The sequence below is a fragment of the Kitasatospora sp. CMC57 genome (assembly GCF_045866025.2).
In the GTDB taxonomy this organism is placed as follows: Bacteria; Actinomycetota; Actinomycetes; order Streptomycetales; family Streptomycetaceae; genus Kitasatospora.
The window spans coordinates 1,306,539-1,531,461 of the sequence record NZ_AP035881.2 but is presented as its reverse complement, the minus strand read 5'-3'; the positions used below and the strand labels follow the sequence as shown (position 1 = coordinate 1,531,461).

205 protein-coding genes, 1 tRNA gene, 6 pseudogenes and 1 riboswitch (1 of these 213 running past the window's edge) are annotated in these 224,923 nt (G+C 72.0%); of the genes and pseudogenes, 104 read left to right on the top strand and 108 right to left on the bottom strand.

Annotated features, from left to right (window positions below; translation table 11 throughout):
* Positions 1-511: 511 nt before the first annotated feature.
* Together ACKUU6_RS07055 and ACKUU6_RS07050 are read right to left on the bottom strand one after the other, a co-directional pair.
* Positions 512-1,702 (bottom strand): annotated as a pseudogene (locus tag ACKUU6_RS07055) (IS1380 family transposase); the annotation flags it as partial.
* Positions 1,703-1,746: 44 nt separating this feature from the next.
* Positions 1,747-2,055, bottom strand: coding sequence for a transposase (locus ACKUU6_RS07050; RefSeq protein WP_407987598.1), 309 nt, complete (start codon positions 2,053-2,055; stop codon positions 1,747-1,749).
* On the opposite strand from ACKUU6_RS07050, the gene ACKUU6_RS07045 reads away from it, so the two are divergent.
* The 8 genes from ACKUU6_RS07045 to ACKUU6_RS07010 all read left to right on the top strand — a co-directional run bounded on the left by ACKUU6_RS07045 (position 1,972) and on the right by ACKUU6_RS07010 (position 13,798).
* Positions 1,972-2,892 carry an IS701 family transposase gene (locus tag ACKUU6_RS07045; protein ID WP_415927189.1) on the top strand — a complete coding sequence of 307 codons (921 nt, stop codon included), beginning with the start codon at positions 1,972-1,974 and terminating at the stop codon, positions 2,890-2,892. The two genes, ACKUU6_RS07050 and ACKUU6_RS07045, sit on opposite strands and share 84 nt — an antisense overlap.
* Before the next feature lie 275 nt (positions 2,893-3,167).
* Positions 3,168-3,470: a hypothetical protein gene (locus ACKUU6_RS07040; protein ID WP_407987597.1), complete on the top strand. Its 303-nt coding sequence runs from the start codon at positions 3,168-3,170 to the stop codon at positions 3,468-3,470.
* 1,204 nt (positions 3,471-4,674) lie between these two features.
* Entirely contained in the window at positions 4,675-5,877 is a 1,203-nt protein-coding gene (locus ACKUU6_RS07035; RefSeq protein WP_407987596.1) for an ROK family transcriptional regulator, read from the top strand.
* Between the two features lie 152 nt (positions 5,878-6,029).
* A complete protein-coding gene (locus ACKUU6_RS07030) occupies positions 6,030-7,364 on the top strand; it encodes a sugar ABC transporter substrate-binding protein (protein WP_407987595.1) in 1,335 nt (444 codons plus the stop codon).
* Between the two features lie 72 nt (positions 7,365-7,436).
* Positions 7,437-8,390 carry a carbohydrate ABC transporter permease gene (locus ACKUU6_RS07025; RefSeq protein ID WP_407987594.1) on the top strand — a complete coding sequence of 318 codons (954 nt, stop codon included), beginning with the start codon at positions 7,437-7,439 and terminating at the stop codon, positions 8,388-8,390.
* The gene (locus ACKUU6_RS07020; RefSeq protein WP_407987593.1) at positions 8,387-9,244 is read left to right on the top strand and encodes a carbohydrate ABC transporter permease; all 858 of its coding nucleotides are present in this window, start codon (positions 8,387-8,389) and stop codon (positions 9,242-9,244) included. The genes ACKUU6_RS07025 and ACKUU6_RS07020 overlap by 4 nt, the downstream gene beginning before the upstream one ends.
* 9 nt (positions 9,245-9,253) lie before the next feature.
* The gene (locus ACKUU6_RS07015; protein ID WP_407987592.1) at positions 9,254-10,876 is read left to right on the top strand and encodes a beta-N-acetylhexosaminidase; all 1,623 of its coding nucleotides are present in this window, start codon (positions 9,254-9,256) and stop codon (positions 10,874-10,876) included.
* Between the two features lie 60 nt (positions 10,877-10,936).
* Entirely contained in the window at positions 10,937-13,798 is a 2,862-nt protein-coding gene (locus ACKUU6_RS07010) for an RICIN domain-containing protein (RefSeq protein ID WP_407987591.1), read from the top strand.
* A 374-nt stretch (positions 13,799-14,172) separates the two neighbouring features.
* Here ACKUU6_RS07010 and ACKUU6_RS07005 read toward each other — a convergent pair whose 3' ends face one another.
* The 4 genes from ACKUU6_RS07005 to ACKUU6_RS06990 all read right to left on the bottom strand — a co-directional run bounded on the left by ACKUU6_RS07005 (position 14,173) and on the right by ACKUU6_RS06990 (position 15,861).
* Entirely contained in the window at positions 14,173-14,319 is a 147-nt protein-coding gene (locus ACKUU6_RS07005) for a hypothetical protein (RefSeq protein WP_407992056.1), read from the bottom strand.
* Positions 14,274-15,008: a transposase family protein gene (locus tag ACKUU6_RS07000; RefSeq protein WP_407987590.1), complete on the bottom strand. Its 735-nt coding sequence runs from the start codon at positions 15,006-15,008 to the stop codon at positions 14,274-14,276. Before ACKUU6_RS07000 ends, ACKUU6_RS07005 begins: the two co-directional genes overlap by 46 nt.
* A 60-nt stretch (positions 15,009-15,068) precedes the next feature.
* Entirely contained in the window at positions 15,069-15,524 is a 456-nt protein-coding gene (locus tag ACKUU6_RS06995; RefSeq protein ID WP_407987589.1) for a hypothetical protein, read from the bottom strand.
* A gap of 166 nt (positions 15,525-15,690) precedes the next feature.
* A complete protein-coding gene (locus ACKUU6_RS06990; protein ID WP_407987588.1) occupies positions 15,691-15,861 on the bottom strand; it encodes a hypothetical protein in 171 nt (56 codons plus the stop codon).
* A 396-nt stretch (positions 15,862-16,257) separates the two neighbouring features.
* Between ACKUU6_RS06990 and ACKUU6_RS06985 the strand changes: the two genes are divergently transcribed.
* On the top strand, positions 16,258-16,443 hold the full coding sequence (locus ACKUU6_RS06985; protein WP_407987587.1) for a hypothetical protein: 186 nt from the start codon (positions 16,258-16,260) through the stop codon (positions 16,441-16,443).
* Between the two features lie 173 nt (positions 16,444-16,616).
* Here ACKUU6_RS06985 and ACKUU6_RS06980 read toward each other — a convergent pair whose 3' ends face one another.
* The 3 genes from ACKUU6_RS06980 to ACKUU6_RS06970 all read right to left on the bottom strand — a co-directional run bounded on the left by ACKUU6_RS06980 (position 16,617) and on the right by ACKUU6_RS06970 (position 20,943).
* Entirely contained in the window at positions 16,617-17,948 is a 1,332-nt protein-coding gene (locus ACKUU6_RS06980; protein ID WP_407987586.1) for a tetratricopeptide repeat protein, read from the bottom strand.
* A gap of 84 nt (positions 17,949-18,032) precedes the next feature.
* A complete protein-coding gene (locus ACKUU6_RS06975; protein ID WP_407987585.1) occupies positions 18,033-19,451 on the bottom strand; it encodes a DUF4331 domain-containing protein in 1,419 nt (472 codons plus the stop codon).
* A gap of 325 nt (positions 19,452-19,776) precedes the next feature.
* Positions 19,777-20,943, bottom strand: a complete 1,167-nt coding sequence (locus tag ACKUU6_RS06970; RefSeq protein WP_407987584.1) for a HoxN/HupN/NixA family nickel/cobalt transporter — start codon at positions 20,941-20,943, stop codon at positions 19,777-19,779.
* Positions 20,944-21,288: 345 nt separating this feature from the next.
* Between ACKUU6_RS06970 and ACKUU6_RS06965 the strand changes: the two genes are divergently transcribed.
* Complete coding sequence (locus ACKUU6_RS06965; protein WP_407987583.1) at positions 21,289-23,094, top strand: high frequency lysogenization protein HflD; 1,806 nt, start codon at positions 21,289-21,291, stop codon at positions 23,092-23,094.
* 23 nt (positions 23,095-23,117) lie between these two features.
* Positions 23,118-23,453, top strand: a complete 336-nt coding sequence (locus ACKUU6_RS06960) for a hypothetical protein (RefSeq protein ID WP_407987582.1) — start codon at positions 23,118-23,120, stop codon at positions 23,451-23,453.
* Positions 23,454-23,605: 152 nt separating this feature from the next.
* On the opposite strand, the gene ACKUU6_RS06955 is transcribed toward ACKUU6_RS06960, so the two are convergent.
* From ACKUU6_RS06955 to ACKUU6_RS06940, 4 genes are all read right to left on the bottom strand, one after another.
* On the bottom strand, positions 23,606-23,896 hold the full coding sequence (locus tag ACKUU6_RS06955) for a TSUP family transporter (RefSeq protein WP_407987581.1): 291 nt from the start codon (positions 23,894-23,896) through the stop codon (positions 23,606-23,608).
* 168 nt (positions 23,897-24,064) lie between these two features.
* Positions 24,065-24,268 (bottom strand): hypothetical protein, encoded by a 204-nt coding sequence (locus ACKUU6_RS06950; RefSeq protein WP_407987580.1) that lies wholly within the window; start codon positions 24,266-24,268, stop codon positions 24,065-24,067.
* A gap of 82 nt (positions 24,269-24,350) precedes the next feature.
* The gene (locus ACKUU6_RS06945) at positions 24,351-25,034 is read right to left on the bottom strand and encodes a restriction endonuclease (RefSeq protein WP_407987579.1); all 684 of its coding nucleotides are present in this window, start codon (positions 25,032-25,034) and stop codon (positions 24,351-24,353) included.
* Positions 25,035-25,804: 770 nt separating this feature from the next.
* Entirely contained in the window at positions 25,805-26,791 is a 987-nt protein-coding gene (locus tag ACKUU6_RS06940) for a transposase family protein (protein WP_407987578.1), read from the bottom strand.
* Positions 26,792-26,891: 100 nt separating this feature from the next.
* On the opposite strand from ACKUU6_RS06940, the gene ACKUU6_RS06935 reads away from it, so the two are divergent.
* Positions 26,892-27,218: a hypothetical protein gene (locus ACKUU6_RS06935; protein WP_407987577.1), complete on the top strand. Its 327-nt coding sequence runs from the start codon at positions 26,892-26,894 to the stop codon at positions 27,216-27,218.
* On the opposite strand, the pseudogene ACKUU6_RS06930 reads toward ACKUU6_RS06935, so the two are convergent.
* A pseudogene (locus ACKUU6_RS06930) lies at positions 27,208-27,914 on the bottom strand (transposase). The gene ACKUU6_RS06935 and the pseudogene ACKUU6_RS06930 overlap by 11 nt on opposite strands.
* A 28-nt stretch (positions 27,915-27,942) precedes the next feature.
* Positions 27,943-28,956, bottom strand: coding sequence for an ArsR family transcriptional regulator (locus ACKUU6_RS06925; protein ID WP_407987576.1), 1,014 nt, complete (start codon positions 28,954-28,956; stop codon positions 27,943-27,945).
* A gap of 56 nt (positions 28,957-29,012) precedes the next feature.
* On the opposite strand from ACKUU6_RS06925, the gene ACKUU6_RS06920 reads away from it, so the two are divergent.
* Positions 29,013-30,326, top strand: coding sequence for an MFS transporter (locus tag ACKUU6_RS06920; protein ID WP_407987575.1), 1,314 nt, complete (start codon positions 29,013-29,015; stop codon positions 30,324-30,326).
* Positions 30,327-30,477: 151 nt separating this feature from the next.
* Here the strand turns inward: ACKUU6_RS06920 and ACKUU6_RS06915 are convergent.
* The 14 genes and pseudogenes from ACKUU6_RS06915 to ACKUU6_RS06850 form a co-directional block, all read right to left on the bottom strand.
* Positions 30,478-30,819: pseudogene (locus ACKUU6_RS06915) on the bottom strand (DUF1214 domain-containing protein); the annotation flags it as partial.
* Between the two features lie 110 nt (positions 30,820-30,929).
* Positions 30,930-31,568: a LysE family translocator gene (locus ACKUU6_RS06910; RefSeq protein ID WP_407987574.1), complete on the bottom strand. Its 639-nt coding sequence runs from the start codon at positions 31,566-31,568 to the stop codon at positions 30,930-30,932.
* 609 nt (positions 31,569-32,177) lie between these two features.
* Complete coding sequence (locus ACKUU6_RS06905) at positions 32,178-33,527, bottom strand: dipeptidase (RefSeq protein WP_407987573.1); 1,350 nt, start codon at positions 33,525-33,527, stop codon at positions 32,178-32,180.
* A gap of 76 nt (positions 33,528-33,603) precedes the next feature.
* Entirely contained in the window at positions 33,604-34,044 is a 441-nt protein-coding gene (locus ACKUU6_RS06900) for a hypothetical protein (protein WP_407987572.1), read from the bottom strand.
* Positions 34,041-35,522: an APC family permease gene (locus ACKUU6_RS06895; RefSeq protein WP_407987571.1), complete on the bottom strand. Its 1,482-nt coding sequence runs from the start codon at positions 35,520-35,522 to the stop codon at positions 34,041-34,043. Before ACKUU6_RS06895 ends, ACKUU6_RS06900 begins: the two co-directional genes overlap by 4 nt.
* Before the next feature lie 58 nt (positions 35,523-35,580).
* Positions 35,581-35,943 (bottom strand): STAS/SEC14 domain-containing protein, encoded by a 363-nt coding sequence (locus tag ACKUU6_RS06890; RefSeq protein WP_407987570.1) that lies wholly within the window; start codon positions 35,941-35,943, stop codon positions 35,581-35,583.
* 109 nt (positions 35,944-36,052) lie between these two features.
* The gene (locus ACKUU6_RS06885) at positions 36,053-37,741 is read right to left on the bottom strand and encodes a SulP family inorganic anion transporter (RefSeq protein WP_407987569.1); all 1,689 of its coding nucleotides are present in this window, start codon (positions 37,739-37,741) and stop codon (positions 36,053-36,055) included.
* Positions 37,738-38,136 (bottom strand): GAP family protein, encoded by a 399-nt coding sequence (locus ACKUU6_RS06880; RefSeq protein ID WP_407987568.1) that lies wholly within the window; start codon positions 38,134-38,136, stop codon positions 37,738-37,740. The genes ACKUU6_RS06885 and ACKUU6_RS06880 overlap by 4 nt, the downstream gene beginning before the upstream one ends.
* Positions 38,137-38,282: 146 nt before the next feature.
* Positions 38,283-38,327: pseudogene (locus ACKUU6_RS06875) on the bottom strand (hypothetical protein); the annotation flags it as partial.
* A gap of 175 nt (positions 38,328-38,502) precedes the next feature.
* Entirely contained in the window at positions 38,503-40,056 is a 1,554-nt protein-coding gene (locus tag ACKUU6_RS06870; RefSeq protein WP_407987567.1) for a DUF1254 domain-containing protein, read from the bottom strand.
* 149 nt (positions 40,057-40,205) lie between these two features.
* Positions 40,206-41,600 (bottom strand): DUF1254 domain-containing protein, encoded by a 1,395-nt coding sequence (locus ACKUU6_RS06865; protein WP_407987566.1) that lies wholly within the window; start codon positions 41,598-41,600, stop codon positions 40,206-40,208.
* Between the two features lie 63 nt (positions 41,601-41,663).
* Positions 41,664-41,816: a hypothetical protein gene (locus ACKUU6_RS06860; RefSeq protein ID WP_407987565.1), complete on the bottom strand. Its 153-nt coding sequence runs from the start codon at positions 41,814-41,816 to the stop codon at positions 41,664-41,666.
* A gap of 238 nt (positions 41,817-42,054) precedes the next feature.
* Positions 42,055-42,642 (bottom strand): QsdR family transcriptional regulator, encoded by a 588-nt coding sequence (locus ACKUU6_RS06855; protein ID WP_407987564.1) that lies wholly within the window; start codon positions 42,640-42,642, stop codon positions 42,055-42,057.
* Positions 42,643-42,676: 34 nt separating this feature from the next.
* The gene (locus ACKUU6_RS06850; RefSeq protein WP_407987563.1) at positions 42,677-44,044 is read right to left on the bottom strand and encodes a hypothetical protein; all 1,368 of its coding nucleotides are present in this window, start codon (positions 44,042-44,044) and stop codon (positions 42,677-42,679) included.
* Positions 44,045-44,538: 494 nt separating this feature from the next.
* Here ACKUU6_RS06850 and ACKUU6_RS06845 point away from each other — a divergent pair.
* From ACKUU6_RS06845 to ACKUU6_RS06835, 3 genes and pseudogenes are all read left to right on the top strand, one after another.
* A pseudogene (locus tag ACKUU6_RS06845) lies at positions 44,539-45,041 on the top strand (GNAT family N-acetyltransferase).
* Between the two features lie 352 nt (positions 45,042-45,393).
* The gene (locus ACKUU6_RS06840; RefSeq protein ID WP_407987562.1) at positions 45,394-46,431 is read left to right on the top strand and encodes a hypothetical protein; all 1,038 of its coding nucleotides are present in this window, start codon (positions 45,394-45,396) and stop codon (positions 46,429-46,431) included.
* Positions 46,432-47,067: 636 nt separating this feature from the next.
* The gene (locus tag ACKUU6_RS06835) at positions 47,068-48,507 is read left to right on the top strand and encodes a tyrosine-type recombinase/integrase (protein ID WP_407987561.1); all 1,440 of its coding nucleotides are present in this window, start codon (positions 47,068-47,070) and stop codon (positions 48,505-48,507) included.
* Here ACKUU6_RS06835 and ACKUU6_RS06830 read toward each other — a convergent pair.
* From ACKUU6_RS06830 to pip, 6 genes are all read right to left on the bottom strand, one after another.
* A tRNA-Pro gene (locus tag ACKUU6_RS06830) sits at positions 48,489-48,562 on the bottom strand. The genes ACKUU6_RS06835 and ACKUU6_RS06830 overlap by 19 nt on opposite strands.
* 134 nt (positions 48,563-48,696) lie before the next feature.
* Entirely contained in the window at positions 48,697-50,037 is a 1,341-nt protein-coding gene (locus ACKUU6_RS06825; RefSeq protein ID WP_407987560.1) for an MFS transporter, read from the bottom strand.
* A gap of 80 nt (positions 50,038-50,117) precedes the next feature.
* Positions 50,118-50,903: a DUF1684 domain-containing protein gene (locus tag ACKUU6_RS06820; protein ID WP_407987559.1), complete on the bottom strand. Its 786-nt coding sequence runs from the start codon at positions 50,901-50,903 to the stop codon at positions 50,118-50,120.
* A gap of 31 nt (positions 50,904-50,934) precedes the next feature.
* Positions 50,935-51,804 (bottom strand): acyl-CoA thioesterase, encoded by an 870-nt coding sequence (locus ACKUU6_RS06815; RefSeq protein WP_407987558.1) that lies wholly within the window; start codon positions 51,802-51,804, stop codon positions 50,935-50,937.
* Between the two features lie 126 nt (positions 51,805-51,930).
* Complete coding sequence (locus tag ACKUU6_RS06810) at positions 51,931-52,551, bottom strand: alpha-ketoglutarate-dependent dioxygenase AlkB (protein ID WP_407987557.1); 621 nt, start codon at positions 52,549-52,551, stop codon at positions 51,931-51,933.
* A 57-nt stretch (positions 52,552-52,608) separates the two neighbouring features.
* Positions 52,609-53,568 (bottom strand): prolyl aminopeptidase, encoded by a 960-nt coding sequence (gene pip, locus ACKUU6_RS06805; RefSeq protein WP_407987556.1) that lies wholly within the window; start codon positions 53,566-53,568, stop codon positions 52,609-52,611.
* Between the two features lie 204 nt (positions 53,569-53,772).
* Between pip and ACKUU6_RS06800 the strand changes: the two genes are divergently transcribed.
* The 7 genes from ACKUU6_RS06800 (at position 53,773) to ACKUU6_RS06770 (ending at position 60,145) form a co-directional block, all read left to right on the top strand.
* Positions 53,773-54,327, top strand: a complete 555-nt coding sequence (locus ACKUU6_RS06800) for a hypothetical protein (protein ID WP_407987555.1) — start codon at positions 53,773-53,775, stop codon at positions 54,325-54,327.
* 41 nt (positions 54,328-54,368) lie between these two features.
* On the top strand, positions 54,369-54,920 hold the full coding sequence (locus ACKUU6_RS06795; RefSeq protein ID WP_407987554.1) for a sigma-70 family RNA polymerase sigma factor: 552 nt from the start codon (positions 54,369-54,371) through the stop codon (positions 54,918-54,920).
* Positions 54,917-55,633: a zf-HC2 domain-containing protein gene (locus tag ACKUU6_RS06790; RefSeq protein WP_407987553.1), complete on the top strand. Its 717-nt coding sequence runs from the start codon at positions 54,917-54,919 to the stop codon at positions 55,631-55,633. Before ACKUU6_RS06795 ends, ACKUU6_RS06790 begins: the two co-directional genes overlap by 4 nt.
* 264 nt (positions 55,634-55,897) lie before the next feature.
* Entirely contained in the window at positions 55,898-57,166 is a 1,269-nt protein-coding gene (locus ACKUU6_RS06785) for an ATP-grasp domain-containing protein (RefSeq protein ID WP_407987552.1), read from the top strand.
* Entirely contained in the window at positions 57,163-57,999 is an 837-nt protein-coding gene (locus ACKUU6_RS06780; protein WP_407987551.1) for a Rossmann-like domain-containing protein, read from the top strand. The genes ACKUU6_RS06785 and ACKUU6_RS06780 overlap by 4 nt, the downstream gene beginning before the upstream one ends.
* On the top strand, positions 57,996-59,075 hold the full coding sequence (locus tag ACKUU6_RS06775) for a PLP-dependent cysteine synthase family protein (RefSeq protein ID WP_407987550.1): 1,080 nt from the start codon (positions 57,996-57,998) through the stop codon (positions 59,073-59,075). Before ACKUU6_RS06780 ends, ACKUU6_RS06775 begins: the two co-directional genes overlap by 4 nt.
* Positions 59,072-60,145, top strand: coding sequence for a dipeptide epimerase (locus ACKUU6_RS06770; protein ID WP_407987549.1), 1,074 nt, complete (start codon positions 59,072-59,074; stop codon positions 60,143-60,145). The genes ACKUU6_RS06775 and ACKUU6_RS06770 overlap by 4 nt, the downstream gene beginning before the upstream one ends.
* A gap of 36 nt (positions 60,146-60,181) precedes the next feature.
* Here the strand turns inward: ACKUU6_RS06770 and ACKUU6_RS06765 are convergent, their stop codons facing one another.
* On the bottom strand, positions 60,182-60,844 hold the full coding sequence (locus tag ACKUU6_RS06765; RefSeq protein WP_407987548.1) for a leucyl/phenylalanyl-tRNA--protein transferase: 663 nt from the start codon (positions 60,842-60,844) through the stop codon (positions 60,182-60,184).
* A gap of 22 nt (positions 60,845-60,866) precedes the next feature.
* A complete protein-coding gene (locus ACKUU6_RS06760) occupies positions 60,867-64,031 on the bottom strand; it encodes an amino acid adenylation domain-containing protein (protein WP_408649651.1) in 3,165 nt (1,054 codons plus the stop codon).
* 136 nt (positions 64,032-64,167) lie between these two features.
* On the opposite strand from ACKUU6_RS06760, the gene ACKUU6_RS06755 reads away from it, so the two are divergent.
* The 4 genes from ACKUU6_RS06755 to ACKUU6_RS06740 all read left to right on the top strand — a co-directional run bounded on the left by ACKUU6_RS06755 (position 64,168) and on the right by ACKUU6_RS06740 (position 69,033).
* Positions 64,168-67,302, top strand: coding sequence for an EAL domain-containing protein (locus tag ACKUU6_RS06755; protein ID WP_407987547.1), 3,135 nt, complete (start codon positions 64,168-64,170; stop codon positions 67,300-67,302).
* Positions 67,303-67,386: 84 nt separating this feature from the next.
* Positions 67,387-67,911, top strand: coding sequence for a DUF4396 domain-containing protein (locus tag ACKUU6_RS06750; protein ID WP_407987546.1), 525 nt, complete (start codon positions 67,387-67,389; stop codon positions 67,909-67,911).
* A 46-nt stretch (positions 67,912-67,957) separates the two neighbouring features.
* A complete protein-coding gene (locus ACKUU6_RS06745; protein WP_407987545.1) occupies positions 67,958-68,308 on the top strand; it encodes a DUF6153 family protein in 351 nt (116 codons plus the stop codon).
* A gap of 53 nt (positions 68,309-68,361) precedes the next feature.
* Positions 68,362-69,033 (top strand): DUF305 domain-containing protein, encoded by a 672-nt coding sequence (locus ACKUU6_RS06740; protein WP_407987544.1) that lies wholly within the window; start codon positions 68,362-68,364, stop codon positions 69,031-69,033.
* A 17-nt stretch (positions 69,034-69,050) separates the two neighbouring features.
* Here ACKUU6_RS06740 and ACKUU6_RS06735 read toward each other — a convergent pair whose 3' ends face one another.
* Complete coding sequence (locus tag ACKUU6_RS06735; protein ID WP_407987543.1) at positions 69,051-69,605, bottom strand: histidine phosphatase family protein; 555 nt, start codon at positions 69,603-69,605, stop codon at positions 69,051-69,053.
* Between the two features lie 150 nt (positions 69,606-69,755).
* Positions 69,756-69,840, top strand: a riboswitch (cobalamin riboswitch).
* Positions 69,841-69,900: 60 nt separating this feature from the next.
* On the opposite strand from ACKUU6_RS06735, the gene ACKUU6_RS06730 reads away from it, so the two are divergent.
* The 6 genes from ACKUU6_RS06730 to ACKUU6_RS06705 all read left to right on the top strand — a co-directional run bounded on the left by ACKUU6_RS06730 (position 69,901) and on the right by ACKUU6_RS06705 (position 75,755).
* A complete protein-coding gene (locus ACKUU6_RS06730; protein ID WP_407987542.1) occupies positions 69,901-70,113 on the top strand; it encodes a CbtB domain-containing protein in 213 nt (70 codons plus the stop codon).
* Positions 70,114-70,127: 14 nt separating this feature from the next.
* Positions 70,128-70,934 carry a CbtA family protein gene (locus ACKUU6_RS06725; protein ID WP_407987541.1) on the top strand — a complete coding sequence of 269 codons (807 nt, stop codon included), beginning with the start codon at positions 70,128-70,130 and terminating at the stop codon, positions 70,932-70,934.
* Positions 70,935-71,201: 267 nt separating this feature from the next.
* Complete coding sequence (gene efeO / locus ACKUU6_RS06720; protein WP_407987540.1) at positions 71,202-72,338, top strand: iron uptake system protein EfeO; 1,137 nt, start codon at positions 71,202-71,204, stop codon at positions 72,336-72,338.
* A 29-nt stretch (positions 72,339-72,367) separates the two neighbouring features.
* The gene (gene efeB, locus ACKUU6_RS06715) at positions 72,368-73,654 is read left to right on the top strand and encodes an iron uptake transporter deferrochelatase/peroxidase subunit (RefSeq protein WP_407987539.1); all 1,287 of its coding nucleotides are present in this window, start codon (positions 72,368-72,370) and stop codon (positions 73,652-73,654) included.
* A 37-nt stretch (positions 73,655-73,691) separates the two neighbouring features.
* Positions 73,692-74,519 carry an iron uptake transporter permease EfeU gene (efeU, locus tag ACKUU6_RS06710; protein WP_407987538.1) on the top strand — a complete coding sequence of 276 codons (828 nt, stop codon included), beginning with the start codon at positions 73,692-73,694 and terminating at the stop codon, positions 74,517-74,519.
* A gap of 75 nt (positions 74,520-74,594) precedes the next feature.
* A complete protein-coding gene (locus ACKUU6_RS06705; RefSeq protein WP_407987537.1) occupies positions 74,595-75,755 on the top strand; it encodes a magnesium and cobalt transport protein CorA in 1,161 nt (386 codons plus the stop codon).
* Between the two features lie 54 nt (positions 75,756-75,809).
* On the opposite strand, the gene ACKUU6_RS06700 is transcribed toward ACKUU6_RS06705, so the two are convergent.
* Positions 75,810-77,282, bottom strand: coding sequence for a M1 family metallopeptidase (locus ACKUU6_RS06700; protein ID WP_407987536.1), 1,473 nt, complete (start codon positions 77,280-77,282; stop codon positions 75,810-75,812).
* A gap of 137 nt (positions 77,283-77,419) precedes the next feature.
* Between ACKUU6_RS06700 and ACKUU6_RS06695 the strand changes: the two genes are divergently transcribed.
* Positions 77,420-78,163, top strand: a complete 744-nt coding sequence (locus ACKUU6_RS06695) for a metallophosphoesterase (RefSeq protein ID WP_407987535.1) — start codon at positions 77,420-77,422, stop codon at positions 78,161-78,163.
* 7 nt (positions 78,164-78,170) lie between these two features.
* Here the strand turns inward: ACKUU6_RS06695 and ACKUU6_RS06690 are convergent, their stop codons facing one another.
* On the bottom strand, positions 78,171-78,665 hold the full coding sequence (locus ACKUU6_RS06690; RefSeq protein ID WP_407987534.1) for a hypothetical protein: 495 nt from the start codon (positions 78,663-78,665) through the stop codon (positions 78,171-78,173).
* A gap of 320 nt (positions 78,666-78,985) precedes the next feature.
* On the opposite strand from ACKUU6_RS06690, the gene ACKUU6_RS06685 reads away from it, so the two are divergent.
* On the top strand, positions 78,986-81,544 hold the full coding sequence (locus tag ACKUU6_RS06685) for a collagenase (RefSeq protein WP_407987533.1): 2,559 nt from the start codon (positions 78,986-78,988) through the stop codon (positions 81,542-81,544).
* A gap of 84 nt (positions 81,545-81,628) precedes the next feature.
* Here the strand turns inward: ACKUU6_RS06685 and ACKUU6_RS06680 are convergent, their stop codons facing one another.
* Both ACKUU6_RS06680 and ACKUU6_RS06675 read right to left on the bottom strand, forming a co-directional pair.
* Positions 81,629-82,819, bottom strand: coding sequence for a PLP-dependent aminotransferase family protein (locus tag ACKUU6_RS06680; RefSeq protein WP_407987532.1), 1,191 nt, complete (start codon positions 82,817-82,819; stop codon positions 81,629-81,631).
* Between the two features lie 61 nt (positions 82,820-82,880).
* Positions 82,881-83,912 carry a phosphatidylinositol-specific phospholipase C domain-containing protein gene (locus tag ACKUU6_RS06675; RefSeq protein WP_407987531.1) on the bottom strand — a complete coding sequence of 344 codons (1,032 nt, stop codon included), beginning with the start codon at positions 83,910-83,912 and terminating at the stop codon, positions 82,881-82,883.
* Positions 83,913-84,123: 211 nt separating this feature from the next.
* Here ACKUU6_RS06675 and ACKUU6_RS06670 point away from each other — a divergent pair, with 211 nt between their 5' ends.
* Complete coding sequence (locus tag ACKUU6_RS06670) at positions 84,124-85,467, top strand: M14 family metallopeptidase (protein WP_407987530.1); 1,344 nt, start codon at positions 84,124-84,126, stop codon at positions 85,465-85,467.
* A 211-nt stretch (positions 85,468-85,678) separates the two neighbouring features.
* On the opposite strand, the gene ACKUU6_RS06665 is transcribed toward ACKUU6_RS06670, so the two are convergent.
* Positions 85,679-86,518: a helix-turn-helix transcriptional regulator gene (locus ACKUU6_RS06665; protein ID WP_407987529.1), complete on the bottom strand. Its 840-nt coding sequence runs from the start codon at positions 86,516-86,518 to the stop codon at positions 85,679-85,681.
* A gap of 136 nt (positions 86,519-86,654) precedes the next feature.
* On the opposite strand from ACKUU6_RS06665, the gene ACKUU6_RS06660 reads away from it, so the two are divergent.
* Positions 86,655-87,692, top strand: a complete 1,038-nt coding sequence (locus tag ACKUU6_RS06660; RefSeq protein ID WP_407992054.1) for an NAD(P)-dependent alcohol dehydrogenase — start codon at positions 86,655-86,657, stop codon at positions 87,690-87,692.
* A 10-nt stretch (positions 87,693-87,702) separates the two neighbouring features.
* Positions 87,703-87,972: a putative quinol monooxygenase gene (locus ACKUU6_RS06655; protein WP_407987528.1), complete on the top strand. Its 270-nt coding sequence runs from the start codon at positions 87,703-87,705 to the stop codon at positions 87,970-87,972.
* On the opposite strand, the gene ACKUU6_RS06650 is transcribed toward ACKUU6_RS06655, so the two are convergent.
* Both ACKUU6_RS06650 and ACKUU6_RS06645 read right to left on the bottom strand, forming a co-directional pair.
* Positions 87,965-88,834 carry an Fpg/Nei family DNA glycosylase gene (locus ACKUU6_RS06650; RefSeq protein ID WP_407987527.1) on the bottom strand — a complete coding sequence of 290 codons (870 nt, stop codon included), beginning with the start codon at positions 88,832-88,834 and terminating at the stop codon, positions 87,965-87,967. The genes ACKUU6_RS06655 and ACKUU6_RS06650 overlap by 8 nt on opposite strands.
* A 30-nt stretch (positions 88,835-88,864) precedes the next feature.
* Complete coding sequence (locus ACKUU6_RS06645; protein WP_407987526.1) at positions 88,865-90,298, bottom strand: PLP-dependent aminotransferase family protein; 1,434 nt, start codon at positions 90,296-90,298, stop codon at positions 88,865-88,867.
* Here ACKUU6_RS06645 and ACKUU6_RS06640 point away from each other — a divergent pair.
* Entirely contained in the window at positions 90,297-91,193 is an 897-nt protein-coding gene (locus tag ACKUU6_RS06640; RefSeq protein WP_407987525.1) for a DMT family transporter, read from the top strand. The two genes, ACKUU6_RS06645 and ACKUU6_RS06640, sit on opposite strands and share 2 nt — an antisense overlap.
* Before the next feature lie 20 nt (positions 91,194-91,213).
* Here the strand turns inward: ACKUU6_RS06640 and ACKUU6_RS06635 are convergent, their stop codons facing one another.
* Entirely contained in the window at positions 91,214-92,251 is a 1,038-nt protein-coding gene (locus ACKUU6_RS06635; RefSeq protein ID WP_407987524.1) for a sugar ABC transporter substrate-binding protein, read from the bottom strand.
* 260 nt (positions 92,252-92,511) lie between these two features.
* Positions 92,512-93,465, bottom strand: a complete 954-nt coding sequence (locus ACKUU6_RS06630; protein WP_407987523.1) for an EamA family transporter — start codon at positions 93,463-93,465, stop codon at positions 92,512-92,514.
* Positions 93,466-93,680: 215 nt separating this feature from the next.
* Here ACKUU6_RS06630 and ACKUU6_RS06625 point away from each other — a divergent pair, with 215 nt between their 5' ends.
* Both ACKUU6_RS06625 and ACKUU6_RS06620 read left to right on the top strand, forming a co-directional pair.
* The gene (locus ACKUU6_RS06625; RefSeq protein ID WP_407987522.1) at positions 93,681-95,108 is read left to right on the top strand and encodes a lipase maturation factor family protein; all 1,428 of its coding nucleotides are present in this window, start codon (positions 93,681-93,683) and stop codon (positions 95,106-95,108) included.
* Positions 95,109-95,278: 170 nt separating this feature from the next.
* On the top strand, positions 95,279-96,877 hold the full coding sequence (locus ACKUU6_RS06620; RefSeq protein WP_407987521.1) for a hypothetical protein: 1,599 nt from the start codon (positions 95,279-95,281) through the stop codon (positions 96,875-96,877).
* 88 nt (positions 96,878-96,965) lie between these two features.
* On the opposite strand, the gene ACKUU6_RS06615 is transcribed toward ACKUU6_RS06620, so the two are convergent.
* On the bottom strand, positions 96,966-97,454 hold the full coding sequence (locus ACKUU6_RS06615) for a cupin domain-containing protein (protein WP_407987520.1): 489 nt from the start codon (positions 97,452-97,454) through the stop codon (positions 96,966-96,968).
* A gap of 138 nt (positions 97,455-97,592) precedes the next feature.
* Between ACKUU6_RS06615 and ACKUU6_RS06610 the strand changes: the two genes are divergently transcribed.
* The 5 genes from ACKUU6_RS06610 (at position 97,593) to ACKUU6_RS06590 (ending at position 101,988) form a co-directional block, all read left to right on the top strand.
* Positions 97,593-97,994: a PPOX class F420-dependent oxidoreductase gene (locus tag ACKUU6_RS06610; protein WP_407987519.1), complete on the top strand. Its 402-nt coding sequence runs from the start codon at positions 97,593-97,595 to the stop codon at positions 97,992-97,994.
* Positions 97,995-98,053: 59 nt separating this feature from the next.
* Entirely contained in the window at positions 98,054-98,827 is a 774-nt protein-coding gene (locus ACKUU6_RS06605; RefSeq protein WP_407987518.1) for an EI24 domain-containing protein, read from the top strand.
* 62 nt (positions 98,828-98,889) lie between these two features.
* Positions 98,890-100,140, top strand: a complete 1,251-nt coding sequence (locus ACKUU6_RS06600; RefSeq protein WP_407987517.1) for a cytochrome P450 — start codon at positions 98,890-98,892, stop codon at positions 100,138-100,140.
* 23 nt (positions 100,141-100,163) lie between these two features.
* Positions 100,164-100,628 (top strand): GNAT family N-acetyltransferase, encoded by a 465-nt coding sequence (locus tag ACKUU6_RS06595; protein ID WP_407987516.1) that lies wholly within the window; start codon positions 100,164-100,166, stop codon positions 100,626-100,628.
* 94 nt (positions 100,629-100,722) lie between these two features.
* On the top strand, positions 100,723-101,988 hold the full coding sequence (locus ACKUU6_RS06590) for an ATP-binding protein (protein WP_407987515.1): 1,266 nt from the start codon (positions 100,723-100,725) through the stop codon (positions 101,986-101,988).
* A gap of 4 nt (positions 101,989-101,992) precedes the next feature.
* Here ACKUU6_RS06590 and ACKUU6_RS06585 read toward each other — a convergent pair whose 3' ends face one another.
* Positions 101,993-102,250, bottom strand: a complete 258-nt coding sequence (locus ACKUU6_RS06585) for a Prokaryotic metallothionein (protein WP_407987514.1) — start codon at positions 102,248-102,250, stop codon at positions 101,993-101,995.
* 136 nt (positions 102,251-102,386) lie between these two features.
* On the opposite strand from ACKUU6_RS06585, the gene ACKUU6_RS06580 reads away from it, so the two are divergent.
* Positions 102,387-102,722 carry an antibiotic biosynthesis monooxygenase family protein gene (locus ACKUU6_RS06580; RefSeq protein WP_407987513.1) on the top strand — a complete coding sequence of 112 codons (336 nt, stop codon included), beginning with the start codon at positions 102,387-102,389 and terminating at the stop codon, positions 102,720-102,722.
* A 44-nt stretch (positions 102,723-102,766) separates the two neighbouring features.
* On the opposite strand, the gene ACKUU6_RS06575 is transcribed toward ACKUU6_RS06580, so the two are convergent.
* Positions 102,767-103,414 carry an HdeD family acid-resistance protein gene (locus ACKUU6_RS06575; protein WP_407987512.1) on the bottom strand — a complete coding sequence of 216 codons (648 nt, stop codon included), beginning with the start codon at positions 103,412-103,414 and terminating at the stop codon, positions 102,767-102,769.
* A 158-nt stretch (positions 103,415-103,572) separates the two neighbouring features.
* Here ACKUU6_RS06575 and ACKUU6_RS06570 point away from each other — a divergent pair, with 158 nt between their 5' ends.
* Both ACKUU6_RS06570 and ACKUU6_RS06565 read left to right on the top strand, forming a co-directional pair.
* On the top strand, positions 103,573-105,309 hold the full coding sequence (locus ACKUU6_RS06570; RefSeq protein ID WP_407987511.1) for an NAD-binding protein: 1,737 nt from the start codon (positions 103,573-103,575) through the stop codon (positions 105,307-105,309).
* A 60-nt stretch (positions 105,310-105,369) separates the two neighbouring features.
* The gene (locus ACKUU6_RS06565; protein ID WP_407987510.1) at positions 105,370-106,773 is read left to right on the top strand and encodes an amidase; all 1,404 of its coding nucleotides are present in this window, start codon (positions 105,370-105,372) and stop codon (positions 106,771-106,773) included.
* Between the two features lie 55 nt (positions 106,774-106,828).
* Here the strand turns inward: ACKUU6_RS06565 and ACKUU6_RS06560 are convergent, their stop codons facing one another.
* From ACKUU6_RS06560 to ACKUU6_RS06550, 3 genes are all read right to left on the bottom strand, one after another.
* Positions 106,829-107,605 carry an enoyl-CoA hydratase gene (locus tag ACKUU6_RS06560; protein ID WP_407987509.1) on the bottom strand — a complete coding sequence of 259 codons (777 nt, stop codon included), beginning with the start codon at positions 107,603-107,605 and terminating at the stop codon, positions 106,829-106,831.
* A 94-nt stretch (positions 107,606-107,699) separates the two neighbouring features.
* Complete coding sequence (locus tag ACKUU6_RS06555; RefSeq protein ID WP_407987508.1) at positions 107,700-108,551, bottom strand: hypothetical protein; 852 nt, start codon at positions 108,549-108,551, stop codon at positions 107,700-107,702.
* Positions 108,552-108,629: 78 nt separating this feature from the next.
* A complete protein-coding gene (locus ACKUU6_RS06550; RefSeq protein ID WP_407987507.1) occupies positions 108,630-109,199 on the bottom strand; it encodes a TetR/AcrR family transcriptional regulator in 570 nt (189 codons plus the stop codon).
* Between the two features lie 71 nt (positions 109,200-109,270).
* Between ACKUU6_RS06550 and ACKUU6_RS06545 the strand changes: the two genes are divergently transcribed.
* A complete protein-coding gene (locus ACKUU6_RS06545) occupies positions 109,271-109,762 on the top strand; it encodes an FBP domain-containing protein (RefSeq protein ID WP_407987506.1) in 492 nt (163 codons plus the stop codon).
* A 10-nt stretch (positions 109,763-109,772) separates the two neighbouring features.
* Here the strand turns inward: ACKUU6_RS06545 and ACKUU6_RS06540 are convergent, their stop codons facing one another.
* Entirely contained in the window at positions 109,773-110,807 is a 1,035-nt protein-coding gene (locus ACKUU6_RS06540; protein ID WP_407987505.1) for an enoyl-CoA hydratase/isomerase family protein, read from the bottom strand.
* A gap of 109 nt (positions 110,808-110,916) precedes the next feature.
* Between ACKUU6_RS06540 and ACKUU6_RS06535 the strand changes: the two genes are divergently transcribed.
* On the top strand, positions 110,917-112,713 hold the full coding sequence (locus tag ACKUU6_RS06535; protein WP_407987504.1) for a P-loop NTPase fold protein: 1,797 nt from the start codon (positions 110,917-110,919) through the stop codon (positions 112,711-112,713).
* A 63-nt stretch (positions 112,714-112,776) separates the two neighbouring features.
* Here the strand turns inward: ACKUU6_RS06535 and fahA are convergent, their stop codons facing one another.
* From fahA to ACKUU6_RS06510, 5 genes are all read right to left on the bottom strand, one after another.
* Complete coding sequence (fahA, locus tag ACKUU6_RS06530; RefSeq protein WP_407987503.1) at positions 112,777-113,991, bottom strand: fumarylacetoacetase; 1,215 nt, start codon at positions 113,989-113,991, stop codon at positions 112,777-112,779.
* Positions 113,988-114,746 (bottom strand): hypothetical protein, encoded by a 759-nt coding sequence (locus ACKUU6_RS06525; RefSeq protein ID WP_407987502.1) that lies wholly within the window; start codon positions 114,744-114,746, stop codon positions 113,988-113,990. The genes fahA and ACKUU6_RS06525 overlap by 4 nt, the downstream gene beginning before the upstream one ends.
* Positions 114,743-115,939, bottom strand: a complete 1,197-nt coding sequence (locus ACKUU6_RS06520; protein ID WP_407987501.1) for a homogentisate 1,2-dioxygenase — start codon at positions 115,937-115,939, stop codon at positions 114,743-114,745. The genes ACKUU6_RS06525 and ACKUU6_RS06520 overlap by 4 nt, the downstream gene beginning before the upstream one ends.
* Before the next feature lie 24 nt (positions 115,940-115,963).
* Positions 115,964-117,100 (bottom strand): 4-hydroxyphenylpyruvate dioxygenase, encoded by a 1,137-nt coding sequence (hppD, locus tag ACKUU6_RS06515; RefSeq protein WP_407992053.1) that lies wholly within the window; start codon positions 117,098-117,100, stop codon positions 115,964-115,966.
* Positions 117,101-117,337: 237 nt separating this feature from the next.
* Positions 117,338-117,958, bottom strand: coding sequence for a phosphoribosyltransferase (locus ACKUU6_RS06510; protein ID WP_407987500.1), 621 nt, complete (start codon positions 117,956-117,958; stop codon positions 117,338-117,340).
* A gap of 131 nt (positions 117,959-118,089) precedes the next feature.
* Between ACKUU6_RS06510 and ACKUU6_RS06505 the strand changes: the two genes are divergently transcribed.
* The 9 genes from ACKUU6_RS06505 to ACKUU6_RS06465 all read left to right on the top strand — a co-directional run bounded on the left by ACKUU6_RS06505 (position 118,090) and on the right by ACKUU6_RS06465 (position 125,721).
* Complete coding sequence (locus ACKUU6_RS06505; protein ID WP_407987499.1) at positions 118,090-119,262, top strand: sedoheptulose 7-phosphate cyclase; 1,173 nt, start codon at positions 118,090-118,092, stop codon at positions 119,260-119,262.
* Positions 119,247-119,957, top strand: a complete 711-nt coding sequence (locus tag ACKUU6_RS06500; RefSeq protein ID WP_407987498.1) for a cupin domain-containing protein — start codon at positions 119,247-119,249, stop codon at positions 119,955-119,957. Before ACKUU6_RS06505 ends, ACKUU6_RS06500 begins: the two co-directional genes overlap by 16 nt.
* Complete coding sequence (locus ACKUU6_RS06495; protein WP_407987497.1) at positions 119,954-120,370, top strand: hypothetical protein; 417 nt, start codon at positions 119,954-119,956, stop codon at positions 120,368-120,370. Before ACKUU6_RS06500 ends, ACKUU6_RS06495 begins: the two co-directional genes overlap by 4 nt.
* A gap of 78 nt (positions 120,371-120,448) precedes the next feature.
* Entirely contained in the window at positions 120,449-120,769 is a 321-nt protein-coding gene (locus ACKUU6_RS06490) for a hypothetical protein (RefSeq protein WP_407987496.1), read from the top strand.
* Positions 120,766-121,158, top strand: a complete 393-nt coding sequence (locus ACKUU6_RS06485) for a cupin domain-containing protein (RefSeq protein ID WP_407987495.1) — start codon at positions 120,766-120,768, stop codon at positions 121,156-121,158. The genes ACKUU6_RS06490 and ACKUU6_RS06485 overlap by 4 nt, the downstream gene beginning before the upstream one ends.
* Before the next feature lie 20 nt (positions 121,159-121,178).
* Positions 121,179-121,733, top strand: a complete 555-nt coding sequence (locus ACKUU6_RS06480; protein ID WP_407987494.1) for a VOC family protein — start codon at positions 121,179-121,181, stop codon at positions 121,731-121,733.
* 5 nt (positions 121,734-121,738) lie between these two features.
* The gene (locus ACKUU6_RS06475) at positions 121,739-122,854 is read left to right on the top strand and encodes an NAD(P)-dependent alcohol dehydrogenase (RefSeq protein WP_407987493.1); all 1,116 of its coding nucleotides are present in this window, start codon (positions 121,739-121,741) and stop codon (positions 122,852-122,854) included.
* Between the two features lie 94 nt (positions 122,855-122,948).
* Complete coding sequence (locus ACKUU6_RS06470; RefSeq protein ID WP_407987492.1) at positions 122,949-123,590, top strand: response regulator; 642 nt, start codon at positions 122,949-122,951, stop codon at positions 123,588-123,590.
* Between the two features lie 115 nt (positions 123,591-123,705).
* Positions 123,706-125,721, top strand: a complete 2,016-nt coding sequence (locus ACKUU6_RS06465) for a histidine kinase (protein ID WP_407987491.1) — start codon at positions 123,706-123,708, stop codon at positions 125,719-125,721.
* A gap of 418 nt (positions 125,722-126,139) precedes the next feature.
* Here the strand turns inward: ACKUU6_RS06465 and ACKUU6_RS06460 are convergent, their stop codons facing one another.
* Entirely contained in the window at positions 126,140-127,918 is a 1,779-nt protein-coding gene (locus ACKUU6_RS06460) for a multicopper oxidase family protein (RefSeq protein ID WP_407987490.1), read from the bottom strand.
* 280 nt (positions 127,919-128,198) lie between these two features.
* On the opposite strand from ACKUU6_RS06460, the gene ACKUU6_RS06455 reads away from it, so the two are divergent.
* The gene (locus ACKUU6_RS06455) at positions 128,199-129,509 is read left to right on the top strand and encodes a M28 family peptidase (protein ID WP_407987489.1); all 1,311 of its coding nucleotides are present in this window, start codon (positions 128,199-128,201) and stop codon (positions 129,507-129,509) included.
* 66 nt (positions 129,510-129,575) lie between these two features.
* Here ACKUU6_RS06455 and ACKUU6_RS06450 read toward each other — a convergent pair whose 3' ends face one another.
* Positions 129,576-131,276, bottom strand: a complete 1,701-nt coding sequence (locus ACKUU6_RS06450) for an acyl-CoA dehydrogenase family protein (protein ID WP_407987488.1) — start codon at positions 131,274-131,276, stop codon at positions 129,576-129,578.
* Between the two features lie 16 nt (positions 131,277-131,292).
* A complete protein-coding gene (locus ACKUU6_RS06445; protein WP_407987487.1) occupies positions 131,293-131,835 on the bottom strand; it encodes a PadR family transcriptional regulator in 543 nt (180 codons plus the stop codon).
* A 99-nt stretch (positions 131,836-131,934) separates the two neighbouring features.
* On the opposite strand from ACKUU6_RS06445, the gene ACKUU6_RS06440 reads away from it, so the two are divergent.
* A complete protein-coding gene (locus tag ACKUU6_RS06440; protein WP_407987486.1) occupies positions 131,935-132,930 on the top strand; it encodes a winged helix DNA-binding domain-containing protein in 996 nt (331 codons plus the stop codon).
* 80 nt (positions 132,931-133,010) lie between these two features.
* A complete protein-coding gene (locus tag ACKUU6_RS06435; protein WP_408649624.1) occupies positions 133,011-133,484 on the top strand; it encodes an SPW repeat protein in 474 nt (157 codons plus the stop codon).
* Positions 133,485-133,551: 67 nt separating this feature from the next.
* Here the strand turns inward: ACKUU6_RS06435 and ACKUU6_RS06430 are convergent, their stop codons facing one another.
* The 5 genes from ACKUU6_RS06430 to ACKUU6_RS06410 form a co-directional block, all read right to left on the bottom strand.
* Positions 133,552-134,937: a class II fumarate hydratase gene (locus ACKUU6_RS06430; protein WP_407987484.1), complete on the bottom strand. Its 1,386-nt coding sequence runs from the start codon at positions 134,935-134,937 to the stop codon at positions 133,552-133,554.
* 70 nt (positions 134,938-135,007) lie between these two features.
* The gene (locus ACKUU6_RS06425) at positions 135,008-135,196 is read right to left on the bottom strand and encodes a hypothetical protein (RefSeq protein WP_407987483.1); all 189 of its coding nucleotides are present in this window, start codon (positions 135,194-135,196) and stop codon (positions 135,008-135,010) included.
* A 79-nt stretch (positions 135,197-135,275) separates the two neighbouring features.
* Positions 135,276-135,776 (bottom strand): SigE family RNA polymerase sigma factor, encoded by a 501-nt coding sequence (locus tag ACKUU6_RS06420; RefSeq protein ID WP_408649623.1) that lies wholly within the window; start codon positions 135,774-135,776, stop codon positions 135,276-135,278.
* 77 nt (positions 135,777-135,853) lie between these two features.
* Positions 135,854-136,684, bottom strand: coding sequence for a hypothetical protein (locus tag ACKUU6_RS06415; RefSeq protein WP_407987481.1), 831 nt, complete (start codon positions 136,682-136,684; stop codon positions 135,854-135,856).
* 134 nt (positions 136,685-136,818) lie between these two features.
* Positions 136,819-137,172, bottom strand: a complete 354-nt coding sequence (locus ACKUU6_RS06410; protein WP_407987480.1) for a DUF2809 domain-containing protein — start codon at positions 137,170-137,172, stop codon at positions 136,819-136,821.
* Between the two features lie 266 nt (positions 137,173-137,438).
* On the opposite strand from ACKUU6_RS06410, the gene ACKUU6_RS06405 reads away from it, so the two are divergent.
* Positions 137,439-138,938 (top strand): arabinofuranosidase catalytic domain-containing protein, encoded by a 1,500-nt coding sequence (locus ACKUU6_RS06405; protein WP_407987479.1) that lies wholly within the window; start codon positions 137,439-137,441, stop codon positions 138,936-138,938.
* Between the two features lie 63 nt (positions 138,939-139,001).
* The gene (locus ACKUU6_RS06400; RefSeq protein WP_407987478.1) at positions 139,002-141,401 is read left to right on the top strand and encodes a ricin-type beta-trefoil lectin domain protein; all 2,400 of its coding nucleotides are present in this window, start codon (positions 139,002-139,004) and stop codon (positions 141,399-141,401) included.
* Between the two features lie 57 nt (positions 141,402-141,458).
* Here ACKUU6_RS06400 and ACKUU6_RS06395 read toward each other — a convergent pair whose 3' ends face one another.
* Complete coding sequence (locus tag ACKUU6_RS06395; protein WP_407987477.1) at positions 141,459-141,974, bottom strand: GNAT family N-acetyltransferase; 516 nt, start codon at positions 141,972-141,974, stop codon at positions 141,459-141,461.
* Between the two features lie 110 nt (positions 141,975-142,084).
* On the opposite strand from ACKUU6_RS06395, the gene ACKUU6_RS06390 reads away from it, so the two are divergent.
* From ACKUU6_RS06390 to ACKUU6_RS06380, 3 genes are all read left to right on the top strand, one after another.
* Positions 142,085-143,260 (top strand): acyl-CoA dehydrogenase family protein, encoded by a 1,176-nt coding sequence (locus ACKUU6_RS06390; RefSeq protein WP_407987476.1) that lies wholly within the window; start codon positions 142,085-142,087, stop codon positions 143,258-143,260.
* A gap of 75 nt (positions 143,261-143,335) precedes the next feature.
* Positions 143,336-143,683 carry a hypothetical protein gene (locus ACKUU6_RS06385; RefSeq protein ID WP_407987475.1) on the top strand — a complete coding sequence of 116 codons (348 nt, stop codon included), beginning with the start codon at positions 143,336-143,338 and terminating at the stop codon, positions 143,681-143,683.
* A gap of 127 nt (positions 143,684-143,810) precedes the next feature.
* A complete protein-coding gene (locus ACKUU6_RS06380) occupies positions 143,811-145,064 on the top strand; it encodes a multidrug effflux MFS transporter (RefSeq protein ID WP_407987474.1) in 1,254 nt (417 codons plus the stop codon).
* A 7-nt stretch (positions 145,065-145,071) separates the two neighbouring features.
* Here the strand turns inward: ACKUU6_RS06380 and yidD are convergent, their stop codons facing one another.
* The 8 genes from yidD to ACKUU6_RS06340 all read right to left on the bottom strand — a co-directional run bounded on the left by yidD (position 145,072) and on the right by ACKUU6_RS06340 (position 151,703).
* Positions 145,072-145,398, bottom strand: a complete 327-nt coding sequence (yidD, locus tag ACKUU6_RS06375) for a membrane protein insertion efficiency factor YidD (protein ID WP_407987473.1) — start codon at positions 145,396-145,398, stop codon at positions 145,072-145,074.
* Positions 145,399-145,499: 101 nt separating this feature from the next.
* Positions 145,500-146,990 (bottom strand): peptide ABC transporter substrate-binding protein, encoded by a 1,491-nt coding sequence (locus ACKUU6_RS06370; RefSeq protein WP_407987472.1) that lies wholly within the window; start codon positions 146,988-146,990, stop codon positions 145,500-145,502.
* A 163-nt stretch (positions 146,991-147,153) separates the two neighbouring features.
* Positions 147,154-148,068, bottom strand: a complete 915-nt coding sequence (locus tag ACKUU6_RS06365) for an ABC transporter substrate-binding protein (RefSeq protein ID WP_407987471.1) — start codon at positions 148,066-148,068, stop codon at positions 147,154-147,156.
* Positions 148,069-148,217: 149 nt separating this feature from the next.
* Positions 148,218-148,895: an ABC transporter permease gene (locus ACKUU6_RS06360; protein WP_407987470.1), complete on the bottom strand. Its 678-nt coding sequence runs from the start codon at positions 148,893-148,895 to the stop codon at positions 148,218-148,220.
* The gene (locus ACKUU6_RS06355) at positions 148,892-149,563 is read right to left on the bottom strand and encodes an ABC transporter permease (RefSeq protein ID WP_407987469.1); all 672 of its coding nucleotides are present in this window, start codon (positions 149,561-149,563) and stop codon (positions 148,892-148,894) included. The genes ACKUU6_RS06360 and ACKUU6_RS06355 overlap by 4 nt, the downstream gene beginning before the upstream one ends.
* Positions 149,556-150,602 (bottom strand): ABC transporter ATP-binding protein, encoded by a 1,047-nt coding sequence (locus tag ACKUU6_RS06350; protein ID WP_407987468.1) that lies wholly within the window; start codon positions 150,600-150,602, stop codon positions 149,556-149,558. The genes ACKUU6_RS06355 and ACKUU6_RS06350 overlap by 8 nt, the downstream gene beginning before the upstream one ends.
* A 139-nt stretch (positions 150,603-150,741) precedes the next feature.
* Positions 150,742-151,191, bottom strand: a complete 450-nt coding sequence (locus ACKUU6_RS06345) for a rhodanese-like domain-containing protein (RefSeq protein WP_407987467.1) — start codon at positions 151,189-151,191, stop codon at positions 150,742-150,744.
* Entirely contained in the window at positions 151,188-151,703 is a 516-nt protein-coding gene (locus tag ACKUU6_RS06340) for a cysteine dioxygenase (RefSeq protein ID WP_407987466.1), read from the bottom strand. The genes ACKUU6_RS06345 and ACKUU6_RS06340 overlap by 4 nt, the downstream gene beginning before the upstream one ends.
* 368 nt (positions 151,704-152,071) lie before the next feature.
* Here ACKUU6_RS06340 and ACKUU6_RS06335 point away from each other — a divergent pair, with 368 nt between their 5' ends.
* Positions 152,072-152,338, top strand: a complete 267-nt coding sequence (locus ACKUU6_RS06335) for a GlsB/YeaQ/YmgE family stress response membrane protein (protein ID WP_407987465.1) — start codon at positions 152,072-152,074, stop codon at positions 152,336-152,338.
* Here the strand turns inward: ACKUU6_RS06335 and ACKUU6_RS06330 are convergent.
* From ACKUU6_RS06330 to ACKUU6_RS06320, 3 genes are all read right to left on the bottom strand, one after another.
* Positions 152,305-153,216 carry an ADP-ribosylglycohydrolase family protein gene (locus ACKUU6_RS06330; RefSeq protein ID WP_407987464.1) on the bottom strand — a complete coding sequence of 304 codons (912 nt, stop codon included), beginning with the start codon at positions 153,214-153,216 and terminating at the stop codon, positions 152,305-152,307. The two genes, ACKUU6_RS06335 and ACKUU6_RS06330, sit on opposite strands and share 34 nt — an antisense overlap.
* 80 nt (positions 153,217-153,296) lie before the next feature.
* Positions 153,297-153,887, bottom strand: coding sequence for a TetR family transcriptional regulator (locus tag ACKUU6_RS06325; protein ID WP_407987463.1), 591 nt, complete (start codon positions 153,885-153,887; stop codon positions 153,297-153,299).
* 30 nt (positions 153,888-153,917) lie between these two features.
* Positions 153,918-154,922 carry an aldo/keto reductase gene (locus ACKUU6_RS06320; RefSeq protein ID WP_407987462.1) on the bottom strand — a complete coding sequence of 335 codons (1,005 nt, stop codon included), beginning with the start codon at positions 154,920-154,922 and terminating at the stop codon, positions 153,918-153,920.
* A 657-nt stretch (positions 154,923-155,579) separates the two neighbouring features.
* Between ACKUU6_RS06320 and ACKUU6_RS06315 the strand changes: the two genes are divergently transcribed.
* Positions 155,580-156,860: a M20 family metallopeptidase gene (locus ACKUU6_RS06315; RefSeq protein WP_407987461.1), complete on the top strand. Its 1,281-nt coding sequence runs from the start codon at positions 155,580-155,582 to the stop codon at positions 156,858-156,860.
* Between the two features lie 27 nt (positions 156,861-156,887).
* Here ACKUU6_RS06315 and ACKUU6_RS06310 read toward each other — a convergent pair whose 3' ends face one another.
* Complete coding sequence (locus ACKUU6_RS06310) at positions 156,888-157,091, bottom strand: hypothetical protein (RefSeq protein WP_407987460.1); 204 nt, start codon at positions 157,089-157,091, stop codon at positions 156,888-156,890.
* Positions 157,092-157,405: 314 nt separating this feature from the next.
* Between ACKUU6_RS06310 and paaA the strand changes: the two genes are divergently transcribed.
* From paaA to paaE, 5 genes are read left to right on the top strand one after another with little or no spacing between them, the layout of a single operon-like run.
* The gene (paaA, locus tag ACKUU6_RS06305; RefSeq protein WP_407987459.1) at positions 157,406-158,350 is read left to right on the top strand and encodes a 1,2-phenylacetyl-CoA epoxidase subunit PaaA; all 945 of its coding nucleotides are present in this window, start codon (positions 157,406-157,408) and stop codon (positions 158,348-158,350) included.
* Positions 158,347-158,634 carry a 1,2-phenylacetyl-CoA epoxidase subunit PaaB gene (gene paaB, locus ACKUU6_RS06300; RefSeq protein ID WP_407987458.1) on the top strand — a complete coding sequence of 96 codons (288 nt, stop codon included), beginning with the start codon at positions 158,347-158,349 and terminating at the stop codon, positions 158,632-158,634. Before paaA ends, paaB begins: the two co-directional genes overlap by 4 nt.
* Before the next feature lie 16 nt (positions 158,635-158,650).
* A complete protein-coding gene (paaC, locus tag ACKUU6_RS06295; protein WP_407987457.1) occupies positions 158,651-159,532 on the top strand; it encodes a 1,2-phenylacetyl-CoA epoxidase subunit PaaC in 882 nt (293 codons plus the stop codon).
* Complete coding sequence (gene paaD / locus ACKUU6_RS06290; protein ID WP_407987456.1) at positions 159,526-160,005, top strand: 1,2-phenylacetyl-CoA epoxidase subunit PaaD; 480 nt, start codon at positions 159,526-159,528, stop codon at positions 160,003-160,005. Before paaC ends, paaD begins: the two co-directional genes overlap by 7 nt.
* 1 nt (position 160,006) lies before the next feature.
* Positions 160,007-161,074 (top strand): 1,2-phenylacetyl-CoA epoxidase subunit PaaE, encoded by a 1,068-nt coding sequence (paaE, locus tag ACKUU6_RS06285; protein ID WP_407987455.1) that lies wholly within the window; start codon positions 160,007-160,009, stop codon positions 161,072-161,074.
* 86 nt (positions 161,075-161,160) lie between these two features.
* Here the strand turns inward: paaE and ACKUU6_RS06280 are convergent, their stop codons facing one another.
* Positions 161,161-162,246: an FAD-dependent oxidoreductase gene (locus ACKUU6_RS06280; RefSeq protein WP_407987454.1), complete on the bottom strand. Its 1,086-nt coding sequence runs from the start codon at positions 162,244-162,246 to the stop codon at positions 161,161-161,163.
* Between the two features lie 34 nt (positions 162,247-162,280).
* Entirely contained in the window at positions 162,281-162,652 is a 372-nt protein-coding gene (locus ACKUU6_RS06275) for a YbjQ family protein (protein WP_407987453.1), read from the bottom strand.
* 72 nt (positions 162,653-162,724) lie between these two features.
* Between ACKUU6_RS06275 and ACKUU6_RS06270 the strand changes: the two genes are divergently transcribed.
* The 3 genes from ACKUU6_RS06270 to ACKUU6_RS06260 all read left to right on the top strand — a co-directional run bounded on the left by ACKUU6_RS06270 (position 162,725) and on the right by ACKUU6_RS06260 (position 166,033).
* Entirely contained in the window at positions 162,725-163,699 is a 975-nt protein-coding gene (locus ACKUU6_RS06270) for a hypothetical protein (protein ID WP_407987452.1), read from the top strand.
* A gap of 108 nt (positions 163,700-163,807) precedes the next feature.
* Complete coding sequence (locus ACKUU6_RS06265) at positions 163,808-164,524, top strand: aminoacyl-tRNA hydrolase (protein ID WP_407987451.1); 717 nt, start codon at positions 163,808-163,810, stop codon at positions 164,522-164,524.
* Between the two features lie 144 nt (positions 164,525-164,668).
* Positions 164,669-166,033, top strand: coding sequence for a serine/threonine-protein kinase (locus ACKUU6_RS06260; RefSeq protein ID WP_407987450.1), 1,365 nt, complete (start codon positions 164,669-164,671; stop codon positions 166,031-166,033).
* 51 nt (positions 166,034-166,084) lie between these two features.
* On the opposite strand, the gene ACKUU6_RS06255 is transcribed toward ACKUU6_RS06260, so the two are convergent.
* On the bottom strand, positions 166,085-166,795 hold the full coding sequence (locus ACKUU6_RS06255; RefSeq protein WP_407987449.1) for a VC0807 family protein: 711 nt from the start codon (positions 166,793-166,795) through the stop codon (positions 166,085-166,087).
* Positions 166,796-166,838: 43 nt separating this feature from the next.
* Positions 166,839-167,447, bottom strand: coding sequence for a TetR family transcriptional regulator (locus ACKUU6_RS06250; protein WP_407987448.1), 609 nt, complete (start codon positions 167,445-167,447; stop codon positions 166,839-166,841).
* A 190-nt stretch (positions 167,448-167,637) separates the two neighbouring features.
* On the opposite strand from ACKUU6_RS06250, the gene ACKUU6_RS06245 reads away from it, so the two are divergent.
* Positions 167,638-168,111 (top strand): DIP1984 family protein, encoded by a 474-nt coding sequence (locus ACKUU6_RS06245; RefSeq protein WP_407987447.1) that lies wholly within the window; start codon positions 167,638-167,640, stop codon positions 168,109-168,111.
* Positions 168,112-168,397: 286 nt separating this feature from the next.
* Here ACKUU6_RS06245 and ACKUU6_RS06240 read toward each other — a convergent pair whose 3' ends face one another.
* A complete protein-coding gene (locus ACKUU6_RS06240; RefSeq protein ID WP_407987446.1) occupies positions 168,398-169,138 on the bottom strand; it encodes a hypothetical protein in 741 nt (246 codons plus the stop codon).
* The gene (locus tag ACKUU6_RS06235) at positions 169,135-170,043 is read right to left on the bottom strand and encodes an ABC transporter ATP-binding protein (protein WP_407987445.1); all 909 of its coding nucleotides are present in this window, start codon (positions 170,041-170,043) and stop codon (positions 169,135-169,137) included. Before ACKUU6_RS06235 ends, ACKUU6_RS06240 begins: the two co-directional genes overlap by 4 nt.
* 133 nt (positions 170,044-170,176) lie before the next feature.
* On the opposite strand from ACKUU6_RS06235, the gene ACKUU6_RS06230 reads away from it, so the two are divergent.
* Both ACKUU6_RS06230 and ACKUU6_RS06225 read left to right on the top strand, forming a co-directional pair.
* A complete protein-coding gene (locus ACKUU6_RS06230; RefSeq protein ID WP_407987444.1) occupies positions 170,177-171,385 on the top strand; it encodes a sensor histidine kinase in 1,209 nt (402 codons plus the stop codon).
* Positions 171,379-172,026, top strand: coding sequence for a response regulator (locus tag ACKUU6_RS06225; RefSeq protein WP_407992052.1), 648 nt, complete (start codon positions 171,379-171,381; stop codon positions 172,024-172,026). The genes ACKUU6_RS06230 and ACKUU6_RS06225 overlap by 7 nt, the downstream gene beginning before the upstream one ends.
* Before the next feature lie 18 nt (positions 172,027-172,044).
* Here ACKUU6_RS06225 and ACKUU6_RS06220 read toward each other — a convergent pair whose 3' ends face one another.
* From ACKUU6_RS06220 to modA, 3 genes are read right to left on the bottom strand one after another with little or no spacing between them, the layout of a single operon-like run.
* On the bottom strand, positions 172,045-173,136 hold the full coding sequence (locus ACKUU6_RS06220; RefSeq protein ID WP_407987443.1) for an ABC transporter ATP-binding protein: 1,092 nt from the start codon (positions 173,134-173,136) through the stop codon (positions 172,045-172,047).
* Positions 173,133-173,933, bottom strand: coding sequence for an ABC transporter permease (locus tag ACKUU6_RS06215; RefSeq protein WP_407987442.1), 801 nt, complete (start codon positions 173,931-173,933; stop codon positions 173,133-173,135). Before ACKUU6_RS06215 ends, ACKUU6_RS06220 begins: the two co-directional genes overlap by 4 nt.
* Positions 173,930-174,727: a molybdate ABC transporter substrate-binding protein gene (gene modA, locus ACKUU6_RS06210; protein ID WP_407987441.1), complete on the bottom strand. Its 798-nt coding sequence runs from the start codon at positions 174,725-174,727 to the stop codon at positions 173,930-173,932. The genes ACKUU6_RS06215 and modA overlap by 4 nt, the downstream gene beginning before the upstream one ends.
* 213 nt (positions 174,728-174,940) lie before the next feature.
* On the opposite strand from modA, the gene ACKUU6_RS06205 reads away from it, so the two are divergent.
* From ACKUU6_RS06205 to ACKUU6_RS06175, 7 genes are all read left to right on the top strand, one after another.
* Positions 174,941-176,296 (top strand): cytochrome P450, encoded by a 1,356-nt coding sequence (locus ACKUU6_RS06205; RefSeq protein WP_407987440.1) that lies wholly within the window; start codon positions 174,941-174,943, stop codon positions 176,294-176,296.
* A 352-nt stretch (positions 176,297-176,648) separates the two neighbouring features.
* Complete coding sequence (locus ACKUU6_RS06200) at positions 176,649-177,431, top strand: MHYT domain-containing protein (RefSeq protein ID WP_407987439.1); 783 nt, start codon at positions 176,649-176,651, stop codon at positions 177,429-177,431.
* Between the two features lie 45 nt (positions 177,432-177,476).
* Entirely contained in the window at positions 177,477-179,849 is a 2,373-nt protein-coding gene (locus ACKUU6_RS06195) for a nitrate- and nitrite sensing domain-containing protein (RefSeq protein ID WP_407987438.1), read from the top strand.
* Complete coding sequence (locus ACKUU6_RS06190; protein ID WP_407987437.1) at positions 179,846-180,256, top strand: roadblock/LC7 domain-containing protein; 411 nt, start codon at positions 179,846-179,848, stop codon at positions 180,254-180,256. The genes ACKUU6_RS06195 and ACKUU6_RS06190 overlap by 4 nt, the downstream gene beginning before the upstream one ends.
* On the top strand, positions 180,256-180,684 hold the full coding sequence (locus ACKUU6_RS06185) for a DUF742 domain-containing protein (protein WP_407987436.1): 429 nt from the start codon (positions 180,256-180,258) through the stop codon (positions 180,682-180,684). Before ACKUU6_RS06190 ends, ACKUU6_RS06185 begins: the two co-directional genes overlap by 1 nt.
* Positions 180,665-181,288 carry a GTP-binding protein gene (locus ACKUU6_RS06180; RefSeq protein WP_407987435.1) on the top strand — a complete coding sequence of 208 codons (624 nt, stop codon included), beginning with the start codon at positions 180,665-180,667 and terminating at the stop codon, positions 181,286-181,288. The genes ACKUU6_RS06185 and ACKUU6_RS06180 overlap by 20 nt, the downstream gene beginning before the upstream one ends.
* Positions 181,289-181,356: 68 nt before the next feature.
* Complete coding sequence (locus ACKUU6_RS06175) at positions 181,357-182,310, top strand: hypothetical protein (RefSeq protein WP_407987434.1); 954 nt, start codon at positions 181,357-181,359, stop codon at positions 182,308-182,310.
* A 69-nt stretch (positions 182,311-182,379) separates the two neighbouring features.
* Here the strand turns inward: ACKUU6_RS06175 and ACKUU6_RS06170 are convergent, their stop codons facing one another.
* Complete coding sequence (locus ACKUU6_RS06170) at positions 182,380-183,759, bottom strand: cation:dicarboxylate symporter family transporter (RefSeq protein ID WP_407987433.1); 1,380 nt, start codon at positions 183,757-183,759, stop codon at positions 182,380-182,382.
* A 153-nt stretch (positions 183,760-183,912) separates the two neighbouring features.
* Here ACKUU6_RS06170 and ACKUU6_RS06165 point away from each other — a divergent pair, with 153 nt between their 5' ends.
* Positions 183,913-185,538 (top strand): ATP-binding protein, encoded by a 1,626-nt coding sequence (locus tag ACKUU6_RS06165; protein WP_407987432.1) that lies wholly within the window; start codon positions 183,913-183,915, stop codon positions 185,536-185,538.
* Entirely contained in the window at positions 185,535-186,230 is a 696-nt protein-coding gene (locus ACKUU6_RS06160; RefSeq protein ID WP_407987431.1) for a response regulator, read from the top strand. The genes ACKUU6_RS06165 and ACKUU6_RS06160 overlap by 4 nt, the downstream gene beginning before the upstream one ends.
* Positions 186,231-186,288: 58 nt before the next feature.
* On the opposite strand, the gene ACKUU6_RS06155 is transcribed toward ACKUU6_RS06160, so the two are convergent.
* Positions 186,289-186,888 carry a class I SAM-dependent methyltransferase gene (locus ACKUU6_RS06155; protein WP_407987430.1) on the bottom strand — a complete coding sequence of 200 codons (600 nt, stop codon included), beginning with the start codon at positions 186,886-186,888 and terminating at the stop codon, positions 186,289-186,291.
* 390 nt (positions 186,889-187,278) lie between these two features.
* Here ACKUU6_RS06155 and ACKUU6_RS06150 point away from each other — a divergent pair, with 390 nt between their 5' ends.
* From ACKUU6_RS06150 to ACKUU6_RS06130, 5 genes and pseudogenes are all read left to right on the top strand, one after another.
* Positions 187,279-188,622: a diaminobutyrate--2-oxoglutarate transaminase family protein gene (locus tag ACKUU6_RS06150; protein ID WP_407987429.1), complete on the top strand. Its 1,344-nt coding sequence runs from the start codon at positions 187,279-187,281 to the stop codon at positions 188,620-188,622.
* Positions 188,619-190,085 carry a pyridoxal phosphate-dependent decarboxylase family protein gene (locus ACKUU6_RS06145; protein WP_407987428.1) on the top strand — a complete coding sequence of 489 codons (1,467 nt, stop codon included), beginning with the start codon at positions 188,619-188,621 and terminating at the stop codon, positions 190,083-190,085. The genes ACKUU6_RS06150 and ACKUU6_RS06145 overlap by 4 nt, the downstream gene beginning before the upstream one ends.
* Before the next feature lie 51 nt (positions 190,086-190,136).
* On the top strand, positions 190,137-190,598 hold the full coding sequence (locus tag ACKUU6_RS06140; protein WP_407987427.1) for a peptidylprolyl isomerase: 462 nt from the start codon (positions 190,137-190,139) through the stop codon (positions 190,596-190,598).
* 392 nt (positions 190,599-190,990) lie between these two features.
* Positions 190,991-191,584, top strand: a pseudogene (locus ACKUU6_RS06135) (tRNA-dependent cyclodipeptide synthase); the annotation flags it as partial.
* Positions 191,585-191,648: 64 nt separating this feature from the next.
* Positions 191,649-192,584, top strand: a complete 936-nt coding sequence (locus ACKUU6_RS06130; RefSeq protein WP_407987426.1) for a cytochrome P450 — start codon at positions 191,649-191,651, stop codon at positions 192,582-192,584.
* Positions 192,585-192,603: 19 nt separating this feature from the next.
* Here the strand turns inward: ACKUU6_RS06130 and ACKUU6_RS06125 are convergent, their stop codons facing one another.
* From ACKUU6_RS06125 to ACKUU6_RS06080, 10 genes are all read right to left on the bottom strand, one after another.
* Positions 192,604-193,398: an inositol monophosphatase family protein gene (locus tag ACKUU6_RS06125; protein ID WP_407992051.1), complete on the bottom strand. Its 795-nt coding sequence runs from the start codon at positions 193,396-193,398 to the stop codon at positions 192,604-192,606.
* 176 nt (positions 193,399-193,574) lie between these two features.
* A complete protein-coding gene (locus ACKUU6_RS06120) occupies positions 193,575-194,747 on the bottom strand; it encodes a type III PLP-dependent enzyme (RefSeq protein WP_407987425.1) in 1,173 nt (390 codons plus the stop codon).
* On the bottom strand, positions 194,747-196,456 hold the full coding sequence (locus ACKUU6_RS06115; protein WP_407987424.1) for an IucA/IucC family protein: 1,710 nt from the start codon (positions 196,454-196,456) through the stop codon (positions 194,747-194,749). The genes ACKUU6_RS06120 and ACKUU6_RS06115 overlap by 1 nt, the downstream gene beginning before the upstream one ends.
* Positions 196,456-197,646, bottom strand: coding sequence for an MFS transporter (locus ACKUU6_RS06110; RefSeq protein WP_407987423.1), 1,191 nt, complete (start codon positions 197,644-197,646; stop codon positions 196,456-196,458). The genes ACKUU6_RS06115 and ACKUU6_RS06110 overlap by 1 nt, the downstream gene beginning before the upstream one ends.
* Positions 197,646-199,334, bottom strand: a complete 1,689-nt coding sequence (locus tag ACKUU6_RS06105; protein WP_407987422.1) for an IucA/IucC family protein — start codon at positions 199,332-199,334, stop codon at positions 197,646-197,648. Before ACKUU6_RS06105 ends, ACKUU6_RS06110 begins: the two co-directional genes overlap by 1 nt.
* Positions 199,331-200,527 (bottom strand): ATP-grasp domain-containing protein, encoded by a 1,197-nt coding sequence (locus ACKUU6_RS06100; protein ID WP_407987421.1) that lies wholly within the window; start codon positions 200,525-200,527, stop codon positions 199,331-199,333. Before ACKUU6_RS06100 ends, ACKUU6_RS06105 begins: the two co-directional genes overlap by 4 nt.
* Before the next feature lie 61 nt (positions 200,528-200,588).
* Positions 200,589-201,587, bottom strand: coding sequence for an ABC transporter substrate-binding protein (locus ACKUU6_RS06095; RefSeq protein WP_407987420.1), 999 nt, complete (start codon positions 201,585-201,587; stop codon positions 200,589-200,591).
* 88 nt (positions 201,588-201,675) lie between these two features.
* Complete coding sequence (locus tag ACKUU6_RS06090) at positions 201,676-202,482, bottom strand: ABC transporter ATP-binding protein (RefSeq protein WP_407992050.1); 807 nt, start codon at positions 202,480-202,482, stop codon at positions 201,676-201,678.
* 29 nt (positions 202,483-202,511) lie between these two features.
* Positions 202,512-203,567, bottom strand: a complete 1,056-nt coding sequence (locus tag ACKUU6_RS06085) for a FecCD family ABC transporter permease (RefSeq protein WP_407987419.1) — start codon at positions 203,565-203,567, stop codon at positions 202,512-202,514.
* Positions 203,564-204,583: a FecCD family ABC transporter permease gene (locus ACKUU6_RS06080; RefSeq protein WP_407992049.1), complete on the bottom strand. Its 1,020-nt coding sequence runs from the start codon at positions 204,581-204,583 to the stop codon at positions 203,564-203,566. Before ACKUU6_RS06080 ends, ACKUU6_RS06085 begins: the two co-directional genes overlap by 4 nt.
* Positions 204,584-204,753: 170 nt before the next feature.
* Between ACKUU6_RS06080 and ACKUU6_RS06075 the strand changes: the two genes are divergently transcribed.
* The gene (locus tag ACKUU6_RS06075; protein WP_407987418.1) at positions 204,754-205,479 is read left to right on the top strand and encodes a (2Fe-2S)-binding protein; all 726 of its coding nucleotides are present in this window, start codon (positions 204,754-204,756) and stop codon (positions 205,477-205,479) included.
* A gap of 62 nt (positions 205,480-205,541) precedes the next feature.
* On the opposite strand, the gene ACKUU6_RS06070 is transcribed toward ACKUU6_RS06075, so the two are convergent.
* Together ACKUU6_RS06070 and ACKUU6_RS06065 are read right to left on the bottom strand one after the other, a co-directional pair.
* On the bottom strand, positions 205,542-206,762 hold the full coding sequence (locus ACKUU6_RS06070; RefSeq protein WP_407987417.1) for an MFS transporter: 1,221 nt from the start codon (positions 206,760-206,762) through the stop codon (positions 205,542-205,544).
* A gap of 197 nt (positions 206,763-206,959) precedes the next feature.
* Positions 206,960-207,700, bottom strand: a complete 741-nt coding sequence (locus ACKUU6_RS06065) for a MerR family transcriptional regulator (RefSeq protein ID WP_407987416.1) — start codon at positions 207,698-207,700, stop codon at positions 206,960-206,962.
* Positions 207,701-207,843: 143 nt separating this feature from the next.
* On the opposite strand from ACKUU6_RS06065, the gene ACKUU6_RS06060 reads away from it, so the two are divergent.
* The 3 genes from ACKUU6_RS06060 to ACKUU6_RS06050 are packed head-to-tail and all read left to right on the top strand — an operon-like array spanning position 207,844 to position 211,168.
* Entirely contained in the window at positions 207,844-209,367 is a 1,524-nt protein-coding gene (locus ACKUU6_RS06060; protein WP_407987415.1) for a flavin-containing monooxygenase, read from the top strand.
* A complete protein-coding gene (locus ACKUU6_RS06055) occupies positions 209,364-210,287 on the top strand; it encodes an alpha/beta fold hydrolase (RefSeq protein ID WP_407987414.1) in 924 nt (307 codons plus the stop codon). The genes ACKUU6_RS06060 and ACKUU6_RS06055 overlap by 4 nt, the downstream gene beginning before the upstream one ends.
* Complete coding sequence (locus ACKUU6_RS06050; RefSeq protein WP_407987413.1) at positions 210,284-211,168, top strand: SDR family oxidoreductase; 885 nt, start codon at positions 210,284-210,286, stop codon at positions 211,166-211,168. The genes ACKUU6_RS06055 and ACKUU6_RS06050 overlap by 4 nt, the downstream gene beginning before the upstream one ends.
* A 71-nt stretch (positions 211,169-211,239) precedes the next feature.
* Here ACKUU6_RS06050 and ACKUU6_RS06045 read toward each other — a convergent pair whose 3' ends face one another.
* Complete coding sequence (locus tag ACKUU6_RS06045) at positions 211,240-213,459, bottom strand: NADP-dependent isocitrate dehydrogenase (RefSeq protein ID WP_407987412.1); 2,220 nt, start codon at positions 213,457-213,459, stop codon at positions 211,240-211,242.
* 134 nt (positions 213,460-213,593) lie between these two features.
* Between ACKUU6_RS06045 and ACKUU6_RS06040 the strand changes: the two genes are divergently transcribed.
* Positions 213,594-214,361, top strand: a complete 768-nt coding sequence (locus ACKUU6_RS06040; protein ID WP_407987411.1) for an SDR family NAD(P)-dependent oxidoreductase — start codon at positions 213,594-213,596, stop codon at positions 214,359-214,361.
* Positions 214,362-214,393: 32 nt separating this feature from the next.
* On the top strand, positions 214,394-216,313 hold the full coding sequence (locus ACKUU6_RS06035; RefSeq protein ID WP_407987410.1) for an ABC transporter ATP-binding protein: 1,920 nt from the start codon (positions 214,394-214,396) through the stop codon (positions 216,311-216,313).
* Here ACKUU6_RS06035 and ACKUU6_RS06030 read toward each other — a convergent pair.
* Entirely contained in the window at positions 216,286-216,954 is a 669-nt protein-coding gene (locus tag ACKUU6_RS06030; protein ID WP_407987409.1) for a lysophospholipid acyltransferase family protein, read from the bottom strand. The genes ACKUU6_RS06035 and ACKUU6_RS06030 overlap by 28 nt on opposite strands.
* A 156-nt stretch (positions 216,955-217,110) precedes the next feature.
* A complete protein-coding gene (locus tag ACKUU6_RS06025) occupies positions 217,111-219,285 on the bottom strand; it encodes a bifunctional glycosyltransferase/CDP-glycerol:glycerophosphate glycerophosphotransferase (RefSeq protein ID WP_407987408.1) in 2,175 nt (724 codons plus the stop codon).
* Positions 219,286-219,917: 632 nt separating this feature from the next.
* Between ACKUU6_RS06025 and ACKUU6_RS06020 the strand changes: the two genes are divergently transcribed.
* The 3 genes from ACKUU6_RS06020 to ACKUU6_RS06010 all read left to right on the top strand — a co-directional run bounded on the left by ACKUU6_RS06020 (position 219,918) and on the right by ACKUU6_RS06010 (position 220,936).
* On the top strand, positions 219,918-220,184 hold the full coding sequence (locus ACKUU6_RS06020) for a hypothetical protein (protein ID WP_407987407.1): 267 nt from the start codon (positions 219,918-219,920) through the stop codon (positions 220,182-220,184).
* Positions 220,185-220,264: 80 nt separating this feature from the next.
* Positions 220,265-220,690, top strand: a complete 426-nt coding sequence (locus ACKUU6_RS06015; protein WP_407987406.1) for a YjbQ family protein — start codon at positions 220,265-220,267, stop codon at positions 220,688-220,690.
* 45 nt (positions 220,691-220,735) lie between these two features.
* Complete coding sequence (locus ACKUU6_RS06010) at positions 220,736-220,936, top strand: hypothetical protein (protein ID WP_407987405.1); 201 nt, start codon at positions 220,736-220,738, stop codon at positions 220,934-220,936.
* A 10-nt stretch (positions 220,937-220,946) separates the two neighbouring features.
* Here the strand turns inward: ACKUU6_RS06010 and ACKUU6_RS06005 are convergent, their stop codons facing one another.
* Complete coding sequence (locus tag ACKUU6_RS06005; protein WP_407987404.1) at positions 220,947-223,955, bottom strand: AAA family ATPase; 3,009 nt, start codon at positions 223,953-223,955, stop codon at positions 220,947-220,949.
* Positions 223,952-224,923: the 3' portion of an exonuclease SbcCD subunit D gene (locus tag ACKUU6_RS06000; protein WP_407987403.1), read on the bottom strand. 198 nt of this gene lie beyond the right edge of the window; the window shows 972 of its 1,170 coding nt (coding positions 199-1,170); its start codon lies off the right edge, out of view — the gene reads right to left on this strand; it ends in the stop codon at positions 223,952-223,954. The genes ACKUU6_RS06005 and ACKUU6_RS06000 overlap by 4 nt, the downstream gene beginning before the upstream one ends.

Below are 224,923 nucleotides of genomic sequence, written 5' to 3'. Positions count from 1 at the left end.
AATAGTCGGCTGACCTGGGGCGATGCAAATCGCCAAGGATCGGCAGTAGGGGGTTGCACGATCAATCCGCAGGGGCGGACTCCGGCGCACGCCGGTGGCCTGCACACAATTTCCAATGCCATTTACGGAATCGGAGGCTGCGATTCCGCCGGACGGGTCGCACGGAACTACCGCGCTCCGTATCCATGTTCTATTTGCGTGACATTTTCCGGATCAGGAAATTCACTTCAGCTGCGCCTGTCCACGTGGCCGCAGTGCTGCAAACCACGGCCGATACTCAGGCGCCTCTTGAGGGGCAAGAGATTGGCACTGATGGCGCAGCGTGGGCGTTGCCTAACCTCGATCTTGCATGACGGTTCGTCAGCTTGGCTGGCGGGCCGTATTTGCTTGTCCGGGCTGGGTATTTCTGTCTGCGGGCATGACGAGGGCCCGGCTGTCGCGTCGGATGGGCGCCGGGTTCCACGGCTCCGGATGTGGTCGGGTGCTCGTTGGGGTGGGGCGTTATCGCTGGTCAGCCGGGGTCCGGTAGGGCTTGCAGTCGGACGAACGCGCTGGTGATCACATCGGTCCAGGGCCAGTGGCGGGCGAAGCGGAGCACGCGGCGGCGGCCGGCGTGGACGAGCTGGGCGGCAGCGGAGAACAGCCGTAGCCGCAGGCGTTTGGGCTCCCACCGGCGGGCTGGCCCGGTCAGGGCGAGCATGGGCATCCAGGCGAGCAGGTCGAGCGCGAGCTGGACGATCTCCAGCCAGATCTGGTTCTGGGCGGCGTCATGGAGGGGCAGGTTGCGCAGACCGGTGTCGCGGGCGGCGCGGATGCGGTCCTCGGCGCGGGCCCGCTGACGGTGCCGCAGCTCCAGTTTCGCGATCGGCGCGACGGTGGTGTTGGTGGCGAAGCAGGTCAGCCGCATCCCGTCGGCATCGGTGAAGCGCAACTGCGCGCCGGGGTGCGGCCGTTCCTTGCGGACGATCAGCCGCATCCCGGCGGGCCAACTCTTGAGGACGTCGCCGGCCAGTTCGGCAACCCAAGCGCCGTCGCGGATCTCGCCGCCGGGTTCGACGGCCGGGGTCCAGGCCGTGCCCGGGATCTTCAGCACGGCCTCGTGGATGGTGTCCGTGGTGGTCATCCCCACCGAGTAGGACAGCCACCGGCCGCGCGTGGTCAGCCAGTTAAGGAAGTCGTGAGTGCCGCCGGCGGAGTCGGTGCGGATCAGTGTCTGCCGTCCGCGCCGGTACTTCTTCGGCAGCTGGGCCAGCGCCAGGCGGGCGGCCTCGATGTGGTCGGCGGCCGTGTTGCTGCCCGCGTTCCCCGGCCGCAGCAGGCCGGCGACCGGTTCTCCGGAGCCCTCGCGGCCGTGGTCGACGAACGCTAACAGAGGGTGGTGCCCGAACGTCTTCTTCCAGGTCTTGGCGGCGTCCTCCTTCTCGGAGTGCGCGAGGATCAGCACTCCGTCGATGTCCACGACCACCTCGCCGCCCGCGTCCGGGGTGCTCTCGCCGGCCAACTTCCAGACCCGCTCGCGGACTTCGGCCCGTGCCCGCCGGATCGCCGTCAGCGCACGGGGGCCGGCAGCGGCGAGCGTGTCGACCAGACGGGAGACGGTCGGGTCAGAGGCCACCAGCCCGAACACGGCGGGCTCCGCCCGCAGCATCGCGACATCGGCCAGGCAATCCCCGCCCAGCACCACGGCGAGTGCGACGTCCATCGCCCCGGTGGCCTTCTCCGCATCGATGAAGAGGCACAAAGCGCCTACTTCACGATCTCCTTGGCGAAGAAGGCGGCGGCTTTTACCAGGATCTCGTTCGCCTTCTTGACCTCGGCCAGCTCGCGGCGGACGCGACGCAGTTCTTCTCGCTCATCGCTGGTCAGCGCGCCCGCCGACCCCTCGCCCCGGTCGGTCCTGTCCTGCTTGACCCAGCCCCGCAGCCCCTCGGGGCTCGCTCCGAGCTCCCGGGCGATCTCGGTGACGTTCCGATGCGGCGAGGACCGCACCAGCGCGATCGCGTCCCGCTTGAACTCGGCCGTGTACCGCTTGCTCATGTTGCTCTTGCCACTCACGATCTGGGCTGCTTCCTCCGGGACTCAACCGTCCCAGTATCAGGCTGTCCAGTTCAGCGGGGGAACTTCCCTCGGCGTGAACGCTGCGGAATCCCGGCCGACTTGGGGCACGTGGAGAAGTGGCAGCTCGCGCTGGACATGATCGACGAGACCCGGTCCTGGGGCGTCGAGGTGCCCCTGGTCCTGGCCGACGCCGGCTACGGCGACACGATCGCCTTCCGTCTGGGTCTGAACCAGCGCGGCCTGCGCTACGTCGTGGGCATCTCCAGCCGGCCCGCCGCCCATCCGGCCGCCGCCCGCCCGGTCACCCCGCCCTACAACGGCACCGGACGGCGCCCGGCCGCCAAATATCCGGACCCGGCCCGCAGCGTGAAGGCTCTGGTCATCGAGGCGGGACGCGGTGCGGCCAGGCCGGTGTCCTGGCGGGAGGGTTCACGCCCCGGCCGGGGCCGCAGCGGGTTGAAGCGCATGTACTCGCGGTTCGTGGCGCTGCGGATCCGCCCCTCCGGACGGGAGATCCGCGAGGCCACCGAAGGCGTCGAGCTGGCCGAGTGCTGGCTGCTGGCCGAGTGGCCGGCCAAGGAGGCCGAGCCGGTGCAGTTCTGGCTCTCCGACCTGCCCGCCGACACCTCGCTGACCACCCTGGTCCGCCTGGCCAAGCTCCGCTGGCGCATCGAGCACGACTACCGGGAGATGAAGCAGGCCCTCGGGCTTGCCCACTTCGAGGGCCGCACCTTCAACGGCTGGCACCACCACGTCACCCTCGCATCCCTCGCCCACGCCTTCTGCCCCCTGCGGAGGCTGACCCGGGCCCCAAAAGAAACGGCACCGGCCTGAGCCTCTATCAGGTCGTCCGCGAGCTGCAGTCACTCCTCGCCACCTGGGCCGGCGCCTGCCCCACCTGCCACCGCGACATACCCACACCGATACGAACCTGACCAAGCCCTACTATGGCTCCGTCATCGAACTCCCGATGTACGGTGGCCCGTTCCGCCCCCCGGCCTGGCCAGACGGCGGAGCACCGAGGGCCCGAGCCTGGTTCCGGTGCGCGCCATCTCCCCTGGACACTTCCTGCGCACGTTCGTCCACGGGCACAGTCGGCACATCCCTCGATGCACTCGGACATCCTGACCGCCTGGTGCGGGTTCACCCCGTCGCTGCCCACTCTGAACCAGGTCACGTTCGTGGGCATCGACCTCACCCACGGCCACGTCTACGTCCGCGGGGCTGGGCCCTTCACGCAGAGGCGCCGGGTGCCACCGCGCAAGCCGGTGCTACTGAACGTGATCGTCCGCGTGGTCAGCCGCTTCTACAACGCCGCTGTCGTGGCCGCCTGCCGCCGCGCGCACGGCCGCTTGTCCCTGACCGCGTGGATGAACCCTGACATCGCCGCCGTTATCCCGGCTATCAGGTAGGGAGCCTGGACGCCGATTCGCTGGCCCGAGGCGTTCATCCACCCGATACCGGGGAGCTGGACGCCGAGGTCGCCGAGACCGGCTCCACGTGCTCATGGGACGCACGGAGGCCGAGCAAGCCGGGCGCCTGGCGGAGGGCCGTCAGGCGCCCGGTCCCAACCCGGGTGTGCTGCACGGCCAAGGCGAGCCGTTCACCGCTCGGTGATGACCCCGGCCAACATGCTGTTCACCATCGCGGCGGGCCCCGTCATCTGTGCCCTGCCGCAACCGGCCGCCGGGGCGCCGCGAGCTGAGTGCCCACGGCCGGTGAATGTACGGAGCCGGGGAGCACCGCAATGACTGCCGGGGGCGGGGAGGCGTTCCGCTCGCCCGGCACGGGCCTGGCCGTCACGCTCTGCAGTACGTCCCAGAGCTGTTCGGCGCAGGTGAGGGCCGGTCCGGGGTCGGTCCACCGGCGTCGGCCATCGCAGTGCTCCCCGGGGATCGACACGTGCCAACCGCGGCCCAGCACCGCGACACCCTGGTCGGGAGCCAGCTGCCAGTACCGAGCGGACCCGGCTGGGATGAGCCACAGGTGTGCGTCCGACACCAGGTCGTGGATACAGCCGGGCCGAGCGGGCTTGAGTGCGTTCATCAGGAGGGGAGCCAGTTCACCGCTCACCTTGACGACGTCGAAGTCGTGGCCGGCCTCAAGGACCCGCACTCCGCGCGGGTCGCTGGGCAGCCATTGGGCGACCAGGAGTGATCCGGGCAGCTGGAAATGGAAGGGGGCTGTCGGTCCGTGGGCGAGCATGGGTTCCTCCCGGCAGGGGAGAGGGCTGAGGTACAGGGGGGCGCCGGGCCGGCTCAAAGGGCTGGTGAGGTCCGCCGCCTCAGGTGGTTTGTCGCTGTTGCGGGCTGCGCGGGGTGTGTGCTGACGGCAGCGTCCGCTCGCCGGGCACAATATCAAAAGAGGATTTAATTAAACCTGATTGCATAATCGGCCCTCCGGCGATGCCTGTCAAGCGCCGCAGGCTGGGCCGGCATCTGCGCCGTGCGCTCGCAGCGTCCCCGGCGGGTCGACCTCGGCACGGCTCTACCGGATCGTTACGCGCCCTGGATCCGAGGCCCTTGACAGGAGTTGGCGGTACTCTGATTATTCAAGGCATCTTAAGTAAAGCCATCTAAGAAACGTCGTTTCGGTGGCTGAAGGGAGTCTTGTGCCGTGAGTGATTCCGTCTCCACCACCGCCCCTGCTGGCGCTGGCTTCCGCACGCCGCGCCGCATGTCCGTCCAGCCGCGAGCGCGGCGCAGCCGGCCGCTGAGAACGAAGGCGCAGACGCAGGACAACCGGGTGCACAACCGCTCGCTCGTCCTGGCGACGCTGTACCACGAGGGTGCGATGAGCCGTGCCGACCTCGCGCGGAAGTCCGGCCTGACGGCCCCGACGGTGTCGGCGCTCGTTGCCGACCTGGAGGCCGATGGCCTGGTCGCCGATGTGGGGCGTCGGCCTGAGGGCGACCGCCGAAGGGGTAAGCCCTCGACGCTGGTCGAGATCCGCGACGACGCGGTGAACCTGGTGGCGCTCGATCTCTCGCACGGTGAGTTCTTCGAAGGGGCCGTGACGAACCTGCGCGGCCGCGTCGTCGAACGGGCGCGGATCGCGATCGGCGGCGCTGTCGGGGCCGCTGCCGCAGACCTTGTCTTCCACCTGGTGACCGATCTGCTTGATCGCGCACCGTGCCGGGTCCTGGGGATCGGCGTGGGCTCGCCCGGCATCGTCGATGACGAAGGGGTGATCCTGGACGCCGCGCACCTGGAGTGGCACGGCCTGCCGATGGCCCGTCAGCTCACCGACCGTTTCGGCATCCCGGCCCACGTCGGCAACGACGTGAACGTGGCCGCGCTGGCGGTCCTGCACTTCCGCCGTACCGAGGCGCAGAATCTGATGCTGATCGCCACGGAGCATGGTGTCGGCGCCGGCCTGATCGTCGGTGGGGAGCTGGTCGAGGGTGAGCAGTTCGCAGCGGGCGAGATCGGGCACGTCACGGTCGACGTCGGCGGTGAGCTGTGTGTGTGCGGGCGCCGAGGCTGTCTGGATCCGATGATCGACGCAGTGCACCTGCGGGCACGGCTCGCCGCATCCGCCGAGTCCGACCACGGCGCGATCCTGGCCGGCGCAGGGCAGGCTCTGGGCACGGTGCTCGCGCCGATCGCCTGTGCCCTGAACTTGAACGAGATCGTCCTGACCGGGCCTGCGGACCTGATCGAGGGTCCCTTACTCGACGCGGCCGTTGAGACGGTGCGCGCGCGGACGCTGTCCCCGATCGGCGCTTCGCTGACGATCCGGTCCCTGGCCGGGGACGGGGACCTGACGCTGCTCGGCGGGGTCTGCCTCGTGCTCGATGCCGAGCTCGGCGTCCTCTGAGCTCCGTTCCGACCGGCCCACAGACCCCCGGGTCGAGAACGCCCGGCACCACTGCGGCGGCAACCGCGTGACGTCGGCTCGACCCGGAAACCCGTGAGTACTACCCAACAGTCCAGTGATGTTACCGGCTGGACATACTGCTAGGAAATATCATGAACCACAGAACACGCGGTGCCGCCGCCGTCCTCGCCCTGGCCACCGCCGTCGCACTGAGCGCCTGTGCGAACAACGGCGCGGACACGGACACCTCCCCGAGCGGCACGACGCAGGTGGCCGCCGTCAGGGGCGAGGGCAAGACCCTCACGGTGTGGGTGATGGACGGCGACTACTCGGACCCCACGCTCAAGGCGATCAACGACGCGTTCACCCAGCAGACCGGCGCCAAGGTCGACGTTCAGGTGCAGAGCTGGGACGGGATCACCACGAAGATCACGACCGCGCTGGCCACCTCGAACCCGCCGGACGTGCTCGACCTCGGCAACACCCAGGTCGCCAGCTTCGCGGCCAACGGCGGCCTCAAGGACCTGACCCCCTACGCCGCGGACCTCGCGCACGCCCAGACCTGGCTGTCGGGCCTGGTCAATCCCGCCACCGTCGACGGCAAGCTCTACGCGGTCCCCGGCTTCGCCGGCGCCCGCGCGGTGATCTACAACAAGACCATGTGGGCGAAGGCGGGCATCACCAAGGCGCCCGCCACCATCGCCGAACTGACCGACGCCCTCACCAAGGTCAAGGCCGCCAACCCCGCACCCGACTTCTCCCCGCTCTACCTCCCCGGCCAGAACTGGTACGCGGGCATGCAGTTCGTCTGGGACGCGGGCGGCGACATCGCCACCGCGGACGACGCCGGCAAGTGGACCGCGGGATTCAGCACCGACAAGGCCCAGGCCGGCCTGGCGGACTTCAAGGCCTTCCAGAACCAGTTCTCCACCCCCGCCTCGCGAACCGTCGACACCACCAACCCCGACCAGGTCCAGGTCTTCGCCGACGGCAAGACCTCCGCGATCGTCGCCACCAGTGGCTTCGTCGGACGCATCCAGAAGGCCAACCCCAAGCTGACCGACGCCGACCTCGGCGCATTCCCCCTGCCGGGCAAGTCCGGCAAGTCCCAGCCCGTCATGCTCGGCGGATCCGACTGGGGCATCCCCGCCCGCAGCAACGACGCCGACCTCGCCCTGCAGTGGACCAAGATCGCCGCCAGCCCCGAGATCCAGATCAAGTGGGTCGCCGGACACGAGGGCTTCATCCCCAACAGCGCCGAGGGCATCAAGACCGCCAAGGCGACGGTCAGCGAACTGAAGCAGGGCTTCTTCGACGCCGCCCTCAACTCCAAGGCCACCCCGGCAGCCGCCAACTGGGCGCAGCTGGAAGGCAACAAGGACATCAACAACCTCTTCGCCGCCGTCGCCTCCGGGAGCAAGAGCCCCCAGGAAGCCGCTAGTGCGTTCGACGCCACAGCGAACAAGGCGCTCAACGCCGGCCAGTAGTGCCCCGGGGCGCCCTGGAACCCCGGGGCGTCCTCCCACCGCCCTACTGCGACCGGACAAGAGACAACGCTCATGACGCCCCCTTCCCCAGCGGGCACCCGGCGCACCCGCCGCCGCCCGCACCCCTTGCCCCGACGGCGCCACTCCCGAGCCCCATGGTGGCTGCTCTCCCCGGCGGGCCTGGTGATGCTCACCGTCACCGCCGCCCCGATCGTCTTCCTGATCTACACCTCCTTCACCGACTACAACCAACGCTCCCTCTTCACCGGCGCCTACCGCCTGGTCGGCACGGCGCAGTACGCCGCACTGCTGACGGACCCTCAGTTCTGGCACGCTCTCGAGCGCAGCGTCCTGTTCACGGCCGCCATGGTGGTCGGCAGCATCGCGGTGGGCACGGCCGTCGCCCAGCTCCTCACCCGCCTGGCGACCCCGATGCGTACGACGGTCACCCTCGTGCTGATCCTCGCCTGGGCCATGCCGACCGTTGCCTCCTCCCTCGTGTGGAAGTGGCTGTTCCAGCCCGGCTACGGGGTCGTCAACTGGCTGCTCACCCGCACGCACCTGTTCGGCGACATGACCAACACCGACTGGGCCAACGATCCGTTCCTGGCCTACCTGTCGATCTGGCTGCTGATCGTCTGGCAGGCCGTCCCGTTCATCGCCCTTACCCTGTACGCCGCACTCACCCAACTGCCCCTGGAACTCCAGGAGGCGGCCCGCCTGGATGGGGCCGGCGAGTGGCGCCTGTGGTGGTCGATCACCCTGCCCTTCCTGCGCCCCACCCTGCTGCTGGTCTCGCTGATGTCGGTGATCTGGGACTTCAACGTCTTCAACCAGATCTGGCTGGTCTCCGCCGGGGGCCCCGACTCCGCGACCACCACGCTGGGGATCTTCGCCTACAAGACCGCGTTCGTCGGCTTCCGAGTCGGCCAGGGCGCGGCCCTGTCGGTCATCACGACGGCCATCCTCGTGGCGATCACCGCCCTCTACATCCGCAATCTGCTGCGCTCCGGGGAGGACCTGTGACCAAGCGCCCGCGCCGCAACCGGGCCGTGACGGCCAAGGGCGGCTGGCTTCCGAACACGCTGGCGATCGCGTTCAGCGTGGTGTGGATCTTCCCCGTCTACTGGATGGTCAACACGGCGTTCAAGCCGCGCTCCGAGGCGATGACCTCGACCCCGCTGTTCCTCCCGAGGCACTGGACCCTGTCCAACTTCGACGCGGCGATCAACCAGACCACGTTCTACCGCAACCTGTTCAACAGCCTGGTCGTCGTCGGCGGCACCGTTGTCCTGGCCGTGGTGCTGGGCATGTTCGCCGCCGCCGCGCTCTCACGGTTCAGGTTCCGGGGCAGGCGCACGATCATGGTGGCGATCCTCATCGTCCAGATGCTGCCCGGCTCGGCCCTGCTCATCCCGACGTTCCTGGTCTTCAACCGGATCGGGCTGCTGGGCACCTACGTCGGGCTGATCCTCGCCTACGTCGCCGTCGTCCTGCCGTTCTCCATCTGGGTCATGCGCGGCTTCTTCATCGCCATCCCCGTCGAGATCGAGGAGGCCGCGCGCATCGACGGCGCCTCCACCTGGCAGATCCTCTACAAGATCCTGTTCCCGCTGGTCGCCCCGGGTGTGGTTGCCTCCAGCATCTTCGCGTTCATCGCGGCCTGGAACGACTACCTGGTGGCCTACACCTTCATGAAGGACCAGGACCAGTACACCCTCCCGGTGTGGCTGGCCTCCTTCAGCACCCCGATCACCGGCACCGACTTCGGCGGGCAGATGGCCGGCTCCGTCATCTTCTCCCTCCCCGTCGTCGTGTTCTTCCTCCTCATCCAGCGCAAGCTCGTCTCCGGCGTCTCCGCCGGCGCCGTGAAAGGCTGACCCCACTCCATGCTCCTGCCCCGCGCAACGTCTGTTCGCACGGACGAGGGCGAGTTCCTCCTCGGCGAATCCACCGTCATCACCGCCTCGCGCAAGCTCACCGCGACCGCTCTGTGGCTCCAGTCCACGCTCCGCCCCGCCACCGCGCTGCTGCTGCCCGCAGGCCCCTTCCACCCCGCCACCCGGCACTCGATCACCCTGGAGGTGCGGCCGGAACTGGGCGACGAGGAGTACTGCCTGACCGTCACCCCCCAGACCGTCCTGATCGAGGGCGGTTCCCCGGCCGGCGTCTTCTACGGCTGCCAGGCCCTGCTCCAGCTCCTGCCCCCCGCGGTACACCGCCGCGCCCGGGTCTCCGGGCAGCGGTGGGCGGTGCCGGCCGTGACGGTGCGCGATGAGCCGAGGTTCCGCTGGCGCGGTGTGATGCTCGACGTGGCCCGACACTTCATGCCCAAGCACGACCTGCTGCGGTTCATCGACCTGCTCGCCATGCACCGGCTCAACACCCTGCACCTGCACCTGACGGACGATCAGGGCTGGCGCGTCGAGATCCTCCGCCACCGCCGGCTGACCGAGGTCGGATCCTGGCGGCGCGAGTCCCAACTGGGAGCCCAGGACGGCGCACCCGGTGACGGCCGGCCCCACGGCGGCTACTACACGCAGGCCGACATCCGCGAAATCGTCGCCTACGCCGCGGAGCGCCACATCACCGTCGTGCCGGAGATCGACGTCCCCGGGCACTCCCAGGCCGCCATCGCCGCCTATCCCGAGCTCGGCGTTGGCGGTCCGGCACGGGAGGTCCACACCCGCTGGGGCGTCAACCCGAACATCCTCAACACCGAGGAGAGCACGCTCGACTTCTACCGGGGGGTCCTGGACGAGATCACCGACCTCTTCCCGAGCCGGTTCGTCGGCATCGGTGGTGACGAGTGCCCCAAGGACCAGTGGCGCGCGGATCCCCGCACCCAGGAACTCATGCGCGAGCGGGGCCTGGCGGACGAGACCCAGCTCCAGTCCTGGTTCATCGGCCGCCTGGGCGAACACCTCGCCACCCGCGGGCGCCGCATGTTCGCCTGGGACGACGTCCTGGAAGGCCCCGTCCCGCCCGGCACGGCCGTCGCCTCCTGGCGCGGCATGACCGGAGCACGGACCGCCGCCCGCCGGGGCCACGACGTTGTCTCGTGCCCGGACGACCAGGTCTACCTCGACTACCGGCAGTCCGAGCACCCCGATGAGCCGATCCCGTTCGCCGTTCCTCTGACCCTGCAGGAGGCGTACGGCTTCGAGCCGGTCCCCGACGACCTCACCGCGCACGAGGCCGCACACATCCTCGGCGGCCAGGCGAACATCTGGACCGAGCACATGGACTCCCCGCGCACCGTCGACTATTACGCCTTCCCTCGCCTGTGCGCCATCGCCGAAGCCCTCTGGAGCACCGGCGCACGCGACTTCGACGACTTCCGCACCCGCCTCGCCGCACACCTGCCCCGGCTGGAGGCGATCGGAGTCGAGTACCGACCCGAGACCGGGCCCCTGCCCTGGCAGACCCGTCCCGGCATCGAGGGAAAACCCTCCACCAGGCTTGAGTGGGCCGCCTTCATCGACGACCTGGTCACCCACATCAAGGGCTGAGCGCACCCCCACAGTGCTCAGTGCACCACCCATCCCCCACCACAAGGTACGGAGACAACCATGTACCGAAGAATGACCGCCGGACGGGCCGGGCTCGCAGCCGCCCTCTCGCTCACGGTGGCCGCAGCCGCGGCCGTGACCCTCACCCCCGCTGCCGTCGCGGCCAGCACCCCCGGCACCGTCACCATCGGCGGCAAGTGCCTGGACGACGCCGACTTCAGCACCGCCAACGGCGCAGTCGTCCAGCTGTACACCTGCAACGGCTCCGCCGCGCAGAACTGGACCTGGCAGGACGACGGCAGCCTCACCGTCACCATCGGCGCCGTCACCAAGTGCCTGGACGTCACCGGCGGATCCAACGCCACCGGCGCACTCGCCCAGCTCTACGACTGCGGCACCACGAGCGCCCAGCAGAGGTTCAAGTACCTGCCCGACGGCACCATATACAGCGCCAAGTCCGGCAAGTGCCTCGCCGTCCAGGGCACCGTCGTGAACAACGCGCGCATCGGCCTGGCGACCTGCGACCCCGCGCAGATCACCCAGAAGTGGGGCTCCACCACCGCCCCCCAGCCGTCCTACACCTTCACCGCGGGCGCCTCCGTCTCCGGCGGCGGCGGCGACGCCCCCTCCTTCCCCTACACCGACGCCAACGGCAAGTTCTACTACCAGACCGCCCACGCCCTCTACGAGGCCGGCGCCTCCCGCCAGTGGAACTTCTACTCCGGCGCCAACTTCGACAACGTCACCAAGAACCCGATCAGCAACGCGGTCAACCCGGCCAACCCCCTGGACCGCAACGACGACACCACCTGGCGCTGCAACAACAGCCCCACCGGCCTGACGGCCACCACGAACGGAAGCACCACCTACACCCAGCGCAACTACTGCGACCTCGTCGGCACCTGGGTCGACCCCGACACCGGCTGGTGGTACGGCCTGGTGCACAACGAGTTCACCGGCGAACCCTTCGGCGACGGCCTGCACTACGACGCGATCGACACGGCCGTCTCCAAGGACAAGGGCAGCACCTGGACCATCACAGACCACGCCATCACCTCGCCCTTCAGCACCACCAGGGGCGACACCGCGGCGTTCCCGAACCAGACCTACTACTACGGCGACGGCGACCAGCGCCTGTTCGTCGACCACGCCTCCGGCTACTTCTACGCCTACTACGCCACCCGCGTGGTGACCAAGCCCGGCACCGCCGGCGGCGAGATCTGGCTCCAGCACGTCGCCCGCGCCCCGATCTCGGGCAAGATGGCGGCCTCCTCCTGGAAGAAGTGGTACAACGGCGCCTGGCAGACCCCCGGCGTCGGAGGGGCCGAGAGCAACGTCATCCCCGCCGACGGCGGCGGCACCGGCTACACCGCACCCAGCGAGGACTACAAGACCTCCACCACCGGCGGCGCCTCCACCCAGGCCGCCAACGGCACCATGCCCGGCGACTCCCCACTCACCGTCATGAACATCGCCTGGAACGCCTACCTCGGCAAGTACATCGGCACCCCGCAGAACAACATCGCCCAGCGGACCGGCAACTACACCCCGCTGCACATCTACGCCACCGATGACCTCGCCACCCAGAAGTGGACCGACCTCGGACTGGTCCCCGGCACCGACAACGCCTCCTGGTACCGCTGGCTGCTCGACGCCGGCAACAAGACCAGCACCACCACCCTCGGCAAGACCTTCCGCTCCTACTGCCTGATCGAGTGCGGCACCAGCTCGCGGGAGATCACCATCACCCCCCGCAGCGCCGCGGACCTGCCCCAGGCCCCCGTCAGCGCCACCCAGGCATACAAGATCGCAGCCGGCAACGGCAGCTACCTGCAGCAGAGCGGCAGCACACTGACCACCGGCACCAGCAGCACCAGCACCACCCAGCAGTGGAAGTTCACCGCCACCGGCGACGGCTTCTACACCGTCACCAACCTCTCCACCGGACAGGCCCTCGGCGTCGGCACCGGCGACGCCGGCCGCGCCTGGGGCGCGGCCCCCACCCTCGCCTCCCCGACCGCCGCCATCGGCCAGCAGTGGTCCATCCAGGCCATCACCCAGGCCCCGGCCACCAGCGGCGCCTCCACCCCCACCGGCGCCTACCGCCTGGTCAACCGCTACAGCGAACTCGCCCTCAGCCTCACCAACGACACCCAGCCCGTCCTCACCGCCCCCCAGCGCAGCTGGAACAACACCGGCAGCAGCGGCGACACCCGCCCCGCCACCGCCCAGACCCTGACCTTCACCCCGGCCTCCGGCAGCACCGGCAACACCGTCACCGTGACCGCACCCGCCAACCAGACCTCGACCGCCGGCACCGCCATCACCGCCCTCCAGGTAGCCGCCACCGACTCCGCCACCGGCCAGACCCTCACCTACGCCGCCACCGGCCTGCCCGCCGGCCTGGCCATCAACCCCGCCACCGGCCAGATCACCGGCACCCCCGCCGCCGTCACAACCGCCACCGTCACCGTCACCGCCACCGACACCACCAACGCCTTGGGCTTCGCGTCCTTCACCTGGACCGTCACCGGCACCGACGCCGCCCAGGGCCGGCCGACCACCGCCTCCTCCGTCGAGGCCAGCACCCTGGGCGCCGCTCTCGCCACCGACGACAACGCCACCACCCGCTGGGCCAGCGCCTACTCCGACCCGCAGTGGCTGCAGGTCGACCTCGGCACCACCAAGCCCGTCAAGCAGGTGAAGCTCAACTGGGAAGCCGCCTACGGCAAGGCCTACCAGATCCAGACCTCCAACGACGGAACCACCTGGACCACCATCTACTCCACCACCACCGCAACCGGCGGCAACGAGGACCTCACCGCCCTCAACGGCTCCGGCCGCTACATCCGGATGAACGGCATCCAGCGTGGCACCGGCTACGGGTACTCCCTCTGGTCCTTCCAGGTGTACAGCTGGTAGTGACCCGGGATGACGAACCCGTCACCCATGGTGTCCGGCCGACGACTCCCGCGGCACTTCCGTAGCAGGGATCGCGTGATCACGTAGGCCCGCAGGCCGGAACTGTCGGCCGGCCGCCGCACACGCACCAGAGCTCCGGTGGTTCGGAGCGCCTATCAAGGCCTTCCCGAACCACCGGAGTTCGGACGTGCCCGCAGCGGACACCGCATGCCAAGTCGAGCCCTCGGCCATGGATCACTATGCGGAGACCAAGGACATTGAGGCTTCGCCATCTTCGAACGTGCTGGTCAGTGGGGCTGGTGTGGCGGGCTGTAGGGGTGCTCGTGCTGGTGGTGGGCGAGAGTCTGGGGTCTTGATCATCTGTCAGGGCGCGGTCAGCGGTTGACTTCGAGGTTGGTCAGGACGAGAAGGGCGCGCAGGAGGGCGGTGGCGCGGGCTGGGTCGGTGCGGAGCTTGGTGAGGATCCGCCAGGCTTTCAGGTTCGCGAAGGCGTGTTCGACCGGGGCGCGGGCGGAGGCCAGGATCTGGTTGGCCTGCTGTGGCCGGCGGTGAGCTTGCGGGCCCGGGTGGCCTTGTAGCCGGTGACGATGGCCTGGTCGTCGGGGTCCTTGGGCTTGTCGACGCCGATGAAGCCGAGGTCGGCGAGCGCACCGAGGCCCGCTGCCCTGAGGTGCTCGACGATCTTGTCGCGGCGGGCGGCGGTGGCGTCGTGGGTGCGGCCCGGGCGGGCGGCGGAGATCCAGACCAGCTTGCCCCGATCGTCGGTCAGGGCCAGGAAGTGCAGGCCGTGGCGGTGGTGCTTGCCGGAGTAGTTGGGGCGGTTCGCCTTCCCGGTGCGGCGCTGGGTGGGGATCAGGGTGCCGTCGATGAGCACGACCTCCCCGCCCCGCGCGGCTATCTGGCGAAGTGCCCGGTCCAGGCGTGGGGCGCGGGCGGCGAGCAGGTCGAGCATCTCGTCGCGCCAGCGCCGCAGGGTGGACTCGGGGACCGCGTTGCCGTGGGCCAGGTCCAGCAGGCGCTGGTCGTGTCGCAGCATCGCCAGCACGAGCACCGCGATGCGGCCCGGCGGCAGCGACCGAAACGGCGAGTGAATCGTCTTCAGGTGCGATCGCAGCAGGTCGGCGAGGTGGGTGATGGTGCTCGTGGACAGATTCAGGTGGCACTGGTAGACAAGGGAGACGCCCTCGGCGGGCTTGTTGTTTTTCGTCACACAAACTCAACGACCGCCGGGGGTCCTGGAGTTACGCCCCATTGTCCACGGCCTGGCCGGTCACAGACGTGTGGTGAACCTGCCGTCGGGCAACTTGCGCAGCCATCCGCGCCCGGCGAGCTTGGACAGCTTCCCCCGCAACGGCTCCAGTTTGCCCCGCACCATCACCTCCAGGCCCAGCTCCTGGCCGACCTGCCTGGTCGACACCGGCCCGCCCGCGTCCCGCACCACGGCCATGATCCGCTGGTAGTCCGGCGGCAGCGCGTCCTGGTCCATGCCGGGCCCGCGATGCGGAATCAGCAGCACCGCACGGCCCGCGACTTGCGCTTGAGCCGGCACGGCCGCAGCCGCGTCCGCAGTGGCGAACTGCTCGGCCATCCGCGCGATCACCCGCTCGGCGACTGCGAGTTCCTCCTGCTCGGCCCGGACCTGATCGAGCTGCTTGACCAGTTGTTCCTCCAACTCGTTCAGCTCAGCTCGGCGCACGACGATCTTCCTCAGCACATCGGGATCCATCATGAGCCGGAGCGTAGGAGTCACACGGACAGCGACAGGGCGGAATCAGCAAAGACCTCCCCGCCAGACGATCTACACGCCAGACTCCCGCTCACCACCAGCACGAGCACCCCTACAGCCCGCCACACCAGCCCCACTGACCAGCACGTTCGAAGATGGCGAAGCCTCAGTGGTATTTCGTCGGTGTGCCGTCGTCCATCAGTCCGGCGGCGACCGCCCGGTCCCAGGCGCGGAGGACCTGTTCCATCGCGGGCACGGGTGGCGGCGGGACCGTCACCGGGGCACCGGGGCCGCAGCGTGTGTCACGTTCAGGGCGCTTCTTCTTGATCCGTCCCACTTTTGGGTCTCCTCGGTTCATCGGCCCCGAGGTGGTCGCCGGGCGGCCTCGTGTTCCCAGTCACCACAGCAGAGGCTCTTTGGGCAGGTCACCGCAACCACAACCACGGTGCTCGCCAGGGGTGGCATCCTCGGGGTTGCTCTGTTCGGCTGTCGCACCGGACGTCACGTGCATTGCAGTCCGGCCCAGGCAGCGGAGGCACGTGATGGCTGCCTGGCGTGCCCAACTGCGCGCGTTGGAGCGGGCGGTGCGTACAGCTTTCCTTCGGAGGCCGCCGTGCCGCGGACGGCTGCAGACTTCGCGGATCACCCATACGGTCCATGGCCTGTGGGCGCCGAACCCGCCTGGAGGAGTCTGCAGGTCAGCGTCGTTCTGTGTACGGCCTACGATGGGGCCGTGACCGATGAACGCCTGGACGACGCCCAGGGGCACATGGTTGAGCTGCAGCTGGCGTGGCGCCGGGCGAAGGCGCTGTGGAGTTCCGATCCGAACGATATCGACGCGTACACGGCGTTCATCCAGGCCGGGATCGCGCTCTACCGTCAACCGGTCCCGGATCCCCGCCCGGCCCGCGCGCCGTAGTCGGTGGACCCCGCCGACCAGCGGCCGCCGGGTCGTTGCCGGGCGGCCATGGGCGCCGATCGGGCCGCGGCAGGCCGAGGGTGTGTCGAGTCCGCTGTTTTCGAGCAGTCGGCAACGCGGCCGGTCCGGTCCCGGTCCTGCCGCAGGACCGTACTTGTCTCCCGAGTCGACGGCTACGTAAGCGAGTTGAGTGAGGCTTTGGCGAGTGGGGCGTGGATGAGTGAGAAGTGCGGGTCCGTGGCGAGGGCGGCGGCAAGGTCGTCTCGGGCTTGCCCGGTCTGACCGAGGGCGCGTTCGATCTCCCCGCGGTGGTAGAGGAAGAGGGCGTTGCGCCAGCCGTGACTGAGGGCCAGGTCGGCGTAGGTGAGGGCTTCCTGGTCCTGGCCGGTGCGGTGGAGGGCCCAGCCGAGGGCGTCTGCGACGACGGGGTGGTGGCGCTGTTGCCATTCGGCACGCAGGAGGGTCACTGCTTGGGCGGGGTCGCCGTGGTCGGTCTGGAACTGGGCGAGTGTCAGGTCGTCGCTGACGCCGTTGGCTGCGGCGAGGCGGTGTTCGGCGTCGAGCAGGGCGTACTGTTCCTTGGCTTGTTGGGGGTGGCCGAGGGCCTCGTGGAGTTCGCCGAGTTCGAGGAGGTACTGCGGAAGCGGGACGCGCCCGATGGCGGTGGTGTAGTCGCGGACAGCGGTGGCGGTGTTGCCGAGGGCTGCCTCGGCGCGGGCTTGGCCGGCGAGTGCGGGCGTGTAGTCGGGGTCGGCGTCCAGGGCACGCTGGTAGCCGGTCAGGGCTTGGTGGGTGTGGCCGGAGTTGAGGTCGAGTTCGGCGATCTGGTGGAGGCAGAACGCGCGGTCGGCCGGGCTGTAGGCGTCTGCCAGTGCGCGCTCGAGAGCGGCGCGGGCGTCGTTGGTTCGGCCGTGCTGTTCGAACTCGTAGGCGGCGCGGGTGAAGGCGGCCGTTCCGGGCCGGTGGTCGAGGAGTTGCTGGACGGCCTTCGTGGCGGCGGAGTCCTCGCCGAGCTGTGTGAGCGCGTCGGCGAGTACGGCGTAGGCCTGCCAGTGCAGCGGTTGAGCGGTGATCGCTCGCTGGGCGAAGTCCTTTGCCTCGGCGAAGCGGTGGCGTGCGTTGGCCAGTGCGCCGAGTCCGGTGAGGGTTTCGGTGCTGCCCTCAGGGGTGAGGTCCAGGGCGCGGTGCAGGGCTTCGTCGGCCTTGGGGTAGTAGGACGGGTCGGCGGTGAGGCGGGCCTGCTCGACGTAGCGGGCCCCGAGCCTGGCCCACGCGGCGGCGTCGGAGGGCAACTCCCGCAGTCGGCGCTGGTCCGCCGCGATGGCCGCCCCCAGGGAGGAGGAACTCCCCGAGTCGGCTGCGCCGGTGTCGGACGCCAGCCGGTGCTGGGTTGCCATGTCGCCCGCCGCGCGGGGAGGTCCTGAGGGCTGGGAGAGCAGGCCGCCGGCCGCGGCGAGGGCCGCGCAGAGAGCGCCGGTGGACAGCAGCAGGGGCAGACGTCGCATCAGGACTCCTGGTCGCGGTCCGGCACCCGGACCTCTCCGCTGGTGGGGCTCCGCACGTCTGCCGGAGCCCCACCCGGGCTACGGCTACTTCTGGTTGACGGCCTTGTCGTAGGGCAGGGCCAGGTACGGGAAGGTGGCGCCGAACGGCTTGTCGGTGGTGTTGACCTTGTCACCGGCGGCGAGGGCCTGGATGAAGTTGCCGGGGGTGGCGCCCTCGACGACCTGCAGAGCGATGTCGACGACGTCGTCGGTCAGGCGGCGGCCGTTGGGGAAGCCCTGGAAGTCGCCGTTCAGGACCCCGAGGCGGTCGGGCTTCGGGGTCACCGGGGTGGACATGTTCAGGCGCAGCTCCTCGGCGGGCACGAACTGGGAAACGTCGATGTCCTGGTTCATGAGCTGGGAGTTGAGGTCGACGGCGAGCGGGCCGTTGGTGGCCTTGGCGATGCCGGTGAGGAAGATCTCGACCAGGTCGGTGCGCGGGGTGGCGGGCGCGGGGATGCCGTAGATGGCCTGGACGAGCTTGGGGACCTCCGGGTCGAGCACCTTGGCGACGACGGCGGGCTGGTTGTGGTCCTCGGACGGCGGGAGGGAGTTGAAGGCGTCCTTCAGGCCGGCGGGCAGGACGACCTCGTTGACCAGCGGGTTGCCCAGGCGGGAGACCTGGACGTAGGGGCCGACCGGCTTCTGGGAGCCGGGGCTGAGCTTCATGGTCTGCTTCTCGGTGCTCGACCACACGCCGATGACCGGGTTGCGCGTCGCGTCACCCTTGTAGGCGAGCTTGCTCTTGGGGATCTGCAGGGCAACGGAGTTGACGTTGTATCCGGCGAGGGTGTTCTGTCCGACCTCGGAGAGGTTGCCGCCATAGAGGAGGTCGAAGACCCGCAGGTCGAGGAAGAACGGGTCGGCGGCCTGGGTGGCCACCGTCTGGCCGCCGCCAGGCAGCTGCACGGTCGCCTGGTCGCGTAGCTGGCCGTAGTTGGGCATGGATGCCTTGCCCGTGTCGGACGGCGCGGCGGTGCCGTGCTCGACCAGGGTTACCGGGTCGCAGTCGGGTCGCAGTTCCTGGAGCGTGTAGTACTGGTGGAACAGCAGGGTGGGGTCGGTGAGGTTGTTCACCGGCCCGTTGTTGTAGAGGAAGGTGTTGGTGCCGCGCTGGTCCTCGGTGTGGAAGGTCCAGCGGTAGGTGACGTCGGGCTTGCCGGTGCCCTGGGAGTCGATGTTGATGTCGTAGTGCGCGCCGTCGGCCCAGGGGTAGAAGTTCGGCCCGCCGTTGGGTTCCTGGAACGGCAGCCAGTTGGCGATCAGCGTGACGGTGTCGGGCTTGTCGGGGCTGGTGAAGGCGTACACGTCGGTGTTGTCGACCTGGGGGTCGGCGGCGATCAGCGGGGCTTCGCGGTGGCTGGACGCTCTGGAGACGCCCGAGCCGGTGGACAGGAGGGCGGTGCTGGCCAGGGCCAGGCTCATGGTGGTCAGGATCGCGGCCGTGCGAGCGGTGGAGCTCACGCGGGAGGTGCGACGACATGCGGTCATGGATGTGTTCTCCGCTTCGGTGACGGACGGTCACCTGCCGGTGGTGGCAGGGCCGCGGGTCGGGTTCGGCGTGGCAGCTGCACTGCGCACTGTGAACCGCTCACCGGCAGAGTTCGTGAACACACGGGCTCCGGACTGGTGCTCTCACCCGCGTGGCGCAGGGGCTTCACCCGGGTGGTAGGCAAAAGGACGACAAACGGCCTCGTGCCGGCCTCCCACAGCGCGTTGCGCTTCGGGAAGCCGGCACGAGAGGGCAGAACCGTTCCTCACCCATGCGGCAGGCACGAGCAGGCGGGCGTCAGACCTCGCCGGTGAGGACGTGAGGGGCCGCGGGCCCGGCGGCCTGGGCCGGTACCTTGGGTGCCCAGCGGTCCTCGATGCGGGCGAGTCTCCACACGGCCAGAGCCACCAGCCAGACCGCGATGAAAAGGCCGACGATCGCGAAGCCGACGATGTTGAGGTCCAGCGCCGCAACCCATTCCCAGAACGCGCCCCGGAGACGGAGCTTGTCAGCCAGCAGTGCGAGGAGTTCGACGGTGCCGATCACCAGGGCGACGGCCACCGACAGGCTGGTAACGGTCAGGTTGTAGTAGATCTTGCGGACCGGGTTGGAGAACGCCCACCCGTAGGCGAAGTTCATGAAGGAGCCGTCAATGGTGTCGAGTAGGCACATTCCGGCGGCGAACAGCACCGGCAGGCACAGGATCGCGTACCAGGGCAGACCGGAGGCCGCGCCGGTGCCCGCGAGGACCAGCAGGGCGATTTCGGTGGCGGTGTCGAACCCGAGGCCGAACAGCAGGCCCAGCGGGTACATGTGCCAGGGCTTGCGGATCGCTCTCGTCGCCCGGCCCAGCACACGGTTCATCAGGCCCCGTTTGGCTAGCTGCTCTTCAAGGGCCTGCTCGTCGAGGTGGCCCTCGCGCATGCGGCGCCGGACCTTCCAGATGCCGACCAGGACGACCAGGTTCAGGGCCGCGATCAGGTAGAGGAACGAGCCGGAGACGAGCGTGCCGATCAGGCCGGTGGCCTGGTGGAGGGAGGAGTCGTCGTCCCTGAGCGGACCGGCGAGGGTCTTGACGCCCAGGGAGAGCAGCAGGGCGAGGGCGAAGACGATGGAGGAGTGGCCGAGGGAGAACCAGAAGCCGACGGAGAGCGGGCGTTGGTGCTGGTCCATGAGCTTGCGGGTGGTGTTGTCGATGGCGGCGATGTGGTCGGCGTCGAAGGCGTGGCGCATGCCCAGGGCGTAGGCGGTGACGCCGATGCCGATGCCGAAGCTCTGGTTGCCGATGGTGTGGTGCTGCGGGGCGACGGCGGCCACCAGGGTTATCCAGCCGATCAGGTGGAGGCCGAGGATGAAGGCGCCCATGCCGGCCAGGCGGCGCCACTCCGCTCGTGTCAGGCGGGGGCGAGAGGCCTGGGCACCGGTCTGTCCGGGTGCGGGGGAGGTTTGCGGGGGCGGGCCCATGACTGTGCTCCTTCGTCGGCCGGCTGAGTGTCCGTGAGAGCGGCTGACTTGTAACTGCACTATGGCCGCAAGAAGGGGGCGCGTCACAGGGCGCGCCGGGGCGCTGCGAGGCGTCACGCTCACGGGTCAGGGCCCCGCACGCCTTTGATCCCGGGCACTCTGACAATGGTGGCGGGCCTGGCCGCTCTGCCTCGTACGAGTGAAGCCGCGGTCCGACACGGGATGGCGCGCGGCGCAGGCCCACGCAAGCCGCGATGGTAGCCGGGCGCATCCGAGCGCCACTGCCGCCCAGGACTCCCGCGACCACTGGCGTGCCGCAGCCGTCACTGTCCACGGAGGCAACGCGTGACCGTCCCTCGTCCCCTGCTCCGCACCGCGGTTGCCTCGTCAGCCCTGGCCTGGCTGCTGGGCGTGGCGGCTCCCGTTGCCGTGGCACATCCCCTGGGGAACTTCTCCGTCAACCACTACCTCGGGCTGACGGTTCATCAAGACCACATCACAGCAACGGCGGTCACCGACTCCGCCGAGATCCCCACCCTGCAGGAGCAGACCCGGGTGGACCGCGACGGCGACGGGACCGTGAACGATGCGGAGCGGGCCGCCTGGGCAGCCGAGGGCTGCGAGCACGTCACCTCCCGCCTGCGCCTGACGGTCGACCAGGCTCTCCGGAGTCCCGCGTGGGAGGTGCTCTCGGCATCGTTTCGCTACGAGGACGGCACCGCCGGGCTGCGGACCAGCCGCCTGGAGTGCCGGCTGTCGACGCCACTGCGGATCGCCTCGTCGGGAACGGCGGTCGAAATCCAGACCGGTGCGGATCCGGCGCGCGTGGGCTGGAACGAGATCACCGCGCGTGGCGAGATGACAAGACTCGAGCGATCCGACGTTCCCGAGTCGTCCGCCTCCTCTGAACTGCGCGACTACCCGAAGGACTTGCTCGACAGTCCGAAGGGCGTCACCCGGGCCCGGTTCACCGCGCTGCCCGCAACCGCCCGTACGGCACCGGCCGGTGCGGTACGGGCGGCTGCCGATGGGAGCGGCCCCTCAGCCTGGCTCGCCTCGCTCGACAGGCGCCTGGCCGAGCTCGGCACCGCCCACCGTCTGACCCTCCCCCTGGGCCTGCTCGCCGTACTCCTGTCGATCGTCCTCGGCGCCGGACATGCCCTGCTGCCGGGCCACGGGAAGACCGTCATGGCGGCCTACCTGGCCGGACGACGCGGCCGGATGCGCGACGCGCTCACCGTCGGAGCGACCGTCACCATCACGCACACCGCAGGTGTCCTCGTCATCGGCCTGAGCCTGACCGCCTTCTCCTCACTGGCAGGGGACGCACTCCTGGGCCGCCTGGGCGTTGTCAGCGGCGCCCTCGTCGCCCTCGTCGGTGCGGGTCTGCTCCGCGAGGCACTTCGCGGCCGCCGCACCCCGACCACCGCTCACCAGCTGGACAGTCCGATCGCCTCCGTCCCGGCACAGGACTTCAGGTCCCCCCAGGAACTCGCGCATGCCGGATCACCCACCCAGCACATCGAGCCCCCGCTCCATGAGTACCACCCCAGCCCCAGCCCCGCACACGACCCTCGGCACTCGCAGCCGCACGACGCAGGCGAACCCCACCACCAGCCGCAGCAGCAACCCCACGCACATTCACACGCGCATCCCTCGGAACACGGCCACCACCACGGGGACCCGCACCAGCACGGGGACCCGCACCATCACGACCACGAGCACCAGCACGGGGACCCGCACCGGCACGAGCATCCGCACGATGTCGGCCACCGGCACGGCTTGTTCGGCACTCACCACCATCACGACCACGGGACCGGCCCGAAGCGCGGCAACCTGATCGGGCTCGGCATCGCCGGCGGACTCGTCCCCAGCCCGTCCGCACTCATCGTCCTGCTCGGCGCGGTGGCCCTTGGACGCACCCTGTTCGGAGCCACACTCGTCGTCGCCTACGGACTGGGCATGGCCGCCACCCTCACCACCGTCGGTCTGCTGCTGGTGCGCGTGGGGGACCGGATCTCCACCGCCTCAGGCGGACCCGCGCTCAGCCGGCTTCGCCGGATCGCGCCCTACAGCGGGCTGCTGACGGCCCTGCTCGTCCTCACGGTCGGCATCGGCCTCGTCCTGCGAAGCCTTCCCACCGCCCTGTAGACCCACCAGCCCCGGAGACCTCCATGAACCCTCGAACCATTCACATGCTGGGCACCGTCCTGGCGACCCTGCCCTTGCTGACCGCCTGCTCCGCAGACGAGCAGGGACGGTTCGACCCACAGAACGCCAGCCCCTCACCCACCTGCCTCCAGCACCAGGCCCAGCAGCCCGGCACCCGATACAGCGGCGGCCAAGAAGCTGATCCGACGGCAGTTCTGGAGATGATGCGCTTCTACACCGCCAACGGCACCAAGGCCTACTGCGACGGAAAGCCACCCACCGCCGTCGACCAGCGATGGACCGGCCTGTACACAGCACTCGGCGGAGACACCGCCCATGTACGCCGCCCCTCGGCCTGAACCCACCTCATAGCTTCAGGGTTGTCGCGGGCTCACTCGCCTGGGGCATGATCGCGGACGGCCACCGGCCTGACCAGGCGGACGGATCGCGGCATCAGCCGATTCGGGCTTCTGCCCATTGGGACCGAAGGGGGTGGAGCGGGGGCCCGGGCTCAGGCGTGCCGGGCAAGTTTGAGTGCGGAGGCGAGCAGGATCACGGCCAGCACGGGGATGAGGACCCGATCAGGGAAGACGCCGAGCAGGAGCCCGCCCAGCGCCGCCCCGGCGATCGAGCCGCCGACCATGACGGCCGTGAACCGCAGGTTGGCGCCGAGGATGGCGAAGCTGCCGTCACGGCTGTAGCGGGCGAAGGCCACCAGCATGGTCGGCAGCGACACCAGCAGGGACAGGCTGCCGGCGGTCTTGATTTCCACGGCGAACAGCAGCACGATCGTCGGGATCATCCATCAGCTATTGGACACAACTTCGCACCCCATCAAGCGCGGGAGCGGAGATTTTGCTGCATCGAAGCCTTTTGGCTTCTGCCAGGCGGCCTTGGGCTGAGGCCGCGAACGCGGGGCCCGGGCGATGGAGCCAGTACCGCCGCCTGCCACAGGGAGACCTGAGGCTGACTACCGCGGGCCGATGTACACCGTCACCGAGGGCATCGGTGTCGGTGGGGCGGGATCGACCGAGTTGTTCAGGCCCAGCAAGGCCATGACCGCCAGCAACGCGCCCCCACCGAGCACTGCAGTGCCACCGATCGTCCTGGTGTGAGCGCGAACCCGCGTGCCGTCCCCCCGGGTATAGCCGCGCACCGGGATGATCCTGCTCATACTGCTCCCCTGAGAGTCGAACTACATCCGACTGCCCGGCGCCACGGGCGCCGGTGCGATCTTGGGCTGGATGTGAGGATGGTCAGACGGGCTGGATGCCCAGGACGTCGTACAGATGGTCTCCGGCTCCCCATGCTGCGAGGACTTGGCGGTCGACGAGCTTGATGCGCTGGCCGTTGGCGAACTTCCTGGCAGGAGCGGAGAACCCGTTGAGCCCCACCATCACCGCCACCTTGGCCTTGTGAACGGGGCGAGCGGTGCCATTGAAGGTCTGCAACGCACCGCTGCCTACCGGCCGCTGGTAGCGCTTGCACTGAATGACGATGCGTCGGCCGTCGGCATCGAAAGCCAGGACATCAGCGCCCAGGTCGCCGGCCCCGCCCACCCTCTCGGCTCGCGTGAAGCCGTCACGCTCGAGCAGCTCCCGGCACATCTCCTCGAACTGGCGCGGGGTTGAGGTGTCGAACTGCCACAGCGAGTAGGTCAGTTGGCGGGGCGCGTACGGCTCCCACCCTTGGTCCTCGTCGTCGTCGCTGTGGTGCCAACCGGGCTCCACAGCCAGCGGATAGCCTGCACGGGCCCTGCCCACGGCAACGGCGGTCACCACAGCGAGTGCGATCCCCAGCCCGGCGCCGAACCAGACGGCGTGATCACCCACCCATGCCGTGGCCACCGCCAGCCAGCCCCACAGGAGCTTGAGCCCGATCCATACGGCCCCAAGCCCAAGGGCCGACATGACGACCTTCGCCCCGTCCTCGCTTGTCACGACTCCGCCTCTCCCCACCCGACCGGACGCCCTCTGCGCACGGACCACTACTTGATGTAGCAGGGAGGGCCGACAGGGCAGACCTCTCTCGGAAGCTGCTGCCTGGGAGAGGCTGACGATCAAGCCACCAGTAGCTCGCCTCACTCCAGTCACACAGGTACTGACGACACGTCACATATGCAGTGGCGAAGCCAAATTGGGAGGTGAAATTGAAGAAGGACAGGAAGGGCGGCAGGCGCGTCCGGTAGCCGCCGCCAGTCGCAGACGACCCTCAAGCAGCAGCGGAGCTGTTGCGGACCGCCGCGTCGGAGAATGGCTAGTTCTATGAGGAGCTGGATGGCCACAGTCGTCTGACTTCACGACGACTCATCACCTCCGTGCCGATCTGGCCCTTGCCTACACCGGAGGGCGGCCGCCCGGTGCAACCGGGCTACCCGACGCTCTATTCGGGGGGCGCCTACGGTGAGGAGGATCGAGCTGTGAGCGACAATCGAGGATCCCGAATCCCTCTCACTCGTAGAGCTCGTGGCTCCAGAGGATGCCCGAAGGCGTAGCTGCGCCAGCGCGGCGCGGGCCGTAGATCGGTAGCCGAATACCCGCCAGCCGTGCGTGGCGATCATCCAAGCGGTGTGTCGTTCTGAGCGTGTCATCGCTGATCACCCTCGGCGTGCCTCGCGCACCGCCCCCACACGCTCTGCCGCCGCACCCGGCTAACGACCTCGTGCATGGTTAGCCGTGGCCTGTGTTTGGGTGAGGTCTGGCGTCACTGATCACGTGGTTCGGCCTGCCGGGAGGGCTGGCAACTTCCTTTTGTGGGTGGCTTGTTGGTCTGACAGGAGTCCAGCTACGGCTCGGATGGTGTCCGGCAGGTGGTGGCGGTGGCCGTGGTGGCGGGCGAGGGTGCGCCAGTTCTTCAGGTGGGCGATGCCGTGCTCGACCGGGATGCGGCGTGAGGAGTGTGCGAAGCGGGCCCGTTCGTGATGGGCCATCAGCCACTGGACCTGCTCGAGGTTCTTGCCACGGCGTTTTCGGGGCGGGGTGACGACCTGGCCGCAGGTCTGGGCGGCCAGTCCCTGGTAGCCGGCGTCAGCGAGGATCTCCAGGTGAACCGTGTCAGCGAGCAGGTCGACCAGGCCTGCGTCGCGGGCCTGGGTGATATCGGCGACGGAGCCGGCCCGGACCTCGCCGCAGAACAACAATCGCCCGCGGTCGTCGGTGACCACCAGCGCCTTCATCGCGTTCATGCGACTCTTGCCCGAGACGAAGCGGTTGCGACCGCGTCGATGGGCGGCCGGTCGGCGGACACGGATCTCGGTGGCGTCGATGATCCCGGTCCGCCCGGTGGCGCCGAGGTGGGCGATCACGTCCGCGAGGGTGCGAAGCCGCAGGCCCGGTGCGACGCGGCAGCCGCGATCGGCGAGCAGGGGCCGGATCTCGCCGAGCGCGCGAGTGATCGTGGAGCGGTCCACGCCGAACCAGCAGGCCAGAACATCATGGGTGACGCCGTGTCGCAGGTGGACGAGCGTGGCCAGGAGCCGGTCGACGAAGACGAGTTTGTACTTCGCTCCGGCGCCGACCGCCCGGCGCCGCGGCCGGTCGCACAACTCGGCATCACGCCGGGCCTGCCACACCGGGCCCAACTCGGCTACCAGGTCAGCGATCACCACCTGCGACAGGCCGGTGATCCGACGCTCCGAGACGATCAATGCGCGTGCCGCAGTCCCCACCACGTCTGGTCCAACGAGCTGGGCGCTCACAGGCCACGGCTAACCATGCACGAGGTCGTAAAGGATGTCCCGTATGTCGACAGCTGAGGTCTCGCGGCATACTGGCGCTGGTTGTTGACCTTGTTCGGCGGTGGGGGCGTTCGTGTTTGAGCTGCGGTGTGAGGCGGTCCGGTGGGTGGACGATGAGCCGTGGCCCGGAGTGGTCGAGGTTCAGTTCACGGATGCGACGGGACGGTGCTGGTCACTGGTCGACAAAGCTCCGATCTTCGCGGCGATGGGCGAGCTCGGCCCGGACTCGGCCTATCCGGTGGAGGTCACCGTCGCCTGCGTGGTCGCCGAAGGCCACGGCTTGCCGGAGAACGACGAGGTCGTCACCGTCTCCACCTCGCCGGACCGCGTCACGACGCCGGACGGACGAGAGGAGTTCGCGGTGAGGCGGGACCAGCTCATCTGCTGAGGGCGAGGTCGTGGAGCCGTGCGACGCCGAGCATGGCGTGGTGCACGCCGGCTCCGCGCAGGCGGCAGTCACGCAGGATCTTCCAGTTCTTCATCTGTGAGAAGACGTGCCCGACCCGGGCCCTGCGGTGGACGGCGTTGTCGGCTTCCTGCTCGGGTGTGAGGTGCTCCTGTCCGCGACGGCGCCGGTGCGGGATCAGGGCACCGGTTCCCTGGTTGCCGCCGTCCGCCAGGACCGGTGCGTCCCAGCAGGCACGGTCGTCGCCCGACTCGGCGAAGGCCCGGCAGTCGTTGCGGTTGCCGGGCAGCGGCAGGCCAACGGCGACGACCAGCCGACTGTTGGCGTCGATCACCACCTGCTGGTTGGTGGAGTACCGGTAGTTCTTGCTGGAGACCGCGATCGTCCGGTCCCGGGTGGGCACCAGAGTGCCGTCCACGATCAGCACGGTGTCCTGCCGCGGACGCCGCGCAGGCGAGATCGCCAGCAGTGGCGCGAGGTGGCCCAGCACCCGGTCTGCGGCCGACTTCGGGATCCGAACAGTGGCGCGACCTGTCGCAACGTCAGGTTGGTCTGCCAGTAGGTGGCTACCAACAGCACCCGGTCCTCCAAGCAGAGCCGCCACGGCCGGCCGCGCTGGACATCACCGCCACGACGGCGAACCAGCGCGACCAGCTTGCGAAACTGTGACTCGCTCAGCCCGCGAGTGGGTGCGTCTGATGGCCGGTCAGGGGTGTGGTGGTGGGGCTGTCTGGGCTGTGTGCAGGGCGGCGCCGAGTGCGCTCTGACGGTAGTGGACGTGGCGTCCTTGGCGGGTGCGTTCCAGCAGGTGGGCGGCGGTCAGAGCGGCCAGGTGCTGGCTGACGGCCGGGGGAGTGACGTGGAGCCGGTGGGCGAGTTCGGTGGTGGTGGCGGGTTCGGTGAGCAGTGCCAGGAGCTGGGCGCGGGGGCGGCCGAGGAGGAGTTCCAGGGAGCGGGGGACCGGTGGTGCGGCGCTCTCGCCGAGTACGGCGAGAGCGCGGGTGGTGTAGACGATGTGGGGCGGGGCGTTGGGGCTGAGCATGGTGGAGACGCCGTCGACGAAGCAGCTCGGTGTGAGCAGCAGGCGCCGACCGTCGATGGGGATGTCGGTGGTGGCGTCGGGCCAGGGGCCGTTTCGTTGGATGGTGAGGATGCCCTCGCTCCAGGTCAGACGTTCGCTGATGCCGGAGAACAGGCGCCCTGCGCCGTGTTCGGCCAGGGTGCGGGCGCGGTGGGCGAGGTCGGCTTCCAGGACGGAGCGGATCCTGGGCCAGCGGGGCAGCAGGCAGGCGGTCCAGTAGGTCTCCAGCGCGTCGGCGATGTCGGCCAGCAGTCCCGCCGGTTCCCGGAGTCCGGCGGCGAGTCTGGGTGGGATCGGCTCGCCGAGCGGGAGGAAGGTCCGCTCCAGGTCGGGAGCCAGGAGGGCGGGGTCGGTGGCGCGCAGTGCGGCGAACTCGGCACGGATGTCGGGCGCTGGTACGGGTGGGCGGGGAGTGAGCAGGTCGGGTACCCAGTAGCGGTGGCGGGCCACCAGCGAGGTCAGCAGTTCGTGGTCGAGCTGGTGGAACGCCGCGCGCATGTCGGAGGCCAGGGTGCGTACGTGTGGAAGCCGGGCGGCGTGCCCCGTCCACAGGCGCAGGCTCAGGACGGTCTCCTGGAGCGGCGAGTACGCGAACGACGTCGCCGCGAGATCGGCGAGTTCCAGGCGGAAGCGGATCATTAAGCCCCAGTCTTAACTCGTTCTGCCACGGGCGCGAGGGGGATTGGCTGGCGCGCATGAGCACCGCACCGCCCTCCCACGGCCGCGTTCTTCCGCGCGCCGACCGTCCGGCGCCGGCCGGTCCGATCCCCGGACCGCCGACGGCACCGGCGCGCCGCCCCGGCCTCGCGGCCGACCCCACCGTACGGTCCCTGGCTGTCCTGCTGATGGTCAACGCGACCGGCAACGGCCTGTTCCTGACCATCAGCACGCTCTGGTTCACCCAGGGCCTGGGCTACTCCGCGCCCCGGGTCGGCCTCGCACTCACCCTCGCGGGATTGTGCGGCATCCTCGCCGCGTTCCCCGCCGGCCGCGCGGCCGACCGCCACGGTGCCAAACGCGTCCTGGCCGCCCTGCACCTGTTCCAGGCCGTGGCGATGGCCGGCTTCGCCGCGGCCCACAGCTACGCCGCCTTCGTGGTGCTGGCCTGCGCCGTGACCGCCGGAAGCCGGGCCAACGCCGCCGTACGCGGTGCCCTGTACGCTGACAGCCTGCCCGCCGCCACCCGCACCCGCGCCCTCAGCCTGCTCCGCGCCCTCAACAACGTCGGCATCGGCGCCGGCGCCGCCCTCGGCACCGTCGTCGTCGCCGTTGACCGCCCCGGCGCCTACCAGGGCGCGATCGCGGCCAACGCCGCCACCTTCCTCCTCGCCCTGATCCCCCTGCGCGCCATCCCCACCCGCCACGGCCCCGCCCTCGCACCAACCCGTGAGCACCATCGCCCCGCAAGCGCCCTTCGCGACGGCCCCTACCTCGCCGTCACAGCGCTCAACGCCGTCGTCAACATGCTCTACGTCGTCCTCGAAGTCGCACTCCCGCTGTGGCTGGTGAACCACACCGGCGCACCCCACAGCCTCGTGGGCCCGCTCCTGGTCCTCAACACCGCCCTGGTGGTCGCCCTCCAGGTCCGTGCCGCCCGCCACACCACCGACCTGCCCGCCGCCGCACGCTCCTTCCGCCTGGGCGCACTGCTCACCGCACTCGCCTGCCTCACAGCCGCCACCGCCACCCAACGCAACCCCACAACCGCCACCCTGATCCTGCTGACCGCCACCCTTCTGCTCACCCTCGGCGAGGTCACCTCCCAGGCCGGCAGCTGGACCCTCGGCTACGCCCTGGCCCCCGATCATGCGCAAGGCGCCTACCAGGGGGTGTTCCAGACCGGTATCTCCATCACCCAGGCGTTGGGCCCGATCGCGGTCACCACCCTGGTTCTCCCGCACGGCATGATCGGCTGGGGAGTGCTGGCCGCCGTCTTCGCCACCACGGCACTCGCCCTGCCCCCCGTCGCCAGACGAGCCGAGCAGCACCGAGGCCCCCACAGCACCTGACGGAAAGAGAGCCACCTGAGTCGTTGCAGATCGGCTGGTTGTTCTTGAGGAGGGGGACACGGGCTCGTCGCCGGTTACGAGGTCTGATCAGTCTCGGGGAGGTTTGACTGCTGAGGGTTCGCGTCAACGATCGTTGGCTGCCTGTGCGTGTTCAGGGGCTGCGGGTGAGGTCGCCGGGTGTCCAGGCGCGGTCGAAGAACGCCTGGGTTGGTCCGTAGAGGCGCAGGCCCGCGAACCAGCCGCGGCCGGGGACGGTCTTGATCCAGTTCTGTGTGCCGGTGGCGGGTGGCTGGGGGCCGATGTGCAGGTCGGCGGAGCCGTCGGCGTTGAGGTGCAGGTTCTGGTGGGAGGCGATGGTGGGCAGGTGGTGGCCGTTGTCGAGCAGGCAGCGGGTGGCGGCGTCGTAGAGGACCAGGGACCAGTAGTTGGCGGCGGGCACGTCGGCGGGGATGTGCAGGGTGTAGCTGTGCTCGCCCTGGAGGCGGTTACCGTCGGCGTCGTAGAACGAAACTCGCCATCACCTACCAGGCCGCACTCCACGTCGCGTCCATCTTGATCTGGGTTCGGTGCTGAGCAGGTCGCTGGACCCCGACCCTCGGATCATCAGCTGCTGAGCGCCAGCCTGATACCGAAAATGGTGATGACGGTGCCGGTGATCCGGTCGAGCACACGGCGAGCCTGGGGCTTGCGGAGCCACCCCTGCAGGACGCCAGCGAAGCCGATGAGGACGGCAGACCAGAGCAGACCGATCACGATGTGCACCGTGGTGAGCAGGAGGCCCATGGTGAAGTGGCCGGTCCCCGGGGGGATGAACTGAGGCAGGACGGCGACGTAGAAGGCGCCCATCTTCGGGTTCAGGAGGTTGGTGAGCGTCCCCTGCCGCCAACCTCCGCTGACCGAGTCCGCGCCGGCAGCCAGAACAGAGTCGTCCTGGCCTGCCGAAGGCAGCCCCCGGAAGGTGTCCCGGAGCATGCGGAACCCCATCCAGATCAGGTAAGCGGCGCCGATCCAACGCAACGCGGTGTAAGCGAGGTGGGAGGCCGTGAGAAGCGCAGTCACTCCGAGAGAGGTGAACGCACCCCACACCAGGGTGCCGGTCTGGATTCCGAGGACAACGCCCCAGGCTCTCCTGCGTCGGCCGAGGGCCGACGTGCGCAAGATCAGCGCCGTGTCGAGTCCGGGAGTCAGAGTGAGAAGCCCTACAACCAGGGCGAAGGACCACAGGGCGGAGCTTATTGCCATGGAATGCCAGCTTACCCCGCCAGATCGCCTGCGTTGTTAGCGGGGCTGGTGGCGCTTGAGCTGTTCAGCCTTCCCTCCAAAGAGACAGGCCCTAGGACCACCGATGCCTCCTTCCCCCCGCACGGCAGGCGTCGGGTCATCCGCACCATCCACGGCCTCCTCGACACCGGCTCCGCTGTGGCTGGGTGAGCGAAGTGAAGGAGGCATGAGGAAGAGCTTCTTGGAGGCCGAGCAGGTGCATAGCCCAGGCGGATCGGAGATCCCGTAGCGGCCCGCGTCGAGCAGCGGGCCGAGGACGGTGCAGGGGTCTTGGCCGCCAGCCCAGTCGGTGCGGTGGACGGCGCTCACGCTGGGTGTGCCTTCGGCGTCGGGGAGCTCCAGCTTCGGCACGAGTAGGACGGGTTCGCGTCTTGCGGACAACAGCAGTGCAGTGGGGCGCTCGGTGATGGCGTTGGGCCGGTAGCACGTCAGGTAGGTCAGGTCCGGACCGGGGTGATGACCAGGCCCGCGAGGCCGGCCTCGGCGGCGGCCGCGGTGGCGCGGGTCATCCGGTCGGCGAAGAACTCCGGTGCGGAGCCGGGCGGTCGGGTCATCTCGGGAGCGCTCCTGTCAGGGGCGGGCGGCGTAGTTGCGCAGGAAGAGTGCTTCGACGTGGGCCATGTGCTCGATCTCGTTCGGGTCGACGCTCTCGTTGGGCGCGTGGATGAGGCACTTGGGTTCCTCGACACCCATCAGGACGATCTCGGCGTCGGGGAAGGTCTCGGCGAAGACGTTGCAGAGCGGGATGGAGCCGCCCTGGCCGAGGTGGGCCATCGGCCTGCCGTAGACCTCGGTCATGGCCCGGTCGAGGGTGGTGTAGGCGGGGCCGGTGGTCGCGGCGCGGAACGGGGCTCCGCTGCTCTCGGTCTCGACCGTGATCCGCGCGCCCCAGGGGACGGCGTCGGTCAGGTGGCCGGTGAGGGCGCGCAACGCGTCCTGAGGGTCGGTGCCGGGCGGGATGCGCAGGCTGACGCGGGCGCGCGCGGTGGCGGGCACGGAGGCGGAGGAGCCGACGACGGGCGGGCAGTCGATGCCGAGGACGGTGACGGCGGGGCGGGCCCAGAGGCGGTCGGCGACGGTTCCGGTGCCGGTGAGCCGCACGCCGTCCAGGACGGCGGCGTCGGTGCGGAACTGCTCCTCGTCGTAGTCGGCGCCGTCCCACGTGCCTTCGCAGTCGAGGCCGTCGATGCGGGTGGCGCCGGTCTTGGGGTCGCGGAGGGTGGCGAGGGTCTGGATGAGTGCGGCCAGTGCGTCGGGGGCGGGGCCGCCGAACATGCCGGAGTGGATCCCGCCTTCAAGGGTGTCGACGGTGACGGTGACGTTGGCGAGGCCGCGCAGGGAGATGGTGGCGGTGCCGGTGCCGATGGCGGCGTTGCCGGTGTCGCAGATCAGCAGGGCGTCGGCGCGGAACTGGTCGGGGTGGGTGGCGACGTAGGCTTCCAGGCCGCCGGTGCCCTGTTCCTCGGAGCCTTCGGCGACGAACCGGATGCCGACGGGGAGGTCGTCGCCGAGCGCGCGCAGGGCGGTGAGGTGCATGGCGATGTTGCCCTTGCAGTCGGCGGTGCCGCGTCCGTACCAGCGGCCGTCGCGTTCGGTGAGGGTGAACGGTGGGCTGGTCCAGGCGGCGTCGTCCAGCGGGGGCTGGACGTCGTAGTGGCAGTAGAGCAGGACGGTGGGGGCGCCGGGCGGGGCCGGGCGGTGGCCGAGGACGGCGTGGCTGCCGTCGGGGGTCAGCTCAAGCCGGACGTCGAGCAGACCGGCGTCGGTGAACGCGGCGGCGACCCACTCGGCGGCCTCGCGGCACTTCTCGGGCGGGTACTGGCGCGGGTCGGCGACGGACGGGATCGCCACCAGTTCGGCCAGGTCGCGCTTGGCCCGGGGCATCAGAGCGGTGATCCGGGCGGCGAGTTCGTCGGTCATCTCGGGTGCTCTCCTCGGGCCGGTGGCTAGGTGGCTAGATCGTCGCGCGGGGCGGGGCAGCTGGCTGCCGGTGCGGTCAGGGGTTCTCGACGGTCTTGGCGGTCTTGTAGTCGTCGACCTTCCGCTCGAAGTCGTCGAGCTGGTCGGGGCAGTAGACGGACAGCGCCAGGGCCTCGGCCTGGACGGTGCGGGTGTTGGAGATGACCGGTCGCTGGCCGGGCCCACCCGCGCCGTTGGACATGTTGATCCGCTGGAGCGCGGTCTTGAGAGCACTCGCGGGGTCCTCGCAGACGGGGCCGCCGTCGGTGCCCAGGGTGCGGGCGATCTGTCCCTGGTCGGGGGCGGGGTAGCCGGCGGCGACCAGCTTCTCGGACAGCTGGCCGGCCTTCCTGGCGGCCTCGTTGGTGGTCTTCTGCTGGGAGAAGGTGAGCAGTGCGGTGACCAGCAGGGCGATCAGTAGCACGATGGTGCTGACGTAGATCCAGCGGTGCTGGGAGGCCATCATGGTGCGCTTCACGCCGAGGCCCCCTCACCGGTGGCCGGCTCGGGCTGTCGCCAGGAGGGCTTGCTGAGCTTCAGGAAGGTGAAGGGGATGACCACGCCGAGGAGCAGCAGGCCGCCGCCGATGATGCCGATGTAGGTCCAGACGCTGCCGCCGCCGAACTGGGAGGAGGGGACGAAACCGATGGCGAGGGCGGCGATGGAGGCGAGCAGGCCGACGACGCACAGCAGGGTGAGCGCGGGTGCGCGGTAGCCGCGGGGGTGGTCGGGCTGGGTGCGGCGCAGGCGGATCGCGGCGGCGAACATCAGCAGGTAGACGATCAGGTAGACCTGGGTGGTGATGACGGAGAAGATCCAGTAGGCGCTGGAGACGTCGGGGATGAGGGCGTACATCAGGGCGATGGCGGTGGTGACGATGCCCTGGGTGACGAGCAGGTTCTGCTGGATGCCCTGCTTGTTGAGCTTCTGCAGGTAGGGCGGGAGGTAGCCCTCCTGACGGGAGATCAGCAGCAGGCCCTTGGAGGGGCCGGCCAGCCAGGTGAGCATGCCGCCCAGCGCCGCGGCGACCAGGCCGACCGCGATCACGGGGGTGAGCCAGCCGATGTGGAAGTACTGGAAGAACGCGTCGAACGCCTGCATCACGCCGGCGGTGAGGCTGAGCTGGTCGGCGGGCACCACCCAGCTGATCGCCAGGGCGGGCAGGATGAAGATCAGCAGGACCAGGCCCATCGCCAGGAACATCGAGCGGGGGAACTCCTTGGCCGGGTTCTTCAGTGAGGAGACGTGGACGGCGTTCATCTCCATGCCCGAGTAGCTGAGGAAGTTGTTGACGATCAGCACCAGGCTGGCCAGGCCGGTCCAGGCGGGCAGCAGGTGGCCGGTGTCCATGGGGGCGGCGGAGCCGTTGCCCTGGCCGAGGAAGACCATGCCGAGGACGACCAGGATGGTGCCGGGGACCAGGGTGCCGATGACCAGGCCCCAGGAGGCGAGGCCGGCGACGGCATTGGTACCCCGGGAGGACACCCACACACCGGTCCAGTACAGCACCATGATCACGATGGCGGTGTAGACGCCGTTGCTGGCCAGCGAGGGGTCGATGACGTACGCGATGGTGGAGGCGACGTAGGCGAGCAGGCTCGGGTAGTAGAAGATCGTCATCGCGAACTGGCACCACACCGCGAGGAACCCGAGCGGCTTCGACAGCCCCTGGGCGACCCAGTTGTAGACCCCGCCCTCCCAGCCCGAGGCGAGTTCGGCGGACACCAGCGCGGTGGGCAGCAGGAAGATGATCGCCGGCACGACGTAGAGGAACACGCAGGCCAGCCCGTAGACCGCCATGGTGGGCGCGGCCCGCAGGCTGGCCACCGAACTGGTGGTCATCAGCGCCAGCGTCACCCACGTCATCTTCGGGACCGACACCGCCCTGACCGCAGCCGATCTCGCCCGTGTGGTGGCGCTGCCGGATCCGTCGGCGGGTACGTCCATCGAGCTCATCGCGGCTCCTCGTTCGGGTGGCTCAGACAGGGTCGGGAGTGCTCCGGCGTCGGGAAGGTCAGCCGGATGCCGTCCAGGTCACGGCGTCGTTCCGCTGGGCCAGGGGGAACGTCTTGCTCTGACCGGGGATCATCCAGCCGAAGGTGGTGGTGAGGTGGGTCATCCAGTCGAGGTCGGTGACCAGGGCGACGCGCCTCCAGGCCCGCAGGTGCTCGACTCCGAGCTTGAGGTCCTCCCACACCGCCCCGCCCGTCATTGCGTCGAACTCGCGGACGACGAGGACACAGCGGATCCCGCCCGCCTCGCCGGCGGCCTGGGTGAGTTCGGGGATCAGCACGTCGCGGTAGTCGGCGGCGGACAGCTTCCCGCCGATCTCGAACCCGATGACGCCCTCCGGCAGGCCGGTCAGTTCCTCGATCAACGCGGGTGCCTCACGTTCCGTCAGGTGCCGATGGGTCAGCTTCCACGCTATGAGCAGCAGCGGTGACGCGCAGTCGGGGCTACTGCGTCCGGGCTCGGCTGGCTCGCTGTCACGCGGGCTCCTGGGAGCGGGCGGCGATCCACGCCCGGGCGTCGGCGAGGGCGGCGTTCAGCGGGTCGAAGAGGGCGCCATCGGCGGCCACGATGCCGCCGGGGCCGAGGTGGTCGGCGAGGCCGGTGTCGGCGGCGATCTTCGCCAGCGGGGGCTGGACCCCGACCAGCATCAGCCGTCCGCCGGCCCGCTGGAGCTCGTCGGCCCTGCGGCGCAGGAGTTTGACCATCGCGGAGGACGGGACGTCAGGCAGGGCGCGCAGGACCAGGATCAGGACGGCGTCCTTCGCCGGTTCGGGCCACCTGGCGTCGATGCGGGGCAGTTCGGCGAACAGGCTGACACCGTTGTAGTCGAGGACGGTGACCTGACCGGGCGTCAGGGCGGCGGGTGGTGCGGCGGTTTCCCAGCGGCCGCCGTCGGCGGGCCGCAGGGCGACCAGGCGGGCCTGGCGGGCGGCCTGGGCGCAGTACAGCAGCAGGGAGAGGACGGCGCCGAGGATGATCGCCTGTTGCAGCGGTAGCTGGGTGGTGGCGAGGAAGGTGAGGACCATCGCGGCCGCCGACAGCGGTGAGGTCTTCAGGACGAGGCGGATGTCGGCGATCTTGCCGGTGATGAGTTCCGCGCCGACGACGATGATCAGGCCGCCGATGACGGGCATCGGGATGCGCTCGGCGAGCGGGGCGAGGGTGAGGACGATCGCGGCGAGCCACAGGCCCGAGAAGATCCCGGCCCAGCGGGTGCGGGCTCCGGCGGAGACGGCGACGCCGGTGCGCGAGAGCGAGCCGCCGACGGGGAGCGACTGGAAGAGGCCGCCGGCCACGTTGGCCAGGCCCTGGGCGGTGAAGTCGCGGTTGGTGTCGGGCTTGGAGCCGTCCGGGTTGGGGACGGTCGGCGAGATTCCGGCGGCCTGGGCGAGGGCGACCAGGGCGATGGAGACCGCGCCGCCGATCAGGTGCGGGGCGGCGGACCAGTCGGGGGCGGTGAAGTGCGGCAGCGCGGACGGGATGTCCGCGATGCCCTTGACCAGCTCCACGTCGGTGCCGAGCACCGCGATTGCCACGCTGACCGCGACCATGGCGACCAGCAGCGCGACGGTCCGCAGGCGCCGCACCGCGTGGGCGAGTGCCCAGACCGCGATGGTGGCGGCGGCGGTGAGGGTGGCGGCGAGCTGCCAGGAGCCGATGTGGGCGAGCCAGTCGGCGAGTTGGGCGAGCTTGTTGTGCCCGTGCGGCTTGTAGCCGGTGGCGTCCTTGAGTACGCCGGTGACGATTTGTAGGGCGATGCCGACGGAGAAGCCGGTCATCACCGCGTTGGACACGAAGGAGAGCACCACGCCGAGCCGCAGGACGCCCATCAGCAGCATCACCGCTCCGGTCATCAGCGCGAGCATCGCGATGGTGCCCGTGCTGGAGGCGTCCAGGCCGGCGTCGGCCAGGACGCTCTGGGCGGTGAGCGCGATGGCGCTGGTGAGGGTGGTGACCATCAGCACGGTGCGGGCCGTCAAGGAGCCGACGATCGCGGGGACGACGCCGGAGAACAGACCGGCGACCGGGTTGAACCCGGCGATCGCCGCGTACGCCATGCCTTCGGGGATGCTGAACAAGCCGGTCACCAGGCCGGCGGAGACGTCGGAGGGCTTCGGCCTGCCGAGCGGCGGGCGGCGGGCCTTGGGTGGGGCGGGCTTCACGCGGTCAGCGCGGAGATCGCGTCCCCGACGTACTTGGCGCCGAGTACGACCAGGACCACGGTCATGATCGCGGTGTTGTGGACGGACATCCACGCCTTCCAGTCGCCCAGCACCTTCGCGGACTTGTGGCCGCCGAGCAGGTAGACGCCGAGCGGGAGCAGGGTGCACAGCGAGCCGATGAGCACCATCAGCACGGCCGCCACCGTCTTGCCGCCGGCCGAGGCGGTGCTGGTGGAGATGGAGACGGCGCCGCCGATGGCGAGGACGAGGTTCTTGGGGTTCGCGGCGACCAGGACCGCTGCGAGGCCGGCCGACTTGGCGGGGGTGAAGGTGTCGAGGGCGCGCATCCACTTCGGCGGTTCGGCGACGTGCCTTCGCGGGGGCGGTCGTGCCACTGCTTGGCGCCCAGGAGGAGGAACAGCACGCCGAGGGCGAGCTTGAGCCAGTACGACCAGGTCGGCTTGTCCGCACCGGCGTCGATGTTCGAGCCGGCCAGCACCACGACGGTGGTCACCGCGGCCAGGGCCACCGTCCAGCCGGCGGTGAAGGCCGTGCCGTTCACCTTTCCCTTGGGGGTGGACAGCATAAGGATCACCGTGATCAGCGGCAGCGGACTGATGGCGATGCCGACCGCGGAGGCCAGCATCGAACCGATCGCCTCACCCATCGATGGGCCTCCTCGTCAGATGGTTGGTGAAGCCGGGGCAGGCGCACGGACCGAGAGCGGCGGGCCGCCCGAGGACGGGCCGCGCGCCGGTGGGTCAGCGGTGCGCGGCCCGGTCCGAGTGGTCGGTGTCGGGCATTGCGGGCCTCGGCCGGGCGGGCCGACTCGTGGCCGTGGTGTCGGTGCTCAGGAGCGGACGGTCAGCCGGGGACGTTGCCAGCGTCCGTCGAGGACTTCCGGGCCGGGGACGTTGCCAGCGTCCGTCGAGGACTTCCGGGCCGGGGACGTTGCCAGCGTCCGTCGAGGACTTCCGGGCCGGGGACGTTGCCAGCGTCCGTCGAGGACTTCCGGGCCGGGGACGTTGCCAGCGTCCGTCGAGGACTTCCGGGCCGGGGACGTAGACGCGGATCGCGATGGAGAACGGGCCGTCGGGCGCGGGCAGCCAGTTGGCCGCCCGGTCGGGGGCGGCGGGGCGTTCGCGTTGGACGTAGAGGGTGAGGGAGCCGTCGTCGCCGTACACCAGGCCGGGGGTGCGGTCGCCGATCGAGTAGCGGTCGATCGGGTTGTCGACCAGGAGCCGCTCGGGCAGGCGGTACATGGTGGCCGACCAGAAGAAGCGGGCGGGCGGGAGCTTCCCGGCGGGGAAGTGGAGGACGTAGTCGCGCTTGGCGGCGTCCGGCGGCTGGTTGCCTTGGTCGTCGGCGAGCCAGCCCGCGTACCAGGCTTCCTCGGCGGGCAGCCCGTACAGGCCCTTGTCGACGCCGACCGCGCGGGTCAGGTAGTCGCTGCCGTGCTGGGCGCGGGTGCCGAACCAGCCGGTGGAGTCCTGGGCCCGGGATGCGGCCGCGGTGAGAGTGGCCCGGCCGTCCGCGATGCCCTGCCGCAGTTGTTCGCGGACCTGCTCGGTGAGGGCGGCGGGTTCGAAGTCGCCGCTGCCGATGCCGAGTTCGGCCAGGCGGGTGCGCAGGTCGGCGTCGGCGGGCAGGACGGGGAAGAAGCCGAGCAGGAAGTCGAGGAGGGTGAAGAACTCGATGCTGTCGAGCGCGTCCTCCGGCCAGACGGGCCACTGCGGCTCGGCGACCTCCGGCGGTGCGGTGTGGAGGTGTTCGCTCAGCGGCTTCAGCACGTACTGGGACTGGATCTTCTCCAGGGCGGGCACGTCGTCCGGGCCGGCCAGGTAGGTGCGGCCCAGGATGCCGACCAGGTTCGTGTCGGCGCGCAGGACCCTGTCGAAGCCCTCGGCCGGGCTGTCGTGATGGCCGGGGCCGGTGATCAGGTAGCGGCCGGCTTCCTGGCCGGTGGTGCGGGAGCCGACGAACCCGACGTAGCTGGTGTCGAGGTCGTGCACGGGGATCACGTAGTAGCGGTCCATGGCCGGGACCTCGACTACCCACGGCTCGGCCCGCAGGTCCAGCCACGCCCAGGAGTAGGGGGTGTCGTTGTTGGGGGTGACGACGTCGGTGTTGGCCGGGGTGAAGGGGCGAGGGTAGTGGCGGAAGGTTCCGAAGCCGCCGACGTAGCGGGGGTCCGAGTCGTCGATGGCCTGCGGGTACATCGTCCGGTAGTTCTCCAGCAGCGCGTAGCCCCAGATCCAGGCATCCGCGGCGGTCTGTCGGACCGTCACCGGACCGGTCGGCCCCTCAGCACCCATACCGCACTCTCCTCAAATATGACTAAATGAGACATATCATGAACCGTGGCTGCGGGCGGCGCCGGACGGGCTGGCGGGACACCGATCGTCCAGTGGCCCGGGGACAGGTGTCCAGGTCGGCGGTGCCGGCTCTCGCGGACCGGGGTCGGTCAGGCGGGGGTGATGTCGCCGAGCTGCCAGGTGCGGTCGAAGTACGGCTCCAGCGGTCCGTAGAAGCGGAAGTAGGAGAACCAGTGCTTGCCCGGCAGGGTCTGCACCCAGTTCGACTCCCCGCCGGCGGGGGGTTCGGGACCGAAGTGCAGGTCGACCGATCCGTCGGCGTTGCGGACCAGGTCGGGGTCCCGGGAGCCGCGGTCGCCGCGCTGCTGCGGGTTGTCGATCAGGCAACGGGTCGCGGCGTCGTACACGGTGGCCGACCAGAACAGCTTCGCGGGCACCTCGGCGGGCACGTGCAGGGTGTAGGCACGGCCGCCGTCCAGCCACTGGCCGTCGGCGCCGGTGTACGCGGCCAGGTACGCCTGCCCCTGGCCGGGGGTCTGGCTCTTCATGGCGGCGGAGAAGCTCACGGCCTCGTAGAACCAGGCCGCGCGTTCCAGCAGTTGGTCGTGGTGCGCGGCGCGCTGGTCGGAGCGGTCCAGCATCAGGGCCAGGTCCCACTGGCGGTCTGGCCAGTAGCGGGAGCCGTCGAAGCGCTTGGCGAAGGTGTTCGCCTGGGCCATCAGCTCACCTGCTGCGGCGGCCCGGGTCAGGATGCGGGTCAGGCGCTCGTCGGGGGCGAAGGGCCTGCCCTTCTCGATCCCGAGCTGCTTCAGCGCCGCCAGGTAGAAGCGGTCGCGTTCGTCGACCACCTCGTCCTGGTAGATCGCGTGCAGTCGCTCCCAGTACTCCAGCCCGCGCGGCTGGTCACCGGACCACGGGCGGCCGTCCGGGGAGACGATCCGGGTGGCCGGTGCACTGTCACGCTGCCCGTACGGGTAGAGCCGGACCGCGTCCACGAGCTCCTTGGAGCGGACGGGGTCGGGGTCCAGGGTGCGGAACCCGAACATGATGTTGGTGCCGGTGGAGGTCAGCACCCGCAGGCCCTCGGTGTCCGCCGGAGCCTGCTGCCCGGGGGCGAGGACCAGGTAGCGGCCGCCCCGGCCCTGGTCGGGGCCCATCTCGCCCATCACCGCGACCTCGCGCTGCCAGAAGTCCGACACCCCACCCGCCGTCGCGCCGGCCGGAAGCTCGATCACCAGCGGTCCGGTGGCGGCGAGGTTGATGAAGTTGAGGATGTAGGGGGTGGTGGCGTTCGCGGTGATCAGACCGAGCCGGTCCCGGTAGGAGACGTAGTGGACCAGGTCGAACGGCCCTGCTCCGAAGACCTCCTGATGCACTTTCTGCCACTGCGCGTAACTCACCAGCGGCAGCGCCCACAGGTACGCCTGGCAGGCCATCTGATGGTCGAGCTCGTCGAAGACCAGAGGCAGGTCTGCCCGTTCGGGCAGCTCGCCGTCCATGCGCACCGAACCGAGCAGACCGGGAAGCTTCGCATCATCGCTCATGCACAGACGCTATGAGCGATCTTCGCCCCGCGCATCTCGACCGACGCGGAGTTTGACTGTCCGTCATGGGCCCGGCTGTCCTCCCGGGGCGGGGCAGCGGTGTCGGCCGGGCCGGTGCACCAGGGCCTCCCACACGAGGTCGCTCTGGCCGGGGACGGACCGTCCGGCCGCGCGCCAGGTGTGGGCCAGTTCGTCGTAGATCGGGGTCTCCGACAAGTGCAGGATCGTTTCGGCAAGCAATTCGCAGGCGCGAGAAGTCGTTCGCAGGGTCTTCGTCACCCTCTGGCCGACGACCCGGCGGACCTTGCGCAACGGCCCCGTCAACGCGCGGCCAGCACATGCCAATCTGTCGCGCCGCACGCCGCACTCACCAGCAGGCCGTGTCGACAGCACGCGGGCCCCGACCTCACGCCGGGCGCGCCACAGCGGTCCGGGGCCCGCCGGGCGGGCCGGGTCAGCCGGCCTGCGGGGGGTGGGCGAGGCCCTTCATGAGGGTGATGGCGCGGTCGATGGAGGCGTCCTCGCCGATCACGATCGGTGCCCACTGCAGGGCGGTTGCCAACTGGACCATCACCTCGACCAGCTGTGGTCCCACCCAGGGCATCCGGCTGTCGGCGAAGACAGCGCCGAAGCCCTCGCGCAGCGCGCCGGTGACCGCGCCGTCGTCGGCCATCAGGACCCGCAGAGCCGGCCCGGGCTCCCGCTGTGCGAAGGCGCGCAGTGGCGGGTAGTCGGCGGTGGTCTGCATGAAGTCCCGCAGGACGGTGAAGGCGCGTTCGGCGCCCACGCCGGGTGTGGTGGCGGTGGCCTGTTGGAAGGTGCGGCGGCTCATGCCCGCGAGGATCTCGCCGAGCAGGGCTTCGCGGTCGCCGAACCACCGGTAGAGCGTGGTGCGGCCGACCCCGAGCTGCTCGGCCAGGCTGCGCATGTCGAGCCGGTCGCCGGCGGTGAACCGGGCCCGCGCGGCGGCAAGTGCCGCCTCGCGGGTCACCCGGTCCTCCGCCGGAGCGGGCCGCGCGTCCTGCGGCCGTGTTGTCGCCATGCGCGACACCTTAGAGGGACCGCCGGGCCGGGCTCTAGCCGAGCTGGTCGGGACGGAAGCCGGCGGTCGTGGTGTAGAAGCCGGTGGGCAGGTACGGCCCCATGACCGCGGCTTCGTCCCCGGACACCCTGGTCTCCTGGGCGGTCTGGTGGAACCCGTCACCGGGCAGCATGTTGCGCAGCGTCAGGAGCGCGTCGTCGACGTGGCCGGCGCCGTCACCGTTGGTGGGCCAGGCGATCCAGGAGACGCCGTTGCGGGCGGTGGCGCTGGCTGGCCGGTCCTCGGGGCGGCTCATGACGACGGTGTAGTTGCCGTCGTGGTCGGTGATGAGCTGCTCGTCGTCCACGCAGCTCTGCTTCCCGTCGACCTTGGTCGACCACTTCTCGTAGGCGCACAGCGACCAGTAGCGCAGCTGCTCCTCGCGGACGACGCCCTGGCGGGTGCGGGTCTTGGGGGTGGTGGGCACCTTGCCGTGCAGGACCAGGACGGGGCCCAGGGCGCGGTTGGCGTAGGTGTAGACGTAGGCGTTGTCGATGTTGGAGTACTGGCCGACGGTGCGCGGCGGGTTGGGCAGGCAGCGGTCGTGGAAGTCGCAGGCGAGGGTCCATGCGGTGGTGTACGGGGCGCGCCAGGTGGGGCGGGCGGTGGCGGGGAAGCCGGTGGGCTTGCCGGGCTGGTCGCGGGCAGCGAGGTAGGCGTCCTTGGGCAGGGTGCGCAGCGGAGGCGGGCCGGGGACGGAGTTGAGGACACCGCAGACGTCGTTGCCGGTGAGGCGGGTGCCGTCGGCGAGGGTGAGGACGGGTTCGGGCAGTCCGGTGCCGCCGGTGAGGTCCCGGCCGTTGTCGGGGACGTAGACGCGGTAGATGACCAGCTGCTTGGAGGGGCCGCTGGTGGGTGCCTGGCCGGGCTGGCCAGCGTAGAGGGTGCCGGGCTGTCGTGTCGTGGGGTCGGCGGGGGCCGGGTCGGGTGAGATGTGCGCTGTGTAGGCGCGTCGCTTGTCGGGGACGGCGCGCGAGGCGCCGCTCTGGTAGGGGTTGAGCGAGCCGTCGACGGGCGGGGTCTGGAGGTCGTTGAGGGCGTCGACGGGGGCGCCGTTCGCGGTGTCGTAGGAGTTCAGCGACTGGTAGCGGGCGTGGGCGAACCGGCCCTCCAAGGAGAGTTTCGCGCCGGCGGGCAGGGTGTACTGCGCGGACCAGTACGTCGCCGAGGTGTCGAGGTAGGCGAAGTTGTAGCCCGGGTTGTCGGCCAGCCAGGCGTCGGACCAGAAGCACGATGCTGGCGCCGGGACGGGTTCGGGTTTGCCGCGGCTTGTCGCGGTGTGGGCGGAGAAGAGGACGGCGGCGGCCACCGCGAGGGCGGCGGCCGCGCGCAGGGACGAGCGCAGCGGGGTGGACGGGCGCACGGGGGAGTCCCATCGGATCGGGCGGCGCACACCGGCGGGCACCGCGATGGCGCGACGCTAATCCCGATGGAACACATCGTCAATATGTTCCACACGGTTGGATGCGCGACATTCGCGCCCATACCGCGACGACGGCGCCCCCGCGCGGCGCCCGCGCACATGACGGTCGTCTCCGACCTGATGGTCGCCAGCTGGCGACGGTGCGCCTTGGGCCGTCGTGGGGTGGCGGTTGAGCGTGGGCGAGGGGAGGAAAAGGGTGAGGGCGTGGCTCTTGCTGAAGCGTCACCTGCCGCCGTGAGGTCGGCGACGGCCGAGCGGCCGCGACGAGATCCACTTCTCGGCTGACGTCATCGCGGTTGCCACCCGTCATGCTGGGCTGGCGGCCTCGCCTACCACGGTCGAGAACGATCCGCGGCCTGCACGACGTGAACGCCCCCGGCCACAGGCCGGATAATCGGTGGCAGACCCGGCCAGTCCATGGTGAAGATCGCGGCATGGCCAACTTCCTGGAGACCGACCGGCTCGCCCTGCGCGCATTCACGGCGGCCGACGCCGACCCCCTGCTCGCCCTGGACAGCGACCCCGAGGTCATGCGCTTCATCAACGGCGGCCGCCCGACCAGCCGCCAGGCGATCGAGACGCGGACCCTGCCGCGGCTCCTGCACGACTACCCGTGCTGGGACACCCGCGGCTACTGGGCCGCACAGGAGAAGCCCACCGGCACCTTCCTGGGCTGATTCGAGTTCCGGCCGCTGGAGGAGCACAGCCCTGCGGTGGTCGAACTCGTCTGATCCACAAGGGGTTCACCGACCTGGAGGTCGGGCGGGTCACGGCGAACACGATGGCCGTCAATGCCCGTTCTCGTCGCGTCATGGAGAAGTCGGGCCTGTCCTTCGTCCGGGACTTCACCGGGGACCGGCCGGAGGCGATCGAGGGCTCCGAGCACGGTGAAGTCGAGTACGAGCTCACCTGGGCGGTGTGGGCACAGGCTCGATAGGCCTGGCTGGTTCGGTGATCCCGATCTCTGTGGCGCGCGGGTTGGCGCGTTCAGCAGCATCGGCGCCGGACACCTGCGGTCAGGAGCCGGAGCCGATCCGTTCCTGTTGCACCGCTCCAGCCGTCAAGGGGCGAGGCAGGGAGCGGGAGGGCGACAGACTGCGCCGCGGCTGATCTGGCGGTGCGTCAGAATGGCTTGCGCGAAGAGGCGTATGGAAGTTGATACCGGAGGTAGAGCCATGACGCGGTACTGCGTCGACCCCGATCGGCACGAGTTGATTGCGGCCTGGGGGACCGGGGAGGGGGATCTCGCGACCCGCATCGCCACCCTGCCCGCCGGTACGGACACTTCCGTGCTCCTGAGTCTGGCCCGGGCCCTCGCCCAGCTGTCCGAGGCCGCGTGGCGCACCTACACCCACCCGGCCAGTGCCGCCGGCTCGCTGGAGCCCAATTCCGAGGGCTGGCGCCGCGAGCGTGAACGCGAAGCCTTCGACGAGGTCGTCGACGCGATCACCAAGCCCCACCTGCCCAGCGGCGGGATGATGATGGTCTCCTACAGCCGCCTGGTCGAATCCGCGAACAGGATCGGACGCGCCCTCCACGACATCGACGACCCCGACCTCACCCAGGCCGTCCGCGGCGAGGTCGCCACCGAACTCGCCGCTGTCGAGAGCGCCGAGCTCGGTGACCTCACCGCCCGCGCCCAGCAGGCCGTTCTGCTCAGCCGCGAGGACGCCTCGCCGGTCCAGGTGACGGCCGCCGACCACCTCCTGGACCAGGATCCCTTCGGGCCAGTCGAACTCTTCTCCGCGATCGACCCGACCGCCGCGGCCGTGGCGGCGGCCCACTGGCTCGCCGCAGCGGCCGAAGTCGCCGCCGACGCCTCCGGACAAGACCCCACCATGGTGGTCCGCGCAGCCGACGACATCGAAGCCCTCCCACACGAGACCCCGACCCTGGTCCTCGGCCTCATCGACGACGGCGCCAGCCCCCACGAGGCCGTCACCGGCCTGGTCCGCCACGCCATGCACATCACCGACGGCCTGCTCCCCGACCCCACCGCCCTGCGCGAACAGCTCGACGACCTCGAGGAGACCGTCGCCGAGTACACCGGCGAGGACGAACCCGACCTCGAGAACATCGCCCTGCGCCTGACCCCGCTCGACCCGAAGCGGCCCGCCCGGGACCTGCTCGAGGACCTCCTCACCGGCATCCACGGCTGCTGGCTCATCCACAGCGAGTACGAGGACCTGGACGAGGAAGACCTCGACCTCGACGACGATGGTGAATGGGACGACGAGCAGGCCGAGCAGCGCCAGCGCGCCGGCCGCGAACGCTTTGCCCAGCTCGTCCGTGAAGCCGCAGCCCAGCACCGCGACCGCCTCATCTGAGCCCACCTGGACGGCAGCCCCGGCCAAGAACGGTCACTTTCCGTAACACCGAGCCGGTGCATGCACCGGCGGGCCAGTCCCCGCAGGCGATCACAGAACGTGACCGGCTGCGGGGCTGGTCCCGCAGTCGGGCCAAGACACGCTGGTTCCTGGCGAGGTGCTTGCAATCTCGGGCCGGGGGAGTGGTCGAGCCGCGGCCACGATGTCAAGGACCTCAACCCCCGCTCTTGCCTGGCATCCCCTCGACGGTCTCACCCGTACGCCCGCCCCCAACTCGCCAGAGGATAAGGCCAGGTGACGGTCCACCGGATCCTCGCACAGGACGTCCAGGGCGGGCACGGCCGTGCGGGCGTCGATCTCGGGCAGCGGGATGCTGACAGTGGCGCAGCTGAGAGCACTGCACTCACGTCGTCCACGAAGCTGCCGCGCATCACCGAAGACCGCCTCCATCTGACCAACCGAACGGAACCGAACACGCGGCCAAGGCGCTCGCCGCCGCTCTCCCTTAGCCGCTGGCCAAGGGAGATTCCCAGGTCAAACCCGATCTCGTGGGCCCGGTGGTCGCAGCGTGGTCGCCTGCCAGGCGCAGAATGGGAGGTGGAAGATCCGCGCGCTCGACCCTCCGAGGCGATCACCATGCGCTGCTCACCGAATCCGGACTACGACCGAGGACGTGTCTACCGGCGCTGTGGGTGCCGCGACGACCGCCGCCGCCAGCTTGGCACCAACTGCCCCCGCCTGGCGGCCGATCCGCACCACGGTACCTGGGCGTTCGCCGTCGACACCCCGCCCACGGACGGGCACCGCCGCACCATCCGCCGGGCCGGCTTTCCTGACGAAGTCGAGGCCCGCATCGCACTGCGGCGCTTCAACGAGGGCCTGGCCCTGTGCGTCATCACCGACCCCAGGCAGCGCACCGCCGAGTACCTGGGGGACTGGCTGGAGGAGAAGGAACTCCGCCTCAAGGCCACCACCATGGCCCGCTACCGCACCTACGTCGAGCAGGACCTGATCCCCGCCTTCGGCACCATCCCCCTGATCGACCTCACCCGCCAGCACCTGAGCGCGTTCGTCACCGCCCAACTGCGCAAGGGCCGCGGCAGGGTCACCGTCTACCGGATCATGGCCACCCTCTCCAGCGCCCTCGGCAGCGCCGCTTACAACGGCCGCCTGGCCCGCAACCCCGCCAGACCCCCGCTCCTGCCCCGCCCCGCCTCCGCCCCACGGCACCTGTGGACCGAGGAGCAGACCGCACGCTTCCTGCGCTTCACCCACGTCACCGACCCGCTCTACGCCGACCTCGCAGAGCTCGTGATCGGCTCCGGCATCCGCAGAGGCGAGGCACTCGCCCTGCGCTGGGACGACGTCCACCTCACCGACCGCGTCTTCTTCGTCCGCGCCACGCTCTCCGCCGTCGACAACAACCAGCTCCTGCTGACCGCACCGAAAACCAAGGGCAGCAGAATGTGGGTCGCCCTCTCCGACCGCGTCGCCCAAGCCCTCGACGACCGCGCCGGCACCCGAGCCTTCGGCAGCATCACCGACAGCGGGGGCTACGTCTTCCACCGCCACGGCCGCCCGCTCCATCCGAAGAACGTCCTCGACCACTTCCACCGGCTCTGCGACAAGGCCGGCGTCCCCCGCATCGCCCTCCACGACCTGCGCCACCTCACCGCCAGCTTCGGTCTCGCCGCCGGCGTCCCCCTGCCCGTCATCTCCAAGACCCTGCGCCACCGCACCCTGTCGACCACCGCGAACGTCTACGCCGACCTCACCCGCTTCGCCGCCCGCGCGGCCGTCGACGCCGTCGCCTGGACCCTCGACAACGCCGACCGCGCCATCCTCGGCCAACCCGTCTGCCACGCCCAGCGCCCCTGGCGCCAGCACCCGCGCCCGCACCGGCAACTGCCCGCATACCAGCAGGCACGAACAGACGAACTGTCAACGCCATGGCCGATGTGGCCCGGTGACCACCCTGCGACCACCAGGCTGACGCAGCAACAGAAAGAGCCGGCACCTGGTTTCCCAAGTACCGGCTCTCACAACCGACTTCACAGTCGGGACGACAGGATTTGAACCTGCGACCCCTTGACCCCCAGTCAAGTGCGCTACCAAGCTGCGCCACGTCCCGTGGTCCGGCTGCCTCGGCTCTGGGCTTCGGCTTTCCGACCGTGTCCCCGATCTCTCGGCGACGTGGAAAACAATACAGCACCGGGAGGGGTGCTCGTTGCCAGTTTCCGGGGCGGGGCGGGGGTGCCGTGCAGGTCAGGGGGCGGGGTGGTGGGCGTCGTAGTGGCGGAAGGCGGGGCGGCGGGCGGCGAGGAGGAGGACGGCGGCGGCGCAGGTCAGGCCGCCGGCGAGAAGGGCGGTGGTGGAGGAGGTGAGGGAGGCGGCGGTGCCGGCGACGAAGTCGCCGAGGCGGGGGCCGCCGGCCACGACCACGACGAAGATGCCCTGGAGGCGGCCGCGCATCTCGTCGGGGGCGCCGACCTGGAGCATGGTGTTGCGGAAGATCATGCTGATGCTGTCCGCGCAGCCGGCGGCGGCGAGCATCAGCAGGCCGAGCCAGAGGTGGGTGGAGAGGCCGAAGGCGGCGATGGCCAGGCCCCAGGCGGCGACACCGGTGACGATGGCCATGCCGTGGCGGCGGATCCGGGAGACCCAGCCGGAGAACAGGGCTCCGGCCAGCGAGCCGACGGCGGGGGCGGCGACCAGCAGGCCGACCGTGCCGGGGCCGCCGCCGTAGACGGTGACGGCGATGGCGGGGAAGAGGGCGCGCGGGGAGGCGAGGACCATCGCGATCAAGTCGGCGACGAAGCTGGTGCGGAGGTTGGGGCGGCTGCGTAGGAACCGCAGGCCGTCCAGGACGGAGGCGCGTTTGCGGGTGGCGCCGTCGCCGGGGCGCATGGCGGGCAGCCGCCACATCGCGTAGAGGGTGCCGCTGAACGCCAGGGTGTCCACCAGGTACGCGGACTGGACGCCGGAGCCGGCGATCAGCAGGCCGCCGACCATCGGTCCGACGGTGGTGCCGAGGCTCATGCTCATGCTGCCGAGCGCGTTCGCGGCCGGGAGCTGGTGGGGCGGCACGAGGCGAGGGATCATCGCCGACCGAGCCGGGGAGCTGAGCGCGAAGAAGCCGGACTGCAGGGCGACCGCCGCGTACAGCAGGCCGACCGAGCCGAGGCCGAGCAGGGCCTGGAGAGCAAGGGCGGCGGAGGTGAGGGCGAGCCCGGAGGAGCCCACCAGGCCGAGCAGACGGCGGTCGACGGTGTCGGCGATCGCGCCGCCGTACAGGCCGAGGCCGACCAGGGGGACGAGCGAGAAGAGGCCGACCAGGCCGGTTGCGAAGCTGGAGTGGGTGAGGGCGTACACCTGGACCGCGACCGCCACCGCCGTCATCTGCTGGCCGACGGCGGAGACCACCTGGCCGGTCCAGAGCCGCCGGTAGTCGGGGTGCTCGCGCAGCGGGCTGAGGTCGGCGAGCGCCCCCCGTCCGAGACGGCTCCACCGTCCGCCGGCGGTGGGGCCGGGGTCGGGGCGTATGGGCTCCGTCGGTACGGCGGCGGAGGCGGGCTCGGCGGGGGGAGTGGTCGACACAGGCCACATCCTCACCCACCGGCCCGCCGGAGCCGAAACGGTTTAGCGCCGTGCCCCGAAGGGTGCCCGGCTGTCGCCGTCCAGGCCGGCTACCGGGTCAGGACCTGCTTCTCGCCCGCCTCGACCGCCACCGGCAGCCGGTTGCCCGGCGGCGGGAAGGGGCAGACGAAGTGGTCGGCGAACGCGCACGGCGGCAGGTAGGCCCGGTTCAGGTCGAGCACCGTACGGCCTTCGGCGTCCGGCGCGGGCAGCGTGATGAAGCGGAACCGGTACGTCCCGCGGCCGCTGCTGGCGTCGGCGATCACGCCGCTCAGCCGGTCGCCCGCGCGGCTGACGGTGAGGGTGTGCGGCTCGCCGGCCAGGTGGAAGGCGATCTGGCCGGTGACCGCGAGCGGTCGTTCCCGGCCGTCGGCGTTCGGCACCAAGACGTCGCGGTCGCTCTCGAAGGGCGTGAAGACGGCGGGCACCGCCCACTCCGGCGCGTACGGGTGGACCGAGATCCCGGCGAACGCCCCGCGCGCCGGGGAGGCGGGGTCGAAGACCCGGAGCGCGAGTTCGCCCTCGCGCTCGATGGGCACCAACAGGATCTCGCCGAACGTCAGCAGGTCGGCCGCCGGATCGGTGTCGGGGCGCAGCTCGACGGTGCCGTCCACGGGGCCGTCCGCACCCTTCACCCGTAGGCCGTCGGCCGCCACGGCCCGGACCCGCACCGTGCCGTCGGTGGCCCACCAGTGGCCGGGCAGGCCGGGGATCGCGGTGGGCTCCGGCTCCAGCCAGTGGGTGCCGGTGAGGGCGACTGCCCCGTGCGGAGTGCTGACGGACGCCGTGCGGCGCTCCGTCCAGTGCTTCCATTCCTCGGCGGCGGTGTCGGTCATGGTCCTGGTCCTCCCTGGTGGACGTGCTCGGTCAGGCCCGTCGGTCGCCGAGCGGCCGGAACAGCCCCTCCTGCATCACCGAGACGACCAGACGGCCGTTGCGGTCGTAGATCTGACCCCGCGCCAGGCCGCGTGCGCCGTGCGCGATCGGCGACTCCTGCTGGTAGAGCAGCCATTCGTCGGCCCGGAACGGGCGGTGGAACCACATCGCGTGGTCGAGCGAGGCCATGTCGAAGTTCCGGGTGCCCCAGAGCGGTTCGACCGGGGCCCGGACGGAGTCCAGCAGCGTCATGTCGCTCGCGTAGGTGAGCGCGCAGACGTGGATCAGCGGGTCGTCGGGGAGCGCGCCGTTGGTCTTCAACCAGACCCCGCTGCGGGGCTCGACCCCGACCAGCTCCTCCTGGGTCCACCGCAGCCGGTCCACGTACCGGATGTCGAACGGCTGCCGGCGGCTGATGAACGGCGGCAGCTCGCCGAGCCGGGCGCCCACCTCGTCCAGCGCACTCGGCAGGTCGTCCGGGCCCGGTACGTCCGGCATCGCCTCCTGGTGCTCGATGCCGCCCGCCTCGGGCACGTGGAAGTCGGCGGTCAGCGCGAAGATGCTCCGCCCCTGCTGGATGCCGAGCACCCGGCGGGTGGTGAACGACCGGCCGTCCCTGATCCGGTCCACCTGGTACACGATCGGCACCCCGGGCACGCCGGGCCGGAGGAAGTAGGCGTGCAGCGAGTGCACCGGGCGGTCGCCCTCCACCGTCCGCCCCGCCGCCACCAGGGCCTGCCCGGCCACCTGTCCGCCGAAGGTCCGCTGGAGGGCCTCCTCCGGGCTGCGCCCGCGGAAGATGTTGAGCTCGATCTGCTCCAGGTCGAGCAGGTCCACCAGCTGGTCGACGGGGGTGCCCATAGTCGTGTCGTCCTCTCTCGGCCGGGCCGTGTGCCGGGCCCGACGCTGCGTTCGTCTACCCAGAAGTCTGCACACCCGGCCCGCATTCCCGCGCCCGGCCGCCCGCCGCCGGGAGGTGGAGAGCGCTCAGTTCACGCCGCGTGGGCGGAACTGGATGCTGATCCGCGGCCCGACCGGGCGGGAGGTCTTCGGTACGGCATGCTCCCAGGTGCGCTGGCACGAGCCGCCCATCACCAGCAGGTCCCCGTGCCCGAGCGGGTACCGGACCGACCCCGCGCCCCCGCCGGCCGGTCGCAGTGCCAGCGCGCGCGGCTCGCCGACCGAGACGATCGCCACCATGGTGTCCTCCGCCCGGCCCCGGCCGATCCGGTCCCCGTGCCAGGCGACGCTGTCGTTCCCGTCCCGGTACAGGCAGAGCCCCGCCGTCACGAAGGGTTCGCCCAGCTCCTCGCGGTAGTACGCGCTCAGCTGCTCCCGCATCTCCACCAGCACCGGATCGGGCAGCTCGTCGCCGACCCCGAAGTACGCCAGCAGCCGGGGCACCGCCACCACCCGCTCGTACATCTCCCGCTGCTCGGCCCGCCACTCGACGCCGTCGGCCAGCCGCTCGAACAGCGCGTCCGCGCCGCACACCCAGCCGGGCAGCAGGTCCACCCAGGCCCCGCGCCCGAGCTCGGTCCGGCGCACCCCGGCGAGGGGCCCGAGCTCGGGGCGGTCGGCGCTCAGCAGTGATCCCTGGAAGTGCATGATTCCAGCGTACGCCCTCGATCGAATGGATGTTCTAATTCGGAGGGCTGTGCAGGGCTAGCGGTCCTTGAACTCTTCGAGGGCCGCTCGGACGACCTTCGTCATCGCCTCGCTTCCGACGTGGCCCGAGTCCTCGAAGATGTGGAGCCGCGCGTCGGGCCACGCCTTCGCCAGTTCCCAGGCCGTCTGCACCGGGCTGCCCATATCGTGGCGGCCGTGCGCCAGGACGCCCGGGATCCCGGCCAACCGGTGGGCGTTGCGCAGGAGTTGGTTCTCCTCCAGCCAGGCTCCGTTGCCGAAGACGTGGGCGCAGATCCGGACGAACGCGATCCGGGCGTCGGCCTCCCGATCGCTGTACATGCCGGGCATGCCGTTGGGCTCGTTCGAGATCACCGCGTCCTCCCAGGCGAGCCAGTCGGTGGCGGCCTTCTCCCGCACCGCCCGGTCGGGGTTCTCCATCAGCCTGGCGTACGCGGCGAGCAGGTCGCCGTCCCGCTCGCCCTCGGGCACGCCGTCGCGGAAGCGGTCCCACGCCTCCGGTTGGAACCGTCCGGCGCCCCGGTACAGCCAGTACGTCTCGGCCGGGCTGGTGGTCGTGACGGCCTGGATGACGATCTCGCTGACCCGCTCCGGATGCTGCTGTGCGTACGCCAGGATGAGCGTCGATCCCCAGGAGCCGCCGTTCAGCAGCCACTTCGTGATGCCGAGGTGTTCCCGCAGGCGCTCCATGTCGTCGATCAGGTGTTGCGTGGTGTTCAGGCTCATGTCCGCTGCCGGGTCACTGGCGTGCGGGGTGCTGCGACCGCAGTTGCGCTGGTCGAAGCGGATGAGGCGGTAGCGCTCGGGGTCCCACGCCCTGGTCGGCCGCCGCGGCGCACCCGACCCCGGGCCGCCGTGCACGAAGAGGGCCGGCTTGCCTTCGGGGTTGCCCAACTGCTCGTAGTAGACGCGGTTGCCGTCTCCGGTGTCGAGCATTCCGTGGTGGTAGGGACTGGTCGGAGGATAGAGATCAGTCATAACCATCGATCGTAGGTGCGGTCGCGGTGGCCCAGGTGTGGTTCTGCTGCCAACTCACGAGATCTCCGAAGGCGTTGGGTCGCGGCCTGTCCGGTGTACGGAAGGCCGGCCCGAGAGAATTTTGGCGCGTCGTTGAGTGCTCCGCCGGTCGGCTCCGTACTGATGGGTGCGAACGTCCATCCGACCCCTTGGGGGAGACCACCCATGCGCACCCTTCGCCGCACCGCGTTGCTGACCGTCCCGGCCACCGTGGCCGGTCTGCTGCTCACCGCCTGCGGCTCGGACGGCAAGCCCGCCGCGACCTCCATACCCACCCCCGCCGCGTCCGCCTCGGCGCCGGCCACCTCCGCGCCCGCCGCCGACAAGGACGTGCTGAAGGGCTCACTGGCCGCCGGGAAGACCGAGAAGTTCGGGCCGGTCGTGCTGGACGGCCTGGGCTACACGCTGTACCGCTTCGACAAGGACACCGCCAACCCGTCGGTCTCCAACTGCAACGGCGACTGCGCCGTCAAGTGGCCGCCGGTGCCGGTGAGCGCGGGGAGTACGGTCCAGGGGATCAGCGCCGGACTGGTCGGCAGCGTCACCCGGGCCGACGGCACCAAGCAGCTCACTCTCGGCGGCTGGCCGCTGTACCGCTTCGCGGGTGACAAGGCGCCGGGGGAGACCAACGGTCAGGGCGTGGGCGGCATCTGGTTCATCCCGGCCCCGGAGGGCACGAAGGCCGCAGCCGCCGGTGGCACCGGCGGCAACGGCTACTGATGGCGTCCGTGACCCCGCTGCTGCTCGACGAGGAGAGGCGCATGCGGCACGATTCGGCCGTGACCACCGGAGCGCGGAACGAGGCGGTGCAGGGCGAGGAGCTGATCCGCGCCCTGCACGACCAGCACGCCGCGGCACTGCTGACCTTCGTGATGCGGCTGGTCGGCGGCGACCTGCACCGGGCCGAGGACGTGGTGCAGGAGACGCTGGTCCGGGCCTGGCGGAACATCCACCGGCTGGAGCCGGCCGCCGCCTCGCTCCGCCCCTGGCTGGTGACCGTCGCCCGGCGGATCGTCATCGACGGCCACCGGAGCCGGCGGTCGCGCCCTCCCGAGGTGGGTGACGCGATGCTCGAAGTCATGCCGGCAGAGGACGAACTGGAGAAGGCGCTGCGCCTGATGACCATCTCCGACGCCCTGGACGCCCTCACCGAGCCGCACCGGCAGGTGATCGTCGAGACCTACCTCAAGGGACGTACGGTGAACGAGGCCGCCGCCGTGCTCGGCGTGCCCGCCGGTACCGTACGCTCCAGGGTCTTCTACGCGCTCCGCTCGCTCAAGATCGCACTCGAGGAACGAGGAGTGACATCGTGACGTCCCCGCAGGAGCAGCACCTCGACGTGGGTGCCTACGTCCTCGGGTTGCTCGAACCGGAGGAGATGGCGGAGTTCGCCGCCCATCTGGCGGACTGCGCCCGGTGCACGGCCGAGGCCGAGGAGCTCTCCGGACTGGAACCGCTGCTGGCGGAGTACGCGGACGCGGTCCACCCTGGGGCGGACGCCGTCCCCGGCGACGAGTTGCTGGGGCGGATGGTCGTCGAGGTGACCCGGGTACGGCGCGCCTCGCGTACCCGCCGGCTCTTCCTGGTCGCCGTCGCCGCCGCGGTCCTGGTCGCGGGACCGTTCGTCGGCGCGTCCCTCAAGGAGGACGACGGCCCGGGCGCTCCGGTGGCCCACTCCACCAACCCCGCACAGGAGTTGCTGGACCACGGCACCGTCCGTACGGCCTCCGACCGGACCACCGGAGCGGTCGCCACGGTAGCCCTGGAGGACAAGAAGTGGGGCACAAACGTCGCCCTCCGGCTGGCCGGGATCAAGGGACCGCTGTCCTGCTCCCTGATCGCCGTGTCTCGTGACGGTCAGCGCCAGACCGTCACCAGTTGGGCCGTCCCGGACGCCGGTTACGGCATCCCGGCCCAGCAGGACGCCCTGCTCACCCAGGGAGGTGTCGGCTTCCCGGCGGCCCAGATCGACCACTTCGAGGTTCGCACCACGGAGGGCAGCGAGCTGGTCGCCATCCCGGTCTGACCGCGAACTCGCCCTGGCTGACCGGTGTCCGACGGAGGGGGACCGGCGTCGAGCACGGGGGCCGCCGAGGTGGGTCACCTCCAGGGTGACCACGTGGCAAGGCTGATGACTGGTCATCAGATCATCCCTGCGGGTGGTCGGCCGGTGGCCGGGACCACACTCTATCTGGAAACAGTTTCCATGTAGGCGTTTTGAAAATGAAAACGCATGTCGGCTAGGTTCTGCTCTCATACCGTCCTGCCGGATGGAGCGAGAGGGAGATCCGTGGCGCATCTGTTGGTGATCGAGAGCTGGGTCGGGTCCATGAGCAGACTGCTGCCCAGGGCCATCGGCGAGGGCGGACACCGGTTCACCTTCCTGACCCGGGACCTGCACCACTACCTGCGGGCCGCGCCGGCCGACACCACCCACCCGCTGCTGGCGGCCGTCAACGTGCTGACCGCCGACACCAACAATCCGGCCACGCTGCTCCCGTACCTCGAGCGGCTGCACCAGGTGCTGGGCTTCGACGGGGTGGTGTCGTCCTGTGACTACTACCTGCCCACGGTGGCCCGGGTGGCCGAGCGGCTCGGACTACCGGGGCCCTCGGTGGACGCCGTCACGGCGGCCTGCCGGAAGGACCTGACCCGGCAGCGGCTGGCCGATGAGGGGGTGCCGGGGCCCTGGTTCGCGCTCTGCCGGGACCGGAACGACGCGGTCGCGGCGGCGGCCGGGATCGGCTACCCGCTGGTGGTCAAGCCGGTCGACCTGTGCGCCGGGATGCTGGTCCGCAAGGTCGCGAGTGAGGCGGAACTCAACGCCACGTTGCGGGAGTTGGAGCAGTTCCCGATGAACGCCCGGGGGCAGCGACGTCAGCCCATGGTGCTGCTGGAGCAGCTGCTCACCGGGCCCGAGGTGAGCGTCGAGACGGTCTCGTACGGCGGCCGGACCGAGGTCGTCGGGGTCACCGGCAAGAGCATCGGCGGGTCGCCCGCCTTCATCGAGACCGGGCACCTGTTCCCGGCCGCGCTCGACGCGGCGGACGCGGCGGCGGCCGCCGACACCGCCGTCCGGGCGGTGGCCGCGCTCGGCCTGGACCAGCTGGTCGCGCACACCGAGATCAAGCTGACCCCGCGTGGCCCCCGGGTGGTCGAGGTCAACCCGCGCCCGGCCGGGAACCGGATCACCGAGCTGGTCCGCCGGGTCTCCGGGATCGACCTGGCGGCGGCGGCCGTGGACGTCGCGCTCGGGGTCACCCCCGACCTGACGGCCCGTCCGACCGGCGTGGCCAGCGCCGCGATCGCCTTCCTGCTGCCGGAGCGGGACGGTCTGCTGGCCGGGATCGACGGCGCGGAGCAGGTCGGGCAGGAGCCTGCGGTGGTCGAGCTCACCCTCGCCGAGCCCGGCCGCCAGGTCCGCCGCGCGGTCAGCAACAACGAGTACCTCGGCCACCTGCTGGCCACCGACACCGAGGGTACCGCCGCGCTCGACACCGCCGAGCGGCTGCTCGCCCGGCTGGTGCCCTGTTACGCGGAGGAGGCGGTGCAGGGATGACCACCACCAGGACCGACTCGGTCGGCCGACTGGTCGAGCGGGTCAACTCCGGTGCCTACGGCCTCGTTCCGGCGGCTGGGCAGATCGTGCTGGCCTTCACCACCAGTCAGGCCGTCCGCCACCAGGGCCGTTCCGGCAGGTACCGCAACGAGGTGCTCAGCCTGCGGCTCGGTGCGGCCGTCGGGTCCTGTGCGGTCGAGCCCGGCGCCCTGCCGTCCGGCGCGCTGGACGACTGCGTCGGCGCGAGCGTCGCCGAGCTGCTGGAGCACCCGCTCCTGCCCGTACGGATCGCCGCGCTGGACGCGTTCCTGCTGCTGGCCCGCCCGCACACCCGTGCGCACGGCGCCCGTCCGGTGCCGATCCCGGCCGGGAGCACGCTGGCCCGCTCCCGGGCCCGGGCCCGGGCGGTGGTCGGGCTCGTACCGGCCGAGGCCCGGCGGGTGCTGGTGGTCGGCGTGGTCAACTCGCTGCTGGAGCAGCTCCGAGAGCGCGGCACGGCGTACCTCCCGTGCGACCTCAAGGGCGGCCGGACGGAGTGGGGTGAGCCGATCCGGACCGAGGCCGAACTCGACGACTGTGACGCCCTGTTGGTCTCCGGCATGACCCTCGGCAACGGCAGCTTCGAGCTCTTCGCCGAGCATGCCAGGCAGACCGGCAAGCCCTTGGTGATGTTCGCCCAGACCGGCAGTGCGGTGCTGCCCAGACTGCTGGGGGACGGGGTCACGGCGGTCAGCGCGGAGCCCTACCCGTTCTTCTGGCTGGACGGCGGTCCCGGCACCATCCACCTGTACGGCGGCCCGGCCACCGCGCAGGGCGACGGGGGACCGCGATGACCACCGCCGTACGCCCGCCCGTCACCGCCAACCCCGAGCTGCTCTCGCTGCTCGGCCACACCCCGCTGGCCCGGATCAGCGCGCCACTGCCGCAGGCGCACCCCGGCTTCTGGGCCAAGCTGGAGTGCCTCGGCGCGGGCGGCATGAAGGCCAGGTCGGCCGTCGCGATGTTGCGCGGCGCCCACGCCCGGGGCGAACTCCGGTGTGGGGCGCCGGTGGTGGAGTCCACCTCGGGCACCCTGGGGATCGGCCTGGCCTTCGCCGGACAGGCCCTCGGGCACCCGGTGGTGCTGGTCGGCGACACCGAACTGGAGCCCTCCATGCGCCAGTTGCTCCGCTCGTACGGAGCCCGGCTGGAGCTGGTCGACCGCCCGGCCGAGCGCGGTGGCTGGCAGGCCGCCCGGTTGGCCCGGCTGCGCGAGGTGCTCGACCGGCTGCCCGGTGCGTACTGGCCCGACCAGTACAACAACCCTGACAACGCCGCTGGTTACCTCTCGATGGCCCGCGAGCTGACGGACCAGCTCGACCACTTGGACGTGCTGGTGTGCAGCGTCGGCACCGGCGGCCACAGTGCCGGGCTGGTCGAACCGCTGCGCCGCCGCTGGCCCCGGCTGCAGGTGATCGGGGTCGACTCGGTGGGCTCGGCGATCTTCGGACAGCCCGCCAGGCCCCGGCTGATGCGCGGTCTCGGCAGCAGCATCCACCCGCGCAACGTGGGCTACCGGCACTTCGACGAGGTGCACTGGGTCGGCCCGGCCGAGGCGGTGGACGCCTGCCGGCGGCTGGCCAGGGGCAGTTTCGTCAGCGGGGGTTGGAGCACCGGGGCGGTCGCGCTGGTCTCCGCCTGGGCCGCCAGGGTGCAGCCCGGCGCGGTGGTCGCCACCGTCTTCCCGGACGGCCCGCACCGCTACCTGGGCACGGTCTACGACGACGACTGGTGCCACGCCCACCGGTTGCCCGCACCGGTCACCCGACCGGTGGAGATCCCGCACCCGGGCGCCGTCGAGGTGACCGGTTGGGCCCGCTGCCGCACCGTCATCGACCCCTTGGAGACCCGGCCGGAGCCGCGACCGTGAGACTCGACCTACGGGTGGTGGAACTCCACCTCACCGAACCGCTGCGGATCTCCCGCTCCGTCATGACCTCGCGCGACGCCGTCGAACTGGCCGTCAGGCACGGTGGGTTGAGCGGCCACGGCGAGGTGGTCGCCAGCTTCTACCTGGGCCTGCCCACCGAGGAGGTCCTCCGCCACGGCCGGGCCCTGGACCTGTCCAGGTACCCCGATCCGGAGACCGCCCTGATCGAACTCCAGCGCCTGGAGGCTCCGTTCAAGGAACTGCCACCGGGAGTGCTGGCCGGCGTCGAGGCCGCTCTGCTCGACCTGGTCGGCAAGCGCGCGGGCGCCCCCGTGCACCAACTGCTGGGGCTGCTCGGAACCCCGGCCGCCGCCACCGCCAGGACCATCGCCATCGTCGACCCGGGTTCGGCCGCCGCGCAGGCCGCCCGACTGGCGCTCAGCGGCTTCCGGGTGCTCAAGGTCAAGGCGGGTTCGGCTGATCCCGAGGACGACCTGGCCCGGGTCCGGGCGGTCCGGGAAGGGGCTCCCGACGCCGAGTTGCTGCTCGACCCGAACGGCGCCTGGACGGTCGCGGAGTCGCTGGCGCTGGTACCCCGGTTCGCCGAACTCGGGGTGACCGCGATCGAGCAGCCCACCGCGCCCGGGCACCCGGAGTGGCTGGCCGAGGTGGCCGGGTGCTCCGAACTGCCGGTGATCGCCGACGAGGATGCGGTCTCGTCGGAGGACGCCATCCGGTTGGCCGGCCGGGTGCACGGCATCAACATCAAGCTCGCCAAGTGCGGCGGCGTCTCGGCGGCGCTGCGGATCTGTGCCGCCCTGCACGGCAGCGGCACCGACGTGATGCTCGGCTGCCTGACGGCCAGTTCGCTCGGCATCGCCCCCGCCGTACACCTGGTCGACCGGGCCCGCTGGGTCGATCTGGACGGTCACCTGCTGCTCCGGCACGACCCCTGGCGCGGCATCGGCGGCCACGACGGCGTGGTCCGGGCCGCCGACCGGGCCGGGCTCGGCGTCCACCCGGCCGAGGTGAGCGGGGGAGAGCACTCCGACGCCGAGGCGAACGCGTGAGGATCCGGTCCCCGGGGCTTCCGCACGGCCGGACCGTCAGGCGCCCAGCGGCGGCGTGTCGGGTTCGCCGAGCACCGCCAGGTAGCGCTCGCGCGGCAGCAACTCGGCCCCCAGCGAACGGATGTGGGGGCTGTCCCACTGCGCGTCCAGCAGCCGTCCGCCGACCGCCGCGAAGCGGGTCGCCAGCCCGGCCAGCGCCGCCGTACCGGCGCCCGGCCGGCGGTGGAACATCGAGTCCAGGCTGAGCACCGGCCCCACCGCGACCCCGTACACCCCGGCGACCAGCTCCTCGCCCTCCCAGACCTCACCGCTGACCGCCCGGCCTTCCCGGCGCAGGTCGTGCAGTGCGTCGGTCAGCTCGTCGGTCAGCCAGCGCGGTCGGCGGTCGCGGCGGCACTCCTCCAGGACCCGCTCGAAGGCCCGGTCTACCGTGCAGTTCCAGCGCGGCCGGGCCCGCAGCCGGTCCACCGCCAGCACCGGGCGGGGGTCAGGTGACCACCAGGCCACCGCGTACGGGTCGTCCCCGCCGACCAGGGCGGCCGGACCGTCCGCCCAGCGCGCCTCGTTGAAGGCGGCGAGCACCGGATCGGCGGCCGGGAAGGGGAAGAGACCGGCTCGGTAGGCGCCGAGCAGGGTAGCGGCGTCCAGCGTCCCGCCGAACGCCACCGGCCCGTCGGCGGGTGCGTCGGTCAGGTCCAACTCCTCCCACCACACGGGGCGTTCACCCGCCCGCGGTCGGCGGGTCGAGGTACCCGGAGCCGATCAGGTGGCACAGGTAGCGGTCCAGCAGCGGGCCGTCCGCCGGCGGGAGCTCCACCCCGCTGCCGGCCAGGTCCGCGACCACCCGGGACCGGTCGAAGCGCGGGAAGGTCCGGCGGAAGTACAGCTCGCTGACGGTCAGTTCGGGCCGCCCCGCGCAGCGGTCGACGAACAGCGGCAGGAACGGAGTGGCCGGGTGCTTGGGGTGCTCGGCGGCGTACCGGGCGAACCTGCGCACCCACTCCTGGTAGGGAAGCTCGGTCACCGGGTAGCCGAACGCCCGGATTCTGGCGGTGAGTTCGCCGAGCAGTGGGTGCCGGGGATTGGTCAGGTGGTACGCCTGCCCGGTGGCCTCGACGTGGGTGGCCAGGTAGGTGAGCGCACGGGCGAAGCTGTCGGCGGGCAGGAAGTCGATCGGCAGGTCGACGTCGGGCGCGTACCCGGTGTCGGCGATCAGCCGGATCAGCGCACACATCTCGGTGGTGTGGTTCATCGCGCCGGTGGCCCGGTCGCCGGTGATGTCGTTCAACCGGTGCACGGCCACCGGGAGACCGGCCTCCGCAGCCTGCCGGAGCAGCTCCTCGGCCACCCACTTGGTCTCCGCGTACCCGACCGAGAGGTGTCCGGGGTACCCCAGCGGCGTACGCTCGGTGACGTGGCGGACACCGGCCGCGCCGTACCCGGCGAGCACCGACATGCTGGACAGGTGGTGCAGCGGGACGGCCCTGGAGTGCCCGGCCAGCCGGACCAGTTCGCGGACGCCGCCGACGTTGACGGCGCTCAACTCCCGGTAGGGGTAGATGAAGTTGACCCTGGCGGCACAGTGCACGATCAGGTCGACCCGGTCGGCCAGCTCGGTGAAGCGGCGCTCGGTCAGCCCGAGCAGCGGCGCCCCGAGATCACCCGGCTCGGCCATTACCCGGCCCGGCGCCACCCCGTCCAGCGGGTCCCGTAGCAGGTGGCGCAGGCCGGCCGCGCGCAGCCGCTCCAGCGCCCGCCCGGGGTCGGGTTCGCGGACCAGGCAGTGCACGGTGGCACCGGTCTCCCGGAGCAGGGTGTCCAGCAGGTACGAGCCGCAGTAGCCGGTGGCCCCGGTCAGCAGGATCACGCCGGGGCGGCGCCAGTTCGGCGGCGGACCGCCGTCGGCTCTGATCGGCACCCGGAGCTCGGCCTCGGCGGCGAAGTCGGGTGGTGGATCACCCGGCGTCAGCGTCCCGGCCCGGGCCGCCCGGGTGTTGCGGGCGAACGCGGCCAGCGTCGGTTCGGCCAGCAACGCCCGGGTGAGCGCCCGGATTTGGCCGATGCCGATACCGAACATGATCCGTGCCCTGGCCAGCATCTCGGTGGCCAGCAGCGAGTCGCCGCCGATCCGGAAGAAGTCGTCGCCGGGTCGTACCCGCTCCAGGTGCAGCATCCGGGCCCAGAGCTCGGCCACCCCGCTGTCGACCGCGTCGACCGGCTCGCCCCCGCTGGCCGTCGGTGCGGGGGCGGGAGCGGTGGAGAGCAGCCCCTTGCGGTCCACCTTGCCGTTGTGGTCGACCGGCAGGGCGGCCACCTCGGTCAGCCTGGTCGGCAGCATCCACCGGGCCAGCCGCTCCGTGAGGAACCTGTTGACCTCCTCGGACCCGACCGGCGCCGAGCTGGTGTAGAACGCGACCAGCGCCCCGCTCTCCGGCAGCACGGCGGCCTGCCCCACCGCCGGGTGGTCGGTCAGAACCGACTCGACCTCGCCCGGATCGACCCGGTAGCCGCGGATCTTCAGCTGCCGGTCGAGCCGACCGAGACACTCCAGCAGGCCGTCCGCCCGCCACCGCCCGACGTCCCCGGTCCGGCACATCCGAGCGCCGGGCTCGGCCGCGTACGGGTCGGGCCGGAACAGTTCGGCGGTCCGGCCGGGCTGCCGCCACAGGCCGAGGGCCACGCCCGGGCCGCCGACGAAGATCTCCCCGGGCTCCCCGTCCCGGACCGGCAGCAGCCGCTGGTCCAGCAGGTGCACGGTGGCCCCGCCCACCGGCCGCCCGATCGGGGCGGAGGTGCCGTCCTGGCCCGTCAGCAGCCCGGCGCCGAGCTCGCACAGGGCCGAGGTGATGGTGGTCTCGGTCAGCCCGTACGCGTTCATCAGCCGGACCCCGGGCCTGCGGCGCAACCAGCGACGGCAGTCCGTCGGCCGGACGGTGTCCCCACCGACGATGAGCAGGCGCAGGTGGCCGGGTGGCGCCGGGTCCCGTTCGGTGGCGTTCTGGAACTGGTGCCAGTACGCCGGGGTCAGGTCGGCCACGGTGATCCGGTGCGCGGCGATCCGGTCGGCCAGCTCGGTCGGCGCGCAGCCGCGCCGGTCGGCCAGCACCACGGTGGCGCCGCCGATCAGCGGTGCGAAGACCTGCTCCAGTGAGGTGTCGAAGCCGAGTGCCGCCAACTGGAGCACCCGGTCCGCCGGGGCGAGGCCATACGCGGTGACCAGGGCGGTCAGCACGGTGGCGAACGAGCGGTGACTGACCATCACGCCCTTGGGATCGCCGCTCGATCCGGAGGTGTAGATCAGATACGCCGGGTCCTCGGGGCCCGGAGCGGGCAGCGGGTCGTTCGGGTCTCCGGGGCCGTCCTGGCCGTGCTGGTCGACCGCCAGGGTGTCGTCGGTGAGCCAGGTGTGCGCCTGGTCGGTGAGCACCGGCGACGCCCCGGCGTCCGCGATCAGCCGGTCCAGCCGGCGCCTCGGCAACGCCGGGTCGAGCGGCAGGAAGGCGGCACCCGATCCGAGCACCGCGAGCAGCGCGACCACCATGCCGGGGCTGCGGTCGTGACAGACCGCCACCGTGTGCCGTGCACCGACCCCGCGTGCGCGCAGCCGCCGGGCCAACTGGTCCGCCCGCCTGACCAACTCCCCGTAATCGAGCGATCCGTGTTCCGAAATCACCGCCGGGTGACCGGGAGTCAGCCGGGCCCGCGCCCGGACCAACTCCGGCACGGAAATCCCCGGGTCTCCGTTGGAATGCGGTCTTATATCGGCCCACAGCGTGTCGACGGCCGCGCTACACTCCGCCAACACCGCAGGTCGGCCTACCTGTTGCCAATCCGGAGGCAGTTCGCGGTGGCTGGGCCAGATCGAGTACTGACCGCGCGAGTTCACCACCGGCACGTGCAATTCACCGTCCGCCACCTGTGCTCTCCCGGTGTGCTTGAGACCCCCGTGAGCTGTTCTTCGAATATACGCCGTCAGGTATTCTGGTCAGGATTCCATTCTGTTCCCCGCCCCAGAGGCTGCGATGACCAGATGGCGATGGCCCTACCCGGTGTACGTCTTCCTCGGCTGGATGGTCCTGCTGACGGCGATGTACTACACCCACCCCTATCAGCGGATCGTCTGGTGGACCGGGATCGGCCTGAGCGGCGTGGCCGCGATCGTGCTCGGCACCTTCCACAACCGGCCCGCCCACCCGCTGCCGTGGTTCCTGCTGGCCGCGGCCAACCTGAGCTTCACCGCGGGCGAGGTCGCCGAGGTGGTGCAGACCGAGATCCTCAAGGTGGTCAACCCGTTCCCGTCCGTAGCGGACGGCTTCTACCTGCTCACCTACCCGCTCTACGCTGCCGGGCTGTTGCTGTTCATCCGCCGCCGGAACGCGGGCCGGGACCGGGGCGGCCTGCTGGACGCGCTGACCTTCACGGCCGGACTCGCGCTGCTGCTCTGGATCTACATCGTGCTGCCGTTCTCCCAGAACCCCGAACTGACGTGGGTTCAGAAGGCGTTCTCGATGGCCTACCCGCTCGGCGACATCCTCGTGCTGGCCATGCTGGTCCAGCTGTTGGTGCCGCCGGGACCGCGCAGCTGGTCGCTGCGGCTGCTCACCGTGGGCACGCTGGGGATGCTGATCTCCGACGTGATGTTCGGCCTGATCCAGCTGCACGGGACGTGGCGGATCGGGACCCCGGTGGACCTCGGCTGGGCCGCGTTCTACACCGCCTGGGGCGCCGCCGCGCTGCACCCCTCGATGGTCACCATGACCCGCCCGGCCCGGCGCCGGCCGCCCGAGGTGGCCCGGGGAAGGATCGGTCTGCTCGCCCTCGCCTCGCTGATCGCGCCGGTGATCCTGATGTTGGACGCCTTCCTCGGCGACACCAGCAACGTCGGGGTGGTGGCGGCCTTCTCCGCGCTGCTCTACGTGCTGGTGCTGGCCCGGCTGGCCGGGGTGGTGAGCAGCCACCGGCAGACCGTGGCCCGCGAGCGGGTGCTCAGGGTGGCGGTCAGCTCGCTGGCCGCCACCACCCGGGTGGACGAGGTCACCAGCGCGCTGCGGGCGGCCGGTGCCGCGCTGCCACCGCCCGACCCGCGCCGCCGGGTGCTGCTCGGGCTGAGCGACCAGTACGGCGGGGTCAGGTTCCAGCCGCCGTACGGTCGGCCCGACGACTGGGCGGCCTTCCGGGTCCCGCGCGCCGTCCACCTGCTGGCTGCCACCGGGCGCAGCCACCAGTGCCGGGCGGCGGACCTGGGGGAGGAGCTGGCGGGAGTCCTGCAGGGCGCCGAGCAGGTCGTGGTCTGCCCGCTGGCCCTGCGGGACCGTCCGACCGGCGATCCGCTGATCGGGGTGTTGATCGTCGGCGGAGAGGAACAGGGGCTGCTGGCGCTCACCGACACGCTGGGCTCGCTCGCCTCGCAGGCGGCGCTGGCCCTGGAACGGATCACCCTCAGCGAGGAGGTCAACCGCCGCAACAGCGAGGCGTATTTCCGCAGCCTGGTGCAGAACGCCTCGGACGTGATCCTGATCCTGGACGAGGACGACGGGGTCAGGTACGCCTCTGCCTCGGCCGACCGGGTGCTCGGCTACCCGGGCCTGGTCGGCACCCCGATCGCCGATCTGGTGCCGCCGGAGGACAGCCTCGGGGTGGTCGGCGCGCTGGACCAGATGCGCCGGCCCGGCTCCCGTGAACGGCGCGAGCACTGGCGGATGCTCCGGCCTGACGGGGCGGTGATCGAGGTCGAGGTCAGGCACAGCGACCTGCGGGCCGATCCGACCGTGGCCGGGCTGGTGCTGACGCTCCGGGACGTCACGGAACAGCGCCAGTTGGAGCGCGAGTTGAGCCACCGGGCGTTCCACGACTCGCTGACCGGACTGGCCAACCGGGTGCTCTTCCGCGACCGGGTCAACCAGGCTTTCCGGCGCGGCACCCGGGGTGGTCTGTCGGCCGGAGTGCTCCTGATCGACATCGACGACTTCAAGATGGTCAACGACGCGATGGGCCACAGCGTCGGCGACGAACTGCTGGTGGCGGTCTCGCTGCGGCTCTCCACCGTGGCGCGGGCCTCGGACACCGCGGCCCGGATCGGCGGCGACGAGTTCGCGCTGCTGATCGAGGACGCCCGCAGCCCGGCCGACGCGGAGGGCTTCGCCGAGCACGTGATCCGCGCCTTCGACGACCCGATCCCGCTCAGCGTCGGCGCGGTCAACATCTCGGTCAGCCTCGGTGTGGCGACCACCGACGACAGCGGCGACTCCACCGAGCTGCTCACGCATGCGGACCTCGCGCTGTACGCGGCCAAGGGCTCCGGCAAGCGGCAGTGGCGCCGGTTCCAGCCGGTGCTGCAGGAGGGCATGATCGAGCGCCACGAGCTCCAGGAGAGCCTGCACGGCGCCGTCGCGGACTCCGCCTTCCACCTGCTCTACCAGCCGATCGTGGAGATCGGGAGCGGCACCCTGGAGGGTTTCGAGGCGCTGGTGCGCTGGCCGCACGCCAAGCGCGGCCTGGTCCCGCCCGAGCAGTTCATCACGCTGGCCGAGGAGAGCGGCCAGATCGTCCCGCTCGGCGCCTGGGTGTTACGCCGCGCCACCGCCGAGGCGGCCCGCTGGCAGCGGGCGGGCGGCCGGGACCGGCCGCTGTACGTGAGCGTCAACGTCTCGGCCCGGCAGTTCCGCGACCCCGGCTTCGTCGAGGTGGTGCTGGACGCCCTGGAGGGCTGCGGGATGGAGCCAGGATCGCTGGTGCTGGAGCTCACCGAGAGCGTGCTGATGCAGCGTGACGACCGGGTGCGATCCGATCTGCTGACCCTGAGTGAGCTGGGCATCAGGCTCGCGATCGACGACTTCGGCACCGGGTACTCCTCGCTCAGCTACCTACGGGAGTTCCCGATCACCATCCTGAAGATCGACAAGTCCTTCATCGACGGCCTGGAGCGGTCCCCGCAGCAGTACGCGCTGGTCGAGGGCATCACGCGGATCGCCGAGACGCTGGGCGTCCGGGTGATCGCGGAGGGGATCGAGACGCCCCGGCAGCGGGAGCTGCTCGGCGTGATGGGCTGCCCGCTCGGGCAGGGCTATCTCTTCTCCCGGCCGATGGACCCGGAGCGGACGGGCGCGCTGATCCGCAGCGGGCAGGCCTATGCCAGGCAGCCGGGGGTGCCGTCCTGAACCGGATCTCCGGAGCCTTGATGGATACCCCAGGGGGGTATATGGTTCAGGTGTCCGAAAGGGCGACGATCAAGGGGAGTTCCGATGAACCACGACGAGCACGTGGACCGCCTGCAGCACCTGCAGCACGAGAACCACGCGCACCAGGTGCGGCACGGGCACCACGCCACCGGGGGCAGCTGGCGGAACGCCGCGCAGGCGACCCTGCACTGCCTCACCGGCTGCGCCATCGGCGAGATCCTCGGCCTGGTGATCGGGACCGCCCTCGGGCTGCACAACGGCGCGACCGTCGTGCTCTCTGTCCTGCTGGCCTTCGTCTTCGGCTACGCACTGACCATGCGCGGCGTCCTGCGGGCGGGTCTGGACCTGCGTGGCGCGTTGAAGGTCGCGCTGGCGGCTGACACCGTGTCGATCGTGGTGATGGAGCTGGTGGACAACAGCGTGATGGTCGGCGTCCCCGGAGCGATGGACGCCGGGTTGGACGACCTGCTGTTCTGGAGCTCGCTGGCCCTCTCCCTGGTGGTCGCCTTCGTGCTGACCGTCCCGGTGAACCGCTGGCTGATCTCCAGGGGACGCGGCCACGCCGTGGTCCACGCCCACCACCACTGACCGACCGTCCCACCACTGACCGCCCGTCGACCGAGGATCCGCCGCCATGCACCCCGAACGCCGCCGCCACCGAGCCCACCTGCGGGTGCTGCTCGTGCTGGCCACGCTGCTCGGGGTGCTGGCCATGCACGGCCTCGGCGCCGGCCCGGTGCTCGCGGCCCCGCCCCCGGTCGGGATGAGCGCGGAGCACCAGCACCACGGCGGCGGTGACGGTCACGCCGGGCCGATGTGCCTCTCCGGGGCGGTGGCGGCCCCGTTCGTCCCGGCGCCGCCCGGGCCCGCAGCCCCGTACGGGTGCGGGGTGACCGCCCCCGAGCCGCTCGCTGCGACCTCCGGCGAACCGGACGGCGGCCGGGCCCCGCCCAGCCTGGCCGAACTCCAGCTCGTGCGCAGATAGGCGGGCCGGCACCCGACCGGTCAACTCACCTACGTACGCAGGAGATCAACACCATGCACCTCACGACCACGAGCCCCGAGACCACGAGCCTCAAGCCGAACCGCCGTGTCCCGCTCGCCGCAGCCGCCCTGCTGGCGGGTGCCCTGCTGCTCACCGCCTGCGGCAGTGGCAGCGGGAGCGGCGATGGCCACGACGCGCACCACGCCGTCCCGGCGGTGACCCCGGCCGGCACCGGCAAGGCGTACAACGCCGCCGACGTGGCCTTCGCGCAGGGCATGATCCCGCACCACCGACAGGCGCTGGAGATGGCCGAGTTGGCGTCCGGCCGGGCCGCCTCGCCCGAGGTGGCGCAGCTCGCCGCCGCGATCCGGGCGGTGCAGGATCCGGAGATCGCCACCATGTCCGGCTGGCTGAGCGGCTGGGGCGAGCAGGTCCCGCAGCCCGGCGCGGCCGGTGCGCACGCCGGTCACGGCGGTGCCGGGGCGGCGGGCATGATGACTGAGCCGGAGATGAACTCGCTGAAGGAGGCCACCGGAGCGGCGTTCGACACCGCCTTCCTGAAGCTGATGGTCGCTCACCACACCGGGGCCGTCGAGATGGCCGAGACCGAGCAGGGCAAGGGCGGTTACGCCCCGGCCAAGGAGCTGGCGGCTGCGGTGATCAATGGTCAGAGCGCCGAGATCGAGCAGATGAACAGGCTGCTCGGGGGAGCGTCGGCGCACTGATCCCACCTGCGCTGCGGTCACCCCAGGGGGTGGCCGCAGCGCAGGTTCCAACGGCCGGAGCGGCCGGTCAGTTCGGTGGCGGTGAGCGGCGGCACGTCGATCCGCCAGAAGGCCGGTGCCGGTGCTCCGAGTGCGTGCACCACGGCCGCCCGGATCAGCTCGGGCTCGGCCACCGCCAGCACCGGGCCTTCGGGCAGGGCGGTCAGCCAGTCGGCCATCCGGGTGCAGAGCGCGGTCAGCGACTCGCCGCCGTGCGGCGCGGCGTCCGGGTCGGCGAGCCACTCCCCGACGGCCTCGGGTTCGGCACCGGCCACCTCGTCCAGGGCCAGGCCCCGCCAGCGGCCAATCGACCAGCCCGCCGGGCCCGGCGCCCCGGTCAGCCCGAGCGCCTCGGCGGTCTCCCGGCAGCGCGCGGTGGGGGAGACCAGCACCGTCCCGTCGGCCCGGACGCTCCCGGCCGCCGCCTCGGCCCGGCGCCGCCCGACGGCGTCCAGGGGCTCCCCGTCCTCGAACCTGGCACCGCGCAGCGCGGACCCGATCGCCGGTGAGATGAACATCACCCGTACCGTCATCCAGCTCTCTCCCTCTGCTCAACTGCCGCGCACCGACGCCCGATCCACCGTCGCCCGGCGCACTCGCGCGGCGTGCGCGCCGGTACGCGCTCCCTTGGCTGCCTCCCCCGAATGGCGGTACGGTTCGCAGCGACATGACGACGGCAGGACGGAAGCCGGTGAGAACCCGGCACGGTCGCGCCACTGTATGCCGACAGGACCCCACCCCAGGGCGGGAACTGCCGGTGAGTCAGACCCGAGGGTCGTCGTCCGAGCTCCAACGACTGGGACGCGCGTTCCCCAAGGAGGTCCTGCCATGGCTCAGGCCATCGTCTCCCCCGCCAGCGAGGTCACCGAGACCCTTCCCGTCCGGGCGCTGCTGCCCTGGGCGGTCTTCCTCGGCACCCTGATGCTGGTGCTGCTCTACTTCGTCGGTGCCGAACAGGGCGCCACCTCCGTGTTCTCCGGCGCCTCCGTGCACGAGTGGGTGCACGACGGCCGACACCTGCTCGGCTTCCCCTGCCACTGACGGAGAACACGCACATGACTTCCTCAACTGTCAGAAACCTGCTGGTCCGCGGCATGCTCGCGGGCCTGCTGGCAGGGGTGCTGGCGTTCGCCTTCGCCTTCCTGGTGGGTGAGCCGTCGGTCGACGACTCGATCGCCCTGGAGAGCCACGCGGCGGCGCCGCAGCACGTGCACGGCGGGGACGCCGCCGCCCCGGCGGCACCGGCCGCCGCGGATGAGGAGGAACTGGTCAGCCGGTCGATGCAGTCCACCTTCGGGCTGGCCACCGGTGTCCTGGTCTACGGCGTCGCGCTCGGCGGCATCGCCGCCCTGGTGTACTGCTTCGCCCTCGGCCGGATCGGCCGCTTCTCGCCCCGGGCGACCGCCGCCCTGGTCGGGGCGGCCGCGTTCACCACCGTCTACCTGGTGCCGTTCCTCAAGTACCCGGCCACCCCACCCGCGGTGGGCAACCCGGACACCATCGGCAAGCGCACCGCACTGTTCTTCCTGATGATCCTGCTCAGCGTGCTGCTGGGGGTCGCGGCCGTCATCCTTGGCCGCCAACTCGCCCCGCGCCTGGGCAACTGGAACGCCACGGTGGTGGCCGGCCTCGCCTTCGCGGCCGTCGTCACCCTGGCCTTCGTCCTCCTGCCGGGCAACGGGGACGCCATCAAGGACACCTTCCCAGCCGCCCTGCTGTGGAAGTTCCGTCTCGCTTCCCTGGGCGTCCAGGCTGTCCTGTGGGCCGCCTTCGCCCTGGTCTTCGGCCACTTCGCGGAACGCCTCCTGGCTCCCCGCCCGGCCAAGGCCACCCCGCCGGCCACGGCGGTCCCGGCCGCCTGACCCACCCTCGCCACCCCCTCGGGGCCCGCCGCACGCGCGACCGTCGGCGGGCCCCGAGGCGTTGGCCCCGTCAGGCGGCCGCGCTGGTGACGCCGGTCACGGGCGGGCCGCGCAGACGGCCCGTCAGCAGGGGCGCAGCGGGCTTTTGCCGATCTGTGACCACCCCGGTGTGGGCAAATGCTTAGGCATGGCTTAGCTTACTCCTGGGTGAGGGTGTCCTAAGTAGCTCCCGCCCGCCCTCAAGCCGTCCCCGTCCGTGGAGTTCTGATGCCCGTCCGTCGCCCGCACCTCGCCGCGCTGCTCACCCTCGCAGTGGCGGGAGCCGCGCTGACCGCCTGCACCGAGCAGAAGAAGGACGCCTCCTCGGACGGCGCGATCCAGGTGAACGCCACGGACAGCGCCTGTGAGCTGTCGAAGACCAGCTTCCCGTCCGGTGCAGTCAACTTCGCGGTGCAGAACAAGGGTTCCAAGGTCACCGAGGTCTACGTCTACGCCGCGGGCGACAAGATCGTGGCCGAGCGGGAGAACATCGGGCCCGGCACCAAGGCGAGCATCACCTCCGAGATCAAGGCCGGCGAGTACGAGGTCGCCTGCAAGCCGGGCATGACCGGCGACGGCATCCGGCAGAAGATCACGGTGACCGGTGACGGCGCCGCGGCCAAGGGCGACCCGCGCCTGGACAAGGCGGTCGCCGACTACCGCAAGTACGTGCAGGAGCAGGCCGACGCCACCATCCCGCTGGTGCAGAAGTTCGCCGACGCGGTCAAGGCCGGGGACCTGGCGGCCGCGAAGGCGGCCTTCGCCCCGTCCCGGGTCGGCTGGGAGCGGACCGAGCCGGTGGCCGAGAGCTTCGGCGACATCGACCCGAAGACCGACGTCCGCGAGGACGGCCTGGAGGCCGGCCAGGAGTGGACCGGCTGGCACAAGCTGGAGAAGTCGCTCTGGGAGGCCGGTGCGATCACCGACGCCGACAAGAAGCTGGCCGACCAGCTGGTCACCGACCTGAAGGACTGGCAGAAGCGGGTCGGCACCGCCGAGATCACCGCCACCAGCATGGCCAACGGTGCCAAGGAGCTGCTCGACGAGGTCGCCACCGGCAAGGTCACCGGCGAGGAGGACCGCTACAGCCACACCGACCTGTCCGACTTCTCGGGCAACGTCGAGGGCGCGCTGAAGGCGTACGAGCTGATCAAGCCGGTCGCCGCCGAGAAGGACCCGGAGCTGGCCAAGACCCTGGACCAGGAGTTCGCCGCCCTCCAGGCGATGCTCGCCAAGTACAAGCAGGGTGACGGCTACACCCCGTACGACCAGGTTGCCGGGCCGGAGCGGAAGGCCTTCTCGGACGCCGTCAACGCGCTCGCCGAGCCGCTGTCGAAGCTCGCCGCCGCCGTCGTGGTCAAGTAGGGCCGTCGAGCAGGGCCTGAGGGAGAGTCATGAGCGAGCAGACGCAGGAAGCCGGAGTGGACGAGAACCAGGAGCCGAAGGGCTCGGTCAGCCGACGCGCCGTCATCGGCTGGGCCGGGGCCGGGGTGGCGCTCGGCGCCGCCGCGGTCGGCACGGTGGCCGCGGCCACCCGCAGCTCCGACGAGGAGGCCGAGGCCGCCCTCAAGGCGGTCCCCGACATCGAGTTCTACGGCGAGCACCAGGCCGGCATCGCCACCCCGGTCCAGGACCGGCTGCACTTCGCCGCCTTCGACGTCTCCACCACCAGCCGGGACGCCCTGGTCCGGGTGCTCAAGGAGTGGACCAAGGCGGCCGCCCTGATGACCGGTGGCCGCGAGGTCGGCACCGGCGCGACCGGCCTGGCCGAGGCCCCGCCGGACGACACCGGTGAGGCGCTGGGGCTGCCGGCCTCCCGGCTGACCCTGACCATCGGCTTCGGCCCGACCCTGTTCGAGAAGGACGGCAAGGACCGGTTCGGCCTCAGGGCCAAGCGGCCCGAGGGCCTGATCGACCTGCCGCCCTTCCCGCACGACAACCTGGACCCGGCCCGCAGCGGCGGCGACCTGTGCGTGCAGGCGTGCGCCGACGACCCGCAGGTCGCGGTGCACGCGATCCGCAACCTGGCCCGGATCGGGATGGGCGTGGTGACCGTGCGCTGGTCCCAGCTCGGCTTCGGCAAGACCTCGTCCACCACGCCGGAGGCGCAGACCCCGCGCAACCTGATGGGCTTCAAGGACGGCACCCACAACGTCTCGGGCAAGGACACCGCGACCCTGGACGAGCACGTCTGGGCCGCGCCCGGCGACGGCCCGGAGTGGATGACCGGCGGCTCGTACCTGGTCGCCCGGCGGATCCGGATGCACATCGAGACCTGGGACCGCACCCCGCTCAAGGAGCAGGAGGACATCTTCGGCCGGACCAAGCGCGAGGGTGCCCCGTTCGGCAAGCAGAAGGAGCACGACGCCCCCGACCTGGCGGCGATGCCGAAGGACTCCCACGTCCGGCTGGCCCACCCGGACAGCAACAGCGGGGCCAAGCTGCTCCGGCGGGGCTTCTCCTTCACCGACGGCTCGGACGGCCTCGGCCGCCTGGAGGCCGGGCTGTTCTTCCTGGCGTACCAGCGCGACACCCGCAAGGCCTTCGTCCCGGTGCAGCGCAAGCTGGCTGCCACGGACGCCCTCAACGAGTACATCCAGCACGTCGGTTCGGCGCACTTCGCCTGCCCGCCGGGGGTTCGCAAGCCCGGCGAGTGGTGGGGCCAGTCGCTCTTCGGCTGACCTGACCCCACCCCACTGAGTACTGGAGGACACCGCCGTGTTCGGCAACTACCTGATCGGCCTGCGCGAGGGTCTCGAAGCCAGCCTGGTGGTCTGCATCCTGATCGCCTACCTGGTCAAGACGGACCGCCGGAAGGCGCTCGCCCCGGTCTGGACCGGCGTCGGGGTTGCCGTGGGCCTCAGCATGGCGTTCGGCGCCCTGCTGACCTACGGCTCCAACCAGCTGACCTTCGAGGCGGCCGAGGCGCTCGGCGGCACGCTGTCGATCATCGCGGTCGGGCTGGTCACCTGGATGGTGTTCTGGATGCGCCGGACGGCCCGTCACTTGAAGACGGAGCTGCACGGCAAGCTGGACGCGGCGGTCGCGATGGGCACCGGCGCGCTGGTGCTGACCGCCTTCCTGGCGGTCGGCCGCGAGGGCCTGGAGACCGCGCTGTTCATCTGGGCGGCGGTGGAGGCCACCAGCGACGGTGTCCGGCCGCTGATCGGCGCCTGCCTGGGGCTGCTCACCGCGGTCCTGCTCGGCTGGCTGTTCTACCGGGGCGCGCTCAAGATCAACCTGGCGAAGTTCTTCACCTGGACCGGCGCGATGCTGGTCGTGGTGGCGGCCGGGGTGCTCGCGTACGGCCTGCACGACCTCCAGGAGGCCGACCTGCTGCCCGGCCTGGCGAAGCACGCCTTCGACATCAGCTCCACGATCCCCCGGGACAGCTGGTACGGGACGCTGCTCAAGGGCGTCTTCAACTTCCAGCCCGACCCGACCAAGCTCCAGGTCTGGGCCTGGTGCCTGTACGTGGTGCCGACGCTGTACCTGTTCCTGCGCAAGCCGGCCGGCCCCGCGAAGGCGCCGACCAGCATCGGCTGACACCCCGTCATCCGCCGCGTGTCCTTGAGTGCGCGGCAGCCACGGGGCGGGAGACTGGGGGCGGAGGTGCCGCCCATGTCCGACTGGCGTTCCCGCGCGGCCCGCGCGAGCAGACGTCCGTTCACCCGCTCCGTTGGGCAACTGCCCGAGCCCGCCCCCGAGCACTCGATGGACCCGCGCGCCGAGCACCTGAGCGACGGCGGGGTGCACCTGGAGCGCTCGGTGGTGGACGCAGCCGTCTACCGGGCCGGGCACCGGATCGCCGGCGGCGGCAGCCTGGCCGAGGTCTACCGGCAGGTGCCCGGCGAGCCCGGCACGATGGCCTGGATCGGCCTCTACCGCCCGGCCGAGGAACAGATGCTGGAGGCCGCCGAACGGTTCGGCCTGCACGAACTCGCGGTCGAGGACGCCATCGTCGCCCACCAGCGTCCGAAGCTGGAGCGCTACGGCGCGACCCTGTTCGTGGTGCTCAGGGCGGCCCGCTACCTGGACGAGAGCGAACAGGTCGACTTCGGCGAGATCCACCTCTTCGTCGGCCCGCAGTTCGTCCTGACCGTGCGTCACTCGCAGTCGCCCGACCTCTCGACGGTCCGCCGCCGGCTGGAGGACGACCCCGAACTGCTCGCACTCGGCCCCGAGGCGGTGCTGTACGCCGTGCTGGACGCGGTGGTGGACGGCTACGCCCCGGTGATCGCCGGGCTCCAGCACGACATCGACGAGATCGAGACGGAGGTCTTCAGCGGTGACCCCAAGGTCTCCCGACGGATCTACGAACTCTCCCGCGAGGTGATCGAGTTCCAGCGCTCGACCCGTCCGCTGCTGCAGATCATGGCCAGCCTGGAGGCCGGGTTCGGCAAGTACGGCACCGACGAGGAACTCCAGCGCAACCTGCGCGACGTGGCCGACCACGCCACCACCGCCGCCGAACGGGTGGACGGTTTCCGGCAGATGCTGCAGAACATCCTCACCGTCAACGCCACCCTGGTCTCACAGGCCCAGAACGAGGAGATGAAGCAGCTCGCCGAGGCCGGTCACGCCCAGAACAACGAGATCAAGAAGATCTCCTCCTGGGCCGCCATCCTGTTCGCGCCGACCCTGATCGGCACGGTCTACGGGATGAACTTCACCCACATGCCCGAGCTGGGCTGGGTGCTCGGCTACCCGTTCGCGATCGGCCTGATGGCGCTGGTCTGCGGCGGGCTCTACCTGGTCTTCAAGCACCGCGACTGGCTCTGAGGGCGGCCGGGGCCGTACCCGGGGTGGCCCGGAGTGGGCCACCCCGGGCGCGGGTCAGTGGGCGTCGTGCAGGGTGTCGGTGGCCTTGATCTGCTGCCAGGACTTCGGCTCGGTGACCGCCTTGAGTGCCGGGGCGGTGCCGGCGGCGGGCTTGCCCGCGGTGTAGAGCCAGGTCTGCAGCAGGTCGCCGAGCGGCTTGCCGGAGACCTGTTCGGCGTAGCGGCGGAAGTCCGCGACGGTGGCGTTGCCGTACCTGTGCTCGGCGGGCCAGCCACGCAGGACGGTGAAGAACGCCTCGTCGCCGATCGCGTTGCGGAGCGCCTGGACGGCGAGCGCGCCCCGGTCGTACACGGCGGCGTGGAACTGGTTGTCCGGGCCCGGGTCGCCGGGCAGCACGGTCCAGAACGGGTCGTCGGCGGGCTTGCTGGAGTAGACCCAGTCGGCCAACTCCTGGGCGGTGCCCTCGTTCTCGTGCTCGGACCAGAGCCACTGGGCGTAGCGGGCGAAGCCCTCGTTCAGCCAGATGTCGCTCCACCGCTCGAGCGAGACGCTGTCGCCGTACCACTGGTGGGCCAACTCGTGGACGACGACGGAGGTGTTGGAGCCCGAGCTGAAGATCCGTGGGCTGTAGTAGACCTGGCTCTGGGTCTCCAAGGCGTAGCCGGGGCGGGTGTTGGGCACGTAGCCGCCGACAGTGGCGAAGGGGTACGGGCCGAGCAGCGTGCTCAGCCAGTCGGTGAGCTCGCCGGTGCGTCCCACGCTGGCGCGGGCGGCGCCGGCGTTCTCGCCGAGGTCGCGGCTGTAGGCGGTGGTGACCGGGATGCCGCTCTCGGTGACCGAGCTGTCGATCTCGAACCGGCCGACCGCGAGGGTGGCCAGGTAGGTGGCCTGCGGCTTGGTCTGCCGCCAGCTGTACCTGGTCCAGCCGAGACGTGAACTCTGGGACACCAGGGCGCCGTTGCTGATCGCCTGGGTCCCGTCGGGGACCTGTACGGAGACGTCGAAGGTGGCCTTGTCGGAGGGGTGGTCGTTGCTCGGGAACCACCACCAGGCGGACTCCGGCTCACCGGCCGCGACGCCGCCGTCCGGGGTGCGCTGCCAGGCGGTGAAGCCGTAGGCGGTGACGGTGGACGGCACGCCGGAGTAACGGACCACCACGGTGACGCGCTCGCCCTTGCCGAGCGATGCGACGGGGGTGATCTCCAACTCGTGTTCGCCGGTCGCCGCGAAGCGAGCCTTGCGGCCGTTGACCTGCACGTCCTGGACGGTGAGCGCGAAGTCGAGGTTGAAGCGCGACAGTGCGGCCGTGGTGGTGGCCAGGAGGGTGGCGGTGCCCTCGAGTTGGTCGGTCGCCGGCTGGTACTTCAGCCGCAGGTCGTAGTGTGAGACGTCGTACCCGCCGTTGCCGTACTGCGGGTAGTAGACGTCCCCGGCACCGGACGCACCGACGGCGCCGGCGGCACCGGCGGGGTTGGTCAGCAGCAGGGCGGCGGCCAGGGCCGCGGAGACGGTCAGCCTTTTGCGCACGGGTCCTCCGAAGTTTCCGGGGCGTGGAGCGGACTGATCGACCGTAGGACGGACGGCGGCTTGCGGGGACCGGTCCGGGGTAGCTGTTATGAAATGTTCATGCTAAGAAATGCCAACCCGGAAGGACCATCGGCCCCATGATCGTGATCGCCCACCTCAGCGACACCCACCTCGACGGTTCGCAGCGCGCCACCGACCGCACCAAGGCGGTGCTGGACCACCTCAACAGCCTGCCGTACGACCTCGACGCCGTCCTGGTCACCGGCGACATCGCCGACCACGGCCTGCCCGCCGAGTACCGGCTGGCCCGCGAACTGCTCGACACCAGGCACCCGTTGCTGCTGCTGCCCGGCAACCACGACGAGCGCTCGGCGTTCCGGGTCGGCCTGCTGGGGGAGGAGCCCTCGACCGGACCGGTCAACCAGCTGCACGTCGGCCAGGCGCTCGCGGTCGCGCTCTGCGACTCCACCATCCCTGGCCAGGACGACGGCTACCTGGACGACGAGACGCTCGGCTGGCTGGACAAGGCGCTCGGCTCGGTCGAGGTGCCCACCCTGGTCGCGTTCCACCACCCGCCGGTGCTGGTCCAGGTGCCCTACCTGGACGGCCTGCGGCAGTTCGGCGGCGAGCGGCTGGCCGAGCTGACCGACCGCCACCCCCACATCGCCGGATTCCTCTGCGGCCACGCCCACCTCGGCGCCGTCACCACCTTCGGCGGGCGGCCGCTCGCGATCGCCCCGGGGGTGGTCTCCACCGCCCGGCTGCCCTGGGAGTCGCGGCCGCACCCGGACGCCCACGTGCACCACGACCTGCCGCCCGCCCTCGCCTTCCACGTCCTCGACGGCACCGGCAGGCTGACCACCCACATCCGGAGCTGCTGACCGGCCGTCAGCGGCCGCCGCCGACCGCCCGTCCGGCGCCCGTGGCCAGTCGGGCCGGCGGGCGGGGCGGACGGGTCCGGAGCGTGCCCGGGTGGGGCAGCAGGCGGCGTACCCGGCCGGGCCGGAGCAGCAAGGTGCAGAGCACGGCGGCGAGCAGGTGGGCCAGGGCCAGAGTGGCCGAGGGGCTGTGCACCGGCAGGGCCGGGTCGGCCAGGCCCAGCAGGCGGCTCGACCGGGGGAGCGGTGCGGGCGCGGCCGCGGCGCGGTCGAAGAGGACGTAGAGCGCGATCTGGGTGGCGGTCATCCACGCGCCGGTCAGCCCGAGGCCCGTCGTCCCCCTGGCCAGCAGCCAGGTGCAGAGCGAGGTGCCGGCGAGGGCCAGGGCCAGAACCGGCAGCGGGATCCGGGTGCCCGCGAGGGCGAGGTGGGCGGTGGCGGTGAGCGCCACGCAGAGGGCGGACGGGACGGCGGCGCGGAGGGCGCGGAGCTGCCAGGTCTTCACAGTCGGTCATGGTGGCACCGCCGCCTTGTGGCGGACTTGGGTCCGCCGATCACGGCCGGGGTCTGTCAGGTCGGGACCCGGCGGACACGAAGCAGCCAACGGCCGCAGGGCCGCTGCGGGTTGAGGGGCCGTCAGTCGACGGCAATTCACGTAGGGTCTCTTCCCTCGCCATGTGATGTATGCAATGGTACATGTCACACTCCCCACCGTGTCCACGTCAGCACCGGGTCCCAGTTCCACTCCGGTGCCGCCACGGTCCGCAACCCCCATCGCTGCCGTGTCCCCAAGCGCGGCCGCAGACCGGCCCGGAGGCCACCCTCATGCGTAGTTCCCCCACGACGAAAGACGTCGTCAGGCTGCTGATAGCCGCCCTGATCTGCTGTCTCGGGCTGACCCTGCTCGCGCCCGCCGGCCAGGCCGCCGCCATCGGCGGCAAGGGGCCGCAGCCCAGCCCGGCCCCCGCGCCGAGGTCCGGGCCCGCTCCGCAGCCGGCCACCCTCGCGGCGGCCGCCGACCTGCCCGCGGAGGAGGCCAAGCAGCCCGTCGCGATCTCCGAGCGCGCCCCCTTCCGCGCCGTCAAGGACACCGCGCAGCGCGAGCAGAGCCTCGCCAAGTCGAAGGCCGCGCCGGGTGCGGCCGGTACCACCGCCATCTGCAACGTCGCGGACTTCAGCTCGAAGACCGGGGCCGCGCTGGTCCAGCAGATCAAGGCCTCGGGCCTGGACTGTGTGAACACCCTGTTCACCCTGACCGGCCCGGACGCGCAGGCCGTGTTCAAGGAGGCGCAGATGGTCACGGTGGCCGACGCGCTGCGCGCCAACGCCGCCAACTACCCGGGTGACAACAGCACTTCGACCGGCCAGCTGGTGCTGTTCCTGCGCGCCGGGTACTTCGTGCAGTGGTACCACGCCTCCGACGTCGGCGAGTACGGCACGGCCCTGAAGAGCTCGATCGTGAGCGCCCTGGACACCTTCTTCGCCGCCCCGCGCGCGGCGGACATCAACGACGCCAACGGCGCGACCCTGGCCGAGGCGGTCGTGCTGGTCGACAGCTCCCAGCAGAACGCGCACTACCTGGGCCTGGTCAAGCGCCTGCTGACCGGCTACAACAGCTCGTACGACGGCTCGTACTACATGGTCGCGGCGGTCAACAACGCCTACACCATCCTCTTCCGCGGCCACCAGACGCCGGAGTTCCTCCCGGCCGTGCAGGCCGACCCGAGCGTCCTGACCGTGCTGCGCGACTTCGCCGTCGCCCACGACGACCTGCTGGGCACCGGCAAGTCCTACCTGACGGCCAACTCGGGCCGCGAGCTCAGCCGCTTCCTGTCCCACCCGGAGCTGCTGCCGACCGTCCGTCCGCTGGTCAAGCAGCTGCTGGACCGTACGGCGATGACCGGCCGGACCTCCTCGATGTGGGTCCCGATGGCCGAGATGGCCAACGAGTACGACGCGGCCAACTGCGCCTACTACGGCAGCTGTGACCTCGCGAGCCGGCTGCGGGCCGTCGTGCTGACGATCAACCACACCTGCAGCCCGAGCATCAGGATCGTCGCCCAGCAGATGACCGACGCCGACCTGGCCGCCACCTGCACCAGCCTGAACAACCAGGACGCGTACTTCCACAGCGTGGTCAAGGACAGCGGGGCGGTGGCGAACGACAACAACACCACCATCGAGGTCAACGTCTTCGACTCCAGCGCCGATTACCAGACCTACGCCGGCGCGATCTTCGGGATCAGCACCAACAACGGCGGCATGTACCTGGAGGGCAACCCGGCCGCCGCCGGGAACCAGCCGCGCTTCATCGCCTACGAGGCCGAGTGGACGCGTCCGGACTTCCAGATCTGGAACCTCAACCACGAGTACACGCACTACCTCGACGGCCGGTTCGACATGTTCGGCGACTTCGACGCCGGCATGACCACCCCGACCGTGATGTGGGTCGAGGGCTTCGCCGAGTACATCTCCTACTCGTACCGCAACGTCGTCTACGACCGGGCGATGACCGAGGCGGCCAAGAACACCTACAAGCTCAGCACGCTGTTCGACACCACGTACGACAACTCCGACTCCACCCGGATCTACCAGTGGGGCTACCTGGCGGACCGTTACCTGATCCAGTCGCACCCGCAGGACGTGGCGACCCTGCTCGGCCACTACCGCACCGGCAACTGGGCGGCGGCCCGTACGCTGCTCACCTCCACCATCGGCACCCGCTACGACGCGGACTTCGCCGCCTGGCTGGCCTCCTGCGCCGCGGGCAACTGCAACACCACCACCCCGCCGGTCAACCAGGTGCCGGTCGCCGGGTTCACGGCCCTGGTGAACGGCCTGGCGGTGAACTTCACCGACGCCTCCACCGACGCGGACGGCAGCATCGCCTCCCGCGCCTGGAACTTCGGCGACGGCACCACCTCGACCGCCGCCAACCCGGCCAAGACCTACACCGCCGCCGGCACCTACACCGTCAAGCTCACGGTGACCGACGACAAGGGCGCCACCGCCACCATCAGCAAGCCGGTCACGGTGGCCGTCCCCGGCCTGCCGGAGTGCTCCCCGGCCGACGACACCCGGGTGCTGGGCAAGAACTGCCGCCGCACCAACGTGTCCAACACGGTGGGGAACTACAGCTACTTCTACCTGTACGTCCCGGCCGGCACCGCCTCGATCAAGGTCACCGTCAGCGGTGGCACGGGCAACGCCGACCTGTACTACAGCCCGACCGACTGGGCCACCACCACCCACTTCACCCAGCGTTCGGTGAAGGCGGGCAACACCGAGGCCCTGACCATCAGCAAGCCCCCGACGGGTTACGTCTACCTGAGCCTGTTCGCCGCGTCGAACTTCGACAAGGTCAGCATCTCGACCCAGTTCTGAGCCTTCCGCGCCACCGTGCCGCCCCACCCCATCTCCGGGGTGGGGCGGTTCCGGCTTGCGGTCGGTCAACCCTCTTGCGGTCGGTCAGCCCTCGGCGAAGGCTTCGGCCAGGCGGCGCAGGCCCTCACCGATCTCCGCCGGATCGTGGGTGGTGAAGGACATCCGCAGGGTGCGCGGGTCCGGGGTGGCGGCGTAGAAGGGTGCGCCGGGGACGTACGCGACGTCGTGCCGGACGGCGGTGCGCAGCAGGGCGGTCGCGTCGTGACCGTCCGGCAGTCCGACCCAGAGGAACATGCCACCGGCCGGGGTGTTCCACCTGCTCCCCGCCGGAAGGGCCTTGGGCAGCCCGGCGAGCAGTGCGTCGCGCCGTTCGCGGTAGGCGGTCCTGATCCGGCCGAGGTGTGCGTCCAGGTCGGCGTCGCGCAGGTAGCGGGCGGCGGCGGCCTGGTCGATGGTCGAGGTGTGCAGGTCGGCCGACTGCTTGACGATCACGCAGGCCCGGCGCAGGGCGGCGGGCGCGCGCAGGAAGCCCAGCCGCAGACCGGGGGCGAGGATCTTCGAGAACGAGCCGAGCAGCAGGGTGCGGTCCGCGGCCGCCGGCAGTCCGGCGATCCAGGGCTCGGCCTGCCCGTCGTAGCGGAGTTCACCGTACGGGTCGTCCTCGGCGATCCAGAAGCCGTGCCGCTCGGCGAGTTCGGCCACCGCCCGGCGGCGCGCGTTGTCCAGCGTGCGGCCGGTCGGGTTCTGGAAGGTCGGTACCAGGTAGAGCAGCTTCGGCCGCTCCCGGACCACCAACTCGGCCAGCGCGTCCGGGATCAGGCCGCCGTCGTCGGTCGGGACCGGCACCACCCTGGCACCCGCGAAGGCGAAGCACTGCAGTGCGGCCAGGTAGCCCGGATCCTCGACCAGCACCACGTCGCCGGGCTCCAGCAGTGCGTTGGCGAGCAGGGTCAGGCCCTGCTGCGAGCCGGTGGTGACCAGCAACTCGTCCGGCCCGGTGGGCAGTCCGCGGCCGGTCAGCCGATTGGCTACCGCGGTGCGCAGCTCCGGGTCGCCCTCGGTGAGGGAGTACTGCAGGGCCCGGTCCGGCACCTCGGTGAACGCCCGGTCGTAGGCCGCCCGCAGGCCCGCCACGTCGAAGAGTTCGGGAGCGGGCAGGCCGCCCGCGAACGAGATCACCTCGGGCCGCGCGGTCAGCGCGAGGATCTCCCGTACGGCGGACGGCCCGACGGCGGAGGCACGGGCGGCGAGGGGTGGCAGTTCGGCTCGGGTCATCTCCGGAGCGTACGAGCAGTCACCCCGCCCGATCGAGCCCTTTCCACCATGTGGCCACCGGTCAGCCGCGCGGCAGCACCAGGGACTGGATCTCCGGCAGCGAACGCCAGTCGCTGGTGGCGAGGCTGGCGTGGGCGGCGGCCAACTGGGCGACCCTTGCGCGGGCCTGGTCGGCGGTGGGCGTGGTGCCGGAGATGGCCGGGGCGACGTTGTGGGCGTCGGTCATGACCAGCATGTAGTGGCGGTCCTGGTACCAGGAGGTGTCGATGGACCCGGCCAGGTAGGTGGCGGCGTCCCCGTCGAAGACGACGAACCACGGGCGGAGGTCGGTCTCGCCGTACCTGCCGCGGGGGTCGCCCGCCGCCGCGCCGTGCACGGTCGGGAAGACCTGCGCCTGACCGACTCGCCCGGCGGCCGCCAGGTCGCGCAGGTAGCGGCCGTACTCGACGTCGGTGTGCAGGGTGTCGAACGGGTTCTGCTCCTCGACGGTGCCGGGGATGATCTCCAGCAGCACCCGCCCGGCCAGCGCCGAGCGGTTCGGCCAGTTGCCGGCCCGGGCGGCGGCATCCAGGGTGGCGTACGAGCCGAGCAGGTCGGCCGGGCGGAAGACGGTGCTGCCCAGGTGGGCGGCGATCAGCGCGTCGAGCTGGGCCGGGCCCATGCCCCGGTTGCCGGCGAAGCCTCCCTTGAGCTCCAACTTGACCACCAGCGGACCGGCCTGCGGGTGCGCGCCGAGCCAGAGCCGGACGTCGTCCAGGCAGTACTCGAGGTTCTTGTTGGCCCCGCCGCCGTACAGCTGGGAGGCATCGGCGGCGGCGACGCAGTTGTTGCTGTTGCCGAGCGGGTTGGAGTGGCTGACCTTCCACTCCTTGGTGACGGTGTCGGTCCAGGCGTCCAGCTCGATCAGGCCGGTGCCGGTGTCCAGCGCCCGGGCCAACTGGCTGAAGGCGGCCGGGTCGTAGGTGTTGTGCAGGCCCACGGTGGTGGCCCCGGCGAACGGCAGGTCGGCGCTGGTGGCGTGCGCCGGTACGGTCGGCAGCAGGGTCGCGGCGACGGTGGCGAGCAGGGCGGTGGCGGTCCGGCGAAAGCTCAACGGTCTCTCCTGGTAGGCAGGTTGGCGAGGAGGCCAGCATCGGACAGTTGAGCGGACGTCAGGTGACATGACAAGTACATCTGGCAGAAGACTTCGCCACGGGCGGTATTGACCCACGCATGACAGTGGCGCGACCATCGTGGTGTCTCGGCGCGCGCCGCAGTTGCTCCCTCCATCCGTCCTACCGGACAACCCCCACAGGAGGACAGTTATGCGACTGCTCCGTCGCGGAAAGCCCGTCGCGGCCGTTGCCGCCCTGCTCGCGATCGCCCTGACCGTCCCGCTCGCCTCCGAGGCCGACGCCAAACCCGCACCGGTGAGCGAGAGTTCGTCCACCGCCCAGGACGAGGCGATCACCCAGTACGCCATCGACGGCCCCCGTACCGTCGGCGACCGGAGTGCGATCGCCGCCGTCGGCGTCTCGATCGACGAGGTGGACGCCCAGTCGGTGGTGGTCTCCGCCACCGCCGCCGAGGCCCGCCGACTCCGGTCCCAGGGCTGGAAGTTGACCGCACTGCCGGGCCCGGAGGCCGAGACCGGGCTGGGCGCCGGCCTCAACGACTTCCCGTCCAAGGACTCGATGTACCACAACTACGCCGAGGCCACCGCCGACATCAACGCCGTGGTGGCGGCCCACCCGAGCATCATGAGCAAGCAGGTGATCGGCAAGTCCTACGAGGGCCGCGACCTGTTCGCCATCAAGATCAGCGACAACGTCGGCACCGACGAGGCCGAGCCGGAGGTCCTGTTCACCCACCACCAGCACGCCAGGGAGCACCTCACCGTCGAGATGGCGCTCTACCTGCTGCACGAGTTCGGCGACAAGTACGCCACCGACAGCCGGATCGCCAACGCGGTGAACAGTCGGGAGATCTGGATCATCCCGGACGTCAACCCGGACGGCGGCGAGTACGACGTGGCCACCGGCAACTACCGCAGCTGGCGCAAGAACCGGCAGCCCAACTCCGGTTCCAGCTATGTCGGTACGGACCAGAACCGGAACTGGAACTACAAGTTCGGCTGCTGCGGCGGCTCCTCGGGATCCACCTCCAGCGAGACCTACCGGGGCAGCGCCGCGGAGTCCGCCAAGGAGGTCAAGGTGGTCGCCGACTTCGTCCGCAGCCGGATCGTCGGCGGCAAGCAGCAGATCACCGCCGCGATCGACTTCCACACCTACAGCGAGCTGGTGCTCTGGCCGTTCGGCTGGACGTACGACAGCACCGTCCCCGGCATGACGGCGGACGAGTACAACACCTTCGCCACCTTCGGAAAGACGATGGCCGCCAGCAACGGCTACACCCCCGAGCAGTCCAGCGAGCTGTACATCACCGACGGCACGATCGACGACTGGCTGTGGGGGTCGCAGCGGGTCTTCGCGTACACCTTCGAGATGTACCCGACCGGCAGCAGCGGCGGCGGCTTCTACCCGCCTGACGAGGTGATCGGCCGGGAGACCAGCCGCAACCGGGACGCCGTGCTGCGCCTGGTTGAGAACGCCGACTGCATGTACCGCGCGATCGGTAAGCAGCAGCAGTACTGCGGGATCGCGTCCTGAACGCGCTCCGCCGGTGAGTGCCTCGCCCGGCAGGGTTCGCCCCGTCGCGCCGCCCGGCACGTGCCCTCGCCGCACCGAAGAAAGACCCAAGTAGCTCTCCGCTACGAGGGGCTTCCCCGGCACGCCGAGAGCACGCACCGAACGACGCTCCTTGTGGGACAAACCCTGCCGGGCGAGGCACAAGCCTGCCCGGGTCCCGGCCGGCGGAGCGTCAGACCGTACCGGCGCGGGCGGCGTCGAGCACCGCCCGGAGGGCCGGCTCGGCGGGCGAACCGGCCTCGGCGGTGTAGACGACCAGGGCCTGGTCGGGATCGTCCGGCAACCGCAGCGTTTCGTACGCGAGGGTGAACGCACCGGCTGCGGGATGCCACATCACGTACTCGCCGTGGGTCTTCTCGCGGACCTCCTGGTCTTCCCAGAGCCGGGCGAACTCCGGGCTGAGCCCGGTCAGCCGGGACACCAGGTCGGTGTACTCGGGGTCGCACTGGTGCCGGCCGAGGTCCATCCGCAGGATCGCCACCAGGTCGCGGGCCTTGCACTCCCAGTCCACGTACCGGTCGCGCAGCCGCTCGTCGCAGAAGTGCAGCCAGGTGAGGTTCCGCTGCTCCGGCTCCAGCGCGTCCAGGTCCACCTGGAGCAGCGCGGTGAACGGCCCGTTCCAGGCCAGGACGTCCGTCCGGCGCCCGACCACCAGGGCGGGGGTGTCGGGCAGCGAGTCCAGCAGGCGCAGCAGCCCCGGGCGGACCCGCTGCGCGGGCCGCGCGCCGGTGACGTCCGGGCGGACCAGGTGCAGCAGGTGCTGCCGCTCGGCCTGGTCGAGCCGCAGGGCGGTGGCCACCGCCTCGATCACGGTGTCCGAGACGTTCTCCGCCCGGCCCTGCTCGAACCGCACGTAGTAGTCCACGCTCACGCCGGCCAGCTGGGCCAGCTCCTCCCGGCGCAGCCCCGGCACCCGGCGGCGCTCACCGTACTGCCGCAGCCCGGCGTCGGCCGGTTGCAGCCGGGCGCGTCGTGACCGCAGGAAGGTGCCGAGTTCAGCCTTGTTGCCCATACCCCGATCCTAAGGGTGGTTCCGGCAGACCCAGGTTCGCCGGTTCCCAGGTGGCGCGGAGTGCTGGGTAACCCGTCGCGGTCCCGGCAGTATCTGTCCTGACAGCACGCCGGACCGAAGGACACCACACATGAGCATCACCACCGTCGCCGCCTACGCCGCCCCGGCCCCCAAGGCCCCGCTGGAGCGCACCACCGTGCCGCGCCGGCCGGTCGGCGAGCACGACGTCCTGATCGACATCAAGTTCGCCGGCATCTGCCACTCCGACATCCACCAGGTGAACGAGGACTGGGGCCAGGCCCCGTTCCCGATGGTGCCCGGCCACGAGATCGCGGGCCTGGTGACCGAGGTCGGCCCCGGTGTCACCCGGTACGCGGTCGGTGACCGGGTCGGCGTCGGCTGCTTCGTCGACTCCTGCCGCGAGTGCGACAACTGCCTGGCCGGCAACGAGCAGTACTGCACCGGGGGGATGACCTTCACCTACCCCTCCGGCCCCACCGGTGAGGCCACCTACGGCGGCTACAGCACCCACATCGTGGTGGACGAGAACTACGTCCTGGGCATCCCGGAGGGCATCGGCCTGGCCGAGGCCGCCCCGCTGCTCTGCGCCGGGATCACCCTCTACTCGCCGCTCAGCCGCTGGGAGGCGGGCCCGGGCAAGAAGGTCGCCATCGTCGGCCTGGGCGGCCTCGGCCACATGGGCGTCAAGATCGCCCACGCGATGGGCGCCGAGGTCACCGTGCTCAGCCAGTCGCTGCGCAAGCAGGAGGACGGCCTGCGGCTGGGCGCCGACCACTTCCACGCCACCGCCGACCCGGCCACCTTCACCGAGCTGGCCGGCACCTTCGACCTGATCGTCAACACCGTGTCGGCCACCCTGCCGCTGGACGACTACCTCGGCCTGCTGCGCACCGGCGGCACCCTGGTCAACGTCGGCGCCCCGGCCGAGCCCACCTCGGTGAACATGTTCTCGCTGATCAACGGCCGCAAGCAGCTGGCCGGTTCGATGATCGGCGGCATCCGGGAGACCCAGGAGATGCTGGACTTCTGCGCCACCCACGGCCTCGGTGCCGAGATCGAGACCATCGCGGTGGACCAGATCAACGAGGCGTATGCGCGGGTGCTGGCCAGCGACGTGCGGTACCGCTTCGTCATCGACACCGCCACGTTCTGACGGTGCCGGCATGCTGACCGTACTGGTCGAGTACGAGGCAGGTCCTGGTCAACAGGACCTGCTCCGTACGGAGTTGGAAGCCATGCTGGAACCGGCCGCCGAACTGCCCGGCTGTCTGGCCTTCGAGCTCTACCTCGACCCGAACTGCCCGGACCGGATGCTCACGGTCGAGCGGTGGACCAGCCCGGCCGGATGGCGGGCGCACTACGGGCAGCGCGCCGGACGGCTGGGGGGGCTGCTGCTCCGTCCCGCCACCGTCCGCTGCACGGGCGCTACTTGAGCAGTCTGGACAGCCGGCGGTCGGCCAGCACCCGGCCGCCGGTCTGACAGGTCGGGCAGTACTCCAGCGAGGAGTCGGCGAAGTTCACCGAGCGGACGGTGTCCCCGCAGCGCGGGCAGGGCTCACCGGCCCGGCCGTGCACCGCGAGGCCCGCCTTCTTCTCGGCCTTGAGCGCGTCGGCGGTGGTGGCGCGGGCCCGCTCGACCGCCGAGTCGAGCACCTGCCGGACGGCGACGTACAGCCTGCCGAGCTGCTCCTCGTCCAGCGAGGGCGCCAGCGCGTAGGGGGAGAGCCGGGCCTCGTGCATGATCTCGTCCGAGTAGGCGTTGCCGATGCCGGCCAGCCCGGTCTGGTCGGTCAGGAAGGTCTTCAGCCGCTGGCGCCGGGCCGCCGCCAGCTCGGCCAGTCGCTGCCCGGTGAACTCCGCGCTCAGCGGGTCGAGGCCCAACCGGGCGATGCCGGGCACCAGTTGGGGGTCGGTCACCACGTACGCGGCCAGCCGTTTGGTGGTGCCCTGCTCGGTCACCTCGAAGCCGGAGCCGTCGTCCAGCACCAGCCGCAGCGCCTGCGGCCCCCGCCCCGGCCGGGCACCGCCGGGACGGTCGGGGAAGGCGGCCCGGTGCCGGATCCACCCGGCCCTCGCCAGGTGCAGCACCAGGTGCAGCCCCTCCCCGGTCAACAGGTCGAGGAACTTCCCGTGCCGGGACACCGAGGTTACGGGCTGCCCGTGCAGCGCGGTCATCGGCGGGTCGAAGGTCTTCAGCACCTGGATCGACAGCACGTCCACCCGCTGGACGGTCCGCCCCCGGCACGCCTCGGCGATCCGCTCGGCGAGCGCCTGCACTTCCGGCAATTCGGGCATAGCGCCCAGTTTATGGCGGCCCCTGACCCGTCAGCCGTCCATGGTGCGGGCCAGCCGGGTGACGCCCTCGACCAGATCGGCGAGGTTGCGGCAGGCCGCGTAGCTGATCCGCAGGTGCGGGGCGGGCGGCTCAGCGGCGAAGTACGGGCGGCCGGGGGTGACCGCCACCCCGTGGCGGCGGGCGGCGGCGGCCAGTTCGCGGTCGTCGGTGCCGTCCACCAGCCGCAGCCAGAGGTGGTAACCGCCGGACGGGATCCGTTCGCCCAGTACCTCAGGACGCAGCCGGGCCAGGGCGTCCACCGCCGCCCGACGACGCTCGGCCAGCGCGGCCGAGATGTCCCGGAGCTGGCGCGCCCAGGCGGGCGAGCCGACCAGTTCGAGCGCGCTCTCCTGGAGCGGCCGGGGGACGAAGAAGCTGTCCACCGCCTGCACCGCCCGGAGCCGCTCGAAGGCGGGCCCGCGCGCGGTCAGCGCGCCGACCCGCAGGCTCGGCGAGGTGGCCTTGGTCAGCGAGCGGACGTGCACCACCACCCCGTCCGGGTCGTCGGCCGCGAGCGCCGGGGCGGGCGGCGGCGAGTCGGCGTGCACCAGCAGCCGGGCGAAGTCGTCCTCCACCACGAAGGCCCCGGCCGCCCGGGCGATCCGCAGCACTTCACGGCGCCGCTCGGTGGAGAGCACTGTGCCGGTCGGGTTGTGGAACAGCGGCTGGCAGACGAAGGCCCTGGCCCGGGTCGCGGCGAACGCCTCGGCCAGCAGGTCGGTGCGCACCCCGTCCTGGTCCACCGGCACCGGGACCGTTCGGAGACCGGCGGCCTGGGCCACCGCCAGGGTGCCCGGGTAGCTCGGGGACTCCACCAGCACCGGCGCGCCGGGCGCGACCAGCGAGCGCAGCGCGGTGCTAAGTGCGCCCTGCCCGCCCGCCGTGATCAGCACGTCCGAGGTGCTCAACGTACCGTCGGGACCGCCGATCTCCCGGGCGAACCAGGCCCGAAGCTCGGTCAGCCCCTCCACGGGCGGACGGCCCCAGGCGCCCGGCCGTCGCCCCGCCCTGGCCAGCGCGGCGGCCAGCGCCCGCTCGGGCTGGAGCGAGGGGTGCAGATAGCCGCTGTTCAGGTCCAGCACGTCGGCCGGCTGCATGGCGAGGGAGCCGAGTACCCCGCTGGCGTCGGTCCGCCGGTCCTGCCCGCCGAAGGTCTCGGCGCTCAGCGCCAGCTCCTGCCAGGAGAGGTCGCCCGGCTGCGCGGGCGCTGCCCGCCGCTCGGCCCGGAACACCCCCGCACCCGGGCGGGACACCACCAGGCCCTCCGCCACCAGGGTGCCGATCGCCCGGGAGACCGTCACCGGGCTCACCTGGTGCCGCTCCACCAGGGCCCGGCTGGACGGCAGCTTCTCATGGGGATAGTAGCGGTTCAGCTCGGCCCGAAGGATGGCGGCCAGCTCGGCCACACTGCTACGCTCGGTCATGACAGCAAACGATAGCGCTATTCGACCGAGCACGATAGCGGTCGGCGGTGGAACGGTCCTGGCGGCTCTGGGCGTGGTCTCCTTCTCGCTGAGCTTCCCGGCCACCGTCTGGTCGCTCAGCGGCTTCGGCCCCTGGTCCGCCACCGGCCTGCGCGGCGCGCTCGCGGCCGTGGTCGCCGCGGTCGGTCTGGCGGTCGCCCGGGCACCGTTCCCCGCCCGCCGGTACTGGCCCGGGCTGCTGGTGGTGGCGGTCGGCTGCGTGGTCGGTTTCCCGCTGCTGACCACCTTCGCGCTGGGCATCTCCTCCACCGCGCACACCGCCGTGGTGGTCGGGCTGCTGCCGCTGGCCACCGCCACCTTCGCGGCGCTGCGTTCGGGCGTCCGGCCGTCCCGGACGTTCTGGTGCGCCGCGCTGGCCGGGGCGGCGGTGGTGCTCGGCTTCACCCTGCAGCAGAGCGGCGGGGCGCTGACCCTGGCCGACCTCTACCTGCTCGGCGCGCTGGTGGTCTGCGCGGCGGGCTATGCCGAGGGCGGTCGGCTGGCCAGGGAGCTGCCGGGCTGGCAGGTGATCGCCTGGGGCGTGCTGGCGGCCGCGCCGGTGATGGTGGTGACGGCGGGCGTCGCGGTGACCTTCGAGCCGGTGCACCTGACGGTCCGTGCGCTGACCGGGCTGGCGTACATCGCGGCCGTCTCGCAGTTCGGCGGCTTCGTGCTCTGGTACCGGGGCATGGCCGAGATCGGCATCCCGAAGGCCAGCCAGCTCCAGCTGGCGCAGCCGCTGCTGACCCTTGGTTGGGCGGTGCTGCTGCTCGGCGAGACCCCGAGCCCGGCCGCCCCGCTGGCCGCGCTCGGAGTGCTCGCCTGCATCGCCGTCACCCAGCGGGCGCGCGGCTAGGCCCTGTCCGGGCGGATCCGCTACTTGATCCCGGCGTCCGCGCAGGCCGCCGCGTGGGCGGCGTCGCAGATCTCCTCGGCCGTGTACAGGCCGCCGGCCACGATCGTCTCGGCGACCTTGGCCTTGGTCACCACGACCGGGCTGAGCAGCATGGACGGGATCTGCGCGCCGCCGCTCTCGGTGACCGAGGTGGCCACCGCGGTGATGCCGAGGCCCTTGAGCAGGTAGACCGCGATGCTGGCGGCCGCGTCGGCCTCCGGGCGGTACGGCTTGTAGATGGTGTACGCCTGTTCGCCCGTCAGCAGGCGGCGTACGGCGTCGATGGAGGCGTCCTGGCCGCCGACCGGGACGTTCTTCAGGCCGGCGCCCTTCAGGGTGGCGATGATCGAGGTGGCCATCCCGTCGTTGGCGGAGTAGACCGCCTGGATACCGTCCTTGCCGAGACTCTGGATCGCCTCGGTGGTCTTCTGGGCGGCCGTCTCGGGCTTCCAGTCGCCGGACTGCTCGTACCCGATCCGCTTGACCTTGCCGTCCAGCGCCTTGTGGGCGCCGGCCTTGAACATCGCGGCGTTGGGGTCGGACTCCGCACCGTTGATCATCACCACGGTGGCCTGGGCGGCCTTCGGGCCGAGCGCCTGGACCAGCGCCTCGCCCTGGAGCTCACCGGTGCGCTGGTTGTCGAAGGAGACGTACGCGGTCACCTTGCCGGCGGCCAGCCGGTCGTACGCGATGACCTTGGCGCCTTTTTTGTCGGCCTGCTCCACCCAGTCCGCAGTGACCTTGGAGTTCACCGGGTCGAGCAGGATCACCTTGACGCCCTTGGCCAGCAGCTGGTCGAACTGCTGCCGCTGGAGCGTCTCGTCGCCGTCGGCGTTGGCGTAGTCCACCGCGCACTTGGTGCACAGGGAGCTGATGGCCGACTCGATCATCGGCTTGTCGAAGCTCTCGTACCGGGTGGACGAGCTCCGCTCGGGCAGCAGCAGGCCGACGGTCTTGCTGCCGGTGGAGTTGGGGTCCGGTGTGCCGTCCTGGCCACAGGCGGCCAACGACAGAGTCATTGACACGGCGACCGCGGCGAGGAGGGAGCGGCGCGTTGCGTTCATGGTGGGTGGTGCCTCCCTGACTGCGTGCCGCAGCTTTGCGGCAGCGGAGGGAGTCAAGCTGTCGGGCCGATGTAACGTCAAGAATTTAACCATGCAGATGGGACAGGTATGCCAATCGTTACTTTCTCGAATTGGAGCGTCCTATTGGTCGGTATATGCCAAGGGCCCGCCTTCACAAGATGACGGGCCCTCTCCGACCGGTTGTTGACGGTGGGTCAGCGTTCGGTGCGCACCACCAGGCAGACGGCGGCCACCACGATGCCGCCGCCGAGCACGATCGGCCAGCTCAGTGGTTCGGCCAGGATCAGCCAGCCGAGCAGCACGGCCACAACCGGGTTCACGTAGGCGTAGGTGGCGACCAGTGGCAGCGGTGCGTTCTGCAGCAGCCACGCGTACGCGGTGAAGGCCACCAGGGAGCCGAACACGATCAGCGCGGCCAGCGCGAACCACGAACGGGTGGAGACGGCCGCCAGCTCCAGCGCCTGCGGCTCGCCCTGGAGTGCGGCGACGCCCAGGCAGCCGAGACCGCCGGTGATCATCTCGTAGGCGCTGGTGGCGAAGATGTTCTTCGGCATCGGCAGCCGGGAGGCGAGGAAGGAGCCGCCCGCCCAGGAGAGCGTCGCCACGATCACCAGCAGCACACCGACCAGCTTGACGTCACCGCTCACCCCGGGCACGGTCAGCACGCCGAGCCCGACCAGTCCGAGCAGCACCCCGGCCAGGGTGGTCCGCGAGGTGCGCTGGCCGGAGCTCAGCCGCAGCAGCACCAGCCAGAGCGGGACCACGGCGATCAGCAGCGCGGCCAGCCCGGACGGCACGTCCCGCTCGGCCAGCACCACCATGCCGTTCCCGCCGAGCAGCAGCATCAGCCCGACCAGCCCGGCCGAGCCGAGCTGGCGCGGCGTGACCCGGAGGGCGGACGGGCCCTGCCGCCAGGCCACCAGGCCGGCCAGCAGCAGCCCGGCGGTGATGAAGCGGGTGGCGGCGGAGAGGAACGGCGGCATGGTCTCGACCGCGATCCTGATGCCCAGGTAGGTCGAGCCCCAGACCACGTAGACGATGGCGAGCGCGCCCCAGACGGCGGCCGAGGTGGCGGCCTTCGGGGTGGTGGCGGGGACGGAGTCCTGCGGGGAGCGGGTGTTCGGCCGGGACTGCTGAGACGCGGTCATGTGTGTCTCCATGGTTTGGTGCTGTCAGGCGAATGGCACCACATCGCGGCGGCTCGCGCGAGCGACTTTGCTGCCAAGCAGGGTCAACTTGCTGCCAAGGGTGCGCCCCGCCGCCGGGGGATGCGCCGAGTGGCTGACCCTGCCGGTGGTGTCGCCCGGCCGCCGGTGGTCCCGGTGGTAGTCCTAGGACCGTCCGTTGGGAGGAGCGGTCCGGCGTGGAGTGGTTCGCGGCACCCGAGTACTGGTGGGGACGGCTGGTCTTCCAACGGTTGGTCGCCGCTGTGTACTTGTTGGCCTTCCTGGCGGCCGCCCGACAGTTCCGGGCCCTGCTGGGGGAGCACGGCATGCTGCCGGTGCCCCGGTTCCTCGCCAGGACCGACCGGTGGCAGGCGCCCACGCTGTTCCGCGTCCACTACTCGGACCGGGCTTTCGCGGGCACGGCCTGGGGCGGCGCCCTGCTCGCCGCCTGCCTGCTGGCCGGTGCGGGCGAACTCGTCCCGCTCTGGGCCGCGATGCTCTGCTGGAGCCTGCTCTGGCTGCTCTACCTCTCGATCGTCAACGTCGGCCAGACCTGGTACTCCTTCGGCTGGGAGACGCTGCTGCTGGAGTCGGGCCTGCTGGCCGCCTTCCTCGGCAACGGCGAGGTGGCTCCGCCGGTCACGGTGCTCTGGCTGCTCCGCTGGCTGCTGTTCCGGGTCGAGTTCGGCGCCGGGATGATCAAACTCCGGGGCGACCGCTGCTGGCGCGACCTGACCTGCCTGCGCTACCACCACGAGACCCAGCCGATGCCCGGGCCGCTCAGCTGGTTCTTCCACCACCTGCCCGACCGGCTGCACCGGGTCGAGACGGCGGCCAACCACGTCGTCCAACTGGTGGCCCCGGTCGGTCTGTTCCTGCCCCAGCCGGTGGCCGGGGCGTGTGCGGTGCTGATCGTGGTCACCCAGCTCTGGCTGGTGCTGTCCGGTAACTTCGCCTGGCTGAACTGGCTCACCATCGCGCTGGCCTGCTCGGTCCTGCCGGTGGCCGGGGGCACGTCGACGCCCGGGCCGCCCTGGTACGAGGGGCTGGTGCTGGCCTTCACGCTGCTGGTGCTGATGCTCAGTTACCGTCCCGCGCGGAACCTGTTCTCGCACCGTCAGGTGATGAACCGTTCGTTCGACCGGCTGCACCTGGTCAACGCCTACGGGGCGTTCGGAGCGGTCAACCGCCTCCGACTGGAGCTGGTCGTGCAGGGAACCTCCGACCGCCGGGTGTCCGGGCGGTCGGTGTGGCAGGAGTACGGTTTCCACGGAAAACCCGGCGAGCTGCACCGGATGCCGCGTCAGTTCGCGCCGTACCACCTGCGGCTGGACTGGCTGATGTGGTTCGCCGGGATCTCCCCGGCGTACGCGCGGCCCTGGTTCAGGCCGTTCGTCCACCGCCTGCTCTCGGGGGACCGCGACACCCTGCGGCTGCTCCGGCGCAATCCCTTCCCGGACGCGCCGCCCGAGTACGTCCGCGCGCTGCTCTACCGTTATCGCTTCACGGACTGGCGCACGCTGCGCACGACCGGCGCGTGGTGGGAACGCACGCTGGTGCGTGAGTACCTACCACCGGTGCGACTGTCCGACTTTCGCCCTGCTGTCCGAGGTGATCCCCGCTGACCGGTACGCCCGGCGCGCCGTGCCCGAACCCGACCGGGTGCGTGCACGGCTCGAACGCCCACCCGTATCCTGGGCGTCCGCACCGGGCGCTCCGCCAGTCCCGCCCGTGCCGGCGGACCACACCGCCGCCACCGCCCCCCGTCCGCCCAGCCACGAACCGGACTTCACACATGACCGTGAACTATCTGAACGACGCCGACAACCCGGCGGTGGACGCAGCTCCCTCCTCGGTGGGTGACCCGCGCGAGGATCTCGGCCGCTACGCCGAACTGGGCGGTTTCACCCTGACCGCCGAGGCCAACCCCTGGTACGCGGCGCAGGCCGTGGCCACCTCCGAGGACGCCCGCGCCGCCTCCACCGCCCTGGCCGAGCTGCGCAGCCACGACCTGATCGCCACCCGGGACAGCCTCGCCGCCCTGCTCGGCGACGCCGCCACGCCCGCGACGCTGACCGAACTCACCCGGCTCACCGCCATCCTGCAGCGCGCCCACGGCACGTCGACCGCGCTGCGCCGCGAGGTCTACGACGCCGACCTGGACGCGCTGACCGCCGCGCTCGCTCCGGCGCGCTGGCGGCGCGAGCAGGGCGTGAAGCTGCCCTGGGGGCGTAGGCGGGCGCTGCGCGCCGAGGCCAAGAGCTTCGCGCTCGACGGCCGGGTCCGCCGGGCCGAGCTGCTCGACGCCGTCCGCACCGCCGCCGCGACCCACGCCGACTGGACCGCTGCCGCCGGTGCCGCGACCCGTCCCGTGGTGACCGACGCGGCCGGGCTGAGCTCCGTCGCGCAGGCCGTCGAGGAGCTCGGCCAGGCGGTCCGGACGCTGGCCGCCCTGCTGCCCGGCCAGTCCCTCGACACCCTCCCGCTGACCGAACTCGCCGACCTGGTCGACCGCCTGGCCGCCGACGAGGGCACCCTCTACCGGCTGCCCTCGCTCCGCGCGCTGCACACCGCCCTGGCGGACAGTGGCCTCGGCGAGCTGCTGGCCGAGTTGGCAGAGCGTCAGGCCGACCGGGAGGCGGCGCTCGCCGCGTACGACCGCCTGAACGGCACCGCCACCGAGGCGGCGGCGATCCAGGCGCTGGCGGCCGGTCCGCGCGAGCCGGAGGTCGCCGAGCCGGTCGAGGTCGCAGCGGTGGAGGTCGCCGAGCCGGTCGAGGTCGAGGCGGTGGTCGAGCCCGAGCTTGAGGTTGTCGCCGAGGTGACCCCTGAGCCCGAGGCCGTGGTTGAGCCCGAGCTTGAGGTTGTCGCCGAGGTGACCCCTGAGCCCGAGGCCGTGGTTGAGCCCGAGCTTGAGGTTGTCGCCGAGGTGGCCCCTGAGCCGGAGGCGGTGGTCGAGCCCGAGGTTGTCGCGGAGGTGGCCCCTGAGCCCGAGGTTGTCGCCGAGCCGGTCGAGGTCGAGGCTGTGGTCGAGCCGGAGCCTGAGCCCGCGGTGGTTGCCGACGTGACCCCCGAGCCCGAGCCCGCAGTTGTCGCCGAAATCGCCGTCGCCAAGCCGGAGTTGGCGGAGCCCGAGGTCGAGGCTGAGCAGCCCGTGGTCGAGGAGTCGAAGCCGGCCCGCCGCCCGAAGAAGCCGGCCGTCACCGCCGGCCGCGCCGTGACCGCGTACGAGCCCGCCGAGCTGACCGCTCTGGTTCGGTGGATCGACAGCGACGGCACCGACCGCAGCGAGGACGAGCTGCTCCGCGCCGCCGTGAAGGAGCTCGGCTTCTCCCGGGTCGGCCCCCGCCTCAAGGAGGCGCTCGCCCCGGCGATCGCCGAGGTCCGCGCCTGAGTCAGGCAGTGTCGGACCCGAGACGCCCCCGGACCGAACGGTCCGGGGGCGTCTCGGCGTCCGGAAGGCGAGGCCGGAGCGCCGGGGATCAGCGCCCCGCGCGCCCCGCCCAGACCGGGCTCTCGAAGTAGTGGTTGTCGAAGTGCTGCCCGGACTCCCGGATCTCCTGCACGCTCGCCTCGCCCTTGTTCACCCGGTCCAGCAGCCGGTAGTAGTCGAAGCGGTCCATCCCGGGCGTGAACACCACCAGCACGTCGGCTGTCGAGTCCGCGGCCGGCGCGAACGCGTGCGGGGTGCCGGGCGGCACCGCGAGGAAGTCGCCGCGGCCGAGGGTTTCGATCCGGTCGCCGACCAGCACGTCCAACTGCCCGTCCAGGCCGAAGAAGAACTCGGTTGCCCTGGTGTGGAAGTGCGGGGGAGCCCCGATCGCGCCCTTCTCGAAGGTCGCCCGGTTGCTGGTGACCTTGCCGCCGGTCTGCGCGGAGTCCGCCAGCAGGGTGATCAGGCTGCCCGGTGCGTCCGCCAGGACCTCGGCATCGGCGGCGCGGACCAGGACGACATCGTGAGCGTTGGACATGGTGCGTTCCCCTCGAACTGCTGTGCTTGCTCTGACACCACCGAATCTAGTCGGCCGGCGGCCCATCAGTTCGGTGCATTCGATCACTCGTTCCTTGGGCCAATTCACCGCTCGCGGCCGCCCCGTAGACTTCCGCGCATGGACGCCACCCCCGAGCAGCTCGAACTCATCCGCAGCCTGTCCGCCGGGAGCTACCTGCTGGTGACCACGTACAAGAAGGACGGCACCCCCGTCCCCACCCCGGTCTGGGTGGTACGCGACGGTAACGCCCTCGGCATCTGGACGGTCACCGACTCCTGGAAGGTGAAGCGCATCCGCAACCGCGCGGACGTCCTGGTCGGCCCCTGCGACGCGCGCGGCAACCCCACCGGTGACTCCGTCCCCGCGACGGCCGAGGTCCTCGCCCCCGGGGAGACCGCCGCCTACCGCACCCTCCTGCGCCGCAAGTACGGCCTGCTCGGCGTGGTCACCCTGCTCGGCAGCAAGCTCCGCCGCGGCGACAGCGGCACCATCGGCATCCGGATCACCCTCCAGGACTGACGCCCTGTCCGTGCACCCACTGCGGGAGCGTCCGGGTGACGGATCGTAGGCTTCGCCGCATGCGAGATTTCGTGGCGGGGCTCGGCTACCTGCTCAAGGGTCAGAAGTGGGTGGCGCGACACGGTCGCTGGTGGGGCTTCGGGATGATCCCGGCGCTGATCACCCTGGTCGGGTACGCGGCGGCGCTGGCCGCCCTGACGGTCTGGTCGGAGGACCTGATCGACTGGGCCACCCCGTTCGCCGACGACTGGGGTTCGCCCTGGCAGGGGCTGCTTCGGGGCGCCGTGCTGGTCGGGCTGCTCGGGGCCGGGGTGGGCCTCTCGTTGGTGACCTTCACGGCGGTGACGCTGCTGGTCGGGCAGCCGTTCTACGAGTCGCTCTGCGAGCAGGTGGACGAGACCGAGGGCGGCGCCCCTCCGAAGCCGGACGTCCCGCTCTGGCGGGAGCTGCTGGTGTCGGCCCGCGACAGCCTGTCCGTGCTGGTGCGGATGCTGGCGTTCGGGATCGTGCTCTTCCTCTGCGGGTTCATCCCGGTGGTCGGCCAGACCGTGGTGCCGGTGGTCGCCCTCGCGTTCTCCGGCTACTTCCTGGCGGTCGAGTTGACCGCCGTCGGCCTCCAGCGGCGCGGCGTCCCGCAGCGGGAACGCATGCGGCAGCTGCGCGCTCGGATGGGCCTGGCGCTCGGATTCGGGATGCCGTTGGCGCTGCTCTTCCTGGTGCCGTTCGTGACGGTGCTGGCGATGCCCGGTGCGGTCGCGGGCGCCACCCTGCTGGCGCGTGACCTGGCGCCGGTCGAGGAGGAGAATGACGACGAGGAATTCACGCCAGAGTAGGTAAATATGAATTGCTAGTGGGAATTTGACTTCCCGTCCGAAGCTGCACGATAACTGCCGACATGAGCGCAACGACCGACCTCGGAATTCCCCTTGGCATCGACCTGGCCGACCCGGAGTTCTGGCGGCTCCCGCTGCCGGAGCGGGCCGCCGCCTTCGCCCGGCTGCGCGCGCTCGGTGGCCCGGTGTACTTCACCGACCTGCGCACCGGCACGGGCTTCCACGCGCTGGTCCGGCACGCCGACGTGGTCGCTGCCAGCCGGACGCCGGAGGTGTTCATCAGCGGCCCCGGCGTCACCACGCCCGAACCGGCGCGCTGGGTACGGACCCTGTTCGGCGACTCGATGGTCAACCTGGACGACCCCCGGCACGCCGACCTGCGCCGGATCGTCTCGCGCGCCTTCACGCCGCGTCTGATCGCCAAGGTCGAGGACGACATCCGTTCGGTGGCGCGGGAGGTGGTGGACGAGGTGATCGCCCGCCGCCCGACCGACTTCGTCGGCGCGGTCGCCGCCGAACTGCCGTACCGGGTGATCTGCAACATGATGGGCATCCCCGAGCCGCAGCGGAACCGCATCCTGGCCCTGGTCAACCACGCCTCCGAGCACACCGGCGTGGCCCGCAGCCGGATCCGCGTCCCCGGAAAGGGTCTGCGCGCGCTGGCCCGGATGCAGGGCACGATCGCGGCCCTGGGCCGGGAGCGGCGGCGCCGTCCGACCGACGACCTGATCTCCGCCCTGGTCACCGCCGACGTGGACGGCCGCCGGCTCAACTCCCGTGAGCTGGGTGCCTTCTTCTCCCTGCTGCTGGTGGCCGGAGTCGAGACCACCCGCAACGCGATCGCCCACGGCCTGCACCTGCTCACCGAACACCCCGCCCAGCGCGAGCTGTTGCTCTCCGATCTTGACACCCACCTGCCCGGTGCGGTCGAGGAGATGGTCCGGCACTCGACCCCGATCATCCAGTTCCGCCGCACCGTCGCGGCCGACCACGAGCTGAACGGCACCCGGCTCGCCGCCGGGGACAAGGTGGTGCTGTTCTTCGGCTCCGCCAACCGGGACGAGGCCGTCTTCGCCGACCCGGACGCCTTCGACATCACCCGCTCACCCAACCCGCACCTCGGATTCGGCGGCGGCGGCCCGCACTTCTGCCTCGGCGCCTACCTGGCCCGCCAGGAGATGAAGGTGCTGTTCCGCGAACTCCTCACTCGGCTCCCCGACATCCGCTCGATCGGCGAGCCGGAGCTGATCCACTCCAACTTCGACAACCGGGTCAGGTCGCTGCGCTTCGAATATCTGGTTCTGTCCAGCTGATCAGTTCGATTACGGTGCTCGGTATGACGACTTCGCCCCGCCTGGTACCGGTCACCCCCGACAACTTCGACGCCGTGGTCGGGGTGAAGGTGCGCCCCGACCAGGAGTTCGCGGTCAGCCCGGTGCTCAAGTCCCTGGCCGAGGCGTACGTGCACCCGGAGGTGGCCTGGCCGCGCGCGATCGTGGACGGTGACCGGGTGGTCGGCTTCGTGATGGCCTTCCTGGACATCGACTGGCGCCAGGACGGGGGCACCGACATCCGTTCCGGCCTCTGGCGACTCAACATCGACGCCGGTGAGCAGGGCCACGGATACGGGAAGTTCGCGGTGCACGCGGTGGCCGAGGAGATCCGCCGCCGCGGCGGCACCCGGCTGACCGTCACCTGGCACCCGGGCGAGCACGGCCCCGAGGGCTTCTACCTCGGACTCGGCTTCCGGCCGACCGGCGAACAGAGCGACGGCGAGACGGTCGCCGACCTGGAGCTGTAGCAAGCAGCAAGCGGCACCGCGTACGGTTCGGCGGCGCGGCTTGTCCGTTCCGGCGGGGACCGGGGGCGGGCGCAGGCCCCTAGCGTTCCGGGGCATGAACGAGTGGCTGATTCACGACTACCGCGAGGACGACCTGGCCGCAGTGGTGCACCTGATCGACACCACGGCCGAGCTGGGCCAGGAGTCGGTGTACTCGCTGCCCGAGTGCATCACGGCGCTGACCTCCCGTCAGCCCGCCGTGGTGGCGGTCAGCGGGGGAGTGCCGATCGGGGCCGCGCTGGCGCACCTGGCGGGGGACAGGGCCTGGGTGATGCGGATCGCGATCGCCCCGGCCTGGCGCGGCCGGGGCCTGGCCAGCGGCCTGCTGCGCGAGCTGGAGCGGCGGCTGCTGGAGCGGCGGGTGCGCCGGATCGCGTACGTGCTGCCGGAGGAGGAGCTGCTCGGCGAGGGGCTGCGGAACGCCGGGTACACCCGGCGGCCGGCCGTCGCGTACTTCGAGAAGGCCGAGCCGACCGGGCCGGGCGGCAACGCGCTGGAGGAGCTCGGCGGCCGCCTGCTGCCGGGTGACCTGTGGGGCGGGGTGGCCGGGATGGCGGCGGAGAAGGACCTGATCGAACGTCGGGTGGTGCAGCCGCTGGCCGAGCCGGAGCGGGCCGCCAGGCACGGCGTACGGCCGCCCAGGGCGATCGCGCTGTTCGGCCCGCCCGGGACCGGCAAGACCACCTTCGCCCGAGCGGTGGCCTCCCGGCTGGGCTGGCCGTTCGTCGAGTTGCTGCCGTCCCGGTTGGCCGACGAGGGCAACCTCGCGGCGGCGCTGCGGACGGCGTTCGGGCGGATCGCCGAACTCGAACGGGTGCTGGTCTTCATCGACGAGGTGGAGGAGATCGCGCCGGTCCGGGGCAAGGGCGTGCCGTCCGGACTGCACGGGGTGACCAACGAACTGCTCAAGCTGATCCCGGGCTTCCGGGAGGGCGAGGAGCGGCTGCTGGTCTGCGCGACCAACTCGATCCGCTCGCTCGACCCGGCCTTTCTGCGGCACGGCAGGTTCGACTACCTGATCCCGATCGGCACGCCGGACGCCGTGGCCCGGCGGGCGATCTGGGCCAGGTATGCCGACGGGCGGGCCGGGGTCGAGCTGGACCGGCTGGTCGAGGGGAGCGAGCTGTTCACCCCGGCCGACATCGAGCACGCCGCCCGCAGCGCGGCCCAGGCCGCCTTCGAACGGGACCTGGCGGGCGACGGCCCGGCGGGCGCCACCACGGGGGACTACCTGACCGCGATCGGCCGGTGCCGCCCGACCGTCACGCCCGCGATGATCGAGGACTTCACGGTCGACATCACCTCCCACGGCCGGATGTAGCCCCTCAGCCCGGGTGGCTGCCGACCGCGTCGCGGATCTGCTCGCCCAGGCCGCCGTCGCGGCGGGCGCAGTTGGCGCAGCAGAAGAACTTGCCCGAGACCTCGACGCCGTGGCCGACGATCCGGACCTGGCAGTACTCGCAGCGCGGCGCCAGCTTCTCCATCGCGCACTCGAAGCTGTCGAAAGTGTAGCTGTCGCCGGTGACCGTCCTGATCTCGAAGGACAGCCAGTAGTCGTTGCCGCAGGTCGCGCAGACCGCCATGGGGAGCTCCGTCTCTCAGCGGGGAATGCCCGGCCGGGTCCGGCCGTGCTGCCTCCAATCTCCGCGCGGTGGCCAGGACCGGCAATCGGCACGCGGCCGAACGGATACTGGAGGCAGTGGCTCGGAGGTGGTCGACATGATCGTCCGGATCTGGGAGGCGCAGGTGGCGCCCCGACGGGTGGACGAGTTCTGCGCCGTACTGTGCGAGGAAGCGCTCCCGCTGCTGGCGGAGGCCGACGGGTTCGAGAGCTTCGAGCTGCTCAGGTCGGTGACCGAGCAGGACCACCGGGTGCTGCTGGTGACCCGCTGGCGGGACGAGGCGGCGGTGCGGGCGTACGCCGGACCGATGTGGCGGATCAGGCCGGTCTGGGCGGAGGGCGAGCTCGGCTACCTGGAGCACCCGCCGACCGTCTCGCACTTTCGGCCGACACCGGTCCAGTGGGACCGGACGACACCCGTCGGCAGCACCTGACCGGCCTACTCCGTCGCCGCCCAGGTCCACGCCGGCGGCGGACCTCACATCCCCGAAGGAAGCTCCCGGGCGCGGTGGCGGATCTGGAGGGCGGTGGCGACCTCGACGATGCCGAGGGCCACCAGGCCGCAGCCCGCCAGGATGGTGAGGGCGGTGACCGAGTGGGCCGGCCAGACCATCAGCAGCACGCCCGCCAGGGTGTTGACCGCGCCGCCGAAGAACTGCCAGCCGCGGGCCGGCATCGCCGGGTCGGAGGCGGCCGCCGCGAGCTGGGTGATGCCGCGGAACAGCCAGCCGATGCCGATCCAGATCGCCAGCAGCAGGACCGACTGCGCGGCGCTGCGGAAGCAGAGCAGCCCCAGCAGGACGCAGATCGCACCGCTGATGAAGGCCAGCACCCGTAGCGCGGTCGAGGCATGGGTGCCGAACGCGGCGACCAGCTGCACGACGCCGATGATCAGCAGGTAGAGGCCGAACAGGACGCCGACCACCCACAGCGTCTGCTTCGGCCAGACGAGGACGATCACGCCGAGGACGAGCGAGGCGAGTCCCGCCCCGAGGACGGCCTGCCAGGCGGCGCGCGCCAGCCGCTGCATCGGACCCTCCAGTACCTGGCCCTCCAGCGGCGGACGGGCGTCGAGGTCGTGCGGATCGGCCATGGTCTTCTCCTGACGGACAGTGGTGTTGATCATCCCCACTCTTCCGGCGTGGTTCCGGTCCCGCCTGGTGAGCGCGGCCGTTCGGGGGACACGAACTGATGGGCGGTCAGTTGCCTGACCGACACCAGGCCGACACCCCGGCCGATATGATCGAGGTCGGACGACTGCGGAGCAGCATGGTCGGGGGGCCGGTGAGTCACTACGTCGTGTGCGGCGGCAATGCGCTCGCTCACCGGTTGATCCGGGAGCTGATCGAGCAGTACGAGGTCCCGGTGGTCGCCCTGGTGCCGGATCTGACCCAGGACCACGGGCCGCAGATCAGCCAGCTGCCCGGACTCTCCGCGGTGCACGAGTACGCCACCGTCTCGGCCGAGGCGCTGCGGGCCTGCGGGGTGGAGACGGCGGGCGGCATCGCGCTGGTGGACGGCACCGACGAGGGGAACATCCACGCCGCGCTGGCCGCCCAGAACCGCAACCCCGGCATCCGGATCGTGCTGCGGATGTTCAACGAGCGCCTCGGTGAGCACCTGGAGCGGCTGCTGCCGAACTGCGCGGCGCTCTCCGGCTCGGCCACCGCCGCGCCCGCCTTCGCCAACGGCGCGCTGGAGCGGCCCAACTCGGTGCGGGTGGGCAGCCGGTTCCTCTACGTCGCGTACGACGGCGAGATACAGGAGAACCAGCTCTGCGTGGTCGCCGACCGGATCGACCCACAGGACCTGGGCCGGATGCGGCTGCTGCCGCAGACCGCGGGCCGCGCGGCCGAGTTCATCGCGCTGGCCCGCCGCTTCGGCGACGAGGGGGAGTACGGGCCGAGGTCCCAGGAGGAGTACGAGCAGCGCGGCGGGATCGCCGCCCTCCAGGCGCTGACCGAGGAGCCGCCGGTACGGATCCCGTGGTGGGCCAGGATGCGCTGGTGGCTGCTGGACACCCTGCGGTTCTTCACCAGCGCCCGCCTGCGGTTGCTGCTCGCCATCGCGGTGGTGGCGGTGCTGATCAGCGGGGCGGTGATCTGGTACTCCACCGGGCACCTGGGGTGGGCGCTCTACTACACCCTGCTGGACATGGCGGGCGCGGCCAGTGCCGACCAGCCCGGGCAGACCGTGCCGGGCGGCGGTTGGCAGCGGACTGCCCAGGTGGTGATCACGTTCTGCGGGATCACCTTCGTCCCGGTGGCCACCGCGATCGCGGTGGAGGCACTGGCCACCGGGCGGCGCGGGCTGCCCAGGGCGCCCGGCGCCGGCACCAGGGACCACGTGGTGGTGGTCGGGCTCAACCACCTCGGCACCCGGGTGGCCGGCATGGTGCGGGAGTCCGGCGTGCCGGTGGTCTGCATCGAGCGCGATCCGCAGGCCAGGGGCGTGGCGGCGATGCGGGCGCTGGGCGTACCGGTGCTGGTCGGTGACGCCCCGTTGGCCGGGCAGCTGCTCCGGGCCAGGGCCGGGCACGCCCGCGCGGTGGTCTCGGTCACCCGGGACGACGCCGCCAATCTGGAGGTGGCACTGGAGGCCAGGGCCTTGCAGCCCGAGGTGCGGATGGTCCTGCGGCTGTTCGACGACGACTTCGCGCACCAGGTGTACGCGACGCTCGGCAACGTGGTCTCGCGCTCGATGTCGTACCTCTCCGCGCCTGGTTTCGCGGCCGCCCTGATGGGGCGTGAGGTGCTCGGGACCCTCTCGGTCTTCCGTCGGGTGCTGCTGGTCGCCGAGCTGACGGCGGAGCCGGGCTCCGGACTGGCCGGCCGCAGCGTGCACGACCTGGAGGAGCCGGGAGGCGTCCGGGTGGTGGCCGTCCGGCTGGCCCGGCTGCCGGACGAGTACCAGTGGAACTACCCCGACCGGGCCCGCCTGCTGGGTGAGGGCGACCGCATCCTGGTGGCGGCCACCCGCAGCGGCCTGGCCCGGCTGAACACCGGTCAGACGGCGGTCTGACGCGGCGGTCCCGCAGGCCCTACACTCGCGGGACTACTGGCGGGTAGCAGGGGAGTTCGGATGACGGGCGGGCGGGTGCACGCGTTCGGCGACGACGCGCTGGGCGAGCACGACGCGGTGGCGCTGGCGGCCGCGGTCCGGGCCGGTGAGGTCAGCGCCCGGGAGCTGGCGGAGGCCGCCGTCGCGCGGGCCGGGCAGGTGGACGGGCGGCTGACGCCGGTCGCGTTCGAGGCGTACCTGAACCCCCGGGCGGGCCGGGAAGGACCGGGGGCCGCGCTGGCCGGGGTGCCCACCTTCCTGAAGGACAACGTCGATCTGCGCGGCATGCCGACCGGCCAGGGCAGCGCGGCCTTCCGGGCCCGCCCCGCGCGCAGGACGGCCGGCTTCGCGGAGCAGCTGCTCGACACCGGGCTGACCGTGCTGGGCAAGACCCGGCTGCCCGAGTTCGGCCTGAACGCCTCCACCGAGTACGCCGCTGCCGAGCCGGTACGCAACCCCTGGCAGCCCTCGTACTCGCCGGGCGCCTCCTCCGGCGGGGCGGCCGCCCTGGTGGCCGCCGGGGTGGTGCCGATCGCACACGCCAACGACGGCGGCGGCTCGATCCGGATCCCGGCGGCCTGCTGCGGACTGGTCGGCCTCAAGCCGACCCGTGGCCGGCTGGTCGCCAACGACCAGGGCCGCCGACTGCCGATCGACCTGGTCACCGACGGCGTGCTGACCCGGACCGTCCGGGACACCGCCGCCTTCTTCGCGGCCGCCGAGCAGCAGTACCGCAACCCGGCCCTGCCACCGCTCGGCCTGGTGACCGGACCGGGCCGGACGCCGCTGCGGATCGGCCTGGCGCTGGAGTCGCCGATCGCGGCCACCGACGAGCAGACCAGGGCCGCCGTCGAGCGGACGGCGGCCCGGCTGGAGGCGCTCGGGCACCGGGTCGAGCCGACCGTGCTGCCGTTCGGCGAGCAGTTCGCCCAGGACTTCACCCTGTACTGGGGCTACATCGCGTTCCTGATCGCCGCCACCGGCAAGCTGCTGCTCGACCGGGGCTTCCAGACCCGCAGGCTGGACGGCCTGACCCTGGGGCTGCGGCGCAGCTTCGGCCGCGAGTTCCTGAAGACCCCCGGCGTGCTGCGCCGGCTGCGGCAGGCGGACCAGGCGTACGCCGGGATGTTCGCGGCGTACGACCTGATCCTCTGCCCGGTGCTCGCGCACGTCGCGCCGCCGATCGGCCACCTGAGCCCCAACGTGCCGTTCGAGGAGCTGATCGAGCGGCTGCGCCGGTACGTCGCCTTCACGCCGGTGAACAACGTGACCGGCGCGCCCGCCATCTCGCTGCCCACCGGCGAGACCGCCGACGGCCGGCCGATCGGGGTGCACCTGCTGGCGCCGCACGGCGAGGAGCGGCGGCTGCTGGAGCTGGCGTTCGAGCTGGAGCAGGACCAGCCCTGGCGGCGGATCCAGGACTGAGCGGGCCCGGCTGACGGATGGTCAGCCAGGCGCGCCTGCCAGGTCCGGACAGGGCCTAGCGGTTCTCGAAGGACGGCTTGCGCTTCTCGGCGAACGCAGCCATGCCCTCCTTCTGGTCGGCGGTGGCGAACAACGCGTGGAACAGCCGCCGTTCGAACCGGACGCCCTCGGCGAGGGTGGTCTCGAAGACCCGGTTGACGCTCTCCTTCATCATCACGGCCGCCGGGGCAGACATCGCGGCCACCGTCTCGGCGGTCGCCAGCGCCTCGGTCAGCAGGTCCGCCGCCGGGACGATCCGGGAGACCAGGCCGGCCCGCTCGGCCTCCTCGGCGCCCATGGTCCGCCCGGTCAGGCAGAGGTCCATCGCCTTGGCCTTGCCCACCGCGCGGGTCAGCCGCTGCGAGCCGCCGATGCCCGGGATCACGCCGAGCTTGATCTCGGGCTGGCCGAACTTGGCGGTGTCGGCGGCGATCAGGATGTCGCAGAGCATCGCCAACTCGCAGCCACCGCCCAGCGCGTAGCCCGCGACCGCCGCGACCACCGGCTTGCGCAGCCGGCCCAGCTCGTCCCAGGGGCCGAGCCAGTCGTCCAGGTAGACCTGGGGGAAGGCGTTGCCCTGCATCTCCTTGATGTCGGCACCGGCCGCGAACGCCTTCTCCGACCCGGTGATCACCATCGCACCGATCTCCGGATCGCGGTCGAAGGCGGTCGCCGCCGCCACCACCTCGCGCATCAGCTGGTTGTTCAGCGCGTTCAGCGCCTCCGGCCGGTTGAGCGTGATCAGCCCGACCCGGCCCCTCTGCTCCACCAGGATCGTCTGGTACTCGGTCATCGCCGTTGACTCCCTCGGTACTTGGGTTCGGTAACGAGGGACACCCTCCCCGACCGACCCGCCCGGGCGCCAGTCTCGCGATCCGAGACGAGGATCACGTGTCGGCGGCAAGCAGCGTCGCCAGTGGCCGGGCCCGGACCTGGGCGGTCGGCCGGGAGACGTACAGCTCGGCGTGGAACCAACCCGCGCTCTCCAGACCGGTCGGGTCGAGGCCCGCGTCCAGCACCGCCTGCAGGGCGCCGGCCCGCTCCTCGACCCCGGTGAAACGGCGCTGCCTGAAGGTCCGGGCGAGCCGCTCGGTGACCAGCCCGTACTCGGCCAGCACCTCGGCGATCGGCCCGTACGGGACGGCGCGCAGCACGAAGGACGCCACCCAGGGCGGGGACTCGACGCAGGCCAGCAGGTGGTCGAAGCTGCGGGCCGAGACGTAGCCGACGCCGCCGGTGACGGTGACCAGTCCCGCGTCGGCGACGGCGGCCCTGAGCGCGGCCGACGGGGTGGTGCGCTCCAGGTTCTCGGCGAACGCGGCGCTCAGCAGCCCGGCCCGGCGGGCGTACTCGACGGGACCACTCGCCACGTCGATGCCGACCACGGGGACCGCCTCGGAGCGGCGCCGGGCGGCGTAGAACTGCCGGTCCCGGAGCGACAGTTCAGGGGTGGAGAGGTCGTCCAGGGCGTGATCGGTGTACCGGTGGTAGAGCTCCGCCAGGCTCACCCGGTGGTTGAGCAGCGCCGCGTTGATCCCGTACGAGCAGCACAGGTCCACTACCGTGCGTGGCTCCCGGGCGGCGGTGAGCAGCCGGAACACCCGCTGGGCGTGGTGCGGCGTGACGTACTCGTACGGGCCCAGGGCGCGGAAGTACCCGCGCGGGTCGGGCTGCTCGTAGGCCTCGGCGAAGCTGGCCTTGCCGGGAACGGCGTGGCCGCTGGCCTGACGGCTGGACATGGGTGCGCACTCCTCCGGACGAAGCGGGTGCCGACACCTCCCAGTCAAACCCTCCCGGGCGCGGCGGGCAACGGCTGGTCAGGCGGCCGGCCAGGTGCGGAGCAGGACGTCGAGGGCGTCCAGGATCCTGCTCCAGCTGGCCTGGGAGTCGCGGGCGGTGTGGCCGAAGGCGCCGGCCTGCTCCAGGGTGACGTAGCCGTGGAAGGTGCTGCCCAGCAGCCGGACCGCGTCGGTCTGGTCGGGCTCGGCCAGCTGGTAGCCGCGCAGGATGGCCCGGGTCATCGCGGAGTGCTTGCCGGCCGCGCTGGTCAGCGCGGTCTCGGGGTCGAGTTCGAACTGCGCGGCGGCGTACCGGCCTGGGTGCTCCCGGGCGTAGTCCCGGTAGGCGTCGGCGAACGCGGCGAGCGCGTCCTTGCCCGACCGGCCGGCCAGTGCGGCGGCGACCCGGTCGGCGAGCTCGGCCAGGGCGAGCAGGGCGATCCGGGTCTTGAGGTCCTGGGAGTTCCTGACGTGCGAGTACAGGCTGGCGTCCCTGACGCCGAACCGGCGGGCGAGCGCCGAGACGGTCACCTTGTCGAAGCCGACCTCGTCGGCGAGCTCGGCGCCCGCCCGGGTCAGTCGCTCCTTGGTCAGCCCGACTCTCGCCACGGCGGTCCCTTGCCTTTCCTTGCCTCGTTAATCATTTGCCTAATACTCCTAGGCATTTTAGCGTACGCCCTATGAAGCCGTTGACTGAGCAAGAGATCCGGGCCTCGTTCGTGAACTGCACGAAGGGTGAGGCCAAGCGACTGAACGTGCCGCGCGGGCTCACCGACCTGCCCTGGGAGGACCTGGACTTCCTCGGCTGGCGCGATCCGCAGGCACCCGAGCGGGCCTACCTGGTGGCCGAGGTGGACGGCCGGCTCGCGGGCGTCGCCCTCCGGCTGTCGACCGGCGGGGTCGGCCAGGCCCGCCGCAGCATGTGCTCGCTCTGCGTCACCACGCACAGCGGCGGCGTCTCCCTGATGGTGGCGCCCCGGGCCGGCAAGGCCGGGCAGCAGGGCAACTCGGTCGGCGCCTACATGTGCAGCGACCTGGCCTGCTCGCTCTACGTGCGCGGGAAGCGCGACGCCGGGCCCGGCGCCCGACTGCACGAGTCGATCACTCTGGAGGAGAAGATCGAACGGACCCTGGCCAACCTCGCGACCTTCGTCGCGAAGGTGACGGCGTGATCCGGGCGGACTACGCCAGACCCAGCTCCTGGTCGCCGAGGCCGGCGAAGAAGCGGGCCACCTGGTGCTCCGTCACCCCGGCGAGGGTGGCGGGGGACCAGTGCGGGTCACGGTCCTTGTCGACCACCTGGGCGCGGATGCCTTCGACCAGGTCGGGGGCATCCAGCGCGGCGCAGGAGATCCGGAACTCCTGGTCCAGGGTCTCGGCCAGCGTGCGGTGCGCCCGGGCCCGGCGCAGCGCGGCCAGGGTGACCTTGAGCGAGGTCGGCGACTTGGCCCTGATCTGTTCGGCGGCCTCCTTGGCCGGGGTGGTCCCGGCCGCGTCCAGCCGGCTCAGGACCTCCTCCACCGTGTCGGCCGCGTAGCAGGCGTCGATCCACTCCCGCTCCCCGGCGAGTGCGGCCTCCGGCGCCTCGGCGGCGTACCGCTCCAGCGCCTCCGCCGGGGCCAGCTCGGCCAGCGCGGCGTTGAAGCCGGGCAGGGCGGCCGCCGGGACGAAGTGGTCGGCGAAGCCGCAGAGCAGCGCGTCGCCCGGTCCCATCGAGGCGGCGGTCAGGGCCAGGTGCGTCCCCAGTTCGCCCGGGGCGTGCGCGAGCAGCATGCTGCCGCCGACGTCCGGCACCAGCCCGATCCGGGTCTCCGGCATCGCCACCGTGGACCGTTCGGTGACCACCCGGACGCTGCCGTGCGCCGAGAGGCCGACCCCGCCGCCCATGGTGATCCCGTCCATCACCGCGACGTACGGCTTCGGGTAACGGGAGATCAGGTGGTTCAGCCGGTACTCGTCCCGGAAGAACCGGCGCGCCCCGGCCCCGCCCACCTTGGCGTCGTCGTGCAGCGCCCGGATGTCCGCCCCGGCGCACAGCCCGCGCTCCCCGGCACCGGTCAGCAGCACGGCGGCCACGGCGTCGTCGGCCGCCCAGTCGGTCAGCTGCCGCTCGATCGCCAGCAGCATCCCGTGGGTCAGCGCGTTGAGCGCCCGGGGCCGGTCCAGCGTGATCCGGCCGAGGCGGCCGACCCGCTCCAGCACCACATCCGTCGTCATCGGGGCCCCACTCCGTCCGCTTGCCGTCTGTTCGGAGAACCCCGCAACCGTACCCGTCGGCCCGGCGGCCGTAGGATGGGGCCGCTGATCACCATGGGGGGTGTGGGCGTTGAACTTCTCGCTGCTCAACGACGAACCGGTGCACGGTGACTCCGTGGACGAAGACGTCCTGGGAACGGCCAGGGCGGCCCAGGGCCTGGCGGCGCTGGTCCAGGCCTCGCGGGCGGCGACGCCGTTCACCATCGCGATCGACGCGGACTGGGGGATGGGCAAGAGCAGCCTGATGCACCAGATCGAGGAGCTGCTCAGCGCGGACCGGGGCACCGAGTGCGTCTGGTTCAACGCCTGGACCGCGGACGGCACCGACGCCCTGGAAGGGCTGATCAAGTCGGTGTTCCAGCAGTTCGACCGCAACCTGCTGCGCCGGGTCTGGTACCGGACCAGCCGACGCGGCTGGCTGGTCTCCTCGCTGCGGCTGGCGGTCACCGTGCTGGCGGGGGTGCTCCGGGTGGACCGGATCGTCGACGAGCTCTGGGAACGGATGGCGGCGGACGCCTCGGCCCGGAACGAGATCCGCGGGCTGATCTCGAACGCGGCCACCGAGTGGGTGGCGGCGCCCGGCAGTTGGAACCAGCGGCGGCTGCTGGTGGTCTTCGTGGACGACCTGGACCGCTGCTCGGACGAGACCATCCTGGCGGTCTGCGAAGCGATCAAGGTCTACCTGGACGTGCCCGGCCTGGCCTTCGTGCTGGGCTGCGACCAGAGCCGGATCGCGGCCGTGGCGGAAGCCTCGGGACGGGCCCTGAGCGCGGACTACCTGCAGAAGATCGTCCAGGTCAACTACCGTATCCCGCCCATCGATCCCGACCAGGCGATCCAGTTGGTGCGGGCCTACGCGGCCCGGTCCGGGACCACCGGGCTGCTGACGCCGCCGCTGGCCGCGCTGCTCGCGGAGCGGATGGGACGCAACCCACGGCGGATCAAGCGACTGATCAACAGCTTCGTGATGGAGTACCACCTCGATGTCGGCTGGCAGCAGTTCGGTGCCGAGGGCCTGCTCCGGTCGGTGCTGCTCCAGCACCTGTACCCCGACTTCCACCGGTCGCTGGTCCGGCCGGGCGGCCCCGACCTGGTGGCCGAATTCGTCACCTACTACGAGGTGCGGGGGCTGGTCCGTCGGGGCGGCGGGGCTCTCGACCCGGCGCCGGCGGCCCGGCTGGCGCAGCTGAAGGAGCGGCTGGACCTGTGGCTGCCGGAGGAGTGGCCGGCGGTCCTGGAGCAGCTGGAGCGGGCGCTGCCGCGGGAGTACCCGCTGCTGGCAGCTGATCGCGGGTTCGTCCGGCTACTGCTGGATCTGGACCAACTTCCGGACTCCGCCGCCCTGTTGGGCTGGCTGAGGCGGACCACGCCGCTGCCCGCGCCGGTGAGCCAGGGCGGCCCGCCGCCCCCTTCGGTCTTTGGCCGGCTACCGGACCCGGGGCAGCCACCGACGCCGGCACCGGACTGGGAGCGACCGCCTGTCCCGGCGGGCGCCCCGCCGCCGCTGAACCTGAGCGGGGCGCGGGTGCTCTGGGTGGACGACGTGCCGGCCAACAACGCGCAGCTGGTGCGGCAGTTGCGGAGCTTCGGCGCCGAGGTCCTCCAGGTCGAGAGCACGGCCGAGGCGCTGGCCCGGCTGAGCTGGCGGCCGGACGTGGTGATCACCGACATGAAGCGGGGCAACGACCGGCGGGCCGGGATCGACGGCACGGTGGCCATCCGGGCCCGGGGCTTCACCGGGCCGGTGATCCTCTACTCGGAGAGCCGGAACCTGACGCTGGTGGCCGAGGCGGAGGAGGCCGGAGCGACGCCGCTCCGCTCCCCGACCGCGATCGTGGACCTGATCGAGGAGCAGATGGCCCACTGAGACCGGACGCCGTCCCGCTCGGACGGGAGCGGGACGGCGGGCGGACGGCGGCGGTGGTGAGCGTCAGGGCACGATCCGCCCGGTGACCTCGCCGAACGAGATCAGCGTGCCGTCCGGGCCCGGTGCGGTGGCCGTGATGGTGACGGTGTCACCGTCCTCCAGGAAGGTGCGGGTGGTGCCGTCCGGCAGCTTGACCGGGTTCTCACCGTTCCAGGTGAGCTCGATCAGGGCTCCCCGGCTCTCCACCTCCGGGCCGCTGACGGTGCCGGAGGCGTACAGGTCGCCGGGGCGCAGCGAGGCGCCGTTGGCGGTGAGGTGGGCGAGCTGTTGGGCGGCGGTCCAGTACATCGAGGCGAACGGCGGCCGGGAGATCACGTGGCCGTTCAGCCGGACCGTCAGGCTGAGGTCGAGGCCCCAGGGTTCGCCGTCCCGGTCGTCCAGGTAGGGCAGCGGCTCGACGTCGCGCGGCGGCGGGCTGACCCTGGCGTGCTCCAGCGCGTCCAGCGGGACCACCCACGGCGACAGCGAGGTGGCGAAGGACTTGCCGAGGAACGGGCCGAGCGGCACGTACTCCCAGGCCTGGATGTCGCGGGCGGACCAGTCGTTGAGCAGGCAGACGCCGAAGACGTGCTCCCGGAAGTCCGCCAGTGGGACCGGCCTGCCGAGTTGGCTGCCGGCGCCGACCACGAAGGCCACCTCGGCCTCGATGTCGAGGCGACGGCTCGGGCCGAAGGACGGCAGCAGCTCGCTGGGCGCCTTGCGCTGGCCGTGCGGGCGGACGATCTCGGTGCCGGAGGTGACGATCGTGCCGGCCCGGCCGTGGTAACCGATCGGCAGGTGCTTCCAGTTGGGGGTGAGCGGCTCGGTGCCGGGGCGGAAGATCCGGCCCAGGTTGGTGGCGTGGTGCTCGGAGGCGTAGAAGTCGACGTAGTCGGCCACCTCGAAGGGCAGGTGCAGGGTCACTTCGCCGACCTGGTGCAGGTGCGGGGAGACCGCCGACCGGTACCGCTCCTCGCTCAGCCAGGAGGTGAGCGAGGAGCGCACGCCGGTCCAGGTCGGACGGCCCGCCGCGAGCAGCGGGTTGAGGGTGTCGGCGTCCAGCAGGACGGAGGGCTCGCCGACCGCGCGGGCGGCGGCGCCGGCGTCCAGGACGGCGTCGCCGATCGCGACGCCGATCCGTCGCCGCCCCGGCTGGTCGGCCGTGGTGAAGACGCCGTACGGCAGGTTGTGCAGGCCGAACGGGGAGTCCTGCGCGGACTCGAGCCAGCTGGTGGTCAACGGTTCTCCTGGGTCAGCAGGCCGAGTTCGGCCAGGTCGGCGAGCGGTTCGGCGATCGAGCAGGTGCCGAATGCGGTGAACGAGAGTCGTGCCAGGGCGGCCTGACGGTCCGTCAGTGAGCCGACCGCGCTGGCCAGTGCGGTGCCGGAGCGCTCGCCCAGTGCCTCGGCCGCGCGGTCCGGATCGGCGGCGGCCAGCAGCACGTTGAGGAAGCCGTGGTGCTCGAAACCGGTCACCGGGTCGGTGTGCCGGACGGCGTGATGCAGGCCCGCGGTGCACTTGTACGGCACGCCGCGTTCCGCGCAGGCGGTCAGCGCGGCGGCCAGCTCGGCCACGGTCGGGAAGGCGTCGGCGGTCAGGCCGCCGGTGCGGAACTTGGCCCGGTGCGCAGTGTCGGCCAGCTGGTCGAGCAGCTTGAACAGGTCCTCGCCGTAGGGGAGTTCGAGGCAGCCAGGTACTCCGGCAGGCAGCCGGGGCAGGACCGTGGCGGCCACCTCGACGCCCACCACGTCCAGGCCGGGCACCGGCACGTACTCGCCGCCCGGCGGCAGTACCAGTGCGACCGGGAACTCCGGCCGCAGCGCGGCCAGTTCACCGGCGCGGCCCGCTCCGCAGAGGAACGGGCCGACCGAGTCGGCGTACCAGGCCAGGCGGTGTCCGCGGTGTGCGGGCACCGCCTCACCCAGCGGCAGGTCTCCCGGCGGAAAGACCGACGCGTCGTCGAACAGTCCTCGGAACAGCGGGGGTACGCTCATCGCCGGCCGCCCGACCAGGTCCAGGCGTAGTTGTCGTCCTCGCTCGCGGTGGCACCCTCGCCGAGCTCCAGCGGGCGGAAGGTGTCCACCATGACGGCGAGTTCGTCGAAGAACTCGGCGCCGATCGAGCGCTCGTACGCGCCCGGCTGCGGGCCGTGGGTGTGGCCGCCCGGGTGCAGCGAGATCGACCCCTGACCGATGCCGGAGCCCTTGCGCGCCTCGTAGTTGCCCCCGCAGTAGAACATCACCTCGTCGCTGTCCACGTTGGCGTGGTAGTACGGCACCGGGATGGACAGCGGGTGGTAGTCCACCTTGCGCGGCACGAAGTTGCAGATCACGAAGTTGTTGCCCTCGAAGACCTGGTGGGCCGGCGGCGGCTGGTGGATCCGCCCCGTGATCGGCTCGAAGTCGGCGATGTTGAACGCGTACGGGTAGAGGCAGCCGTCCCAGCCGACCACGTCGAACGGGTGGTGCGGCACCGTGTACCTGGTGCCGATCACACCGTTCGGCCCCCGGTGCTTGACCAGCACGTCCACCTCGGCGAGGTCCTCGACCACCAGCGGACCGACCGGCCCGCGCAGGTCCCGCTCGCAGTACGGGGCGTGCTCCAGCAGCTGGCCGAACCGGGAGAGGTAGCGCTTGGGCGGGGTGATGTGGCTGTTCGCCTCGATGCAGTACGCGCGCAGCGGCGCATCCGGGCCCGGCACCCAGCGGTGCGTGGTGGCCCGGGGGATGATCACGTAGTCGCCCTGGCCGACCTCCAGCGAGCCGAACACCGTCTCCAGCACGCCGCTGCCGGACTCCACGTAGACGCACTCGTCGCCGAGCCCGTTGCGGTACAGCTCGCTCGGCGCCCCGGCCACCACGTAGGAGAGCCGGACGTCACCGTTGCCGAGCAGCAGCCGCCGCCCGGCGACCACGTCGGTGTCCTTCCACTCCTCGCCCTGGAACAGCTCGTGCAGCTTGAGGTGCCGGGGGAGGAGCGGATGGTTGGGCGTGGTGCGCTGGTCGGGCAGCTCCCACGGCACGGCGGCGGTGACCGCCGAGGGGATGCCCCGGTGGTAGAGGAGTGAGGAGTCCGAGAAGAACCCCTCCTCGCCCATCAACTCCTCGTAGTAGAGACCGCCTTCGGGCGTGCGGTGCTGGGTGTGCCGCTTGGGCGGGATGCTGCCCAGCTGCCGGTAGTGCGCCATTGTCGTGATCCTCCCGAGCCGGTCTCAGAGGTTGCCGCGCTTGTCCTGCTCGCGCTCCAGGGACTCGAACAGGGCCTTGAAGTTGCCCTTTCCGAAGCCCAGCGAGCCGTGCCGCTCGATGAACTCGAAGAACACCGTCGGCCGGTCGCCCTGCGGCTTGGTGAAGATCTGCAGCAGGTAGCCGTCCTCATCACGATCGACCAGAATGCCGCGCTTCTTGAGCTCCTCGACCGGAACCCGGACCTTGCCGATCCGCTCGCGCAGCTCCGGGTCGTCGTAGTAGGAGTCGGGCGTGTTCAGGAACTCCACGCCGTTGGACCGCAGGATGTCCACCGTGGTCAGGATGTCGTTGGTGGCCAGCGCCAGGTGCTGGCAGCCGGGGCCGCCGTAGAACTCCAGGTACTCGTCGATCTGCGACTTCTTCTTGGCGATCGCGGGCTCGTTCAGCGGGAACTTCACCCGGTGGTTGCCGCTGGCGACCACCTTGCTCATCAGCGCCGAGTACTCGGTGGCGATGTCGTCACCGACGAACTCGGCCATGTTCTCGAAGCCCATGACCCGGTTGTAGAAGCCGACCCACTCGTCCATCTTGCCGAGCTCGACGTTGCCCACCGCGTGGTCCAGGGCCTGGAACAGGCGCTTGGGGTGACCCTCCGGGCGCTGCACCCTGGTCCGGGCGGCGACGAAGCCGGGCAGGTAGGGGCCGTGGTAGCGGGAGCGGTCGACCAGGGTGTGCCGGGTCTCGCCGTAGGTGGCGATCGCGGCCCGGCGGACGGTGCCGTGCTCGTCGGTGACGTCGTTCGGCTCCTCCAGCACGGTGGCGCCGGTGGCCCGGGCGTGCGCGATGCACTTGTCCACGTCCGGGACCTCCAGCGCGAGGTCCACCACGCCGTCGCCGTGGCGGCGGTGGTGGTCCAGCAGCGCGCTGTCCGGGGAGACCCCGCCCTTGATCACGAAGCGGCAGGAGCCGGAGCGCAGCACGAAGGCCTTGCGGTCCCGGCGGCCGGTCTCGGGGCCGGAGTAGGCGACCAGCTCCATGCCGAAGACGGCCTGGTAGAACTGGGCCGCCTGGGTGGCGTTGCCGACCACGAAGACGACGGCGTCCTGGGCGATGACCGGGAACGGGTCGGTGGCCGCGTCGTGCTCGACCAGGCCCACCAGGCGGCGCAGCTGCTCGGCGTCGAGCCCGGCCTCCAGCTCCTCGGGGGTCAGTTCAACGGCGTTGGCGGTCATGGGTTCCTCCACGTTGAGGCTTGCGGTGCGCTGAGCTTGCTCCCGCCGGGATGATTGGGCAACAGATCGATGATCCGCTGCTCAATGTGTACAAGCTGAGCACCACGCGGCCGCCAGGTCTGGTCAGATTGTCCAGTCTCGATCATGACTCTTGTGGGTGTCAGGTCAGCCGAGTAGGGCGTCGAGCACCTCCGCGTCCGTGGTCTGGTCGAAGTCGGCGTAGAACGCGCCGATCGCCAGGAACCCCCGGGGCTCGTGCACGCAGACCAGTTCGTCGGCCTCGCCGCCCAGCTCCTCCCGCCAGCCGGCCGGGGCGACCGGCGTGGCCAGCACCACCCTGGCGGCGCCGCGCTGCCGGACGATCCGGCAGGCGGCCCTGGCGGTGGAGCCGGTGGCGATACCGTCGTCCACCACCACGACCGTCCGCCCGCGCAGGTCGACCGGTGGCCGGCCGCCCCGGTAGCGCGCGGCCCGGCGGGCCAGCTCGGCCCGTTCCGAGCGCTCCACCTCGGCGAGCTGATCGTTCGTCACGTGGGCGGCCTGCCGGACGCGTTCGTTCAGTACCCGGGCCCCGCCCTCGCCGATCGCCCCCATCCCGAGCTCCGGCTGGCTCGGCACCCCGAGCTTGCGCACCACGCAGATGTCCAGCGGCGCCCCGAGCGCCCGGGCCACCTCGGCGGCCACCGGTACGCCGCCGCGCGGCAGGCCCACCACCACCGCGTCGGGGATCGTCCCGAGCCGGGCGGCCAGCTGCCGCCCCGCGTCCTTCCGGTCGGTGAAGTACATGGCAGCCTCCCACCTTCCACCGTAGTCCCGGTCCGCGGACCGGGACCGGGTGCGGACGGGACACCCGTGTGTCCGGGACACCGGGCCGGGGACCGTTGAGCTCCGAATCAAGTACGACAGAGGAGGTCACCGTGGCCGGTCAGACCAACACCCCCGCCCACGGCCTGTTCACCACCGGCGAGCCGGTCAGCGCCTGGACCGTCAGTACCGCGCTCCCGGTCACCTATCAGGTCGGATTCACCCCGCGGCTGCTCGACCCGGGCAACCCCGCACTGGCCCACGCCGGCGCCGCGCCCGGAAGGCGGCTCGTGGTGGTGGAGGAGACCGTGCACGCCCTGTACGGCGACCGGATCCGAGCCTACTTCGCGGCCCGGGGCCTGGCGGTCGAGCTCGGCGTGCTGGCGGCGCACGAGGAGGTCAAGACGATGGAGTCGGTGTTCCGGGTGGCCGCCTTGATGGACCGCTTCGGGGTCTCCCGGCGCGCCGAGCCGGTGATCGCGATGGGCGGCGGCGTCCTGATGGACGTGGTGGGCCTGGCCTGCAGCCTCTACCGCCGCTCTACCCCGTTCGTCCGGGTGCCCACCACGCTGATCGGTCTGGTGGACGCGGGCGTCGGCGCCAAGACCGGGGTCAACTTCGGCCCGCACAAGAACCGGCTCGGCACCTACCACCCGGCGGTGGCCACCCTGCTGGACCCGGCCTTCCTGGCCACCCTGGACCAGCGGCACCTGAGCAACGGCCTGGCCGAGATCCTCAAGGTCGCGCTGATCAAGGACCGGCGGCTGTTCGAGCTGCTGGACCGGACCGGTGAGGCGCTGATCAGCCAGCGCTTCCAGGGCCCGACGCCCGGCGGTGAGGTGCTGGTCCGGGCGGTGCACGGGATGCTCCAGGAGCTCCAACCCAACCTCTGGGAGCACCGGTTGGAGCGCTCGATGGACTACGGCCACTCGTTCAGCCCGACCGTGGAGATGCGGGCGCTGCCCGAACTGCTGCACGGCGAGGCGGTCTGCCTCGACATGGCACTGACCACGGTGCTCGCCCAGCGGAGGGGACTGGTCGAGGCCGCCGAACGGGACCGGATCCTCGGCCTGATGCATCGACTCCGACTGCCGGTCCGGCACCCGCTGCTGGAGCCCGACACGCTGGCCGACGCGCTCACCGACACCGTCCGGCACCGGGACGGCCGACAGCGCTTCCCGCTGCCGGTCGGGATCGGCGACGGCTGCTTCGCCGACGACCTGACGGCCGCCGAGATCGGCCGGGCGGCCACCGAACTGGAGGAACTGGCATGCGTGACACCGTGATCGTCGCCGACACCCGAGGCCCCGCCGACGTGCACGGCGTGCACGGCACCCAGGGCCTGACCCGGTGGGCCTGCCTGGCCCGCCGACCGGGACTGCTGGGCGGCTGGGAGGCGGTCGAGTGGGCCAGCATCCCTCCGGGCGGCGTCAGCGGGGAGCACCTGCACACCCGCACCGAGGAGGTCTACGTCCTCCTCGCCGGCCGGGGGGAGATCACCCTCGACGGCCGGCCCTACCCCGTCGAGGCCGGGGACGTCGTACTCACCGGCCTCGGCACCACCCACGGTCTCCGCAACGCGGGCACCGAGGCGCTCGACTGGCTGGTGATCGAAATGCCCGCCGTACCCCTGCCACGGACCCCGATCCTGCGGCACGCCGTGGTGACCAACCTGCGCCGGGTCGGCCCGATCGACCCCGGCGTGGTGCTCACCGGGCCGCTGCGCCACCTCGAACTGGCCCGGTTGCGGCCCGGCGAACGCGCCGAACTGGCCGCCGACGCCACCGAGCACACCGTCTTCGTGACCGCCGGCAGCGGCCGGGCCGCCGCAGCGGACGTCCGGGTGCCGCTGGAGCCGGGCCGGTCACTCACCCTCCCGCTCGGCAGCTCGGCGGCGCTCACCGCCGGGAACGACGGGCTGGAGTACGTCCACGCGGTGCTCACCGTGCCGCCGTCCGAACGACCCGGGGAGCTCCGATGATCGTCACCGACACGGCCCACGCGGCCGTCCACCTGGGCCCCGGCACCCAGCGGGTCCGCACCCGCTGCCTGGCCCGCCGGGGCATGCTGCACAGCGAGACCGAGGCCGTCGACCACGTCCGGCTCAGCCCCGGCGCCTGCTACGACCTGGCCGGCCGGGCGGGCACCGAGGCGGCCTGGTACGTGCTGCGCGGCCCGGTCGCGCTGCTGGACTGCCCGGAGCAGCCGCAGCACCTGCTGGCCGAGGGCGACCTGCTGCTCGCCCCGGAGGGCGGCCGGGTGCACCTGCACGGCGGCCCGCTCGGTGCCGAGCTGCTCTGCCTGACCGTGCTGCCGGACGCCGTCAGCCGTGAACTTCCGCAGCGCAAGCCGGAGTTGGCCGATCGCGGCGCACCGGTCCCGGTCCCGGAGTGAGTCCTGACCGGGACGCCACGCCCTGCCGCCCGGGACAGCGGGCGGGACACCGTAGGCCCTGAACAAGGGAGAGCCAAGATGACCAGCACCGCGATCACCGCCCTCCGCCGGGGCCGCGCCGTGGACCCGGGCCGGGTGCTCACCGGCCCGCTGCGCGGGGTCGGCCTCAGCTGGCTGGAGCCGCAGCAGAGCGTCGAACTGACCGCCGACGGCGTGGAGCACGCGCTCTACGTCACCGCCGGCGCCGGGCGGGCGAGCACCGGGGAGAGCGACGTGCCGCTCGCCGAAGGCACCGCCGTCACGCTGCCACTGGGCGGCGAACTCGTCCTCACCGCCGGGGATTTGGGCCTGGAGTACTTCCACGCCGTCCTGGCCGTACCGGGAGAAGGCCCCCGATGATCGTCACCACCGCCTCCGCCGCCGCGATGACCGTGGTCGGCCCGGGCAGCGAGCGCACCCGCGTGAGCTGCCTGGCCCGCCGTGACCTGGTCACCGCCGCCTGCGAGTCCTTCGAACACCTCCGGCTCAGCCCCGGCGGCACCCACCACCGCGCGGGCCGCCCGGAGAGCGAGGCCGCCTGGTACGTGCTGCGCGGTCCTGTGGTCGTCGAGCAGTGGCCGGACCGGTCCCAGCACCTGGCCGACGCCGGTGACCTGCTGCTGATCCCGGCGGGCCAGGACCTGTACCTGGTGGCCGGGCCGCTCGGCGCCGAACTGCTCTGCCTGACCCTCGGCACCCGCCCGGCCCCGCGCCGCCGCCCGCTGCCGCGCCGCCGCACCCGTCCCTGATCTGCTGGGAGGAGCCCACCATGAGTGCCATCCCCGGTGCCCTCGCCGTGCACCACGTCGCGTACACCGTGCCCGACCTCGACCAGGCGGTCACCTTCTTCACCGAGGTGATCGGCGCCGAACTGGCCTACCGGACCGGGCCGGTGCACGACCCGGACGGGGACTGGATGACCCGTCAGCTGGGCGTCCACCACCGGGCCGCCGCCTACGTGGCGATGCTCCGGCTGGGGCCGGTGACCAACCTGGAGCTGTTCGAGTACAGCGCGCCGGACCAGCGCCGCGAGCTGCCGGGCAACAGCGACTGGGGCGGCCACCACCTGGCCATCGCGGTCACCGACGTGGACGCCGCCGCCGCGTACCTGCGGGCGCAACCCGGTGTCCAGGTGCTCGGCCGGCCGGAGACGGTGGCCGACGGCGGCCCGATCGACGGTGACCGCTGGGTGTACTTCCGGGCGCCGTGGGGCCTCCAACTGGAGCTGATCGACCTGCCGCCCGGGCTGCCGTACGAGCAGCGGACCGAGTCCCGGCTCTACCGCCCGACCGGGAGCTGGAGCTCGACCGGGAGCTGGAGCTGAGGGCCGTGCCGACGACCGCCACCGCCGCCGTGGTCCGGGGCCGGGGAGAGCCGTTCACCCTGGAGCAGGTCCGACTGGACGACCCGCGCGCCGACGAGGTGCTGGTACGGATCGCCGCCGCCGGGATCTGCCACACCGACCTGAGCGTCCGCGCCGGGCACACCCCGGGTCCGCTGCCCGCCGTGCTCGGCCACGAGGGCGTCGGGACGGTCGAGGCGGTGGGGAGCGCGGTGACCCGGCTGACGGTCGGTCAGACCGTGCTGCTCACCTTCGCCTCCTGCGGGGAGTGCCCCGACTGCCGGGCCGGGGAGCCGGTCCGGTGCGCGTACTGGCCCCGGCTGAACCTGTTCGGTGGCAGCCGGCTGGACGGCAGCGCCACGCTCGGCGGCGCCGACGGCTCGCCGCTGCACGGCCACTTCTTCGGCCAGTCCTCGTTCGCCACCCTCGCGCTGGCCACCGAGCGCAACGCGGTGCCGGTGCCGGCCGGGGTGCCGGCCGCGCTGCTGGCGCCGTTCGGCTGCGGCGTGCAGACCGGCGCGGGGGCGGTGCTGAACGTGCTGCGGCCCGACCCCGGCGACACAGTGGTGGTGTTCGGCGCCGGGGCGGTCGGCCTGTCGGCCCTGCTGGCGGCCAGGCTCACCCCGGCCGCCCGGCTGGTGGCGGTGGACGTCCGGGCCGACCGCCTGACGCTGGCTCAGGAGCTCGGCGCCACCGACGTGGTGGACGCCACCGCCGTGGACCCGGTCGAGGCGGTTCTCGAACTGACCAGGGGCCGGGGCGTCCAGCACACCCTGGAGACCAGCGGCCGGCTCGGACCGCTAGGGCAGGCGGTGCGCGCGCTGGCGGTCGGCGGTACCTGCGCGGTGGTCGGGGCGCCGCCGGCGGGCAGCAGGCTCGCCCTGGACGTCCCGGCGCTGCTGGACCGGGCGCCCCGGATCGTCGGCGTCAACCAGGGCGCGAGCCGGCCCGGGCGATTCCTGCCCGCGTTGGTGGACCTGTACCTGGCGGGCCGACTGCCGGTCGACCGGTTGGTGCGCACCTTCCCGTTCGCCGCCGTGGAACGGGCCGCAGCCGCCGCAGCGGCGGGAGAGGTGGTCAAGCCCGTCCTGGTGATGCCCTGAGAGCGGGCCCGCCTGGCAGCATGTCACGCTAAGTCATATATCCATCACTGGTAGTGTCGGCCAGGTGGATGAGTCGCAGAGGGGCGCCGGTCCGGTGCGTGTACTGATCGTTGACGACCACCCGCTCTTCCGGGAGGGTCTGAAAGCCGCCCTGCAGAGCGCCGACGGGATCGAGGTGGTCGGTGAGGCGGAGACCGTCGCGGCGGTTCCCGAGGCGGTGGCCGCCGGTCTCCCCGACGTGGTGGTGCTCGACCTCTCGCTGCCGGACGGCTCCGGCCTGGAGGCGGCCCGCCGCCTGACCGAAGAGACCCCGGGCGTCCCGGTCCTGATGCTCACCATGGCCGACGACGACGGCAGCCTGCTGGCCGCCCTCCAGGCCGGTGCGCGGGGGTACCTGGTAAAGGGCGCCGGACGGGACGAGGTGCTGCACGCGGTACGCACCGTGGCGGCCGGCGGCGCGGTGTTCGGCTCGGAGATCGCCGTCCGGATCACCGCCCTGCTGGCCGGCACCCGGCTGCGCGAGGCGGGTCAGCTGTTCCCCTCGCTCACCGCGCGGGAGGCCGAGGTGCTCGACCTGGTGGCCCGGGGGCTGGACAACCGCCGGATCGCCCGCGAGCTGGTGGTGGCCGAGAAGACCGTCCGCAACCACGTCACCCACATCTTCGAGAAGCTGCACGTCGCCACTCGCGCCGAAGCGGTCGCCCGGGCCCGGGACATGGGGCTGGGCGGCGACTGAGGACCGACCAGGGACCGTGGCCCCTCGCGGCCGGGACAGCGGGCCGACCAGCATGGACCGCCCATGGACCGGGGTCACGCACCGGGACGACGGACCGGGGTCACGAGGAGGCCAGATGAGCGGGAACGAGAGCACCACCACGGCCAGGGCGTTCGCGGCTGCCGCCCTGGCCCTGCTCTGCACCCTGGTGTGGGTGGTCCTCGCCCTCGCCAACGGGGGGCTCGAAGGCATCAGCGACCACTACTTCTTCGACGGGGTCTGGGTCGCGCTCGGTCTGACCTTCACCCTCTCCGGCCTGGTGCTGGTGATCAACCGGCGCGCTCCCGGCCTGGGCGTCCTGCTGCTGGTCGCCGGGGTGCTGCAGTCGCTCCGGATGGTGGTGCTGCTGGCCGCCGCACTGGCCGGGGCCGGCCCCGGGGCGATGAAGCCGGTCGTGATGCTGGTGCTGGCCGCCGACATCGCCTACCTCTTCCTGGTGACCGGCTTCCCGCTCTGGCTGCCCGACGTCCGCCTGCCCGGCGGGATCTGGCGGGGCGTCACCGTCCTGGTCGCCGCAGTGAGCGCGGTGTTGGGCTTCTTCAACACCGCCCGGGTCAGCGACTGGTACGAGCTGCCGAACCCGCTCCACGGCACCGCGGCGTACACGTGGCTGGACGACCGGCTCGCCCCGCACGCCTTCGACGTCTTCACCGCCGTCCTGGCCCTCACCCTCACCATCGCCCTGGTCCGCTGGTGGCGCTCGCCCGGTCGGCACCCGCACCTGACCGTGCTGGTGGCGGCCTACCTGGTGTGGGCCGCGCTGGTCACCGTCCCGCCCTACCTCGGCGCCATGCCGGACTGGCTGCCCTACGCGGTGGTGACCGCGGGCGAGGCCGCCTGGCTGCTGGTCCCGGTCGCCACCTTCCGCCGGGACCGCTCGCTCTCGCTGGACCGGGCCGCCCGGCGGTACCTGGCCGGCTACGCGTTCTGCACCCTGCTCTTCCTCGGCATGCTGGCCACCGCGTACCTGACCCACCGGCTGCTGCCGGGCGGCGAACCGGCCGACCGCTGGTGGCTGATCCTGATCGCGGCCGGGCTCGGCGCGCTGCTGCGCCCCGCCGCCCGGGCCGTGGTGCGGGCGGTGGACCGGTACTACTACGGCGAGCGGGCCCAGCCGTACCAGGTGGTGCGCAGACTCGCCGAGCGGATGAGCCAGGCCGTCGGACCGGCCGAGGCGCCGCCGCTGCTCTGCCAGACCGTGGTGATCGCGCTCGGCCTGCCCGCGGCCCGGGTCCGGGTCCGCACCCGCAGCGGGCCCCGCGAGCTGGCCCGGCTCGGCGACGTCGAGCTCGCCGCCGAGAGCTTCCCGCTCAGCTACGAGGGCGCCGTGATCGGCGAGCTGTCCGTGCCGCCGCGCTCCGGGCAGCGGGAGCTGGACCGGCAGGACCGCGAGGTGCTCCGGCTGCTCGCCGACCAGGCCACGCCCGCGATCGCCTCGCTCCGGCTGTACGAGGACCTGCAGGCCAGCCGGAAGCGGATCGTGCTGGCCCGGGAGGAGGAGCGGCGGCGGCTCAGGCACGACCTGCACGACGGGCTCGGGCCCGCGCTGTCCGGCCTCCGCCTGCAGATCGACGCGGCCCGCTCGGGCCTCCCCGCGGAGTCCGGGGCCGCCGCCTCGCTCACCACCGCCTCGGCCGGGATCGGCCAGGCGATCACCGAGCTGCGCCGGATCACCGACGGGCTGGCGCCCGCCGCGCTCGGCAGCGAGGGGCTGGCCGGAGCGCTGCGCCGGCTCGCCGACGGCCTCGGCAACCACGCCCTCCGGGTCACCCTCGACCTCGACCCCGACCCGCTGCCGACCCTGCCCGCCGCCGTCGAGGTGGCCATCTACCGGATCAGCGGCGAGGCCCTCAACAACGTGGTCCGCCACTCCGGTGCCGCCTCCGCCCGCCTCACCCTCCGGGTCCGCCCCGACGAGGTGACCGTCGAGGCCACCGACGACGGCGCGGGTTTCCCCAGCCACACCGGCGGCGCCGGGGTGGGCCTGCGGTCGATGGCGGAGCGGGCCGAGGAGCTGGGCGGCACCTTCACTGCCGCCAACGACTCGGGCGGCGCGGTGGTCCGGGCGGTCTTCCCCCGGGTGCACGGCTGACGCCGTCCGGGGCCGGTGTCCTGGTCCGAGTGGGGACCAGGGGCTCATGTGGGTGGGACCGGAGCGGGGTGACAGTGGTGGAAAAGCCCCGTGGAACGGAAGTGAGGCACCAGATGGCAGTGAACACCGAATCCAGGCAGTACGGCAAGGGCGGCGGCGGCCCCTGCGGAGGCCCGGGTCAGCCGCCGTGCCCGAAGAAGTCGGAGGAGGAGCCCGAGGAGGAGCGGACAGCCTCGCTCGGCCCGGGCGGTGGCTGCGGCGGGCCGGGTCAGCCACCTTGCCCGTGAGCCCCGACCCCCACTGTGATCCGGATGCCCGGCCAGGAACCTCCTGGCCGGGCATCCGGCCGTCCACCGGCCGGGGACGGTGCGTGGGAGCCCGGCCGGTGGTGTCCGGCCGGGCTCCCAGGCGGGCGGGTTCAGTGCCCGTGGTGCATACCGCCGTGGCCCATCCCCGGGTCCAGGGCCATCACGGCGGCCGGGGAGACGGTGAAGGGCCGCATCATGCCGTCGTCCTCGTGGTCGAGGATGTGGCAGTGGTACATGAACCGGCCGGTGGCGCCGGTGAACCGGCCCGCCACCCGGACGAGTTCGCGCGGCGAGACGGTCACGGTGTCCTTCCAGCCCTGGTCGGCGGGGTCGATCGGGTTCTGGACGCCCCAGCCGACCGGCTTGCCGATCGGGGTGCCGCCGGCCACCGGGTCGAAGCCCGTGACGTCGACGGTGGCCCGGGTCAGGATCTGGAACCGGATCAGGTGGATGTGCACCGGGTGCAGGGCCAGCTGCGCCAGGTTGATGATGGTCCACTGCTCCCAGGCGTCCTCGTCGATCCGCCAGTTGAGCCGGTCGTTGAAGTCGGCCGAGACTCGTCGGTAGGTCTGCCCGGCCTGCCCGGCCGCCTGGACCTGGACGATCCCGTCCACGACCGTCCCGGCCGGCGGGACCTCCGCCTCGGGGACCTCCTCCATCTCCCAGAAGTGGAACATCGCGCCGCTGTCCTGAGTGATCATCAGGACCCGGTGGTTGTGGTGCGGGATGTCCTCGTGGGTCAGCCGCCGGAAGCTCGGTGAGAGCACGGCGGGCAGGGCGAACGGCTCCGGCTCGGTGACCGCCGAGACCCGGAACTCCATCACCTCGGGGTCGGGCAGCCGGTTGGCCGGGTCGGCGACGCCGACCGCGTCCTCCTCGCCGATCGGGGCGCCCTCGGCGGGCGCCGGGGCGGAGTTGACCAGCCGCAGGGTGCGGCCGGCCAATGCGGTGAAGTCGACGAGCAGGTCGGCCCGTTCGGCCGGGGCCAGGCTGAGACCGCGGCCCGGCAGCGGGATCGGGGTGCCGAACAGGCCGGCGTCACTGCCGATCTGCCAGGCCACGCCGTTCACCCGCTGCCCGTCCTGGCCGACCAGGTGCAGCCGGTACGGACGGGAGTTGGCGGCGTTCAGCACCCGGAACCGGTACCAGCGCGGCCTGACCTCGTGGTGCGGCCAGATCACGCCGTTCACCAGCGTCCACCGCCCGCAGTACGGCAGCGGGCCGACCGTCTTGTGCAGCAGCTGCCCGGTCAGTGCGCCGTCGGGGCCGGTGGCGAGATTCCGGTCGCAGAGCACCAACGGGACCTCGAACTCCCCTGTGGGCAGGCGCAGTCGGTCCTCCTCCTCGTCCCGGACCAGGTACGTGCCGACCAGCCCGGCCAGCACGTTGAGCCGGGTGACGCCCATCGCGTGGTCGTGGTACCAGAGCGGCATCGCGGCCTGGTCGTTCGGGTACTCGGAGAGCTGGGAGTGGCCGGTGTGGACCGCGTTGTCGGTCCAGCCGTCGTTGCCGCCGTTGGTGACCGCGCCGTGCAGGTGCACGACCAGCCAGGGCGGCAGGTCGGGACCCCGGGGATCGAGCAGGGCGGGGTCGATGCCCGGTACGTTCTCGGCCGGCGGCACGGTGAGGTCCGGGACGTGGCCGATCTGGGCGGGGTACGGGGTGCTGATCCGGTTCTGCCAGTCGATCCGCAGTCGCTGCCCGCGCCGGACCTCGATGGTCGGACCGGGGAAGGTTCCCTCGTACGTCCACATCGGGGTGGGGGGCAGTTCGGAGTGCAGCTGCACGTCGGCCGACAGCTGGCGGATCGTCAACTCGGCTTCGGGGCGCAGCACCTGGGGGATGCGCAGCGGGTCGGCGAACTTGGTGAGCTCGGTGGGTTCGGGCACGGGGGACCTCCGGACGGTCGGTTTCGGCTCCACGGTGGGCCATCCGTTGTCCCGTTTTCATGAGGCAGTGGTCCTGGTATGTCCTGGGCCGATGCCGACTCGGTTGCCGGGTGCGGGGGTTGGACCCCTTGACGGGATCTCGGTGTCCACCCAATCATCATGGTCGCGTCAATAGTCACCCGCCGACCGGCCATCAGGTCCGGCGGCGCTCGCACGTTCCGTTCTGCCCCACCAGAATCTGGAGCCCTCCTTGTCTCAGCGTGCCTCGCGGCGATCCCGCGTGCTCCGCTCCGCTCTCGCAACCGGTGCCGCCGCCACCCTGGCCGCCGGCTTCCTCGCCACCACCGCCTCCGCCCAGGTGACCACGGCCCGCCCGGCCGCCGTCACGGTGCAGGCCGTACCGGACATCCCGGTCGCCAACGTCAAGGCGCACCTGGCCCAGCTCCAGTCGATCGCCACCGCCAACGGCGGCACCCGGGCGCACGGCCGTCCCGGCTACAAGGCCTCGGTCGATTACGTGAAGGGCAAGCTGGACGCCGCCGGGTTCACCACCACCCTGCAGACCTTCACCACCAGCGGTGCCACCGGCTACAACCTGATCGCGGACTGGCCGGGCGGCGACGCGAACCACGTCATCATGGTGGGCGCGCACCTGGACTCGGTGACCGCGGGCCCGGGCATCAACGACAACGGCTCCGGCTCGGCCGGCATCCTGGAGACCGCGCTGGCGGTCTCGCGAGCCGGTCTGCAGCCGACCAAGCACCTGCGGTTCGGCTGGTGGGGCGCGGAGGAGCTGGGCATGATCGGCTCCAAGTACTACGTCAACAACCTGCCCGGCACCGAGCGGGCGAAGATCGACGGGTACCTGAACTTCGACATGATCGGCTCGCCCAACCCGGGCTACTTCGTCTACGACGACGACCCCAAGCTCGAAGGGGTGGTGAAGGCCTACTTCGCCGGCGTCGGCGTGCCAACCGAGATCGAGACCAACGGCGACGGCCGCTCCGACCACGCCCCGTTCAAGAACGTCGGCATCAAGGTCGGCGGTCTGTACACCGGCGGCGACGAGGTCAAGACGGCGGCCCAGGCCACAAAGTGGGGCGGCACCGCGGGCAAGGACTTCGACGCCTGCTACCACGCCTCCTGCGACACCAGCGCGAACCTCAACGACACCGCGCTCGACCGGGGCAGCGACTCCATCGCGTACGCGGTCTGGACCCTGGGCACCGAGGCCCCGCCGCTGCCCGGCACGGTCTTCGAGAACACCTCCGACGTGCAGATCCCGGACAACGGCGCGGCGATCACCTCCTCGGTCACCGTCAGCGGCGTCACCGGCAACGCGCCGGCCGCCCTCCAGGTCGGAGTGGACATCAAGCACACCTACCGCGGTGACCTGGTGGTCGACCTGGTCGCCCCGGACGGCAGCAGCTACCGGCTGAAGAGCTCCAGCAGCGACTCGGCCGACGACATCGTCACCACCTACACCGTGAACGCCTCCAGCGAGGTCGCCAACGGCGTCTGGAAGCTCAAGGTGCAGGACGTCGCGGCCCAGGACACCGGCTACGTCAACAGCTGGAAGCTCACCTTCTGACGGTCCGTCGGTGCCGGGCCCCTGCTGCCCAGGGGCCCGGCACCGGCCTGCTCAGACCGACCGGCCTCAGGGCCGCATCTCGTACGCGCCGGCCAGCGCCTCGACCCGGGCCCACAGCTTCGCGGTGCGCTCGGCGTCCGCCACCGGGCGGCGGACCTGGGAGAGCGCCCAGGCGGCCTGCGGCTCGCTGGTGGAGGTCTTGCCGTGCAACTCGGTGGCGTGCGCGGAGAAGTCCCGGACCAGGAAGTCGAAGATGCCGTCCAGCAGGTCGGGCTCGGTCCCGGTCAACTCGGCCTGCTCCAGCACCAGGTGGCCGTAGACCACCAGGGCGAACAGCTGGCCGATCTCCAGCAGGAAGTCCAGGTCCTGCTGCTGCTCGGCGGTCGGCGCGTGCTCCAGCATCAGTGCGCACAGGCCGTCGGCCTGCTCGCGGAACCTGGCCACGTTCGGCAGGTGCGCGTGCGCGTCGTAGGCGGTCCGCCAGTCGTGGAAGCGGATCGCACCCAGGCCCCGGGCCGGGCCCTGACGGAACAGGAACTCGTCGTCGGCCGGGTCCAGCCGGGTCGGCACCGGTGCGTAGTCGGTGGGCGCGAACAGGTAGTTGGCCATGAACTTGAGGATCAGGGCCAGGTTGACGTGCACCGTGCCCTCCAGCTTCGGCAGGCCCCGGATGTCCTTGGCGGCCTTGTCGAAGTAGGTGTCCGCCTCGAAGCCCTTGGCCGCGACGACGTCCCACATCAGGTCGATGACCTTCTCGCCCTCGGTGGTGACCTTCATCTTGGTCATCGGGTTGAAGAGCAGGTACCGGCGGTCCTCCGGGGAGGCGCTGCGGAAGTAGTCCACCGCCCGGTCGCTGAACAGCTTCATCGCGTTGAGCCGCAGGTACGCGTCGGTCAACTCCCGCCGCACGTGCGGGAAGTCGGTCACCTTGCGGCCGTACAGCACCCGGTTGTGGGCGTGCGTGACGGCCTCGTACATCGCGTGCTCGCAGATGCCGACGGAGGCCGTGCAGAGGTTGAACTTGCCGACGTTCACGGTGTTCAGCGCGGCGTCGAAGGCGGCCTTGCCGGTGTGCAGCACGTCCTCGGCCCGGACGGGGTACTCCTCGAGCCGGAACTCGCTGACGTACATCTGCGCGTTCACCACGTTCTTGACCAGGTGGTACGCCTCGTGGCGGCTGTCGGCCGCGAAGAAGACGTAGCCCTCCGGGCCCTCGACGTCCGAGCGGCGGCCGAAGACCGAGACCAGGCCGGCCACGTTGCCGTTGCCGATGTAGTACTTGGAGCCGGTGGCCGTGAAGCCGCCCTCGCCGTCCGGGGTGAGGATCATGTCGGTGGAGTAGATGTCCGCGCCGTGGCTGCGCTCGGACAGCCCGAAGGCCATCACGTGACCCTCGCTCAGCAGCTTGGCAGCACGCGCTCGGACGGCCTCGTTCTCGCTCTGCCAGACCGGGCCGAGACCCAGGATGGTGACCTGCCAGGTGTACCAGTAGCCGAGGCCGTAGAAGCCGAGGATCTCGTTCAGTTCGGCGATCCGGGCGGTGTCCCAGCGCTTGTCGGCGTCGGCGCTGCTCGGCGTCAGGAACTCCGCGAACAGGCCCTCCTTGGCGGCGAACTCGAGGAAGTCGCCGTACCAGGCACGGTCGACGTAGCTGTCGATCAGCGCCTTCTTGCCGCGCGACTCGAACCAGTCCACGGTGGCGCGCAGCAGTCGGCGGGTGGTGTCGTCGAACTGCTTCGGGTCATAGGTGCTCGGGTTGAACAGCATGGTGAAGTCCTGTGGGTTAGTCGGCGAGACGGTGCAGGGTGGTGAGGACGTCGTCGAGCCAGGTGATGGTCATCCGCTCGTACTCGATGCCGCCGCGCAGCACCACGTGCTGGAGCTGCTGCTGCGGGTCGAGGTCGGCGCCGGCTGGGAAGTCGCGCCGCTCGCCGGTGAGGTAGCGCTCCAGCAGGGCGGCGTGGCTCTCCCGGTGGCGGGTCACCTCGGAGATCAGGGCGGCGGGGTCGTCGAAGGCGGCGGCCCGGATCTTGACCGCCAGTTCGTGCCGGACGGTCTCCGGCTCGACCGGTTCGCGCAGCCAGTCGGAGAGCACGGAGCGCCCGTCCCGGGCCACCGCGTACACCTTCTTGTCCGGGCGGCCGTCCTGGGCGACCTCCTGGGCGGCGATCCAGCCGTCCGCCTCCATCCGCCGCAGTACCCGGTAGATCTGCTGGTGGGTGGCGGTCCAGAACCGTCCGATCGAACGGTCGAACCGCCGCGCCAGCTCGTACCCGGAGCCGGGCTGCTCCAGCAGTGAGACCAGGATCGCGTGCTCCAGTGCCATGCCCGCCATCTTGCTATGCAACGAGTTTCATAGGCAACGCCGCCTCGCCGGGTTGAGACGCGGATCACGCCCGGTGCGTCGCCGGAGCAGAATGGCGGGGTGATCGATGACGACCGGCTGCTCCGGTGGCGGATGCACAGTCAGTTCGGACGGCGGGCCGACTCCGTGGCGGCGATCGCCGGTCGGGCGCCCGGCATCCAGGCACAGGACGCCGGGGCGGCCCGGCTCGGGCTGCGGGCGCGCGGGCTGGGCGAGGCGGCGGCGGTGCAGCGGGCGTACGAGGCGGGCGAGGTGGTGAGCAGCTGGCTGATGCGCGGCACGCTGCACCTGGTGCCGACGGGGGAACTCCGGCCGTTGCTGGCCCTCTTCGGGGCGCGGAACGTCGCCGCGGGGGCCCGCAGGCGGCGGGAGCTGGGCCTGACGGCGGAGGTCTGCGAGCGGGCGCTGGCGGTGCTGCCCGAGGTGCTGACCGAGCCGCTGTCCCGGGCCGCACTGGTGGCCCGGCTGAACGCCCACGGGGTCGGTATCGAGCCGACCGGGCAGGCCCCGGCCCACCTGATGGCGTACGCGGCGGGGCTCGGCGTGCTCTGCCGGGGCGCCGAGCCGGCGCCGCGCCAGCCCGGGTACCGGCTGCTGCCGCCGGGGGAGGAGGCCGATCCGGCGGAGGTGGCGGCGCGGCTGGCCGCCCGGTACGTGGCCGCCTTCGGCCCGGCCGGGCCGGCGGACTTCGCGGCCTGGTCCGGGCTGACCCTGGCGGTCGGCCGCCGGGCCTTCGCCGGGCTGCCCGAGATCGCGGCCGGGCTGTTCGCGGTCGGGGAGCCGCCGGGGGAGGGCGAGCCCCTGGTTCGGCTGCTCGGCGCGTACGACAACCACCTGCTCGGCTACCGCGACCGGAGCCTGATGCTGGATCAGCGGTACGCGAAGCGGATCAACGCGGGCGGCGGGGTGGTCCGGCCCGCGCTGGTGGTGGACGGCCGGGTGCTCGGCAGCTGGCGCCGCGAGGACGGCCGGGTGGTGGTGGAGCCGTTCGAGGCGTTGCCCCAGAAGCTCTGGGAGGCGGAGGCGGCCGCGGTGGAGTCCTTCGTTCAAGGATAATTCCGGACAAACTGTTATTTCTGTCGCAGACTGGGTAGTGACCATGCGCTTGCCAAGTGCTGACTTAGGAGGTGGTCCTGGTGTCAACCCAGCTGCCGATGAGCATGGAGCACCATCCGGACATCCTGGAACTGCGTGAGCAGTACGAGCGGGTGGTGTCGACTCCCCTGGCGCAAGCGGTCGAGGCACTGGCCATGCTGTCGGGTCTGTTCCTGGCCGTGTCGCCCTGGGTGGTCGGGTTCTCCGGCTTCTCCGGGCTGACCGCCAGCAACCTGATCCTCGGCCTGGCCTTCACGGCGCTGATGGCGGGCTACGGTTCGGCGTACGAGCGCACCCACGCCCGTGCCTGGGCCGCCACGCTGATCGGCGCGTGGACGATCATCGCGCCCTGGGCGGTCGCCGGTTCGGAGTCCGTCCGCCGGACCATTCTCACCAATGTGATCACCGGCGGCCTGATGGTCTGCCTGGGTCTGGCCGCCGCCGGAATGGCAGCGGGCCTGACCGGGCGGGGCACGCGCCGGACGCGATCCCGAGGTATGGCTGCCGAAGGGTGACGTATTTGCGCGGGTGGCGCGGACCGGGAGGTCCGCGCCACCGGTGCGTCCAGTGGTGGGGGAACGGTCAGGGGTGGGTCATCCGCAGCACGTCCAGCGCCTCGTCCAGCTGCGCGTCGGTCAGCTTGCCGGCCCGGACGTAGCCGCGTTCCTCGACCACCTGACGGATCGTCTTGCGCTCGGCGACCGCCTGCTTGGCCACCTTGGCGGCCTCCTCGTACCCGAGGTAGCGGTTCAGCGGGGTGACCACCGAGGGGGAGGACTCGGCGTACTCCCGGGCCCGTTCGACGTTGGCGGTCACGCCGTCCACCGTGCGATCGGCGAGCAGCCGGGCGCTGTTGCCCAGCAGCCGGACCGACTCCAGCACGTTGCGTGCGATCACCGGCAGCATCACGTTCAGCTCGAAGTTGCCACCGGCCCCGGCCACCGTGACGGTCGTGTCGTTGCCGATCACCTGGGCGGCCACCATCAGCACCACCTCGGGCAGCACCGGGTTGACCTTGCCCGGCATGATCGAGGAGCCGGGCTGGAGGTCCGGCAGGTTGAGCTCCCCCAGGCCGGTGCGCGGGCCCGAGCCCATCCAGCGCAGATCGTTCGCGATCTTGGTGAAGCCGACCGCCACGGTGCGCAGCTGGCCGCTCAGCTCGACCAGGCCGTCCCTGGCGCCCTGCGCCTCGAAGTGGTCCCTGGCCTCGGTCAGCGGCAGCCCGGTGGCGCGGGCCACCTCGGCGATCACGGCGGCCGGGAAGCCGGGCGGGGTGTTGATCCCGGTGCCCACCGCGGTGCCGCCGAGCGGCAGTTCGGCCACCCGGGGCAGGGTGGCCCGGAGCCGTTCGACGCCGTACCTGACCTGGGCCGCGTAGCCGCCGAACTCCTGACCGAGGGTGACCGGGGTGGCGTCCATCAGGTGCGTCCGCCCCGACTTCACCACCTCGGCGAACTCGTCCGCCTTCCGCTCCAGCGCGGCCGCGAGGTGCTCCAGGGCCGGGATCAGCTCGCCCGTCACGGCGGCGGTGGCCGCGATGTGGATCGAGGACGGGAAGACGTCGTTCGAGGACTGGCTCGCGTTCACGTGGTCGTTCGGATGCACCGGCCGACCCAGCCGCTCGGCGGCCAGGGTGGCGATCACCTCGTTGGCGTTCATGTTGGACGAGGTGCCGGACCCGGTCTGGAACACGTCCACCGGGAACTGGTCGTCCCAGCGCCCCTCGGCCACCTCCTCGGCGGCCGCCACGATCGCCCCCGCCGTCTCCCCGTCGAGCACGCCGAGCTCGGCGTTCACCCGCGCCGCCGCCGCCTTGATCCGGGCCAGCGCCGCGATGTGCGCCCGCTCCAGCCGCTGGCCGGACACCGGGAAGTTCTGCACCGCCCGCTGGGTCTGCGCCTGCCACTTGGCGGACGCGGGTACCCGCACCTCACCCATCGAGTCGTGCTCGATCCGGTACTCCTGCATGACCTGCACCTCCTGCCTCTGCCAGCCGCGCGGACGCCCCGGGTATTTCCGGACGGCGCTGTCGACTTCGCTACTGGCCGAGCAGGCGGGCGAAGTCGTAGCCGACGTCGGCCAGGGTCAGCACGCTGCCGAGGTCGCTGACGGCCAGCACCGGGATGCTGTGCCCGTCGGCGGACGGCACGTCGGGGGTGGGAGCGGCGTGGGCGGGGACGGTGGCGGCCACGACCAGCAGGGCGGCGGTGGCGGCGATTCGGAGCACGGTATGCATGACCCGCCCAACCGGCGGACCGCGCCAAGGGTCACGGCAGGTCACACGTCTGCGCGGAACCGACCCCCGGTCAGCTGAACAGCACCTCACGGTCCGAGCCCAGCTGCGTCCGCAGCACCGCCAGCGCGCGCATGCTCTGGGACTTCACCACGGCGGTGCTCACCCCGAGGATCTCGGCGGTCTGCTCCACGCTCTGGTCGTCCCAGTAGCGCAGCAGCACGATCGCCCGGTCCCGCTTGGGGAGCAGCGCCAGGGCGTTCAGCAGGGTGAGGCGGTCGGCCGTCGGGTCGGTCGACTCGGGGCGGTCCGGTAGCTGGTCCACCGTCAGTTCGCCGCTGCTGCGGAGCCGTTTGTGGTCGAGCAGGGTGTTGAGCAGCACCTTGCGGGCGTAGCTGAACGGGTCGCCGCCCTGGCGGGCCAGCCTGTTCCAGACCACGTACATCTTGGTGAGGGTGCCCTGGGTCAGGTCCTGGGCCAGGTGCCAGTCGCGGCACATCAGGTAGGCGGTCTGCCGCAGGCGGGTCACGTTGGCCTCGGCGAACGCGGTGAAATCGGCTTCGGTGCGCACCATCGGGCTCCGGGTCTCGGGGTGGGGACATGAGGGGAGCCGCGGCCCCGGGATCGGGGCCGCGGCGGTCGGGTGGTGCGTCAGGGGGACGGGAGCGCCGGGTACTTCGCGTTGGCCGCCTCGACGAAGGAGGACGGCATGGTCAGCCCGACCAGCGGGCTGCTCGCCAGGGCGACGGCCTGCTGCTCGGTCAGGGCCGGGACGGCGTGCTCCGCCTCCGTCCTCAGGCAGGAGGAGATGTCGACGGCCACGTTGAACGTCGGACGGTGCACCGTGATCCGGGTGGCCTGGATGCAGTTGCGCGGATTGGTCTGCACCTCCACGACGTCACCGGCGGGGGAGGTGGAGCAAGCGGTCGGCATCGGGCCGGTCGGGTCCGGCCAGCAGCGGTCCGAGCCGCCCTCCGGGGTCAGGTACGCGCTGACGCCGATCCTGCCGATGCCGGCCGGCGTGGTCACGTGGGCGAACACGTCGACGGCATTCGGCCGGGCCGGGTTGGCGGCGTGGTGGTCGGTGGTCAGTCCGGCCGGCAGCGACTGCACCACGGCGGCCAGCAGCGCGGCGGACGTGGCCGGAACCATCGGGCCGGTCGGCGCCACCGGGGTCGGGCTCACCGGGGTCGTCGGCGTTGTGGACGTCACCGGTGCGGAGGAGGCAGGCCCGGCGGCCGGTCCGACCGCCGAGGTCTGCCCCGGGCCGGTGCCCAGGGACGAGACCAGTACGGCGAGCACGGCCACGGCGGTCACCGATCCCACCCCGGCGGCCGCCGCCCGCAGGCGCCGCTGCCGCCGGCCCCGCCGGGTGGCCTCGCCGACCAGGTCGCCCAGCGGCGGCGCGCCGAGCGTGCCGAGTTCGCTGTCCAGGACGTCGTGGAACCCGTCGGGTCGAAAGTCGACTTCTTCGTTGTTCATTCTCGGTTGGTGTCCTTCTGGGGAGTGTCAACCGCACGCCGGCCATGCGGACCCGCTTCCATGCGGGCTGTACCTACCAGGACGGGTCGGGCCGTCGGTTCGGTCGCAGCATCCGGCCAGGAGTTGACGCAGGCTCACCCCGTGCCGGTTCCCCGCTGTTCGATCGCGCGGTGCAGCAGCAGGCAGACGGCGGCCCCGAGGGTGTAGCAGAGCAGGTCCGGCGGGTTGAAGGTCGAGCCGAGCACGGGCCGCAGCACGGGGGGTATCCGGGTGAGTTGGAGGAACTCGACCGCGAAGCTCAGCCCGAGCGCGGTCCCGGCCACGGCGGCGGGCCGGGTGCGGGGAGCGGCGAGCAGCACCAGCAGGTACAGCAGCGTGGCGTAGAGGGCGTCCCCGAGCGCGTCCGCCACCGTGCCACCCGCCACGGCCGGTGAACCGAGCCCGGCGGCGACGGTGACCGTGATGAGCACCAGAATTCTCGAACGCACAGCCCTACCCTCCGTGAAGTGCCGTCAGGAGCCTACTGGAAGGCTTGTGTTGCACATGTCTTGAAGTCCTGGCGCGATATGTGTCAGTCTCATTTCGCCCACCTCGATGTGAGCGTTCACAGACCGCTCCACGTTTGCGTGTATCACGCCATCGCCGCACCACCCGTGAGATGCCCGGGCAGTGTTCGCACGATGATCGCTCCGGCAGATGAGACTGATCCATCCTTCTCCAAGTGTCGTATTGATCCGCGCTTCAGGAGGTTCCGATGCACCACCGCACGTCCTCCGGCTCCACCGGCTCACGCCCCGTCAGGCCCGCTGCGGTGCTGTTGCTGATCCTCGCGATGGCGCTGGCCGTCCTGGGCGGCCCGGCCGCCGCGGGCGGTCCCACCCCCGCTGCCGCCGCCGTGGCGGCCCTGCCCTGCGACCTCTACGCGGCCGGCGGCTCGCCCTGCGTCGCGGCCCACGCCACCACGCGGGCGCTGTTCGCGGCCTACAACGGCCCGCTCTACCAGGTCCAGCGCGCCTCCGACCGCGCATACCACGACGTGGGCCTGCTCTCCGTCGGCGGCTTCGCCGACGCGTCGGCCCAGACGTCCTTCTGCGCCGGAACCTCGTGCACCATCACCAAGATCTACGACCAGAGCAGTCGCCACAACGACCTGCCCATCTCCTGGGGCGGCTACTGGAAGGGCCCTGGCCCGAACGGCGCCGACGTCGGCGCCGACGCCGCGGCGCTGCCCGTCATGGCGGGCGGACACCCGGTCTTCGGCGTCAAGGTCACGCAGGGTGTGGGCTACCGCGTCGACCACGCCAACGGAGCTCCCACCGGCTCCCAGCCGGAGGGCATCTACATGGTGACCTCGTCCGACTTCACCAACCAGTGGTGCTGCTTCGACTACGGCAGCGGTGAGAACAGCCACACCGACACCGGCAACGCCACCATGAACGCCATCTACTGGGGCAACGCCTGCTGGTTCGGCAGCTGCACCGGCAGCGGCCCCTGGGTCGAGGCCGACCTGGAGAACGGGATGTTCCACACCAACGCCGGCTCCAACAAGGACCCCAACAACCAGGGTGTCCACTACCCCTTCGTCACCGCCCTGGAGAAGAACAACGGGACCAGCAACTTCACGCTCAAGTACGGGAACGCCGCCACCGGAGGGCTCACCACCACCTACTCCGGCGCACTGCCCAACGGCTACTCGCCGATGAAGAACGACAGCTCCCTGCTGCTCGGCACCGGCGGCGACAACAGCGTCTCCGGCCAGGGCGAGTTCTTCGAGGGCGCCATCACCACCGGCTTCCCCACGGACGCCACCGAGAACGCCGTGCAGGCGAGCATCAACGCCGTCGGCTACGGCAAGCCCGGTGGTGGCGCGGTCGCCCCGCTGCGCAGCACCAGCGCCAACCGCTGCCTGGACGTCCCGAACAGCAGCCAGACCAACGGCACCCAGACCCAGCTGTGGGACTGCTACGCCGGCACCAACCAGCAGTGGACCGCGAGCGCCGCCAAGGAGTTGCGGGTGTACGGCGGCAAGTGCCTGGACGCCGAGGCCAAGGGCACGGCGAACGGCACCAAGGCGATCATCTGGGACTGCAACGGCCAGACCAACCAGCAGTGGAACCTCAACGCCGACGGCACCGTCACCAGCGTCCAGTCCGGCCTCTGCCTGGACGTCAGCGCCTACGGCACCGCCAACGGCACCCTGATCCAGCTGTGGCAGTGCACGGGAGCCGGCAACCAGAAATGGGGCCGCAGTTGACCTGAGACGCAGCGCGCGCTCCAGCCGTCCCGCCCCCCCACCATGCGAGGAGAGAGCGATCCCATGCAGTCCACCCACCGCAGGCTCCCGGCGTTCAGCCGTACCAGAGGGGCCCTGGTCGCGGCCCTGGCCGTCGGCTCCGTCATGGTCGCGCCCGCCGCCGTGTCGCACGCGGCGACGATGACCACCCTGTACGTCTCGCCGACCGGCAGCGGGACCGCCTGCTCCTCCTCGGCCCCCTGCTCGCTGACCCAGGCGAAGACCTCGGTGCAGGCCGTCAACGCGAACATGTCCGGTGACATCGTGGTGCAACTCGCGGGCGGCACCTACCGGTTGACCGCGCCGCTCGCACTCGGCAGCGCGGACTCGGGCAGCAACGGCCACCGGGTGGTCTGGCAGGCCGCCCCCGGCGCGAGCCCGGTGCTGTCGGGCGGCCAGCAGGTGACCGGCTGGACCCTGAAGGACTCCGCGAACAACATCTACGCGGCGGCGGTCCCGACCGGGGTCGACTCGCGGCAGGTGTACGTCGACGGGCTGCTGGCGCCGCGGGCGGCGATCGCGATCTCGCGCAGCGACGTGAACATCACGGCCGCCGGGATGACCATCGTCAATCCGGCGCTGAACTACCTGGCCACGCTGCCGCAGCAGAACAGGATCGAGCTGGAGAGCCAGAACTCCTTCACCGACCGGTTCGCCCCGGTGCAGTCCATCAGCGGGACCAGCATCACCATGCAGCAGCCGGCCTGGAACAACAACAACTGGGGCTACGACACCCTGGCCAAGCCCTTCGCCGGCGGGTCGCTGCAGCTGCAGAACTCGTACGCGTTCCTGAAGTCCACCGGACAGTGGTTCCTCGACCCGTCGGCGGGCCAGCTCTACTACAAGGCTCCCGCCGGCTGGTCGGCCGCCGCCCACGACATCGAACTGCCGCGGCTGACGTCGCTGCTGCAGGTCAGCGGCAGCTACACCAACCCGGTGCACGACCTCACCTTCCAGGGCATCGCCTTCCAGCACACCACCTGGCTGCAGCCCGGCACCTCCGTCGGCTACGCCGACCAGCAGAGCGGTGCCTTCCTGGCGCGTCCCTTCACCCAGCCCGCGGACTTCATGACCTCCTGCCAGTCGGGATGCCCGCTGTTCGAGGCGGCCCGCAACAGCTGGAACCAGGTGCCGGCAGCCGTACAGGTCTCGGCAGCCGCCTCGGTCACGTTCACCGGGAACTCCTTCTCCCACCTGGGCCAGGTGGGCCTGGGCATCGGCAACGACGCGAACGCCCACGCCTCCGGCGTCGGCCTGGGCGCCTCGGACATCACGGTCTCGGGCAACACGTTCACCGACGACTCCGGCGCGGGCATCGTGGTCGGCGGCGTGCAGCCCGACGCCCACCACCCGTCCAACGCGGCGATGACGAACCAGAACATCACCATCCAGAACAACCGGATCAGCGACGTCGCCAAGGACTACAAGGACATGGCCGGGATCCTCTCGACCTACGTCACGCACGCCGTCATCACCCACAACGAGGTCTCGGACCTCGCCTACGACGGCATCGACGTCGGATGGGGCTGGGGCGCCAACGACGCCGGCGGCAGCCAGGACTACCGCAACCGCGGCCTCTACAACTACCAGCCCGTCTACACCACGGCGACGACCCTGAAGAACACCGTCGTCAGCTACAACAAGGTGCACGGCACCAAGAAGGTGTTCCACGACGGCGGCAGCATCTACACCCTGTCGGCCAACCCCGGTACGTCCATCGACCACAACTACGTCTACGACAACAGGAATACCGTCGGCCTCTACCTCGACGAGGGCTCCCGCTACGAGACCCTCAGCAGCAACGTGGTCCAGGACTCGGGGGTGTGGGCCTTCACCAACGCGGGCGGCGGCAACAACACCAACGACAGCACCTTCTCCGGCAACTGGTACAACGGCGGCGCCACCCAGGTCGCCACCGGCGCCCCGCACAACAACGTCCTGACCGGGAACGTCCAGGTCAGCGGGACCAACTGGCCGTCAGGTGCGCAGCAGGTGATCGCCCAGGCGGGCGTGACGAGCGCCGGCGGCAGCACCGGAGCACTGCACGCCGTGGGGGCGGGCCGGTGCCTGGACGTACCGAACGGGTCGACCACCCTCGGCACCCAGACCCAGATCTGGGACTGCAGCGGGGCCGGCAACCAGACCTTCACCCGCACCCCGGACGGTCAGTTGACGGTCTACGACGGCACCAGCCGGCTCTGCCTGGACGCCTACGCCAAGGGCACCAGCAACGGCACCAAGGTCGCCGTCTGGACCTGCAACGGCCAGAGCAACCAGCAGTGGACCTTCAACTCCAACGGTACCGTCACCGGGGTCCAGTCCGGCCTCTGCCTGGACGTGACCGGTGCGGCCACCGTCAACGGCTCGCTGGTCCAGCTGTGGGCCTGCAACGGCCAGTCCAACCAGCAGTGGAACCTCTCCTGAGCGGAGGCTCTCCCGTCGGGCGCACCGGGGTCCATCCCTGGTGGGCCTGACGGCATGTCAGGACAGTGCCTTGTGGAAGAACGTGGTCGGCCGCAGCACCCCGGCCGGGTCCGCCGCGTGGTCCGGGACCGTGCCGAAGGCGGTCCAGCCCGCCGTCCGGTAGAGCTGCTCGGCCGGGCTGTCGGTCTGGGTGTCCAGCAGCAGGGTGACACCGTGCTCGGCGGCCCCTTGCTCGGCGAGCTCCAGCAGCCGGCGGCCGAGACCCCGGCCCCGGGCCTCCCGGTGCACCAGCAGCTTGGCCAGGTCCGCCCGGTGCCTGCCGTTCGGGTAGGAGGTCAGCCGGAGCTGTACGGTGCCGAGCACCCGGGGTCCGTCCAGGGCGGCCCAGAGCAGCAGCTGACCTTCCTTCACCGGCTCTTCCAGCCCGCGCCACCACCGCGCGCCCTGGTCCGCCGAGTACCCCGCCAGGAAGCCCACCGAGGCGCCGTCGGCCACCGCGTCGGTCAGCAGCTCGCCCAGTCCGGCGGCGTGGTCGAGCAGGGCGGTGGCGGTGAGCCGGACGAGGGTGGTCATGCGGTGGTGCTCCGTTCGAATGTGGTGGGCGTCTCGCACCTTGCCATGTCCCTGTTGCGGGGGTGTTACGCGATACTCGTGCCACTCTCACCCCGCCCGAGGAGCGCGACATGCCACGTATCAGCCCCGACCCGGCCGACCTGCTCGCGGTGGGTGAGCTGCTCACCGACGAGGAGCGCCTGATCCGGGACACCGTACGGAAGTTCGCGGACGAGAAGATCCGGCCGTACGTGGGGGACTGGTTCGAGCGGGGGGTCTTCCCGGCGAAGGAGCTGGCGCCCGAGCTGGGGAAGCTCGGGGTGCTGGGCATGCACCTGGACGGCTACGGCTGCGCCGGGTCCACCGCCGTCGAGTACGGCGTGGCCTGCATGGAGCTGGAGGCGGCCGACTCGGGGCTGCGCAGCTTCGTCTCGGTGCAGGGCTCGCTCGCCATGCGGTCGATCCACGCCTTCGGTTCGGAGGAGCAGAAGCAGCGCTGGCTCCCGGAGCTGGCGGCCGGCCGGGCGATCGGCTGCTTCGGCCTGACCGAGCCGGACTTCGGCTCCGACCCCGCCAACATGCGCACCCGGGCCCGCCGCAAGGGCACCGACTGGGTGCTCTCCGGCACCAAGATGTGGATCACCAACGGCTCGATCTCGGACGTCGCGGTGATCTGGGCCCAGACCGAGGACGGCGTCCGCGGCTTCCTGGTCGAGCGCGGCACGCCGGGCTTCTCCGCCACCGACGTGCACGGCAAACTCTCGCTGCGCGCCTCGGTCACCAGCGAGCTGGTGCTGGACGAGGTGGTGCTGCCCGCCGACGCGGTCCTGCCCGGCGTACGTGGCCTGCGCGGCCCGCTCTCCTCGCTGGGCGAGGCCCGGTACGGCATCCTCTGGGGCACCGTCGGCGCGGCCCGGGACTGCTACACCACCGCCCTGGAGTACGCGAAGACCCGGATCCAGTTCGAACGCCCCATCGCCGCCTTCCAACTGACCCAGCAGAAGCTGGTCGAGATGATGCTGGACGTGGAGAAGGCCTACCTGGTGGCCCACCGCATCGGCCGCCTCAAGGACGCCGGCCAGTGCCACCCCGCCCACATCAGCTTCGGCAAGCTCAACAACGTCCGCACCGCGATCGAGGTGGCCCGCACCGCCCGTACCATCCTGGGCGCCAACGGCATCACGGTCGAGTACCCGGTGCTCCGGCACGCCAACAACCTCGAGTCGGTGCTCACCTACGAGGGCACCTCCGAGATCCACACCCTGGTCCTCGGCGAGACCATCACGGGGGAGTCCGCCTACCGCTGACCGGCGGAAATCCGGTGGGGGTCGGTGGGTCCACCGCTAGGGTCGGGGTTCGGAGTACGGCAGAGGAGAGGAACCATGACCACGACCACCACCCTGTGGCGCCCCACCGGCCCGGAGGAGCTGGCTCTGGTCGAGGCGTCCGGCTGGCGGGCCTGGCCGCCGCGGCTGCCGGACCAGCCGATCTTCTACCCGGTCATGAACGAGGACTACGCCGTGCGGATCGCCCGGGACTGGAACGTGCCGGCCTCCGGGGTCGGTTACGTGACCCGGTTCGAGGTGGAGAGGGACTTCCTGGCGAGGTACCCGGTCCAGCAGGCCGGTGGGCGGACCATTCTGGAGCTCTGGGTGCCGGCCGAGGAGTTGGCCGAGTTCAACGAGCACATCGTGGGCCTGATCGAGGTGGTCCGGGAGTTCCGTCCATAGGTGGCCCAGCAGGCCGTGCTTTGTGCCGGGCCAGCTGGAGCGCCATAACGGAGTGGTCCACCCCGGCGAGCGGGGCTGGGGGCGGCTGCGGTAGGACTGGGGCACCGACCAGCGCACGAGGAGCCACATGGCAGGCCCGACGACCGAGAGCACCGGATCGCTACTCGAGCGGACCACGGCCGACGGGCGGGGGCCCCGGCGGGGCCGGGCGACCGTGGTGGTGCTCGGCAGCCTGGTGGCGCTCGGGCCGCTGACCACGGACCTGTACCTGCCCGCGATCCCGGCGCTCGCGGGTGATCTCGGCTCGACCGCGCCCGCCGTCCAGCTGACGCTGACCGGGTCGCTGTTCGGGCTGGCGATCGGGCAGTTGGTGTTCGGGCCGTTGAGCGACCGGCTCGGGCGTCGTCGGCCGCTGGTGGCCGGGATGGTGCTCTACACGTTGTCCACGCTGCTCTGTGCGTTCGCCGGATCGGTGGCGGTACTGGTGGGCGGACGGTTCCTGCAGGGGCTCTCGGGTGCGGCCGGGCTGGTGATCGCCAGGGCGATCGCCCGGGACCGCTTCGAGGGCGTGGCGATGGTCCGCTTCATGGCCTCGCTCGGGCTGATCAGCGGGCTGGCCCCGATCTTCGCCCCTGCGGTCGGCGCCCAGCTGCTCCGGGTCACCGACTGGCGGGGCTCGTTCCTGGCGCTGGTGCTGTTCGGCGCGGTGCTCACCGCCTGGGTGCTGCTGGGCCTGGGCGAGTCGCTGCCGCCGGAGCGACGGCACGCCGGCGGCCTCGGCACCACGCTACGGGCGATCGGCGGGCTGCTGCGGGACCGGCGTTTCACCGGCTACGTACTGACCAGCGCGTTCAGCTTCGGTGCGCTGTTCGCGTACGTGGGCGGCTCCTCGGTGGTGCTGCAGAGCGAGTACCAGATCTCGCCGCAGACCTACAGCCTGGTCTTCGCGGTCAACTCCCTTGGTGTGGTGGGTTTCAGCCAGCTGAACGGCCGGGCGCTGGTGCAGCGGCTACCGATGGACCGACTGTTGCCGATCGGGCTGGCCGCGCCGGTGGTGGCGGGCCTGGCACTGGTCCTGTTCTCCACGGTGTGGCACCTCGGCCTGGCCGGGGTCTGGCCCGCGCTCTTCCTGCTGATGGCCGGGATGGGCATGGTGCTGCCGAACTCCTCGGCACAGGCGCTCACGATGGCTCCGCACGCGGCCGGGTCGGCCTCGGCGCTGATCGGCGTCTCGACCTTCACCTGCGGCGCGCTGGTCGCCCCGCTGAGCAGCCTCGGCGACCGGCCCTCGGTCGCCGCACTCGGCGTCGTGGTGGCCGGCTGCGGGGCGCTCGCGCTGGCCGCGTTCGTGCTGCTCTGCCGACCGAAGACAGTGAGCTGACCAACTGTCAGGTCGGCACCGGGTCCTGACCGCCCCGCGTGCCGGGCCGGCAGCGCGGCAGCCGGCCCGCCGTGCGCCGTGCGCCGCGGAGGGCACCGTGGCGGTGCAGCGCCTGTACGGCGTACGTGGAGCAGCTCGGCGTGTACGGGCAGCAGGCGCGCCGGGTCGGGCTGATCCGGGTGCGGTAGTGGTGGACGGCGCCGTACAGTGCGGCCGCCGCGGGGCCGGACGGGACCGGCGCGGCGGGATCGGCGGCGGCGCGCTGCCCGCGCACCGCGAACCTGGCCGCCGAGGTCAGCACCATCAGCGCGATCAGGGTGGCCGAACCGGCCATCCTGAGCAGGACCCCCTCGCACGGCCGCGGCCCGCACCCCGAACTCGGGGTGCGGGCCGCGGCCGTGACGACGGTTCTGTCCAATGGCTCGGGTCCGACGGTCAGTCCTCGATCGTCACGTCGAACAGGTCGAGCTGGAGCAGCGGCGTGACGGTGACGTTCCCGGTCCGGGTGGACCAGCCCGACTCCACCTTCTGGTACCAGAGCGGGATCGCGGGCATGTCCTGGACGATCATCTTCTCCGCCTCGCGGTAGAGCTCCCAGCCCTCCTGCTCCGAGGGTGCCGCGTCGGCCCGGGCGAGCAGCGCGTCCACCTCCGGGTTGGAGTAGCCGGAGCCGTTGACGGCCGCGCCCGTACGGAAGATCGGGTTGAGGAAGTTCTCGATCGACGGGTAGTCGGCGACCCAGCCGGAGCGGAAGATCGTGGTGACCTTCTGCTCGTTGATCAGCTTGCGGAACTCCCCGAAGGTCGGGACCGGCGCGTAGCGGGCCTCGACGCCCAGGGCAGCGGTGATGGTGCGGCAGGCCGCGTCGATCCAGACCTGGTTGGCCGAGTCGTCGTTGGAGGTCAGCTCGATCGGCCCCTCGAAGTCGGTCTGGTCGAACAGCGCCTTCGCCTTCTCCGGCTGGTGGGTGCACAGGTCCCCGCTGGCCCCGCCGCCGTAGCCGGGGACGATCGGCGGTACCAGGCCGTCCGGCAGCATCTTGTCGCCGTCGAAGGCGGTGTCGATCACGTACTGCCGGTCGATGGCCATCGAGATCGCCTGCCGCACGCGCGGGTCGGCGAAGCGCGGGTCCCACATCGGGAACGAGATCGACTGCACGCCCATGTACGGCTTGGCGACGTAGCGCCCGGCCAGCTCCTGCTTGTACCGGCCACCGTCGAGCGCGTCCGCCGGGACGAAGTCGAGGTAGTCGAGCTTGTTGGCCACCACGTCCGCGTAGGCGTCCTCGAGCATCCGGTAGAACCGGAACTCCACGCCCGACACCTTCGGCTTCCGGGCCCCGGCGTACGGCTCGTAGCGCTTGAGCACGATGTTGACGCCGGGGGTGTGCGACTCGAAGCTGAACGGCCCGTTGCCGATCGGGTGGGCCACGAACGCCTCGCGGTCGGCGAAGAAGCTGCTCGGCAGGGGGAAGAACGCCGTGTAGCCGAGCTGGGTCACGAAGGCCGAGAACGGCGCCGAGAGCGTCACCTCGAAGATGCTGTCGTCGATCACCTTCAGGCCGGACAGTTGCTCGGCCGCTCCGCTCTGGGTCGCCTCGTAACCCTCGATGTGGGAGAGGTACTCGGCGCCCTGCAGCCCGTTCGGGCCGTAGGCGGTGTAGTTCCAGGCGTCCACGAAGCTGGCGGCGGTCACCGGGGTCCCGTCGTGGAACGTCCACCCGGGGTTGAGGGCGATCCGGTAGACGCGGGAGTCGGTCGAGTCGATCGACTTCGCCACCGCCGTGCGGGGTGCCGCGGTGTCGGGGTCGTACTCGACCAGGCCGGTGAACAGGGCGTTCACGATCTTCACGCTGTCGCGTTCGGTCGCGTCGCCCGGCACCAGCGGGTTCTCCGGTTCGGTGCCGTTCCAGCTGATGATGCTCATGGGTGTGCGTCCCCTCGGGTCAGATGGGTGGAATGGGCTTCGACCTCGCCGAAGTCGGGGCCGCCTGCGGGCACGTGCAGCTGCCACAAATGGGCGCGCTGCCGTGGCCGCAGGCGGCCGGGGCCGGCCGTGCTGCGGGCGGACGGTGCGTCAGGTGGGACTGTCAGATGAGGCCGTTGGCCTTCAGCCAGTCCTTGGCGACCGCGGACGGGTCGGCCTTGTCGACCGACACGCGCTTCATCAGCTCGGCCAGGCCGGCCGTGTCCAACTTGGCGGAGATCTTGTTCAGGGCGGCGGTCGCGGTGGCGTCCACGCCCGCCTTGTTCACCAGTGGGGTGATGTTCTGGGTGCTGAAGACGTTCTTCGGATCGGTCAGCGGGACCAGCTTGAGCGTGACGATCTTCGGGTCGGTGGTGAAGACGTTGCCGACCTGGATGGTGCCGTCCTTGATCGCGTTCGCGGTGGTCTCGCCGGTCGGCTTCCACTCCTTGAAGGTGAGGCCGTAGGCGTCCTTGAGCAGCGGCTCGCTACGGTTCTTGAACTCCGGCGGGCCGCCGATCACGAACTCGGCGGACTTGCCGGCGAGGTCGGCGATGCTCTTCAGGTTGTACTTGGCGGCGGTCTCCGGGGTGACCGACAGCGAGTCGTTGTCCTGGGCGGCGGCGGAGTCCAGCAGGGCCAGCTCGGCCGGCAGCTTGGTGACGAGCGCGGCGTTGACCGCCTCGGTGCCGCCGGTCAGGGCGGGGTTCTTGGCGTCCAGGTAGGTCAGCAGCGCGCCGTTGTACTCCGGGAGCACGGTCAGGGCGCCGCTCTTGAGCTGCCCGTAGAGCACCTCCCGGCTGCCGATGTTGAACTTCTCCTCGACCTTGACGCCCTTGGCCTTGAGGGCCTGGGAGTAGATCGAGGCGAGCAGTTCGTTCTCGGGGAAGTTGGCGGAGCCGATCACCACGGTCTTGCCGGAGCTTGCGGCGGCCGGCGTGGTGGAGGCTGCCAGCGGGTCGCCGCCGGAGGAGCTGCAAGCCGCCGCGCCCAGCAGGAGGGCGGCGGCCGTGGCGGTTCGGAGCAGACGGGGGGTCATGGCATGTCCTTCGTGATCGGATTGGCAGGTCGAGGTGGCCGCACGCCCATGCTCCCCTGGTGATCGCCGTGCACCGGGCACTATGACGATCTCCACGCATGACAGTGTCAGGTTCGCTTCGGCAGGAGCGGACGGCCGGTCATGAGTGGTCAGTTGACGGCACGCCGGGGCCGGATACCGGGTGGCAGGGCGTACCGGAGCAGTCCGGCGAACAGCAGCTGGGTGAGCACCGCGAGCAGCACCACGAGCACCGCCCCGCCGGCCACGGAGGGGTAGTCGCGCAGGGCCAGGCCGTCGATGACGTAGCGGCCGAGGCCGCCCAGACCGACGTACGCGGCCACCGTGGCGGTCGCGATCACCTGGATGGTGGCGCTGCGCAGGCCGTTCAGCAGTGCGGGCAGCGCGGCCGGAAGGCAGACCTGGAACAGGACCTGACGGTGCGTCAGGCCGATACCCCGGGCAGCGTCCCGCAGGTCCGGATCGGTGCCGCGGACCCCTTCCACCGCGCCCACCAGCAGGGGTGGGACAGCCAGCACCACCAGCGGGATCAGGACGGCGCCCTCCCCGACCCCCGCCAGCAGCACCACCAGGGTGACCAGGCCGAGCGTGGGCAGTGCCCGCGCGATGCCGGTCAGGCCGGTGACCAGGGCGGAGCCCCGGCCGGTGTAGCCGAGCAGCAGTCCGGCCGGGACGGCCAACAGGCTTGCGTAGAGCAGGGATTCACCGGTGAAGGCGAGGTGTTCGGTGAGCCGGTGCAGCACCGAGTCGGGACCGCTCCGGTGGGCGGGGGAGGAGAAGAAGGCGTTCAGCCAGTCGATCCAGTTCACTTCGCGGCCCCCTGCTCCCGGACCGCCCACGGCGCGAGCATCCGTCTGGCCAGCACCAGCACCAGGTCGACCAGCAGCGCCAGGGCCACGATCAGCACGATCCCGGCCAGGATCGGCGTGGTGAAGGTGCGCTGGAACCCGTTGATGAACAGGTAGCCCAGCCCACCGCGGCCGATCAGCGCGCCGACCGCCGCCATCGAGATGCTGGAGACCGCGGCGACCCGCAGTCCGGCCACCAAGTAGGGCACGGCGGAATGGAGTTCGACGGCGGTCAGTCGACGCCAGGGGCCGTAGCCGAGTGCGACGGCAGCCTGCCGGACGGCCTCGGGGGTGGACCGGATGCCCTCCACGACGGTGGGCAGCAGCAGCGCCAGCGCGTAGAAGGTCAGCGGGATCATCACAGTGGCCAGCTCACCGAGGCCGGTGTAGGGCACCAGCAGCATGAACACCGCCAGCGCGGGCAGCGCGTACAGCGTGTTGAAGACCACCGCGAGCGGCTGGTAGAGGCGGGGGAAGCGCGCGCAGACCAGCCCGAGCGGGAGCGCCAGCAGCAGGCCGATCAGCACCGGGAGCAGGGACATCACCGCGTGGTCCAGGGCGAGTCCGCCGAGGTAGCCGAGGTGGTCGGCGATCCAGTCCCACCGGACCAGGGGTTCGTCGTCAGGCACGGTCGGCCGCCCCGGGCTGCTCGGCGAGGGCGGCCAGCACGGCGGCCCGGTCAGCGGTGCCGACGGCCAGGCCGTCTGCGTCCAGCACCACGGCAGTGGCGGCGGGGGAGAGCACGGCGGCGTCCAAGGCCGTCCGCAGGGTGTCCCGGCCGGGTCTGAAGCCCGGCGCGGGCGAGGCCGGACGGTCCGGGTGCCGCCACTCGAGCGGGCGGCCCGCCGGGTCCAGGGCCAGCTGCCAGCCGCCGTGCCCGGTGCCCGCGTCCAGCGGGCGGACCGCGATGCCGTCGGCGGGCCGCAGCCCGAGGCCGCGCAGGCCGCGGTCCCGGCCCAGGAAGCCGGCCACGCCCTCATCCGCGGGCGCGGTCAACAGCGTGTGCGGATCGGCCTGTTGGGCGATCCGGCCGTGCTCGCGGAGCACCACCACCTGGTCACCGAGCCGGACGGCCTCCTCGATGTCGTGCGTGACGAAGAGCACTGTCTTGTTCAACTCGCCCTGCAGTCTGAGCAGTTCCTCCTGCAGACCGCTCCGGACCACCGGGTCGACCGCGCTGAACGGCTCGTCCATCAGCAGCACCGGCGGGTCCGCCGCCAGCGCCCGGGCCACCCCGACCCGCTGCTGCTGGCCGCCGGACAGCTGGTACGGGTACCGCTTGGCGGTCTCCGGCGCGAGGCCGACCAGGTCGAGCAGTTCGGCGGCCCTGGCCCGGGCCCGCTTCCGGTCCCAGCCGAGCAGGTACGGCACGGTGGCGATGTTGTCGATCACCTTCCGGTGCGGGAAGAGCCCGGCCTGCTGGATCACGTAGCCGATGCCCCGGCGCAGCTTGGCCGCGTCCAGCTGCGCGACGTCGGTGCCGTCCAGCAGCACCCGGCCGCCGGTCGGCTCGACCATCCGGTTGACCATCCGCAGCAGGGTGGTCTTGCCGCACCCGGACGGGCCGACCAGCACGGTTATCCGGCCGGCGGGCACATCCAGGTCCAGCCCTTCGACGGCCGTGGTGCCGTCCGGGTGGCGCTTGGCTGCGCCGTCGAATCTGATCACGTCAGGGTCCTCGGTCGGGGTTGTCGGGCCCGGGGCGCCCGGTGGCGCCCGGTGCCGCTGGGTCAGACGGGTCGGTCGGTACGGTCGGTACGGATCTTGAAGACGTTATGGCTTGCCCGGACCAGGACGACCACAAACCTCAGTGCCCGGTCGGACCTTCGCGATGCTCGTCACGTCGGGTCAGCTGCACCTCGTCGTACGAGGGTTGGCCGCCCGGCCTGGTGGGCAGACCGGCTGCCGCCCAGGCCACGAAGCCGCCGTCCAGGTCGGTGGCGCGGGGCAGCCCGATCTCGCGCAGGGCGGCGGCCGCCAGGCTGGAGGCGTAACCGCCGGAGCAGACCACGATCACCGCCAGGTCAGGCCCGGTGGCCTGCGGGATGCGGTGACTGCCCGTCGGATCGAGCCGCCACTCCAGGACGTTGCGCTCGATCAGCAGTGCGCCGGGGATCTCCCCCTCCCTGGCCCGCTGCCCGACCGGCCGGATGTCCACCAGCAGCGCACCCTCGGCCGCCGCCCGGTACGCCTCCGCCGGGCCCGGCCGGTGCACGCCCTCGCGGGACCGCTCCACCAACGCGTCGATGCCGCTCATGACCACTGCTCCGCTCGCTCCGAGGCGGTCTGCACCAGACCGCCCGCCCGAAGTTCGTACCTGGCCATCTCGCTCAGCGGTGGCGAGTACGCGTGGATGGTGACGGCCGGTCCCGTGGTGGTGTTCCGTACGTCGTGCAGGTACTCCGGGCCGAAGGAGCGGACCGCTCCCGGTGCCAGGCGCTTGACCAGCAGCCCGTGGTCGGGCCCGCCGAGGGAGAGCTCCTCCAACTCACCGAGCGCTACGGTGAACGCGCCCCTGGAGTCACCGTGGTCGTGGAAGCCGGTGGACTGGCCGGGCAGCCAGCTGATCAGCCAGACCTCGTGATCCTCGGTCAGGCTCAGCCGCTCGTACCAGCGTTCCTCGGCAGAGAGGCGGACCCGGGGAAGCCAGACGGCGGGGCGGTCGGCCGCGGCCCGGACGATCTCCCGCAGGGCGGCGGGGGAGAGCGCGGCGGCCGGGGCGAGCGGCTTGGGTGCGATGGTCGGTGGGACGGCGAGATCAAGGCTCATGACGGGTCCTCGGGTAGCCGAAGCGGACCGCCAGCCGTGCGGTGGCACGGTGACGGTCGAGCGCGAAGGGAGCGGGGTGGAGCGGAGCCGACGTGGCGGCTCAGGCCCTGGCAGTGGTCACAGGGAACGAGGTGGAACCGTCAGCAGGCACACATGTCGCTCGCCTGGCGTCGCAGATCGACGTGCAGGCGGCAGACGAGCGTGGTGCCGGTGTCCATGGGGCGATCCTGTCGGTGCGGAGCGGCCGCGTCAAGCGCGTACCGGCAGGTGGTCGCCCGCCCGGCGCAACCGGGTGGCCGACCACCTGCGTCCTGCTCTCCGACACCGCTCACGCATGGGCGGCTGAGGGGAAGGGCAGGAACAACACCATGGGTATCGTCAGCTGGATCATCCTCGGCCTGGTCGCCGGGGGCATTGCCAAGTTCATCCTGCCCGGCCGCGACCCGGGTGGCCTGATCGTCACCACGCTGATCGGGATCGCGGGATCCTTCGTCGGCGGCTGGCTGTCCTCGTCACTGCTGCACCGCCCGGTGAACACCGGCTTCTACGACCCGGCCACCTGGATCGCCGCCGTCGCGGGCGCCTTCGTCCTGCTGGTCGGCTACCGGATCGTCTTCGGCAACTCCCGGGACTGACCCGGGAGTTCTTCCGCCGCCTGCCACCAGGCGGCCGGGACCCGGCCGAGCCCGGTCCTGGCCGCCACCACGCCGGCGGCGATCGCGCAGGTGGTGTCCATGTCGCCCCAGCCGCCGAGGGTCTGCCAGATGGCGCCGTGCAGGTCGTCCAGCTCGCCGGCCGCGGACCAGAGGGCGAACGGCACCGTGTCCGGCGCCGAGATCAGCAGCCCCGAGCCGAGCACCGCGGAGGCGTGCCGCACCGAGGTTCCGGCCGGGAACCGGGCGGCGATTCGCAGTCCGGACCTGACGTCGCTCTCCGGCAGCCACCCCGCCACCTCGGTGAGGAAGTCCGCGCGCTCCGGCGCCGCCGCGCCCCGGCTCCGGACGGCCAGGGCCGCCGCCACCGCGACGGCGACCGCACCGGCCACGGCCTCCGGGTTGAAGTGCGTGACCAGGGCCGAGAGCCGGGCCTGCTCCGCCACACGGTCGAGGTCTTCGGCGAACCACGTTCCGAGCGGCGCCACCCGCATCGCGGCCCCGTTCCCGTACGAGCCCTGGCCGCCGAACATCCCGGCGGTGACGGTGCGCCAGTCGGCGCCCGCGTCGATCTGCCGCAGCACCTGGTGCATCGAGGGGCCGTAGTTGCGGTCCGGACGGGCCGTGTACTCCCGCGCGAACTCGGCCGCCAGCAGGTCGGGCCGCACCTCGCCGTACGCCTCCAGGTGCCGGAACAGCACCAGCGCCATCGCGGTGTCGTCGGTCCAGTACCACGGCCCGGGCCGGACCTGACGGCCCGCCAGCTCCAGCTCCGCCTCGTCCGGGGTGAGTTCGAACCAGCGGTCACCGAAGGCGTCACCCAGGGCGAGGCCGTGCAGGCTGTCGTGGGCGTGGCGCATGATCGTCCCCCTGGGGCTCGGCCGGAGGTTCCATCCTCGCGGTCCGGCCCGCCCGGGGGCGACCGGGTTTCCGGGCGGGCTCAGCCGGTCGCGCTCAGGCCGCTCAGCAGCAGGGACCAGAGCGCCTCGAAGTCCGTCTCGCTGCGCGGGTCGGACCACTCGCCGGCGTGCACCGGGTCGTGGAAGTGGGCGGTGGCCTGGAAGACCGCCCGGGCGGTGGGAACGGGGTCGGTGACGCGGAACTCACCCTGGCGGACGCCGTCGGCGAGGATGGCGGCGATCTGGGTGACCAGGGTCTCGATGTGGGCCTCGACGGTGCTGGAGAGTTCGCCGACCAGGGTGAGGTAGGTGGCGAACAGCTCCGGGTCCTCCAGCGCCTTGCGGCGCTTGGCCGTGAACAGCGTGGCCAGCCAGCGGTGCAGCCGCTCGGGGGCCGGACCGGCCTGGGTGCTGATCGTGGCCAGCTCGTGGTGCGCCTGGTCCAGCCAGCGCTGCGTGACGGCCTCGCGGAGCGCCGCCTTGCTGGCGAAGTGCCGGTAGACGCTGCCATGGCTGACGCCGAGGGCGCGGGCGATGTCCACCACCGTGGCCTTGCCGGGCCCGAACCGCCGCAGCACGTCCTCGGCGGCGCTGAGGATCTGCTCGGAGGTCAGGGCGCTGTCGCTGGTCACGGTCTTTCCTCGGGTCGGGATGACGGCGGCTCAGTGCTCGCTGTCGAGGTGGGCCATCTGTGCCGCAGCGTACCTCTCCCCGGCGGCCGACCCGGCCGGGACGGCCGCCTCGACGGCCGCCAGCTCACTCTCGGTGAGATGGACCTCCAGCGCCCCGAGCGCCTCGGCCAGCCGGTCCCGGCGACGGGCGCCGACCAGCGGCACGATGTCCGCGCCCCGCGAGGCGACCCAGGCGATGGCGACCTGGGCGACACTGGCGCCCTTGGCCTCGGCGATCGCCCGCAGGGCCTCGACCAGGGCCAGGTTGTGGGTCAGGTTCCCGCCCTGGAAGCGCGGGCTGAAGCCGCGGAAGTCGGTGGCCGCGACCTCCCGGTCGCTCTGCCAGTGGCCGCTGAGCAGGCCGCGCGAGAGCACTCCGTACGCGGTCACGCCGATGCCCAGCTCCCGGGCGGTGGGCAGGATGTCGGCCTCGATGCCACGGGAGAGCAGCGAGTACTCGATCTGCAGGTCGCTGATCGGGTGCACGGCGGCGGCCCGCCGCAGGGTGTCGGCGCCGACCTCGGAGAGACCGATGTGCCGGACGTACCCCGCCTTGACCAGGTCGGCGATCGCGCCGACGGTCTCCTCGACCGGCACGTCCGGGTCGAGCCGGGCCGGGCGGTAGATGTCGACGTAGTCGGTGCGCAGGCGGCGCAGCGTGTACGCGAGGGCGGTCTTGGTGGCCGCCGGGCTGGCGTCGTAGCCGAGCCAGCTGCGGTCCGGGCCGCGCTGGGCGCCGAACTTGACGCTGATCTGCACCGCCTCGCGGTCGCGGCCGCGCAGGGCCTCGTGCAGCAGCAGCTCGTTGTGGCCCATGCCGTAGAAGTCGCCGGTGTCCATCAGGGTGACGCCCGCGTCCAGCGCCGCGTGGACGGTGGCGATCGACTCGGCCTCGTCGGCCGGGCCGTACAGGTCGGACATGCCCATCAGGCCGAGGCCGAACACGAAGGTCTCCGGGCCGGTGCGGCCGAGGCGGATGCGAGCGGTGGCGTTCATGAGGGGGTCTCCAGGGAGAGGATGGCTGATGCCTCAACTATGACATGAGCGATGACAGATTTCAATATCTGTCATCTGCTCAGCTCTCGAGTACTGGTTCAGGCCGAAGTTCCGGACGAATCCGGGAGTGGCGGAGTGCGAGGGAGCCACCGTTGCGCTCAGCCGGGGGACTGGTACCAAAGGCTGACCGGCCGTCACCCATCAGGCGTGCTTCCGGCCCGTGGCCCGCGATTCGGAGGGCACGGAGGCAGCCCGAGGTCCATCGTGGAGATGAGCGCGGCCCGGGCGACCCGAGCCGGGAGCGCCCAGAGCGGCGGCTGCCTCCCGCCGGTCACCGATGCTTGGACCACCGGGCCACCTCGCAGGGGAACGAACGAATCTTCTAGGCTCACCTCGCGGCTTCCCCCGTGCCGGTGCCCGTCCGCACCGGCGCGCGGGAGCCGCCGTCCCAGGTGCCCCGGGCCGAGCCGGGGTCACCGGACCGAGCGAGGAGGACGCAGTGTTGCCCAGCCCGAGGTCGCTCCACCAGCCGTCGCCCGACGAGGTACACCGCCGTCGCGCCGAGCCCGCCATACCGACGCCGCACCGGCCGGCCGGTGCGCCCGTCCCACTCGCGCTCACCGCGCTGAGTACCGGCAGCGGCCGGGGAGGCGCCCGATGAGCCCGCAGTCGGCCGCCGCGCCCGCCGGCCATACCGAGGCCATCGGCCGTACCGCGCCCGGCGGTCGTACCGCCGCCAGGCCGCCCGCCGTCGAGGTCGCCTTCGCGGACGCACTCCCCGGGCTGCCGGCCACGCTGCACTCCCGGGCCCGCACCCTGGGCCGCGCCGTCCGCAGCCGCTGCGCCGACCTGGCGCGGATCGAGTCGCCGACCGGCGACAGCGCCCGACTCAACGCACTGGCCGAGGAGTTGAGCGCGGGCTACGCCGCCACCGGTGCCCAGGTCCGCCGGGTGCCGAACGAGGCCGGGGACCATCTGGTGATGGACTGGCCCGGGCGGGACGAGAGCCTGGCGCCGCTGCTGGTGGTCGGCCACCACGACACCGTCTGGCCGGTCGGCACCCTGGCGGACTGGCCGGTGGAGGAGCGCGACGGCGCGTTGACCGGCCCCGGCGTCCTCGACATGAAGGCCGGGCTCGCACTGGTGGAGGGGGCGTTCGCGCTGCTCGCCGACCTGGGGCAGCGGCCGCACCGGCCGGTCCGGCTGGTGGTGGTCGCGGACGAGGAGCTGGGCAGTCCGGACGGCCGCAAGCTGGTGGAACGCCAGCTGGCCGGGGCGGCCGCCGTCCTGGGGCTGGAGCCGCCGCACCCCGACGGCAGCCTCAAGACCGCCCGCCGGGGCAGCAGCCGGGTCCGGCTCACCGTCATCGGCCGCGAGGCCCATGCGGGAAACGACGCCGCGCTGGGCATCTCGGCGGTGGACGAACTGGTCGACCAACTGGTCCTGGTGCGCGGCCTGGTGAACCAGCCAGGCACCGAGCTGAACGCCGGCCGGATCACCGGCGGCACCCGGGCCAACGTGGTCGCGGGCCGGGCCGAGGCCGAGCTCGGCCTCCGGTTCGCCACCCCCGAGGCCCAGCGCCGCACCCTCGACACCCTGGCGCAGCTGACCGCCTTCCGGCCCGGTGCCAAGGTCCGCGCCGAGGTGGTCTCCAGCCGTCCCACCTGGCCGGTGCGGCCGACCAACCCGCTCCTCCGGCACGTCCGTTCGCTGGCCGCAGCCCTCGGCCAGAACCTCGACGGCGCCCCGGCGGGCGGCGCGGGAGACACCAACATCGCCGGTGCCCGGGGGCTCCCCACCCTCGACGGCCTCGGCGCGGTCGGAGCCGGCCCGCACGCCCGCCACGAGCACATCCGCACCGACCAACTCGCGCCCCGGATAGCGCTGTTGGCCGCTCTGCTGGCCGTCCCGCTGCCCCGCCTGCGCGAGCGCCCGTAGGACAGGACCCGCCCCGGCCTGGTCGGTTCAGGCCGGGGCGGGGGCGTCCGCCAGCAGCAGGGCGGTGAACGCGTCGAGATAGTTGGTCAGTTGGTCCGGCTCGTCCAACGGCAGCAGGCCCGGCAGCCGGGCGGCGAGCTGATCGTGCCCCACCCCCTTGATGGCGCCGAGCCGGGCGGCCACCGGCTCCACCGCGACCGCGGCCGGATTACCCTCGCCCGGCGCGGTCAACGCGGCCTGCGCCAGTCGCCCGGACCCAGCTTGCGACGCTCCTGTTCCATGCCCCGTACTGGCCCTTCGCGATCCGCTGGATGCGCCGGGCCCTGCGGCAGGACGCCTTCGACAACCTCCAGTGGGAGGTCACCGGCAGCCTGCCCCGCCCCGGCCTGCTGGTCGCCCTGGGTCCGGCTGCTCCGTACCGTGCCGGCTCCTCGGCCGTCCTGACGCCGGCGCCGCCGGGGAGTGGCGGCGGCCCGCTCTTGTCAGGGGTGAGGTCGTGGCTACACAATGGTACCGACCGAACGGTCAGTCGGGAGGCGAGTGCGGTGACGGTGTCCGAAGCGGTGGAGGCCCTGGAGGGTCGGTTCGACGCGGTGGTGGCGGCCGAGCAGCGGGTGGAGCCGCGGGACTGGATGCCCGAGGCGTACCGGGCCACGCTGGTGCGGCAGATCGCGCAGCACGCGCACTCCGAGATCATCGGCATGCAGCCGGAGGGCGCCTGGCTGACCAGGGCGCCCTCGCTGCGGCGGAAGGCGATCCTGCTGGCCAAGGCGCAGGACGAGGCGGGCCACGGGCTCTACCTCTACGCGGCGGCCGAGACCCTCGGGGTGGACCGCGCGGAGCTGACCGAGAAACTGATCTCGGGGCGGCAGAAGTACTCCTCGATCTTCAACTACCCGACGCTGAGCTTCGCCGACGTCGGCGTGATCGGCTGGCTGGTGGACGGCGCGGCGATCTGCAACCAGGTGCCGCTGTGCCGCTGCTCGTACGGTCCCTACGCGCGGGCGATGGTGCGGGTCTGCAAGGAGGAGTCGTTCCACCAGCGGCAGGGGTTCGAGCTGCTGATGACGATGATGCGCGGCACCGAGGCCCAGCGCGCGATGGTGCAGGACGCGGTGGACCGCTGGTGGTGGCCGTCGCTGATGATGTTCGGCCCGCCGGACGGCGACTCGCCGAACACGGCGCAGTCGATGGCCTGGCGGATCAAGCGCCACACCAACGACGAGCTGCGACAGCGATTTGTCGACATGACGGTCCCGCAGGCGCAGCACCTCGGCGTCACCCTCCCCGACCCCGAGCTGGTCTGGAACGAGGAGCGCGGCAGCTGGGACTTCGGCGAGCCGGACTGGTCGGAGCTCAAGCAGGTGATCAAGGGTCAGGGCCCGTGCAACGCGCAGCGCGTCGAGCGCCGCCGGGCCGCCCACGAGGACGGTGCCTGGGTGCGCGAAGCCGCCCTGGCCCACGCGGCCAAGAAGGAGAAGAAGCGATGACCAAGGCCGACTGGCCGCTGTACGAGGTCTTCGTCCGCCCCCGGCGCGGGCTCAACCACGTGCACGTCGGCTCGCTGCACGCCGCCGACGACCGGATGGCGCTGCTCGCCGCCCGCGACCTCTACACCCGGCGCAACGAGGGCGTGAGCCTCTGGGTGGTCCCCTCCACCGCGATCACCGCCTCCACCCCGGACGAGCAGGACCCGTTCTTCGCCCCCAGCGGGGACAAGGTCTACCGGCACCCGACCTTCTACGACATCCCCGAGGATGTCCCGCACATCTGACGGGGGAGCACCTCTCATGAGCGACGACCACGTGTACCTGTCCCTCGCCGAGGCCGACCACGGCCCGGAGGGCGAGGCCCGCTGGGCGTACGGCACCGGCTTCGCCGACCCGCTGCTCGGCGTGGACCGGGCCGTTCCGGCGGGGGTGGACGCGGCTGACCTGGCGGCGTACTGCCTGATGCTCGGCGACGACGCGCTGATCCTGGCCCAGCGGCTGATCGAGTGGTGCACCCGGGCGCCCGAGCTGGAGGAGGAGGTGGCGCTCGCCAACCTCGGCCTCGACCTGCTCGGCCAGGCCCGCCAACTGCTCACCCGTTCGGGCCAGGTGGACGGCACCGAGCGCACCGAGGACGACCTCGCGTACTGGCGCGAGGCGCACGAGTTCCGCAACGTCCGCCTGGTGGAGGTCCCGAACGGCGACTTCGGGCACACCGTCGCCCGGCTGCTGCTGTTCGCCACCGCCAGGCACGCGCTGTACCAGCGGCTGCGCACGCACGCCGACCCGGTGCTGGCGGCGGTCGCGGCCCGGGGCGTCAAGGAGCTGGCGTACCACCGCGAGTACGCCGCCGCCTGGACGCTGCGGCTCGGCGACGGCACGGCGTACTCCGCCGAGCGAATGCAGGCAGGGCTGGCGGCGGTCTGGCCGCTGCTGGACGAACTGTTCACGCCCCATCAGGTCGAGTCGCGGCTCGGCGTCGACCCGGCGGAGCTCCGCGAGCCGGTGCTCGCGGAGCTCACCGAGGTGATCACCGGGGCCGGCCTCACCGTGCCGGAGGTGGCGCCGATGGCCCGGATCGGCGGTCGGGCCGGGCGGGACGGCGTGCACACCGAGGCACTCGGCCTGCTGCTGGCCGAGCTTCAGGTGGTGGCCAGGGCGCACCCGGGGGCATCATGGTGACCACGCTGTCCGCCTGGGAGGTGGCCGCCGCCGTCCCCGACCCCGAGCTGCCGATGCTCACGCTGGCCGAGCTGGGTGTGCTGGCCGAGGTGGCGGAGGACGGTCCGGCCGTCACCGCCTGGCTCACCCCGACGTACTCCGGCTGCCCGGCGGTGGCCGAGATGGCCGCCGACGTGGCGGGCCGACTGCGGGCGGCGGGCTGGTCCCGGGTCGAGGTCCGGCTCCGGCTCGACCCGCCGTGGAGCACCGACCTGATCACCGAGGCGGGCCGGGTCAAGCTCTCGGCGGCGGGCATCGCCCCGCCGGTGCACACCGGCCTGCTGACGCTGGGCCGCACCCGGCTCGCGGTGCCCTGCCCGCAGTGCGGCAGCCAGGACACCGAGGAGCTGTCGCGCTTCGGCTCCACCTCCTGCAAGGCGCTCTGGCGGTGCCGGGACTGCCGGGAGCCCTTCGAACGGATCAAGGAGATCTGAGTTGACCACCACTGCGCGCAGGCTCACCTTCCAGGAGCTGCGGATCGCGGAGCTGGAGCCGCTCTGCGAGGACGCCGTCGCGGTCACCTTCGAGGTGCCCGCCGGGTCGGCGGAGGAGTACGCCTTCCGCCCCGGGCAGACCCTGACCCTGCGTCGGATCGTGGACGGCGTGGACGAGCGGCGCTCGTACTCGATCTGCGCGCCGGTGGGCGGGCCGCTGCGGATCGCGGTCCGGGAGGTGCCGGGCGGGCTGTTCTCGCGGTGGCTGGTCCGGGACGCCCGGGTCGGCGAGACCGTCGAGGTGATGCCGCCGGTCGGCCTGTTCACCCCGGACCTGACGGTGCCGGGCCGGCACGTGCTGCTGGCCGCCGGTTCCGGCATCACGCCGATGCTCTCGATCGCCGCCTCGGTGCTGGCCGACGGCGAGTCCGAGGTCGTACTGGTGTACGGGAACCGGAGCAGCGACACGGTGATGTTCGCCGACGAGCTGGCCGACCTGAAGGACACCCACCTGGAGCGGTTCCAGCTGCTGCACGTGCTCTCCCGGGAGACCAGGGACGCCGAGCTGCTCAGCGGCCGACTGGACCCGGAGCGGGTGCGGGCGCTGTTCGGCGCGCTGCTGGACGTGTCCGAGGTGGACCACTGGTGGCTCTGCGGCCCGTACGGGATGGTGGTGGGCGCCAAGGAGCTGCTGGCCGAGCTGGGCGTGCCCGCCGACCGGGTGCACCAGGAGCTGTTCCACGCCGAGGACGAGCCGGTCGCCGAGCGGGCGCCCGAGGAGCCGGACGGCGAGCGCTCCGAGGTGACGGTGGTGCTGGACGGCCGCTCCGGCACCCTGGCCCTGCCGCGCGACCGCTCGATCCTGGACGGCGCCCAACGCGCCCGCCCCGACCTGCCGTTCGCCTGCAAGGGCGGTGTCTGCGGCACCTGCCGCGCCCTGGTCACCGAGGGCGAGGTGGAGATGCGCCGCAACTTCGCCCTGGAGGAGAAGGAGTTGGCGGCCGGCTACGTGCTGACCTGCCAGGCGCGGCCGCTCTCCGACCGCGTGACGGTCGACTACGACCGCTGACACGCCGCCGGGCCACGGTCGGGCCGGCTCGCCGCCGGCCCGGGCGGTGGGCTTGTGTGGCGGTATGAGCACCGCCAGGTGGCTGGTCAGCCGGTCAGGGCGGGGGCTGCGGTGGGGGGTCCGAGCAGCCGGAATATCTCGTTGACGGCGCTGCGCCCGGCTCGGTTGGCGCCGATGGTGGAGGCGGACGGGCCGTAGCCGACCAGGTGGATCCGGGGGTCGTCGACCGCGCGGGTGCCGTCGAGGCGGATGCCGCCGGCGGCGGAGCGCAGGCCGAGCGGGGCCAGGTGCCCGACCTCGGGGCGGAAGCCGGTGGCCCAGACGATCGCGTCCACCGTCAACTCCTGCTCCCCCCAGGCGACTCCGTGCTCGGTGAGGCGGTCGAACATCGGGCGGCGGCGCAGCGCGCCGAGCTCCTCGGCGCGGCGGTAGGCGACCGAGGGGCCGAGGCCGGTGACGCTGACCACGCTGCGCACCGGCAGCCCCTGCCGGACCCGCTGCTCGACCAGGGCGACCGCCGCGCGGCCCGACTCCTCGGTGAACGGTCCTTCCCGGTAGACCGGTTCGCGCCGGGTGACCCAGACCGTCTCGGCGACTTCGGCGACCTCGGAGAGCACCTGGATCGCCGAGGCGCCGCCGCCGACCACCAGCACGCGCTGCCCGGCGAACTCCCCGGGGCCCCGGTAGTCCGCGTAGTGCAGCTGACGGCCGGTGAAGTGCCCGGGGTGGTACGGCAGGAACGGCCTGCTCCAGGTGCCGGTCGCGTTGACCAGCGCCCGGGCGGTCCAGTCACCCGCGTCGGTGGAGACCAGCAGCCGCCCGTCGGCTCGTGAGCTGACGGACCGTACCCGGACCGGCCGGACCACCGGCAGCGCGTGCTTCGCCTCGTACGCGGCGAAGTAGCCGGGCACCACCTCGCGGGCCGGGGCGGCCGGGTCGGGCGGCGGGAGCTCGAAGTCGGGCAGGTCGTGGAAGCCGTGCACGGTGGCCATCCGGAGCGAGGGCGAGCGGTGCGCCCAGGCCCCGCCCGGGGCGTCGTCGGCGTCCAGCACCACGAAGTCCGCGTACGGCGCCAGACCGCGTCGCCGCAGGTGGTAGGCGGCGGACAGACCCGCCTGTCCGGCGCCGATCACCACGACATCCACATCGGTCGTTGCATCGTAAACAGTCACGACAGTGAAACATCGGTCGCGACGGCCGTGTTCCCTACGGCGCGGGCGAGATCACCACGGCCGTCCCGTACGCGCAGATCTCGGTGCCCAGGTCCGCCGCCTCGGTCACGTCGAAGCGCATCATCAGCACCGCGTTGCCGCCGCGTGCCTTGGTCTGCTCGACCAGCCGCTCCATCGCCTGGTTCCGCGATTCGACCAGGGTCTTGGTGAGCCCCTTGAGCTCGCCGCCCAGCATCGACTTGAACGAGGCACCGATCTGGGTGCCCAGGTGCCGGCTCCGCACGGTGAGCCCGAAGACCTCCCCGATCACCCGGTCCACCCGGTACCCCGGGACGTCGTTGGTCGTGACCACCAGCACATCGGCACTCGGGCCCTGCCCGCCGCCGTACTCGTCAAGGTTGCTCATGCGTTCATCCTGCCGCTCGAAGGCGGGCCAAGCCGGTGGACTCGCTCGCGAACAGTCTGTAAACCTTGTCCCATGGGCGAGCGAAGCGATCATCAGGGGCCGGGCGCGGCGGCGGATTCCGGCGATTCCGGTAACTCCGGCAGCTCCGGCAGCTCCGGTGACTCCGGTGCGCAGGAGATCGAGGCGACGGTGGTGCTCGGCATCAGGATCACCGACTGGGACGCGTTGCGGGCCGCCGCCCGCGCCGCCGTGGCGGAGCTGGACTTCGCCGGGGTCGACCCGGACGGGCAGCGGGAGGCACTACTGCGGGAAGTCTCCGAGGACCCGAACGCGGCCCTCGGCGCACTGCTGCACCCGGACCGGCTGGTGGCGGCGATCCCCGGGGTGGAGGCCCTCGGCGGCACGCTGGAGATCGCGCTGACCGACGACTTCGCGCCCGACTTCGCCGAGCTGTTCCCGCTCGACCTGGACGACGAGGAGGGCGGCGGCACCGGGGACTGGACCCTGACGCCGCGCACCGCCTGCCTCCTGCACACCCAGCTGATCACGCTGGCCGACGCGGCCTACGACGACCTGGACGAGCACGAGGGCGACCCGGTCACCGACGAGGAGGAGGCGGACTGGGCCGTCCTGGCCCGGCTGCCCCGCCGGACCTGGAACCTGCACCGGGGCTGGCGCCGCTCGATGGCCCGCACCTTCGACGACCTGGCCGACGACCTGGCGCTCGGCGAGTGGCCGCTGCCGCGCTGCCTCGCCGAGGAACTCGCGCTCCGGCTGGCCCTGGTGGACGCCCGGGAGCTGCTCGGCTCCCAGCCGCAGGCGGTCGCCGACATGATGGGCGACCTGCCGGTCGACCTGTACGACTACGACTGGGACGGCTGCGCCGACGAGCTGTTCGGGGTGTACGGCCCCGAGGAGCAGGGCGATCCCGACCTGGACACCGCCGACCGGACCGACCAACTGCTGGCCGCCACCCACCCGGAGGGCTGGTTCCTCACCTACGAGGACGCGGAGGAGCGCGAGGCGGGGCGGGGATACCGGCGCTGAGCTGCGGTTACCGGTGCGGCGGCCTGCGGCTGCCGGTACCGGGGCCTGCTGCTGTCGGTGTGCTGACCTGCGGGTCGGACGCGGGCCGGGTGCTGGCATTCTGGTGGGGTGACCACGTCTCCCTTCACCGCTCCCAGCACCCCGGCCGCCTCCGACCCGCGCGACGACCAGCCGCAGTACGTGCTGCCGCTGGTGGTCCGGCTGGAGAAGGCCGAACCTCCGGCCCGTACCGACGCGCTGGAGACCTCGGCCCGAGCGGTGCTCACGCTGCTCGCCGACCCCCGGGTGGCCGAGCCGGAGGGGGAGTGGGCGGAGCGGGTGGCCGCCTGGGAGGACGCCCGGATCCGCAAGGTGGTCCGGCGGGCCCGGGGCGGTGAGTGGCGCAAGGCGAACGAGCTGCCCGGCATCACGGTCGTCGGTGCGGCGGCGGAGGTCCGGGTCTTCCCGCCGATCCCGCTGGACGGCTGGCCGAAGGAGCTGGCCAAGCTCCAGGTCTCCGGCACCGATCTGGACGACGCCGAGCAGCCCGGCCCGGTCGAGCCCGGGGTGCCCGTGCTCTGGCTCAACCCGGAGCTGGAGATGAGCGCGGGCAAGACCATGGCCCAGACCGGCCACGCCGCCCAGCTCGCCTGGTGGCGGCTGGACGACGCGCAGCGCAAGGAGTGGGCGGAGACGGGCTTCCGGCTCGCCGTCAGGACCGCCGCCAAGGAGGACTGGGCCGAACTGACGGCCGGTCACCTGCCGGTGGTCCGCGACGCGGGCTTCACCGAGATCGCCCCCGGCTCCTGCACTGTCGTCGCGGACCACCCGGCCCTGCGGGCCTGACCGAGGGTCAGGCTCCCTGGACAACCCACGGATTAGCCGCACCGGGCCGACGGTGGGTGACCCTATGCTGGCCGCTCCCGGTGATCTTCGGAGCGGAAGGCGGACGCGGTGCAGAGCGGCACGGTCGTGGCAGGACGGTACGTGATGGACCGTCCGATGGGCGCCGGCGGGATGGGCGAGGTCTGGGCGGCCGAGGACCAGCTGCTCGACCGGCGGGTGGCGGTGAAACTGCTGCACCAAACGGACGACGACTCCAGGGAGCGGTTCCTGCGCGAGGCGCGGGCCGTCGCCGGGCTGCAGCATCCGGGGATCGTGGTGGTGCACGACTTCGGCGAGTTCGACGGCCTGCCGTACCTGGTCATGGAGCTGCTGGCCGGCCGTTCGCTGGAGGCCCGCCAGGGCGACGGCCCGGTTGCCGTGGGTTGGGCGGCCGAGGTGGGCGCCCGGGTGGCGGACGCCCTGGCCGTGGCGCACGCCGCCGGGCTGGTGCACCGGGACGTCAAGCCGAGCAACCTCTTCCTCACCGAGGACGGCACCGTCAAACTGCTGGACTTCGGCCTGGTCCACGAGCGCCCGCAGGCCGTGGACGAGACCGTCCGTGCCGAACACACCGTCGCGGCCGGCACCTGGGGCTACATGGCGCCCGAGCAGCACCGCGGCCGCAGTGTCGACGCCCGAGCCGATCTGTATGCGCTGGGCGGCACCCTGCACGCCCTGCTCACCGGGCGGCCACCGTCCGGCGGGCCGCAGCTGCGGGAACTCCGGCCGGACGTGCCCAAGGAGTTGGAGCAGCTGATCGACTCCCTGTGCCGGGCCGACCCGGCGGACCGCCCGGCCGGGGCGGGGCCGGTCGCCGACCAGCTGCGCCGCCTGGCCGAACGCCACGGCGGCCGGAAGGCGCCGAAGACGGTGCGTCAGATACCCACGGCCCGCGTGCCGCTGGGGGCCAAGGGGGTCAAGGAGGCCAAGGGGTCGGAGCACCGGGTGCGCCGCGCTGTCCTGGGCGGAGTCGTCTCGCTCGGCCTCGCCTTGGCCGCCGTGAAGGTCGCCAACGTGCCGTACGCCACCTCCGACAGCACCGTCACCCCCGGGTGGGAGCCGAACCACCCGACCGCGAGCCCGCTCCCGGCACAGCTGCACCCCGGCGACTGCCTCTCGTACACCAAACCGGCCGGGGCTCTGGACACGAACCTGGACGCGGGGCTCGGCTGGACCGAGCTCGACTGCGCCCGCCCGCACCAGGCGCAGGTGGTCAAGGTGCTGACCCTCACCGATCCGGCCTTCGCCGCGAAGTGGCACACCGCCCTCGCCCTCCTGCGGAGCGACTGCGACACGGCCGCCACCGAGGCCGAATCCACCACCCACTCCCCGCTGAGCCTCACCCGGTCGGTGGTGGGCCCGACGCAGGCCGAGTGGCTCTCGGGCGCCGGGCGGTTCGCCTACTGCACCGTGCACCACCGGGACGGCGCCGAACTGACCGTTGACCTAGGACCGGTGGCGGGCGGCTGACCGTGGTGTCCGCCGGAGCGGCGCTGGTGTCCCGAGTCCTACGGGCGGCGGTCAGACCTTGAGGTCGTGGCGGGAGACGTACCAGTAGTGGAAGCCGAACAGGGCGCCCAGGACCGCGAGCCACTGGAGGGAGTTGACCAGGGGCACGGTCGAGACGGGGAGGGTGCAGGCGAACACGACGCGGAGGACGGCGTCGGCGAGGAAGCCCGCGCCCCAGACGGCGGTCAGCAGGCGGAGGTGGTGACGGAAGACGGGTTCGGTGCGCCAGCGGCCGGCCCAGGCGGTGGCGGCCTCCTCGCCGACCTTGGAGGCGACCACGGAGCGGCCGGCGCTGAGCATGAAGGGCCGCTGGGTGGCCAGGCTGCCGAGGACCCACAGGCCGGCCACCCCGAACAGCCAGCTGTCGCGCACCAGCAGCGTCCGCGGACTTCCGGTCACCACTGACATCAGTGCCCCGGCGACCAGCAGGACCAGGGTGAAGACCGGCATCACCTCGATCCGGCCGCGCTTGACCAGGCCGTGGACCAGCCAGGGGAGGGCGACCACGCCGCTGATGGTGAGTGCCGCCCACTGGCTGAGGCCCAGGCCGACCATCACGTAGTAGCCACCCAACGGGAGGGCGAGCTCGAAGACCAGGGACTCGATCAGTCGGCGGCGGCCGGAGCGCCGGCGCGGACCGGGGCCGGCGGTCGGAGGGGTGGCGGGCTCGGCCCCGGGCCCGGTGGTCCGCGGCGATTCGCTCTGCATGATCTCCCCGTTCATGGTGATGCCCTTCGCTTCTTGGTGCGTGGCCGGTCGCTGGCGATCAGTGCCGAGTGGTGGGCGGGCGGGTGGCCCGGTCGAAGAGGTCGGCGAGCTCACGGGCAGCGGCGGCGATGTTCAGGCCGGGCTCGGCCACCGCGCGGACGACCAGTGCGTCGATCGCGCCGCGCACCGCCGTGACCAGTACCGCCGGATCGAAGGCGCCGAACTCGCCGGCCGCCTGGGCCTCGCGTACGGCCTGCTCCTGGGCCGCCAGGACGGCCCGCTGGCCGGCGGCGAACTCCACCTGCGACTGGTCGAGCGGGCCCAGCCCGGCCAGCACCGCGATCAGGGCCGCGAGGTGCTTCGGGTAGACCGAGACCAGCTCGACGTTGGACTCGATGGAGACCCGCAACCGCGCCCGGGGGCCGACGGCGGCGGTGACGCGGGGCAGCATGTACTCCTGAGAGACCCGCAGCACCTCGGTGACCACCTCGCGCATCAGGTCGTCCTTGCCCGCGAAGTAGTACGAGATCATCCCGGTGCTGCTCAGCCCGGCCTGCTCGGCGATCCGGGCGAAGGACGCCTTGGCGTACCCGGTCTCCGCGATCACCTCGATCGCCGCCTCGACGATCTGCCTGCGCCGCGCCGACTCCGTGAATGTCCGTCCCATGCCGGGTCACGCCCCGCTCTCTGCTCACCTGAGCAATGTTTTGCTTACCTGAGCAAAACCTTAGGCGTTCTTGCTCGGGTAAGCAAGAACCTTCGCCGCCGGCCCGACCTGACCCGGCCCGCCGCCGGGCGGACCGGCGCTGACGTGCATACTTGCCGGAAGATCAGGAGGACGTAGAGGTGATGACGCGGTGAAGTTGGCTGAAGCACTCGCGCAGCGCGCGGCTGCGGTGCGGCAGGTGGAGCAGTTGCGTACGCGCGTCGTGGGCAGCGCCCGCTACCAGGAGGGCGAGGAGCCGGCCGAGAACGCCGCGGAGCTGCTGGCTCAGGCCGGGGCGGTGCTGGACGAGTTGGAGCGGCTGATCCGTCAGATCAACCGGACCAACTCCACCGCGGTCATCGACGGCGGTGGCACCCTGACCGACGCGCTCGCCCGCCGGGACGTCCTGCGGCTGCGCCACTCGGTGACCACCGCGGCCGCCGATGCCGCCTCCGGACGTGACCAGCGCGGCGCGGTACGGCAGTTGCGCTCCGAACTGCGCATCCTCTCCGCTCTGCCGGTCGCCGAACTCCGCGCCGAGACGGACGTGTTGGCCAAGCAGATCCGCGAGGTGGACAGCCTGATCCAGCGCTCCAACTGGGAGATCGACCTGATCGAGGACTGACCCCACAAGCCGGGTGTGGGAAGCAGGTAGTCGTCACGGAGGCGTGCACACACCGCGGGTCGGCGGTTTATCCGGCCCTTGGCGCGTGAAGAGCAACGCAGGGGTTCGATTCCTCACCAACAGTGCAGCTCAGCACCGCGTACAGGTGACAGGGCACACCGCACAGCTCACCACCACGTGCAGATCCGGACGGCGAGGGCGGGAACGGGGCGCCCCACACCCGGTGCGAGGGGCCGTGCACACCGCACGGCCCCTCGCACCACTGATCACCGAGCTAAGGTCGCCACTAGACGTCCTTCCTACTGAGGGACCGCCAGCCGCCGTACAGGGCCAGGGCGGTCCAGGTCGCCATGATCAGCAGGCCGGTCCAGTGGCCGAACCAGATGTTCGGGTCCCCCTGGAAGCGGAAGGCGTACTGCCCGGCCCGGTCCGGCAGGAACTGGCCTGCCAGGCGTACGCCGGGGATCGCGCTCAGCGCGGTCGTGCCTAGGAAGACCATCGGGGTGATCAGGCCCATCGCGGCGGTCAGGTTGCGCAGCACGGCGGTCAGGCCCAGGCAGAGCAGGACCAGCAGCGGGCAGTACAGCACCCCGGCGGCGAGGCTTCGGACGGTGCCGGGCTCGGCGAGGTCGAAGTTCCAGGCGTCCGTGGCGTTCATCGACAGTGCGCTGCCCGCCGTGATCAGCAGACCGGCCAGCAGGCCGACCCCGCCGCCGAGCAGCAGCTTGCCGAGGTAGAGCCGGCCGCGCCGGGGAACGGCGGTGAGCGAGGCGCGCACGGTGCCGGAGTCGTACTCCTGGCCGAGCAGCAGGACGCCGAAGCAGGCCAGCGCCACCTGGCCGAAGTTGAGCCCGTAGTAGAGACCGACGCTCGGGTCCTCGTGCAGCGAGGTGTCGGCGGCGTAGGCCTTGTTGACGGCCAGCGTGATGCCGACGCTGAGCAGGACGGCCAGCAGCGGGGTGAACCACTGCGAGCGCAGGGTGGTGAACTTGGTCCACTCGGAGCGGAACACGGCCGTGGTGGTCATGCCGCCACCGCCCGGTACTCGACGCTGTCCGCGGTCATCCGCATGAAGGCCTCCTCCAACGAGTCCTGTTGGCTCGAAATCTCGTACAGCACGACTCGGTGTTCGGCCGCGAGGCGGGCGAACTCCTCGCCGGTCACGCCCTGGACGTCCCAGGCGCCGTCGCCCGCCGGTTCGGCGGTCGGGCCCGAATCCCGGAGCAGCCGGGCCAGCTTGTCCGGGTCCACCGCCCTGACCCGGAGCCGGGGGCGGCCGTGCTCGGCGATGAACCCCGCCGTCGAGGCGTCCGCCAGCAGGCGCCCCCGGCCGATCACCACCAGGTGATCCGCCGTCAGCGCCATCTCCGACATCAGGTGCGAGGAGACCAGCACCGCCCGGCCCTCGGCGGCCAGGCCGCGCAGCAGGGTACGGATCCACCGGATGCCCTCCGGGTCCAGGCCGTTCACCGGCTCGTCCAGCAGCAGCACCGGCGGGTCGCCGAGCAGTGCCGCCGCCACTCCGAGCCGCTGCCGCATGCCGAGCGAGAAGCCCTTCACCCGCTTGCGGGCCACCTCGGCCAGGCCGACCTGGGCCAGCACCTCCGCCACCCGGCGGTCCGGGATGCCGTTGCTGCGGGCCAGGCAGAGCAGGTGGCCCCGGGCCGTCCGGCCGCCGTGCACGGCGTGGGCGTCCAGCAGCGCCCCCACCTGCCGCAGCGGGGTGGTCAGTTCGGCGTACGGGGTGCCGTCGATCAGGGCCTGCCCGGCGGTCGGCCGGTCCAGCCCGAGGATCATCCGCATCGTGGTGGTCTTGCCCGCGCCGTTGGGGCCGAGGAAACCGGTGACGGTGCCGGGCCTCACCTCGAAGCTGAGGCCGTCCACCGCACGGGTCTCCCCGTAGCTCTTGCTGAGGCCCTGGATCCGGATCACGGTTTCCTCCCTGGTCGTTGCTGACGGGACCCATTCGACCGGAGCGCGCGCGGTGGCGGATCCCGCCGAGGAGGGGAGCGGCTCCCTCCTGAGAGGGAGCCGCTCCGGGGCGGTGAACTGGCACCATGGCGGGGTGTCCGAGATCTTCGCGCCGCTGTTCGCCGCCGCCACCTACGCCAGGTGGCTGCACCTGCTGATCGGCGTGGTCTTCGTCGGGGTGGTGCTGATGGTCTATCCGGGCACCGAAGGAGTCGACCTGCGGCAGATCCTGACGGGCAGTGTGCTGCTGGACAGCGTGCTGCTCACCCTGGTCGCGCTGGTGCCCGCCGCCCGGCGGGCCGAGGGGGTGCAGGCCCGGCTGCTGCTGATGCCCGAGCGGGAGGAGCAGATCGGGGTCACCTCCTCGACGGGCTGGCGGGACCGGGGGCGGACGGCGGGCTGGCTGTTCGGCCGGGTCGCGCTCGGTACGGTGGCCGGCTTCGCCACGGTGCACGGTCTGGTTGCGATCTGCTCGCTGTCCACCCAGCCGTTCCAGGACCGGGCGCCGACGCTGTTCGGGTGGCAACTCCCGGATGGTGGGCAGATGTTGCTCTATCCGCTGCTCGCGCCGGTGCTGCTGTTCGGCCTGGGCTGGTTCGTGGTGCTCGCAGGCCGTCTGCAACTGGCCATGGCCGTACGGCTGTTGGGAGCCTCGCCGAGTGAGCGGCTGGCCGAGGCGGAGCTGCGGGCCGAACGGCTGCTGGAGCGCAACCGGCTGGCCCGGGAGCTGCACGACTCGATCGGTCACGCGCTCACGGTGACCGTGCTGCAGGCGGGTGCGGCCCGGGAGGTGGCTGATCCGGCCTTCGTGGCACAGGCGTTGGAGGTGATCGAGGAGACCGGTCGGCGGGCGATGGACGACCTGGAACGGACCCTGGTGCTGCTCCGGGAGACCCCCGACGGGACTGCGGTGGAACAGCCGGGCGTGGAGCAGCTGCCCGGGCTGTTCGAGACCGCGCGGGCGGCCGGCCACCCGGTCGAGGCCACGGTGCAGATCCCGGCCGGCGCACTGCCCGGGGTGCTCTCCCGAGAGACCTACCGGATCGTCCAGGAGGCGGTGACCAACGTGCTCAAGCATGCTGCGGGGGCGGCGATCGTGGCTCGGATAGCCGTGCGGGACGGGAAGTTGGAGCTGTGCTGCGCCAACGGCCGGGGATCGGGAGGCGGTTCGCGTCGAGGTGGCGGCAAGGGCGTACGGGGCATCCGGGAACGGGCCGCCCTGCTGGGCGGCGAGGCCGCTGCGGGGTGGCAGGGGGAGGACTGGGTGCTGACGGTCCGGCTGCCGCTACGGTTGGGATCATGATCGACATCCTGCTGGTGGACGACGAGGAGCTGGTCCGGGCCGGCCTGCGGGCCGTGCTGGAGGCGCAGGGCGACCTGCGGGTGGTGGGCGAGGCGGCGGACGGAGCGGAGGCGATGGCGCTGGCCCGTACGCTCACGCCGGACGTGGTGCTGATGGACGTGCGGATGCCCGAGGTGGACGGCCTGACCGCGACCAAGGCGATCCTGGCCGCCAGTGCCGACCCGCCGAAGATCCTGGTGGTCACCACCTTCGAGAACGACGACTACGTCTACGAGGCGCTGCGGGCGGGCGCCGACGGCTTCCTGCTCAAGCGCTCCCGGCCGGCCGAGATCGCGCACGCGGTGCGGCTGGTGGCGGCGGGGGAGTCGCTGCTGTTCCCGGCCGCGATCCGCCGACTGGCCGCCGAACGGGCCAACCGGCCCGCCGAGCAGGCGATGACCCGGGCGGGGCTGACGGAGCGTGAGGCGGAGGTGCTGCGGCTGGTGGCCCAGGGGCTCTCCAACGGCGAGATCGCCGAGCAGCTCTTCCTCGGCGTGCAGACGGTGAAGTCCCACGTCAGCAGCGTGCTGGGGAAGTTGGGCGCCCGGGACCGGACGCAGGCCGTGATCGCGGCGTACGAGTCCGGGTTCGTGCCGCGTTGAACCCGTACCGGCGGGTGGTCAGGCCGGGTAGGCGTGGGTCTGGGCGGCCTTCACGGCGGCCCAGACCAGGCTGCCCGGGGCCAGGTCGAGTTCGGCGGCGGCAGCGGGGGTGAGGTCGGCGGCCAGCGGGAGCGGGCCGGTCAGGTCGACCCGGACCTGGTCGCCGTGCAGGTCGAGCCCGGCCACCTCCAGCTGCCAGACGTTGCGTGCACTGGAGTCGGGCCGGGTGCGGTGCAGGGTCACGGCGGCGGGCGGGAAGGCGACGAAGGCCGGTCCTGTCAGGTCCTCGGTGGTGGTGAGCACCGGGCCGCCGTCCGGGAGCGTGACGGTGTGTCCGGTGGCGGTGCCCTGGTAGAGGTTGAGGCCGACCAGTCGGGCGATGTAGTCGGTGCGCGGGTGCCGGGCGATCTCGGCCGGGGTGCCGGACTGGACCTCGCGCCCGTCCTCGATCACCACCAGCCGGTCGGCGAGCACCATGGCGTCCAGCGGGTCGTGCGTGACCAGGATCGCGACTGCCTCGAACTCGCGCAGATGGCGGCGGAGTTGGGAGCGGACGTCCAGCCGGGTGCGGGCGTCCAGTGCGGCCAGCGGTTCGTCCAGCAGCAGCAGCCTCGGCCGTACGGCGAGCGCCCTGGCCAGCGCGACCCGCTGGGCCTGGCCACCGGAGAGCGCGCCCGGCCTGGCCTGGGCGTGTTCGGCCAGTCCCATCCGCTTCAGCCAGGGCAGGGCGGCCTCCCGGGAGGCGCGGCGGCCCAGGCCGCGGCAGCGCGGTCCGAAGGCGACGTTGTCCAGGGCGGACAGGTGCGGGAAGAGCAGGTAGTCCTGGAACACCACGCCGACCGGCCGCTCCTCGGCGGGGGTGTGCACGCCCGAGGCGGGGTCCTCCAGGGTGGTGCCGTCCAGCCGCAGGTGACCCTCGGTCAGCGGCAGCAGTCCGGCCAGCGCCCGGAGAGCGCTGGACTTGCCCGCGCCGTTCGGGCCGAGCAGGGCGATCACCTCGCCCGGCGCGGCGCGCAGCCCGAGGTCCAGCCGGAAGCTCGAGCGGGTGGCGTGGCCGGTGCGTTCGACCACCAGGCGGGCATCGAGGGTCACGGAGCTCCCTTGGGTCATGTGCCGGACATCCACCGGCCGCGCAGCCCGGCCAGGACGGTGATGGAGACCGCGAGCAGCACCAGGCTGAGCGCGATCGCCGCCTCCGGGTCGGACTCCATCGCCAGGTAGACCGCCAGCGGCATGGTCTGGGTCCGGCCGGGGAAGTTGCCCGCGAAGGTGATGGTCGCGCCGAACTCGCCCAGTGCGCGGGCCCAGGCGAGCACCGAGCCGGCCGCGATGCCCGGGGCGATCAGCGGCAGGGTGACCCGGCGGAACGCGGTCAGCCGGGAGGCGCCGAGGGTGGCGGCGGCCTCCTCGTACCGGGGGTCGGCGGCCCGGAGGGCGCCCTCGACGCTGATCACCAGGAACGGCATCGCGACGAACGCCTCGGCCAGCACGACCCCCGAGGTGTGGAACGGCAGGGTGATCCCGAAGGCCGAGTCCAGCCAGCGCCCGGCGATGCCGTTACGGCCGAGCACCAGCAGCAGCGCCACCCCGCCGACCACGGGCGGCAGCACCAGCGGCAGGGTGACCAGCGCCCGGACGAACCGCCGGCCGGGGAAGTCCGTCCTGGCCAGCAGCCAGGCCAGCGGCACCCCGAGCAGCAGCGAGAGCGCGGTGGCCGCCGTCGCGCAGACCAGCGACAGCCGGAGCGCCTCCCACACCTCGGGGCTGGTGAGCTGCGTGGGCAGTTCACTCCACGGTGCCCGGATCAGCAGCCCGACCAGCGGCAGCACCAGGAAGGCGAGGCCGAGCAGTGCGGGCAGCAGCAGCGCGAACGGAGTCCGCCGGTACGCGCTCCGAGCCGCCGTCACGGGGTCTGGAAGCCCGCTGCGGTGAGCACCCGGCGGGCGTCGGCGGACCGGACGTAGGCGGTGAAGGCGGCGGCGCCGTCGGCGTTGGGGGCCTTGGTCAGCGCGGCGATCGGGTAGTCGTTGACGGCCTTGGCGGCCTCGGGGAAGTCCACACCGTCGATCTTCGCAGCATCGGCGAGCACATCGGTCCTGTACACGAGCGAGGCGTCCACCTCGCCGAGTTCGACCTTGGTCAGCGCGCCCTTGACGTCCTGCTCCAGGGTGACCGGGGTCAGGTTGACCTCGCCCGCCTTGAGGGCGGTCACGGCGGCGGCGCCGCACGGGACCTCCTTCGCACAGAGCGCCACCTTGAGCCCGCCGCCCGCCAGGTCCTTGAGGGCGGCGAGGTGCTTGGGGTTGCCCTTGGGCACCGCGATGGTGAGCGTGTTGCGGACGAAGACCTCGGGGGCGGTGGCCGCCTTGGCGTCGGTGACGGTCTTCATGGTCGCCGGGCTGGCCGCCGCGAACACGTCGGCCGGGGCGCCCGAGACGATGCTCTGGGCCAGGGCGGAGCTGCCACCGAAGTTGAACTTCACGGTGACCCCCGGGTAGACGGCCTCGAACTTCCTGCCCAGCTCGGTGAAGCTCTCCTTCAGCGAGGCGGCGGCGAAGACGTTGACCGTACCGGAGGGCCCGGCAGCGCCGGAGGCGGTCTTCGTCGCGGACGGCGACCCCGAGCTGCCGCACGCCGTCAGGCCGGCGGCCAGGGCGAGTGCGGTGGCGGCCAGGGCGGTGCGGCGGACGGTGATGGCCATGCGGGGGTCCCCTCGTTCACTTCCGGTGAGACGATCATAGTGCCGCAGGTACGGCCGGAAAATCCCCTGTCTCATTGCACGGGCAAGGGCCTGGGGTCATGATGGCCAGCATGTGCGAACCAACGAGCGGCCATTTCCGGCCCTTCTTCGCTGACGACCTGTCAGCTAACTTGGTGGCCTACGCACAAGCGTTCAGCACCGAGGGGGTTCTCCTTGCCGACTGCTCAGATACCCGGCCCGGCCGGTGTCCCGCTGCTCGGATCCATGCTCGACCTGCAGCGGGACCCGCTCGGCACCTACCTGTCCGGCCACCGTGACCACGGCGACGTGGTGCGGTTCGTCGCCGGGCCGCCCGGGCTGCGGGTCGAGATCTACGGGATCTACTCGCCGGAGGGCGTCCAGCAGGTGCTGGCCACCCAGGCCGCGAAATTTCGCAAGGAGAACATCTTCTACGAGGAGATCCGGCAGAGCTTCGGCAACGGCCTGCTCACCTCGCAGGACGAGGACTACGTGCGCCAGCGTCGGCTGATCCAGCCGCTCTTCACCCGCCGCCGGGTGGACGGCTACGCCGAGGCGATCGCGATGGAGACCGAGAGCCTGGTCGAGCGCTGGTCAGCGGGCCAGGGCCGGGCGGTGGACGCCGTGGACGAGATGTCCCGCTTCGCCCTGCGCGCGGTCTCCCGCATCCTGTTCGGCGCCGACGTGGAGGCCGCGCTCGACTCGGTACGGAAGAACTTCCCGGTGCTGGACCACTACGTCAGAAGCCGCGGCACCCAGCCCAAGCGCATCCCGCGCAGCTGGCCGACGCCCGGCAACAGGGAGGCGGCGGCCGCCGAGCGGGCCCTGTACGGGGTCTGCGACATGATCATCGCCCAGCGCGGCGAGGGCGCGGCGGACTCCGACGACCTGCTCGGGCTGCTGGCCGCGGCCCGCGACGAGGACGGCAATCAGCTCGACCCGACCGAGCTGCGCGACCAGGTGCTGATCTTCCTGCTGGCCGGCCACGAGACCACCGCCACCTCGCTGACCTTCGCACTGCACCTGCTGGGCCATTACCCGGAGGTCCAGCGCCGGGTCCAGGCGGAGGTGGACGAGGTGTTCGCCGACGGTCACCGGGCGACCGCCGCCGACTACAACCGACTGCCGTACCTCACCATGGTGTTGAAGGAGGCCATGCGCCTCTACCCGGCCGCTCCGGTGATCGGCCGGATGGCGGTCGGGGAGTGCGCGATCGGCGACAGCGTGATCCCGGCCGGGGCCACCGTGCTGGCCACCCCGTACGTGGTGCACCGGCACGCGAAGCACTGGCCGGACCCGGAGCGCTTCGACCCCGAGCGGTTCACCCCCGAGGCGGAGGCCGGCCGGCACCGCTACGCCTGGCTGCCGTTCGGCGGCGGTCCCCGGGCCTGCATCGGGCAGCACTTCTCGATGCTGGAGTCGGTGCTCGCGCTGGCCGGGGTGCTGCGCGCCTTCGACGTCGAGGCGCTGGACGCCCGCGAGGTGCCACTGACGCACGGCATCACCCTGGCGGCGACCGGCCCGGTCCGGATCGGCCTGACCCGCCGTTAGGGCCCGGGGGCCGCCTCTCCTGCCCGGGGCGGCCCCACCGGTCGTTCCTGCTTCGCCGTCAGGCCGAGCCGTTCAGGTGAACGCGCGCGGCCTGCCGTTGCCGTCCGTCCAGCTGCCCTTGAAGCCGAACGCCGTGGATCCGCCGGCGTGGTGTTGCAGCCCAGGTCCGCCACCGTGACCGCCGAGTGCGCCGGGCGCACAACGCCCGCTCCAGTTCAGCATATTCGAGCCCCCGAGCGGGCTGCTTTTCACATCTTCGCGTAACCGCTTGTGATCGCTCGGTAGCGTCCGGCGAATTCGAAACCCACATCGCACAGGCGACTGGCACCTGCCCGAGTCGTTCGGAGGCCCGATGGGACACTTGGACCACTTCAGCTTCGGCTGGCCGACCCCGGCCATCTCGTACGTGATGGCCTGCGTCGGCGCCGCGCTCGGCCTTCGCTGCACCCTGCGCGCGCTCTCCGCCACCGGCCCCTCCCGGCGGAACTGGCTGGTCACCGCCGCCGCCGCGATCGGTTCCGGCATCTGGACCATGCACTTCGTCGCGATGTTCGGCTTCACCGTGGACGGCACCGAGCTGCGCTACAACGTGCCGCTCACCATCCTGAGCCTGCTGGTCGCCGTCCTGGTGGTCGGGCTCGGGGTGTTCGCCGTGGCGTACGGGCGGCACCGGGGGCGCTCGCTGTTGCTCGGCGGCCTGATCACCGGGGTGGGCGTGGCCGTCATGCACTACCTCGGCATGGCGGCCGTCCGTCTGCACGGGGTGATCGCCTACGACTTCGGCACGGTGGCGCTCTCGGTGCTGATCGCGGTCGGTGCCGCGACCGCCGCGCTCTGGGCCGCCGTCACCATCCGCAACGTGTACGCCGCTGCGGCCGCCGCGCTGGTGATGGGCATCGCGGTGAGCTGCATGCACTACACCGGCATGGCCGCCGTACAGGTCGAACTGCACCCGTCCCGGGTCGAGTTGGGCGGCGCGACGCCGATGCAGTTCATCTTCCCGCTGGCGGTCGGACTCGGCTCCTTCCTGTTCCTCACCTCCGCCTTCGTCGCGCTCTCGCCGACCGCCCAGGAGCGGGCCGCCTACCGCGAGGCGGGCCGGCCGGTGCTCGAGGAGCTCGACCGGGCGGCCTGACCGCAGCCACCGTCAACCACCCACCAGAGAGAGGGCCCTGACCACATGGGAACCCACGCGGGCCCGCCCGCCCGGGAAGCCACCGCCGCCCGCCGACCCGCCGCGCACGCGCTGCTTCGGCGGCTGCGCCCCCGCACCGTACGCGCCAGGATCGTCGCTCTGCTGATGGTCCCGGTGGTCTCCGTGATGGCCCTCTGGTCCTTCGCCACCGTGACCACCGCGCAGCAGATCTGGGACCTGCTGCGGCTCCAGGAGGTGCACAGCGAGCTGCTCGACCCGGTCGCCGCCACCGTGGCCGGCCTGCAGGCCGAACGGGTGGCCGCAGGAATGCAGTTGGCCGCCCCGGGAGCCGGCCGGGAGGCGGTGCTCCGGGAGGCCGCCGGGGTCACCGACCGGGCGCTCGCCCCGCTCGGGACCGGCAGCGGCTACAACCGGGCCGACGCCCGGGGCCTCGGCGCCGACGCGGCCGGCCGGGTCGACGCGCTGGGCGCGGCCGTCGGCGGCCTGGTCGAACTACGCCGCCGAGTGGTGGACCGTTCCGCCACCTGGCCCGAGACCTATGCTGCCTACACCGCCGCGATCGACCGCGCCTTCGAGGTGACGGGCGCGACCACCGGGCTGCAGGACCACCGGGTGGCGTCCGACGGGCGGGTGCTGCTCGAGTTCGCCCGCGCCCGCGAACTGCTGGCCCGGGAGGACGCGTTGCTGCGCACCGGCCAGCGCGCGGGGACGCTGCCCGACGCCCAGCGCGCGGAGTTCACCGCCGCCGTCTACGCCCGCCGGCTGTTCGAGCAGACCGCCGCGCCTGACCTGCGCCCGGCGGACCGGGCCGCGCTGCTCGCGGTGTTCGGCGGCACCGACCACCACGAGCTGGTCCGGTACGAGGACGCCGTCCGCTCCGCCGTGGACGGCCGGGGCGCGGTGGACGCGGTGAGCAGCGAACAGTGGTCGCTCGCCGCCGACAACGTGGCCCGGGCACTGCGCACGGTGGAAGGCGCCGCCGGTGCGGCCGCCGCCGCGCAGGCCCGCCCGTACGCGCTCGGACTGTTCGGCTCCTCCGGCGCCGCCGTGCTGCTCGGCCTGCTCGCGGTGATCGCCTCGCTGCTGATCTCGGTGCAGATCGGCCGTGGGCTGGTCACCGAGCTGATCGCGCTGCGGAACTCCGCGCTGGAGCTGGCCGGGCGTCATCTCCCCGGCACCATGCGGCGGTTGCGCGCGGGCGAGGAGATCGACGTGGAGGCGGAGGCGCCGCTGCGCCCGCACGGTGAGGACGAGATCGGGCAGGTGCACGGCGCCCTGGGCTCGGTCCAGCGGGCGGCCGTGACGGCGGCGGTGGAGCGGGCCGAGGTGCTCTCCGGTGTCTCCGGGGTCTTCGTCAACCTGGCCCGGCGCAGCCAGGTCCTGGTGCACCGTCAGCTCACCCTGCTGGACACCATGGAACGCCGCACCGAGGACCCGGAGGAGCTGGAGGACCTGTTCCGGCTGGACCACCTGACGACCAGGATGCGGCGGCACGCCGAGGGCCTGATCATCCTCTCCGGGGCAGCCCCGGGCCGGGGTTGGCGCAATCCGGTGCCGCTGGTGGACGTGGTCAGGGCGGCGGTCTCCGAGGTCGAGGAGTACGCCCGGGTGGAGGTGCACCGGCTGCCGTTCGTCGCGGTCGCCGGGCAGGCGGTGGCCGACCTGACCCACCTGATCGCCGAACTGGTCGAGAACGCCACCGGGTTCTCACCCCCGCACACCAAGGTGCACGTCCGGGGCGAGCAGGTCGGCAACGGCTACGCGCTGGAGATCGAGGACCGTGGACTCGGGATGGGCCCGGAGGCGCTGGCCGACGCCAACCGGCGGATCGAGGCGGCGCAGCAGGTGGACCTGTTCGACAGCGACCGGCTCGGCCTCTTCGTGGTGAGCCGGCTGGCCCGCCGCCAGGATGTCCGGGTCTCGCTCCGGACCTCCGCGTACGGCGGCACCACGGCGGTCGTGCTGCTGCCCAACGCGCTGCTGGAGAGCCCGCGTCCGGAGCGTGAGGCGCCGGCACCAGGACCGGCCGCACCGGCGGCTCGGGTGCCGGACGCGTTCGGCCCCGGCCTGCTGCGGGCCACCCCGTTCCCGGCGGCCCGGCCGGCCGTCGCCCCGATCGGTCCGGCACCCGTACCCGCACCGCCCCCGGGGCCGCGCATGCCGCCGTCGCCCGTGGCGGAGCCGGACGACCTGCCGCGCCGGGTCCGGCAGGCCAGCATGGCGCCCCAGCTGCGGGAGGCCCCGGAGCGCCCGCAGACCCGGGCCCGGCCGGACGGGCCGCCGCGGATCGGCCGCAACCCGGAGGAGGCCAGGGCCGCGATGTCCGCGTACCAGCGCGGCTGGGCCCGGGGCAAGAGCCGCAGGACCGTTGACAGCACCGAGGGAGAGACCCGATGACCAGCTCCGCACCGCGCTCGGGAGAGTTCAACTGGCTGCTCGACGAGCTGGCCTCCCGGGTCGCCCAGATCAGATTCGCCGTGATGCTCTCCGCCGACGGCCTGGCGATCGGCACCTCGGCCGGGATCGGCCGGGAGGACGGCGAGCACCTGGCGGCCGTCGCCTCCGGCTTCCACAGCCTGGCCAAGGGGGCGGGACGGCACTTCGGCGCGGGTGAAGTCCGGCAGACCATGGTCGAGTTGGAGCACGGCTTCCTGTTCGTCGCGGCGGCCGGCGAAGGCAGCTGCCTGGCCGTCTTCGCGCACGCCGACGCCGACCTGGGCCTGGTCGCGTACGAGATGGCCCGGCTGGTCCGCCGGGTCGGCGAGCACCTGTACACGCCTCCGCGCAGCGCGGTCGGTGGGTGATGTCGTACCCGCAAGGCCGTCACCTGCCGGAGTCCCCGTTCGGCTTCCCGGCGCCGGCCGAGCCGCACACCCGCTGGTACGACGGCGCGGCCGGCCCGATGGTGCGCCCGTACGCGCTCACCAAGGGCCGGACCAGGCCGACCGGGCGGGAGTTCGACCTGATCGCCCTGGTGGTCAGTGACGTCCCGGACAGCCCGGAGCTGCCGATCGGCCCCGAGCACGGCGCGATCCTCGACCTGTGCCGGGACAACGCGCTCTCGGTGGCCGAGATCGCCGCCGAGACCGACCTGCCGCTCGGGGTGGTCCGGGTGCTGCTCGGTGACCTGCTGGACGCCGAGTTCATCCGGGTCAGCCGCCCCGTACCGCCCGCCATGCTCCCCGACGAGCACATCCTCCGTGAGGTCATCAATGGACTCCGCGCGCTCTGAACAGCCCGAGCGTCCCCAACACGCTGACGAAGAACCGGTGTTGGCCCTGAAGATCCTGGTCGCCGGGGGGTTCGGGGTCGGCAAGACCACCATGGTCGGCTCGGTCAGCGAGATCCGGCCGCTGCGCACCGAGGAGCAACTCACGGTGGCCGGGGCCGGGGTGGACGACCTCGGCGGGGTGGAGCAGAAGACCACCACCACGGTGGCGATGGACTTCGGCCGGATCACCATCAGGGAGGGGCTGTCGGTCTACCTGTTCGGCACGCCGGGGCAGGACCGGTTCTGGTTCCTCTGGGACGAGCTGGCCACCGGCGCGCTGGGCGCCGTGGTGCTGGCCGACACCCGCCGGCTGACCGACTGCTTCCCGGCCGTGGACTTCTTCGAGCACCGGGGCATCCCGTTCGTGGTCGCGGTGAACCGGTTCGCGGGCACCCGGGACTTCCGCCCCGAGGAGGTGTCCCGGGCGCTCGACCTGGAGACCGACACCCCCGTGGTGATCTGCGACGCCCGGCGGAGGGAGTCCGGCAAGGAGGTGCTGATCAGTCTGGTCGAGCACGCGGGGCGGGTGCACGCGGCCCGGCTGCTCGCCGAGGTGGGTGGCTGAGTGTCACCGATCGACACCTCGCTCGTGGCGTTCCGCTGACGGAGCGTCACGGGTCGTACGCTGAAAATGTGATCACCTACGAGTGCCGCAGGCTGCGCACCCTGGCCGACGAGGAACGCTGGCCCGAGCTGCTCGGGCTATACCGCGAGTCCCGCGCGGTCGGTGCCGCGCTGCGCGGTGAGGCCCAGGGCGCGGCCGAGACCGGCCCGCTCGGCCACCTGATCGCGTACGGGGCGCCGCCGGAGCTGGCGGCCCGGCTCTTCGACCAGGACGGCGGGCCCGGCGCGGCCGCGACGGTGGCGGACCACGACGCGGGGCCGCTGTGGGAGGTGCTGGCGACCCGTCACTCCTGGCGACGGCTGGCACCCCTGCTCGGGCCCGCCCGGGTGCGGCGGCTGGTCCAGCACACCCGGGTGCTGCTCGGCGAGGAGCTCGGCCATGGCGCCGAACCGGACCGGGACGGCGTCCCGCTGACCCTGGAACCGTGGGAACTGGCCGGCTGGGAGCCGGCCGCCCGGGTCCGCGAGTACCTGCGCACCGGCGGGGCCCGGCGCGCGCTGCTCACCCTGCCTGCCGGCCGGGAGGGTCTCGGGCCGGTCGAGCTGCCGGAGCCCGGCACGGTGGTCCGCGAACTGGCCGCCACCAGGCTGCTGGCCGCCGCGGTGCCCTGGGCCACCGCGCGCTGCGTCCGCGGCTCAGGACCGGCGGCCGCCGCCCAGCTGGCGGCCGGCCGTCAGGTCACCGGCGGGTACCTGCCGTTCGGGGCGGTCTACCCCGCCCTGGTCCAGGCCGCCTCGGACGGCCCGGCCCGGGGCAGCGCGCAGGGCCGGATCGCGGTCTGGCGGTTCCTCTCCGCGATGACCGGCCAGCCGGATCCGGCCGAGGTGAACACGCTGGTGCCCCGTCTCCGCTGCTTCACCTGGCACGAGCCGGCCGACGAGCTGCGCTTCGTCCACCTCGCCCTGGAGGACCCGGCCACCGGCCTGTCCTGGGCGCTGAGCGGTTCGGCGCACGAGACCTGAGCCGACGAAAGGAGCAGGCCCCCACTCGACCGGGGGGTCTCGAGTGGGGGCCTGCGGTCCGAGGGGGTGTCAGCCGGTCTTCTCCAGCGCCAGCGCCAGCGCCGGGGCCGGGGTGGGGGCCTGGGCCTGGGCGGGGACGTCGGCGTGGCTGTCGACCAGGGTGGTCTCGTCGAAGGGGAGCCGGCCACCGAGCACCTCGCCGAGGCGGCCGTGGTCGAGCTCCTTGGTCCAGTGGCCGATCAGGACGGTGGCCACGGCGTTGCCCGCGAAGTTGGTCAGGGCGCGGGCCTCGGACATGAAGCGGTCGATGCCGACGATCAGGCCGACGCCGTCCACCAGTTCCGGCCGGTGGGACTGCAGGCCGCCCGCGAGGGTGGCGAGGCCGGCGCCGGTGACGCCGGCGGCGCCCTTGCTGGCGATGATCATGAAGATCAGCAGACCGAACTGCTGGCCCAGCGACATCGGCTTGTCGAGAGCCTCGGAGATGAAGATCGAGGCCATCGTCAGGTAGATCGCAGTGCCGTCCAGGTTGAAGCTGTAGCCGGTGGGGACGGTGATGCCGACCACCGGGCGGCTGACGCCGAGGTGCTCCATCTTGGCGATCAGCCGGGGCAGCGCGCTCTCCGAGGAGGAGGTGGAGAGGATCAGCAGGAACTCGCGGCCCAGGTAGCGCAGCAGCGAGAAGATGTTGACCCCGGCCGCCAGGCGGAGCAGCCCGCCGAGCACCAGCACCACGAAGAGGAAGCAGGTGAGGTAGAACCCGATCATGATCACGGCGAGGCTCTTGAGTGCGGCGGTGCCGGTGGCGCCGACCACGGCGGCGATCGCACCGAAGGCGCCGACCGGGGCGAGCCACATGATCATCGACATCACGCGGAAGACCAGCCGCTGGAGGTGCTCGATGCCGCGCAGCACCGGTGCGCCGGTCGTGCCCATCGCCTGGAGCGCGAAGCCCGCGAGCAGCGCGACCAGCAGGGTCTGGAGCACCTTGCCCTCGGTCAGCGCGGAGAAGACCGTGGTGGGGATGATCCCGAGCAGGAAGTCCGTGGTGTTCTGGGCGTGACCTGCGGTGGCCTGGGCGTGTCCGGCCTTGGCCAGGGCCTGGGTGAGGTGCAGGCCCGAACCGGGCTCCAGCAGGTTGCCGACCAGCAGGCCGATGCCGAGCGCGACGGTGGACATCAGCAGGAAGTAGCCGAGCGCGAGGCCGCCGACCCTGCCGACCTTGGCGGCCTTGGTGACGGAGCCGATGCCGAGCACGATGGTGCAGAAGATCACCGGGCTGATCATCATCTTGATCAGGTTCACGAAGCCGGTGCCGACCGGCTTCAGCTCCACGGCGAAGTCCGGCGCGGCAAGGCCGACCGCGATACCGGCCAGCACCGCGACGATGACGGCGAGGTAGAGGTAGTGCGTGCGGTCTCGTCTCGGGGCTGCTGTGCTCGTCGTCATGGTGCGGCTCCTTCGCCTGCGGGTGCTGCCGGCCCGGGGTGGTCGGGACGATCCGACTATGGGCTCCGGAGTGATCAGGGTCACGTTTGAGTTCATAGAGTTCATGCCGCCAGCCCGGCTCGCCCCGCGCGACGGCAAGGCACACTGGCTGGCATGGACGCCGGCCTGGATGCGCACCCCGACAGCCCGACGCGCCGCCGCGCCCGCAGCCTGGCGGGTCAGCTGTTCGTACTCCAGGTGGTCATCGTGGCCGCCGTGGTGGCCGGGGGCGCGGTGCTCGCCTATCTGTTCACCACCGGCCGGGCCGAGGCCGCCGCCCGGCGCCAGGTCACCGCCGTGGCCCGCTCGGTGGCCGCCGCGCCCAGCGTCCGGGAGGCCGCGGTGGGCCCCGACCCGTCCGCCGTGCTCCAGCCGTACGCCGAGCGGGTCCGCCAGGACACCGGCGTCGACTTCGTCACCGTGATGGCCCCCGACGGCATCCGGTGGGCCCACCGCGACCCGGCCCAGATCGGCCGCCCCTTCCTCGGCCACATCGAACAGGCGGCGGCCGGCCAGGTGTTCACCGAGACGTACACCGGCACGCTCGGCCCCTCGGTCCGGGTGGTGGCCCCGGTGTCCGACGGCAGCCGGGTGGTCGGGCTGGTCAGCGCGGGCATCACGGTGCAGTCGATCAGCGCCCAGTTGCGCGGACCGCTGATGGCGCTGGGCGGTGTCGCGTTCGGCGCCCTGCTGCTCGGCGGGGCGGCCACCTACCTGGCCAACGTCCGGCTGCGGCGGCACACCCACGGCATGGGCGCCGCCGAGCTGAGCCACCTGTACGACTATCACCAGGCCACCCTGCACTCCGTCCGGGAGGGGCTGGTGCTGCTGGACGGCGCCGGGCGGGTGGTGCTCTGCAACGACGCGGCCCGCGAACTGCTCGGCCTGTCCGGCGACTTGGACGGTGTGCCGGTCCGCTCGCTCGGCCTGCCGCCCTCGCTGGCCCGGGCGCTCGGCTCGGCCGAGCCGGTCCGGGACGAGGTGCACCTGACCGCGGAGCGGGTGGTAGTGCTGAACACCTCGGCCGTCGGCCCTGGCCTCGGCACCGTGGTGACGCTCCGCGACCACACCGAACTCCAGGGGCTGGTCGGCGAGTTGGACTCGGTACGGGGCTTCGCCGAGGCGCTCGGCGCGCAGGCGCACGAGGCCGCCAACCGGCTGCACACCGTGGTCTCGTTGATCGAACTCGGCCGCCACGGCGAGGCGGTGGACTTCGCCACCGCCGAGCTCGAACTCGCCCAGCAGCTCACCGACCGGGTGGTGGCGGCGGTCGCCGAACCGGTGCTGGCCGCCCTGCTGCTCGGCAAGACCGCCCAGGCCGCCGAACGCGGCGTCGAGTTGACCCTGACCGAGGACAGCCGGATCGACGACGGCGTCCTGCCGCCCGGCCTCACCCCGCGCGACCTGGTCACCGTCCTCGGCAACCTGGTGGACAACGCGGTGGACGCCGCGATCGAGAACGCCGCAGCCCGCGCCCCCGAGGTCACCGTCACCGCCCGGGTGGACGGGGCCGAACTGCTGCTCCGGGTCGCCGACTCGGGCCCCGGCATCGAACCGGACGCCGCCGGCGAGGTGTTCGGCCGGGGCTGGACCACCAAGGCGGCCCACGGCGGCCGGGGCCTCGGCCTCGCCCTGGTCCAGCAGACCGCCCGGCGCAACGGCGGCACGGTGGAGATCGGGCGCTCGGAGGGTGCCGTGCTCACCGTCCGGCTGCCGCTCCAGCGGGAGGCGGTCCGATGATCTCCGTCCTGGTGGTCGAGGACGACCCGGTGGCCGCAGCCGCCCACACCCTCTATGTCGGCCGCACGCCGGGCTTCTCGGCGGCCGGGACCGCGCACAGCTGCGCGGAGGCGCTCCGGCTGCTGGACCGGACCCGGGCGGCCGGCGCACCCGTCGACCTGATCCTGCTCGACCTCCACCTGCCCGACGGTCACGGCCTCCAGCTGTGCCGCACCCTGCGCGCCGCCGGGCACAGCGCGGACGTCATCGCCGTCACCTCGGCCCGGGAGCTGACCACCGTCCGGCAGGCCGTCTCGGCCGGGGTGGTGCAGTACCTGCTGAAACCCTTCGGCGCCGCCGCCCTGCACGACCGGCTGGACCGCTACGCCCGCTACCGCTCCACCCTCGGCCGTACCGGCGAGGCCACCGGCCAGGACGAGGTGGACCAGGCGTTCGCCGCCCTGCGCACACCCGACCGCACCGCCCTCCCCAAGGGCCTCAGCGCCGCCACCCTCGACACCCTGGCCACCGTCCTGCGCACCACCCCCGACGGCCTGTCCGCCACCGCAGCGGCCGCCGCCACCGGCGTCTCCCGGATCACCGCCCGCCGTTACCTCGAACACCTGGTCACCACCGGCCTCGCTGACCGCGAACCGCAGTACGGCCAGGTCGGCCGGCCGGAGCTCAACTACCGCTGGCGCACCGGGCGGTAGAGGCCGGACGGCAACCCGGCTACCGGGCAAGGGCGGTCCGGGCGGTCGCAGCGGGCTACTACCGCGACCGGTCCGCCACGGCGAGGAAGCGGTCGTCGGTGTCCGTGTAGCTCACCAGCTCCCAGCCGTTGGCGGCCAGCAGCGGGCGGAGGTTGGGTTCGGCGCGGCGGTCGTCCGGGGTGAGGGCGCGGCCGTGGCGGGCGGCCAGGACCGCGCGGCCGATCGGGTGGAAGAGGGCGAGGCGGCCGGTCGGGCGGCTGACCCGGGCGAGTTCGCGGAGGCCGAGGGCGGGGTCGGGGAGGTGGTTGACCAGGCCGGCCGCGAAGACCAGGTCGACCGTGTCGTCGGGCAGCGGGAGGTGCGCGCAGTCGGCCAGCGCGACGGCGGCCACCTCGGAGTGGGCCCGGGCCCTGGCCACCATCTCGGGGGTCACGTCCACCCCGAGCACCGTCCCGCCCGGGCCGACCGCGGCCCGGAGCAGCGGCAGCGCCCGGCCGGTGCCGCAGCCCGCGTCGAGCACGAACGCTCCTGCGGCCGGGCCGAGTTCGGCGATCGCGGCAGCGTAGCGCGGGCTGTCGTCCGGGTACTTGGAGTCCCAGGTGTCGGCGCGGGCGGCGAAGAACTCACGGGTGGCGGCCAGTTCGGCTTCGTACGACATGCGGCCAGCCTATGACGGCCCGGCCTTCCGGCAGTGGAGCAGGACGACCCCGTTGCCGAAGGTGCGGCTCCCGACCAGGTGGAGGTCCGTTGTGCGGGCGGCGGGCGGCGGGCGGCGGGCGGCGGGCGGCGGGCGGCGGGCGGGGAGAGGGGCTTGCCCCGGCCGATCAGCACCAGGTGGACGTGGATCCGGTGCTCGTCGATCAGGCCGTGGCGCTCGAACGCCTCGGCCACGTCGGCGCACCCACCTTCGCACGGCCCGTGTCCGTTGCGTCCGTCGCTCGTTGACGGGGTGTCGGGTTCACTCGGACGGGTGGAAAGCGGATCCGATGAGGAGTACGGGATTCCAGGGCCAGTAAAGTTAGGCTTACCTAACCAAAGGGAGTCTGCCTTGGCCCTCACCGCCGCCCCCACGGCCGGCGACGCGATCCTGCGCCGTCAGCGGATCCGCGAGTCGGCTGCCCGTACCTACGCCCGTTCCTTCCCGATCGTGCCGGTCCGGGCCCACGGGATGACGGTGGAGGGTGCGGACGGCCGCCGGTATCTCGACTGCCTGTCCGGCGCCGGGACGCTGGCGCTCGGCCACAACCACCCGACGGTGCTCACCGCGATCCGCCGCACCCTGGACAGCGGCGCCCCGCTGCACCTGCTCGACCTGGCCACCGCCGAGAAGGACGACTTCACCACGGCCCTGTTCGAGAGTCTGCCGCCCGGCTTCGGCGACCGCTCCCGGGTGCACTTCTGCGGGCCGGCCGGCACCGACGCGGTGGAGGCGGCGCTCAAGCTGATGCAGACGGCCACCGGCCGCCGGGGCGCGCTCGCCTTCACCGGCGCGTACCACGGCATGACCGCCGGCGCGCTGGCCGTCACGGGCGCCGTCGAGGTGAAGTCGCCGCTGCCCAGCGGGGGAGAGGTGACCAGGCTGCCCTACCCGTACGCGTACCGCTGCCCGTTCGGCGAGGGTGCGCGCGGGGCGGAGCTGTCCGCGACGTACGTGGAGCGGCTGCTCGACGACCCGTCAGGGGGCGTGCTGCCCCCGGCCGCGATGATCCTGGAGGTGGTCCAGGGCGAGGGCGGGGTGGTGCCCGCGCCGGACGGCTGGCTGCGCGAGATGCGCCGGATCACGGCCGAGCGCGGCATTCCGCTGATCGTGGACGAGGTGCAGACCGGCGTGGGCCGGACCGGCGCGATGTGGGCGGTCGAGCACAGCGGGATCGAGCCGGACGCGCTCGTGCTCTCCAAGGCGATCGGCGGCAGCCTCCCGCTCGCGGTGGTCGTCTACCGGGAGGAGTACGACGGCTGGCTGCCCGGCGCGCACACCGGCACCTTCCGGGGCAACACGCTCGCGATGGCGGCGGGCGCGGCCACCCTGCGGTACGTCGCCGAACACGGGCTGGTCGAGCGGGCCGACCTGCTCGGCGCCCGGCTGACGGGCCGGCTGGACGCGCTCAAGGGGCGGCTCCCGGTGATCGGCGACGTCCGGGGCCGGGGCCTGATGATCGGCGTCGAACTGGTCGACCCGAGCGGCGAACCGGACCGTTGCGGCGCCCACCCCGCCGACCCCGAACTGGCCCGCCGGGTCCGGGCGGAGTGCCTGCAGCGTGGCCTGATCGTCGAACTCGGCGGCCGCCACGACGCGGTGCTCCGGCTGCTGCCCCCGCTCACCATCACCGACGAGCAGGTCGAGGCAGTGCTGGAGCGGCTCGCCGACGCCGTCGAAGCCGCGTCCCGATGACCGCCGAGGCCGCGAGCCTGGCCGGTCCTGTGGCGCTGCGACCGCTGCTCGACCTGGTGCTCACCGCCCTGGACGTCGGTGCCCGGCAGCGGGGCGGCCCACTGCCGCCCGGCGGACCCGAGCTGATCGCCGGTCAGACCCGGCTTGCGGTGTCCGTCCAGCACGACCGGGACGCCCTGCTCCGGCTCACCGAGTTCCTCGCCTTCGGTACCGCCGACCCCGCCGACCCGGCCTGCGCCGCGCACCTGCACTGCCCACCGCTCGCCGTCGCGGTCGCCGCAGACCTGGCGGTCAGCGCCCTCAACCCCTCGCTCGACTCCTGGGACCAGGCCCCGGCGGCCACCGGCCTGGAGACCGCCCTGATCGCCGAACTGGCCGAGCTGGTCGGCTTCGACCCGGCGGCCGCCGCCGGGGTACTGACCACCGGCGGCACCGAATCCAATCTGATGGGCCTGCTGCTGGCGCGCGATCAGGTGCTGGGCGGCGAGGTCGCCCTGCACGGTCTGCCGCCCGGTGTCCGCCCGGTGATCATGGCCTCCGAGGCGGCGCACTTCTCGGTCCAGCGCGCCGCCGCGCTGCTCGGGCTGGGCGAGCGGGCGGTCCGTACCATCCGGGTCGACCGCGGGCTGCGGATGGACCCGGCCGCGCTGGCCGAGGAGCTGCGCGCCGCCGTCCGGGCCGGGCAGCGGCCGATCGCCGTGGTGGCCACCGCGGGCACCACCGACACCGGCGCCGTCGACCCGCTGCACCCGGCCGCCGAGCTGGCCGCCGAACACGGCGCCTGGCTGCACGTGGACGCCGCGTACGGCGGCGGGGCGCTGCTCTCGGACCGGCTGGCCCCGCTGCTGGACGGCATCGCCCGGGCCGACTCGGTCTCGCTGGACTGGCACAAGTTCGGCTGGCAGCCGGCCGCCGCCGGGGTCTTCCTGGTCCGCCGGGCCGAGTCGTACGAATCGCTGGGCCGCCGGGCGGCGTACCTCAACCCGGCCGACGACGAGGAGGCCGGGTACCCGAGCCTGCTCGGCCGCTCGCTGCGCACCACCCGCCGGGCCGACGCGTTCAAACTGCTGGTCACCCTTCGGACGCTGGGTCGCAAGGGCCTGGGCGCGCTGGTCGAGGCCTGCCACGACCTGGCGCTGGTCACCGCCCGAGCGGCGGAGGCCGCCGAGGAGCTGGAGCTGCACTGCGCGCCGGTGCTCAGCACGGTGGTGTTCCGCTACCGCCCGGCCGGGGCCGGACCGGCCGAGCTGGACCGGCTGAATGCGGAACTGCGCCGCGACCTGCTCCACACCGGCCGGGCCGTGGTCGGCCGGACCGAACTTCCGGGCGCCGGCCCCGGCCGGGTCCGGCTCAAGCTCACCCTGCTCAACCCGCACGCCACCCCGGCGGACACCGCCGCCCTGCTGGCCGCGGTCCGCACGGCCGGGCAGCGCGTCAGGGACCGGAGTGGCGGAGAACAGTGACGTAGGGTGAAAAACCAGGACAGACCCCCCAGCCAGGACAGGCGGTCAGCAGTGGAGAAGAACCGAACCGTGGTGCTCGAGACCACCAAGGGCACGATCACGGTCGAGCTGTACGAGGACAAGGCGCCGATCACGGCGAAGAACTTCGCGGACCTGGTCGAGCGGGGTTTCTACGACGGGCTGAAGTTCCACCGCTACGAGCCCGGTTTCGTGATCCAGGGCGGTGACCCGCTGGGCAACGGCACCGGAGGATTCATCGACCCGGCGACCGGCCGGGAGCGGACGATCAAGCTGGAGGTCACGCCGGACCTCAAGCACGGCGAGGCGGGCGCGCTCTCGATGGCCCGTAGTCAGAACCCGAACAGCGCCTCCAGCCAGTTCTACATCACACTCGGTCCGGCGGCCTTCCTCGACATGAACTACGCCGTCTTCGGCCGGGTGACCCAGGGGCTGGACGTGACGCAGCAGCTCCGGGCCGGCGACAAGATCCTCAGCGCCAAGTTCGGCGGCTGAAAAGGGAATTGGCGGATCTGACAGCCGGACTCCGGTCCGGCTGTCAGAATTCGTAGGAAAGCGCGGCCGATCGGCGCCCCGTGGGTATTTCCGGGGCCGCTGCGCGAAGTGTCCGTGGACATACCTTTCCGAGGCTGTCCAGCTGTTTTCGGCCGCACTGCGGCGTGATTTCGCCAACCACCCGCCCACGCTTGCGGATCCGGCGAAGCACGGCGGTAACTTCTAGTAGCCGCCGCCACACCGGGAGCACACGGCTCCTCGGGACTTGCGGCGCGAGGGAGTAGTGAACCCGCCGTCATCCGGCGCGGCCTCTCCTTTCGCCTTTCTGGCACGAACTCCCCTGGTGTCGACACCACTTCCCTGTACTCAGTCCTGCGACGCGGAGCTGCGGCATGACCGAAACACTTCTGAGCACCACTTTCAGCACCTTCCAAGCCCTGCCGTTCTCCGACCGCTGCCACCGGGTCTGGCAGCGCGGTGACCACCTGCTGATCGGGGTCAGCCCGGGCAGCAGCTACTTCAGTCGTCTCCGGATCGCCCAACTGGTGCGCTGGGGCCGCCAGTTCTTCGACTCGGTGGATGTGGTCCACGCCGACCTGCACGTGGACACCCAGTTCACCGCCTTCGGCTACCCGCCCGACCAGGCCAGGCGCCGGGCGGCCAAGGAGAGCAAAGCCACCCGGCGCCGGATCGAGCGCGGAGTCGAACTGGCCGCCCGGTCGCGGGTCGGGGTGCACGCGCTGTCCGAGTTCGCGGACACCCCGGCGTACCGGCGGCTGTCCGCCGAGGTGGCCCGTGCGCTGGCCGAGGACGAGGACTTCCGGCTGGCCACCGAGGGGATGGCGGCCGGCTTCCTGGCCGCCCGGATGCCGGAGGGCGAGAGCCCCTCGGTGGACCAACTCGCCGCCGGGGTCGCCTACATAGCCGCCGAGCTGCCGTTCTTCCTCGACACCCCGAGCCTGCTGGACGTGCCGTCCTCGGTCTCCTGCTACCACGTCGAACTGCCGCTCACCCCGGTCCTGTTCGGCCGCGACCAAGGTGGTCAACAACATGGGCAACATCAACAGCGCCGGGCTGCGGGACGCCGTGATGAAGACCCTCTCCCCGCGCGCCGACAGGGAGCTGGGCGGCCGGCTGGAGGCGGAGGCGCACCGGCTGCTGGACGAGCTGGAGCGGCAGGGCCAACCGGCCGAACTGCGGGACGGCTTCACCGAGCCGTACTCGGCCGCGCTGCACTGCCGGCTGCTGGGCATCCCGACCGACGACTGGCGGCAGCTGATGGCCGGCATCGACGTGGCCTTCCTGACCAGTCCGGTGCCGTTCGAGGGGTCGACCCCCAACTGGTACAAGGACCTCGGCTACATGCTCGGCAAGCTCAACGCCGATCCGGCGCCCACCGAGGGGCTGCTCGGCCGGTTCGCCAGGCTGCGGGCCGAGCGGGCGGACCTGGAGGACGACGAGCTGCTGGCCACCGTGGCGCTCTCGCTGTTCGGTGCGGGGGCGGTCTCCACCTCCTCCTTCCTGCTGCACGCGATCATCGCGCTGGCGCAGCGGCCCGAGCTGGCCGAGCGGCTGCGCCAGGAGCCCGCGCTGATCGGCCGGGCGGTGGACGAGCTGCTCCGCTACAACCTGTCGATCGGGGACGCGCTGCCCCGGATCGCGCTGGCGGACGTCCAGGTCGGCGAGGTGCTGGTCCGTCAGGGTGAGCTGGTGCTGGTGCTGATCGAGGGCGCCAACTACGACCCGGCGGTCTTCCCCGACCCGGAGCGGATCGACTTCGACCGGCCGGAGAATCCGCACCTGGCCTTCGGCGCGGGCCGGCACTTCTGCCCGGCCTCCGCGCTCGGCCGCACCCACGCCGAGATCGCCTTGCAGGTGCTGGTGGAACGGCTGCCCGGACTCCGGCTGGCCCTCCCGGCCGATCAGCTGGCCTGGCGCCCCGGCTTCATCAAGCGGCTGCCGGAGCGGCTGCCGGTGGTCTGGTAGGCCCCGGGTGAGGTAGGGCTCAGCCGAACAGCGTCGCTCTGACCCGCTCCCAGACCACCGGGTCGGCGGCGACCAGCAGGCCGTCCGTACCACCGGGCGGCTCCGGCCGGTAGCCGCTGCCGTCCAGGCGGGCGGAGACCCCGCCCGCCTCGGTGACCAGCAGGGAGCCGGGGGAGTGGTCCCAGGGCAGGGTGCGCCAGTACAGGATGAACTCGGTCTCGCCCTCGGCGATCTGCGGGTACTCCATGCCCGCCGAGCGCAGGCCGTAGCCGGTCTTCCCGAAGGTCCGGACGGCGGTCTGCAGGCGGTGGTGCTCGCCGGGGTCGAGGAAGCGGCTCTTCACCGAGCCGCGCCACTTCTCGGGAGCGTCGGTGACGGCGGGGCGAGTCAGCCGGTGTCCGTCCCGCCAGGCGCCGGCGCCCAGCTCGGCGGAGTACGCCACTCCGCTGACGGGCTGCCAGATCCAGGCGGCGACGGTCTGTCCGGCGCGAACCAGGGAGGCCATCACGGCGAAGTCCGGGCGGCCCGCGACGAAGTTCGAAGTCCCGTCCACCGGGTCCACCAGCCAGACGGCCGGTTCGGAGCTGAGCGCCTGGGCCAGCGCCGGATCGGCGGCCACCGCCTCCTCACCGACCACCGGGACGGGCAGCAGCTCGCGCAGCCGCCGGGTGATGATCACCTCGGCCTCCCGGTCGGCGATCGTGACGATCTCCCCGGGGGCCTTCTCGATCACCTCGCCCGCGGCCAGTGCCCGGAAACGCGGCTCGACCACCTCGGCCGACGTCTCGGCGAGGATCTCGGCCACCTTCTCCATCAGCACGTGCGCGCTCCCTTCGCTGGGTACCACTCTCGCACGTCCTCCCGGCCACGACCTGCGGCGCCCCACCGTCCGGCGGCGTCCGCGTCCGGTGCCGGGTGGGCAGCGAGGAACGCCGGCCGAGGAACGCTGGGCGGCCGAGGAACGCCGGCAGGCCGGGGAACGCCGCGCCGTCAGCCGAGGAAGTGGAAGCCCGGCCGAGGGTGCATCAGGAACTCGTGGTGCGAGATGTTCCAGGCGTACGCCCCGGCCATCGCGAACACCACCCGGTCACCGGCCCGCAGCCGCTCCACCGGAATCCCCGCCGCCAGCACGTCCTTCGGTGTGCAGAGCTGCCCGGCCACGGTGACCCGGCCGGTGGTCACGGCGGGCCGCTCCCAGGGGTGCGGCCAGTCAGCCACCGGGAGCACGGTGAACGGCTGGTTGTGTCCCCGGGTGGCGGGGGTGCGCAGGTGGTGGGTGCCGCCCCGGACGATGGCGAAGTCCTCGCCGTGGCTCTGCTTCACGTCCAGCACCTCGGTCGCGTAGTAACCGCAGTACGAGGTGAGCGCCCGGCCCGGCTCGATCCGCAGGGTCAGCCCGGGGTGCCGGTCCAGCAGCTTCACCAGCCCGGTGCCGAAGGCCGTCCAGTCGAAGCGGGCCGCCGGGTCCGCGTAGTCCACCGCCATGCCGCCACCGACGTTGACCTCCTGGAGGGTGATCCCGTGCCGCTCGGCCAGTGCGACCGACCATTCCACCACCTGCTCGGCGAGCGTGAGTTGGGCCTCCGCCGGCAGGCCGCTGGCCAGGTGGGCGTGGACGCCGACCAGGCGCAGCCGCTCGAAGCCGGGTTCGGCGAGCAGCCGTACGCAGCGCGAGACCAGTGCGGGATCGAGGCCGAAGGAGGTGGGCCGGCCACCCATCGCGAGCTTCACCGAGTCGAGCGAGCCGTCCGTCACCGGCAGGTTGGCGCGCAGCAGCACGTCCACCGGGCCGTCGGCGAGCGCGGCCAGCAGCCGCAGCTCGTGCTGGCTCTCCACGTGCCAGCGCCGGACCCCGAGCCGGAGCGCGGTCGCGATCTCGTCCGGGGTCTTGCCCGGGCCGCCGAAGGCCAGCGGATGATCCGGTACGGCTGCTCGGACATGGGCCAACTCGCCGCCGGAGGAGACCTCGTAGCCGTCCACGGCGAGGCCGAGCGCGGCCAGGATCTCCGGCTCGGGGTTGGCCTTGGCGGCGTAGTAGAGCTCGACCCGCTCGGGCAGTGCGGCCCGGACGGCGGCGGCGTGCTCGCGCAGCGCGGCCAGATCGTAGACGTAGACCGGGAACTGCTCCGGCGTCAGCGAGGTGAGGAGGTCATCGAGGGACATCAGGCACTCCAGCTCAGGGCCAGCACGGATTCGCCGAGCGGCGAGGGCAGCGGGACGTACCCCGCCTCCCGGTCGGCCTTGCGCTCCCAGCGGGTGAGCAGGTTGGCCTTGGCGGGCAGCGGGACGCCCGCGAGCAGGGCGGCCAGCCGGGGCGGGCAGCCCTGTTCCTCGCCGAACTCGCCGAGCACGGTGCGGAGTTCGTCCCAGAGGGCGGCCTCCAGGGTCGGATGCTGGTCGGCCAGGGCGGAGACCAGCTCCGACAGGTGGTTGACCACCAGGCAGTACACCACCCGGTCCCAGCCGCGCTGCGCGTCGTAGGCCATCGGCCCGGCCACCTCGGGCGGCAGGGTGGCCAGCAGCTCGGCGTTGCGTTCCGGCAGCAGCTTTGTGCCCTCCAGGTCGCGGAACAGCACCTGGGCCGGACGCCCCTGGTCGTCCACGCCGAGCAGGACGTTCTGCAAGTGCGGCTCCAGCACCACGCCGTGCTCGAAGTAGGCGGCCAGCACCGGCGGCACCACCAGCCGGAGGTACGCGCCCCACCAGTCGAGCGCCCCGGCCGGGCCGGAGTCACCCAGCAGGGCGCCGATCTGCGCGGAGCTTGTCGGGTACTCGTCGGCCACGGCCGCCGCGAGCAGCGCGGTGACGCCGGGGCGGAGGTGCTGCTCCAGGCCCTCCCGGACGATCAGCCCGAAGCCCTCGAAGAGCGAGTTGTCCACCACACCGTCCGGGCCCGGCAGGGCCAGGGTGCGGAAGGCGGGCTCGCGCAGCATGGCCGCGTCGGGGTACTGCACGGCCAGCTTCGCGAACGGCTCGGCCAGCAGTCTGGTCAGGGTGACGGCGCCGGTCAGCTCGTACGCGGCGTTCTTGCGCAGGCAGTTGGTGATCCGGACGTTCAGGCTGAACTTCAGGAAGGCGCCCGCACCGTGCAGGGTGCGCACCGAGGCGGTGGCGGTGAACGGCACTCCCCGCTCGCCGAGGTCGATCACGTCGCCGCGCTCCATCGCCGCGGCCAACCCCGGGTGGTCGCAGAGCAGTTCGTACTGCCAGGGGTGGGAGGGCAGCAGCGTGTAGCCCTCCGGCACCTCGCCCAGCGAGTCCAGCAGCGCCAGCGCCGTCGGGTCGGCGGTGTCCTGGGCGACGTACTCGGTGCGTACCGCGAGGTGGCGCAGCCGGAACGCGGCGCGGGCCTCGGGGGCGTAGTCGTCCCAGGAACCGCGCTCGGCGTAGCGGGACTTGGGCGCCGGATGGAAGCGGTGACCGAACACCAGGGCCTGCTCGGACTCCAGGTAGCGGTCCGGTCCGGGGGCGGGCCTGCGGTCCAGGCCGTGCGCCACCCCGGCGCGGCTGGAGGTCAGCTGGGTGAGGAACTCCTCGTTCCGCACCCCGGTGCGCAGCGTCAGCTCGGCCTGGACGTGCTCGGCCAACTCCTGCCAGCCCAACTCCCGCCAGCCGTCCGGGCCTTCCTCGAAGACCGGGCCGGTGAAGCGGTGCGCGCCGGTGAGCGAGGTGCGGCGCAGCGCGATGTTGAGCGCGACGCCCCGGCGGGGCAGCCGCAGGTGCAGTCGGCCGTCGACGATCGCGGTCTGGTGCTCGGGGCCCGAGACCTCGCGGAGCAGGCAGTTGAGCAGGGTGTGGGTGACGGCGTGATCCGCCGTGGGCAGGGTGGTGGGCCCGGCGGCGGCCGGGGCGATGTCGATCGGGGAGGGCATCAGTTGCTCCTGCGGGAGAGGAGGACGAGGGAGGCGGCGGCCAGTGCGGCCACGGTGCCGGTCAGCACCGGGGCGGTCGGGCCGAAAGCGCTGTTGACCAGCGCGGCGACCACCCCGGCGGCGACGGCGCCGCCCTTGGAGACGAATTCGAGTGAGCCGAACATCCGGCCCGGGGCCCGTCCTCGGCACGCCTCGGCGGCGAGCACCGAGAGACAGACCAGGCCGAGGGTCAGGCCGACGCCCAGCAGCAGCCGGGCGAGGGTGAAGGTGAGCAGGGAGTCGGCCGGGCCGTGGGCGGCCAGACCGAGCGCGACGAAGGCGAAGCCGATCGCCAGGCCGGTGCGCGGCCGCTCCAGGAAGCGGGTGTGCACCCGTCCGGCGGCGACCAAATAGCACAGGTGCGGCAGCGCGAAGAGCAGGCCGGTCACCGTGCCGGACACACCGGGCAGCTTCTGCTCCACCATCGCGACCAGGTACGGGAAGGAGACGATGGTGGAGAAGACGAAGGCGAACTCCACCGTGTAGAGCAGCTTGAGCGATCCCGGTACGACGTCGGCGGGCTGCTCGGCGGCCGTGGCCGGCCGGACCGGCCGGGACGGCTCGGGCAGCAGGGCGAGGAGCCCGGCGGCGAGCAGCGGGAGGACGGCCATCACCAGATACTGCCGGTGCGGGGATATCCAGGGCGAGAGGGCGCCGACCAGGATCGGCGCGGCCACCAGCGAGGCCCGGGCGCTGCCCTGCATCAGGGTGAGCGCCCTGGAGAGCCGGGGGCCCTCCAGGGCGGCGGCCAGGTAGCCGTTGGTGGCGGCGAAGGTGCCGCCGAGGAAGCCCTGGAGCACCAGCGCGACCGTGAAGGCGGGCAGACTGTCGGCCCAGCCGGCGATCAGGAACGAGACGGTGAGCCCGAGTTGGGCCCGCAGCAGCAGCCGCTTGCGGCCGTACCGGTCGGCCAGCCGGCCCCAGAGCGGGGCACCGAGGCCGCTGAACACGGTCGGCACGATGTAGAGCACGCCGGCCCAGCTGCCGTCCTGGTCGCCCAGCCCGGGGAGGATCCGGGTGAGGAACGGCGGCAGGCCGAGCGCCGCGAAGGAGGCGACGAAGTAGCAGGCGGCGATCGCGTGCACCTGGCGGCGGTCCAGCCCGGCAGGGGCGGGCGCGGTCAGCGTGCGCTCGGCTGCTGCGGTGCTCATCAGACCTCCAGGCGTAGGTAGTTCGGTCCGCTGGTGTAGTGCTTGTTGATGTCGCTGGCGCCGGAGCGCTCCTTGCTGAGCAGCGATCCGGCGGTGACCATTGCCTTCACCGGCAGCCGCTCGGCGTCCAGCAGCGCGGCCCGCAGCGGGTCACCGGCCGGGCCGAGCCGGCCGATCGAGCGCTCCAGCTCGGCGCGCAGCAGGCCGAGCAGCTCGGCCAGCGGGGCCCGGCCGTGCGCGGCCAGACCGAAGGCGAGCGAGGCGGTGCACAGGTGGCCGGTGATCGTGGTGAACAGGTCGGTGAGCGCCCGGTCACTCCGCGAGAAGACTCGGGCGTCCTCGAACTCGCCGACGAGGGAGCCGATTTCGCCGAGCCGGTCGGTGTTCACCCGGGGGCCGTCGTTGTCCTTGTAGAGCAGCCGCAGCCGGGTCGCGCCGTCCACCCGGTCGAGCACCAGCGAGGTGTTCTGCTGGTGCGACTCGAGGGCGATGCCGTACCCGAACAGGACGGTCTGCCAGTCCAGCAGCAGGGCCAGCAGCTCCCGGTAGAGGGCGGTCACCGAGCCGTCGTAGAACCGCTCGGCCAGCAGGTCGACCACCAGTCCGCCGGGCGCCGGGGCGAGCAGCGCGGCCAGCGGCACCGTCAACGCCCGCTCCAGGCCGGCCGGGTAGCGCCGGACCAGGACCGCGAGCAGCTCGTGGCCGGTGTGCGCGTACCCCTGCTCGTCGGCGTGCAGGATCCGTCCGGTCAGGCGCGGTTCGCGGGCCAGTACGGCTTCGAACAGCCGCTGGCCGGCCGCGCCGTCCTCCAGGGTGCCCGGCTTGATGGTGCGTCGGTTGCGCAGGCCCAGGGTGGCGGTGGTCAGCGGCAGCTTGAGGTGCCACTCGGGGTGCTCGGTCAGGGCGACGGTGCGCATCGACAGGGTCGGCACCACCTCCAGGTGGGAGACCTCGGCGAGCACCGCGCCCGGTACGGCGGCGAGCGCCTCACGGGCGCTCAGCGGGTGCACGGGCACAGCGAGGTGACTGTCAATCAGCTCGCCAAGGCCCAGCTGCGCCAGGCGCGGCCACCAGGCGGGGCGTGGCCCGATGGTGTCCACGGCCAGCGCCCCGGCCGGTACGGCCAGCCAGTTCAGTTCGAAGCTCGGGTGGAACTCCGGGGCGTAGCTCAGCAGTTCGTCCTGGCTCAGACCGGAGCGGCCGCGGGCGGTCGGGTAGACCGGGTGGTCCAGGAAGGCGGCCAGGGTGTCGAAGCCGAGCGAGCCGGCCAGGCCGGTCCAGTCGGCGGGCCGCTCGCCCAGCCGGAGCGCCAGCAGGTCGTGCACCTGGCCCTGGATGTCCGCATGCAGTTCCATGGTGGCCAGGGTCTGCCGGCACTCCTCGGCGAAGGCGCGGTAGCCGTCCCGGTCCTGCGGATCGGCCAGCTGGGCCAGGTGGGCCAGGATCTTCGGGAGTTCCGTGACCGGCTCGTCCTCGACCGTCAACAGCGGCAGGCGAGCGGTCAGTTCGCTCTGGAAGCCGTCGGCCCTGACCGGCAGGGCGAGCGTCCCGGCCCGGAGCCAGCGGCCGTCCGGCCGGTCCTCCACGGTGCTCTGGGTGCGCAGGCCGAGGACGTCCTCGCGGAGCAGCGCGCCGAGCACCCGCAGGGTCAGCTTCTCGGCCTGGGCGGAGCGGGCGTCGACGCTCATGCGGAGATCTCCCAGCGGTTGGCGGCGATGAACTCGGCGACCGAGCGGTCCACCGCCGTCTGGTCGGTGCCTACCGCCCAGATCACGCCCAGGTAGTCGCGGTTGGTGCCGTAGTGGTCGTGCCGTTCGCCGACCGAACGGAACGGGCGGTAGCTGAGCCGGACGCCGTCCCGCTCGTGGTCGAAGGCCTCCGGGGCGGCGGTGAGCACCCCCGCGCGGTCGGCGCAGACCGCCTCGTTGCGGGCCCGGCCGTCGGTGCGGGCGCCGAGGTCGGCGGGCAGCGGGATGCCGAGGTGGGCGCGGAGCACGTGCTCGAAGAACGGGATCTCCAGCAGCTCGGCCAGCATCAGGTCACACTGGTCGCCGATCGCCCGGTAGTTGATCTCGATGATCCTGGCCCGGCCGTCCTCCTGCACCACGAACTCGGTGTGGCAGGCGCCGAGTCCGACGCCGACGGCGTCCAGCTGGGCGAGCACCTGCGCGGTCACCGCCTCCGGGTGGGCCGGGACGAACTCGAGCACCTCCTCGATGAAGTTCGGCGGCGGCGAGAGCCTGGTCCGGAAGCCGCCGAGCACGTGCCGCCGGGTGCCGTCGCCGAGCGTCTCCAGGGTGTGGAGCTCACCTGCCAGGAACTCCTCGACCACCAGCGCCGTACCGGGCCGGCGGGCCCGGATCGCGGCCACCCGCCCGCCCAGCTCGGCCGCGTCGGCGACCAGCGCCACGTCCTCGCTGGCCACACCCTCGCGCGGTTTGACCACGCAGGGGAACGGCGGCGAGAGCTCGGCCGGGTCCTGCCCCGGCGCCAGTTCGCCGGACCAGACGGCGTCCAGCCCGGCGGCGGCCAGGTGGCGGCGGAACTGCGCCTTGTTCTTGGCCCGCAGGGTGGCCTTCCAGTCCTTGCCGGGCAGCCCGAAGTACTCGGCGGCCAGCGCGGCCTGGGTCTGCAGATGGTCGCTGTTGCTGAACACCGCGTCCGGGGTAGGGAGTTGCGAGATCAGGCCGATCACCTCGCGGTGGTCGTGGACGTCGCACTCCAGCACCTCGGGTTCGAACTCCCGTCCGGCGTAAGCCTTCCGGTGTGCCTCGGCGGAGTCGGTGAGCACCGTCACCGACAGGCCGAGCCGCGCGGCGGCGGGCAGGAAACCGTCGGTGACGGAGTCGGTGGGGTTGAGCGCGAGCAGGTACATCCGCATGGTGAGGGGTCCTCCGTCTGTGCAGGAGGGCCGGGGGCTGTGCGCCCCCGGCCCGAGGGGGCTACTTGGGCGCGTCCACGCCGGCGGCCTTGGCGATGTCGCCGAGCATCTGCTCAGCCGCCTGCACGCCGATGCCCGACATCCAGGTCTCGTCCGGCACGTTGAAGACCTTGCTGTTCTTGACCGCGGTGAGGCCCTGCCAGACCGGGGTGGCCTGGACCTCGGCCTGCTTGGTCTTGGTCGGGTCGGTGGCGACGGTGACGAACACCAGGTCGGCGTCGGCCTGGTTGATCAGCTCGGGGCCGACCTCCAGCATCGCCTTGTCGACGTCCTGCGGGGCCGGACGGGCCAGGCCGGCGTCCTTCAGCACCACGCCACTGAACGAGGCCTTGGCGTACAGCCGGGTCGGGCCCGCCACGAAACGGACCACCGAGACGGTCGGCACCTTGCCCGCGTTCTTCTCGGTGACGGCCTTGCCGAGCTGGGCGGCCTGGGCCTCGTACGCCTTGAGCGCCGTGGCGGCCTCGGCCTCCTTGCCCAGCGCCTGGGCGTGGACGGCCAGGTTCTCCTTCCACGGGAAGCCCGTGGTCTCCGTCATCACGGTCGGCGCGATCGCGTTGAGCTTGTCGTAGATCTTCTCGTGCCGGACCTTCGAGGTGAGGATCAGGTCGGGCTTGAGCGAGGCGATCAGCTCCAGGTTGGGTTCGGCGCTCGGGCCGACGTCCTTGGTGCCGGTCACCTTGCCGTTGAGGTAGGCCGGGAATCCGCCCTCGGTCTTCAGGTGCGGGGCCACCGCGCCTACCGGGGTGATGCCGAGCATGGTGACGTCGTCCAGCTCACCGCTGTCCAGCACCACGACCTTCTTGGGCCGGCTCTTGATCTCCGCGGTGCCCATCGCGTGCTTGACGCTGCGCGGGAAGCCGGCGTCGGCGGCCTTCGATCCCTCGGCCGGCTTGGCGTCCGAGGAGCTGCCGCTGCTGCCGCAGGCGGCGAGCGAGACGGCCAGCGCGCTGGCCAGCAGGACGGCGGGCAGTCTGCGCAGGATGGTGGGCTGAGCCATAATCAGTTCCTTGCTGTGGGGTGTGTGCGGGCAGGTTGGGGCGACCGGCGCCGGAGCGAGGGCCGGGCCGGGAGTACGTGAGGGGGTGTCAGGCGCTTGCCTGGCGGCGGCTCCTGGCCCTGGGGACGACCAGCGGGGTGCCGGTCTCCGGGTCGGGCACCACCCGGCAGGGCACCTGGAAGACGGCCTCCACCAGTTCGGCGGTGAGCACATCGGCGGGCGGCCCTGCGGCGGCCAGCCGCCCGCCGTCGAGCACCACCAGGTGGTCGGCGTACCGGGCGGCCTGGCCGAGGTCGTGCAGCACCATCACCACCGTGCGCCCGGCCTGGTCGTGCAGGTCGGCGACCAGGTCGAGCACCTCCAGCTGGTGCCGGAGGTCGAGGAAGGTGGTCGGCTCGTCCAGCAGCAGCAGCTCGGTGTCCTGCGCCAACGCCAGCGCGATCCAAGCGCGTTGGCGCTGGCCGCCGGAGAGCTGGTCCACCGGACGGTCGCGCAGTTCGGCGGTGCCGGTGCGGACCAGCGCCTCCTCGACGGCGGCCTGGTCGGCGGCCGACCAGGGGCTGAGCATCCGCTGGTGCGGGTAGCGGCCGAGCCGGACCAGCGACTCGACGGTGATCGCCTCCGGGGTGACCGGCTGCTGCGGCAGCAGGCCGAGGCGCTTGGCCAGAGCCCGGGCCGACATCCGGTGGATGTCGGAGCCGTCGAGGGTGACGGTGCCCGCGGCCGGGGCGAGCAGCCGGGTCAGGCCGCGCAGCAGGGTGGACTTGCCGCAGGCGTTCGGACCGACGATCGCGGTGACGGAGCCGCCCGGCAGGGTCAGGTCGAGGCCCGCGACGATGGTCCGGTCGCCGTAGCGCAGGTCCAGGCCGGTGGCGGTGAGCTGGTTGCCGCTCAGCTGGGCGGCGGGGGTCAGCTGATCGGTGGTCACGACTCACTCCTCTGGGGCGGCCGCCCCTGGCGGATCATCAGGACGAGCAGCCAGGGCGCACCGAGTGTGGCGGTGACGGCGCCCACCGGAAGGCCGTGGATCGGCAGCAGGTTCAGGACGGCGTAGTCGGAGCCGAGCAGCAGCAGGGCACCGGTGAGCGCGGTCAGCACCAGCGTGGCCGGGGTGGGCGGCCCTGCCACCAGGCGGACCAGGTGCGGTACGGCCAGGGCGACGAAGGCGACCGGGCCGCACAGCGCGGCGGCCATCGAGGCCAGCACCACGGCGAGCAGGAGAAGGCCCAGCCTGGCCCGGTGCGGGTCGAGGCCGAGGCCGCCCGCCGAGTCGTCGCCCAGGTCCAGCACCGCGACCCGGCGGTACAGCAGGAAGACCGCGAGCACGGTCAGCGCGATGGCGGCGCCGCCGATCCGCACCTCGGCCCAACTCCGGCCGTACAGCGAGCCGGTGGTCCACTGGAGCGCGGAGGAGGCGAGTTCGGCCGGGAACCGGACGATCATCAGGTTGACCGCCGCCGCCAGCCCGGACTGCACGGCCAGGCCGACCAGGACCAGCCGGTTGACGGCCATCCGGGAGCGCCAGGCGAAGGCCCCCAGCAGTACGGCGGCCAGCGTCCCGCCGCCGAGTGCGGCCAGCGGGATCAGCGTCTGACTCGCGCCCAGCGCCAGCATCAGCACCGCGCCGAACGAGGCGCCGCCGGTCACCCCGACCACGTCGGGGGAGGCCAGCGGGTTGCGGAAGAGCCGCTGGAGCAGGGCGCCGGAGACGGCGAGCCCGGCCCCGGCGATCAGCGCCGAGACCACCCGGGGCGCGCGGAACTCCTGCACCACCAGGACGTTGCCCGGTTCGCCGAGCCCGACCAGTGCGCGGAGCGCGTCCAGCAGCGGCAGCTCCAGCTGACCGGTGCTCAGGGCTAGCCCGGTGAGCAGGATCAGAGCGAGAGTCAGGCCGAGGCCGAGCAGCAGGGAACGACGGCGCTGCCGGGCGATCGCGCCGGCCCTGGTCCGGAGGCCGGTGACCGGCAGGACGGAGGTCACCGGGCGGCCTTCCTGGCCAGCAGGGCGAGCATCGGGGCACCGAGGAACGCGGTGACGATGCCGACCTCGATCTCCGAAGGCCGGACCACCAGCCGCCCGAGCACGTCGGCGGCCAGCAGCAGCACCGCCCCGCCGAGCAGGCAGCCGGGGATCAGCCAGCGGTGGTCGTTGCCGAGCAGTGGGCGGACCAGGTGCGGGGCGGCCAGCCCGACGAAGGCGATCGGCCCGGCCACCGCGACCGCACCGGCGGCGAGCAGCACCACCGCGAGGCCGCCGACCACCCGGATCCTGGCCACCGGCACGCCGAGCGACTGGGCGGCCTCGTCACCGAGCGCGAGCGCGTTCAGCGAGGGGGAGACCAGCAGCGCGATCAGCAGACCGACCACGATCAACGGCAGGACGGGGGTGAGGACTTCGAGGCTGCGGGTGCCGATCGAACCGGCCAGCCAGAACCGGGCCTCGTCCAGCGTGCGGTGGCTGGCCAGCATCACCGCGGAGGTCCAGGAGGTCAGCACGGCGGTCAGGACGGTGCCGCCGAGGGCGAGCCGTACGGGGTCCAGGTCACCGGAACGCCGGGCCATCGCGTACGCCAGCACGGCGGCTGCGGCCGCGCCGGCCACGGCGAACCAGACGTACTGCAGCGGGTGGGTGAGCCCCAGCGTGAAGATCGCGATCACCACCGCCAGGCTGGCGCCGGCGTTGATGCCGAGCGTGGTGGGCGCGGCGAGCGGGTTGCGGGTCACCCCCTGGGCGACCGCGCCGGCCACGCCGAGGGCGGCCCCGACGGTCACCCCGATGATCGTGCGCGGCACCCGGAGGCCCGTCACGACATCGGCGTCGCCGCCGGTCAGACGCCCTGAGAGGGCGTCAAGCACGGTTGCCGGCGGGATCGGCCGCGATCCCAGCGCCAGGCTGAGCACGACGCACAGCGCGAGCGCCGCGAGACCGGCGAGCAGCAGCAGGGGCTGCCTGAGCGTCGCCGTGGTCCGCCGCGCCGGGGCTGGGGACTCCGGCAGTTCGGTGGTAAGCACGAGACGTGAGCTTAGGTTAGGTTTCCCTAAGTTCTCAAGTCGCCCGTGGTTCGAGCGCGAAATCAACCAGCTGCCTATAAGGTGAGCCTCACCTTAATCGATCTAGAGAGTCGGTGTCCCGGATGACGGCCGTGGTGGTCTCGTCGGACGAGAGCTTGGCCGAAACCTATCGGTCGGTGATCAGCGCCTGCGGCACGCTCCGCGTCTCCCTGCACAGCGGCCCCACGCCCGGTCAGGGCTGGCTCCCGCTCACCGAGCTGACCTCGGGTCTGGAGCTCCTGGTCGCCGCCGAGGCGGCCAGGATCGAGGCCGGGCACGGTGCCGCGCCGCGCACCCACGTGGCGGCCTCCCGGCTCCTGCACCACTACCTGTGGTCGGTGGGGCTGCTGTTCAGCGGCCCCTGGTACCTGACCGGCGAGCTGCCGGTGCTCCGGCCCGAGGACGTCTGGATCGAGATCGCCACCGGTGACCTGCGGGTCCGTCCCGGCGGCTCGGCCCCGGCCGACGAGGTCGGCCTGCGGGCGGCCGTGGCCTCCCACGTCGAGCCGGTGCTGACCGCTTTTCAGCCATACGTGAAGCGCGGACCCCGGGCGCTGTGGGGCATGGTGACGGATGATCTGGTCTCCGGGATCTGGTACCTCGGCCGGATGCGCGGCGAGGAGGAGTACGCCGCCCGGGTGGCGGAAGCCGTCCTTCCGGGTGACACCGCCCCGTTCCCCGGCGGCGCCGAGTTCCGCCGGCTGGCCGGGACCGAGGGCCGCAGCCACTTGACCAGGACCAGGCTCGGCTGCTGCCTCTACTACGCGATTGAGCCCCCGGACGCCTGCGTCACCTGCCCGCGCGTCTGCGACGCCGACCGGGTCCGCAAGCTGGAGGCCTGACGGCCGGTCACCTGAAGGACTTCGAGTCACCGATGGTGGCAAGTCCGCAGCCTGACCGCTGATCAGCCGACGGTTACAGGCCCCGGGACGCTCTCCGGTGCCCGCCGGTAGCGCCGGGCGGTGGCCGTGGCCAGCGCGAGGGCGAGGGCGGCGAGGGCGGCCGTGCAGGTGATCCAGAACGGTGCGGTGGTGTCGTGCCGTTCGGCCAGCCGACCTGCGAGCAGCGTGCCGCCCGCCTGGGCCAGCGTGATGCCGGAGACCAGGGCGGCCATCGCCTCACCCAACCGGGCGGCAGGGACGGTCCGTTCGACCAGGCCGAAGGTCGTGATCATCTGCGGTGCGATCGCCAACCCCAGACCACCGACGGCCAACGCCAGACCGCCGACACTGCCGACGGTGAGCAGCGGCAGCGAGACCGCGAACAGCAGTGCGGTCCCGGCCCGCAGCCGCAGCGGCAGGTCCCAGCGGACCGGCAGCGCGACGGTGGCCAGCCCGGCCAGCGCGCTGGTGCCGCCCATCAGTCCGTAGAGCAGGCCGGCCGCGCCGGGTCGCCCGAGCGCCTCGGTGGTCGCGGTGACCCCGACCTGGACCGAGCCGAAGCAGGTGCCGAGCAGCGCCATCCCGGCCAGCAGCGACAGGTACGGGGTGGTCAGCAGTCGTCCGGCGCCGCGCTGCCGGTCCGGGCTCCCGCCGGGCGCGGTGGGGTGCAGGGCGAACAGGGTGGCGCAGACGGCGACCAGCCCGGCGGCCGTCAGCAGCCCGGCGGCCGGTTCCACCAGGGCGGCCAGCAGGCCGATCACGGCCGGTCCCGCGGTGAACGAGACCTCGTCGAGGGTGCCGTCCAGGGAGAGCGTGGCGGAGGTCAACTCGGCGTCGCCGCCCGTGAGACGGACCCAGCGGCTGCGGGAGAGCGGCCCGACCAGCGGAACGGACAGGCCGATCAGCGTGGCGGCCGTCAGCTGCTCGTGCAGCGGACGCCCGGCCTCGGAGCCGGCCACCAGCGCCAGGATGGCCAGTGTGTTGACGGCGGCGGTCAGCAGGCCGATCGGCCGCTGCCCGTGCCGGTCGGCGAGCCGCCCGACCAGGGGGCCGCCGACCGCCTGACCGATCGCCAGTAACCCGGTGGCTGCCGAACCACGCCAGACGCTCCCGGAGTTGTGGGTGACCAGCAGCAGCGCCCCGATCGGGCACATCGCGTTCGGCAGCCGCCCGAGCGCGGACCAGAGCAGCACCCGGCCGCCGGTCAGCCTGGCGGCCGTCCCGAAGGCGGTGAACACGGCCATGGTGACTCTCCCGTACGGGCCGGTATCGGGGCGCCCGCCTCCCGTCCGCCGGCCTGACAGGTGATCATCGTGCGGGTGAGTCATGACCGTACGGCGTGCGCGGCGCCCGCCGGAAGGGTGGCTTCACCCAGGGTGGCGGAGCGGTCACGGTGCGGCACCTGTAGGACCGCCCAAGGCGCCGCCGGGGGTCGGAGGGGTCAGAGGTGCTGCTCCAGGACGGCCCGGTACTCGGCGGCCACCCGCCGGTCCATCGCCAGGGTGAACTGCGCGTCGGCCACCGTACGGGCCAGCGGCCGTAGCCGGTGCACCTGCTCGGTCAGCCGGGCGGCCTCACCGGGCGTCAGTTCCGCCGCGTGCTCCAGTGCGCCGAGCAGCTGATCGCGGATCAGCGAGGTGAAGACCTCGGCCACCGAGTCCGCGTACTCCTGCGCCTTGCGACTGGCGGCCAGCACCGCGCCGAGCGGGATGCCCTCGGCCACCAGGGCGGTGGTGGCGTCCATCAGCCGGCGGCTGACGTGGGTGATGCCGTCCTCCTCGACCGTGATGTAACCCTGGTCGATCGACTCGGCGGTGTTGCGGTCGGTGAGCTGGTCGCCGAAGGCGCGTTCCAGTTCGGCCCAGCTCAGGTGCACCGGGGTCTCGTCCGACCAGGGGGCGGTGATGGCGGCCTTCAGGCCGATCAGGTCGGCCACGTCCCGCCCGTTCTCGCCCGCGCCGATCAGCTCGGCGATGCCGCCCAGGGTGTGACCGCGCTCCAGCAGCTCGCCGATCATCCGCAGCCGGGTCAGGTGCCGCTCCCCGTACCAGGCGATCCTGCCCTCCCTGCGGGGTGGCTGGAGCAGCTTGCGCTCGCGGTAGAAGCGCAGCGTCCGGGTGCTGATCCCGGCCGCCTCGGCCAGCTCCTCGACCCGGTACTCCCGGTGCTCCTCGGTCTCCACGGCGCCCAGCATAGGGCGGCGGCCCGGAGAACCGGCTCGGTCGGGCTTCTTCCACTCGGTGTCAGCAAGGGCTACCCTGCCAATCGTGCCAGCAATCACTGGCGCGGTTCTAATGGACGGGACCAGTCCGAGGAGGCCGACGCATGGCAGGCAGCACCAAGCAGCGCCCGACCGAGCAGATCCCGCACGTCCGGGTCGCCGTGGTCGGTTCCGGATTCGGCGGCCTCGGCGCCGGGGTCCGGCTGCGCCGGGCCGGGATCACCGACTTCGTGATCCTGGAGCGGGCCGACGCGGTCGGCGGGACCTGGCGGGACAACAGCTACCCGGGCTGCGCCTGCGACGTGCCCTCGCACCTGTACTCCTTCTCCTTCGCGCCCAACCCGGACTGGCCGCGCAGCTTCTCCGGCCAGCCGGACATCCGGGCCTACCTGGAGCGGGTCACCGACACCTTCGGCCTCCGGCCGCACCTGCGGTTCAATGCCGAGGTCACCGAGCTGCGCTGGGAGCAGGAGTACACCCGCTGGCGGATCACCACCGCCGCCGGCACCTGGACCGCCGACGCGGTGGTCTCCGCCTCAGGACCGCTGGCCGACCCGCAGATCCCGGACCTGCCCGGACTGGCCGGGTTCCCCGGCAAGGTCTTCCACTCCTCGCGCTGGGACCACGACTACGACCTGACCGGCAAGCGGGTCGCGATGGTCGGCACCGGCGCCTCGGCCGCCCAGATCATCCCCGCGATCCAGCCGAAGGTCGGGAGGCTGACGGTCTTCCAGCGCACCCCCGCCTGGGTGCTGCCGCGCCGCGACCGGGAGATCTCGGCCGCCGAGAAGTGGCTGCACGCCAAGCTGCCGCCCACCGGCACCCTCCGCCGGGCCGCCCTCTTCGCGCTCCGCGAGCTGCAGGTGGACGCCTTCGTCCGCCGCCCCGGCACCCTCAGGCTGGTCCAGCAGCTCGCCGCCCACAACCTCCAACGCGGTGTCGCCGACCCGGAGTTGCGGGCCCGGCTGACCCCGGACTACCGGATCGGCTGCAAGCGCATCCTGCTCAGCAACACCTACTACCCGGCGCTGGCGGCCGCCAACACCGAGGTGGTCTCCAGTGGTCTGACCGCGCTGCGCGGCTCCACCCTGGTGGCCGCCGACGGCAGCGAGCACGAGGTGGACGCGATCGTCTTCGGCACCGGCTTCCACGTCACCGACATGCCGATCGCCCACCGGGTGTTCGGCATCGACGGTGTCAGCCTGGCTGAGGAGTGGAAGGGCGGGATGGAGGCGCTGCGCGGCTCCACCGTGCGCGGCTTCCCGAACCTGTTCTTCGTGATCGGCCCGAACACCGGCCTCGGCAACAGCTCGATGATCCTGATGATCGAGTCCCAACTCAACTACCTGATCGACGCGTTGACTACCCTGGCGGCACTCGGCGGCGGCGCCCTGCAGCCGACCGCCCGGGCCCAGCGGCAGTGGAACCTCGAACTCCAGCACCGGATGGACCGCACCGTCTGGTCCACCGGCGGCTGCCGGAGCTGGTACCAGGACGAGGGCGGCAAGAACACCGTGCTCTGGCCCGCCTCCACCAGCAGCTTCCGCCGCGCCACCCGCAGGCTCGACCTGTCCGAGTACGAGGTCGTCAGGCAGACCGCCCCCGTCGCCGAGGAGGCACTCGCATGACCAAGCTGCCCGCCGACTGTGTCCTGCCCACCGCCGAGCAGGAGTACCGGATCCGCTCGGCCGACGGCCACTGGATCCACGCCGCCGCGTACGGCCCCGAGGACGCGCCGCTGGTGGTGCTCGTCCACGGCTGGACCTGTTCCACCCGGTTCTGGGCCCCCGTCCTGCACCAACTCCTGCCCGGCCACCGGGTGGTGGTGTACGACCAGCGCGGTCACGGCCGCAGCGACGTGCCGGTCGGCGCGGCCGGGTACTCCACCGTCAAGCTGGCCGACGACCTGGAGGCCGTGCTCGCGAAGGTCGTCCCGGCCGGCGGCCGGGCCGTGCTGGCCGGGCACAGCATGGGCGGTATGACCATCATGGCCGCCGCCGACCGGGCCGGGGTGGCCGACCGGACCGCCGCCGTGGTCCTGATCAGCACCGGACCCAGTGACCTGGTGGCCGAGCTGAACGTGCTGCCCGCCGCCGTCCGCGGCGGCCTGCGCCGCTTCCTGGGGCGGCAGTTGCTCCAGTCCAGGCTGCCGCTCGGCCCGGTCACCCCGGTCACCAGGGCCGCCCTCAAGTACGCCACCATGGGCCCGGCCACCCCCGTCGACCGGGCGGACGCCAGCGCCCGGATCGTGCACGCCTGCCCGGCCAAGGTCCGGTACGGGTGGTCCCGGGTGCTCGGCAGCCTCGACCTGCACGCCCGGCTGGCCCAACTGGCCGCCCCCACCGCCGTGGTGGTCGGCAGCCACGACCGGCTGACCCCGCCGGTGCACTCGCACCGGATGCTCGCCGCGCTGCCCGCGCCGGAGGGCCTGCTCGAACTGCCCGGGGTGGGCCACATGTCCCCGATCGAGCGCCCCGCCGAGGTGGCGGGCGAGATCCGCCGACTCGTGGAGTCCCGACTGCTCACCGTCCAGGAGGTGGCCGAATGAGCCCGCAGCTGACCGGTCAGGTCGTCGTCGTCACCGGTGCCGCCCGGGGCGTCGGCGCCCTGACGGCCCGTAAGCTCGCTGAGCGCGGCGCCAGGGTCGCCCTGGTCGGCCTGGAACCCGCCGAACTCGACGCGGTCGCCGTCCGGTGCGGCCCCGACGCCTCGTCCTGGGAGGCCGACGTCACCGACCTGGAGGCGCTGCGCGGCGTGGCCCGGGCGATCCAGGACCGGTACGGCCGGATCGACACCGTGGTCGCCAACGCCGGGATCGCCATCGGCGGCCCGCTGGCCGACAGCGACCCGGCCGCCTTCGACCGGGTGATCCAGGTCAACCTGCTCGGCAGCGTCGCCACCGCCCGGGCCTTCCTGCCCGCGCTGACCGAGAGCCGGGGCTACCTGCTGCAGATCGCCTCGCTGGCCGCGATCACCCCCGCCCCGCTGATGGCCGCGTACTGCGCGAGCAAGGCCGGAGTGGAGGCGTTCGCCCACTCGCTCCGCGCCGAGGTCGCCCACCAGGGCGTCAAGGTCGGGGTCGGGTACCTGAGTTGGACCGACACCGACATGGTGCGCGGCGCCGACCAGGACGAGGTGCTGCGGCAGATGCGGGCCCGGCTGCCCTGGCCGGCGAACAAGACCTACCCGCTGCCGCCCGCCGTGGACCGGCTGGTCGCCGGCATCGCCCGGCGCTCCGCCCACGTCTACGCCCAGCCCTGGCTGCGCGGCATGCAGCCGGTCCGCTGGCTGCTGCCGAGCCTGATCGCGGCCGTCGGCTCCCGCGACGTGGCGAAGCTGGCCCCGCAGCTGCGGGCCACCGCGGGCTCCCGGCTGCGCCCGGTCGGCGCGGGCGGCGAGGCCGACACGACGGCGCGGCGTACCGACTAGGCCCCGACAGCCCGGAGACAGGCCGAAGCCCCGCCCGGATTCGGGCGGGGCTTCGGCGTTGCCGTTTACCGTCAGGCGAGGGTGGCGAGGGCCTCGTTGAAGGTCGCCGAAGGACGCATGACCGCGGCGGCCTTGGCGGGGTCGGGCTGGTAGTAGCCACCGATGTCGACCGGGGAGCCCTGGACGGCGATCAGCTCGCCGACGATGGTCTGCTCCTGGTCGGCCAGGGTCTTGGCCAGGCCGGCGAACGCACCGGCCAGCTCGGCGTCGACGGTCTGGGCGGCCAGCTCCTGGGCCCAGTACAGGGCCAGGTAGAAGTGGCTGCCACGGTTGTCGATGCCGCCGAGGCGGCGGCTCGGCGACTTGTCCTCGTTGAGGAAGGTGCCGGTGGCCCGGTCCAGCGTGTCGGCGAGCACCTGGGCGCTCGCGTTCCCGGTGGTCTGCGCCAGGTGCTCGAAGCTCGCGGCCAGCGCGAAGAACTCGCCCAGGCTGTCCCAGCGCAGGTAGTTCTCCTTGACCAGCTGCTGGACGTGCTTCGGGGCGGAGCCGCCCGCGCCGGTCTCGAACAGACCGCCACCGTTCATCAGCGGCACGACCGAGAGCATCTTGGCGCTGGTGCCCAGCTCCAGGATCGGGAACAGGTCGGTCAGGTAGTCACGCAGCACGTTGCCGGTCACCGAGATGGTGTCCTCGCCGCGGCGGATCCGGTCCAGCGAGAAGGCGGTGGCCTCGACCGGGGAGAGGATCTCGATCTGCAGACCCTCGGTGTCGTGCTGGGGGAGGTAGGTCTTGACCTTCTCGATCAGCACGGCGTCGTGGGCCCGGGTGCGGTCCAGCCAGAACACGGCCGGGACGCCGGTGGCGCGGGCGCGGGTGACGGCCAGCTTGACCCAGTCCTGGATCGGCAGGTCCTTGGTCTGGCAGGCACGGAAGATGTCGCCGGCCTCGACGGCCTGCTCCAGCACGACGTCACCGGCGGCGTCGACCAGGCGGACGGTGCCCGCGGTGGCGATCTCGAAGGTCTTGTCGTGGCTGCCGTACTCCTCGGCCGCCTGCGCCATCAGGCCGACGTTCGGGACCGAGCCCATGGTCGACGGGTCGAAGGCGCCGTGGGCGCGGCAGTCGTCGATGACGGCCTGGTAGACACCGGAGTAGCTGCTGTCGGGCAGCACGGCCAGGGTGTCGGCCTCGGCGCCGTCCGGGCCCCACATGTGGCCGGAGGTGCGGATCATGGCCGGCATCGAGGCGTCGACGATCACGTCGCTCGGTACGTGCAGGTTGGTGATGCCCTTGTCCGAGTCGACCATCGCGAGCGCGGGGCCGTCGGCCAGCTCAGCGTCGAACGAGGCCTTGATCTCCGCGCCCTGGGGGAGCGCGGCCAGGCCGTCGAGGATGCCGCCGAGGCCGTTGTTCGGGCTCAGGCCGGCGGCCGCGAGCACCTCGCCGTAGGCGGCGAAGGTCTTCGGGAAGAAGGCACGGACCACGTGGCCGAAGACGATCGGGTCGGAGACCTTCATCATGGTGGCCTTGAGGTGCACCGAGAACAGCACGCCCTCGGCTTTGGCCCGGGCGACCTGGGCGGCCAGGAACTCGTTCAGCGCGGCGGCGCGCATGACCGAGGCGTCCACGACCTCGCCCGCGAGCACCGGCACCGACTCGCGCAGTACGGTGGTGGTGCCGTCGGCCGCGACGTGCTCGATCCGGAGCGCACCGGCCTCGGCGACCACCGCGGACTTCTCGGTGGAGCGGAAGTCGTCGGCGCCCATGGTGGCGACGTTGGTCTTGGAGTCGGCCGACCAGGCGCCCATGCGGTGCGGGTGGGTCTTGGCGTAGTTCTTCACCGAGGCCGGGGCGCGGCGGTCGGAGTTGCCCTCGCGCAGCACCGGGTTGACGGCGCTGCCCTTGATCTTGTCGTACCGGGCGCGGACGTCGCGGTCCTCGTCGGTCTTCGGGTCGTCCGGGTAGTCCGGCAGTGCGTAGCCCTGTGCCTTGAGCTCGGCCACGGCAGCCTTGAGCTGCGGGATCGAGGCCGAGACGTTCGGCAGCTTGATGATGTTGGCGCCCGGCGTCTTGGCCAGCTCACCGAGCTCGGCGAGCGCGTCGGCGATCCGCTGGTCCTCGGTCAGGTACTCGGGGAAGCTCGCGATGATGCGCCCGGCCAGAGAGATGTCGCGGGTCTCCACACCGACGCCCGCTGTCGAGGCGTACGCCTGGACCACCGGCAGGAGCGAGTACGTCGCCAGGGCCGGGGCCTCGTCGGTGTGCGTATAGATGATGGTCGAGTCAGTCACCGGTACTCCGCTCCATGTCTACTAACGTCTTGATATCAAGATATCTCGTCTTCGCCCCTCCTCGACACCAACCCCTCACCGGGAACCCGCGCGGGTCGGGTACAGGGGCTGTTACCTCCGAGTACGGTCGGCACATGACGACTGCTCTCATCACCGGCGCGACCGCCGGAATCGGTGCCGCCTTCGCCCGCCGCCTTGCCAAGGACGGCCGGGACCTCGTGCTGGTCGCCCGCGACGCCGGGCGGCTGGCCGAGACGGCGGCCGACCTGACGAAGACGTACGGCGTAGAGGTCGAGGTGCTGCCCGCCGACCTGGCCACCGAGGAGGGGATCGGCGCCGTCGAGGAGCGGCTGCGCGACGGCGCCCGCCCGGTCGACATCCTGGTCAACAACGCCGGCTTCGGCAACAAAGGCTCCTTCCTGACCGTCCCGCTGGACCAGGAGCTCGACATGCTCAAGGTGCACGTCGAGGCGATCCTGCGGACCACCACGGCCGCCCTGCCGGGCATGCGCGAGCGCGGTTTCGGCGGCATCGTGAACGTCGCCTCGGTGGCGGCCTTCCTGCCGCGCGGGACGTACGGCGCCAGCAAGGCCTGGGTGGTCAGCTTCACCCAGGGGATCGCCCGCGACCTCGGCGGCACCGGGGTGCGCCTGATGGCGTTGGCACCCGGCTTCACCCGGACGGAGTTCCACCAGCGGGCCGGGATGGGGACCTCCAACGTGCCGGCCTGGGGCTGGCTGTCGGCGGAGCGGGTGGTCGACGAGGCGCTGCGCGATCTGGCCAGGGGCCGTTCGCTCTCGATCCCGGGCAAGCGCTACAAGGCGGTCGTGGCACTCGCCAGGCTGCTGCCGTCCGGCAAGCTGGGTGGCGTCTCCGCCAAGGCGGCGCGGACGTACGAGTAAGAGACCCCGGCTCATTATTAGCCCGTCTAACAATGAGCTATGCTCGGTACGCGGGCAGGGGACTCCTGCCCGCGTACCGACATCACGGGAGGTCGCCTGTGCGCGACGAGATCAAGTGGACACCGCCGCCACAGGCCGAGGGCGAACCGCGCCCGCCCGCCGAGTGGCGCCGCATCCTCGCCCTGTTCCGCCCGTACCGGGCCCGGCTCGCCGTGGTCGGCCTGCTGGTCGGTGCCTCCGCCGTGGTCGGGGTGGTCACCCCGTTCCTGCTCCGCGCCGTGCTGGACACCGCGATCCCGCAGGGCCGTACCGGGCTGCTCAGCCTGCTCGTGCTCGGCATGATCACCGCCGCCGTGGTGAACAGCATCTTCGGCGTCCTGCAGACCCTGATCTCCACCACCGTCGGCCAGCGCGTCATGCACGACCTGCGCACCTCGGTCTACCGGCACCTGCAGCGGATGTCGCTGGCCTTCTTCACCCGGACCAGGACCGGCGAGGTGCAGTCCAGGATCGCCAACGACATCGGCGGCATGCAGTCCACCGTCACCTCCACCGCCACCTCGCTGGTCTCCAACCTGACGGGCGTGGTCGCCACCGTGGTGGCCATGGTCGCGCTCGACTGGCGGCTCACGGTGGTCTCGCTGCTGCTGCTCCCGCTGTTCGTCTGGATCAGCCGCCGGGTCGGCAACGAGCGGAAGAAGATCACCACCCAGCGGCAGAAGCAGCTCGCCGCGATGAGCTCCGCTGTCCAGGAGTCGCTGTCCGTCAGCGGAATCCTGCTCGGCCGCACGATGGGCCGCTCGGGCTCGCTCTCGCACGAGTTCGACCGGCAGTCGGACGAGCTGGCCGAGCTGGAGGTCCGCGCCAGCATGGCCGGGCGCTGGCGGATGGCCACCATCGGGATCGTGATGGCCGCGATGCCCGCCGTCATCTACTGGGCCGCGGGGCTGGCCATGGCGGGCGGCGCCCCGATCGTCTCGGTCGGCACCCTGGTCGCCTTCGTCTCGCTCCAGCAGGGGCTGTTCCGACCCACCGTCAGCCTGCTCTCCACCGGCGTGCAGGTGCAGACCTCGCTCGCGCTGTTCCAGCGGATCTTCGAGTACCTCGACCTCCCGGTGGAGATCGCCGAACCGGCCGCCCCGGTCCGGCTGTCGGCGATCCGAGGGGACGTCACCTTCGAGAACGTCGAGTTCCGTTACCACGCCGACCAGGACCGGCCCACCCTCACCGGGATCGACCTCAAGCTCCCGGCCGGCGGCTCGCTCGCGGTGGTCGGCGAGACCGGATCGGGCAAGACCACCCTCAGCTACCTGGTGCCCCGGCTCTACGACGTGACCGGCGGGCGGGTCGCCATCGACGGCACCGACGTCCGTGAACTCGCCTTCGACACCCTGGCCGACGCGGTCGGCGTGGTCTCCCAGGAGACCTACCTGTTCCACGCCTCGGTGGCCGACAACCTGCGCTTCGCCAAGCCGGACGCCACCGACGCCGAGCTGGTCCAGGCCGCCCGCGCCGCCCAGATCCACGAACTGATCGCCGCTCTGCCCGAGGGCTACGACACCGTGGTCGGCGAACGCGGCTACCGGTTCTCCGGTGGCGAGAAGCAGCGCCTCGCGATCGCCAGGACCGTCCTGCGCAACCCGCCGATCCTGATCCTGGACGAGGCCACCAGCGCCCTCGACAACCAGACCGAACTCGCCGTCCAGCAGGCCATCGACGCGCTCTCGGCGGGCCGCACCACGATCACCATCGCGCACCGGCTCTCCACCGTGCGGCGGGCCGACCAGATCGCCGTGCTCGACGCGGGCAAGATCGCCGAACTCGGCACCCACGAGGAACTGCTCGCCCGGAACGGGCGGTACGCGGCGCTGCTGCGCCGTGAGCTGCCGTCAGGAACGGCGAAGTCGGAAACGCCGCTGGAGGGTCACGCCGCCATGGGGCGCTCGTTGTAGACCTCGGCCAGCTCCTGGCCGGAGAGCTGGTGGATCGCCGCCATCACCTGGTCGGTGACCTCGCGCCTGGCCCGGGCCGAACGGGCCTGGCCGTGCAGCTCGTCGAAGTGCAGCGGCTCACCGAACCGGACGGTCACCTTGCGCAGCCGGGGGATCCGCTTGCCAACCGGGAGGATCTCCGCCGGGCCCTCCAGTGCCACGGGCACCACCGGCACCCCGGCGGTCAGCGCCAGCCACGCCACCCCGGTCTTGCCCCGGTACAGCCGCCCGTCCAGCGAACGGGTGCCCTCCGGGTAGATGCCGAACGCCTTGCCCTCGCGCAGGATCTCCAGCGCCGAGTCCAGCGAAGCCTGGGCCGAGCGGTAGTCGCCGCGCTCCACCGGGACGGCGTTGATCGCCTGGAAGAACGCCTTCGACAGCGCGCCCCTGAGGCCGGGGCCGGTGAAGTACTCGGCCTTGGCGAGGAAGAACACCCGGCGCGGCGCGGTCAGCGGGATCACCACGCTGTCGATGAACGACAGGTGATTGCTCGCCAGGATCACTCCGCCACCACGCGGCACGTTCTCCAGCCCCTCGATGACGGGGCGGTAGACCGCCTTCGCCACGGGCTTGAGCACGAGCTTGGTGATGAGGTTGATCATCTAATCTCCCTGGCCGCCACTCCCCCCGCACCGGAACACCGGGACGAGGCCAGACCGCAGGTTATGTCATCACCCCCGCCCAGCGTCCACCACTCCGCTCAGCGGGCGACTGCGATCCTCGTCACGCAGCCCCTGCCTTCCGGACCTGGGTGCCCCCTACTCGACCGGGAAGATGCGACGTACGACCCGCTCCGCGGCCCCGCCGTCGTCCCACGGGCAGAACCGCTCGCGGAAGGCCGCCCGGGCCGCCGGGGCCGGGTCGTCGGCGAGCAGGGCCTCGGTGAGGGCGCCGGGTTCGGTGGCGACCGCCCCCGGGGGGAAGGCGAGCAGGTCGAAGTAGACGCCGCGGACCTGGCGGTACTGCTCCCAGTCAGGGGCGTAGATCACCACCGGCCGGTCCAGGACCGCGTAGTCGAACATCATCGAGGAGTAGTCCGTGACCAGCACGTCCGCCGCCAGGTAGAGGTCCTCGACCACGGGGTGGGCGGAGACGTCGACGACCTCCGCCGCGTACGGGCCCGTCGTCGTCGGGCCCGCGCCGCCGTCGCGGAAGTAGTGGGCGCGGACCAGCACCGTGTACCCGGGGCCGAGCTTCTCGGCCAGCTCCCGCAGGTCGAGCGACGGCTCGTACCCGCCCTGCCCCTCCCGGTGCGTCGGCGCGTACAGCACCGTGCGCCGGCCGGCCGCCAGCCCGAGCCGGGCCCGGACCTCGGCCACCTCGGCGGGGGTGGCCAGGGCCAGCCGGTCGTTGCGCGGGTAGCCGGTCTCCAGCAGCTCGTAGTGGCCGGGGAAGGCCCGGGTGAAGTGCTCGCTGGTGTGCGGGTTGGGGGAGACCAGGTAGTCCCAGCGGTCGACCGCCTCGCGCAGCCGGTCGAAGTCCATGCCGTCGGCGGCGGCCGGGTGGTCCTTCAGGTCCATGCCCATGGCCTTCACCGGGGTGCCGTGCTGGGTCTGCACGTGCACGGTGCCGGGCCGCTTGACCATGGTGTGCGGGAAGTTGACGTTGTTGATGAAGTACTTTGCGGTGGCCATCAGCCGCAGGTACGCCGGGGTGTTCACCAGCACGTACGGCACGTCGGCGGGCAGCTCGGCGGCCTGCGCCCGGTTCTCCACCACCCAGACGCCGCGCACGTGGGGCACCAGTTCGAGCGCCTTCCGGTAGATCGCGGCCGGGTTGCAGGCGTAGCCCCGGTACCAGTACGCCGCGTACACCGCGAGGCGGTCGTCCAGCGGCAGCCGGCGGAAGGCGTTGTACGCGGTGAACCTGGCCCCGCTGCGGACGCCCTTGCGCAGGGCGGGGGCGACCGCCCCGGCCCCGCGCTTGAGGGTGCGCGGCAGGCGCCCGCCCCGGCGCAGCTCGCCGTACGCGATCCGGGCGCCCCGGGCGGCCAGTCGGTACTGGATGCCGCGCAGGCCGCCGGGGAAGCGGTAGTCGGCGGGGCGGTGGCGGGCGAAGTGGTCGGCGATCCGGGCGAAGAAGTCCGCCCGCAGGTCGGTCGGCACCAGGCCGGGGGTGTCGTACACGGTGAGCGCCTGAAGGACCGTCCGGTCGAAGACCAGGCGGCGCAGGGCCGGTCCCGGGTCGGCCGAGGGGCGGTCGAGCACCCGGAAGATGGCGTCGTACTGGGCGAAGGCGTCGGCGTGCTTGGGGGAGGCCGTGGCGGTGATCGCGCCGGGGCGTCCGCGCCGGTAGTTGTAGCAGGAGCGGTCGAGGTAGCGGAGCCGGCCGGTGAGCAGCGCGGGGTAGGTGACCGAGATGTCCTCGTAGTAGCCGCGCCCGAAGGCCACGTCGAGGTCGAGCAGGAACTGCCGGCGGAAGACCTTGTTCCACACCGACATCACGGTCCGGAACAGCGCCGGGTGGTCGGCGGCGGTGCAGCCGGCCACCAGCGGGGAGTCGCGCAGCAGGTGCCGCCAGGGGTTGGGCTCGGTGCTGCCGTCGGGGTAGACGTGGGTGAAGTCGGTGAGCAGGACGTCCACCGGCGTCTCGGCGGCCTGCTCGGCGCGGAGCTCGGCCAGCAGGGCGTCGAGGGTGCCCTCGGGCAGCCAGTCGTCGCTGTCGACGAACCAGACGTACGTCCCGGTGACCTCGGCCATGCCGACCTCGCGGGCGCCGCCGAGGCCCTGGTTCTCGGTGAGGTGCAGCACCCGCAGCCGGGGATCGCGGGTGGCGTACTCGTCCAGGATCGCGCCGCAGCCGTCGCGGGAGAGGTCGTCCACCGCGATCAGCTCGACCGTGCCGTCCGGCGGCCCCGCCAGTGAGTCGAGGCAGCGCGGGAGGTAGCGCTCGACGCCGTGGACCGGCAGCACGATGCTGAGGAGGGGGCTCACGCTGGTTCACTCCGCTGGGGATGCCGGGGCGATGGGCGGCCGCCCGGTTCTGGCGTCACTCTACTGGGCCGGGCGGCGCGGAGGCGGTGGGCGGGTCCACGCTGAGCTGGGCGGGTCACCGCCGACCTGACCTGGTCCGGGCGGAAAAAGCGACCGCCGGTGCCGCGCCGTGCGAGCGCGAGCACCGGCAGTCCGGTGTGGCGGTCCGACCGACCCTCAGCGGTCGACCACCGGTCCGTCCACCAGTTGGGAGCCGGGCCGCCGCAGCGTCGAGACGGCCGGACAGTGGCTCACCTGGTGTCCGAAGTACTTTTCCTTCATCTGTCGAACGTATTCGACAGGGTCAGGAGCGCCTTTCGGCGTCAGTACAGATATTGCTTGGAGGTTTCGACCGCGTCAATCCCCTGGGTGTGTTCACTTCCTGAATTTTGCCACGCAGGGCCCCGAACTGGGGCGGCCGATTCGCCGGTCCGGGCCGATGCGCAGTCGTGACCGGGGCCACCGAGATCTGGTGGGCCGTCAGTTCACTTGGCACGATACGGTGGCAGAACACCAGGACGGTTGCGCGAAGCCCGCCACTCACGGATAGTCTTCGCCTCACGGCCCTGGCGCCTCGTAGGGGTGGGAAACTGATGGAACACATGCAAGTGCGGTCCCGGCCTCGAGTGCCGGCGATCCAGTGCGGCGTCGGCTCGACCGGCCGTCGGCTGGACCGCCATCTCTCGGTGCTCGGTGCGCCGGCCCTCTCGGCGGTCGACACCGCCGAGGCGCTCGGCCTGATAAGGGAACTGACACCCCGTGGGGTGAGCACCCAGGCCGCGCCGCGTCGGACGACCAGGGTGATGCTGCTGGCGCCGCTCCGGCGGCTCAAGCGCAGTCTGTTCGGCAGTCGGGGCTGACCCCGGCTCCGGGCGACCCGATGGACCTGCCGGTCCATCGGGTTTTCCGCGTACCCGCCGCCGGGTGCGAGGATGGGCGCATGGCGGACACCCCCTTCCACTCCCGCACCATCGACCTCACCACCGGCAGTGGTGAGGTGGCCATGGACATCACCCACCACTGCGCGGCCTTCCTGGAGAGCGTGGCGCCCGGCCGTGACGGCCTGCTGAACGTCTTCGTCCCGCACGCCACCGCCGGGGTCGCGGTTATCGAGGTCGGCGCGGGCAGCGACGACGACCTGCTGGCCGTCCTGCGCGAGCTGCTCCCGGCCGACGGCCGCTGGCGCCACCGGCACGGCAGCCCGGGCCACGGCCGCGACCACGTCCTCCCGGGGCTGGTCGCCCCGCACGCCACGCTGCCGGTGATAGACGGCCAACTGGCCCTCGGCGTCTGGCAGTCCGTGGTCCTGGTGGACACCAACGGCGACAACCCCCGGCGCACCGTGCGGCTCTCGTTCCTCGGCTAGGGGCTGTCCGGCCGCTCAGGGCCCGGCGGCCCGTAGGCTGGCGCCATGAGTGACGAGACCCAGCAGTGCGACCTGCCGCCCGCCGTGGACGCCGTGGCGGCGTTGACCCCGGCCGTCGGGGACGGCCCCCGGGCCGACTGCGTGCTGTGCGGGGAGCCGACCGAGCTGCCGGTGGACCAACCGGGTGTGACGCTCTGCCCGGTCTGTGCCTGGCAGGAGGCCCAGCGGATCGCCTGCTCGGGCTGAGCCGCCCCCGTCAGTGCTCCTCGCGGTCGGCGACCCGGAGCGTGGAGCCGTGGCGGCCCTTGTGGACCAGCAGCTGGGCCGGGATGCGGGAGCGCAGGTCGGCGACGTGGCTGACGATGCCGACGGCGCGGTCCCGCTCCCGGAGGCCGTCCAGCACGTCCAGCACCTCTTCGAGCGCCTGCTCGTCCAGGCTCCCGAAACCCTCGTCGATGAAGAGGGTGTCCAGCGGCATCCCGCCCGACTCGTCGGTGACCACGTCCGCCAGGCCCAGCGCGAGGGCGAGCGAGGCGAAGAAACTCTCGCCGCCGGAGAGGGTGGCGGTGTCCCGGTCCAGCCCCGTCCAGGCGTCGACCACCCGCAGGGCCAGGCCCGAGCGCCGGTTGCCGGCCGCCCGGCCGTCGCTGTGGACCAGCGTGTAGCGGCCGCTGGACATCCGGACCAGCCGGCCGCTGGCCGCCGCCGCGACCTGCTCCAGCCGGGCCGCCAGCACGTACGACTCCAGCCGCATCCGGAGGGCGTTCTCGGTGGACGTCCCGGCGGCCAGCTCGGCCAGCCGCTTGATCCGCTCGTACCGCTCCAGCGCGGGGCCGAGCGCGACGGCCAGCTCGGCGAGCTGCCGACCGAGGCGGTCGAGCGCTGCCGTCCGCTGACGGGCCGCGCTGTCGGCGGCGGACGCCTCCCGGAGCCGGACGGTGGCCTGCTGGTAGGCCTGCTGGGCGGCCGCCGGATCGACGGGGGGCAGGGCGGCGGCCGCGACCAGCTCCGGTTCGGCCAGGCGGCGTTCGACTGCCTCGCGTTCGCTCCGCTCGTGCTCCAGCCGGCCCTGTAGGGCCCGGAACTCGGCAGCGGGCAGCAGGGCGGCCGCGGCCTCGGCCGGACAGGCGAACCCGGCCCCGGCGCTGACCTCGGTCAACTCGGATGCCGCGGCGGCGAGACGGGTCTCGGCCTCGGCCCGGGCACGGACGGCGGCCAGGGTGGCCGCGACCGTGTCGGCCAGCGTGGTCAGGGCGGTGGCCCTGGCGGCGACCGAGGCGGCGTCGCCGAGAGCTGCGCCGATCCGGGTGGTCAGCGCCTGCTGCTCGGCGGCCAGCGAAGCCAACCGGGTGGTCAGGGCGGTGGCGCGGCCCCGGGCCTCCTGCCCGCGAGCCTGCCTGGCGGTCTGCTCCTCGACCAAGCGGTCGAGCTGCCGGTCGAGCTGACCGAGCGAGTCGGCGCTGCCGAGCGCCTCCCGGTGCTGCCGGTCGGCCTCCGCGAGGGCCGTCCGCAGCTGCTCGGCCGGCTGGTCGCCCGCCGCGCCGACGGCCTTCGCCTCGGCCACCCGCAGCGTGAGCAGGGCCTGCTCGGCGCCGTCCCGGAGCTGCTCGGCCCGCTGCTGGGCCTCGGTGGCCCGCTGTTCGTCCTCGGCCCTGACCAGGCCGCCGTCGGCGGGCCTGGCGGGGGCCGGGTGCTCGACGGAGCCGCAGACCCGGCAGGGGTCACCGTCGGCGAGCCGGCCGGCCAGCTCGGCGGCCATCCCGGCCAGGCGGCGTTCGCGCAGGTCGAGGCTGTGCTCGCGGGCGTCGTTGGCGGCGGCCCTGCGCTCGTCCAACTCCCGCTCGGCGGTGGTGAGGCCGGCCCGGAGGCGGTCCCGTTCGGCGGCGGCGGCGAGGCGGTCACGGAGCTCGGTGCGACGGTCCGCCAGCTGCTCGACCCTGGCCTGCGCCGCACGGGCCTCGGCCTGCCGCTCCTGGAGCCGCTTGAAGCGGGCGTCGAAGTCGGTCAGCCAGTCCGCCGCCTCCTCCGCCGCCTCCTCGGCCAGGCCGAGTTCATGGCCCACCTGCTCGCGCTCGCGGACGGCCTCGGCGAGCCGCCGCTCGTCGGCCCGGGCGGCGTCGAGCCGGCCGAGCTCGGCGCGCAGTTCCCGTTCGTACGCGGCGAGTTGGTCGCCCCCCGCCTCGGCGGTGGCGTCGGGGAGGGCGGCCCGGCCGTGCTGCTCGGCCCGGACGGCGGCAGCGTGGGCCTCGGCCGCGGCGGCGTGGTGGCGGAGCATCGGCTCGACCGTGGCGGCGTGCTGGGCGGTGCGGAGCCGCTCCCGGTCCTGCCGGTACCGCTCGGCGCTGCGGGCGGACTCGGCCGCGTCGACGACGGCCTGTCGGTGCCGCTGCTGACGGTCCGCCAGCTCGGTGGCGCGCTGGAGCGCCTGCTGGGCCGCGCCGTGCGCCCGCTCGGCGGCGTCCAGGGCGAGCGCCGTGACGGTGGCCCGCTCGGCCGCGTCCGTGCGCAGGATCGCGGCCCAGCCGAGGTACTCCTCGGCCCCGGCGCTCTCCGGCACCTGCTCGGCCAGCGGCACGGCGGCGGCCCCGGCCGCCTCCTCGGCCCGGGTGGCGAGCGAGTGCAGCCGCTGCCTGCCCTCCCGGACCGTGGCCTCGTGCCTGGCCCGCTGGTCGGTGAGCCAGCGCTCCACCTGGTCGAAGCGGCCGGTGTCGAAGAGCTGCCTGAGCAGCTTGGCCCGCTCGGTGGTGTCGGCCCGCAGGAAGCGCGCGAAGTCGCCCTGCGGCAGCAGCACCACCTGGCAGAACTGCTCCCGGCTCATCCCGACCAGCCGGTGGATCTGCTCGCCCGCCTCCTGGTGCGAGCGGCTGAGCGCCCGCCAGCCGGGCTCGCCCTCCCCGGCGTCGGTGACCCACTCGCTGAGCAGGGTCTCCGGCTTCATGGTGGTCAGCCCGGTGCCGCGCAGCTTGGGCCGCAGCTGCTCGGGGCTGCGGACGATCCGCAGCCGCTGCCCGCCGAGGGTGAGCTCCAGCTCGACCTGGGTGGGCAAGGTGGCCGGGGCGTGGTCGCTGCGCAGCGGATTGCCCTTGCGGGCGCCCGGGACATCGCCGTAGAGCGCGAAGCAGACGGCGTCCAGCACGCTGCTCTTGCCCGCGCCGGTGGCGCCCCTGAGCAGGAAGAGACCGGCGGAGGCCAGGTCGTCGAAGTCGACCCGCTCGGTGCCCGCGAACGGGCCGAACGCCGTCACGGTCAGCTGGTGGAGCCTCATCGGGGCAGCTCCGCCTTCCGGTCGCCCTGCTCGCGGACGGTCTCGAACGCCTCGCGCAGCCAGGCCCGCTCGGTCTCGTCCGCCTCGCCGCCGGGACGGACGTGCCGGACGAAGCCCTCGGCGATCTCCAGGTCCGTCCGGCCGCTGACCCTGGCGGCGTACGACTCCTGTCGGTCGCCGGGGGCCGGGTCGGGCTCGAAGAGCAGCTGGAGGGTGTGCGGGAAGCGCTTGCGGAGCTGCTCCATCGGGTTGGCCGGGCGGGCCGGGTCGGTCAGGGTGGCCTGTACCCAGGCGTCCTCGTGCCGCCCGTACCGCTCCTCGGTCAGCAGCTCGTCCAGCCGGCCGCGCAGCCGGGCCAGTGGGCGGGGGACCGGGCAGTCGATCCGCTCGGCCGTGACCGAGCCGTCGGCGGCCAGGTCCACCAGCCACATGGTCTTGCGGTGGTCGGCCTCGGAGAACGAGTAGGCGATCGGGGAGCCGCTGTAGCGCAGGTGCGGGGCGATCGTCTGGCTGCCGTGCAGGTGGCCCAGGGCGGCGTAGTGCACCCCGTCGAAGACGGCGGAGGGCACGCTCGCCACCCCGCCGACGGTGATGTCCCGCTCGCTGTCGCTGACCTCGCCGCCGGTCACGAAGGCGTGGGCCAGCACCACCGCCCTGGTGCCCGGCGGACGGGTGGTCAGATCGGCTCTGACCTGGTCCATCGCCGCGCCGAGCACCTGCTCGTGACCGCCCTTGGCCAGGCCGAACCGCTCCCGGGTCAGCGCGGGCTCCAAATAGGGCAGGCCGTAGACGGCGACCGGCCCGTGCCCGTCCGCCAGCAGCACCGGCGCAGCGACGGCGCCCGGATCCGTCCGCAGGTGGATGCCGGACCGGCCGATCAGACCGGCCGCGACGCCGAGGCGGCGGGCCGAGTCGTGGTTGCCGCTGATGAAGACGGTGGGCACGCCGATCTCGGCGAGCCGGTGCAG

Bases quoted from the DNA above. Each gene is read 5' to 3' on its own strand.
- ACKUU6_RS06560 (WP_407987509.1), bottom strand. From the start codon at position 107,605: ATGACCGAGTACCAGACGATCCTGGTGGAGCAGAGGGGCCGGGTCGGG.
- ACKUU6_RS06195 (WP_407987438.1), top strand. From the start codon at position 177,477: ATGGGAACCCACGCGGGCCCGCCCGCCCGGGAAGCCACCGCCGCCCGC.
- ACKUU6_RS06105 (WP_407987422.1), bottom strand. From the start codon at position 199,334: ATGAGCGTCGACGCCCGCTCCGCCCAGGCCGAGAAGCTGACCCTGCGG.
- ACKUU6_RS06180 (WP_407987435.1), top strand. From the start codon at position 180,665: ATGGACTCCGCGCGCTCTGAACAGCCCGAGCGTCCCCAACACGCTGAC.
- paaB (WP_407987458.1), top strand. From the start codon at position 158,347: ATGACCAAGGCCGACTGGCCGCTGTACGAGGTCTTCGTCCGCCCCCGG.
- ACKUU6_RS07045 (WP_415927189.1), top strand. From the start codon at position 1,972: ATGCGGCGAGGACCGCACCAGCGCGATCGCGTCCCGCTTGAACTCGGC.
- ACKUU6_RS06640 (WP_407987525.1), top strand. From the start codon at position 90,297: ATGACAGCAAACGATAGCGCTATTCGACCGAGCACGATAGCGGTCGGC.
- ACKUU6_RS07015 (WP_407987592.1), top strand. From the start codon at position 9,254: ATGCTCCTGCCCCGCGCAACGTCTGTTCGCACGGACGAGGGCGAGTTC.
- ACKUU6_RS06585 (WP_407987514.1), bottom strand. From the start codon at position 102,250: ATGGCGGTCTGCGCGACCTGCGGCAACGACTACTGGCTGTCCTTCGAG.
- ACKUU6_RS06815 (WP_407987558.1), bottom strand. From the start codon at position 51,804: ATGGGCACCCCCGTCGACCAGCTGGTGGACCTGCTCGACCTGGAGCAG.
- ACKUU6_RS06590 (WP_407987515.1), top strand. From the start codon at position 100,723: ATGAACGAGTGGCTGATTCACGACTACCGCGAGGACGACCTGGCCGCA.
- modA (WP_407987441.1), bottom strand. From the start codon at position 174,727: ATGGCCATCACCGTCCGCCGCACCGCCCTGGCCGCCACCGCACTCGCC.
- ACKUU6_RS06995 (WP_407987589.1), bottom strand. From the start codon at position 15,524: ATGGATCCCGATGTGCTGAGGAAGATCGTCGTGCGCCGAGCTGAGCTG.
- ACKUU6_RS06645 (WP_407987526.1), bottom strand. From the start codon at position 90,298: ATGACCGAGCGTAGCAGTGTGGCCGAGCTGGCCGCCATCCTTCGGGCC.
- ACKUU6_RS06160 (WP_407987431.1), top strand. From the start codon at position 185,535: ATGATCTCCGTCCTGGTGGTCGAGGACGACCCGGTGGCCGCAGCCGCC.
- ACKUU6_RS06705 (WP_407987537.1), top strand. From the start codon at position 74,595: ATGTCCGACTGGCGTTCCCGCGCGGCCCGCGCGAGCAGACGTCCGTTC.
- ACKUU6_RS06320 (WP_407987462.1), bottom strand. From the start codon at position 154,922: ATGAACGCCACCGCTCGCATCCGCCTCGGCCGCACCGGCCCGGAGACC.
- ACKUU6_RS06020 (WP_407987407.1), top strand. From the start codon at position 219,918: ATGGAACACATGCAAGTGCGGTCCCGGCCTCGAGTGCCGGCGATCCAG.
- ACKUU6_RS06480 (WP_407987494.1), top strand. From the start codon at position 121,179: ATGAGTGCCATCCCCGGTGCCCTCGCCGTGCACCACGTCGCGTACACC.
- ACKUU6_RS06420 (WP_408649623.1), bottom strand. From the start codon at position 135,776: ATGGTGCGCACCGAAGCCGATTTCACCGCGTTCGCCGAGGCCAACGTG.
- ACKUU6_RS06125 (WP_407992051.1), bottom strand. From the start codon at position 193,398: ATGGAGAAGGTGGCCGAGATCCTCGCCGAGACGTCGGCCGAGGTGGTC.
- ACKUU6_RS06345 (WP_407987467.1), bottom strand. From the start codon at position 151,191: ATGAGCGGCATCGACGCGTTGGTGGAGCGGTCCCGCGAGGGCGTGCAC.
- ACKUU6_RS06275 (WP_407987453.1), bottom strand. From the start codon at position 162,652: ATGAGCAACCTTGACGAGTACGGCGGCGGGCAGGGCCCGAGTGCCGAT.
- ACKUU6_RS06380 (WP_407987474.1), top strand. From the start codon at position 143,811: ATGGCAGGCCCGACGACCGAGAGCACCGGATCGCTACTCGAGCGGACC.
- ACKUU6_RS06735 (WP_407987543.1), bottom strand. From the start codon at position 69,605: ATGACGGTACGGGTGATGTTCATCTCACCGGCGATCGGGTCCGCGCTG.
- ACKUU6_RS06110 (WP_407987423.1), bottom strand. From the start codon at position 197,646: ATGAGCACCGCAGCAGCCGAGCGCACGCTGACCGCGCCCGCCCCTGCC.
- ACKUU6_RS06795 (WP_407987554.1), top strand. From the start codon at position 54,369: ATGCGGCACGATTCGGCCGTGACCACCGGAGCGCGGAACGAGGCGGTG.
- ACKUU6_RS06010 (WP_407987405.1), top strand. From the start codon at position 220,736: ATGAGTGACGAGACCCAGCAGTGCGACCTGCCGCCCGCCGTGGACGCC.
- ACKUU6_RS06155 (WP_407987430.1), bottom strand. From the start codon at position 186,888: ATGTCGTACGAAGCCGAACTGGCCGCCACCCGTGAGTTCTTCGCCGCC.
- ACKUU6_RS06680 (WP_407987532.1), bottom strand. From the start codon at position 82,819: ATGACCCGAGCCGAACTGCCACCCCTCGCCGCCCGTGCCTCCGCCGTC.
- ACKUU6_RS07025 (WP_407987594.1), top strand. From the start codon at position 7,437: ATGACGCCCCCTTCCCCAGCGGGCACCCGGCGCACCCGCCGCCGCCCG.
- ACKUU6_RS06040 (WP_407987411.1), top strand. From the start codon at position 213,594: ATGACGACTGCTCTCATCACCGGCGCGACCGCCGGAATCGGTGCCGCC.
- paaD (WP_407987456.1), top strand. From the start codon at position 159,526: ATGGTGACCACGCTGTCCGCCTGGGAGGTGGCCGCCGCCGTCCCCGAC.
- ACKUU6_RS06400 (WP_407987478.1), top strand. From the start codon at position 139,002: ATGCAGTCCACCCACCGCAGGCTCCCGGCGTTCAGCCGTACCAGAGGG.
- ACKUU6_RS06575 (WP_407987512.1), bottom strand. From the start codon at position 103,414: ATGATCAACACCACTGTCCGTCAGGAGAAGACCATGGCCGATCCGCAC.
- ACKUU6_RS06835 (WP_407987561.1), top strand. From the start codon at position 47,068: ATGCGCTGCTCACCGAATCCGGACTACGACCGAGGACGTGTCTACCGG.
- ACKUU6_RS06170 (WP_407987433.1), bottom strand. From the start codon at position 183,759: ATGACGACGAGCACAGCAGCCCCGAGACGAGACCGCACGCACTACCTC.
- ACKUU6_RS06655 (WP_407987528.1), top strand. From the start codon at position 87,703: ATGCTGACCGTACTGGTCGAGTACGAGGCAGGTCCTGGTCAACAGGAC.
- ACKUU6_RS06525 (WP_407987502.1), bottom strand. From the start codon at position 114,746: ATGAGCGTACCCCCGCTGTTCCGAGGACTGTTCGACGACGCGTCGGTC.
- ACKUU6_RS06865 (WP_407987566.1), bottom strand. From the start codon at position 41,600: ATGAGCGATGATGCGAAGCTTCCCGGTCTGCTCGGTTCGGTGCGCATG.
- ACKUU6_RS06220 (WP_407987443.1), bottom strand. From the start codon at position 173,136: ATGACCCAAGGGAGCTCCGTGACCCTCGATGCCCGCCTGGTGGTCGAA.
- ACKUU6_RS06335 (WP_407987465.1), top strand. From the start codon at position 152,072: ATGGGTATCGTCAGCTGGATCATCCTCGGCCTGGTCGCCGGGGGCATT.
- ACKUU6_RS06695 (WP_407987535.1), top strand. From the start codon at position 77,420: ATGATCGTGATCGCCCACCTCAGCGACACCCACCTCGACGGTTCGCAG.
- ACKUU6_RS06820 (WP_407987559.1), bottom strand. From the start codon at position 50,903: ATGACCGACACCGCCGCCGAGGAATGGAAGCACTGGACGGAGCGCCGC.
- ACKUU6_RS06670 (WP_407987530.1), top strand. From the start codon at position 84,124: ATGCGACTGCTCCGTCGCGGAAAGCCCGTCGCGGCCGTTGCCGCCCTG.
- ACKUU6_RS06540 (WP_407987505.1), bottom strand. From the start codon at position 110,807: ATGACGACGGATGTGGTGCTGGAGCGGGTCGGCCGCCTCGGCCGGATC.
- ACKUU6_RS06510 (WP_407987500.1), bottom strand. From the start codon at position 117,958: ATGTACTTCACCGACCGGAAGGACGCGGGGCGGCAGCTGGCCGCCCGG.
- ACKUU6_RS06950 (WP_407987580.1), bottom strand. From the start codon at position 24,268: ATGAGCAGGATCATCCCGGTGCGCGGCTATACCCGGGGGGACGGCACG.
- ACKUU6_RS06415 (WP_407987481.1), bottom strand. From the start codon at position 136,684: ATGAACAACGAAGAAGTCGACTTTCGACCCGACGGGTTCCACGACGTC.
- ACKUU6_RS06395 (WP_407987477.1), bottom strand. From the start codon at position 141,974: ATGACCACCCTCGTCCGGCTCACCGCCACCGCCCTGCTCGACCACGCC.
- ACKUU6_RS06200 (WP_407987439.1), top strand. From the start codon at position 176,649: ATGGGACACTTGGACCACTTCAGCTTCGGCTGGCCGACCCCGGCCATC.
- ACKUU6_RS06185 (WP_407987436.1), top strand. From the start codon at position 180,256: ATGTCGTACCCGCAAGGCCGTCACCTGCCGGAGTCCCCGTTCGGCTTC.
- ACKUU6_RS06580 (WP_407987513.1), top strand. From the start codon at position 102,387: ATGATCGTCCGGATCTGGGAGGCGCAGGTGGCGCCCCGACGGGTGGAC.
- ACKUU6_RS06635 (WP_407987524.1), bottom strand. From the start codon at position 92,251: ATGACTCTGTCGTTGGCCGCCTGTGGCCAGGACGGCACACCGGACCCC.
- efeB (WP_407987539.1), top strand. From the start codon at position 72,368: ATGAGCGAGCAGACGCAGGAAGCCGGAGTGGACGAGAACCAGGAGCCG.
- ACKUU6_RS06970 (WP_407987584.1), bottom strand. From the start codon at position 20,943: ATGGGCCCGCCCCCGCAAACCTCCCCCGCACCCGGACAGACCGGTGCC.
- ACKUU6_RS06370 (WP_407987472.1), bottom strand. From the start codon at position 146,990: ATGAGCATCATCAGCTGGAACGGCACCGAACCGGAGAACCCGCTGGTG.
- ACKUU6_RS06190 (WP_407987437.1), top strand. From the start codon at position 179,846: ATGACCAGCTCCGCACCGCGCTCGGGAGAGTTCAACTGGCTGCTCGAC.
- ACKUU6_RS07030 (WP_407987595.1), top strand. From the start codon at position 6,030: ATGAACCACAGAACACGCGGTGCCGCCGCCGTCCTCGCCCTGGCCACC.
- ACKUU6_RS06955 (WP_407987581.1), bottom strand. From the start codon at position 23,896: ATGATCCCGACGATCGTGCTGCTGTTCGCCGTGGAAATCAAGACCGCC.
- ACKUU6_RS06685 (WP_407987533.1), top strand. From the start codon at position 78,986: ATGCGTAGTTCCCCCACGACGAAAGACGTCGTCAGGCTGCTGATAGCC.
- ACKUU6_RS06035 (WP_407987410.1), top strand. From the start codon at position 214,394: ATGAGCTATGCTCGGTACGCGGGCAGGGGACTCCTGCCCGCGTACCGA.
- pip (WP_407987556.1), bottom strand. From the start codon at position 53,568: ATGACTGATCTCTATCCTCCGACCAGTCCCTACCACCACGGAATGCTC.
- ACKUU6_RS06810 (WP_407987557.1), bottom strand. From the start codon at position 52,551: ATGCACTTCCAGGGATCACTGCTGAGCGCCGACCGCCCCGAGCTCGGG.
- ACKUU6_RS06870 (WP_407987567.1), bottom strand. From the start codon at position 40,056: ATGGGTGCTGAGGGGCCGACCGGTCCGGTGACGGTCCGACAGACCGCC.
- efeO (WP_407987540.1), top strand. From the start codon at position 71,202: ATGCCCGTCCGTCGCCCGCACCTCGCCGCGCTGCTCACCCTCGCAGTG.
- ACKUU6_RS06060 (WP_407987415.1), top strand. From the start codon at position 207,844: ATGGCAGGCAGCACCAAGCAGCGCCCGACCGAGCAGATCCCGCACGTC.
- ACKUU6_RS06605 (WP_407987518.1), top strand. From the start codon at position 98,054: ATGCGAGATTTCGTGGCGGGGCTCGGCTACCTGCTCAAGGGTCAGAAG.
- ACKUU6_RS06120 (WP_407987425.1), bottom strand. From the start codon at position 194,747: ATGTCCCTCGATGACCTCCTCACCTCGCTGACGCCGGAGCAGTTCCCG.
- ACKUU6_RS06800 (WP_407987555.1), top strand. From the start codon at position 53,773: ATGCGCACCCTTCGCCGCACCGCGTTGCTGACCGTCCCGGCCACCGTG.
- ACKUU6_RS06775 (WP_407987550.1), top strand. From the start codon at position 57,996: ATGACCACCGCCGTACGCCCGCCCGTCACCGCCAACCCCGAGCTGCTC.
- ACKUU6_RS06630 (WP_407987523.1), bottom strand. From the start codon at position 93,465: ATGACCGCGTCTCAGCAGTCCCGGCCGAACACCCGCTCCCCGCAGGAC.
- ACKUU6_RS06620 (WP_407987521.1), top strand. From the start codon at position 95,279: ATGACCGTGAACTATCTGAACGACGCCGACAACCCGGCGGTGGACGCA.
- ACKUU6_RS06565 (WP_407987510.1), top strand. From the start codon at position 105,370: ATGACGGGCGGGCGGGTGCACGCGTTCGGCGACGACGCGCTGGGCGAG.
- ACKUU6_RS07040 (WP_407987597.1), top strand. From the start codon at position 3,168: ATGCACTCGGACATCCTGACCGCCTGGTGCGGGTTCACCCCGTCGCTG.
- ACKUU6_RS06665 (WP_407987529.1), bottom strand. From the start codon at position 86,518: ATGGGCAACAAGGCTGAACTCGGCACCTTCCTGCGGTCACGACGCGCC.
- ACKUU6_RS06520 (WP_407987501.1), bottom strand. From the start codon at position 115,939: ATGGCGCACTACCGGCAGCTGGGCAGCATCCCGCCCAAGCGGCACACC.
- ACKUU6_RS06445 (WP_407987487.1), bottom strand. From the start codon at position 131,835: ATGGCACTGGAGCACGCGATCCTGGTCTCACTGCTGGAGCAGCCCGGC.
- ACKUU6_RS06250 (WP_407987448.1), bottom strand. From the start codon at position 167,447: ATGGGACGGACATTCACGGAGTCGGCGCGGCGCAGGCAGATCGTCGAG.
- ACKUU6_RS06340 (WP_407987466.1), bottom strand. From the start codon at position 151,703: ATGAGCCTTGATCTCGCCGTCCCACCGACCATCGCACCCAAGCCGCTC.
- ACKUU6_RS06595 (WP_407987516.1), top strand. From the start codon at position 100,164: ATGACGACTTCGCCCCGCCTGGTACCGGTCACCCCCGACAACTTCGAC.
- ACKUU6_RS06130 (WP_407987426.1), top strand. From the start codon at position 191,649: ATGGGCAACATCAACAGCGCCGGGCTGCGGGACGCCGTGATGAAGACC.
- ACKUU6_RS06500 (WP_407987498.1), top strand. From the start codon at position 119,247: ATGCGTGACACCGTGATCGTCGCCGACACCCGAGGCCCCGCCGACGTG.
- ACKUU6_RS06755 (WP_407987547.1), top strand. From the start codon at position 64,168: ATGACCAGATGGCGATGGCCCTACCCGGTGTACGTCTTCCTCGGCTGG.
- ACKUU6_RS06450 (WP_407987488.1), bottom strand. From the start codon at position 131,276: ATGCTGTTCAACCCGAGCACCTATGACCCGAAGCAGTTCGACGACACC.
- ACKUU6_RS06385 (WP_407987475.1), top strand. From the start codon at position 143,336: ATGACCACGACCACCACCCTGTGGCGCCCCACCGGCCCGGAGGAGCTG.
- ACKUU6_RS06050 (WP_407987413.1), top strand. From the start codon at position 210,284: ATGAGCCCGCAGCTGACCGGTCAGGTCGTCGTCGTCACCGGTGCCGCC.
- ACKUU6_RS06240 (WP_407987446.1), bottom strand. From the start codon at position 169,138: ATGACCACCACGGCCGTGTTCCGCTCCGAGTGGACCAAGTTCACCACC.
- ACKUU6_RS06960 (WP_407987582.1), top strand. From the start codon at position 23,118: ATGAACCCTCGAACCATTCACATGCTGGGCACCGTCCTGGCGACCCTG.
- ACKUU6_RS06005 (WP_407987404.1), bottom strand. From the start codon at position 223,955: ATGAGGCTCCACCAGCTGACCGTGACGGCGTTCGGCCCGTTCGCGGGC.
- ACKUU6_RS06545 (WP_407987506.1), top strand. From the start codon at position 109,271: ATGAAGCCGTTGACTGAGCAAGAGATCCGGGCCTCGTTCGTGAACTGC.
- ACKUU6_RS06825 (WP_407987560.1), bottom strand. From the start codon at position 50,037: ATGTGGCCTGTGTCGACCACTCCCCCCGCCGAGCCCGCCTCCGCCGCC.
- ACKUU6_RS06255 (WP_407987449.1), bottom strand. From the start codon at position 166,795: ATGAACGGGGAGATCATGCAGAGCGAATCGCCGCGGACCACCGGGCCC.
- ACKUU6_RS06270 (WP_407987452.1), top strand. From the start codon at position 162,725: ATGGGCGAGCGAAGCGATCATCAGGGGCCGGGCGCGGCGGCGGATTCC.
- ACKUU6_RS06165 (WP_407987432.1), top strand. From the start codon at position 183,913: ATGGACGCCGGCCTGGATGCGCACCCCGACAGCCCGACGCGCCGCCGC.
- ACKUU6_RS06485 (WP_407987495.1), top strand. From the start codon at position 120,766: ATGATCGTCACCACCGCCTCCGCCGCCGCGATGACCGTGGTCGGCCCG.
- ACKUU6_RS06920 (WP_407987575.1), top strand. From the start codon at position 29,013: ATGAGCACCGCACCGCCCTCCCACGGCCGCGTTCTTCCGCGCGCCGAC.
- ACKUU6_RS07010 (WP_407987591.1), top strand. From the start codon at position 10,937: ATGTACCGAAGAATGACCGCCGGACGGGCCGGGCTCGCAGCCGCCCTC.
- ACKUU6_RS06555 (WP_407987508.1), bottom strand. From the start codon at position 108,551: ATGTCCAGCCGTCAGGCCAGCGGCCACGCCGTTCCCGGCAAGGCCAGC.
- ACKUU6_RS06330 (WP_407987464.1), bottom strand. From the start codon at position 153,216: ATGCGCCACGCCCACGACAGCCTGCACGGCCTCGCCCTGGGTGACGCC.
- ACKUU6_RS06615 (WP_407987520.1), bottom strand. From the start codon at position 97,454: ATGTCCAACGCTCACGATGTCGTCCTGGTCCGCGCCGCCGATGCCGAG.
- yidD (WP_407987473.1), bottom strand. From the start codon at position 145,398: ATGGCCGGTTCGGCCACCCTGATCGCGCTGATGGTGCTGACCTCGGCG.
- ACKUU6_RS06600 (WP_407987517.1), top strand. From the start codon at position 98,890: ATGAGCGCAACGACCGACCTCGGAATTCCCCTTGGCATCGACCTGGCC.
- ACKUU6_RS06495 (WP_407987497.1), top strand. From the start codon at position 119,954: ATGATCGTCACCGACACGGCCCACGCGGCCGTCCACCTGGGCCCCGGC.
- ACKUU6_RS06610 (WP_407987519.1), top strand. From the start codon at position 97,593: ATGGACGCCACCCCCGAGCAGCTCGAACTCATCCGCAGCCTGTCCGCC.
- ACKUU6_RS06055 (WP_407987414.1), top strand. From the start codon at position 209,364: ATGACCAAGCTGCCCGCCGACTGTGTCCTGCCCACCGCCGAGCAGGAG.
- ACKUU6_RS06740 (WP_407987544.1), top strand. From the start codon at position 68,362: ATGCACCTCACGACCACGAGCCCCGAGACCACGAGCCTCAAGCCGAAC.
- ACKUU6_RS06910 (WP_407987574.1), bottom strand. From the start codon at position 31,568: ATGGCAATAAGCTCCGCCCTGTGGTCCTTCGCCCTGGTTGTAGGGCTT.
- ACKUU6_RS06390 (WP_407987476.1), top strand. From the start codon at position 142,085: ATGCCACGTATCAGCCCCGACCCGGCCGACCTGCTCGCGGTGGGTGAG.
- ACKUU6_RS06725 (WP_407987541.1), top strand. From the start codon at position 70,128: ATGACTTCCTCAACTGTCAGAAACCTGCTGGTCCGCGGCATGCTCGCG.
- ACKUU6_RS06905 (WP_407987573.1), bottom strand. From the start codon at position 33,527: ATGACCGACGAACTCGCCGCCCGGATCACCGCTCTGATGCCCCGGGCC.
- ACKUU6_RS06895 (WP_407987571.1), bottom strand. From the start codon at position 35,522: ATGAGCTCGATGGACGTACCCGCCGACGGATCCGGCAGCGCCACCACA.
- ACKUU6_RS06855 (WP_407987564.1), bottom strand. From the start codon at position 42,642: ATGGCGACAACACGGCCGCAGGACGCGCGGCCCGCTCCGGCGGAGGAC.
- ACKUU6_RS06070 (WP_407987417.1), bottom strand. From the start codon at position 206,762: ATGGCCGTGTTCACCGCCTTCGGGACGGCCGCCAGGCTGACCGGCGGC.
- ACKUU6_RS06405 (WP_407987479.1), top strand. From the start codon at position 137,439: ATGCACCACCGCACGTCCTCCGGCTCCACCGGCTCACGCCCCGTCAGG.
- ACKUU6_RS06780 (WP_407987551.1), top strand. From the start codon at position 57,163: ATGACCACCACCAGGACCGACTCGGTCGGCCGACTGGTCGAGCGGGTC.
- ACKUU6_RS06980 (WP_407987586.1), bottom strand. From the start codon at position 17,948: ATGCGACGTCTGCCCCTGCTGCTGTCCACCGGCGCTCTCTGCGCGGCC.
- ACKUU6_RS06315 (WP_407987461.1), top strand. From the start codon at position 155,580: ATGAGCCCGCAGTCGGCCGCCGCGCCCGCCGGCCATACCGAGGCCATC.
- ACKUU6_RS06465 (WP_407987491.1), top strand. From the start codon at position 123,706: ATGAGCGGGAACGAGAGCACCACCACGGCCAGGGCGTTCGCGGCTGCC.
- ACKUU6_RS06095 (WP_407987420.1), bottom strand. From the start codon at position 201,587: ATGGCTCAGCCCACCATCCTGCGCAGACTGCCCGCCGTCCTGCTGGCC.
- ACKUU6_RS06650 (WP_407987527.1), bottom strand. From the start codon at position 88,834: ATGCCCGAATTGCCGGAAGTGCAGGCGCTCGCCGAGCGGATCGCCGAG.
- ACKUU6_RS06750 (WP_407987546.1), top strand. From the start codon at position 67,387: ATGAACCACGACGAGCACGTGGACCGCCTGCAGCACCTGCAGCACGAG.
- ACKUU6_RS06100 (WP_407987421.1), bottom strand. From the start codon at position 200,527: ATGCGGATGTACCTGCTCGCGCTCAACCCCACCGACTCCGTCACCGAC.
- ACKUU6_RS06260 (WP_407987450.1), top strand. From the start codon at position 164,669: ATGGACCGTCCGATGGGCGCCGGCGGGATGGGCGAGGTCTGGGCGGCC.
- ACKUU6_RS06015 (WP_407987406.1), top strand. From the start codon at position 220,265: ATGGCGGACACCCCCTTCCACTCCCGCACCATCGACCTCACCACCGGC.
- ACKUU6_RS06365 (WP_407987471.1), bottom strand. From the start codon at position 148,068: ATGACCCCCCGTCTGCTCCGAACCGCCACGGCCGCCGCCCTCCTGCTG.
- paaC (WP_407987457.1), top strand. From the start codon at position 158,651: ATGAGCGACGACCACGTGTACCTGTCCCTCGCCGAGGCCGACCACGGC.
- ACKUU6_RS06030 (WP_407987409.1), bottom strand. From the start codon at position 216,954: ATGATCAACCTCATCACCAAGCTCGTGCTCAAGCCCGTGGCGAAGGCG.
- ACKUU6_RS06925 (WP_407987576.1), bottom strand. From the start codon at position 28,956: ATGATCCGCTTCCGCCTGGAACTCGCCGATCTCGCGGCGACGTCGTTC.
- ACKUU6_RS06745 (WP_407987545.1), top strand. From the start codon at position 67,958: ATGCACCCCGAACGCCGCCGCCACCGAGCCCACCTGCGGGTGCTGCTC.
- ACKUU6_RS06430 (WP_407987484.1), bottom strand. From the start codon at position 134,937: ATGCAGGAGTACCGGATCGAGCACGACTCGATGGGTGAGGTGCGGGTA.
- ACKUU6_RS06730 (WP_407987542.1), top strand. From the start codon at position 69,901: ATGGCTCAGGCCATCGTCTCCCCCGCCAGCGAGGTCACCGAGACCCTT.
- ACKUU6_RS06145 (WP_407987428.1), top strand. From the start codon at position 188,619: ATGACCGCCGAGGCCGCGAGCCTGGCCGGTCCTGTGGCGCTGCGACCG.
- ACKUU6_RS06490 (WP_407987496.1), top strand. From the start codon at position 120,449: ATGACCAGCACCGCGATCACCGCCCTCCGCCGGGGCCGCGCCGTGGAC.
- ACKUU6_RS06115 (WP_407987424.1), bottom strand. From the start codon at position 196,456: ATGCCCTCCCCGATCGACATCGCCCCGGCCGCCGCCGGGCCCACCACC.